This window comes from Rhodanobacter thiooxydans, assembly GCF_030291135.1.
Taxonomy (GTDB): domain Bacteria; phylum Pseudomonadota; class Gammaproteobacteria; order Xanthomonadales; family Rhodanobacteraceae; genus Rhodanobacter; species Rhodanobacter thiooxydans_A.
Map to the genome: position 1 here is coordinate 513,246 of NZ_CP127409.1, position 226,574 is coordinate 739,819.

The window sequence follows — 226,574 nt, forward strand, 5'->3', positions numbered from 1 at the left end:
CCGGCGGCACGAAGATCAGCTGCGGACATAGCCGCTCGGCACGGATCGCCGGCATCGCCGAGCGCACGCCGAACACGCGCGCCTCGTAGCTGGCCGCGCACACCACCGAACGTGCGCCGCGCCAGGCCACCGCCACCGGCTTGCCGCGCAGCGACGGGTCGTCGCGTTGCTCCACCGACGCGTAGAACGCGTCCATGTCGACGTGGAGAATCTTGCGTGGGGCGGAGGACAAGCGCGTGGCCGGACCAGTGGGGACCGGGCCATTCTAGCGAGCGGCACGCGTCGCGCCGAACCAAGGTTCAGCGACGTCGACGCCCGCGCCACTCGAACACCGCCAGCGCGGCGCTGGCCAGCACGAACGGCAGTGCGGTGTAAGTCAGCCGGTAGCACAGGATCGCGGCGAGCAGGTCGGCGCGCGCCTCGGGCGGAAACGACGCCAGCATGATCGTCTCGAACACGCCCAGCCCGCCCGGCGCATGGCTGACGATGCCGGCCAGCACGGCGGCCACGTAGATCGGCAGGAAATCCACGAACGGCGGCGCGCTCGCCGCCGGCAGCAGCACATACAGCGCGCCGAGCGCGGCCAGCATCTCCACGCCGCCGACCAGCATCTGCGCGGCGGCGATGCGTGCGCTGGGCAGCGCCAGCGTCAATCGCCCCAGCGCGAGCACGCGCGGGCGTGCCAGCCAGGCGAGCAGCGCGGCCAGCAACAGCAGTAGCGCCACGCCCGGCCAGCGGCCCCAGCCCTGCGTGATCGCGGGTTGCCAGCACAGCGCGCCGGTGATCACCACCGCGAAACCCAGCCCCACACCGAACCCGGCCAGCGCCACGATGCGCGCGATGTCGCCGGCACCCAGCCCGGCGGTGGCGTAGATGCGGTAGCGCAGCGCGGTGCCGGTGATCGCGTGGAAACCCAGCGTGTTCGAGATGCCCTGGGTGACCGCGCCGGCGAACGCGGCCAGCTTCGCCGGGATGCGGTCGCCCACCACGGTGCGCGCGGCCAGCACGTCGAACATCGCCAGCATCGTCAGGCTGAGCAGCGCCGCCCCGGCCGAACACGCGATGCGCCAACCCGGCAACTGCGACCAGGCCGCTGCCACGTCGTGCCAGCTGAGGTGGGTGACGTAGCGATGCAGCAGCCACAGCGCCAGGGCAAACGCCGCCAGCGAACTCGACCACGACAGCAGGCGCAGCCAGCGTACGGGCGAACCGGCGGGAGCGTGCGGGTCCGCCATGCTCAGCGCGCTTCCGCCAGCGCGGCCGACGACAGCCGGGCGGCCACGTCCCGTGCCAGTCGCTCGGCGGCGGCCGGGTGTGCGGCCAGGTGCAGGAACGGTTCGATCAGCTCCAGCTCCATCACCAGGAAACGCCCGCCGCTGACCACGCCGTCGACGCGCACGTAGGCGTGGTCGCCATGGCCGATCGCGGCCACCGCCGCCAGTGCGCGGTTGGCCGCGGCCAGGATCGCGGCATCGGGTTGCGCCGGCTCGGCGCTGCCGCCGTACTCGCCCTGCACGCGGTAGTCGCCGGCGGCCGGGCGCTTGATCACCGCATGGCTGAACGTACCGGCGAAATACAGCAGCGACCATTCGCCGTCGCTGACGATCTCCGGCACGAACGGCTGTACCAGGTAGTCGTGGCCGCGCGGCAGTTGCGCCACGGCATCGGCGAACGCCGCGTCGCCGGCCGTGCCGCGCAGCGTGTGCCACGCGCTGCCGCTGACGCTGGGCTTGATCACCACCGGCTGCCCCGCCATCGCCGCCAGCACGCCGGGCAGCGCGGCGGCACTGGCCAGCCGGGTGGGGATGATCGCCACGCCATGCTGCGCGAGTTCGAGCAGGTAGCGCTTGTCGCTGTTCCAGCGCAACAGCGCGCTGTCGTTGATGGTGGGGACGCCCAGCGCATCGAGCCGGTCCAGCCAATGCAGGAACGCCGCGTGGTGCTTGAAGTAGTCCCAGATGGTGCGGATCAGCACCGCGTCGAATGCCGACCAGTCCACCGCCGGGTCGTTCCACACGCAGACCACCGGCTGGATATCCAGCCGCTGCAGCGTAGCGGCCAGGTGTGCGTCGTCAGGCTGGATCGAGGGATGGTCGGCGGAGGTGGCGACGGCGAGCCGGCGAGGAACAGCGTGCGTGGACATGGCGACACCTCCAGGAGTGGAAAGGGCGCCCTTGCACTGGAGTCGCCAGCCGAGCGTGGCGGGCATGGCCCGCTGCAGCACCCCTCGGCGGCGATGGCGCAGCGCGCGTCGCTGCGTCACCAACCGGCACAGTCTTCCGGCGCGGCCGGCGCTTGTCAATTTGCCGGCCGGCACGGCCGCATGTCGTACGGGACTGGTCGAACCGGCGTCGACAATGGCAAGGTAGCCGGATGCTGACCGAACCCGCCAATGCCTATGCCCGCCGCCTGAACACCTGGGACGCCGCGATGATCGTCATCGGTGGCGTGATCGGGGCAGGCATCTTCCTCACCCCGGCCACGGTGGCGCGCAACACGTCGTCGGGCACGGAGGTGCTGGTGCTGTGGGCGATCGGCGGCCTGCTGACCCTGGCCGGCGTGCTGTGCTACGCCGAGCTGGGCGCGCGGCGGCCGCAGGCGGGCGGCATCTACGTCTACCTGCGCGAGGCGTTCGGGCTGCTGCCGGCATTCCTGTTCGGCTGGACCATGGCGCTGATCAACTACCCGGGCAGCGTCGCCGCGGTGGCCACCATGTTCGCCGAATATTTCTGCACGGCGGTCGGCCTGCCGCAGCTGTACGTGAAGCCGGCGGCGGTGGGCGCGATCGTGTTCATCGTCGGCGTGAACCTGTTCGGCATCCGTGCCGGCGCGTGGATGCAGAACGTGTTCACGGTGCTGAAGCTGGCGGCGATCGCGCTGCTGGTGGTCGCCGGGCTGGTGCTGGCGCACGGCCACCTCGGTCTGGCGCCGGTGGCGGAGGCCAGCCACCCGGCGTCGCCATGGTCGTTCGTCGGCGCCTTGCTGCCTGTGCTGTTCACCTACGGCGGCTTCCACTACCTCAATGACCTCGCCGGCGAAGTGCGCGACCCGCAGCGCACGTTGCCGCGCGCGCTGGGCCTGGGCATGGCCGGCGTGGTGCTCTGCTACCTGCTGGCCAACTTCGCCTACCTGGCGGGCTTGGGTCACGCCGGCCTCGCCGCCAGCCAGGCACCGGCGGCGGACCTGATGCGCCGGCTGTTCGGTGCACACGGCGCCACCGTGATCGCGGTGGGCATCGCCTGTTCCACCTTCGGCTACTGCAGCATCGCGATCGCCGGCGGCGCGCGCGTGCTGCAGACGATGGGCGCAGACGGCGTGTTCTTCCGCGCCGCGGGCCGCGTCGATGCGCGCACGCGCGCGCCGCAGATCGCGCTGGCCCTGCTCGGCGCCTGGGCGGTGGTGCTGACCCTGTCGGGCAGCTTCAACCAGCTGCTCAACTACACCACGGTCGGCGAGTGGCTGGGCCACGTGTTCGGCATCGGCACGCTGTTCTGGTACCGCAAGCACTTCATCGACGATCCGGCGCCGTACCGGGTGCCGTTCTACCCGCTGCTGCCGCTGGTCTTCGTGATCACCGTGTTCGGCGTGATCGTGGCCAGCGCGATCCACGCGCCGAGCGACGCCGGCATGAGTCTGGCGATCATCGCGCTGGGCGTGCCGGTGTACTACGGCTGGCAGCGCTGGGCGCGCCGTCAGCCGGGTTGAGGCATTACGCTCCATAGGGCGGGCACTGCCCGCCGGCTTCCGGCTTCGTGATGCAAGAGCGGCGGGCGGTGCCCGCCCTACAAAGTGCGAGGGCCGATGATGAAACGTCTTGCATGGATCTGGCTTGGCCTGTGCGGTCTCGGTACCTGCCACGCTGCGGGCGTGGTTGACCTGGCGGCCAGCGATGCCAGGGTTCGCATCAGCCTCGACCACGTGCAGCGCATCGGCGGTACCGAACGCGCCGGCGACGGCGTGGCGCAGCAGCGCTATGCGTTCCAGCCGGCGGCGCAGCCGCAGCTCGTGATCGCGCCGGCGAGCGGCGCATGGGACTGGTCGGGCCAGGGCGAACTTCGCCTGCGCGTGCAGAACGCGATGCCGTGGGCGGTGACGCTGATGGTGGAGATCGACGGCGCGGCGGACCAGCGCCTGCAGGCGACGGTCGGTGTGCCGGCCGGGCCGGCGCAGACGCTGGTGGTTCCGCTGCAGGCGACCTCGCCGCGCGGCGAAGGCATGCAGGTGGGGCCACCGATGCCGTTCGACGACCGCGGCCAGCCGACTCTGCTGGCAACCACCGTGCAGGGCACGCTGGACCTGCGCAAGGTCGGTGCGATCCGGCTCGGCATGCCCGCGCCGCAAGCGGCGCAGACCTTGCTGCTCGGCCGCGTCGACGTGATGCCGGGCGTGGCTACCCTGCGTGACGCGTACGCCGGCATCGTCGACTGCTACGGGCAATACACCCGCGGCCGCTGGCCGGAGAAGATCGGTTCCGATGCCGCGCTGCGTGCGGCAGTGCAGGCGAAGCCGGCCGCGCTGCAGCGCGCCGGGCTGGATGCGTACGGCGGACGTCTGGACGTCCAGGGTCTGCACAAGACCGGCTGGTTCCACACGCAGAAGCGGGATGGCCGCTGGCACCTGGTGACGCCCGACGGCCATGCGTTCTTCTCGCTCGGCGTCAACGCGGTGGTCACCGACGGCGGGCGCAGCTATGTCGAGGGCCGCGAGTCCATGTTCCGCGACCTGCCGCCGGACCGCGGCGAATGGGCGGCGTTCTACGGCCATGACGACAACCGCAACCCGGAGCAGGGCGCCAGCCGCGGCATCGGCTACCACCACGGCCGCTGGTTCGATTTCTACGCGGCCAACCTGTATCGCGTCGACGGCAAGGACTGGCTGGCGGCCTGGCGCACGCGCGCGCTGCAACGGCTGCCAGCGTGGGGCTTCAACACTCTCGGCAACTGGAGCGACGACGCGCTGGGGCAGGCGCACCGCTTGCCGTACACCCGCTCGATCGACATCGGTGGCGACTATGCCAGCGTTTCGAGTGGCTACGACTACTGGGGTCGCATGCCCGACCCGTTCGACCCGCGCTTCGTGCAGGCCGCCGAGCGGGCGGTGATCAAGGCCAGCGCCGGCGTGCGCGACGATCCGTGGCTGCTCGGCTACTTCGCCGACAACGAGCTGGCCTGGGCCGGCAGCGGCCCGCAAGGCCGTTGGGGCCTGGCGCTGGGCACGTTGGCCGGCGAGGCGAACAGCCCGGCCAAGCGAGCCTTCATCGCGATGCTGCGCAAGCAGTACGTCACGCCGGAAACGCTGGCCGCGGCGTGGGGCATCGCGCTCGCCTCATGGGATGCGCTCGACGCCACCGGCTTCGCCGCGCCCGCGCCGAACGAGGCACATCCGGCGATCGCGCGCGACTACAGCACGTGGCTGCGCCGCTACGCCGACACCTACTTCCGCACCGTGGCCGAAGCGATCCGCCGCCACGACCCGCACCACCTGTTCCTCGGCGGCCGCTTCGCGGTGCGCACGCCCGAGGCTGTCGCTGCCTGCGCCGTGTACTGCGACGTGCTCAGCTTCAACGTCTACGCCGACCTGCCGCAGCACGGCCTTGACCTCGCCGCGCTGCATGCGCTCAACAAGCCCGTGCTGATCGGCGAATTTTCGTTCGGCTCCACCGATCGCGGCCCGTTCGGTGCGGGACCGGAGGCCGTCTGGAACGAGCAACAGCGCGGCGAGGCCTACGCGAAGTTCGTTGCCGCGGCAGCGAGCGATCCGAACATCGTCGGCGCGCACTGGTTCGACTACGCCGACCAGCCCGTCACTGGCCGCGTGCTCGACGGCGAGAACAGCCATTTCGGACTGGTGGGGATCACCGATATTCCGTTTGGTGGGTTTGTGGAGGCGGTGCGCGCAGCGAACCGGCGCCTAGATAGCGGAAGACCTCATTGAGTGCGTCCCATGACGTGCGTGCGAGGTAAGTGCATATGATTTATCTGCGTTACCCTTCGCCCCAACTCCGATAGTCAGGCGATGCAATACGGTTTACATGCGTAGCCAGACGCCCAAATCTCTACCTTTACCACCGCCTACGATCACGGCATCGCATGCTTGATTGCCGGAGTTGTGCGCGCGCCATTTTCTGGCTCTTGCGCGAGACAGGTAGCCAACTTTCATATTACCGATCGACACACTCACTGCCTTCGGATCGTATTCGTTGTCATCTTCGGGCGCGACTACAGCACGGCACCCATGCCGGACCTCACCAGGGCCGACGATGGATCGAAGTGCTGTCTGATAGTTCGACTCGCCCACGATCTGCTGGTTGTAGCCGTCAGCGTATGAACGCAACCCCGTCGTCTTTTTGTTATGGCGATTTGCTCCGAGCATGGCATCCGGAAATTTCACGCAAAGAAACACAAGTGCGACGGCGGCTACGGCAATCCAGATCCACATTGCAGACTTCTCCGAGCACTGATCTGAAGCGATTTTGTCACGGGACGAGCGATGGGGTGAGGTGATGAAATCAAAGCGGACGGAGGTAATTAAACCTGTACCGGTTCTGGTTACCTGAGAAAACCGCGCGGCGATTCACACCACGCTGGGTAACGCGCCATGGAATTCCCAAGTCTGGGGGGATGTGAATCAGGCATTCCTCTCGTCGCGCTCGCGCCGCCGATGCTCCCCCTCGGCCATCGCCTTGAACCGGTTCAGTGACTGCAGCCACAGCGCGTTGTGTTCGGCTTCGTGTTCGCTGCCGGCATCGGGTACGCGGTTGAAGGGGATGCGCATCGGCGCGGCGTCGTGCGCCAGTGCGTCCTGCATGCCGCCGAAGTAGACCTTGTTGAGGCCGAACTTCGTGTTGATGCGGTCGATCACCGCATCGACATCGCGTTGTGGCGTGGTCGGCGCGAACAGCGAGCCGCTGCTTTGCGTGCGCGGCACCAGGCGCATCAGGGTCACGCTGACCGACAGCGGGGTGGCATTGGCGGGGCCGGGTAGCGGGCGGCGGCGGTCGCCGCTGTCGAGCATGCCGCTGAGCAGGCGCAGCAACTCGCGGCTGTCGTCGGTGGGGTCGAACGCGAGGTCGCGTTCCCAGCGCTGGTCGTGGCCGATGAAGCGGATGCGCACGGCCAGAGCGCCGCCGAGCATCTCCTCGCGGCGCAGGCGCATGGCCGCCTTCACCAGCAGTTTCTTCAGCACCGCGCGGGTGCCGGCGGCGTGGCGCAGTTCCGGGCCGAGCACGTGCGAGTGGCCGATCGAGCCGCGTGCGGTGGGTGCGACGGGCAGCCATGCGCCGCGCAGCAGGCCCCACATGCGTTCGCCTTCGATGCCACCCCAGGCGCGGCGCAGCACCAGCTTCGAGGCGGCGGTGAGCTGGGCCACGCTGGTGATGCCGGCTTCGAGCAGGCGCATTTCCATCGACGGGCCGATGCCGCACAGGTCGCGCAGCTTCAACTCGTGCAGCGCGTGTGGCAGGTCGGCCAATTCGATCACGGTGAGGCCGTCGGGTTTCCGCATGTCCGAGGCGGTCTTGGCCAGGAAGTCGTTCGGCGCGATGCCGATCGAGCAGCGGATCGCGCCGCCGGGCGCGGCCAACGCGATCTCGTCCTTCACCTGCTGCGCGATCGCCTCGGCGACCTCGCGCCGGCGCTGGCGGCCGACCAGTTCGCAGGCGACCTCGTCGATCGAGCCGACGTGGCCGATCGGTATCGCGTGGTCGATCGCCTGCATCAGCTGGTGGTGCCAGTGCACATAGCGCTCCGGCCGTGCCACGCGGATGGCGATGCCGGGGCACAGCCGCCGTGCGTCGCGCACCAGCGTGCCGGTGCCGACGCCACATGCCTTCGCTTCATAGCTGGCGGCGATCAGGCTGGTGGTTTCGGCGGCCACTGGCGCCACGCCGACCGGGCGCCCGCGCAGGCTCGGTTCCTCGTGCTGCTCGACCGAGGCGAAGTAGCTGTTGAAGTCGACGAACAGGCTGCGCAGGTTCATGGCACATCTCTCAAGCGGCCCGATGGTATAGCGCAGGCGGATCTCGCTGCGGGAGACGCCGGCACGGCCATCGGTTAGGCTGGCGCAACCGCCGGGGAGAGCGGATGGCGCGGGGTGCCGTCCGGGCGGTTTCCTTCCATTGACCAGGGGGTTGTATGGGTACTTCGATGTTGGCCGCGCTGGCTGGCATGGGCCTGTTCGCGATGCTGGTGATGATCGTGGTGGGCATCCTGCTGGCGGCGCTGATGCTGAGCGTGGCGTTCCGGCTGGTGGTCGGCTACATGCCGTCCTACCTGCGCGCAATCGGCGCGCTGGTGCTGACCTGGATTGCGGTGGCCATTGCGATGGTGGTGGTGGGCATGGTCTCGCACGGCAGCACGGGCGGGTTGCTGTCGCTGGTGGTGCAGTTCCTGGTCGGCGCCGCCGTGGTGAACTACCTGCTGCTGGCGCAGAACGGCAGCCAGATCGGCTATGGCAAGGCGTGCATGGTGCAGCTGGTCTACAGCGTGATCGGCATCGTGCTGGGGGTGATCATCTTCGGCATCATGCTGGTGTTCTTCGGCAGCATGCTGGCGCACGCGTGAGTTGTGCGCGGGGCGGGCAAACCGCCCCGCGCGTCTTCGTGGATCTCAGGCCAGGCTGGTGGCGACGCCGAAGCTGATCGCCATGATCACCGCCACCGCCATGCAGGCGCTGCCGGGGCGGATGCGGCGGGCGTCGATGCGCGGCACCAGCCGCCACAGCAGCACGCTGCCGATCAGCATGTCCAGCACCAGCATCCAGCGCAGCAGGCCGGAGCTCAGCAGCGCGCCATAGGGCGGATGCAGGTGGCCTTCGTACGCGGCCACGCCGACCACCAGCAGCAGGCCGATCAGGGTCCACAGCAGGCAGGCGAGGTAGATGCGGTTGAACACCACCGCGCAACGCTCGGCCCAGCGCAATACGGACCAGCCGAGCAGGGCGAACACCAGCGCAGCCATGCTGCTGTACAGCACCCACCAGAGCAGGCTGCTGATCACGGTAAGCAGGGTGGTCATGTGACTTGCTTGAATCCCAGTTTGCGCAGCAGCTTGGCCATCAGCCAGGCCGGGCCGATCAGCAGGTAGGAAAGATCGGTGAGGAAACTCGGCTTGCGCCCCTCGAACTTGTGCCCGATGAACTGGCCGATCCAGGCGACCACGAACACGCCGACCGCGAGCCAGCACAGCTGCGCGGCGCCGAGCTGCCCATACAGGAAGTTGGTGAGCAGGCCGAGCAGCGCAAACACGATCAGCAGTCCGACCGCCAGCCGGTGCGAGCGCTTCCAGTACCAGTAGAACGCCAGCACCATCACCAGCACCGCCCAGGAACCCGGGCGCAGCTGGCTTACCGGCACCGGGATCGCCCACAGCAGCGCGATCACCGACCACACGATCGGCGGCACGCAGAACCAGTGGAACATCTGGTTGGTCGGGTTTTGATGGTCGCCGCTGTAACTGTCGAGCCAGTCCTGCATGGTGCGCATGAGCGTTCCCCCCGATGGAACCTTCAGTCGAGCCGGATACCGGCCAGCCGCTGCAGCGCCTCGGCGTACTTGGCGGCGGTGCGTGCGATCACCTCGTCCGGGATCACCGGACCGGGCGCGGTCTTGTTCCAGTGCTGCGTCTCCAGCCAGTCGCGCACGAACTGCTTGTCGTAGCTGGGCGGGCTGATGCCCACGCGGTATTCGTCAGCCGGCCAGAAGCGCGAGGAGTCCGGGGTCAGCATCTCGTCCATCACGTACAGCTTGCCGTCCGCATCGGTGCCGAACTCGAATTTTGTGTCGGCGATGATGATGCCGCGCTCGGCCGCATAGGCGGCGGCCCAGCGGTAGATCGCCAGGGTGGCGTCGCGCACTTGGTTGGCCAGGTCGGCGCCGACCGCGTCCACCACCGCATCGAAGTTGACGTTCTGGTCGTGGTCGCCCACCGCGGCCTTGGTCGACGGCGTGAAGATCGGCGCGGGCAACTGCTGCGCCTGCTTGAGGCCGGCGGGCAGCGCGATGCCGCACAGCGAGCCGGTGGCTTGGTAATCCTTCCAGCCGGAACCGATCAGGTAGCCGCGGGCGATCGCTTCCACCGGCACCGGCTTCAGCCGCCGCGTCACCACGGCGCGCTTCTCGTACAGCTTGAGGTCGGTGCCGGGCGGCAGCACCTCGGCCAGCGGCACGTCGAGCAGGTGGTTCGGTACCAGGTGCGCGGTCTTGCCGAACCAGAAGTTGGAGATCTGGGTGAGCATCTCGCCCTTGCCGGGGATCGGGTTCGGCATCACCACATCGAACGCCGACAGCCGGTCGGTGGCGACCATCAGCAGCCGATCGTCGGACAACGCGTAGACATCGCGCACCTTGCCGCGGTGGATCAGCTCAAGGCCGGGCAGGTTCGATTGCGGCAGGGTGGTGGGCACGGCGGCGGGTTCCACGTGGCGGGGAAGCGCCCATTCTAGCCGCTGCGGCCGCGGCGCCGGGAACGCCACCCTGGGGAATCCGGGGGCGCTGCTAGAATTGGCGGCCTGTGGCCCCCATTGGTTGCCGATGCGAACCTTATTGACCGCGGCGCTGTGCCTGCTCGCCGCCCTCCCGCTCCGTGCACAGACTCCGACGCCGCCGACCCGGCTGGGCCTGTGTGCGGCCTGCCACGGCGCCAGCGGCCACGCCGGCATGCCTGGCGTGCCGCACCTGGCCGGCCAGCGGCTGGACTACCTGCGCGACGCGCTGAAGCAATACCGCGACGGCCGCCGCAACATCCCGGTGATGCGCGCCGCGATCGGCCCGGTCAGCGACGCCGAACTCGACGCGCTGGCGCGCTGGTACAGCGCGCAGCCGCCCCAGGGGAATCCATGAGCTACACCTACACGCTGTGGTTCGCCTTCTTCGGCCTGCTCATCGGCCACCTGCCCGGCGCCATCACCGGCGCGGTGCTGGGCTTCGTCTTCGACAACATGCGCTACAGCCAGCGCAAGCACGCCACGCCGGAAGCCGGCGGCTTCGTCGGCCCGCTGTTCACCCTGCTCGGTGCGGTGGCGAAGTCCGATGGCCGCGTGTCGGAGCAGGAGATCGCGGTCGCCGAGCGCCTGATGACGCGGATGAACCTGGGTGCCGAGCAGCGCAAGCAGGCGGTGGTCAGCTTCAACGTCGGCAAGCAGCCGGAGTTCGACGTCACCCAGACCATCACCGCGTTGCGCAACTGGGTCGGCCTGCGTCGCGACCACGCGTTCCCGGTGCTCGACGTGGTGATCGAGACCGTGCTGGCCGAGGGCAACCCGCCGCCGGAGAAGATGTCGATCCTGCGCCAGCTGGCGTTCGCGCTGCGCATCAGCGACATGGAACTGATGGCGCTGATGGCGATGAAGGGCTACGCGTGGAACGCCGGCCCCGGCGGTTCGCGCGGTCACGCTTACGGCACCGGCGGTGGCTACGTGCCGCCGCAGCGCGCGCCGCAGGGGCCGGACCCGTACGCAGTACTCGGCATCGACCGCAACGCCGACGACCGCGCGGTGAAGCGCGCCTATCGCAAGCTGATCTCCGAACACCACCCCGACCGCCTCGGCGACCTGCCCGACGACATGCGCAAGCGTGCCGAAGCGCGCGCCAGCGAGATCAATGCGGCGTACGACCGGATCAAGGAACAACGCGGCTTCAAATAGGCGGAATATTCTCCCTCCCCTGCAAGGCAGGGGAGGGCCGAGGAGGGGTTGCTCTTGATCTTCGAGTCAAGAGCGCACCCCCTCCTCCCAGCCTCCCCCTGCTGCGCAGGGGGAGGAGCCCGGCGGCAACGTCGTGGCAGACTTGCAAACGTCCTCATCCTGGTCATCGCCATGTCCAAGCAATCTCCGATCATCGCCCCGTCCATCCTCGCCGCTGATTTCGCCCGACTCGGCGAGGACACCGCCGCTGCGCTCGCCGCCGGCGCCGACTGGGTGCATTTCGACGTGATGGACAACCATTACGTGCCGAACCTCACGATCGGCCCGATGGTGCTGCAGTCGCTGCGCAAGTACGGCATCACCGCGCCGATCGACGTGCACCTGATGGTCAAGCCGGTCGACCGCATCGTGCCGGACTTCGCCAAGGCCGGCGCCAGCCTGATCAGCTTCCATCCGGAGGCCAGCGAACACATCGATCGCACGCTGGGCCTGATCAGGGAATCCGGTTGCCAGGCCGGGCTGGTGTTCAACCCGGCCACGCCGCTGGATTACCTCGACTACGTGATGGACAAGCTCGACCTGATCTTGATCATGTCGGTGAACCCGGGTTTCGGCGGGCAGAAGTTCATTCCCGGCGCGCTGGAGAAACTGCGCCAGGCGCGGGCGCGCATCGACGCCAGTGGCCGTGCGATCCGGCTGGAGATCGACGGCGGCGTCACCGCGCAGAACATCGGCGCGATCGCCGCGGCCGGCGCCGACACCTTCGTGGCCGGCTCGGCGATCTTCCACGCGCCGGATTACCGCGCCGAGATCGCCGCCATGCGTCAGGCGATCGCTTGAGCATTCCCGCCGCCTTGCAGCGTGCGGTTGTCGAATCGCGCGCATAAAAATCCCGACGCAGTGAGCGACTGCGTCGGGATAAACGTCGTCGGAGACGTGAGAGGAAACACCATTGATTGGTGTGCCGGCACGACTGCTTCACAGGGAGGGGGAACCGTCGTGCCGGCACGTTCCACGGCAAGAGGAACGGTACCAATCAGTAATACTGACCGGGGTGATCGGGTTTGGTTCCCGGGAGATTTCTGAACGGCTGAGGCCGCAGTCCTGTCCCGTGCGGGGTCAAAAAAATCCCCTCGCGGGGAGGGGACAAGGAACCACCATGGGGGACGGAATGCGGGTCGTGGAACGGCTACAGGGGTTGCCAGTCGGGATCGACCTGCTCTTGCCCCGCATCCGGCACGATTCCCTTCGCGCCGGATGCACCGCCATCTTCCACGGAGAAGGGATCGAACAAGGACGGGTCGAAACAGGACTTGAACATGGCGTTCACCTCACAGGCTGAGTAGTACGCCGAGCAGCAGGGCGCCCCATGCCAGCATCACGCGCAGCGGCTCGAAACCGTGCAGTTCGGCGTTGGGATCGCGTTCGGGGGATTCGATCTGCGGCATGGGTGGACTTCCTGCAGGTGGCTTGATGCACATCAAACCGCCGGCGTGGGCGTTGGCGCCGGCACAATCGGGCCGCGCGGCTGCCGGCATGTGGCGAAACGCGGGCAAGTGCAGCACATGGCTTGCGTACGCGCGGCCCGCATAGCACGCTGCGCGCACCACCACAGGGAGCGCGCCATGGGCCGCAGCATTGCCATCGTCGAGGACGAACCGCTGATCCGCGCCAACTACGTCGAGGCGCTGAACCGCTTCGGCTACGACGCGCGCGGCTACGGCTCGCGCCAGGAAGCGTCCAGCGCGTTCGCGATGCGCCTGCCTGAACTGGTGATCATCGACATCGGCCTGGGCGACGAGCCGGAGGGCGGCTTCGACCTGTGCCGCGAACTGCGCGCGAAGTCGGCCACGCTGCCGCTGATCTTCCTCACCGCGCGCGACTCGGATTTCGACGTGATCTCCGGCCTGCGCCTGGGCGCCGACGACTACCTCAGCAAGGACACCAGCCTGCACCAGCTGGCCGCGCGCATCGCGGCGCTGTTCCGCCGGATCGAGTCGCTGAAGGTACCGGCGTCCAGCGAGACGGTGATCGAGCACGGGCCGCTGAAGCTGGAATCCGAGCGCATGCGCATCAGCTGGAACGGCGAGGAGATCCCGCTCACCGTCACCGAGTTCTGGATGGTGCACACGCTGATCCGCTTCCCCGGCCACGTGAAGAACCGCGACCAGCTGATGCGCGAGGCCGAGCTGGTGGTGGACGATGCCACCATCACCTCGCACATCAAGCGCATCCGCAAGAAGTTCATCGCGGTGGCGCCGGAGTTCGACGCGATCGAGACCGTGCACGGCGTCGGCTACCGGTGGAAGCCGTGAGGCGGCGCTTGCTGCCGGCGCTGGCGTGCCTGCTGTTCGCCGTCGTGGCGCAGGCCGCCGGCAAGGATGACGACGTGCTGGCGCGCGGCGCCCGCGATGGCGACGCGCCGGCCTGGGCGATCAGTGCGGCCACGCCGACCGGCTGGACCCGCGACTGTTGCACCTACGCGCGCGCGATCGGCGTCAATGCGGTGGTGTACCAGGGTGAATGGAGCGGCAAGCCGCAGCGGGTGATGGTGCTCAACGTGTGGCCGCGCCAGCTGGCCACGCTGGCCGACGAGGTGCAGGCCGACCGCAAGCGCTACCTGCAGCACGACCCCGCCGGCAAGGTGTCCGGCTTCGCCGTGCGGCATCCGGCGATGCCATGCGAGGCTTCGGTCTACCAGGGTAGCGACCACATCGACGACGTGCTGGTGTTCTGCGATCCGGGCGCGGCCAGCGGCGTGCGGCTGAGCTGGTCGATGGCGTTCGACGACGCCGATCCGTCGCGCCGTGCGCTGCTCGACGACTTCATGCGCGTGGTGGTGACCACGCGCTGGGCCAAGGATGCCGTGACGCCGTCCGCGCATGGCCGCTGATCGCCGGCCCCGATGACCCTGCGCCGCAAGCTGCTGCTGGTCGCGTTGTGCACGCTGGCGCTGCCGGTGGCCGGCTGGTTGTACGTGCGTCAGATGGAAACGCTGTTGCGCGAGGGGCAGTCGCAGGCGCTGCTGGCCTCGGCCGGCGTGGTGGCACGCAGCCTGGTGGTGACCGGCGCGGTGGCGCCGGGATCCGCCGGCCCGGGCTGGTACGTGCAGCAGACACCGAATCCGATCACCGTGGACGGCTACGGCGACGACTGGGCGCCGCTGACGCCGTGGAGCCAGCCGCTGGGTGCTCGCGGCAAGCTGCTGCTGGCTGCGGACGACGACTGGCTGTACCTGTACGCCGACGTGCGCGCCACCCGGCGCAGCCGTGCCGATGCGGATGACGCGGGTGCGCTGGCGGCCGATCACCTGATCCTCGCGCTGGGCAACGCGAACGGCCAGCGCCGCTACCTGCTGGCCAGCGCGGCGCCGGGGCCGCTCACCGCGCGGCCGCTGGACCCGCCGGTCGACGGCTTGCCGGAGACGATCGCCGCGCAATGGCAAGAAGATGGCAGCGGCTACCGGGTCGAACTGCGCCTGCCGCGCGATCTTCACCTGCGCGCGCTTGGCGTCGGCGTGTACGACGCGGCGAGTGGCGGCGAGCGGGTGGCTGCCGACACGCGGCCCCTGCTCGGCTATTCGGACAAGCTCGCCGGCGAACTGGCGCAACTGGTGCCCGATCGCGTGCAGGCGCGCGTGCTGGCGCCGCGGGGCTGGCTGCTGGCACGCAGCGGCCGCCTGAACACGGCGCCGGGCAGCGACGGCCAGCCGGGCTGGTTCGCCGCGCTGGTCTACCGCTCGCTGCTGGCGACCCGGTTGGAGGATGCGAGCCTGTGGTCGCAGGACGTGCCGCGGGTGGACACCCGCGAAGTGGCCGAGGCGGCTGTCGGCCGGCCGGTGGCGGTATGGCGCAGCGGCGAGGAGCGCGGCAGCGTGGTGCTGGCCGCCGCGGTGCCGATCGAGCACGCCGGCCATGTCGATGGCGTGCTGCTGCTGGAGCAGGCCAGCCGCACGGTGCCGCTGCTGGCCAACCGCGCGTTGTTCGGCCTGTTGCTGACCAGCTTCGGCGTGCTGCTGGTGGCCGGCGGCATCCTGCTGCTGTTCGCCGCCCGGCTGAGCCTGCGGCTGGGCCGCCTGCGCAACGCGGCCGAGCGCGCCCAGCTCAACGATGGGCGTCTGGACGGCCTGTTCGAGCGCGGCAAGTTTCCGATGACCGACGCGCCCGACGAGATCGGCGATCTTGCGCGCAGCTTCGAGCGGCTGTTCGAGGTGGTCGGCAGCTACACCGACTACCTGCGCACTCTGGCCTCGAAGCTGTCGCACGAGCTCAACACGCCGCTGGCGATCGTGAAATCGTCGCTGGACAACCTCGAGCATGCCGCGTTGCCGGCCGAGGCGCAGCCGTACCTGGCGCGCGCCCGCGACGGCGTGGCGCGGCTCGGCGCACTGGTGCGCGCGATGAGCGAGTCGAGCCGGATGGAGCGCTCGATCCTGGCCGCCGAACCCGAGGACGTGGATCTGCGCGAGGTGGTGCGCGGCTGTGCCGATGCCTACCGCCCGCTGGTCGGCGCGCGCCGACTCGACTGCACCCTGCCGGAGGCACCGCTGCAGCTGCACTGCGCGCCCGAGCTGATCGCGCAGGCGCTGGACAAGCTGCTCGACAACGCGTTGTCGTTCACCCCGCCCGACGGCTGGCTGCGGCTTACCTTACGCAGCACGCCGGACGGCGCCGAGATCGAGCTGGCCAACCAGGGCCCGCCACTGCCTGCGGCGATGCATGGCCGCCTGTTCGACTCGCTGGTCAGCCTGCGCGACAAGGCCACCCCCGGCGACGCGCCGCACCTGGGCCTGGGCTTGTACGTGGTGCGGCTGGTCGCCGAACGCCACGGCGGCGTGACCAGCGCGCGCAACCTCGACGACGGCAGTGGCGTGGCGTTCTCGCTGCGCCTGCGCGGCATGCCGCGGCAGCGGTTGTAGTTCCGGTTCTCCGGCGGCGCTGGCGAAGAGGATGAGGGGGTGCCCCTGCGTTGGACGTCCATACCCGTACTGCTCTAGCCTGCTATCTTCAGCAGCCCGCTTCCGTACAAGATGGCTTATCCGTGATCCCCCGAGACGAATTCGACGCGCTGGCTGCCCAGGGGCATACGCGCATCCCGCTGGTGCGCGAGGTGTTCTCCGACCTCGATACCCCGCTGTCGGTGTACCTGAAGCTGGCTGACGGGCCGTACACCTTCCTGTTCGAATCGGTCGAGGGCGGCGCCACCTGGGGGCGCTATTCGATCATCGGCCTGCCGGCGAAGCGGGTGTACCGCCTGCGCGGGCACGAGCTGGAAGTGGAGGACTCCGGCGAGGTCACCGAGCGTCGTCAACTGGACGACCCTCTGGCGGAAATCGAGAAACTGCGCGCGCAATACGACGTGCCGCGGCTGCCGCAGCTGCCCGCGTTCTCGGGCGGCCTGGTCGGCTACTTCGGTTTCGAGACGATCGGCTACATCGAGCCGCGCCTGGCGCAGTGGGATCGCTTTGATGAGCTGGGCACGCCCGACGTGCTGCTGATGCTGGCCGAGGAAGTGGCGGTATTCGACAACCTCAAGGGCCGCCTCTATCTGATCGTGCATGCCGATCCTTCGCAGCCACAGGCGTATGCCGAAGCACAACGCCGGCTCGACGCGCTGGTCTACCGGCTGCGCCAGGGCGGTGCGTCGTATCCGCAGCTCACCCAGTCGATCGCGCTGGACGAGAGTGATTTCAAATCCTCGTTCACCAAAGACGAGTTCGAGGCGATGGTCGAGCGCGCGAAGGAATACATCCGCGCCGGCGACATCTTCCAGGTCGTGCCGTCGCAGCGGCTAAGCGTGGGCTTCAACGCGCGGCCGGTGGACGTGTACCGCGCGTTGCGCGCGCTGAACCCGTCGCCGTACATGTACTTCGTCGATCTCGGCGAGACCCAGATCGTCGGTTCCTCACCGGAGATCCTGGCGCGCCTCAAGGACGGCAAGGTGGTGGTGCGCCCGCTGGCCGGCACGCGCAAGCGCGGCGCCACCGAGGAAGAGGACCAGGCGCTGGAAGCCGAGCTGCTGGCCGACCCGAAGGAGCGCGCCGAGCACGTGATGCTGATCGACCTCGGCCGCAACGACCTGGGCCGGATCAGCGAGACCGGCAGCGTGGAAGTGAGCGACTCGTTCGCGATCGAACGCTACTCGCACGTGATGCACATCGTTTCGCAGGTGCAGGGCACGGTGCGCGCCGGCCTGTCCTACATGGACGTGCTCAAGGCCACGTTCCCCGCCGGCACCCTGAGCGGCGCGCCCAAGGTTCGTGCGCTGGAGATCATCCAGGAACTGGAACCGGCCAAGCGCAACATCTACGGCGGCGCGATCGGCTGGATCGGCTGGTGGGGCGACGCCGACACCGCCATCGCGATCCGCACCGCGGTGATCCACGGTGGCCGCCTGCACGTGCAGGCCGGTGCCGGCATTGTCTACGACTCCGATCCCGCCGCCGAGTGGGAGGAGACGATGAACAAGGGCCGCGCGCTGTTCCGCGCGGTGGCGCAGGCGGCGAAGGGCTTGTAGGCACGCGGCCATCGCCGGCGGGTTCGCCCAGCCTGCAATTCATTTCGAACGGCGCTCCATGCACGGCTGTTCCGATGCTCGCGGTGCGACTCGACGGGCGGGACTGAGCGTGGGGCTCCGTGATTGCCTGCGCATCGCCTTGGCGCAATTTCTTGCAGGGTTTCGCGGCGATCTTGGTACGTTATATCGTTGCGGCTCCGATCTTCTCGCCAAGACGCGTCCGAATGAACAACCTCTGGTTCGAGTGCTTGCCGGCATCGTCGACATGAGGGCAGCGATGCTCGGGCGGATGCGCTCGTTGCCATCCGCGACGCGGTTGCCGCTGCGGCGCCTCCTTGCGACGGTCGCCGTGCTGGGCATGGCCGGGTGCGCGGTGGGACCGGATTTTCAGCGGCCCGCGGCGCCCACGGTCGGCAGCCTGACCGCCGCCCCGCTGCCGGCCACCACCGCCAGCGCGGATGTCGCGGGCGGGCAGCCCCAGCACTTCGTTCCCGCCGCCGACATTCCCGCGCAGTGGTGGACACTGTTCCATTCCACCGAGCTCAATGCGCTGATCGAACAATCGCTGGCGCACAACTCCGATCTGAAGGCCGCGCAGGCGGCGTTGGCGGTGGCGCACGAGAATGCCCGGGCGCAGCGCGGTGCCTACTACCCCGCTGTCAACGCCGGCTTCTCGGCCACCCGCCAGATGCAATCACAGCAGGTTGCGCCCGGGCCGAACTATCCGGTGGTGCCCCAGGAGTATCTGTACAGCTTCTTCACTCCGCAGCTCAGCATTTCGTATGCGCCGGACCTGTTCGGCCTGAACCGGCGCACGGTGGAGTCGCTGGAGGCGCAGGAGCAGTCCGTGCGTTTCCAGATGATCGCCGCCCGCATCACGCTGAGTACCAACGTGGTGGCCGCGGCCGTGCAGCAGGCTTCGTTGCGCGCGCAGATCGCCGCGACCCGCGACTTGATCGCGATCAACACGAAGATGGTCGGCATCCTGCGCTACCAGCTGAGCAAGGGTTATGCCGGCCGGCTCGATCTTGCCGCGCAGGAATCACAGCTGGCCCAGCTGCAGGCCACGCTGCCGCCGTTGCTGACCCAGCTGGATCAGCAGAACAACCTGCTGGCGGTTCTGGCAGGGCGGTTGCCCAGCGAGGCGCCGACGCAGGCATTCGACCTGGCCAGCCTGCACCTGCCGCAGCAACTGCCGTTGAGCCTGCCATCAAGCCTGGTGGCACAGCGTCCGGACGTGCGCCAGGCCGAGGCGAACATGCACGCGGCCAGCGCCAATATCGGCGTGGCCATCGCGAATCGGTTGCCGAATATTTCGTTGACCGCGAACGCGGGCAGCACCGCGGTGGCGATGGACCAGGTATTCAAGGCCGGCACGGGCTTCTGGGGCATCGGTGCCGATATCGCCGCGCCGATTTTTCACGGCGGCAGCCTGCTGCACCAGGAGCGCGCCGCCAAGGCGGCCTATGTGGAATCGGCCGAGCAATACCGCGGCACGGTGCTGACCGCGTTCCAGAACGTGGCCGATACGCTGGCCGCGCTGCAGCACGACGCCGAGGGCCTGCAGGCCGCGGCCACGGCCGCGGATGCCGCCAGACTCACGCTCGATCTGTCGCAGCGTCAGTACCGGGATGGCTACGCCAGCTACCTGACCTTGCTCAGTGCGGAGCAGGGCTACCAGCAATCGCGCATTGCGCTGGTGCAGGCGCAGGCGAGCCGCTACGCCGACACGGCGGCGTTGTTCCAGGCGCTGGGCGGCGGCTGGTGGCACGACACCAGGGCCGAAGGCGGGACTGCCGCTGCCGCTTCGCCCACCTCAACCCATGCCGCTGCATTCCGGGATAGCGATGAAAAATGAATTGCCTTCGGTGGCGCCGTCGACGCCGCGAACGACGGCCATACTGTTGTCGGTCTTCGCGCTGGCGGCGGGGATAGCCCTCGCCGGATGCTCGTCGAAGGCCGATCCGCAGGCCGCGGCCGCCACCGACAAGCCACAGAACGTGACGCTGACGCCGGCGCAGCGCCAGCACATCCAGCTGCTCACCCTTGCGCGCAGCAGCTTCCACCGCGGCATCGAAACCAGCGGCGTGGTGGATTTCGACCACGACCGCGCGACCCAGGTGCTGGCGCCGTTCTCCGGCCCGGTGACCGAGGTGCTGGTGAACCAGGGCGAAAAGGTCAAACAGGGCCAGCCGCTGGCGCGGGTGGATTCCCCCGACTTCGCGGCGGCGGCCAGCGCCTATCGCAAGGCGCTCGCTGCGGCGCAGGCTGCCGATCAGGTGGCTGCCAGGGATCGCGACCTGTTCGCGCACCAGGCGGTCTCGCAGCGCGAACATGCGCAGGCGCAATCCGATGCCATCGGTGCGGACGCCGATCGCGATGCCGCGCTGCAGGCGCTGCTGGCCCTGCATGTCGATCAGCCGACCATCGCGGCGATCCGCGAGGGCAGGCCGGTGGCGCGCGGCCAGGGCGTGATTCGCGCGCCGATCGCCGGCACCGTGGTCGAGAAGTCGATCGCGCCCGGGCAGTTGCTGGCGGCGGGTTCGACCCCCTGTTTCACCCTCGCCGACACCTCGACGATGTGGGTGATGGCGCAGCTGTTCGGTGACGAGCCGGCGGTGGTGCGGAATGGTGACGTGGCCACGGTCGATACCGCTGCGGGTGGCGCGAAGATCCACGGCAAGGTCACCAATGTCGGTGCGGTGGTCGACCCGGATACGCGCTCGGTCGGCGCGCGCGTGCTGGTCGACAACCCGGACGGCACGCTGCGGCGGCAGATGTACGTACGCGTGCAGATCCAGTCGAGCGAGGCGCAGCAGGGGTTGCTGGTGCCGGTGTCGGCGGTGCTGCGCGACGACGAGAACCTGCCGTTCGTGTATGTGGTCGCGGCCGACGGTAGCTACGCGCAGCACGCGGTGACGCTGGGCGCGCGCGTCGATGATCGCTTCGTGATTCCCGAGGGCCTCCACGCCGGCGACAAGGTGGTGGTGGACGGCGCGATCTTCCTGCGCTTCATCCAGACCCAATGAGCGAGCAAACGCCACCCGAGGGAACGTCGCCGCGCCCGACGTCGCTGATCAACCGGATCGTCGCGTTCGCGCTGCAGCAACGCATGCTGATGGTGCTGCTGGCGCTGGGCCTGGCGGCGGCCGGCGTGTGGGCCTACCACACGCTGCCGATGGACGCGTACCCGAACCTGTCGCCGCCGATGGTGGACATCGTCACGCAGTGGCCGGGTCATTCCGCCGAGGAAGTGGAGCGGTTGATCACGGTGCCGGTGGAGCTGGGACTGAACGCCATTCCCGGGCTGGTCACCAAGCGCTCCATTTCGCTGTATGGCCTGTCCGACGTCACCCTGACCTTCGCCGACGGCACCGATCCCTACTTCGCGCGCCAGCGCGTCTACAACCGCCTGCCCGGCATCACGCTGCCCGATGGCGTGGCGCCGTCGATGTCGCCGATGTCGCCGCCGTCCGGACTGGTCTATCGCTACGTGCTGCAGAGCACCGATCGCTCGCCGATGGAGCTGAAGACGCTCAACGACTGGGTGGTCGCGCCGCAGTACCGCTCGGTGCCCGGGGTGGCCGATGATTCCGGGTTCGGTGGCGGCACCATGCAATACCAGGTGCTGCTCGATCCGATGAAGATCGCCGCGCTCGGCATGACGGTGGCGCAGGTCGAGGCGGCGCTGGCCGCCAACAACAGCAATGCCGGTGGCGGCTTCTATTCGCAGGGCGGGCAGTTCTTCTACGTGCGCGGGCTGGGCCGGCTCGAGACGGTGCAGGACATCGGCAACGTGGTGCTGGCGGTGCACGACGGCACGCCGATCCTGGTCAGGAACGTCGGCACGGTGGAGATCGGCATCGCGCCGAGGCTGGGCGAGTTCGGCTACATGAACCAGGACGACGCGGTGGAAGGCGTGATCCTGGCGCTGACCGGATCGAAGACCGAGAACGTGCTGCAGCGGGTCGAGGCGAAGACGAAGGAGCTCAACAGCGAGATCCTGCCCAGGGACGTGAAGGTCCACCCGTTCTACGACCTCACCAACCTGATCCAGCAGACCAAGGGCGTGGTGATGCACAACCTGCTGCTGGGCATGCTGCTGGTGATCGCGGTGCTGATCTTCTTCCTGTACGACGTGCGCGCCGGGCTGATCGTGGCCGTGACGATCCCGCTGGCGTTGTTGTTTGCCTTCGTCTGCCTGGACTTGAAGAACGCGTCGGCCAACCTGCTGTCGATCGGCGCGGTGGATTTCGGCATCCTGGTCGATGGCGCGATCTTCATGGTCGAGAACATCTACCGCGAACTGGCCGCGCGGCAGGGCACCGAGTTCAACATCCGCGAAGTCATCCAGAGCGCCGCCTCGGAAGTCGACCGCCCGCTGGTCTACGCGGTGGCGGTGATCGTGGCCAGCTTCCTGCCGATCTACGTGCTCAGCGGGCCGTCCGGCACGCTGTTCAAGCCGATGGCCGACACCATGATCTTCGCCCTGGTCGGCTCGCTGCTGGTCACGCTGACCCTGCTGCCGGTGCTGTGCGCGCTGCTCATGCGCCGCGGCGTGCGCGAACGGCGCAACGCGATCTACGAGAAGTTCAAGGCGTGGTACGTGCGCGCGCTCGGGCGCTTCGAGCGCCATGCGTGGCGGGTGACCGCGGCGTCGGCGCTGTTGCTGGTGCTGGCGCTGGTGATGATGCGCGGCATCGGCGCCGAGTTCATGCCGCACCTGGACGAAGGCTCGCTGTGGGTGCGTGCCACCATGCCGTACACCATTTCCTTCAAGGAAGCGTCGAAGATCTCGCCGCAGATACGCGAGATCCTGCGCTCGTTCCCCGTGGTCACCACGGTCACTTCGGAATTGGGCAGGCCCGACGACGGCACCGATTCCACCGGTTTCTTCAACGATGAGTTCTTCGTCGGTCTGAAGCCGTACTCGCAGTGGGGCGGCAAGTACCGCAACAAGCAGGACCTGATCGACGCGATCAACAGGAAGCTCGAGGTATTTCCCGGCATCCAGTTCAACTACTCGCAGCCCGCCGAGGACGCCGTGGACGAGGCCGAGACCGGCCTGAAGAGCGCGCTGGCGGTGAAGATCTACGGACCTGACCTGCACGTGCTGCAGGCCAAGGGCAAGGCGATCAAGCAGGTGATGGGGAAGGTGCGCGGCATCACCGACCTGACCCTGGTGCACGAACTCGGCCAGCCAAACCTGGCGATCAGGATCGACCGCGCCAAGATCGCCCGCTACGGGATCAATGTCGACGACATCAACAAGCTGATCGAGGCGGCGATCGGCGGCGACGTCGCCACCGAAGTGGCGCAGGGCGAAAAGCAGTTCGACTTGCTGGTGCGCCTCGAACCGCAGTATCGCGACAACCCGCAGCAGATCGGCGAGATCCCGGTCGCCACGCCGGGCGGCCAGCAGATTCCGCTGAAGGAGCTGGCCGACATCAGCGTCGCCAACGGCGCCTCCTTCATCTACCGCGAGAACGGTTCGCGCTACATCGGTGTGCAGTTCTCGGTGAGCGGGCGCGACCTGGCCGGTGCGGTCAACGACGCGATCACGCAAGTCGCCCGCGACGTGAAACTGCCGCACGGCTATCGGCTGGAGTGGGGTGGCGAGTACCAGGAGTACACCGCCTCGCGGGCGCAGATGAACGTGATCCTGCCGCTCACGCTGCTGCTGATCTTCGGCCTGTTGTTCGTGCTTTACGGCAACTTCAAGTTCCCGTTCATCACCGTGGTCGGCGTGCTGCTGTCCGCGCCGTTCGGCGCGATCCTGGCGATGTGGCTCACCGGCACGCCGTTCTCGGTGTCATCGGGCATCGGCTTCATCGTGCTGTTCGGTGTCTCGGTGCTGACCGGCGTGGTCTACATTTCCTGCGTCAACGAACTGCGCCTGGGCGGCATGCAGATCGGCAAGGCGGTGCACGAGGCGGCGGTGCTTCGCCTGCGTCCGATCACGATGACCGCCCTGGTGGCGGCGTTGGGCCTGTTGCCGGCGGCGATCGCCAGCGGCGTGGGCACCGACTCGCAGCGCCCGTTCGCGCTGGTGATCGTGGCCGGCATGCTGTCGCGACTGCTGATCGGCATGTTCCTGATGCCGGCGCTGTATGCGCTGGTGGCGCGACCGGCGGATCGGTTGCAGGTGTAGTAGATGGCGCCGGGTGGCCCGGCGCCGCTTGCTCAGCCGCCGCCTTCGGATTCGATCTGCTGCACGAGGTTGCCGAGGATGCGCAGGTCCTGCGCGTCGAGCTGGTCGCCGTCCATGCCGCGGAAGTGGTGGTGGAAGGCACGCACCGCCGCGGCGCGATCATCCAGTGGATAGCCGATGACGGCCAGCGCCATCCACGGGTCGAAGCCGGCGGGCGGGTCGACCAGCACGCCCTGTGGCCAACGCCCGAAACCTGCGGCAGCCAGTTGCGGCCAGGGGAACAGCGGACCGGGATCGTCCTTGCGCGCGGGCGCGAAATCCTCGTGGCCGACGATCTGCGTGCGCGGGATATGCAGGCGTTCGGTGAGGTCGGCGAGCAGGCGCAGCAGGCTGTCGATCTGTGCTTGCGCGAACGGCGTCGCGCCGTCGTTGTCCAGCTCGATGCCGATCGAGGCGGAATTGATGTCGGTGATCGTGCCCCAGTGCCCCGGGCCGCCATGCCAGGCGCGCAACTGGTCGGACACCAGCTGGTAGATGTGGCCGTCGGCGCCGATCAGGTAATGCGAGCTCACCGGGCCGCCGCTGTTCTTCGTGCGCAGGGTATCCAGGCTTTCCTGCACCGAATGCTGGTTGGTGTAGTGCAGCACGATCAGCACCGGCCGGCGGATGTCGTGGTTCGGCGACGGCACCCAGGTCGCCAGCGGATTGCGCGGCGGCAGTGGGGCGCAGGCGGCGAGCAGCGCGACCAGCGCCAGCACGGTCGCGCGGCGCAGCAGGCGGTTCGACATAAGCGGACGTCTCATCGGGCTCGCTGCAGGTAGGGTTGGGCGATCGCCAGCGCGGTGCGGTACGGTTCCGGCTCGTTGCGGTTGCTGAGCAGGATCACGGTGAGGTGCTGCTGCGGCCAGCGCACGATCGCGTTGCGGAAGCCGATGCTCTCGCCCGAATGCCACACGGTGTCGCCGGTGATGCGCCAGCCGTAGCCGTAGCTGGCCTCGTACGGCTCGCCGGTGACCTTCACGCGCGGGCTGAAGGCGAGCTTGCGCGAAGCGTCGCTGAGCAGCCGGTTGTCGTACAGCGCGGCGTCCCACTTCGCCAGGTCGTCGATCGAGGAATAGATGCCGCCGTCGCCGCGGGTCGCGCTGGTGACGCTCTGGTCGGTGCGCGTCCAGCGGCCGTTCTCCTCGCTGTAGCCGTAGGCGCGATCAGCCACGTCGGGGCCGCCGCGCTCATACAGCAGCGTGTGGTCCATGTGCAGCGGCCGGAAGATGCGCTGCTGCAGGTACAGCGGCAGGCTGATGCCGGAAGCGCGCTCCACCACCAGGCCGAGCAGCACGTAGCCCGAGTTGCTGTAGCGGTACGTGGTGCCCGGCGCGAAGTAGGTTTTCGAGGTGGCGGACAGCAGGCGCAGCACGTCGTTGTCGCTGACCTGCGCGGTGGTGCCGGGCGGGATCAGGTCTTCGTAGTCGACCAGGCCGCCGGTGTGCGTGAGCAGCTGGCGCAGGGTGACCGTGGCCGTCGTTTCCGGCAGCGAAGGCAGCCAGCGGCGCACCGGATCGTCGAGGTTGAGCCGGCCGTTCTCGGCCAGCAGCAGGATCGCCGCAGCGGTGAACTGCTTGCTCACCGAGGCGAGCCGATAGTTGCTGGCCGGCGTGGCCTTGTCTTCTTTTTCGAGATTGGCCAGGCCGTAGCTGCGGCGGATGATCGGCTTGCCGTCCTTGAGCACCAGCAGCGAGGCCCCGGGGACGTCGCCGGCGTAGCGCTGCATCAGCGCGTCGATCGGGTCGACCGGCCGGGTGTCGCTGGCACAGCCGCCGAGCAGCAAGGTCAGCGCAAGACCGGCGAGCAGTTTTCGCATGGCAGATTCCCCCTGGATTTTCCGCGGTGCCGTCATTGCACCGGCACGTCGTAGAGCGTGTGCGGCGTCGGCTCCGGCACCAGCGTGTAATGCCACCATTCCATCGGATAGTTGCGGAAGCCCTCGCGCTGCATCGCATCGCGCAACAGCAGGCGGTTCGCGTGTTGCTGCGCGGTGACGTCGGGGGCGTCGGTGTGCGCGCGCACGTCGAAGAAGTCGAAGTCGGTGCCCATGTCCAGCGGCTCGCAGCGCGTGCCGTCGGCGGCGCAGCGTTCCAGCGTGAGGTCGATGGTGGCGCCGCGGCTGTGGCCGGAGACGGGTGCGATGTAATCGCCGAGCAATTTCGACTTGTCCAGCGTGGGGTAGTGCTGCGGCTTGGTGCGCTGGTCGGCCAGGTCGTGCGCCCAGCGCACGAAGTGCGCCACCGCGCGGGCGGGGCGATAGCAGTCCCAGATCTTCAGGCGCAGCTGCCGCGCGCGCAGTTCGCGCTCGACCCGCGCCAGCGCTTCGGCGACCGGACGCAGCAGCAGGCACTTCGGCGCCAGGTAGCCGTCCACCGGCGTACCCACGAAGTTGTCGCTGCCGGCGTACCTGATGTCCTCGGCGATGTCCGGCACCAGCGTGCGGATATCGACCAGGTTCGCCGCGGCGGCGGTCTTCGCCGGCGACAGCGTCGGCGGCTGGTCCGCCAGGCTGGCGGCGGACCAGCCGATGGCCCCGAGCAGTGCGATGGCGGCGAGCGGGCGGCGCATCAGCGGCAACCTCCGACGCGCTGGAAATCGAGATCCTCGTAATCGGAGCTGAAGTCGCCCAGCGGATCGAGCTTGGCCATGCGCAGGCCGATCGGCCGGCCGCCGGAGGCCGCCTGGAAATCCAGCCACGCGTCGAGGTCGGCCGAATCGTCCCAGTGCACCAGGTAGCGATCGCCCAAGCGCATCACGGTGCCGGCCAGCGTCGGCGACTTAGCGGCGGCGAAATGCATCGTTCCATCGCGCGGGCACAGCATGACGTCGCCGAACCACGGGTCGCGATACTGCCCGCTCCAGCGTGCCAGTTCGGCGGCGCTGGCCGGCTGCTGGCGCGAAGTGTCAATGGCGGACGCTGCCGCGGGCTTCTGTTTCGCCCGCTGCTCCAGCGCGTCGGCATACCAGTCCACGCCGCGATGGTCGCCCGGGGCGGTGAAGTGTTTCATCAGAACCTCGCCGAGCACGGTGCGCGCGTCGCCGGCGTCGCCGTTGATCATGAACACGAAGCCGCTGCGGCGATCCGGCAGCAGGGCCAGCATCGAGTACATGCCGTTCAACGTGCCGGTGTGCCACACGCTCCACTGGCCGTCGACGTCGGCCATGCGCCAGCCGTAGCCGTAGGCCATCACGTGGGTGTGGTCCCAAGCGCGGCGTTGCGCGGAGACAGGGATCAGCATGTGCGGCGCCTGCAGCACGTCGCGCTGCACCGGCGACAGCCACTGCAGCTGCGCGTGCGTGGGCACCAGCCAGTTGCGCGCCCAGCTCAGCATGTCGGTGAGATCGCAGCGGATGCCACCGGCGGCTGCGGAGGTGATCGCGGGGATCGCCGCGTCCTCTGGTATCGCCACGTTGCGACCGGCGTCGCGGCGATGCGGCGTGGCGACGTCGCCGACCGTGTCGCGGTTCCACGCACCGACCTGGCAGCGGTCCAGCCCCAGCGGAGCGAACACCTCGCGCCGCATCAGCGTTTCGTAGGACGCGCCGCCCGCAGCGGCGGCCACTTCGCCGGCGACCACGTAGAGCAGGTTGTCGTACTGGTACTGCGAGCGGAAGCTGTAGCCGGGCTTGATGAAGGCCAGGCCGTGGATGATGTCGGCGCGGGTGAACGTGTTCGGCTCCGGCCACAACATCAGGTCGCCGCCGCCCTCGGGCAGGCCGCTGGAGTGAGTGAGCAGGTCGGCCACGCGCATGTTCGCGGTGACCCACGGGTCGTTCATGCGGAACTGCGGCAGGTACTCCGTCACCGGGTCATCCCAGCGCAGCTTGCCCTGGTCGACGAGGCGGCCGAGCAGGGCGGTGGTCATCGCCTTGCTGTTGGAGGCGATCTTGAACAGGGTGCGCGGAGTGATCTTCTGACCTGAGCCGGCGACGGTTTCGCCGACGGTGCGGGTGTAGACGACCTGACCGTTTTCGATCACGCCGACAGCGATGCCGGGAAGGTGGTAGCGGGCAACGACGGCGTCGACGATTTTGTCGTAAGCGCGGCTGGCGGATTGGGCGGCGGCGACCGGTGGTGCGAGCAGGAGCAGAAAAGCAAGAGCACCCCACCCCAATCCTCCCCTGCGTTGCAGGGGAGGGAGCAGGGCGTCGGTGCCTCGCTCCTGACTCCTCCTCCTGCTTGCAGGGGGAGGTTGGGAGGGGGTGGCTCGAGCGTGCGGAGAAGCACCGTTCTCGGACTCTCCCCTGCGTTGCAGGGGAGAGGGAGCGTCGACCCCTTGTTGCTCAATGCTGCGCATGGCGCTCGACCTCGCCCCATACGCGCAGCAGATTGCCGCCCCACAGCTTGGCGATATCGGTGTCGCTGAAGCCAGCCTTGCGCAGCGCGGCGGTGACGTTGCGGGTTTCGCTGGCGTCCTTCCAGCCGGTGATGCCGCCGCCGCCGTCGAAGTCGGAGGCGATGCCGACGTGGTCGATGCCGGCGACTTTCACCATGTGCCGGATCTGCTTCACGTAGTCGTCCAGGGTGGCCAGCGGATACTTTTTCTGGATCTCGGCCATGCCCGCTTCCATCTCGGGCCGGTAGTCGTCATTGTCGCTGTCGTATGCCTTCTCGCCGGCCTGTTTCGCCACGGCCTCCTGCAATTTTTTCTCGGCGGCCTCGCGGCCGGGGTCGTGCTTCAGGAATTCCTTGTACGCCACCGCCTGGATCACGCCGCCCTTGGCGGCGATCGCGCGCAGCAGGTCGTCGGGCACGTTGCGCGGGTGGTCGAGTACGGCGCGCGCGCCGGAGTGCGAGGCGATGAGCGGCGTGGCGGACACCTTGAGTGCGTCGCGCACGCAGCGATCCGAGGCGTGCGAGATGTCGACCAGCATGCCGAGCTGGTTGGCGCGCTTGACCGCGGCGCGGCCGAAGTCGCTCATGCCGGTGTCGCCGGCGCTGTTCATCGCCGGCTCGCCGTGTTCGGTATCCGGCAGCGAGCTGGTGCACAGGTCGTTGTTGCCGACGTGGACCAGGCCGACCGAACGCGCGCCGCGGTCGAACGCGGCGTCGAGGCGGTGCAGGTCGTGGCCGAGCGAGTAGGCGTTCTCGATCTCGATGGTGGCCGAGAGCAGGCCCGCCTTGCGGTTGGCCATCAGTTGTTCGGGTGTGGTGGCCAGGCGGATGCGGTCGGGATACATCATCAGCATGCGGCCGATGCCGTCGTATTTCTGGCTGGCCTGTTGCACCGCCTTGGCATAACCGGCGGCGTCGAGCTGGTGCTGCGGCACCCAGACCACGAAGAACGCCGCGTTCAGGCCGCCGCGCTCCATCTTGCCCAGGTCGACCAGCAGGCGGGTGTCATGCCCCACGTCGAAGCGTGGCTCGCCCATGTAGTTGAACGGGATGTCGATGTGGGTGTCGATGGTGACCGGCGGATCCTGCTGCGCCTGCGCGGGCAACACAGCGGCGAAGCCCAGGGCGGCGAGGATGGCGAGGCGGGCAGTCGTGTTCATGGCGTTTCCCAGTTCCGGGCCGGCTGTTCGCCGGCGATCATTTCCTCGAAGTGCTGGCGGCGGCGCACCACGGCATAACGGCCCCGCTGCAACAGTACCTCGGCGGCCAGCGGTCGCGAGTTGTAGGTGGAGGCCATCGACGTACCGTACGCGCCGGTGGCCTTGATCAGCAACAGGTCGCCGGCCGCGCACTCGGGCAGTTTGCGGGCGCGGGCGAAGGTGTCGCCGGTCTCGCAGACCGGGCCGACGATGTCGTAGGTGGTCGTCGGGCGCGGCTCGTCCGCTACCGGCACGATGTCGTGCCAGGCGTCGTACAGGCTGGGCCGCTGCAGGTCGTTCATCGCCGCGTCCAGCACCAGGAAGCTGCGCTCGATGCCGGGCTTGACGCGGATCACCCGGGTCAGCAGCACGCCCGCCTCGGCGACCAGGTAGCGGCCCGGTTCCAGCAGCAGCTTGCCGCGGTAGTCGGCCAACGCTTCGCGGATCACGCCCACGTAATCGGCCGCGGCCACCGGCTGGTCCACGCCGGCGCGATAGCAGACGCCCAGTCCGCCGCCGACGTCGATGCTGTTGACCGGATGGCCGGCCTGTTCGAGTTCGCGCCAGAACGCGGCGACCCGCTGCAGCGCGAGCCGAAACGGTTCGACGCTGAGGATCTGCGAACCGATGTGCACGTGCAGGCCGTCGAGTTGCACGTGGCTAAGCTGCTTGCGATCGGCGAACCAGCGGCGTGCCTCGTCGATGCTGACGCCGAACTTGTTCTCCGACCTGCCGGTGGAAATCTTCGCGTGGGTCTGCGCGTCCACGTCGGGGTTGATGCGTACCGCGGCGCGTGCCGTCACATCCTGCGCCTTGGCGACGCGCTGCAGGGTATGCAGCTCGTCCAGCGATTCGACGTTGAAGCGCAGGATGCCGACGTTGAGCGCGCCGGCGATCTCGTCGGCGCTCTTGCCGACGCCGGAGAACACGATGCGTTCGGCCGGGATGCCGGCGTTGAGTGCGCGGCGCAGCTCGCCCACCGAGACGATGTCGGCGCCGACGCCGGCGTTTGCCATCAACTGCAGGATGGCGAGGTTGGGATTGGCCTTCGCCGCGAAGCAGATGGTGGCGTCGAGGCCAGCCAGCGCGGCCTGGAGTTCGCCGATGCGCCGATGGATCGCGCTGGCGGAGTAGGCATGAAAGGGGGTGGCGATGCGTTCGGCCAGTTGCCGCAGGTCGACGCCGTCGAACATGCCAGGGGCACCGTCCGCTTCCCGGGCGGTTTCCTGCACGGTCGGGCGGTTCGTCGTCTGCGTGGACATGGGTTCGCTATCAGTGGTTGGTGTGATGATGCCGGAAAAAAGAGCGGCCCGGCAGTTGCGCGGGCCGCGATCGGGGGAGGGCGATCAGAAGTTGACGGACATGGTCAGCTGGGTGAACCGCGGCGACTGGAAGCCCAGTGGCTGGCGGAACGTGTCGCTGGTGGAGTTGGAGATGGACGTCTGCAGGTCCTGGTCCACCGCCGTGGTGTGCTTCTGGTTGAGCAGGTTGTAGACGGCCAGCTTGATCCGGAACTCGCCGCCGTTGAACGGCTGGATGTAGCTGATGCCGGTGTTGAGCGTGAAAGTCCACGGCAGGCGACCGTACTTGCCGCGCGGCGAGCGTTCGTAGACGCGGTTCTCGGATACCGGCGAGTCGCAGTTCTGCACGCAGATGAAGTAGCTGTGGTAGTTGGTGGCGTCGTAGGGGTTGCCCACGCCGAAGCCGGTGATCGGGCCGCCGGAGACGGCGTTCACGTCGGCGCCGAGCTGCCAGTGCGGGGTGAGCGCATAGGTGCCGCGCAGCTTGAACTGGTGGCGACGGTCGTTCGGCAGGTAGCCGTCGCCGCCCAGGTTTACCCACGGATCGTCGAAGTTCTCGGTGCGGCCGGTGTCGTCGAAGTCGGTGTCCGAATTGACCGGGCCTTCCGCGTTGCCGCGGTTCCACGACATCGTGTACGAGGCGTTCATCGCCCACTTCTCGTCCCACGCGCGGTTCAGCTGCAGCTCGACGGCGGCATAGGTGCGCTTGGGCTTCACCCAGCCGCGCTGGCCTAGGTAGTTGCCGCTGGCGTCGTACATCGCCCAGCCTTCCTTGGAGGTGTCCACGGTGAGGTAGCCGTCAGGGGTGCCATCGCAGTTGGTGTCTCCCCACACGGTGACCTTCTTGCCCGGGTTGGCCATCACCCAGCCGATGTAGCCGTTCTCGCCGCACTGCGCGGTGGCGCTGATCTCCATGTCGTCGATCGCGTTGTGCAGGCGCCGGTAGGTGGCGCTGACGCCCCACGACCACTGCGAGGTGATCAGCTGCTGGAAGCCCAGGATTGCCTCGTCCTGGTAGACCGGGTCCATGTTCTTGTCGACCTCGGAGCGCAGGTCGCCCACGGTGCCGTCACCCTGGGAATTGTCGACCGCGCCGATCTGCGGGCCAAGCTTCGGGATCGCGTACTGCACGCCGTTGAGGGTCTGGTAATTCCAGCCGTCGAACGCGTAGTAGGTGCGCTCGTCGAGCAGGCCGCCGGCCTGCTTGATGTTGATCACGTTGGCCACCGGCAGGAAATAGCGGCCGAGGTTGCCAAACAGCTTGGTGCTGCCGTCGCCCTTCATGTCCCAGGAGAAGCCCAGCCGTGGCGCGATCTGCCGGCTCATCTTGATGTAGCTGCGGCCGGCGGCGTCCTGGTTGTCGAAGCTGTCGTTGCGCACGCCGGCGTTGAGCACCAGGTTCGGCGCCACCTGCCAGCTGTCCTCGATGTAGTACGCGGCATTCTTGGTGGTGAAGGTGCCGGCGATCTCGTAACGCCGCGCGCGCACGTAGGCGTCGTAGCCGGCCGGCACCACGCCGCCGTTGGAAATGGTGGAGCCGGCGCTGGCGGCGTACAGGTTGTAGTAGTACGCGCCCGGCCCGGCGTAGTGGCGGCTGTAGTCGGAGGTGTCGTTCTCGTGGTCGTAGCCGAAGCGCAGCAGGTGGTCGCCCAGCGTCCACTCGAAGTCGGCACGCGCCTGCTTGCGGGTGTCGTTGCGCTTGTACACGGTGGAGCTGCTGGTGCAGCCCAGCTGCACGCCCGGGTCGTGGATCGCCCTGAACGCGTTGTTCGCCGAGATGTAGTTGCAGTCGATGTCCAGCTGCGAGCGAGTGAATGCCTCGCGCTCGTTGCGGCCGTACATCAGCTTCATCGACAGGTCGTTGGTGAGGTAGCTGGTCCAGGTCAGCGCCCAGTTCTTGCCGCCGGTGTCGCTGAAGACCTTGTTGGTGCGCGTGCCGAGGGTGCTGCTGTTGTAGTCGTAGCTGTAGACGTCGCCGGTGTTCTTGTTCTTGTCGGAGAAGGCCATCAGCTGCAGCACGTTGCTGTCGGTGACGTTCCAGTCGATGGTGGTGCCCCAGAAGCCGGTGTCCGAGTTGTTGGAGGTCAGCGTGGTGCCGGCGTTGTTGGTGTTGCGCGGGCTGCTGCCACGGGCCTCGTACATGGCGAAGATGAACAGCTTGTCCTTGACGATCGGGCCGGAGGCCCAGACGTTCGTCTTCACCAGCGAGTCCTGGTCGCGACTGGCGGTGAGGTAGCGATGGCCGCTGGCGTCGTAGTGGTCGTCAGCCCGCGAATGCCAGTTGCCGGGCTCCAGGGTGACCTCCATGCCGCCCTTGAATTCGTTGGAGCCCGAACGCGCCACGGCGTTGACCACGCCGCCGGTGGTGCGGCCGAATTCGACCGAGTAGCCACCGGTCTTGACCTGGAACTGGTCGTAGAACGCGAACGGCGCCTCGGAGAAGCCGTTGCGGTTGTAGAAGTCGGTGACGTTGAGGCCGTTGACGTAGAACGCGTTCTCGGCGATCGAGGAGCCGCCGAAGGAGATGCCGCCGAAGCCGGCGTTGCCCTTGACCACGCCCGGCGCCAGCAGCGCCACCGAGGTGACGTTCTGGTCCACCGGCAGGCGCACCAGGTCGGCGCGCGAGACGATGGTGGCCGACTCGGTGGAACTCACGTCGATCACCGGCAGCACTGAGCCGGTGACGTTGATCGCGCCCAGGCTGGTTGCGTTCGTCGCGCCCAGGTCCACCGTGGTGGTGGTGCCCAGCGCCACGGTGACGTTGCGCGTCGAACCCACCGGCTGGCCGCTGCTGCTGGCGTTGATGGTGTACTGGCCCACCGGCAGGAACGGGAAGCGGTAGTTGCCGTCGCTGTCGGCGGTGATCGTGCGGGTCAGGCCGGTGGCCGGATTGGTCACCACCACGGTGGCGCCGGCCTGGGTGCGGCCGGCCACCGAGCCGTCGTTGTTGGCCGCGTACGCCTGCGGGCCGCCGAAGGCGGCGAGCGCCAGTCCGAGCGCCGTGCCGAGCACGGTCCTGCGCAATGTCCGGGTGTTGCTCATGTTCCCCATCTCCCCATCGACGCCGTCGATGCCATGTTCATGAAAAGCTGCTGGTTGGTTAGTTGCTGCCGCGTCCCTGCGCCGCTGGCAGGACCTGCCAGTCGAAGTCGTAATCCAGTTGATCGAAATAGAGGTTGCCGCCGCGCCATTCGGCTTCGCCGCGTTGCGAGTCCACGTCGTCGGAGCGGAACTGCCGTTTGGACGGCTGGAAGCGGCGGCCGTAGTCGTCGTTGAAGGCGATGCGCCAGTTGTCGAGGCCGCCGAGGTAGAACCATTCCAGCGCCTTGTCGTCGGAAGGCGCCGGATGCAGGCGGCCGGTGGTGACGTCCATCGGCACCCAGCCGTACGGCGGCAGGTACAGGTAGCCCCAGTCGTGGATGTTGCTGTAGCGGCTGCCGTCGTCCGAATAGACCATGCCGGACTGCCAGCGTGCGGGGATGCCGTTCAGGCGCAGCAGGGTCATCAGCAGCAGGGTCTGCTGGCCGCAGTCGGCGTGGCCGGCGTGCAGCGCGTAGTCGCTGATGTTGCTGATGGTGGAGTATTCGCGCGCGCCGGCCCAGGGGATCTGGTCGACCGCGGTGAACAGCTTCTGCGCGATGCGGTACGGGTTCTTCTCCTCGCCCACGACCTTGCGCGAGAACGCGCGCATCGCGTCGGTGAACACGATGTGCGGCGCGCGCTCGGCCACGAACGGAGCCAGTGCCGGCGTGATCTTCTCCACCGTGACCCTGGCCGGGTCGATCGCGTGGTACTGCGCCAGCAGGGTCAGCTCGTAGGTGACCGAGAACACCGTCTTCTGCCCGGCTACTGCCGGCTTCTCCAGGTACACCGTGCGCTGCGGCGCCGACGCGGGCGCGATCTGGTGTGTCGATGGCACGCTGGCCACGTAGCGGATGTCTTCCTGCTGGCCCGGCACCGCCTGCGGGTACGGAATCCACGCGCGCACGGTTTCGCCGGCGGGCACCGCGTCGGCATTGACGGTGAGCGTCTGCGTCATGCGCAGGCGCTGCGGCAGCACGCTGCTCTTGTGTTCGGCCAGTGCGGCCCGGTAGATCGCGCGCTGGTGGTCGTTCAGCGCTTCCATCGGGCCGTCGGTGATCGGTGTCTGCACCGCGCGCCGCGCCACCGCTTCGGGGCTGAGCCGGAACAGGTTGCCGGGCGAGCGCTTGAAGTACAGCGTCCTGCCGTCGATGAGCTGGTGCTCGAACAGGCCGGCCGCGTTCCACTTCGCGAACTCGGCGTCGGTGAGGTCGGGGATCTGCTTGCGCACGCGCGCCTTGACGTCGTCGGCGCTCAAGGTGAAGTCGAGCAGGATGCGGCGCATCCGTTCGCGCTGGAACGTGAGCGCACTGCGCGTGTCGGCGGACAGGCCGGGCTGCGCCAGGGCGCCGCTGATCGCCGCGTCGGCCGCCTTGAAGTGGCCGGCATCGATCTGGGCGATGATGGGGGTGACGGCCTTGCCGCCGGTGCCGGCGAAGGCAAACGGGGCGACCAGCAACAGGGTGAGCAGGGACGCGGCGACGCGCGCGCCACGTGCATGGCGGCGTACTTTGGGTGCGACAGGTAGCAACGTATCCATCGACAAACGTCCCCGCAACGAATCCCCTGAAACCGCTGTGTAACACGCTTGCAAATGCCGGTCAATAATTTATGCTTCTATCTAAGTCGACAAGAATCAGCTATTCCTTGATGGTGGAAACCAGCCAGCCTGCGAATACCCGCGAACGATCCACGAGGGGATGCATGTGATCCACACGGTCTGGCCCTACCTGGCGCTGATGTTGCTGGTCGCTGGTTTGTTTCCGGCGATGGAACGCCGCTTCGGCTGGAAGCTGTTTTCGGTGCTGCCGCCGATCGTGCTGACCTATCTGTTCGTCACCGCGCTGGCGGTGTCCGGGCTGTGGCAGGTCAACGCCGAGATCAAGGCGGCGCAGTCGATGCTGGTCTCGCGCATGGTGCCGGCGCTGCTGTTCCTGCTGATGATCAACTGCGACCTGCGCGCGATCTGGCGGCTCGGTCCGCGGGTGCTCGGCGTATTCGCCTGTACCTCGGTCAGCCTGTTCGTGGCCTTCATCGGCACCTATCTGCTTTACCGCCACTGGCTGCCCGGCAACGACTGGCAGCCGCTGGCCGCACTCTCCGGCAGCTGGGTGGGCGGCAGCGCGAACATGATCGCGGTGAAGCAGGCGATCGGCATGTCCGACACCTATCTGGCGATGTCGCTGCTGACCGATGCGCTGGGTTATTCGATGTGGGTGGTGGTGCTGTTCTCGGTGGCGCGACTGGCGCCGGCGTTCAACCGCTGGACACGGGCGGCGTCCAGCGGCGACATCCCGCTGGCGCCGGTGAAGACCAGGGCGCCGACCACCTACGACAGCGTGCTGCTGTGGCTGGGCATGGCGTTGGCGGTGGCGGCGCTGTCGGGCTGGCTGGCCGGCTGGCTGCCGGTATCCGGCATGGTCAGCGCCACCACCTGGACCATCCTGCTGGCCACCGGCTTCGGCCTGCTGGTGGCGCACACGCCGCTGGCGGAGTTTCCCGGCGCCAGCACGATTTCCAGCGCGATGCTGATCAGCGTGGTGGCGGTGCTGGCCTCGCAGAGCAACTTCCAGGGCATCGCCGCGGCGCCGCTGTACCTCTTGTGCGGCGTCACCGTCATCGCGATCCACGCGGTGCTGCTAGTCGGCTTCGCCAAGCTGTTCCGCTTCGACCTGTACCTGTGCGGGATCTCCTCGCTGGCGCATATTGGCGGCGTGGCGGCCACGCCGATCCTGGCCGCCAGCTATTCGGCCGCACTGGTGCCGGTCGGTATCCTGCTGGCCCTGCTCGGTTACATCCTGGGCACCGGCTTCGGCCTGCTGGTGGCGACGATCCTGTCCACGCTGGCGGGCGCGTGATGCGCTTTCAACATAGGACCAAGACGATGCGAATCCCCCTGCTTGCCGTCACCGCGCTCGCGCTCGCCTTCGCCGGCGCACCGCTGCAGGCGCGCGAGGCGAACGATGCGTTGACCGTGCCGCCGTCCGGCGTGCTCGGCGTCGGCGAGGCGCAGCTCACCCCCGCGTTCTGGATCGGCCTGCAGGCCCAGCCCGACCGAGTGATCCTCGACCGCGCGGCGATCGAGGCGCAGAACGCGAAGCTGCTGCAGGTCGACCCGTCAGTGCACGACCTGCGCGCGTTGCCAAAGACCTTGAGCCGCGAGCAGGTCACTGGCTGGATCACGGCGTTGTCCGGGCGGCCGGAGCGCCCGCTGTTCGACGTCGACGGCCAGCCGGTGCCGGCCGCCACGCTGGATGCCGTGGTCGCCAACCGTGCGCTCGACGCGATCCCCGCGCAGCAGCCCGCGCGTTACGGCCTGGTGGTGCGTCGCGCCGCGTTGCGCACGTTCCCTACCGCGCTGCGCGTGTTCAGCGAGAAGGGCGACACCGACATCGACCGTTTCCAGGAAACGGCCGAGTTCCCCGGCACGCCGGTGGCGATCGTGCACGCCAGCGCCGACGGCAAGTGGCTGTTCGTGGTCAGTCCGCGCTACGCCGCCTGGACTGAGAGAGAGAACGTGGCTGAAGGCAGCGACGCGCAAGTGTTCGGCTACGCCGGCAAGGCGCCGTACCGGGTGATCACTGGCGCCACCGAGCACACCGTGTTCACCCGCGAACAGCCCGCGGTATCGCAGCTGCAGCTGGACATGGGCACGCGCGTGCCGCTGGTGACGGACTTGCCGCCGGACCAACCGGTCAACGGGCAGACGCCATACACCTCGCACGTACTCGAGCTGCCGCTGCGCAAGGCCGACGGCACGCTCGGGTTCAGTCCGGCGCTGCTGCAGAAGAACACTGATACCGCCGCCGACTACCTGCCGTTGACCCGCGCCAACATCATCCGCCAGGCCTTCAAGTTCCTCGGCGAGCGCTACGGCTGGGGCCACGCCTACGATGGCCGCGACTGCTCGGGCTTTGTCTCCGACGTGTACCGCAGCATGGGCGTCGAGATGCCGCGCAACACCAGCAAACAGGCGATCAGCCCGGCACTGGAGCATCGCGCGTTCACCGCGAAGGACAGCCGCGAGGAACGCATCAAGGCCGCGCAGGCGCTGGAGGTCGGCGACCTGGTCTACATCCCCGGCCACGTGATGATGGTGATCGGCCGCCTGCACGGCCAGCCTTACGTGATCCACGACACCACCGGCATGAGCTACCGCAAGGCCGACGGCAGCAAGGCACGGATCAAGCTCAACGCGGTGTCGGTGACGCCGCTGCTGCCGCTGCTGTTCAACGACAAGCAAAGCTATGTCGATCGCATGACCAGCATCGTGCACATCCGCCCCTGAGCGCGCCTGCATCAAGAAGAAACAGGACACAGATTCCATGAAGGTTTGCCCATGAAAATCACCGACATCCAGTTCGGCATGCTGCGGGTGCCGCTGAAAACCCCGTTCAAGACGGCGCTGCGCACGGTCAACACGGTGGAGGACATCGTGGTGATGGTGCACACCGACTCGGGCCAGGTCGGCTACGGCGAGGCGCCCGCCACCGCGGTGATCACCGGCGACACCCACGGCTCGATCATCGACGCGATCCGCCACTACATCTCGCCCCGGCTGATCGGCCAGGACATCGCCGACCTCAACCACCTTACCCAGCTGATCCAGTCCTCGATGGAGAAGAACACCAGCGCCAAGGCGGCGGTGGAGATCGCGGTGTACGACCTGTGGGGTCAGCTCTACGGCGCGCCGCTGTACAAGCTCCTGGGCGGCGGCGACCCGGTGATCACCACCGACATCACCATCAGCGTCGACTACATCGACAAGATGGTGGCCGACTCGGTCAGCGCGGTGGAACGCGGCTTCGAGTCGCTGAAGATCAAGGTGGGCAAGGACATCGGCGTCGACATCGAGCGGGTCAAGGCGATCTACGCCGCGGTGGAAGGCCGTGCGCTGCTGCGGCTGGACGCGAACCAGGGCTGGACCGCGAAGCAGGCGGTGTACGCGCTGCAGACGCTGGAGGACGCCGGCATCAAGCTGGAGCTGATCGAGCAGCCGGTGAAGGCGCGCGACCTGGCCGGCATGCGCTACGTCACCGAACGCGTGCACACGCCGGTGATGGCCGACGAGAGCGTGTTCGGCCCGATGGAGGTGATCGAGCTGATCCGCCTGCGCGCGGCCGACATCATCAACATCAAGCTGATGAAGACCGGCGGCATCTCCAACGCGATCCGCATCGCCGACATCGCCGGCATGCACGGCATCGAGTGCATGATCGGCTGCATGCTGGAAACCTCGATCAGCGTGGCCGCGGCGGTGCACGTGGCGGTGGCCAAATCCAACGTGATCACCAAGGTCGACCTGGACGGCCCGTCGCTGTGCCAGTTCAATCCGGTCGACGGTGGGGTAATCTTCAACGAGTCGGAAATCTCGGTGACGGACGCCCCCGGACTGGGCATCCGCGAGATCCGCGGATTGGAGAGGATCGAAGCCTGATGTCGCCGCTGGTCAAAATCCGTTCGGAACGCGACCAGATGTCGGCAGTGGAGCGGCGCATCGCCGACTTCATCCTGGAGAACGCGCAACTGCTGCGCGACTACTCCTCGCAGCAGCTGGCCAATGCGCTGGGGATCAGCCAGTCCAGCGTGGTCAAGTTCACCCAGAAGCTGGGCTTCAAGGGTTATCCGGACCTGAAGTATTCGGTCGGCGAGGCGATCGCCCGCGCCGACAACGGCGACACGCCGCAAGTCGCGACGGCGAGCGGCGGCGAGGGCGGCGGCGCGTCCGCCGGCAACCTGTGGCGGCGCAAGTCCGAAGCCGAGGAGGCGACCCGGCTGATCAACCCGCCGGAAACCCTCCACGCCGTGGCGGGTGCGATCGAGCAGGCCGGCCGCGCCGGCAAGGTGTTCATCATCGGACTCGGTGAGGACGACATCCACGCGCGCGGCTTCGCGCTGAAGCTGTCGCTGCTGGGCATCCTCACCGTGCACAACTTCGACACCGCGCGGATGACCGCGAACGTTTCCGCGGCCAGCGCCGGCGACGTGCTGCTGGTGTTTTCCGAACACGGCAACCATCCGGCGCTGTGCAAGATCGCCCGCTACTTCCGCGAGCGCCGCGGCCAGGTGATCACGGTGACGCGGCACACCGCGAACCCGCTGCGCGCGCTAGCCGACCTCTGCCTGGTGGTGTCGGCGCACGACGAGCTGCCGTACATCCAGCCGCTGCTGTACCAGTCGGCGCTGCAGCACCTGCTCGACAGCGTGTTCGTGCAACTGTGCGAGGACCACGACGATCGCCACGCGCAGCTGCTGGCCAACCTCGACCGCATCCAGCTGATGCTGGAGCCGTAGGGGCCGGGAATCGGGAATAGATATTTGGGAATCGCAGTAGCCCGCTTGCGGGCGATGCTTTTGAGCCGGGATTCGGGACTCGGGATTCGCAGAAGCACCACCCGCAAGCGGGCTCATGTTGCGTGATGAAGAATTGCCGGATGAAAAGCTGATGACTGTTCACCGCCGCACCCTTGCCTTGCTGGCGTTTGCCGCCACGCTCACCGGCGCCGCGCATGCCGCCGCCGCGGAGGCACCCTGGCAGGACGCCCGCCAGATGATCGTGGTCACCACCGCCGGCTGGAACACCGACCACGGCGAGCTGCGCGGCTTCGAGCGCCACGGCGATGCCTGGCGGGAAGTCATCGCGCCGGCACCGGTGACCATCGGCAAGAACGGCGCCGGCTGGGGCCTGGGCCTGAACGCGCCGCAGCATGACGGGCCGCTCAAGCGCGAGGGCGACAACCGCAGCCCGGCCGGCGTGTTCCGCATCGGCGAGGCGTTCGGCTACGCCGCGCACGCGGCCACCGCGCTGCCGTACCGTGCGCTCACCGCCACCGACTGGTGCATGGATGTCAGCGGCACGGCGCAATACAACCGCATCGTCGATGCGAACGTGGTCGGCGCCGACGCCGTAAAGGGTTCCAGCGAACCGATGCGACGCGACCTACACGCGAACGGCGACCAGCGCTACCGGCTCGGCTTCGTGATCGAGCACAACGCGCAGGCGGCGCCGCAGGGCGGCAGCTGCATCTTCGCGCATCTGTGGAAATCGCCCGCCGACGCCACCGCCGGTTGCACCGCGATGACGCCGGCGCTGATGCAGCGGCTGCTGGCCTGGCTGAAGCCGCAGGATCATCCGGTGTTCGTGCTGCTGCCGCAGGGCGAGTACGAGCGCTTGCGTGCCGACTGGCAACTCCCGGCGCTGGCCGCCGCGGATGCTGCGCAATGAGTGCGACCACCCGGGTCCTGGTGGGACTGGCCACCGGCGCGCTGATCGGCCTGGTGCTGGCCGGCTGGAACGAGACCGTGGCGCTGCAGGTGGCGAACGTGGCGCAGCCGATCGGCAAGCTGTGGCTGAACGCGCTGCAGATGACCGTGGTACCGCTGGTGCTGGCGCTGGTCGTGGTGGGCGTCAATACCGCCACCGATGCGGCCGCCTCGGGCCGCATCGCGCGCCGCGCGATCGTGGTGTTCATCGTGGTGCTGACCGGCGGCGCGGTGTTCGCGGCGCTGGCCGCACCGCTGGTGTTCTCGCTGTTCCCGCACAATCCGGCACTTATCGCCGCGCTCGATCACGCCAGCGTGCCCGCGGCGGCGCAGGCGGCGCCGAACTGGATCGACACACTGGTGGCGATCGTGCCGAACAACGCGATCATGGCCGCGGCCCAGAGCGCGATGCTGCCGCTGGTGGTGTTCGCGCTGTTCCTCGGCTTCGCGCTGACCCGGCTCGCGCCGACGCGACGCGCGCTGCTGATGGAATTCTTCCAGGCGGTCGCGGATGCGATGATCGTGATCGTGCGCTGGGTGCTGTGGATCGCGCCGCTGGGCGTGTTCGCGCTGATCTTTTCCGTCTGCGCCCGCTCGGGCCTGGGCATGCTCAGTGCGCTGGGCGTGTACGTGCTGGTCGAATGCCTGCTGTACCTGTCGGTCACCGTGATGATGCTGCCGCTGGCGGTGGTGTTCGGCGGCGAGAAGCTGCGCCGTTTCGCGCTGGCGCTGGTGCCGGCGCAGGTGGTGGCGATCAGCACGCAGTCCTCGCTGGCCTCACTGCCGGCGATGCTGGAAAGCGCTGATCGCCGGCTCGGCTACCCGAAGCAGGTGGCCGCGCTGGTGCTGCCGATGGCGGTGAGCCTGTTCCGCCTGACCAGCCCGGTGCAGTACGTCACCTCGGCGGTGTTCATCGCCTGGGCCTACGGCATCGACCTCAGTACCGCGCAGCTGCTGGCTGGCGCACTGCTGGCGGTGGTGATCAGCCTGGGTTCGGTTGGCCTGCCGGGCCAGGTCACCTTCATCGCCACCAACCTGCCGGTGGCGCAGGCGATGGGTTTGCCGCTTTCCCCGCTGGGCCTGATGCTGGCGGTCGACACCATCCCCGACGCACTGGCCACGCTGGGCAACGTCACCGCGGACCTCACCGCCACCAGCGTGGTGACGCGGCAGTCGCGGCGCGATACCGCCTGAGCGAAGGCCTGGCGGCTGCGCCTGGTGCCGCTGGCGGAACCGGGGCGGACGGCACGGCTATAATGTCGTGCCCGGCGCGTTGCGCCGCCAAGTCCCGCAAGGCGCGCCATGCTGCTGATGATCGACAACTACGACAGCTTCACCTACAACCTCGTGCAGTACCTGGGCGAGTTGGGGCAGGCGGTCAAGGTGGTGCGCAACGATGCGCTGGACGTGGCTGGCATCCGCGCGCTGAAGCCCTCGCACATCATGATCTCGCCGGGGCCGGGTACGCCGGACGATGCAGGCGTGTCGCTGGACGTGCTGCGCGAGCTGGCCGGCGAGATCCCGGTGTTCGGCGTGTGCCTGGGCCACCAGGCGATCGGCCAGGTATTCGGCGGCAAGGTGATCCGCGCCAAGCGGATCATGCATGGCAAGACCTCGCCGGTGATCCATCGCGGGCAGGGCGTGTTCGCCGGCCTGCCGAATCCGTTCGAGGCCACGCGCTACCACTCGCTGGTGGTGGAGCAGTCGTCGCTGCCGGATTGCCTGGAAGTCACCGCGTGGACGGAGAACCCGGACGGCTCGATCGACGAGATCATGGGCCTGCGCCACAAGACGCTGGCGGTCGAGGGCGTGCAGTTCCATCCCGAATCGATCCTGACCCAGCACGGCCACGACCTGCTGCGCAATTTCCTGGGCCAGCCGCTGAGGGCGGCGGCATGAACGGCCACGCCCGTGAGATCACCATCACGCCGCAAGAGGCGCTGCAGCGCACGATCGAGCACCGCGAGATCTTCCACGACGAGATGATCGCGCTGATGCGGCAGATCATGGCGGGCGAGGTGAGCCCGCTGATGACCGCGGCGATCATCACCGGCCTGCGGGTGAAGAAGGAAACGGTGGGCGAGATCACCGGCGCGGCGCGGGTGATGCGCGAGCTGTCGGCGAAAGTGGACGCGCCGCCGCACGAGCACTTCGTCGACATCGTCGGCACCGGCGGCGACGGCGCCTCCAGCTTCAACATCTCCACCACGTCGATGTTCGTGGCGGCGGCGGCCGGCGCGCACATCGCCAAGCACGGTGGCCGCAGCGTGTCGTCGAAGTCCGGCAGCGCCGACGTGCTGGAGGCGCTGGGCGCGGCGATCGAGCTGGCACCAAAGCAGGTGGCCGCGTGCATGGCCGAGACCGGCATCGGCTTCATGTTCGCGCCGAACCACCACCCGGCGATGAAGGTGGTGGCGCCGGTGCGCAGGGAAATGGGCGTGCGCACGCTGTTCAACATCCTGGGGCCGCTGACCAACCCGGCCGGCGCGCCGAACATCCTGATGGGCGTGTTCCATCCCGACCTGGTCGGCATCCAGGTGCGCGTGCTGCAGCAGCTCGGCGCGCGTCACGCGCTGGTGGTGTGGGGCCGCGACGGGCTGGACGAGATCTCGCTGGGCGCGGCGACCCTGGTCGGCGAATTGCGCGACGGCGTGGTGCACGAGTACGAGGTGGAGCCGGAGGATTTCGGCCTGGCCATGGCGTCCAGCCGCAACCTGCGCGTGGAAAATGCGGACGAGTCGAAGGTGATGCTGCTGGACGTGTTGCAGGGCCGCCACGGCGTGGCGCACGACATCGTCTGCCTGAACGCCGGCGCGGCGTTGTATACGGCCGACGTGGCCGCCTCGATCGGCGAAGGCATCGAGCTCGCCCGTGCCACGATTGCCAGCGGCGCCGCGCATGCGAAAATGCAGGCCTTCGTGGCGGCCACCCGCCGCCTTGCCGGTTCACGCTAGAACGCACGCGGTGTGCGAAGCTGCTGCCGCCCCCGATGTGCCGGGGTTCTTGTCGCGCATGGGATGCGCTCCTACACCATCAGTGAGATGCCATGACTGACATCCTCAATCGCATTCTTGCCCGCAAGGCGGAAGAGGTTGCCGAACGCCGGGCACGGCTGCCGGAGGCCGAACTGATCGCGCGCATCGCGGACCTGCCCGGCACCCGCGGTTTCGCCGCGGCGATCGAGGCAAAGATCGACGCCGGCCTGCCGGCGGTGATCGCCGAGGTGAAGAAGGCCAGCCCCAGCAAGGGGCTGATCCGCAAGGATTTCGACCCGGCAGGGATCGCGAAGAGCTACGCGGCCGCCGGCGCGGCCTGCCTGTCGGTGCTGACCGACAGCGACTTCTTCCAGGGTAGCGAGGCGTTCCTGCAGCAGGCGCGCGAGGCGTGCTCGCTGCCGGTACTGCGCAAGGACTTCATCATCGACGCCTACCAGGTGTACGAGGCGCGCGCGATCGGCGCCGACTGCATCCTGCTGATCGTCTCGGCACTGGACGACGACGTGCTGCTGCAGCTGTCGCTGCTGGCGGCGGAGCTCGACCTGGACGTGCTGTGCGAGGTGCATGACGAAGATGAGCTGGAACGCGCGCTGGCGTTGCCGGTGCCGCTGATCGGCGTGAACAACCGCAACCTGCGCAGCTTCGAGACCTCGCTGGAGACCTCGCTGGCCCTGCAGGAACTGGTCGAGTACGACCGCGTGCTGGTGGCCGAATCGGGCATCCATACGCCGGAAGACGTCGCGCGCCTGCGCGAGGGCGGCATCCAGGCGTTCCTGGTCGGCGAGGCGTTCATGCGCGCCGAAGACCCGGGTGCCGAATTGCGGCGGTTGTTCTCGATCCCGTGACCGTGATGCCGGAGCAGGGGGCGCTGGCGCCAGCAAGCACGGATGCGGCATTGCCGCGCGTGGTGCTGTTCGATTTCGATGGCGTGCTGATCCGCGGCGATTCGTTTTATCTGTTCATGCGCGAGCGCTACCGGCGTTCACCGTGGCGTTGCGCGCTGGCCCTGCTGTGTTCGCCGCTGCTGCTGTTGCTGCGTCCGTTCTCGCGGCGCGGGCCGATGCACACGCTGGTGCGTATCGCCCTGTTGGGTCTGGATGAACGGCGTTACCAGACCGCTGCGGGCGCGTTTGCCGCGACCCTGGCGCGGCGGCCGAAGCAGTTCTGTCGTGATGGCCTGCAGGCACTGCGCCGACACCAGTTGCAGGGCGACCGGGTGATCGTGGTGACCGGCTGCGAGCACACCCTGGCCAGCGGTATCCTGCAGCAACTGGGATTGACCGATCTGGAAGTCCTCGCTTCGCAACTGCGTCCCGGCTGGCTCGGCATGCGCCTGCTGCGGCACAACGTGGGGCGGCGCAAGGTGCAGTCGCTGGCCGAGCGCGGCGTCGAGGCATGGCAGCTGGCCTATGGCGATTCGATGTACGACGCGCCGATGCTGAAACTGGCCGCCGAGGCAGTACTGGTCAATGGCACGCCCACGCTGTGCAAGAAGATGGAGAGGGCGCTGGGCCGCGCGGTCACCCGCGTCGAGTGGTTCTGATTACGGTTTCGTGGTTTCGCAGCACGGGCACTGCCGCCGGTTCTGCCCGGCGCGAGCGGTGGGTAGTGCCGCCCTGCGCAGCAACCTCCGGCACGGGAATCACTTCCCTCGCGCCTACAGCAGTGCCTGCGCCAGTTGGCCCAGGCTGATCAGCACGATCAGGCTGCCCACGGCGGCCATCACGGCCTGCTCGGGCAGGTGGCGCACCAGCCAAGCGGCGAACGGCGCGGCGATCACGCCGCCGGTGAGCAGGCCGAGCACGATCGGCCAGTGGCCGACGCCGACGTGCCAGACCAGGGTGGCGGAGACGCAGACCGTCACCACGAACTCGGCGGCGTTGACCGAGCCGATCGTGCTGCGCACGCCGCCACCGCGCGCGATCAGGGTGCTGGTGGCCAGCGGCCCCCAGCCGCCGCCGCCGATCGCGTCGAGCAGCCCGGCGAAGAAGCCCAGCACGCCGCTGTGCTGCACCTGGTGGCGGGTCAGCCGCTTGCCGAAGGCGCGCAGCAGCACCATCGTGCCGAGGATCAGCAGGTAGGCGTTGACCCAGGGCCGGATCGCCTCGCCCGGCACGCTGGCCAGGAAGGTCGCGCCAAGGATGCCGCCGATCGCGCCGGGAATGGCCAGTTGCCAGAACAGGCTCCAGCGCACGTTGCCGAACCAGGCGTGCGACGCACCGGAGACGCCGGTGGTGAACACCTCGGCGGTGTGCACGGTGGCGCTGGCCACCGCCGGCGGCAGGCCCAGCGCCAGCAGGATCGAGTTCGAGACCAGGCCGTAGGCCATGCCCAGCGCGCCATCGACCAGTTGGGCGAGCAGGCCGACACCTGCAAAGATGAAGAACTGTCCGTAATCCAAGCGTCATCTCGCAGCCGATGGCGAGGCACCATCCTCGACCAGTCTTCGTAAAAAACCGGTTCAGACGGTGCGCGGGGTGCCTCGCGAGGGCTCAGCGCGTGCCACGCACCACGATGGTCTTGCCGGAGACGTCGATCATCCGTTGCTCTTCCAGCTGCTTGAGCACGCGGCCGACCATTTCGCGCGAACAGCCCACGATGCGGCTCACTTCCTGGCGCGAGATGCGGATCTGGGTGCCGTCCGGGTGGGTCATCGAATCCGGCTCCTGGCACAGGTCGAGCAGGGTGCGCGAGATGCGGTTGGTGACGTCCATGAACGCCATCCGGCTGACCTGGCGCGAGGTGCGCAGCAGGCGGTTGGTCAGCTGCGAGCCGATGGCGAACAGGATCTTCGGGCACTCCTCGCGCAGCGGACCCTCCATCAGCTGGAACAGGCGCTCGTAGCTGACCTCGGCCATCTCGCACGGGGTGCGCGTGCGCACCATCGACTCGCGCTGGGCCTGCTCCACGAACAGGCCCATTTCGCCGATGAACTGGCCGCGGCTGATGTAGGCAAGGATCAGTTCGCGACCCTGCTCGTCCTCGGTGCATACCGCCAGCGAGCCCTCGACCACGTAATACAAGGTGTTGGCCGGGTCGCCGGGGCGGATGATCGCGGTCTTGCCCGGGTAGCGCCGGCGGTGGCACAGGGCCAGGAATCGCTCCATGGAGGCGGGGTCCGGGGCGAAGCCAAGCGGTGCCTGCGAACGTTCGAAAGCCTGTTGGAGCTGGTACTTGAGTTGCGCCACGTTTATCCCCCACAGATGGTTGAAGTCACAGCGGCGGCCATTGCCACACGGCACTGCTTGTCCGCGGACCATCCCTGCAAGCTTGGCATTATGGCAAACCTGACGATTTGCGACAGGTTCAATTTCTCGTTCTTTTGCCCCATAATTCGCGGTCTTCCGTATGCGGCAGGATTGTCGCATGCGATACGCAAGGGTCGTGCAGGCTGCGCGCCTGTACTTCACACCATATCGCGGGGACCCTTGTCGCTAACCCGCCTCTGCTGATGGCCGAAGTCCGGTCATGGAGAGCTGCCCGTGGTCAAGCCACTTCCCCGTCTGCGCCTGCAGGGTTTCAACAACCTGACCAAGGCGTTGAGCTTCAACATCTACGACATCTGCTATGCGGTGTCGGAAGACCAGCGCCGCAACTACATCGAGTACATCGATGACCAGTACGACGCCGACCGGCTGACCCAGATTCTCACCGACGTGGCCGAGATCATCGGCGCGAACATCCTCAACATCGCACGCCAGGACTACGACCCGCAGGGCGCCTCGGTGACCATGCTGATCTCCGAGGAGCCGGTGGTCGAGAAACTCGGCCGCGACACCATTTCCGGTGCCGTGGTCGCGCACATGGACAAGAGCCACATCACCGTCCATACCTATCCGGAAACGCATCCGCACAACGGCATCGCCACGTTCCGCGCGGACATCGACGTGGCCACCTGCGGCGTGATCTCGCCGCTGAAGGCGCTGAACTACCTGATCGACAGCTTCGAGTCGGACATCGTGGTGTGCGACTACCGCGTGCGCGGCTTCACCCGCGACATCAAGGGCAAGAAGCACTTCATCGACCACAAGATCAATTCGGTGCAGGACTACCTGGCCAAGCACATCCGCCAGAAGTACGAGATGTTCGACGTCAACGTGTACCAGGAGAACATGTTCCACACGAAGATGCACATCAAGGACTTCGACCTGGAGACGTACCTGTTCGACTCGCACGCCGACGACCTCTCGTTCAAGGAGCGCCAGCGCATCGAGTCGCTGCTGCGCCGCGAGATCGAGGAACTGTTCCACGGCCGCAACCTGATGTGACGAAAAACCCGCCGAGAGGCGGGTTTTTTTGGACTTCCTTTGCGGGAACGGTTCTGGCCACGCGCATGGTCCAGCGGTCGCGAGCATTCGTTCGCCGGTGCGCGTCGAGACTTCGGTGCCGTCGGGCGGGTGTTCGCCGAAGGCCTGCCCGGGCGCTGACTACCCTCATGCCGGTGCTGGGGGTGCGTGCAGTTACCCGGCGAGCTTTTCCCTGAAGCCGAGACCGGGTTTCCACGGGGCATGACAGTCATGGCCGCACACGGTTTTCGTTGCCCGGTTGCTCGGCGGCCGCGAGCCGCCGCCATCGCCGTCCTGCGCGGTAGCGGTATTCAGGCACCGCCGAACAGCTGCTCGGCGCGCTGGAACAGCACCCAGCTCGTCGCAATGACCTTGTCGCCGCCCTGTGGGCGGTTGCCGCGGTGTGTATGCGTGAACGAAGCCGGCGCCAGCAGCAGCGTACCCGTGCGCGGTACGATCTTGCGCTGCTGGTACAGAAACTCGGTCTCGCCCTCGGCAAAGCCGTCATTGAGATAGATCGTCCACAGCAGGTGGCGGTGCAGTGTGTCGGCGCGCGGGTCGCGTGGGTACAGCTCGCAATGCCAATAAGGGTAGCCACCGCGTCCCGCGCTGTAGCGTTGCAGGTTGATTGCCCCTGGCCGGAATACCGTTTCAACCAGGGACGACAATGCGCCGTCGTCCATGGTCTGCAGGCGTTCGGACGTCAGTCGGTGGCGGGTGCCGCCCGGGCCCGGAACCTCGAGCATCAGCGGCGCGATCAGCGCATGCGGATATCGCCTCAGGTAGGCAAGCACCCCGCGGAACACCGCCTGATTGAGCGCCGTTTCCGCCTCGTGCCAGTCGGCCTGGTCGCTGAGGGCAAGATCCTGGCTGTCCTTCAGTTCGGGGAGCACGCCGCCGCCAACCCGCCCCGGGCGCGTCCGGGCACTCGCGGCGAAACGCTCGACCAGCGCAGCACACTGTACCGCCGGCAACGCATCGGGATACACCTCGATAAAGTCATCCGGGGCATTCGTGGTAGTGGACATGGGCATGCGGTGGCACCGTTGGCGCGCCGCGCGGTGCGCGGGAAAGCACGAAGGCGGTCATCATGGCACGGCGCGGGTGGCCCTTGAACCGGTGTCGCGTCGCGCGCGCAGCTGCCGCCGCGCAATGGATCCCTAATCGAGCAATCCCCGGCGCAATGCGTAGCGCACCAGCTCGGCGGTGTTGCGCACGGCAATCTTGGTCAGCACGCGGGCACGGTGGTTTTCCGCGGTCTTGGTGCTGATCGCCAGCTGGCGCGCGATTTCCTTGGTGGTCAGTCCCTCGGCGATCAGGCGGAACACCTCCCGTTCGCGTGCGGTCAGGAGCTCATAGCGATCATCCAGCACGCGCTCGGGGTGCTGCAGCTGTTCGGCCAGCGCGCGCGCCGCTTGTGGGCTGAAATGCCCCCGTCCGGCATGCAGGTTGCGTACCGCGGCGAGCAGTTCCGCGGCGGCGCTGTCCTTGACCAGATAACCGCTGGCACCAACGCGTACGGCCTGCAGCACGTACTGATCCTCCTGGTGCATGGTCAGCACCAGCACGCGCGTATCCGGCAGCGCCTGACGCAGCTGGCGCACCACCTCGACACCGTTCAGGCGCGGCATCGACAGGTCGGTGATGACGATGTCCGGGCGCGTGGCCAGCGCCTTGTCGACGGCTTCGACGCCGTCGGCGGCCTGCGCGATAACCTCTATGTCGCCGTCGCTTTGCAGGATGCCCACGAGGCTCTCACGAACCAGGGTGTGGTCATCGACGAGCAGGACGCGGATCGGGATGGGCGGCATGCGACATACCCTGCATGCCATCTCCAACCGCGTCAAGCGCAGGGCCGGTGTGCGCCACTCAGCGACTGTCGAGCGGCACCAGTGCGCGCAGGCGGGTGCCGTGGCCGGCGGCGGAGCGCAATTCGAGCTGGCCGTCGAACAGTTGCAGGCGTTCGCGGATGCCGCCCAGGCCAATGCCGCCGACGGCCTGCGCGCGCTCCGGGTCGAAACCGCAGCCGTCATCGACGATCTGCAACTGCAGGCGGCCGCCGCGTTCGACCAGGTGCACCAGTACGCTGTGCGCGCCGGCATGCTTGACCACGTTGTTGAGCGCTTCCTGGGTGATGCGGAACAGCAGCGTTTGCAGTTCGCCATCGAGGTTGGGCATTGGCTCGATCTCCACTGCGATCGCGATGCCGGCAGCCTCGCCCAGGCTGCGCGCCAGCCAGCGCAGCGCCGGTTCGAGACCGAGGTCGTCGAGGATCGGCGGGCGCAGCAGGCGCGAGAGCTGACGGGTATCGTCGAGGGTGTCGGAACACAGCGTGACCGCGTCGTCGAGGCTGGCGCGCAGCGCTTTGAGTTCCGCCGGCAAGGCATCGCCGATCTGCGCGAGGCGGTGTTTGAGGGCAGTCAGGTTCTGGCCGATGCCATCGTGCAGATCGCGCGCGAGCCGGCGCCGCTCATCCTCCTGTACACGCAACACCGAGCGACCCAGGCGGTGGAACTCACGCTCGTTCGCTTCGAGCCGTTGCAGCAGTTGCTGATACCGCAGCTGGGCTTCGGCGGGCGGGGGGGGGGCATCGCGGGTCATGGCGTAGTTTCGTCCGTTCCGATGCGCCGGACGGATGTACCGGTCGCGTTGCGCAGATCGGCAGGCAGTTTGCCGCGGAAGCTGGCCAGCGCTGCAGTCGCAGCGTGCTCGGCGTCTGTCGCAGCGGGGGTATCGCCGGCCAGGCGCTGGGCGCGTGCGCCAAGGGTGTGGATTTGCGCCGCATCGAGCACCTCGCTGCCGCGCATCAGGCTGGTCGCCTCGCGGTAGGCGCGCAGCGCGGCGGCCGCATCGTGCGCGGCAAGCGCACGCTGCATCGCCAGGGTCAGCCAGTCCAGCCGCAATTCGGCGTTGCCGAGCGCTGCAGTCGCCGCATCCAGCCCGGTGTCGGCATGCGGGTCGATGCGCGCACGCAGCAGCGCCACCCGCAATTGCAGTTCGCGCACGCCCGAGGCGTCGGCCAAGGGCTGCGCACGATCCAGTGCCGCGCTCGCCTCGCGCGTCTGGCCGGCATGCAGCGCCAGCTCCGCGCGCACGATTTCGACGCGCGCGCGCTGTTCGCGGGAAGCGCCGGCATCGCCCGCTTCGAGTGGCTTGAGTTCGCGCTGCGCATCGGCGCCGGCGCCCGCGGCGAGCAGGGCCTGCACGCGCAGCAGGCGCGTGTCGGCTTCGCCACGCTGGTCCTCGCGCTGGCGAAACAGGGCGATCGCCTTGTCGGCCTGGGCGAGCGAGCCGGCCACGTCACCCTGCATCAGCGCGAGTTCGGCCAGGTTGCGCCGGCTCACGGCGGTCTCCTCGGGCATCTGCAGTTTCTCGGCCTCGGCCAGCGCGCGTTGCTGCAGTTCGCCGGCCTCCTGCCAGCGGCCGCGCGCCGCAGCCAGCAGGCCCAGGTTCTGCCCGGTGCGGATGCGGCCGGTGTCGCCGAGCCCGGCGCCGCTTTCTGCGGCACGCTGCCAGTAGCTCTGCGCATCGTCGTAATGGCCGAGCTGATAGTTGGCGAAGCCGATATCGTTGAGTGCCTGCGACAGCCCGTGCGCGTCGCCGGCCTGCTGCCAGCCCTGCAGGGCGCGACGGTAGGCTTCGAGCGCGCCGCGATAGTCGCCGCGTTCCTCGGCGAGCACGCCGAGTTCGTTGTCGACCGCGGCGAGGCCCTTGCGGTCGTCAAGTTCGGCATTCAGCGCGCGGGCCTGCGCAAGCTCGTTGCCCGCTTCGTCGAAAGCACCGCGCAGGCTCAGCACGTTGGCAAGATTGCGCAGGCTGGTGGCCACGCCGCGACGATTGCCGACCTCGCGTTGCAGCGCCACGGCCTTGCGGTATTGCTCCTCGGCGTTGACGGTCTGACCGAGGCGGCCGTAGCCGATGCCGAGCGCGTTGACCGTCTCGGCCACGCCGTAGAGGTTGCGGCTGCGCTTGTACAGCACCAGCGCACGCACCAGATAGTCGTCGACCGCGCGTCTCGCTTCGCCCTGCAGGATCGAGAACTTCCCCAGCTCGAACCAGGCGCGTGGATCGCCGCTGTCGCGTGCGGTGAGCAGCGACAGCCTGGCGATCGCCGCGCTGAAATCACCGCCGCTGCCCTGGGCGCGCGCGAGCTGCAGATCGGCCAGGGTATCGTCGGGAGTCTGCGCGAGTTGCACACGCCATTGCGCGATCGCGCCGGGCACATCGCCATCGTGCAGCGCATGCTCCGCGGTAAACACGCGCTGCAACCGTGCGGGTGCCGTATGGGCGGCGCGTTGCCCCTGTTCGATCGCATCGCGCGCGATGTCGCGCTCGCCGATCGCCTGCGCCAGCCGGAGCTGGACCAGCCACAGCACGGGATCGTTGCGTTCGCTCTTGGTGATGGCGCGCAAACCGTCCAGTGCCGCGGCGAACTTGTCGCCCTCACGCGCCTGCAAGGCGGTACCGAACGCGTCGAGCGTGGCAGTCGCGGCGGGCAGGCGCAGCTCCGGCATGGCCGTATCCGTGCCCAGTGCGTGCCCCAGGGCCGGTTGCGCCAGCCACACGCGGAACGCGGCGACGGCATCGGCCGCGGGCGGGCCGTCGAGAGCCTGCGGCGGAGCGCGGTCTTCACGCAGCTCGGCGTGCACATACCAATGGCCTTCGCGTCGGCGCAGTTCGGAGGACAACGTGCGATCGGCGACGACGAGACGGCGCAGCGTGGCCGGATCGGGATCGCTGCCGGCCGCATCGAGCTGGCGCAGCGCCTGTTGCGTTCGTTCGGTATCGACGCTGGCGACGCCGGGCAGGGCGAAGATGGTTGCGCGCAGATAGGCATCCAGCGCGACCAGACGTGGCACCGGTACCGCCGCACCGCGCAGCGGCAACACCAGCACACGATGCAGCGGCGGCGCGGCGCTGGCGGCACCCTTGTCGCGGGCCGTCCACCACAGCGTGCCGCCGACGCCGGCCAGGGCCAGCAAGGTCGCCATCGCGAACCATGCGCGCCGGTGCGGGCGGAAATCGCGCGGCATCGCGCGGCGATCGATCGCCTCGATCACCGCGGCTGCATCCTGCAGCCGATGCGCGGGCTGCGGTCGCAGCAGCCGTTCGGCAAGCCGCACAACCCAGCCTGGCAGGTCGGGGCGTTCGCGCGTGACCGGTGGCGGCGAGCGCACCAGTCGCTGCGCGATCGCCTCCGTGGCAGTGGCGCTCTGGAACGCGGGCATGCCGGTCAACATCTCGTGCAGGATCAGGCCCAGCGCGTAGAGATCGCTGCGCGTGTCGACCGGGTCACCGCGCGCCTGCTCCGGCGAGAGATAATCGGGGGTGCCGACCACGCCACCCATGCCGGCGTGGGTGAGGCCATTGCTGGCGAGCGAGCGGGCGACGCCAAAATCGCTGATGTAGGCATTGCCCTCGCGGTCGATCAGCACATTGGCCGGCTTGAGGTCGCGATGCACCACCTCACGCGCATGGGCCGCCTGCAGGCCGAGCGCAATCTGCCGCGCGATCCGCAACGCATCCTCGAGCGGTAGCGGGCCGCGGTCGATGCGGTGGTCCAGTCCTTCCCCATCGACGTAGTCCATGCTGATCAGCCAATGGCCGTCGTGCTGGGCGAGGTCGTGGATGCGCACCACATGCGGGCTCGACACCTGACGCGCGAGCAGCAGCTCCTGGCGAAAGCGCTCGAACGAATCCGGTCGCGTCGCCAGCTCCGGCCGCAACAGCTTGATCGCCACCGGTACGTCGAGCGCGATGTCATGGGCACGGTAGACCACGCCCATGCCGCCCACGCCGAGCAGCGCCTCGATACGAAAGCGCCCGGCAAGCAGCGTGCCGGGCGCGAGATCCATTTGCGCGTAGATGCCGGTGGCGGTGGGCTGGCTCATCCGGTCTGCACCACCGGTCCGGCGAGGATGCGGTCCCAGTCGACCGGTGCCGGCGAACGCGCGGCCAGAGCGTCGCTCGCACGGTGTGCGCTGAGCCACAGCGCGGTGCGGTCGGCGAACGCCTCCAGCAGCTCCAGGTCGAGTGTGGTCAGTGGCGGCCCCGCTTCGCGGCGGTCGGCGTAGATCGCGCCGAGTACGCGATCGCCGTCGAGCAGCGGCAGGCACACCAGCGTGCGCAGCCCGCCCTCGACTACCGAGGCGCGCGCGCCGGGCCATGCGTCGCCGCCGATGTCGTTGAACACGATCGCGCGACGCTGTTCGATGGCGCGGGTGACCGCACCAAGGCTGCCGGCGAATTCGCGTCCGACCATCTGCGCCGGGTCGAGCGCGAGCGCCGCCCGGACGCGGTAGCGGCCGTGCTCGTCGATCAGCAGGAAGCCGCGGCTGCAGCCGGCGAGCTCCGCCACCGCGCGCAGGCTGGCCTCGAGCAGTGCCTGGCCGGGGGCGGCCTCGGGGTCGCCGCCATGGGCGATCGTGTCGAGTCGGACGGTATGCGCGGTAGCGGCGCCGTGGCGCTCATGCCAGCGCCGGGCTTCGGCCTCCACCGCGGCAGCGTCGAGCGCCGCGAATTCGCAGTGCACGTCGCCGAAGCGCAGCCAGCAGGAGGATTCAAGCAGCGTGGAGGCGACCTGGGCACCTTCGACGAAGCTACCGTTCTTGCTGCGCAGGTCGGTCAGGCGCCAGCGGTCGCCGCTCACGACGAGCTCGGCGTGCAGGCGCGATACCGAGGGGTGTGCCAGCAATAATTCGCAGTCATCGCCACGGCCGATCCGTAGCCGTTCACCTGGGCTCAGGGAGCGGGTGATGGCGGCGCTGTCGGGGACAAATGCGGTCAGCCGTGCCTGCATGCAGGCATCTTAGCGTGCAGCATCTGTGCGTGCAGGCGTTCGTGCGCACCATCGTGGCGAAGCGCCGCGGTCGCCATGGAGTGCATGGAACCCAGGTTCACGCCAGCGCGTGTCTCAGCGACCGAAATCGCGCTGATAGGCGATGCTGAACGAGAGCGTGGCGGTGGCGGCCAGCAGTTCGCCGGCCTGGTTATCGGTGTCGCGGGTGGCCCGCCATTGCGACGGGATGGCCGTGCCGGCCCGAGCCGCCACGCGCGCGCGAAGCTGGTCGAGCGCGGCCAACGCATCACCGTACTGGCCCTGGTCCATTGCACTCTGCGCCGTGTCTGCGCTCATCTGCAACGGCCCGCGTTCGGACAACGGCAGCAGCGCGATCAGCGACTGCAGCCGGGCGAACTTGTCGGCCACCACATGGCTGGTAGGGCGCAGATCGGTCAGCACCAGGAACTGCGAGAAGCCTCCGGTGGTGCCACGCGCACGCACACTGCCTGGCGCGATCTCGTCGGTGATGTCGCGGAAACTGCCGTTCAGCGGCGCCTTGAACAGACGCAGCTGGCTGCCGGCCGCATAGGCCAGCGCATGCGTATGCACCTCGACCCGCACCGTGCGCTGAAAGCTGAGCCCGCCGAGTGTCGGCGGTTCGATCGTGACCATCAGCGGAAACGACGGATCCGGCCGGTTCAAGCTGCCGTCGGGCAGTCGCGACAGCAGTGCCGGGTCCGACACGTCCACCAGCTGTGCGCTCACGCCGAGGCTGCCTGCATTCAGGCCGAGGCTGTCGTCGAAGGTCAGGATCACTTCGGCCAGCGTCTGCTGCGTGGGCAGGTCGACCCGCACCGTTGCCACGTTGCCGGCAACCGCCACCGTGACCGGCAGGTTCTGCGCCGACACCAGCGAGGCGCACAGACCGAGAACAGAACCGAGCAACAACTTGGCAGCGAGGGTGGATTTCGGCATGGCGGACTCCTGGATGCGGCGCCGGCGGCCGGCCGGCGCTCGGAAAATTTTGCGATTCAACCGAAGCTAGTGGATATGGTCCGACCGTGCCAGTAGGGGGTTTCACCCAGTACGGATGCGTGTGGTGTGGCGGGTGGGCGCGGTAGCTTGGCTCCGGGGCCGGACGGAATGCGCGCGGCCCGCTCATGGGCGCACATTCGGCAACTGCAGATTCTGTTCCTGGATCGCCGCACGTGGGCCCGGCGTGGATTCGGCCCGGCATGAGTCGTTATGCCGGAAGGCGGGGCGTAGGTGATTTCCCCTGCCGCGGATGGATGCAACTCCGGATGGGAGAACCGCAGCATCGGTGTGAATACTCCGCTGGCGCCCCATTCCGGCGGGCGAATCTCCGGAGCCATCATCATGTCGTCCATGTCTGTTTCAACCGTCAAGCGCAGGACCTTTCGCCTCTGCGCAGTGGCAGCTGGCCTGCTCGCCAGCGGCGTTGCGTTGGCCGATGCCCAGCTCGATCCGCAACTGTTGTCGAAGATGGGCGTTGCCGCACCGACGGACCAGTTGCAGGTCGTCATCAGCTATCAGCAATCCGGCCCGGTCACCGCCGACCAGGTCGCCGCGCTCAGGACGCTCGGCATCAGCAAGGGCGTTACCATGCGCACGCTGCCGATCGCCGGCGCGCTGGCGACCCCGGCCGAGATCCGCGCGCTGGCGCAGCGCAACGATGTGGTCTCGATCTATTTCAATGCGCCACTGCAATACCTGGACCAGGAGGCGAATGGTCTCTCCGGTGCCGCGCGCACGGTCGGGAACCCGGCCGACTACCACCGCGCGATCCCATACAGCGGCAAGGGCGTGAGCGTGGTGGTGAACGATTCCGGCGTCGACGGCAGCCACATGGACCTGCAGTACGGCCCGCACGTGGTGCAGAACACGCAGGGCGCGACGAATCTGGCAGCGTACGACTCGATGCTGCCGATCACCTACACCGAGGGTGTGATCAATACCGACTGGGGTTCGGGCCATGGCACCCACTGCGCCGGCATCATCGGCGGCACCGGCGCGCGTTCGAATGGCCTGTACCGCGGCGTGGCGCCCGGTGCCGACCTGGTCGGCTATGGTTCCGGCGCGGTGTTGTTCATCCTCGATGCGGTCGGTGGGCTCGATTATGCCGCCACCAACCAGTTCAGCTTCGCCAACCCGATCCGCGTGACCAGCAACTCCTGGGGCAGCTCGGGCAAGTTCGATCCGCTGAACCCGGTCAATATCGCCAGTTACGAGCTGTACAAACGCGGCATTGTCAGCGTGTTCGCCGCGGGCAACGACGGCCCGGGCGAGGACACCCACAATCCCTATGCGCAGGCACCGTGGGTGATCTCGGTCGGCGCCAGCGAAAAGAACGGCGTGCTGACCGATTTTTCCTCGCGTGGCAAGCGCGGCGAAACGGGCACGTTCAAGATGCCCGATGGCGTGCAGTGGACCTACGTCAACCAGCCGACCATCGTCGCACCCGGTGTGGACATCATCTCCACTCGCGACAGCACGGGCACGCTTCCGGCGCTGGCCGCGGAACAGGATGCCGAGACCATCGATCCGGCTTACCTGCCGTTCTATACCGTGATGAGCGGTACCTCGATGGCCACCCCGCATGTGGCTGGCATTGTCGCGCTGATGCTCGAGGCAAATCCGAAGCTGACCCCGGCAAATGTCAGCGACATCATCAGGCGCACCGCGACCAACATGACCGGCCGGTTGCCGTGGGAAGCTGGTGCCGGCCACATCAATGCCTATACCGCGGTGGCCGAGGCCGCTGGCGTGCGCACCGGCTTTGGTGCGACCGTCAATGCATTGAACGTGTTCAACAGCAGTGAGCTGCTCGTCGCAGGTGCCCCGCCGGTACCGTTCTCGGTGGACTTTGCCCCGATCGGGCCGGTGGGCGAACAGTCCTTCGTCGTCGGGCCGGAAGCCGCCTGGGTCAGCGCGCGCGCCACCATCGACGCCAACACGCTGGCGCTCGTCCTGATCGATCCGGACGGCGTGCGTTACGGTTCGTCGATCGCGCTGCCGGTAATCGGCGATACGGTGACTACCGGCGCGCCGGCCAAGCCGGGCGTATGGCGGGTCACCGTACGCGGCATCGGCTCGATCTCCGGTACCAACGTGGATCCAGCCCATGTCACCAACGGCTACGCAGCACCAGGCACCGTGACCGGCGAGGTCAGTTTCCTCAATAGTGGCGGTTACACCGGCCTCAACGACATCGCCGACCATCCAGCCAGGCAGGCGATCCAGTTTGCCGTCGCCAACCGTCTCGTCGATGGCTATGCGAATGGGCAGTTCCGCCCCGACCAGGTGCTCAAGCGCAGCGAGCTGGCGCAGTATCTGCTGATGGGCACCAGCGTGCGCCAGTATCTGCCGTTCTCCGGCACCCCGAGCTTCACTGATCTTGGTATCAGCAACAGCGCGTATGCCTTTGCCGAGTCGGCCATCGCCCGCGGCGGCGCCCTGCGCAATCTCGGTCAGGATCAGGATGGCGTGATGACCCTGCAGTCGACCGGCGCGTTTCGGCCGAACGACGGTGTCACTCGGGTCAGCCTCGCCTACTCTCTGGTGCAGAGCCTGGCGCTACAGGATGAAGCGCGTTCGTTCACTGGCACCCTCACAGCGTTTTACGATGGCCGGCGCATCCCGCTCGACGATGCCGCCGCGATTCCGGCGAACCTGCGTGGTTATGTGCAACTGGCGCTGGACCGCGGTGTAATCAATGCGCGCTTCGCGGTGACCCAGGGTCCGTACGATCTGCAGCCAACCCTGCACGCCTACTTCGATCCGAGCCTCATGGTCACTCGTGCCGCCTATGCCGTTGCAGCCGGCCGCTACCTCTCGCTTTATCAGAGCGGTCAATAGTCGAAAAGAGCGGGCAAGTGCTTCATCCCGCGTGCGGCCCGGTCACCGGGCCGCAATTTTTTGTCAAATCTCGGCCCTGCTCCTGTCAGGGAAGCCACGGACTCTCGCAGGAGCGCAAAAGCCTTCACTCAAGACGGTAGTTAAAGAGCCACCGGGGCCGAAATCGCTCCCGCAGGCGGTCGAACCTACACGCGATAAGCCACCGTCTTCATTACCATCGAGCTGGCGTGCATCAGCTGCGGCAGCGGGAACGGCAGCTGGATGCCGCCTCGTTGCCTTGCGGCCTGCGCGTGGCGGATCTCGTCCGACTGCATCTGTGTCAGCACGGCGCGCGAACGCTGGTCCTGCACGGGCAGCTTTTCCAGGTGTTCGGCCAGGTGCGCTTCCACCTGGCGCTCGGTTTCCACCACGAAGCCGAGGCTGACCGGGTCGCCGGCCAGCGCGGCGGCGGCGCCGATCGCGTAGCTGCCGGCGTACCACAGCGGGTTGAGCAGGCTGGGGCGGCTGCCCAGCTGGCTCAGGCGCTCGGCGCACCAGGCCAGGTGATCGGTTTCCTCGACCGCGGCATGCAGCAGGTGCTGGCGGTTGTCGGCGTTGCGCGCCAGTGCGGCCTGGCCGAAGTACAGCGCCTGCGCGCAGACCTCGCCGGTATGGTTGATGCGCATCAAGCCGGCGGCATGGCGGCGCTCGGCCTCGTCGAACTCCGCCTCGGCGAGGCCGGCAGCGGGCGAGGGACGATGGGCGCGGGGCGTGCCGGCGATCGCTTCCAGCGCGCGTTCGCAGCCGGCGAGCAGGCGGTCGAAGGGGCTCAATGTGCGCACGTTCATGGGGTTTCCCGTTGCGATTGTTCGGCCAGCAAGGTCAGGGAGGAACCGGCCGGCAGGCAAAGTCCGCGCTGCACGCACTGGTCGGCCAGTTCGGCGATACGGCCAGCCCACAGGGGGACTTTTCAAGCAGCCTGGTGATCATGCTATCATTGCCAGCTCACAGCTCGCCGACCGGTGGGCTTGCGCCATGGATGACGGCTCCGCTATCATCTCGCGCCTTTGTTCCACCGAAGCATGCTTTCCCGGATCATGCGTACCGCCTCACGGCGGCAGACAGGTATTCTGAAATGAAAACGTTTAGCGCCAATGCCGACAACGTCAAGCGCGACTGGTTCGTGGTCGATGCCACGAACAAGACGCTCGGTCGCCTGTCGACCGAAATCGCCCGTCGTCTGCGCGGCAAGCACAAGCCGGAATACACCCCGCACTGCGATACCGGCGATTATATCGTGGTGATCAACGCGCAGAAGGTGGCCGTCACCGGTGCCAAGCTGGACGACAAGAAGTACCACCGGTTCACCGGCTACGTCGGCAACCTGAAGACCACCAGTCTGAAGGACCTGCTGGCGACCTACCCGGAGCGCGTGATCGAGATCGCCGTCAAGGGCATGCTGCCGAAGAACCCGCTGGGCCGCGAGATGTATCGCAAGCTCAAGGTCTACGGCGGTGCCGAGCATCCGCATACCGCACAGCAGCCGCAGGCGCTGGAGATCTAAGGAAATGAGCATGGCAATCCAGCAGAATTACGGCACCGGCCGCCGCAAGACCTCCGCCGCCCGCGTGTTCCTGCGCAAGGGCAGCGGCGCCATTGAAGTCAACGGCAAGTCGCTCGAGCAGTTCTTCGGTCGCGAGACCTCGTGCATGATCGTGCGCCAGCCGCTCGAACTGACCGAGAGCACCGGCAAGTTCGACATCAAGGTGACGGTCGCCGGCGGTGGCATCACCGGCCAGGCCGGCGCGATCCGCCTGGGCATCGCCCGCGCGCTGATCGAGTACGATGAAAGCCTGAAGTCGCCACTGCGCAAGGCCGGCTTCGTGACCCGCGACGCCCGCGAGGTCGAGCGGAAGAAGGTCGGTCTGCACAAGGCACGTCGCGCCACGCAGTTCTCCAAGCGCTAAACCAAGCTTCATAGCCCCGTCGCCAAGCGGTAAGGCACCTGACTCTGACTCAGGCATTCGGTGGTTCGAATCCATCCGGGGCTGCCAAATCCAGATGCCGATACCCGCAGTGATGCGTGGTGATCCGGTCGAGAAGCCCGCCTTACGGCGGGCTTTTTCGTTCTACCAAGGGTGCGGTCGGGGACAGGGCGTCACCGCTTTCGAGCCGAAGTGCTGCCGCAGAACAGCAAGATATTGCGTGCAAATTCATGGACTTCGCCCCTTCGGTTTTGCGGTGCACCAGAGTAAAATTTCCGGTTTCACCTCTGCGATGATTTCATGACGCCAGCCACTGACACCCCCGTGGAGCATACCGATGTGCGTACGGTAGGCAGTACGGATGCACTGCCGATTGCGCCCGCACTGGGCCTTTCACTGGATGCCGCGCGGATGCCGCGCAAATCCACCCTGGTCACGCGCCGCATCCTGCTGATCAGCGTACTGGCGGTGATTCTGGGTGTCGTGGCGGCTTATGTCGCGCAACTGTTGATGCTGACGATCAACCTGATCACCGATCTGTGCTTCTACGGTCGGGTGTCGGACGTGATCGGCCCGCATGCGCATACGGGCTCGTTCGTGCTGTCGCCGGCCGATAACCAGCTGGGTGCATGGGTCATCCTGATTCCGGTCATTGGCGGCCTGCTTGCGGGCGTCATGGCACGCTGGGGCTCGCGGGCGATCCAGGGGCACGGCATTCCCGAGGCGATGGAGCAGATCCTCACCAATGAATCCAACATCCCGGCGCGGATCACCTGGTTGAAGCCGCTGTCGTCGGCGTTTGCCATTGGTACCGGCGGCCCGTTCGGTGCCGAGGGGCCGATCATCTCCACCGGCGGCGCCATGGGTTCGCTGATCGGCCAGCTGCTGCGGGTCACCGCGAACGAGCGCAAGGTGTTGCTGGCGGCGGGTGCGGCTGCCGGCATGGCCGCGGTATTCGGGGCGCCGGTGGCGTCGCTGGTGCTGGCGGTGGAATTGCTGTTGTTCGAACTGCGCCCGCGCTCGCTGATTCCGGTGGCTCTGGCTGCGGTGACGGCCGTTGGCGTCCGCTACGCCACCTACGGTTCGGCGCCGGTATTTCCGATGCCTGAAGTGCTGCAGCCGGGTGGCTGGGCCTTGATCAGCTTCGTGCTGATCGGTGGCCTGGTCGGCTTTGCCTCGGTGTGGGTGACCAAGGCCGTGTACGGGGTCGAGGATATGTTCGAGAAGCTGCCGATCCACTGGATGTGGTGGCCGGCGCTCGGCGCACTCGTTGCAGGTGTGGTGGGCTGGATCGAGCCGCGGACCCTGGGCGTGGGCTACGACAACATCGATGCGCTGGTACAGGGTCACTTCGGCCTCACCGTGCTGCTCAGCTTTGGCGCGTTGAAGTTTGTTTCCTGGGTCATCGCGCTGGGCAGTGGTACCTCCGGCGGTACGCTGGCTCCGTTGTTCATGATCGGTGGATCGCTGGGCGCGGTGATCGGTATCGGCATCAATCATCTGGTCCCGGGCCTCAACGTCGATCCGCGTATCGCGGCGCTGGTGGGCATGGCGGCCATTTTTGCCGGCTCCTCGCGTGCCCTGCTGACCGCGGTGGTGTTTGCCTTTGAAACCACGCGTCAGCCCGCGTGCCTGTTGCCCTTGCTGGGAGGCTGCACCGCGGCCTACCTGATCTCGGCCCTGCTCATGCACAACACGATCATGACCGAGAAGATCGCCCGCCGTGGCGTGAAAGTGCCGTCCGAATATGCGGCCGATTACCTGGAGCAGGTGAGCGTGGGCACAGTGTGTTCGCGCAATGTGGTGACCTTGCAGACCACCCAGACGCTGGCGGAGGTACGGCGCTGGCTGGCCGAGGACTCCGCCGACACCCAGCACCGGAGCTATCCGGTCATCGACGAGAAGGGTCACGTGAAAGGCATGCTGCCCCGACGTACCCTGCTCGACCCGCAATGGCATTACACGCTGGCGTTGAGTGAACTGATCACGCAGGCACCGATTGCGGTCGATGAAACCCACTCGCTGCGCGAGGCCGCCGACCACATGGTTGCCGAAAACGTCGGGCGGCTGGCCGTGGTGAGCAAGAGCGATCCGCGCAAGCTGGTGGGCATCGTCACCCGTGGGGATATCCTGGCGTCCCACGCCCAGCGCCTGCGCGAGGCGCGTTTCAAGGGCCGGCACATCAAGCTGGGCAAGTCGAACAAGGCAGCGCCAGCGGCGTAAACACCCGCGGGCGCATTACGCCCGCAGATTCAGGCGTTCTCGCATCAGCAGGATGCGACGGTGGAGATCAATGGCCAGCCCAGGCTGGCACGTTGCATGGCCGGCGCGGCACTCATGCCGCGCGGTACCGGCACTTCACATCTCGCGATCGCCAACCAGCACCACGTCGGCCGGTCGGCGCGCGAACAGGCCGACGGTGACGATGCCGGGCAACTGGTTGAGTTCGCTCTCCAGCGCGGCCGGGTCGACGATCTGCCAGCCGTGCACGTCGATGATCCAGTTGCCGTTGTCGGTAACCACGCCGTCGCGCCATACCGGCTGGCCGCCGCGCTTGATGATTTCGCGGCCGACCAGGCTACGCGCCATCGGGATCACTTCGATCGGCACCGGGAACTTGCCGAGCAGCTTGACCTGTTTGCTGGAGTCGATGATGCAGACGAACTTCTCGCTGGCTGCCGCCACGATCTTCTCGCGCGTCAGCGCCGCACCGCCGCCCTTGATCAGCCGCTTGTGCGGATCGCACTCGTCGGCACCGTCGATGTAGATCGTTAGCGGACCGGCGGCGTTGAGGTCGAGCACCGGGATGCCCAGCTTCTTCAGCTGCGCGGTGGACTGCTCCGAGCTGGACACCGCGCCCTGGATGCGGTGCTTCAGGTCGGCCAGCGCGTCGATGAAGAACGCCACGGTGGAGCCGGTGCCGACGCCGACGATGGCGCCGTCCTCGACGTAGCGGATCGCGGCTTCGCCGGCCTGGCGTTTTTCGTTGGCGTTGCTCATCGGTGGATTCCGGTGGAGGGTGGTCGGTTCGCGCTCATTCCAGCGCGAGGATGTGTTTCCAGTATGTCGCGTCGACCGGCATCACCGACAGCCGGTTGCCCTTGCGCAACAGCGGCATGTCGGCGAGGGCAGCGTCGTTTTTCAGTTCGTCCAGGCTGATCGTGCGCTTGAGCTTCTTCACGAACTTCACGTCCACCAGCATCCAGCGCGGGTTGTCGCGCGAACTGCTGGGGTCGAAGTACTTGCTCTTGGGATCGAACTGGCTGGGATCGGGGTACGCATCTGTGGCCACCTCGGCGATGCCGACAATGCCGGGCACGGCGCAGTTGGAGTGGTAGAAGAACACCGGGTCGCCCACGCGCATGCCGTCGCGCATGTAGTTGCGTGCCTGGTAGTTGCGCACGCCGTCCCAGGCTTCACGCTTCTTGCGCTTGAGGTCGTCGATCGAGAACGTGTCCGGCTCGGACTTCATCAGCCAGTGGTTCATGCGTTTGCTTCCGGGTGACAGTCGATCAGCTCGCGCTCGGTGGCGATGAAGTCGAGCGGCACGTCCCACGTTTCCTCTTCGACCTGCGGCAATTCCTGGAACGCGTAACCGATGCCGACCAGCAGCGGCTCGGTCGGGCGCACCTGTTCGTTGAGGAAGGCGAAGCTGCGGTCGTAGTAGCCGCCGCCATGGCCGAGCCGGTTGCCGCGACGGTCGAAACCGAGCAGCGGCACGAATACCAGGTCGAGCTGGAACGGTTCCAGCAGTTCGCTCGGCGCGACCGGTTCGGGGATGCCGTAGCGGTTCGGCTGCACGTCGTCGCCGGATTGCCAGGGGGCGAAGCGCAGGAGTTTGTCGCGGCCGATCACCGGCAGCAGGAACTGCTGGCCGCGGCCGGCCAGCGGCGCGATCGCCAGGTTCAGCGGCAGCTCGCCATGGCTGGCCCAGTAGCCGGCCACGCGTGCGTCGGTGAGGTATTCGGGGAGTTGTTCGAGGTTGCGGCGCAGGCCCTGCGCGGCGGCGATGCGCTCGGCGGGCGGCAATGCGCGGCGCTGGTCGGCCAGGCGCTGGCGAAGCTCGCGTCGTCGGGCGGGGGCGTCCACGTTTCGCGCAGCTCCGTCGTAGTTCGCCCCGTTCGTCGCGGGACGAACGGGGCGGGGGAATGAGTGGCGTCAACCGCGATGCCGCTGCCCACCGAACGACCTTGATCCACGATGGATCAGGTGGGAGAGCTACATGGCCTCAAGGCTTTCCGCACGTGGCGGACATGCACAACAGCCGATGTGAAGCCGACCCGGGGCCGTATTTAGGAACAAGGCAAATGTAAGAGTGTGCTGGCGCACATCGCAGAAAACGCCGAGAGCGATTTTAGGCGCTTGATCCCGAATGCGCCACTGTCCGCGGCCAGCCCGGGTTCATGCAGGCAAGCTTTTTCAGCGCTTGACTGGCTCGCTGTCGAGAACGGCATCAAGCTTGCTTCGCAGCGCGGCGAGGCCGTCGCTGAGACGCTGTTCCTGGTTGTCGTGCTGCTTGCGCAGGCTGAGGAATTCGTGCGCCACGCTGATCGCGGCGAGTACCGCCAGCCGCTCGAAGCTGGGCGCCTTCGCGTTCGCGCGCAGCTCGCGCATCTTGCGGTCGAGAAAGCCGGCAGCCTCGAGCAGGCCGTCGCGCTCTTCCGGCGCGCAGGCGATCAGGAATTCTCGGTCGATCAGTCGCAGCGCGACCGGTTCACTGCTGGACATGGTTTCTATCAGCCGTTGCTTTCAAGCGATTTGAGCCGCTGGATCATCGCCTCGACGCGGCTGCGGGCCTGCTCGTTGCGGGCCAGCAGGCCGGCGCGTTCGCCGGACAGTTGCTCCTGGCTCTGGCGCAGGCTGCGGTTTTCCTCGGTGAGGCGGCGCACCGTATCGAGCAGCCGGTCAAGCTGCCGGGCCAGGGAGGCCAACTCCTGATGGACCGGATCGGGCTGGAGGGGATCGGGCGTACTCATGCCCGAAACTATAACAGGACGCCGGCGGAAATCAGCCGGCGCGGAGGTGGGGCCGGGCTGCATTAAACTGGCGGCCATTCCCAGCAGGAGCAACGCCATGACGGCACCCGGACTTGTGGGTCACGACGACATCGACGCGCTGGTCAGGCGCCTGCGCCTGGGCACCGAGGCCAGCGAACTGCATGGCTCGCTGTGCGGCTACCTGGCCGGCGGCGGCTCGCTGCGCGGCAGCTCGGTGCTGGCCGCGCTGCAGCTCGATGGCGAGGCGACCGACGCCAATGCGGACGACCTGGCCTTGCTGGCCCGGTTGGCCCGGCAGAGCGAAACCGAGCTGGCCGACCCCGAGCTAGGCTTCGAGCCGCTGCTGCCGGAGGACGACCGTCCACTGGAGCAGCGCGCCGAGGCGATGGTTGACTGGTGCCGCGGCTTCCTCGGCGGCTTCGGCCTAGCCGGCACCGCGGCGCATGCGCAGTTGTCGGACGAGGCGCAGGAGGTGCTGCGCGATCTCGGTACGATCGCCGCCTCGTCGTTCGATTTCGGCAGCGAGGACGAAGACGAGGATGCGCTGATCGAGGTGCAGGAGTTCGTGCGCGTCGCCGCGATGCTGCTGTACACCGAGTGCGCCGCGCCCGACCCGTCTGCCAGCGGCACCGTGCATTGATCCCGAGCGCGCCGAAACTGGCCGCGCTGGCGATCGGTCCGGACGAATTCGCGCGGCGCCGGCGCCAGTTGATGCAGATGGCTGGCGAGGATGCGGTGCTGCTGGTCGCCGCCGCGCCCGAGCGCATGCGCAATGCCGACGCGGCGTGGCCGTACCGGCAGGATTCGGACTTCCATTACCTGGCCGGCTTCCCCGAATCCGACGCGGTGCTGGCGCTGTTGCCGGGGCGCCGGCACGGCGAGGTGGTGCTGTTCTGCCGCGAACACGATCCCGAGCGTGAACGCTGGCACGGCCAGTCGATCGGCACCGAGCAGGCGGTGGCCGCCTACGGCATGGACGACGCGTTTCCGATCGAGGACATCGATGACATCCTGCCCGGCATGATCGAGGGTCGCGGCCGGGTGTACTGCCATTTTGGCCGTGAGCCGGAGTTCGACGCGCAACTGCTCGGCTGGATGCGCCGCCTGCGCCAGTTGCGCGGCGGCGGTGTGGTGCCGAAGGAATTCGTGGCGCTCGGCCACCTGCTGCACGATCTGCGCCTGTACAAGTCGCGTGCCGAGCTGAAGCTGATGCGCGCGTCCGCGTCGATCGCGGTGGACGCGCACCTGGCCGCCATGCGGATCGCCGCGCCCGGTCGCCACGAATATGAGGTGGAAGCCGAGCTGTTGCGCGTGGTGCGCAGCCGCGGCGCGGTGCCGGCATTTTCGCCGACCGTCGCCGGCGGCGCGAATGCCTGCGTGATGCACTACCAGAGCAACCGCGCGGCGTTGCGCGACGGCGAGCTGCTGCTGATCGACGCCGGCGCCGAACTGGACTGCTATGCGTCCGACATCAGCCGCACGTTCCCGGTCAACGGCCGTTACAGCCGCGAGCAGCGCGCGCTGTACGAAGTGGTGCTGGCCGCGCAGCTGGCGGCGATCGACGAGGTGCGTCCGGGGCGGCCGTTCGGCGCCGCGCACACGGCGGCGGTGCGCGTGCTGGCCGAAGGCCTGTGCGAACTGGGCCTGCTCAAGGGCGATGCCGACACGGCGATCGCCGACGGCAGCTACCGGCGCTATTTTCCGGCCAAGACCGGCCACTGGCTGGGGCTGGACGTGCACGACGTGGGCGATTACCGGGTCGACGGCGAATCGCGCCTGCTCGAACCGGACATGGTGCTGACGGTGGAGCCGGGTTTGTACGTGCCGCCGGACGACCGCTCGGTGGCCGAGCGCTGGCGCGGCATCGGCATCCGCATCGAGGACGACGTGGCGGTGACCCGCGACGGCAACGAGGTGCTGACCGCCGCCGTGCCGAAAGAGGCCGAGGCGATCGAGGCGTTGCTGGCCGGACGCTAGGAGCCCGACAGGCTCCTAGGTCAGTTCGTCCGGCAATGCCGAGTCGTCACGCAGCCGGTTCGCCTCGTCGGTGGCGTGTACTTCGTACCACATCGCGTTGAGGATCGCGAAGGTGCAGGCCAAGCCCAGCCCGAGGATCCATGAGAAATACCACATCGGTCCGCACTCCCTTCAATAACCGCCGTGCGCCTTGCGCACCTGCTCCAGCGTGACTCGTCCGCGCATCACCCGGTATACCCAACTGGTGTAGAGGATGACGATCGGCAGCAGCATGAGGGTGGCCAGCAGCATCAGCTGCAGCGTGCCGCGACTCGACGAGGCGTCCCACACGGTAAGGCTGGAACGCGGGTCGAGGCTGGACGGCAGCAGGAACGGGAACAGCGCGAAGCCGGCCGAGGCGATCGTGCTGCCGACCATCAGGCTGCTGGCGATGAAGCCGGCCACGCTGCGCCGGCCGACCAGCGCCTGCACGCCGACCGCCGAGGCCAGCGCCAGCAGCGGTGCGGCCCAGAACCACGGATATTGCATGTAGCCGGCAAACCAGCTGCTGCCATGGGCGACCTGCTTGTACAACGGATTGGAAACGCCATCAGCGAGCACCGGGCCGACGATCGCGTAGCCGGGGATGCCCCAGGCCAGCCACACGCCGGCCAGCACGTACAGCACGGCAAACACCAGGGTCGCCCAACGCGCGATTGCCACCGCGCGCACGGCGATGGCGTGGTCGGCCTTCAGCGCGGCGAAGCAGGCGCCGTGCGCCAGCAGCATGCCCAGCGAGACCAGGCCGCACAGCAACGCGAACGGATGCAGCAGGTCGAGGAAGCCGCCGTGCCAGCTCATGCGCAGGTCGTCGTCGAAGCGGAACGGCAGGCCGAGGAACAGGTTGCCGAACGCGACGCCGGCCAGCAGCATCACCGCCAGCCCGGAGCCGGCCAGCACCCAGTCCCACAACGAGGCCCAGCGCGGGTCGTGGATCTTGCCGCGGAAGTTGAAGCCGACCGGACGCAGGATCAGCGCCAGCAACACCAGCGCAATCGCCATGTACATGCCGGAAAACGACACCGCGTAGAGCATCGGCCACGCCGCGAAGGTGGCGCCGCCGGCCAGGATGAACCACACCTGGTTGCCCTCCCAGGTGGGCTCGATGCCTTCCAGCAGCACCTTGCGTTCGTCGTTGTCGCGTCCCAGCACCTTGAGCAGGCCGGCGACGCCGAAGTCGAAGCCATCCATGATCGCGAAGCCGATCAGCAGCGTGCCGAGCAAGGCCCACCAGATCATCCGCAGCGTGGCGTAGTCGAGCATGGCGATGTCCTCAGTGCTGGCCGGATGGGATGGCGGCAAGCGCCGGCGGCCAGATGCCCAGCCCGTCCGGCCCCTTGCGCACAAACTTCAGCATCAGGAACACGTCGACGATCGCCAACGCGGTGTAGAAAAACACGAAACCGCCGAGCGAAGTCAGCACCTGGCCGGCGCTCACCGACGATACGCCCAGCGCCGTCGGCAGCACGCCGTCGATCGCCCACGGCTGGCGGCCGTACTCGGCCACGATCCAGCCCAGTTCAATCGCGACCCACGGCAGCGGCAGGCTCCACAGCGCCAGGCGCAGGTACCAGCGACGGCTGTCCAGCGTGCGCGTGCTGGCCTTCCAGAACGAGAACGCAAACAGTGCGATGAAATAGAAGCCGCAGCCGACCATGATGCGGAATGCCCAGAACAGCACCGGCACGTTCGGAATGGTGCTGTCGGCAGCCTTCTGGATGTCCGCCGGCGTTGCCTGGCGCGGATCGTCCACGTACTTCTTCAGCAGCAGCGCATAACCCAGGTCCTTGTCGTGCGCGGCCAGCGTGGCCCTGGCCTGCACGTTGTCCTTGTCCTGGCGCAGCATCAGCATCGCGTCGTAGGCCTGGATGCCGTTGCCGATGCGACCCTTGGCGGCATCCACCAGTTCGGCGATACCGGGCATCGTTTCGTCGAGCGAACGGGTGCCGATCAGACCCATCACCCAGGGAATCTTCACCGCGAAGTGGGTGGTGCGCTGCTGTACGTCCGGGATGCCGAGCAGGGTGAACGAGGCCGGTGCCGGCTCGGTGTGCCACATCGCCTCGATCGCCGCCATCTTCATCTTCTGGTTCAGCGACACGGTGTAGCCGGAGGCGTCGCCCAGCACCACCACCGACAACGCCGCCGCCAGCCCGAAGCTCGCCGCCACCGTCATCGAGCGCCTGGCGAAATCCACGTTGCGTCCGCGCAGCAGGTACCAGGCGCTGATCGACAGCACGAACATCGCCCCCAGCACGTAGCCGGCGCTCACCGTGTGCACGAACTTCTCCTGCGCCACCGGATTGAAGAACACCTCGGAGAACGAGGTCACTTCCATGCGCATCGTGTCCGGGTTGAACGCGGAACCGACCGGATGCTGCATCCACGCGTTCGCCACCAGGATCCACAGCGCCGACAGGCTGGTGCCCAGCGCGAGGAACCACGTCACCAGCAGGTGCTTGATCCGCGAGATGCGATCCCAGCCCATGAAGAACACGCCGACCAGGGTGGCTTCGAGGAAGAACGCCATCAGTCCCTCGATTGCCAGCGGCGCGCCGAAGATGTCGCCGACGTAATGCGAGTAGTACGCCCAGTTCATGCCGAACTGGAATTCCATGGTCACCCCGGTGGCCACGCCCATCGCGAAATTGATGCCGAACAGCACGCCCCAGAACTGCACCATGCGCTTCCACACCTCGCGCCCGGTCATCACATAGACGCTCTCCATGATCGCCAGCATCCACACCAGCCCCAGCGTCAGTGGCACGAACAGGAAGTGATACAGCGCAGTCAGCGCAAACTGCAGGCGCGACAGCGTGACGACGTCGGCGTCGATCAGCATCATGGCTGGATTTCCGATGGCGCGTGGGCGGTGGGGGCCAGCCGCTGTGCGATCGCAGCCGGGCTGACGTCGGGTTTCGGCTGCGGCGCGAACACCACCCACCAGATCAGCGTGAGCGCCGCGATCTTCAGCGCGACGATACCGAACAGCTCAAGCGTCAGCCGCCGCAGTGGCCGCGGCGGCTTATCGAAGGTCCCGGCGGAAGTGCTGGAAACCGGAGAACTGGACATGCGCCGAATCCGTGCATTATCTGCCCGTCAGCATACGCCGCAGGGATGTTTCGGCCATGTGGACGAATGTCGCAGCAGTGAGTTACAGCATGCCGAACGCGTCCCGCGTGAGGTTTTCCGGCGCGCCGTCGGTGCACACCACGTCGTCCTCGATGCGGATGCCGCCGTATTGGCGGAAGTGGTCGACCCTGGCCCAGTCGATGTCGGCGGCGACCGGTTTGTCGCGCAGTTCGGCCAGCAGCATGTCGATGAAATACAGGCCGGGTTCGATCGTCACCACCATGTCTGCTTCCAGCACGCGGGTCATGCGCAGGTACGGATGGCCGTCTGGACGCGCAATGCTGCCGCCGCGTTCGCTCTGCTGGAAGCCGGCGACGTCGTGCACCTGCAGGCCGATCGGATGGCCCAGGCCGTGCGGGAAGAACGCGCTGCTGACGCCGGACTCGACCGCGCTTTCCGCGCTCATGCGGATGAAGCCGTGCTCGCGCAGCACGCCGGCCAGCACGTGGTGGGCGTGGATGTGCAGCTCGGGGTAGCTCTGCCCGGCGCGCACTTTCGCCACGAAACCCTGCTGGGCGGCGTCTACGCTGTCGATCAGTGCCTGGAACTCGGCGGCCTGCGGCGTGGCGTAGGTGCGCGTGATGTCGCTGGCGTAGCCGGCGGCGCTGGCGCCGGCGTCGATCAGGAACGAGCGGTGGTGCGCCGGCGGCGCGCGGTCGAAGTGCGTGTAGTGCAGCACCGCGCCGTGTTCGTTCAGCGCCACGATGCTGGCGTAGGGCAGTTCGGCGTCGATCTGTTTCGCGGCGGCCAGGTAGGCCAGGTGGATGCCGAACTCGCTCTCGCCGGCGCGGAACGCGGCCGCGGCGGCGCGGTGGGCGCGCGTGCCGATGCGGCTGGCTTCACGCATCAGTGCCAGTTCGTAGGGCGTCTTGTACGAACGATGCCAGTGCAGGTAATCGAGCACGGTCGGCGGATTGTTTGCCTCGACGCCATCGACGGCGGGGCAGGCAGCAGCGATCACCGCACGCTTGCCGGCGGGCAGCTGCGCGACGGCTTCCGCCGCGCTGCGCACGATCACGATGTCGAAATGTTCGACCCAGTAGCCGTGCGGCGCCTCGGGCACCACATGCCAGTAATCGCGCGGCTGCACGAAGATCAGCTTCGGCTTGGTTCCCGGGGTGTACGCGATCCAGCTGCCCGGCGCATCGGTCAGCGGCAGCCAGTGCCTGAAATGCGGATGGGCGATGAACGGGTAGTCCTGGTCGTCGAGGAACTTGCGCGGCGGCGTGCCGGCGGCGACCAGCAGGTGGTCGAAGCCGCCCAGCGCGAGCGCCTTGTCGGCGCGTTCGCGCACGCTGGCCAGGTGGTGTGGATACAGCCGGGCGAGTTGGTCGTGCATGGGGACTCCTGCGGTGCCGGTCGGCCGAATCACTGCGTGCGCGGCGGCATGCAGGGCGGGGACCGCCGGTGATGAACTGGGGAGGGAAGGACGCCGCCCATGATGACGCGCGGGCGCGGTGGCTGCCAGTGGAGTGCCGGAGCCATGACACTTGCCTAGAGGTTCGATCCCCGGGTTTCGTCAACCCTGCCTGACCAGCCGTGCGGCTGTTGAAAACCGCGGGAATGATGGCGCCCGGGCAAGCGCCCTTCGTGAACTGGCTGGCTCAGGCTTGCGCCAGCCAGCTCTCGATCCGGGCGGCGTCGGCGTCGGTGATCGCCACGATGCGGTAGCCGGCCCAGATCTGCCCCGAACTGGCAGCGGATTCGTGCCACTGTTCCTGGATGCCGACTTCGATCGGCTGCGACTGGGCCAGCATCCGCTCCGAACCGGGCAGGGTCATGCTGACCTGGTACAGCGCCTCGCTGCGCGGTGCCTGCGCGCTGATCAGCAGCATGCCGGTGGTCGACAGGTTGCCCAGATGGCCGATCGGCAGGCCGCTGATCGCGTCGGTGACGACGGCGTTGATGGTGGCGCGCTTGCGTTCGGCACGGCGCTGGTCGCTGCTGCTCATCGGTGGGCGGCTCCCGGTGGGGTGGAGCGGCGCGGCTCGGCCGCCTGACGCAGGTTACCGGTGAGGCTGCGCCAGGCGCGGTCGAGCAGGCTCTCCGGCTGCGCCGGCACCTCGCACACGCGGCCGCTGGCGATCTCGTGGGCCAGTTGCGCCAGGCTCATCTCCTCGCCGCGCTGGCCGCGCCGGCTGACCAGCAGGCAGCGCCCGGACATCGGCGAGTGCCAGGCCAGCTTGCGCCGGACGATTTGCCCGGTGTCCGGATCGACGAACTCGAACCAGCTGCCGAACGGCAGCTCGCGCAGGTGCTGCTCAATGCGCTGCTCGCGCGGGTCGGGCGCCGCGACCGCCGGTGCGGCAGCTGGTGCGGGGCCGGCGCCTGCTTCATGGCTGGCCTGCTGTTCGCCCAGCCGCTGGTGCTGCTTCAGGCGCAGCGCAAGGTCGGTAGCGCTGGGCAGTTCCACGGCCGGGCCGGGCCGGCCCGCGCCGAGCAGCCGCTGCGCCACCTGCACCGCCTCCTCGACGTGCATGCCGATCTGCTGCAGGCCGGCTTCCACCTCCGCCTGCAGTTGCAGACGGTCGTCCACCGGCAGGCGGCCGAGCAGCTGGTCGGTGATCGCCAGTTGCGCGCGGAACGCTTCGCTGTCCTCGCCGTGCCGCAACAAGGTCAGCGCCAGCACGTCGGACCAGGCACGGTCGAGCAGGGCGCGCAGCAGGCCGCGCGGTGGCGATTGCGTGAAGCGTTCGGTCATCAGCTCGCCGGCGCGATGGCGCGCCTGATCCAGCCGCTCGCGTCCCTGCGCCGCTTCCACATGGCGCCGTTCGGCCGCCTGTGCCTTGCGCGTGAGCAGGGCCAGGTGGTGCTCGATGTCGGCCAGCAGCGTGGTGTACAGGCCGGCGCTGGGCGGCTCCTGGCTGGCGCGGCTGACCAGTTGCTCGAGCTTGGTTGCCAGCGGGCGGTTGCTTTCGTCGTCGCTGCCGTCGAGCCAGTCGTTCGCCGCCGCGGTCACCGTGTCGAGCAGCCGGCGTGCTGGATGTTCGCGCTTCTCGAAGAAGCCGCGGTCGGCCACCGCCATGCGCAGCACCGGCAGTTGCAGGTCGCTGAGCAGGTGGTGGGCGCTGCCGCCTTGTTGCATCTGTTGGCCAAGCTGCTCGAACAGCCGTGCGACCAGTTCCACCTTGTCGCCCTGCTCGTCGCTGAGCTGGGTGCGCGGCGCGTCGCCGGGTTTGCCGGCGTTGAGCTGGGCCAGCAGTTCCTCACGCAGCCGTGCCGCGCTGCGCAGCTCGCGGCCGGCCTGGTCGGTGACCTGGGCCAGGTGCAGCTGTAGCGCGCCCAGTGCGGAGGCCAGTTCCTGCTCGCTGGCGGCACGGCCGACCGCCTGGCCGCTGACGCCGCTCTGGCTGGCACGTTGCCGCGCCAGCAGGTCGCGCAGGGATTCCAGCACCTCGATCGGCGCGCCGGAGCCGGTGCCTTGCGCCGTGCCATGGCCTTGCGTCGTGCCGGCTGCCGGTGCCGGCTCGCCAGCCGTGGCAGAACCGCTGCCGGCGAGGGGGCGTGCCCGTTTGCCAATGTGCCGCGGGACCGGGATGCTGCGCAACTGCGGCAGGATGCCGTCGCCCTGCAGGTGGGCGTTGATGATGTCGTACAACGGCGCCAGCGCCTGGATCACCCACTGGTCGAAATGCTGCAGCAGCAGCAGCTGATGTTTCAGCGGTAGTTCCAGCTCGGCGCCGGCCGCATGGCATGCCTGTGCTATCGCATAAGGCCCCAGCGGCAGCGCCTGGCCTTCCAGTGGCGGTGCGCCGATCAGCACCGCCAGCCGGTGGCCCAGTTCGTACAGCACGCTGCCGTGGCGCACCTCGCCGCGGGCGCCCAGCTGTTCCAGGGCCATCGACACTTCCTGCTCGCCGGGGTCGACCAATGCCAGTGTTTGCCAAGGCTTGACGCCGGTGGCGGCCGTGGTCGGCCTGGTGCTGGCGCTGGTGCTGTCGACCTCGTTGAGCGTGCTGCCGAGATGTTCCATGAAACGCTGCGCGAAGGTGGTGCGACCCTGCAGCACACGTTGCCGGCTGGCGAAGCAGTCCTGCTGCTCGGCGGCCTGGTGCGCGCGCTCGGCCAGCGCAAAAAGCTGCTTCTCGAATTCGCTCAGGCAGCGGCGCAGGGGTTCTTGCAGGCCTTCCACGCACAGGCCGTAGCTGGCCTCCAGCAGGCGTTGCGCACGCGCCGGCCAGCGCGCGCTGCCGATGCGGCCGCCGTGGTGCGACGCGGATGAGTGACGTCGATCGTGCCCGACATCCATGCATGAACCTTGGTAATTCCCCCGGAGTGGCAAGTCTATGCCGGTTGCGGCGGCTATGCCATCCGGGTGCCGGGTGCCTTTCAGTCGAGAAAAGCAGCGATCACGTCGTTGAGGAATCGCTGGCCCAGCGCGGTGGTGTGCAGCCGTTGCGGATCGTCGTGCAGCCAGCCGCGGCCGCGCGCCACCGCCAGCGCGGCGGCGATGCATTCCGGCGGCAGGCCGGTGCGTGCGGCGAATGCGGCCATCGGCACGCCGTCGACCAGGCGCAGCGTGTTGAGCATGTACTCGAACGGCAGTTCGCTGGCGCCGACCACGCTGTCGCCGCCGATCCGGGCGGGGCCGCCGGTGGCGTCCATGTAGGCGCGGGGCCCGCGGGTCTTCCAGCGCCGATGGATTTCGCCGCTGGCCGCGTCGCTGAGCTTGCCGTGCGCGCCGGCGCCGATGCCGAGGTAATCGCCGAACTGCCAGTAGTTGAGGTTATGCACGCAGCGCCGACCGGGCCGGGCGTAGGCGGAGATTTCGTACTGGCCGTAGCCGGCTTCGGCCAGGCGCGCCTCGCAGGCTTCCTGCATCGCCCAGGCGTGGTCGTCGTCCGGCAGCGGCGGCGGGTTGGCGGCGAACGCGGTGTTCGGCTCCAGCGTCAGCTGGTAGTGCGAGATGTGGGTCGGCGCCAGCGCCACTGCGCGTTCGACATCGGCCAGCGCGCCGTCCAGCTCCTGCTTCGGCAGCGCGTACATCAGGTCGAGGTTGATGTTTTCGTAGCCGGCGTCCTGCGCCGACTTCACCGCGGCCTCGGCCTCGCCGGCGGAATGGATGCGGCCGAGCCGGCGCAGCTTGTCGTCGTCGAAACTCTGCACGCCGAACGAGATGCGGTTGACGCCGGCGGCCAGGTAACCGTCGAAACGGCCATGCTCGACCGTGCCGGGATTTGTCTCCAGGGTGATCTCGGCGTCATCGGCCAGCGGCAGCCGCCCACGCACGCCGTCGAGCAGGCGCGCGATCAGTTCCGGCGCGAACAGGCTGGGCGTACCGCCGCCGAAGAACACACTGATGATGGGGCGGCCTTCGAGGGCCGGCGCGAAGTCGGCGCGATCGGCGTCGAGGTCGACCAGCAGGTGGTCGATATAGTCGGCGTAGGGTGGCGGCTCGCTGCGCAGGCCGTGGGAGTTGAAATCGCAGTACGGGCACTTCTTCACGCACCACGGCATGTGAATGTACAGCGACAGCGGCGGCGCGATCAGGCTCATGCGTGGCGCAGTTCGCGCAGCCGGTCGTGCAGTTTCACCAGCGCCTGGCCACGGTGGCTGAGCCGATTCTTCAGCGTCGGCTCCAGCTCGGCGGCGCCGAGGGTCTGGCCGTGCGGCAGGAACAGCGGGTCATAGCCGAAACCCTGCGCGCCGCGCGGCGCGTCGAGCACGCGGCCGTGCCAGCGGCCTTCGGCGATCAGCGGTGCGGGGTCGTCGGCGTGTTGCAGCAGCGCCAGCACGCAGATGAAGAACGCGCCGCGCTGTTCCGTCGGCAGGCCGTCCAGCTCGCGCAACAGCTTCGTGTTGTTGGCGGCGTTGTCGCCGTGGCGGCCGGCGTAGCGCGCCGAGTACAGGCCAGGCGCGCCGTGCAGGTGATCCACGCACAGGCCGGAATCGTCGGCCAGCGCGGGCAGGCCGCTGGCGCGGGCGGCGTGGCGCGCCTTGAGCAGCGCGTTCTCGACGAAGCTGAGGCCGGTTTCCTCGGCGTCGGCGATGCCCAGACTCGCTTGCGTGACCACCTCGAAACCGCTGTCGGCGAGCAGCGCGTTGAACTCTTTCAGCTTGCCGGGGTTGCTGCTGGCCAGCACAAGGCGTTGCGTCATGGATTCATTCCAGATCTTTGGCAAATGCGGCGCAGGGGGCACTGCCCGTCCTGCGTTATCGGGCCAGCGCTGCGCGCTGCGCCGCGACCAGGTCGCCGATGCCTTTTTCGGCCAGCGCCAGCATCGTGTCCATCTCGCCACGGCGGAACGCGTGGCCTTCGGCGGTGCCCTGCACCTCGATGAAGCCGCCGCCGTCGTTCATCACCACGTTCATGTCGGTGTCGCAATCCGAATCCTCGGCATAGTCGAGGTCGAGCACCGGTACGCCCTTGTAGATGCCCACCGAGACCGCGGCGACCGCGCCGACGATCGGGTTGCGCTTGAGGTTCTCGCGCTTCATCAGCAGGTTCACCGCGTCGACCAGGGCCACGTAGGCGCCGGTGATCGCCGCGGTGCGGGTGCCGCCGTCGGCCTGCAGCACGTCGCAGTCCAGCGTGATCACGCGCTCGCCCAGCGCCTGGCGGTTGACGCAGGCGCGCAGGCTGCGGCCGATCAGCCGCTGGATCTCCATGGTGCGGCCGCCCTGACCGCCGCGTGCGGCTTCGCGCTGGGTGCGGGTGTTGGTGGCGCGCGGCAGCATGCCGTATTCGGCGGTGATCCAGCCCTCGCCCTTGCCGCGCAGCCAGGCCGGCGCGCGATCCTCGATGCTGGCGGTGCACAGCACGCGGGTGTCGCCGAAGCTCACCAGCACCGAGCCTTCGGCGTGGCGGGTGTAGTGGCGTTCGATGCTGACCGGACGCAGCTGGTCGCTGGTGCGGCCACTGGGGCGGCGGATGTCATTCATGTGGGGAATTCATGGGGCAGGTCCTGGGGTCGCCTGGCCGGATTGGGCAAGGCGGGACGGGAGAGTTTACCATTGCGTCCTTTCTCCACGTCCGGACGGCATCCGATGATCCGCAGCATGACGGCTTACGCCAGTGCCGAAACCACCGGCCCCGCCGGCACCCTCGGCTGCGAGCTGCGCACGGTCAACCATCGTTACCTTGAGCTGAGCCCGCGCCTGCCGGACGACCTGCGGGTGTTCGAATCGCAGCTGCGCGAGCGGGTGGCGGCGAAGCTGTCGCGCGGCAAGCTGGACCTCACCGTGCGCCGCACCGGCGATGCGCGCGGCGAATTGCTGCAGATCAACAACGCGCTGCTGACGCGTCTGTCCGAGTTGAATCTGGACATGATCGCGCGGTTTCCGGGAATGCAGGTGCAGTTCACCGAGCTGTTGCGCTTTCCCGGCGTGATGCAGCAGGCCGAGGTCGATCCGGAGGCGCAGCAGGCCGCGCTGTTCGACGTGCTCGACCGCGCGCTGGACGCGCTCACCGCCACCCGCGAGCGCGAGGGCGCGAAGCTGGGCGAAATCCTGCGCGACAAGCTGGACGCGATCGAACGCGTGGTGGCCGACGTGCGCGGCTGGATGCCGGAGATCCGCAGCGCGCTGCGCACCCGGCTGGAAACGCGGCTGGCCGACCTGAAGCAGCCGGTCGAGCCAGGCCGGCTGGAGCAGGAACTGGTGCTGCAGATCACCCGCACCGACGTGGACGAGGAACTGGACCGGCTCAGCACGCACATCGGCGAGACGCGCCGCGTGCTGGGCCTGAAGGAACCGGTCGGCCGGCGCCTGGATTTCCTGATGCAGGAGTTCAACCGCGAGGCGAACACGCTGGGCTCCAAGTCGGTCGACGCGCGCAGCACCAACGCGGCAGTGGAGCTGAAGGTGTTGATCGAGCAGATGCGCGAACAGGTGCAGAACATCGAATGAGCATGCTCGATGCCAGCGGCAGGCCGATCGAGGGCACCCTGTTCGTGGTCGCCGCGCCCTCCGGCGCCGGCAAGTCCACCCTGGTCAACGCGCTGCTCGAGCGCGAGAGCGCGATCTCGCTGTCGGTGTCGCACACCACGCGGCCGCCGCGGGTCGGCGAGACGTACGGGCGGCACTACTACTTCGTCGAGCGCGCCGAGTTCGAGCGCGAGATCGCCGAGGGCATCTTCCTGGAACACGCCGAGGTGCACGGCAACCTCTACGGCACCTCGCGCACCACCGTGCAGGAGCTGCTGGGGCAGGGGCGCGACGTGCTGCTGGAGATCGACTGGCAGGGCGCCCAGCAGATCCGCCGCAGCAAACCCGACTGCGTCAGCGTGTTCATCCTGCCGCCATCGCGGGCGGAACTCGAACGGCGCCTGCGCGGTCGAGGTTCGGACAGCGCCGAGGTGATCGAGCGCCGGCTGCGCAATTCGCGCGGCGAGATCGCCCATGCGCACGAGTTCGACTACATCCTGGTCAACGACGTATTCGACGAGGCGCTGGCCGGGCTGCAGGCGATCGTGCGGGCGGTGCGCCTGCGCAGCGCACTGCAGTGGCGGCGGCACGAGGCGCTGATCGCCGAACTACTGGCCGACGAGGCCGGTTGAGCCGGGGCGCCTGCACATGGTCTTGGCACGACGCTTCGGCTACCTTGTCCGCTTACCTCCCCGCATGTGCCGCCCATGAACGAAACCGCTCACGCCACGCCTGACGACACCACCCTGGTGCGCATCCGCGGCCTGACCACGGTGCTCAGCGGCAAGACCATCTTCGACGCGCTGGACCTGGACATCCCGCGCGGCAGGATCACCTCGATCATGGGCCCCAGCGGCACCGGCAAGACCACCCTGCTCAAACACATCACCGGGCAGATGTACGCCGACGCCGGCAGCATCCACGTCGACGGCCGCAACGTGGCCAGGCTGTCGCGCGAGGAGCTGTACAAGCTGCGCGAAGGCGTGGGTTACCTGTTCCAGAATTCCGCGCTGCTGACCGATTTCGACGTGTTCGAGAACGTGGCGTTCCCGCTGCGCCAGCACACGAAACTGCCGGAGGTGCTGATCCGCGACCTGGTGCTGATGAAGCTGCAGGCGGTCGGCCTGCGCGGTGCCGCGCGGCTGATGCCGAACGAGCTGTCCGGTGGCATGGCGCGGCGGGTGGCACTGGCGCGGGCGATCGTGTTCGACCCGCAGCTGATCCTCTACGACGAGCCGTTCGTGGGGCTCGATCCGGTAGCGCTGAACCAGGTGCTGAAATTGATCCGTACCTTGAACCAGACCCTTGGCATCACCAGCGTGCTGGTCTCGCACGAGCTGGCCGCGGTGCAACAGATCGCCGACCACGTGATGTTGCTGTCCAACGGCAAGGTGGTGGCGCAGGGCGACCCGAAAACGATCGCCGACGACGGCTCGCCGTGGACGCGACAGTTCTTCGGCGGCGAGGCGGACGGGCCGATCCCGTTCCGCTACCCGGCTGGCGACTACGCGACCGAGCTGGGCTTTGCCGGAGCGGCGAAATGAACGCACGCGCGCCGCAGCACAACAACGTGGTGAGCCAGTCGCTGGCCCAGATCGGTGCCTGCGGGCTGTTCCTGCTGACCCTGCTGGCGGCGATCCCGCGCAGCTTCCGCCATGCGCGCGAGACGGTCCGCCAGCTGTGGTTCGTCGGCGCGATGAGCCTGACCATCATCATGGTCTGCGGCCTGTTCGTCGGCATGGTGCTGATGCTGCAGCTGTACCATGTGCTGTCGATCTTCGGCGGCACCTCGGCCAGCGGCATGGTGGTGGCGCTGTCGGTGTACCGCGAGCTGGGGCCGGTGGTCACTGCGCTGCTGTTCGCCGGCCGTGCCGGCACCGCGATCACCGCCGAGATCGGCCTGATGCGCGCCACCGACCAGATTTCCGCGATGGAGATGATGGCGGTCGACCCGATCGCCTACGTCGCCACGCCGCGTTTCCTGGCCGGGCTGATCGCCATGCCGCTGCTGTGCTGCGTGTTCTGCGCGATGGCGATCTTCGGCGGCCACCTGGTCGGCGTGACCTGGCTGGGCATCGACAACGGCACGTTCTGGTCGAACATGACCGCCCAGGTCGACATCCACACCGACATCGTCAACGGCGTGCTGTTGAAGAGCCTGGCGTTCGGCGCGGTGGTATCGCTGATCGCGGTGTTCCAGGGCTTCACCACGCCGCCCACCAGCGAGGGCGTGGCCTACGCCACCACGCGCACCGTGGTCGCCTCGTCGATCGCCATCCTGGCGCTGGACTTCGTCCTCACTGCTTTCTTGATGTGACTGCCATGACCCACCGTTCTCCGAGGATTCTGCCGTGAGCCAACCGAGAAGTTCCTATGCCGTCGGCACCGGCCTGTTCATCGTGCTCGGCTTCGCTGCGCTGGCCTATCTGGCGACGCAGACCAGTTCGGTGGCCAACGTGCGCCAGGGCGACAGCTACGCCGTCGAGGCGCAGTTCACCAACATCGGCCAGCTGAAGGAGCGCGCACCGGTGAAGATCGCCGGCGTGCGGGTCGGCCAGGTGCAGGCGATCACGCTGCAGCCGGGCCACGACGTAGCGGACGTGAAGCTGTCGATCGACAAGAACTACGACCACATCCCGCAGGATTCGGTGGCGACGATCTTCACCAGTGGCCTGCTCGGCGACCAGTACGTGGGCATTGAGTACGGCAGCGCGAAGCAGTTCGTGGCCGCCGGCGGCACGCTGGCACGGACCAAGTCCACCCAGCCGCTGGAGGAGATGCTGGGCAAGTTCTTCGGTGCCGGCGGCGTGGTCGACAATGTCGGCGGCAGCTACACGGTGAAGGCGAGCTTCACCAATGTCGGCACGCTCTCGGCCGGTGCGCCGGTGAAGATGGCCGGCGTGGTCATCGGCAGCGTGCAGTCGGTGCACGCCGATCCGGTCAAGTTGAACGCCCAGGTGGTGCTGTCGATCGACAAGCGCTACGACGCGATTCCCGACGATTCGGCCGCGGCGGTGTTCACCAGCGGTTTGATCGGCAGCCAGTATGTTGCGATCCAGCCGGGTGGTTCGCCCGAAGTGCTCAAGAACGGCGACGAGATGATCCTGACCCAGTCCGCGATGCAGCTGGAGGATCTGATCGGCAAGTTCCTGGTCAACGGTTCGCCCAGTGACAAGAAAGATGCCGGCAACGGCAGCAAATAGCCCGCCATCCCCACCGGTTCGCCGAGCCGGTTTTGCTGAAGGAGTTTCCCATGTTGCGCAGACTGGCTCTTGCCACCGCCATCGCATTCGGCACCATCGCCGCCGCTCCGGCGTTCGCCCAGGCGACCGCCCCGGCCGCTGCCCCGGCGGCGGCACAGCAGGCCCCGGTCGAGATCGTGCAGGCCATCGCCGACCAGCTGGCCACGGCGATCGAGGGGCATCGCGACGAGCTGAAGAAGAACCAGGAAAAGCTGATCAGCGTCATCGACGAGGTGTTCCTGCCGCACTTCGACATCGACTACGCCTCGATCCTGGTGCTCGGCCAGCATGCCCGCGAGACTTCGCCGGCGCAGCGCGAGCGCTTCGCCCGGGCGTTCTACAACTCGATCACGCATCGTTACGCCGAGGGCCTGCTCAACTACACCCGCGGCCGCGTGAAGGTGTTGCCGTTCAAGGGCGACCTCAACGACAAACGCACCGTGGTGCGCACCCAGGTGGTGCTGGACGACGGCAAGCTGGTGTCGATCGACTATGCGTTCCGCAAGGGCCGCGGCGGCGACTGGAAGGCTTACGACGTGATCATCGAGGGCATTTCCTACGTCACCAATTACCGCAACCAGGTGGACGCGGAGATTCGCAAGGTCGGCATCGACCAGTTGATCACCAACCTCGAGACCCAGGGCTCCAAGGCGCTGGACACGATGGCCAAGGACAACAAGGACAAGTCGTGACGGATGCGACCGCACACGGGTTCCAGCTGGACACCGGCACGCCCGGCACCCTGGGCGTGCGCGGCGAGCTGAGCTTCGACACCGCGGCAGCGGCGTTGCAGGCGATCCAGTCCGCGCTGACTGGCGGCTCCGTGTCGCATCTTGACCTGGCCGGCGTGCGCCACAGTGACAGCGCCGGGCTCGCCTGCGTGCTGGCGGTTGCGGCGGAGGCTGCCCGACGTGGACAGGCGTTGCAGGTCGTGCATATGCCGGCCGGCATGCAGGCGCTGGCGCAGGTATGCGAGGTCGATCGCCTGATCGCCTGATCGCTTGCGGAAGGCGGCAACGAAGAAGGGGCCTTGCGGCCCCTTCTTCGTATCGGTGTCCGGTACCGCCTATGGCTGCTTGGTGGCTTGGTCCGGATGCTTGTTTTCCCACTGGTGCTGCTGGTCCAGCAGCTCTTCGGGGTCGAAGTTCTTCTCGTCCAGGCCCTGCATCTGCTGGATGATCTCGACCGGCGGGTTGCCGTCGTAGATCTTGTACAGGCGCTGCTGGCGGTAGGCATCGCGGATGAACACGTAGGGATCGTAGGCGGATTGCAGGAAGCCCTCCGCGTCGATCGCGCGCGAACGCAAGGTCACCAGATAGATCGCCTGCGGCAGGTATTGCAGGCCGTTGTAGTGGTGGTTGTTCGCGTACAGGGTCAACGGATCGAAGAAGTAGCTGTCGACCGGCAGGCGCCAGATGTCGCGCGCCGTGCTGGGTCCGAAGAACGGCAGCATCAGGAAGTCGCCTTCCGGGGCGCCCCAGCGCGCCAGGGTGATGCCGAAGTCGTTGTCTTCGATCGGCAGGCCGAGCTGGCTGGCCGGGTCGAAGAAGCCGCCGATGCCCAGGGTCAGGTTCACCAGGAAGCGGCCGGTACTCTGCAGTGCCTGCTTCGGGCGCGCCTGCAGCAGGTCGTTGGCGACCGTGACCGGCATGCGGATATTGGTGAAGAAGTCGCTGAACGAGCGGCGTACCGGCGGGTTGGTCACCTTGCGGTAGCCCAGCGCGACCGGGCGGATCACCGCCTGGTCCACCGCGTCGTTGAATTTGTAGGCGCCGCGGTTGTATTTCTCCAGCGGGTCGTCGGTGCGCGGCTTGGCAATGGTGCAGCCGGCCAGCAACGTGATCGCGAGCACGGGCAACCAGCGGCTCAACTTGGAAAATCGAAGCGGGGAGGGCATCGGTGCGGGGGTTCGCGTCAGGGGTGCAGTAAGTGTACTGTCTGGTTTTATATCGTGCACGGCTTTCGGCTTGCTTCCATCGAGCGCATGCCGGTCCGAGGCCAGCCCGCCATGATACGCGTCGCGTGCATTGCCAGCAAAGCACCCGCTCCTCTACACTGTCAGGCCATATAAGTCACTATTCCCTAAGGAATTCGCATGGCACGTATTACCGTGGAGGACTGCCTCGAGGTGGTCGACAACCGTTTCGAGCTGGTATTGATGGCGACCAAGCGCGCGCGCCAGCTGGAAAAGGGCGCCGAGCCGGCCGTCAACCCCGATCATGACAAGCCGACCGTGCTGGCCCTGCGCGAGATCGCCGCCCGCCGCATCGACCAGGCCACGATCGACCAGATCGACAAGGCCGAGCGCGAGCGCGCCGAGCGCGAGGCGCTGGAGTGGGCCGCGGCCGAGGTCGACGACGACCTGTCCAAGGGCGGCGACGACTGATGGACGGCGGCTGCTGTAGCACGCGTCTCCGTCGCACCGGTGCAGCCGGTGTGACGGCGTGCGTGCACATGGCAGCCGCTGGCCGTGGCTGGCGCGAGGTAGGCGCCTGAGCAGGCGCCGGCAGCGAATGACTGCGGCCACTCACCCCGCCACGGTCGACCTGTCCGCGCTGCCGCCGTACGCGTTGGCCCTGAAAGAACGTATTGCCTACCTGCCCGACGTGCAGGTTGATCGCGTGCTGCGCGCGTTCCAGATCGGCGCGCAGGCGCACGCCGGCCAGGAGCGCAAGAGTGGCGAGCCGTACATCACCCACCCGGTGGCGGTGGCCGGCATCCTGGCCGAACTCGGGCTGGATGCCGAGACGATCATCGCGGCGATCCTGCACGACACCCTGGAAGACACCGAACTCAGCCGCGAGACGCTGGCCGTCGAGTTCGGCGAGGTGGTGGCTGAACTGGTCGACGGCGTCACCAAGCTGGACAAGATGCGTTTCGGCACGCGCCAGGAAGCCGACGCGGAAAGCTTCCGCAAGATGCTGCTGGCGATGGCGCGCGACATCCGCGTGATCCTGATCAAGCTGGCCGACCGCCTGCACAACATGCGCACGCTGGGCGCCAAGGACGCGCCGTCGCGCCGCCGCATCGCGCGCGAGACGCTGGAGATCTACGCGCCGATCGCGCAGCGCCTGGGCATGAACAAGTTCAAGGCGGAGCTGCAGGACCTGGGCTTCCGCGCGCTGTATCCGGACCGCTACCGGGTGATCAGCGAGCGCATCCGCGCCGCGCTGGGCAACCGGCGCGAGGCGATGGGCAAGATCGAGGCGGCGCTGTCTACGCGGCTGGCCGCCGACCACCTGCCGGCCCGCGTGGTCGGCCGGATCAAGTCGCCGTGGAGCATCTATTCGAAGATGCACGGCGACCACAAGAGCTTCGCGCAATTGATGGACGTCTACGGCTTCCGCGTGGTCGTCGACAGCGCGATGAGCTGCTACATGGCGCTGGGCGTGGTGCACGCGCTGTACAAGCCGGTCGATCGCCGCTTCAAGGATTTCATCGCGATCCCCAAGGCGAACGGCTACCAGTCGCTGCACACCGTGCTGCTGGGGCCGTTCGGCGCGCCGATCGAGGTGCAGATCCGCACCGCCGAGATGGATTCGGTGGCTGAGCGCGGTGTGGCCGCGCACTGGGCCTACAAGACCGACTCGGGCCCGGCCAACAGCGCACAGGCGCGGGCGCGCGAGTGGCTGTCGTCGCTGGTCGACAGCTCGGCAAACACCGTGTCGTCGTCGGAGTTCATCGAGAACGTCAAGATCGACCTGTTCCCTGACGAGGTCTATCTGTTCACCCCGCGCGGCGACATCCTGTCGCTACCGCGCAACGCCACTGCGCTAGATTTCGCCTACGCGGTGCACACCGACGTAGGTGACCACGCGGTGGCCGCGCGCGTCGACAAGAAACTGCTGCCGCTGCGCGCAAAACTTGAGTCGGGCCAGCTGGTGGAGATCATCACCGCGCCGTCGGCGGTGCCGAACCCGGCCTGGCTGGAAGTGGTGGTCACCGGCAAGGCGCGCACCGCGATCCGCCAGTACCTGAAACACCTGCAGCACGAGGATGCGGTGGACTTCGGCCACCGCATGCTCGACCGCGCGCTGGACGCGCAGGGCAGCAGCCTGGACGGCATCCCGCCGGCGGTGCTGGACCGCTTCCTGGAAACCTCCAAGCTGAAGCGGCTGGAGGAACTGCTGTCCGATATCGCGCTGGGCAACCGCATGCCCGACGTGGTCGCCAGCCAGCTGCTGGCGTCGCGCGGGCGGAAAGCCGGCAAGCCGCAGGCGTCGGCGCACGCGCACGAGAAGATCCGCATCACCGGCGCCGAGCGCGGCGTGCTCAGCTTCGCCAACTGCTGCCATCCGCTGCCGGGCGATGACATCATCGGCTACCTGTCCTCGGGCAAGGGCATCGTGGTGCATCGCGAGGAATGCCCGAACGTGGTCGAGCTGCGCAAGTCGCCCGAGCGCTGCGTGGCGATCGAGTGGGACCGCGACGTGCAGGGCGACTACCGCGCCGAGCTGCGCATCGAGGTGATCAACCGCCCCGGCGTGCTGGCCACCGTGGCTGCCGCGATCGCCGCCGCCGACTCGAACATCGAGAACGTGGAATACGTCGAGCGCGATTCCGCCGCCGCGACCTTGCTGTTCGCGATGGAAGTGAAGAGCCGCAAGCACCTGGCCGACGTGATCCGCCGCGTGCGCCGCACCGGCGTGGTCAGCGGCGCGTATCGCTATCCGCTGTAGGAGCGCGCCCCGCGCGTGAAAAGTGCCAGCCAGGTTGCGTGCCGGTTTTCGCGCACGCGGTGCGCTCCTACAATCAACACCTTTCCCACCCGAGGCAAGCCCATGTCCAGCAGCATCATCTCCACCGAGAAAGCCCCCGCCGCGATCGGCCCGTATTCGCAGGCCGTGCGCGCCGGCCATACCGTGTACTTCTCCGGCCAGATTCCGCTGGATCCGGCCACCGGCGCGCTGGTCGAGGGCGACATCACGGCGCAGACGCGGCGCGTGTTCGACAACCTCACCGCCGTGGCGGCGGCTGCCGGCGGTTCGCTGGCACAGATCGTGCGCGTGGGCATCTATGTCACCGACCTGGCGAACTTCGCCGCGGTCAATGCGGTGATGGCCGAGTACTTCCAGCAGCCGTATCCGGCACGCTCCACCATCGAGGTGTCCGGTCTGCCGAAGGCGGCGCAGGTCGAGGTCGACGCGGTGATGGTCCTGGACTGAGTCCGGTCGGCGCCCCGCGCCGACAGCCAGTGTCGGCGTCCGGCTTACGACAAGAGACGGTGCTCGGTTAGGCTTGCAGGTCATGGCCACCCGCACCGCCCGTCCTGCTTCCGTTGTCGGCGCCGATCCGGGCATCACGCCGGTGGGCGCGCTGCCGGGTGTCGGCCCGGCGCTGGCCGCATCGCTGGCCCGGCTCGGGCTGGAGCGGGTGCAGGGCCTGTGGTTCCACCTGCCGCTGCGCTACGAGGACAGGACCCGGATCACCGCGATCGCCGACCTGCGGGTGGGGGAGCGGGCGCAGGTCGACGGCGTGGTCGAGGCGGTCGAGCGCGGCTTCCGCTATCGCCCGCAGCTGAAGGTGGCGATCGGCGACACCAGCCGGCAGACCTTGCTGCTGCGCTTCTTCCACTTCAACCGGGCGCAGGCAGAACAATTGCTGCCGGGCACGCGGCTGCTCTGCTACGGCGAAGTACGCCATGGCGCGCAGGGCCTGGAGATGGTGCACCCGAACTACCAGCGACTGAGCGGGGATGCGGAGGCTGCGGTCGACGAGTTGCTCAGCCCGGTCTATCCGACCACCGAAGGGTTGGGTCCGAAACGGCTGGCCGGGGTGATCGACAAGGCGCTGGCGCTGCTGCCGCCGGCTGCACAACTGGAACTGATCCCGCCCGCGCTGTGCGCGAAGCACGGACTCACCTCGCTGCGTGACGCGCTGCTGTACGTGCACCGGCCGCCGCCGGACGCGCACCTGGGCCAGCTCATGCTGGGCCGGCACCCGGCGCAGCAGCGGCTGGCGTTCGAGGAACTGCTGACCCAGCACCTCAGCCTGAGGCGCATGCGCGCGGCGGTGCGGCAGCGGCGTGCACCAAAGCTGGGTGACACCGGCGAGCTGCGCAGGCGGCTGCTGGCCGGGCTGCCGTTCCGGTTGACCGCCGCGCAGCAACGCGTCGGCGAGGAAGTCGCGCGCGACCTGGCACAGCCACGGCCAATGCTGCGGCTGGTGCAGGGCGACGTCGGCAGCGGCAAGACCGTGGTCGCCGCGCTGGCGGCACTGGCGGCGGTGGAATCGGGACATCAGGTTGCGCTGATGGCGCCGACCGAGCTGCTGGCCGAGCAGCACCTGCACAATTTCCGGCATTGGCTGCAGCCGCTCGGCATCGAGGTGGAATGGCTGGCCGGCAAGGTCACCGGCAAGGCACGCCAGCAGGCGCTGGCGCGGGTCGCCGAGGGTGCGCCGGTGGTGGTGGGCACGCATGCGCTGATGCAGGAGGGCGTGGCATTCGCGCGGCTCGGCCTGGTGATCGTCGACGAGCAGCACCGCTTCGGCGTGCAGCAACGGCTGGCCCTGCGCGACAAGGGCAGGGATGGCGAGCTGGTGCCGCACCAACTGGTGCTGACCGCCACGCCGATCCCGCGCACGCTGGCGATGAGTGCGTACGCCGACCTCGACGTCTCCTCGATCGACGAACTGCCGCCCGGGCGCACGCCGGTGCAGACCATCGCGATCTCGAATGCGCGGCGGATCGAGGTGATCGAGCGCATCCACGCCGCCTGCGGCGAAGGGCGGCAGGTGTACTGGGTATGCACCCTGATCGAGGAATCCGAGCAGCTGCGCGCGCAGGCGGCCGAAGTGGCGCACGCGGAACTCTCCGCGGCGCTAGCCGGCTTCAGGGTCGGCCTGATCCACGGCCGCATGAAGCCGAAGGAAAAGCAGGCGGTGATGGACGCATTCAAGGCCGGCGAACTGGCCGTGCTGGTGGCGACCACGGTGATCGAGGTCGGCGTGGACGTGCCCAACGCCAGCCTGATGGTGATCGAGAACAGCGAGCGGCTGGGGCTGGCCCAGCTGCACCAGCTGCGCGGGCGGGTCGGCCGCGGCGCGGTCGCCTCCAACTGTGTGCTGCTGTACCAGCCGCCGCTGGGCCAGCTGGCGCGCGAGCGGCTGCAGGTGATGCGCGACACCAGCGACGGTTTCCGCATCGCCGAGAAGGATCTGGAACTGCGCGGTCCGGGCGAGGTGCTGGGTACCCGCCAGACCGGCCAGCTCAGCTTCCGCATCGCCGACCTCACCCGCGACGCGCACCTGCTGCCGGCGGTGCAGCAGGTCGGCGAACACATGCTGGCCGAACACCCGCGGCAGACCACGCAGCTGATCGAGCGCTGGATCGGCGCCGCGGCGCGCTACGCGCATGCGTAATTTTTGCGATCATCCCTGATCGCAAAGATCAAACGGGCGGCCATCCCTGGCCGCACTTTTCAATTCTTGAAATCATTCATCCATGAGCAAGCCGCAACTCCTGATCGATACCGACCCCGGCGTCGATGACGCCCTGGCCATCCTGATGGCCTACGCCCACGCCGACATCGCCGGCCTCAGCATCGCCGCCGGCAACGTGGGCCTGGGCCATACCGTGCGCAACGCGCGCACCCTGGTCGACCTGGCCGGTGCGGTGACGCCGGTGTTCGCCGGCTGCGCCGTGCCGCTGGTGCGTGCGGCGGACGAGGACGCCGCGTTCGTGCACGGCCAGGACGGTTTCGGCGACGTCGGCTTTGCCGAGCCGGCTGCGCCGTTGGCCGACGAACCGGCCGCGCTGGCCCTGCTCAGGCTGACCCGCGAGCGGCCGGGCGAGCTGACCCTGGTGGCGCTGGGGCCGCTGACCAACCTGGCGCTGGCGCTGCGGCTCGATCCCCGCTTGCCCGAGCGGGTGGCGCGACTCGTGGTGATGGGCGGCGCGGTCACCGGCCACGGCAATACCGGCAAGGTGCCGGCCGAATTCAACATCGGTTTCGATCCGGAGGCGGCGCACGTGGTGTTCGAGGCGTTCCCAGCATTCGACCTGGTCGACTGGGAAGCCACCCTGCGGCACGCATTCGATGATGCCGAATTCGATCGCTGGCTGGCAGCCGGCGACCGGCGCGCGGATTTCTTCGGCAGGATCGTGGCCACCGCGCGCCGCTACAATGCGAAGCATGATCGCCACGGGCTGGTCGCCGCCGACGCGTTGGCGATGGCAGTAGCGCTGGATCCGTCCATCGTGACCCGACGCGAGACCCTGGCGGTGGCGGTGGAACTGGACGGTCGCCTGACCCGCGGCGCCACCGTGGTCGACTGGAAGGGCCGTCTGGGCCGGCCGGCCCAGGCGAACATCGTGCTGGAAGTGGACCAGTCCCGCTTCGCCGCGATGGTGCGGCGTGCGCTGGGTGTACCGGATTGAGCGCGGACTTGCAGGGGCCGCCGGTTCCTCGTTACAATGCCGCTCTTTTCACCACCGCTTTAGAGCCAGTCATGAAGCCTGATATCCATCCGAACTACATCCCGGTGGTGTTCCAGGACCTGTCGTCCGACTTCGCGTTCCTGACCAAGTCGACCATGTCCAGCAAGGAAACCATCAAGTGGGAAGACGGCAATGAGTACCCGCTGATCAAGGTGGATATCTCCAGCCATTCGCACCCGTTCTACACCGGCAAGCAGAAGACGCTGGACGTCGGCGGTCGCGTCGACAAGTTCCGTCGCCGCTATGCGGGTTCCGTCAAGGAATAATCGACGGCAACGGTCGGCGCCTGGCGCCGGACGCGCAGAACCAATCCAGGACACGGGGCAGGCACAGGCCTGCCCCGTGTCTTTTTGCGTCTGCCATTCGACCATTCGCCATCGAATGCAAACGGGACCTTGTGCGATAATGGTCAGTGAACTGACGCCACCGCGTCCGTCGCACCGCGTGCTTTCCCCGGCGTGCAGTGCCGACATTCCCTCGCCGGACGGCGCCGCCATGGCGGTTGCCGGCGGCGACGACCCACATGTAAGGAGGTTTCCGTGTCCGATCCCAAGACCGTCAAGCTGGTGGATGAGTCGAGCAACCGCAGCAGCGAACTGCCGCTGGTCAGCGGCACGCTCGGCCCGGCGTGCATCGACATCGCCACGCTGTACAAGGACACCGGCCACTACACTTTCGACCCCGGCTACGGCTCGACCGCCAGCACCAGGAGCGCGATCACCTATATCGACGGCGACCAGGGCGTGCTGCTGTACCGCGGCTATCCGATCGAGCAGCTGGCGGAACACTCCAGTTTCCTCGAAGTGGCCTACCTGCTGCTCAACGGCGAGCTGCCGAAGCCGGCCGAGTTCGCCACCTTCGAGCACGACGTCGCGCATCACACGATGCTGCATGAGTCGCTGAAGAACTTCTTCCAGGGCTTCCACCACGACGCGCATCCGATGGCGATGCTGGCCGCCGCGGTGGCCTCGCTGTCGGCGTTCTACCACGATGACCTCAACGTCGATGATCCGGCCGACCGCAAGCTCGCCGCGATCCGCCTGATCGCCAAGATGCCGACCATCGCCGCCGCCTGCTACCGCTATTCGATCGGCTGGCCGATGCGCTATCCGCGCAACAACCTGGAATACGTCGACCGCTTCCTGCACATGATGTTCGAGGTGCCGAGCGAGCCGCTGCAGATGAACCCGGTCGCGGCCAAGGCGCTGGACCTGCTGTTCATCCTGCACGCCGACCACGAGCAGAACGCCTCCACCTCGACCGTGCGCCTGGTCGGCTCCACCGGCGCGAACCCGTATGCGTCGATCGCCGCCGGCATCACCGCGCTGTGGGGTCCTGCGCATGGCGGCGCCAACGAGGCGGTGCTCAAGCAGCTGCAGGAGATCGGCACGCCGGACAACGTCGAGTCGGCGATCCTGCGCGCGAAGGACAAGAACGACAGCTTCCGCCTGATGGGCTTCGGCCACCGCGTGTACAAGAACTTCGACCCGCGCGCGAAGATCATCCGCGAGATGTGCCACAAGGTGTTGGCCGAGCTGGGCGTCAACGACCCGCTGCTGGACGTGGCGATGAAGCTGGAAGAGGCGGCGCTGAAGGACGAGTATTTCGTCGAGCGCAAGCTGTACCCGAACGTCGACTTCTACTCCGGCATCATCTACAAGGCGCTGGGCATCCCGACCGAGATGTTCACCGTGATGTTCGCCATCGCGCGCACCGCCGGCTGGATCGCGCACTGGATCGAGCAGCACGAAACACCCGGATCGCGCATCGGCCGCCCGCGCCAGGTCTATACCGGCGCCGGCGTGCGCGACTACGTGGCGACCGCGAAGCGCTGACCGCCGCACGCTGATGAAAAAGCCCCGGCCTTGGCCGGGGCTTTTTTTGTGTGGGAAGATATATCCCGGGCTCAGCGCAACGCCGCGCCCAGCCGTTGCTCGAACGTCTCCCCAGCGTCCTCGTCGAGCAGCATTTCCACCTGGGCCAGCGAGGCGCGCCGCATCGGCCGGTCGTCGGCGCGGTCCAGCGGGGCCTGGCGCAGCGCGTCGTGGGGCAGCACGGTGAGGTCGAACGGCAGTTCGTCGGCGGCGAACAGCAGCACCGGGTACTCGGGCTGGTCGTCGCGGCCGTAGCGCAGCCGGCGCACCTGGGCCTCGATCGGCACGCCGTGCTCGCGCAGGTACAGCGCGACTGCTTCCGGATCGTCGCTGAACACGTGCAGGCAGACCGCCGAGTGCGCGTCGGCCGTGCCTTCGAGCACGCTGCCGACCAGGCGCGGCTCGAACGCGGCGAGGAAACGCATCGCCTCGACCGCCGCCTCGCGGCGCTGGCGCAGCAGCTGCGGCTGGCTGTCGGCGAGGAACAGGCGCTGGTGCTCGCGCAGCGCCTGCTCGATCTCCAGGTTGCGCGGCAGCGCCTGCGTGTCGAGGATGCCGAGCCGCTCGGCGGCCTTCAGCTTGGCATGGTGGAAGTCGCGGATGCCGTGTTCGCTCATCAGCCGCGCGGCTTCCTGGGCGACGCGCAGGCGATTGCGCTGCAGGCGGTCGTGCGCATGGATGCGGTGGTGTTCGCCTCGGGACATGGCGCGCTCCTCATCGATCGGTAACCGGCAGCTTCCTTGTGCCGGAAGCTGCGTCGAAGGCTCAAAAGATGTCGTAGGCGTGCTGCTGGTCCTGCTCCTTCTGCTGGGCGGCCTGGCTGCGCAACCGGTCGATGTCTTCCACCTTGAACATCTCGTTGATGCCGTCCGGATCGCCCGATGCCGCAGGCAGGCCGCTGTAGCGATTGATCAGTACCGTACTGATTCCCGGCGGCATCGGCAACGTGCTCGACGGCTGGCCCTTGAGCACGCTGCCCATGTAGGACATCCAGATCGGCAGCGCGGCCTTGGCGCCAAACTCGCCGCGGCCGAGCGAGCTGTAGTCGTCGAAGCCCACCCACACGGCGGTCGACAGTTCGCCATCGAAGCCGACGAACCAGGCGTCGCGGTGATCGTTGGTGGAGCCGGTCTTGCCGGCCAGGTCGTCGCGCCCCAGTGCGCGTGCGGCCGAGCCGGTGCCGCGCAGGATCACGTCCTTCATCAGCGAGGTCACCAGGTAGTCGTTGCGCGCCTCGATCACGTGCGGTGCAAGTACCGGCGGGTGCGCGCCATCGCCGTGCGCGTCGGCCGGCAGCACCGCGTCGCCGACGCCGTCGACGCTGCTGGACTCCGCTGGCGCCGCGGACGAGGCGCTGGCCAGGCTGTTGGCTGGCGCGGGGTTCATCCCGGCCGGCGGCGGGCCGGGCGGCTGCGTGTCGAGCAGGCGCTCCTGGCAGTTGCGGCAGGCGCGCGCGGGGTTGGCCACATAGACCGGCTGGCCGTTGCGGTCGTCGATCTCGTGGATGAAGTACGGGGTGACCAGGTAGCCGCCGTTGGCGAACACCGCGTAGCCGCGGGCCATGCCCATCGGCGACACCGAGGCGGTGCCCAGCGCCATCGACAGGTTGGCCGGGATCGCATCCTGCGAGAAACCGAAGCGGGTGGCGTATTCGCGCACGTAGCGCACGCCGATGGCGTCGAGCAGGCGTACCGAGACCAGGTTCTTGGACTGCACCAGCGCCTCGCGCAGGCGCATCGGTCCGGCGAACTTGTCGTCGTCGTTGGACGGTGTCCAGATCCCGTTCGGGCGCGACGGGTCGGGCAGGGCGAGCGGCGCGTCGTTGATGATCGAAGCCGGGGTGAAGCCGCGGTCGAACGCGGCGGAGTACAGATAGGGCTTGAAGCTGGAGCCGGGCTGGCGCGCTGCCATCACGGCCCGGTTGAACTTGCTGCGCACGAAGTTGAAGCCGCCCACCAGCGCCTGGATCGAGCCGTCCTCTGGCGCGATCGAGGCCAGTGCCGCCTGCGCGGCGGGGATCTGCGCCAGCTGCCACTCGCCCTTGTCGTCGCGTGCCAGCCGGATGATGTCGCCGCGCTTGAGCACACCGTCGACCCGGCTCGGTGCGGCGCCGACGCGGTCGTCATTGATGTGCGGACGTGCCCAGCTGACGGCGGCCAGGTCGAGGATCACGCTCTCGCGACTGGACAGGTAAACCGTGGCCTGCTTCGCGTCGCTGGCCGTGACGATGCCCGGCTGCATGCCGGAGACGCTGACGTAACCGGACAGCAGGCCGTCGAGATCCGCTTCGCCGGCGCCGGCCGGCAGGTCCTGATGGGCTTCCGGTCCGCGCCAGCCATGCCGGCGGTCATAGGCGACCAGCCCGTCGCGCAGCGCTTCCACGGCGGCCTGCTGGCGGCCGCTCTGCAGCGTGGTCCGGACCACGTAACCTTCGGTCAGCGCGTCGTTGCCGAAGCGGTCGAGCACCTGCCGGCGCACCATCTCGGCCAGGTAGGGGGCGTCCACCTCGATCGGCTGTTCGTGCGGGTAGGCGTGGTTCGGTTCGGCAATCGCCTGCTCGTACACGGCTTTGGTGATGTAGTCGTGGCGCAGCATTTCGCCCAGCACCCAGTTGCGTCGGGCGATGGCGCGCTTCGGGCTGTTGATCGGGTTGACCACCGACGGCAGCTGGAAGGTCGAGGCGATCAGTGCACATTCGGCCACGGTCAGCTGGTCCAGCGTCTTGCCGTAGTAGTACTCGGCGGCCGCGGCCACGCCGTACGAGCGATGGCCGAGGAACATCTTGTTGAGGTACAACTCGAGGATCTGGTCCTTGCTGAGTTCGTGCTCGATGCGCAGCGCGATGAAGATCTCGGTGAGCTTGCGCGAATAGAGCTTCTCGGGGCTCAGGAAGAAGTTGCGGGCGACCTGCTGGGTAATGGTGGAGCCGCCGGGGCCCTTGTCGCCGCCGGTCACCAGCACATGCCAGCCGGCGCGCGCGATGCCGTGCCAGTCCACTCCGGGGTGGTGGTAGAAGTCCGCATCCTCGGCCGACAGCACGGCGTGCTTGAGGCGGTCCGGCACTTTTTCGATGTCCACCGGGATGCGCCGGGTCTCGCCGAAACTGGCGATCAGCTTGCCGTCGGCGCTCAGCACGCGCAGCGGCACCTGCATCGGATAGTTCTTCAGCTCGGCCACCGAGGGCAGCCTCGGCGCCAGCAGCCAATACGCCACACCCACCGCGACAACTGCCAGGAACAACCCGGAAAAGGCCAGGATCAGAGCCCAGCGCAACAAGCGTTTGAAAATTTGCATGGTGTGGGGATAGCGAGACCTGAGTCAAAACATGACAGAGTATAGATGTAGGAGTATTCCGGGCATGAGCAGCGGTCGACCAAATGCGGAAGCCGTCCGCAAAGCAAGGGTCGGGCCAATAGGGGGTTTGCCTTAAATGTGGCGGGCATCACGCCAATTACTTGAGAAAGTTGCCGTAGACCGTTGCCAATACGTTATTTTTTCGATTTAATGCCACTGCGTACTCCGCCAGGACTCTGGCTACGGGCGTCAGCGGCAAGGGGGAAACACCGTGGGGCTCTTTACACCGAAGAAGCCGGCGCTGATTGGTGTCGACATCAGTTCGACTGCCGTCAAGCTGCTGCAGCTAAGTCAGGCCGGCGGCCGTTACCGCGTTGAGCATTACGCGGTCGAGCCGTTGCCGCCGAATGCCGTGGTCGAGAAGAACATCGTCGAGGTCGAGGCGGTGGGTGATGCGATCCGTCGCGCGCTGGCCCGCTCGGGCTCCAAGCTCAAGCACGCCGCCGCCGCGGTGGCCGGGTCGGCCGTGATCACGCGCATCATCCCGATGACCGGGGATCTTTCCGACGACGACCTGGAAGGCCAGATCCAGGTCGAGGCGAACCAGTACATCCCGTACCCGATCGACGAAGTCAGCCTCGACTACGAGGTGCTCGGTCCGGTCCGCGACAACCCCGACATGAACAGCGTGTTGCTGGCAGCCTCGCGCACCGAGAACGTCGACATGCGCGTGGCCGCGCTGGACCTGGGCGGGCTTACCGCCGCGGTGATCGACGTCGAGGCGTTCGCGATGGAGAACGCCTTCGCGATGATCGCCGACCAGCTCAACGTGGGACGCGACGCGCTGGTGGCGGTGGTCGACATCGGCGCCACCATGACCACCCTGTCGGTGCTGCGCAACCAGCGCACGATCTACTCGCGCGAGCAGGTGTTCGGCGGCAAGCAGCTGACCGACGAGATCATGCGCCGCTTCGGGCTCTCCTACGAGGAAGCCGGCCGCGCCAAGCGCAAGGGCGGCCTGCCCGAGTCCTACGAGACCGAGGCACTGGAACCGTTCAAGGAATCGCTGATCCAGCAGATCAGCCGCCTGCTGCAGTTCTTCTTTGCCGGCAGCGAATACAGCAAGGTCGACCAGGTGGTGCTGGCCGGTGGCTGCGCCTCGATCGAGGGGTTGGGTCCGATGCTGGAAGAGCAGCTCGGCGTGCCCTGCGTCGTCGCCAATCCGCTGGCCCGCATGTCGCTGTCGCCACGGGTACAGGCACAGTCGCTGGCGCAGGACGCCCCCGCATTGATGATTGCGGTCGGCCTCGCCTTGAGGAGCTTCGACTGATGGCACACGTCAACCTACTTCCATGGCGCGCCGCACGGCGCAAGCAACGCGAACGCGAGTTCTACATGCAGCTCGTCACCGCCTTCGTGGCGGGGCTGGGTGTGCTGCTGCTGTGGGTGTTCTGGATGGATCAGCGCATCGACAACCAGAACGATCGCAACGCCTACCTGCAGACCGAGATCAAGCAGCTCGACGTGCGCATTGCCAAGATCAAGGATCTGGAAAAAGTGCGCGAGCACCTGCTCGCGCGCAAGCAGATCATCGAGCAACTGCAGGCGGATCGCTCGCAGATGGTGCACCTGTTCGACGAACTGGTGAAGACGATTCCCACCAGCGCGCGGCTGACCGGGCTGAAACAGGGTGGCCAGTCGATGTCGCTCGACGGTGTGGCGCAATCCAACGCCAGTGTCGCCGAGTACATGCGCAACATCGAGGGTTCGCCGTGGATGGGCCACGCCGATCTGCGCAAGACCGAAAACACGCATAACGGCACCCGCATGCCGTACGAGTTCGGCCTGAACGTGCTGCTGAGCAAGCCGAAGACGGACGAAACCGACGGCAAGATGCCGGTGCTGCCAGCCGGTACCAGTTCCAGCGCGGCCCCGGCGGCCTCGGCGGCGCCCGCGGTTCCGGCGAAGCCGGCGACGGCGGCCACCCCGGGAACCAGGCCGGTGAGTGCGCCAGCTGCCACGGGAGGTGCCGGCTCATGAGTTTCCTGAACGATATCCAGAACCTGGACCGCAACAACGTCGGCGGCTGGCCGCAATCGGTCAAGATTTTCTTCACCGCCTTGCTGCTGGGCCTTGTATTGCTGGTCGGCTGGTACTTTTTCGTCAGTGACCAGCAGGACAGCCTGAATACGCTGGTCGGCAAGGAGAACCAGCTCAAGCAGGAGTTCTCCACCAAGCAAGCCAAGTCGGTCAACCTGGAGGCGCTGCAGCAGCAGCTCGACGAGATGCAGGACATGCTGCGCCAGCTGCTGCGCCAGCTGCCCAGCAAGACCGAGATGCCCGAACTGCTGATCGACATCTCGCAGACCGCGCAGTCCGCGGGTCTGGAGACCGAGCTGTTCCAGCCGGGTCCGGAGACACCGAAGGACTTCTATGCGGAGAAGCCGATCACGCTGCGCATGAGCGGTACCTATCATCAGTTCGGCGCCTTCATCAGCGGCGTGGCCTCGTTGCCGCGGGTGGTGATCCTGACCTTGCACGATGTCTCGCTGACCCCCAAGACGCCCAGCAAGAGCGGCGGTAGCTCGGACGGCCAACTCGTGCTGCAGGGTACCGTGAAGACCTACCGTTACCTGGACGATGAAGAGAGCTCCACCGCGGGCGCCGGCAAGAAGAAGGCGGGGGGGGCGAAATGATGAACATGCTGACTGCCATCAAACCGGCCCGCATGGTGCGCCTCCTGCTGATGCTGGGCATCGCGCTGGTGCTGGCGGGCTGCACCCGCGGCATGTCCGACCTGCGCACCTGGGTCGCCCAGGAAAAGGCCAAGAAGGGCGCGCCGATCCAGCCGCTGCCGGTGATCAAGACCTTCGAGACATTCAAGTACGACGACCAGGACCGGCGTGACCCGTTCAGCCCGAGCACGGCCGAGCTGGACAACAGCGCCGCCGCCAGTGGTCCGCGGCCGGACGCCAATCGCGCCAAGCAGCCGCTGGAGCTGTTTGCTCTGGACAGCCTGAAGATGGTCGGCACGATCGGTACCGGTGCGGCTATGGAAGTGCTGGTCAAGGACCCGGGTGGTGTGATCCATCGTGTCCATGTCGACGAGTACATGGGTCAGAACTACGGGCACATCACTGCGATCAGCGAAGACCATATCGACCTGGTCGAGCTGGTATCCAACGGTAATGGTGGCTGGATGGAACGTCCGGCCAGCATCGCGCTTGACGCGAAATAGGTAGACAGGGGCTGATGCAATGACCAACCAAATCCAATCCGTGCGGGGCCGTGTCATGCGCCATGCGAGCCGTTACTTGTTGATGGGCCTGCTGATCGCCGGCGCCACCTGGGCCAGTGCTGCGATGGCAGCCACCACCACGCTGAAGAACATCAGCTACGACGCACTGCCCGGCGGCAGCGTCGAGCTGCACATGGACTTTGGCAATGGCCCGGTGCCGCAGCCGAAGATCTTCACCACCGGCAACCCGCCACGCATTGCAGTCGACTTCGCCGACACCGACAACGCGGCCCCGCGTCATCTGGACATCGGCAAGGGCTCGACTTCCGGCGTATCCGCCGTGGCGGCCGGTGGTCGCACCCGCGTGGTGGTCGAGCTGATGCGCGAGTCGAGCTACCGCTCGCGGGTCGAAGGCAACAGCCTGGTGCTGACCATCAACAACGGCAGCACGGATCAGTCGGTGACCACCGCGTCCACGATCGACCCGACCAAGGCATTGCCGTCGTCGTCGGCCGGTCCGGCCATCTCCAACATCGACTTCCGTCGCGGCCCGAACGGCGAAGGTCGCGTGCTGATCAGCTTCAGCGGCAGCGGCGCGAATGCCGACATGACCCGCAAGGGCGACAAGGTGCTGGTCAGCATCGACCACGCGAACCTGCCGGCCAACCTCGCCCAGCGCCTGGATACGCTGGACTTCGCCACCCCGGTGCAGTCCATCGTCACCCGAGCCGGCATGGGCGGTGGCGCGCGGATGGAAATCGCGGTCAAGGGTGATGTCGAGACCTCGGCCTACCAGACCGCCGACCAGTACGTGGTCGAGGTGGCGCCGAAGAAGGTCGATACCGCCAGCAAGGATGCCAAGCTGGCCAGGCTGGGCCAGGAGCCGAGCTACAACGGCAAGCGCGTCACCTTCAACTTCCAGGACATCCCGGTGCGCTCGGCACTGCAGCTGATCGCCGACATCTCCGGCCTCAACCTGGTCGCCTCCGACAGCGTCGGTGGCAGCGTCACTCTGCGCCTGGTCAACGTGCCATGGGATCAGGCGCTGGACGTGATCCTGCGTGCCAAGAGTCTGGACAAGCGCCGCAATGGCAACGTGGTGTGGGTCGCGCCGCAGGCCGAACTGGCCAAGTACGAGCAGGACCTCGCCGACGCCAAGCTGAAGGCGCAGGACACCGCCGAACTGGTCACCGACTATGTGCCGATCAGCTACGGCAAGGCGTCCGATATCGCCAAGCTGCTGACCAGCGGCAGCATGCAGGGTGGCGGCGGCAGCAGTGGCGGTGCCAATACCCAGCGCGGTTTCCTGTCGCCGCGTGGCAGCGTGTCGTTCGATACGCGCACCAATACGCTGCTGCTCAACGACACGCCGGAGAAGATCAAGCAGTTGCGTGAGCTGATCGCCGTGCTGGACAAGCCGGTGCAGCAGGTGCTGATCGAGTCGCGCATCGTGGTTGCCAGCGACGATTTCACCCGCGAGCTGGGCGCCAAGTTCGGTGTCAACGGCCGGGTCAACAACACCGAGTTCCAGAACGCCGCGGCAGCCACGCCGGCCCTGACCGCGGGCCTCGGTGGTGGCAACGTGACCTCGGGCGGCCTCAACGTGAACCTGCCGGTCACCCCGGCGGCCGGCACCTTCGGCCTGGCCATCCTCGGCGCCAATTACGCGATCGACCTGGAACTCTCCGCCGCGCAGACCGAGGGTCGTGGCGAGGTGATCTCCAGCCCGCGCGTGATCACCGCCAACCAGCAGGAAGCGGTGATCCGCCAGGGCCAGGAAATCGGCTACGTCACGTTCCAGAACAGCGCCGGCAGCGGCGCCGGCAGCGGTACCGCCACGGTGCAGTTCAAGGACGCCGTGCTGGAGCTGAAGGTGACCCCGACGATCACCGCCGACAATCGCGTCTACCTGACGATCAACGTCAAGAAGGATGCGCTGGCCGGTTACGTGGACGCCCCGGGAAGCGGCAAGATCCCGACCATCGACACCCGCGAGATCAACACCTCGGTGCTGGTCGACAACGGGCAGACCGTGGTGCTGGGTGGCATCTACGAGATCAACAAGGCCAACACCATGACCAAGGTGCCCGGCCTGGGAGACATCCCCGGCGTCGGCGTGCTGTTCCGCAAGACCTCGCGGACCAACACCAAGGCCGAGCTGCTGATCTTCGTGACGCCACGCATCCTCAGCGATACCTTGCAGTAATCGCGCAAGCTTGCAGTGAAAAGAGGCGGCTTCGGCCGCCTCTTTTTTTATGCGTGCCGGGAAATCACCGATGGCCGGTTAAACTTCCTGGCTAGCCGATGGTCTGTAGCACGCCATCCGGTGCCGCAGCGCCCGGGTCGCGCTGCTGTCACGTCAAGAACGGAACCCGCCCATGGACATGCCTGAAACCACGCCGCCAAACCGCCTGCAGCAGTCATTCACGCGACTGCGCGACGACCTGCAGCAATGCATCATCGGCCAGCCGCACCTGATCGACTGCCTGCTGGTGGCCTTGCTGGCGGATGGCCACCTGCTGGTCGAGGGCGCACCGGGCCTGGCCAAGACCACGGCGGTGAAAGCGCTGGCGGCGCGCATCGAGGCGGACTTCCACCGCGTGCAGTTCACCCCCGACCTGCTGCCGGCGGATCTCACCGGTACCGACGTGTTCCGCCCGCAGTCCGGCAGCTTCGAGTTCGAACGCGGCCCGCTGTTCCACAACATCGTCCTGGCCGACGAGATCAACCGCGCGCCGGCCAAGGTGCAGTCCGCACTGCTGGAGGCGATGGCCGAGCAGCAGATCACTGTCGGCCGCCGCACCTGGCAGCTGCCCGAGCTGTTCATGGTGATGGCGACGCAGAACCCGATCGAGCAGGAAGGCACGTTCACCCTGCCGGAAGCCCAGCTCGACCGTTTCCTGATGCACGTGACGATCGGCTATCCCGATGCAGTCGCCGAACTGGCCATCCTCAAGCTGGCGCGCGAGCAGGCCAGTCGTCGTGCCCACCCGGTTGCCGCGCCGCCGGCGTTGCTCAGCCAGGCCGACGTATTCGCCGCGCGCGATGCGGCGATGGCGGTGCACATGGCGCCGGCGCTGGAGGCATACCTGACCCAGCTGGTGCTGGCCACCCGCGATGCCGGCCGCTACGGGCCGGAGCTGAAGCGCTGGATCGCCTGGGGTGGCAGCCCGCGCGCCACCATCGCGCTGGACCGCTGCGCGCGCGCGCAGGCGTGGCTGGCCGGCCGCGATTACGTATTGCCGGAAGACGTGCACGCGATCGCCCACGAAGTGCTGCGCCATCGCGTGCTGCTCAGCTACGAGGCGGAGGCCGAGGGCGTGCGGCCGGACCAGGTGATCGACCGCTTGCTGGATCTCGTGCCGCTGCCGTGAACGCCGTCGCGCCACATCGTACGGACGGCGATGGCCGAAGTCAGGTCGCGCTGGCCGAACTGATCGCGCTGCGCGCACGGGTCGGCCGCGTGCGCCTGGCGCCGCTGCTCAGCCGTGCCGCACGCAGCGGCCAGCAGTCCAGCCGTCTATACGGCCGTGGCATGGACTACGCCGAGTCGCGCGTCTACCAGGCGGGCGACGACGTGCGCCGGCTCGACTGGCGGCTCACCGCGCGCAGCGGCAAGCTGCACACCAAGCTGTTCCAGGAAGACCGCGAAGGCTGCCTGCTGATCTTGCTCGACACCCATGCCAGCATGCGTTTCGGCACGCGGGTGCGCTTCAAGTCGGTGCAGGCGGCGCGTGCCGCCGCCGCCGCTGCATGGTACGCGGTGCGTGCCGGCGAGCGGGTCGGCATGATGGCGTTCGGTCACGCCGAACAACTGCTGCGTCCGCAGGCCGGGCCGCGCGGTGCGCTGGCGGTGTGCGGCGCGCTGGCCGAGTGGGACGCGCAGCCGGTATCCGAACGGGTCGAGCCGTTGTCCGAGGCGCTGGCCCGCGCCAGTCGCGTGCTGCACGGCGCCAGTCGCGTGCTGCTGGTCAGTGACGGCTTCAGCTGCGACGCATCGGCGCGGCAGCGCCTGCTCGACCTGGGCCGCCATGCCGGGGTCAGCGTGCTGGTGGTGGCAGATGCGCTGGAACGGGCGCCGGCCCCGCCGGGACGCTATCCGCTGGAGCATGCCGGCGAACGCTGCGAAGTGCTGTTGCAGTCCGAACGTCAGCGCAACGATTTCCAGCGCGCGCTGGGTGCCGGTCCGGCTCGACTGGGCGAGCTGGCGCAGGCGCTGGGCCTGCGCTGGAACAGCATCGACACCGCCGCCGATGCCTTCGATGCGGCCAGCGGTCTGCTCGGTGGACGGAGGTCGGCACGATGACGCTGCCGCCCGCACCGTCGCCCGGTCCGCAGCTGCGCGACATCCACCTGCCGCCCGAGCCGTCGTGGTGGCCGCCGGCACCGGGCTGGTGGCTGCTCGCCGTACTGGCGCTGGCATTGCTGCTGGCTGGCATCGGGTGGTGGCGTCGTTACCGCCGCGCGCTGCATCAGCGCCGGCAGGTGCTGCGGGAACTCGATCGGCTGGCGCAGCAGCACCAGCGCGACGGCGATGCAGCAGTGCTGGCGGGTGAGTTGCACCAGCTGCTGCGCCGGGTGGCGCGCCGGCACGATGCGCTGGCGGTGCAGCAACGCGGCGACGCCTGGCGGCGAACGCTGGCGCGGGTGCCGGTCGACGCCGCTACGCTGGAACGATTGCTGGCGCTGGACCAACAGATCTATCGGCCGCCGACCGCGTTCGATCACGCGGCCGCGATCGCCGCCGTGCGCCGCTGGCTGCAGCTGGCGCTGAAGCCCGCGGCGTGGAAGCCGGCCGCGACGGAGCGCGTCGATGCCTGAGTTCGCCTGGCCCTGGGTGATCGTGCTGCTGCCGCTGCCGTGGCTGCTGCGGCGCTGGCTGCGCCCGGCCGCGCCGGGACAGGCGCTGCATCTGCCGCAGCCGGGCGTGCGACTGGCGACGGTCGCCGGCAGCCGCGCGTACGGCGCCACGCCGTGGCTGCTGGCGCTGGCCTGGCTGTGCCTGCTGACTGCGGCGGCGCGGCCGCAATGGGTGGGGCCGGCGCAGGCGCAGCAGCGCAGCGGCCGTGCATTGATGCTGGCGGTGGACCTGTCCGGCAGCATGCGTACCGGCGACATGCAGCTGGCTGGCCAGGACGTCAGCCGCTTCGGCGCGGTCGAGGCAATCGCTGGCGATTTCATCAGCCGCCGCAGCGGCGACGAGATGGGGCTGATCCTGTTCGGCAGCCAGGCCTTCCTGGTGACACCGCTGACCTACGACCTCAGCGCGGTGCGCGCGCAACTGCAGGGCGCGGCGGTGGGGCTGGCCGGCACCGAGACGGCGATCGGCGACGCCATCGCGGTGGCGGTGAAGCGGCTGGCCGCGCTGCCCGAGCAGGCGCGCGTGCTGGTGCTGCTCACCGACGGCGTCAACAACGCCGGCAGCATCGCGCCGCGCGACGCGGCACGCGCGGCGAAAGCCGCCGGCGTGCGCATCTACACCATCGGCATCGGCGCCACGCGCATGCGCATCCCCGGTTTCTTTGGCAGCCAGCTGGTCAATCCCTCGGCCGACCTGGATGCGGACATGCTCACCGACATCGCCAACGAGACCGGTGGGCGCTTCTTCCGCGCCACCGACAGCGGCGAGCTGGCCGAGGCCTACCGCGCGATCGACGCACTGGAACCGATGCCGCAGCACGGCCCCAGCCTGCGGCCGCGGCGTGAACTGTTCCGCTGGCCGTTGCTGGCCGCGATGGCGCTGCTGTTGCTGGTGATCGTGCCGCGCCGCTTCGCCCGTGCACGGGAGTTGCCGGCATGAGCGAACTGCTGCAGCAATTCCATTTCCTGCGGCCGTGGTGGCTGGCCGCGCTGCTGCTGTTGCCGCTGCTGGGCTGGTTCGGCGTGCGCCGCAACGTGGCGCAGGTGGAACTGTCGCGGCTGGTCGATGCCGAATTGCTGCCGCATCTGCTGCGTGGGCGCGCCGGCAATCGCAGCCTGCCGCTGTGGCTGTTCGCGCTGGGCTGGACACTCTGCGCGCTGGCCCTGGCCGGGCCGACCTGGAGCCGTGTCGAGCAGCCGCTGTATGCGAGCCGCGCGGCGCAGGTGGTGGCGATCTCGCTGTCGCAGCGCATGCTGGCGCGCGACGTGACGCCGAGCCGGCTCGATCGCGCGCGCTACAAGGCGCGCGATCTGCTGCACGCCAACCAGGACGGCCTGAACGCGCTGATCGGCTACGCCGGCGAGGCCTTCGTGGTGGCGCCGCTAACCGCCGATGCGCACAGCCTCGACGACCTGCTTGCGGCGATGGCGCCGGACACCATGCCGGTGGATGGCGACAACGCGGCGGCGGCGATCGAGCGCGGCGTGGCCCTGATCCAGGGCGGCAAGGCCGGCGGCGGTTCGCTGGTGCTGATCACCGACCAGGCTGATGCCGCGGCCGAGGCCGCCGCGCGCAAGGCGCAGGCAGCCGGGGTACGGGTGTCGGTGCTGGGCGTGGGCACGCCGCAGGGTGGGCCGGTGCCGCTGCCCGACGGCGGCTTCCTGCGCGACGCGCAGGGCGGCATGCTGCTGGCCCGCCGCGATGATGCGGCACTTGCCGCGCTGGCCGCGGCCGGCGGCGGTCGCTACGTGGCGATGAGTGCGGACCAGCGCGACGTCGACGCGCTGCATGCGCAACTGCGCAGCGCGAAAACAACCTTGGCGGAAGGGCAGGTCGGCGATCAGTGGCAGGATCGCGGCGCCTGGCTGCTGTTACCCTTGCTGCCGCTGGTGGCGCTGGCGTTCCGCCGCGGCTGGCTGCTGTTGCTGCCGCTGGTCGTGTTGCCGCTGTGGCCGGGCACGGCCGCGGCGACGAGCTGGCGCGACCTGTGGCAGCGCCCCGACCAGCAGGCCGCGCAAGCCTTGCACGCGGGCGACGCGAAGCGGGCGCAACAGCTCGCGCGCGATCCGGCCTGGCGTGGTGTGGCGGCGTACCGCGCCGGCGACTACGCCGCCGCGGCGCAGGCGCTGCCGCAGGCGCCCGGCAGCGACGCGGCGTACAACCTGGGCAACACGCTGGCGAAGCAGGGCGAGTACCAGCAGGCGCTCGCAGCCTACGACCATGCGCTGAAGCTCGACCCGGCCAACGCCGACGCGAAGGCGAACCGCCAGGCGGTCGAGGACTGGCTGCGCCGGCAGCAACAACAGCCGTCGGACCAGAAGGAGCATGAGGGCCACGGCGGCAAGCAGAATCAGTCGTCGCAAGGCGAGCAGGGCAGGAGCGGCAAGCAGGATGCGAAGGATCAGTCATCCACATCGAAGAACGCCGAGCCGTCCGGCCAGCCGGGCCAGGACGGCAAGTCGCAGCAGGATCCGTCCGGCAACAACGCATCGCAGCAGGGCAAGTCCGAGCAGGGCGTCGCCGGTCAACCCAAACCGCAGACCGCGCAGCAGCAGGCCGAGCAGAAGGCGCAAGCGGAACAGGCGCGACAGGCGTTGAAGCAGCAGATGGACGCCGCGTTGGCGAAACCGGGCGACAGCAAGGCCGGGCACCAGCTCGGCGCGCTGGCCAAGGACGACCCGCAGGCGAAGTTGCCGGCCGACCTGCGCCACGCCCTGCAGCGCGTGCCGGATGATCCCGGCGCGCTGCTGCGGCGCAAGTTCGAACTGGAATACCAGCAGCGCCACGGCGGCGCGCCGAGCGAGGATCAACAGCCGTGAAGTTCCGACATGTCGTGTGCAGCTGCCTGTTGATGCTGGCGTCGATTCCGGCGCTGGCCAGTGCGGCCGCGGTGACCGCCACGCTGGACCGCGACCACGTGCAACTGGGCGAGACGGTGACGCTCAACGTGCGCGTGCAGGGCGACACCGGCGGCGTCGTCGCACCCGATCTGCGCGCGCTGAACCAGGATTTCCAGCTGCTCGGCACCTCGCAGAACAACAGCCTCAGCATCATCAACGGCAAGGCCAGCTCGGAACTGACCTTCGGCGTGGCGCTGCGGCCGCGCCACGTCGGCGTGCTGCAGATCCCCGCGCTGAGCGTGGCCGGCGGCCGCACCGCGCCGCTGCAGCTCACCGTGACCGCGCCGGACCCGGCCGCCGCCGCTGCCACCCAGCGCGACGTCTTCATGGAATCGCAGGTCGAGCCGGCGCACGGCTACGTCGGCCAGCAACTGACCTACGTGGTGCGCCTGTACTACGCCAACCGCATCGGCGGCGACGCGCCGTCACCGCCGCAGGCCGACGGCGTGGAAGTCAGCGCGCTCGGCAAGGGCCTGAACTACGACGCGGAGCGTGGTGGTCGTACCTATCACGTGCTGGAACAACGCTACGCGCTGATCCCGCAGCACGCCGGGCAGATCGAGATCCCTCCGGTGGATTTCCAGGGCGAGGCCGCCGATCCGCGCGACCCCAACAGCTTTTTTGGCGCCACCGTGCCGGTCAGCGCCAGCGCGCCCGCGCAGACCATCGAGGTGAAACCGGCGCCGGCCGACTGGGGCGGCAGCGCGTGGTTGCCGGCACGCCAGCTGAGCCTGAGTCTGGACGGCTGGCCCACCGCGCGGGATGCGTCGCCGCGGGTCGGCCAGCCACTGAACCTGACCATGACCCTTGAAGCCACCGGCCTGTCGTACGAGGCGCTGCCGGCGCTGAGCCTGCCGCCGCTGGACGGCGCCACGGTGTACCCGGACAAGCCGGTCACCGGCAACCGCCAGGACGGCCAGTGGATCATCGGTCGGCGCCAGCAGTCGTTCGCGATCGTGCCCGAACGCGCCGGCACGCTGACCATTCCCGCCACCACGCTGAAGTGGTGGAACGTGCTGACCGACAAGATGGAAGTGGCGCAGATCCCCGCGCACAGCGTCAGCGTGCTGCCGGCGATCGGTGCGGCGGCCACGCCGGCACCCGCCGCAACGGCGCAGGTGCATGACGAGGTGGCTGCATCACCTGGCCTTGCCGCCGCGCCGGCATCCACGCCCTGGCGCTGGATTGCGCTGGCCAGCCTCGGCCTGTGGCTGCTCAGCGCGCTGACCTGGTGGTTGTGGCGGCGCCGTCGCCGCGTTCCGTCGGCGACACCGCCGGCCGCAGCGCGCACCTCGGCGCGCAACAGCCAGCTGGCCTTCCTCGCCGCGGCACGCGGTGGCGACCCGGCCGCGCAGGTACACAGCCTGCTGGCCTGGGCGCGGGCGGAGCGGCCGGCGATCCAGCATCTGGGCGAGCTGGCCGCAGCGCTCGACGATGCCGCGCAACGCGCCGCCATCGACGCGCTGCAGCAGCGTCGTTACGCCGGCGCGCCGGCGCCGGATGCCGGCACGAACCTGGCCGAGGCGTTCAAGCGCGGCTTTGCCTGGCGTGCCGCGGCAGCCAGCGAGGACTCCGGGTTGCCGCCGCTGTATCCGTTCAAGCTGCATTGAGCGGCTTGCGCTGCGGGGCACTGCCGCGCCTGGTCGGGGCCGTGTCCGCCTATGGCGCCAGCGCCTGCTGAAACACCGCGCGCATGGCGTCGCTGAAGCAGCACAGCGTCACCTCGATGTCGTCGTCCGCAGCAGCCAGCGCGTCGCGCAATGTGGCCACCGCCACCGCGGCGGCCTGCGCGGCGGGGTAGCCGTAGATGCCGCAGCTGATCGCCGGAAACGCGATCGTGCGCAGCGCCCGTTCGCGCAGCAGGCGCAGCGCGTTGCGGTGGCAACGCGCCAGCAATTCGGCTTCGCCCTCGTCGCCGCCGTGCCAGACCGGACCGACCGTGTGGATCACCCAGCGCGCGGGCAGCGCGAAGCCGGGCGTGATGCGCGCCTCGCCGGTGGGGCAGCGTACGCCGGGGACGGTTTCGGGCAGCGCGCGGCAGGCCTTGAGCAGCGCCGGCCCGGCGGCGCGGTGGATCGCGCCGTCCACGCCACCGCCGCCGAGCAGGCCGGGGCTGGCCGCGTTGACGATGGCGTCCGGCGCCAGGCGGGTGATGTCGGCATGAATGACTTCGATGGGCATGGATCGGCGGCTTACCTTATGCTTCGGGCAGGCATTGGCGCGGCGGAGCGGCAACGGATCATGGCGAAAACGGAAGACCTTTCCTTCGGCTACCTGCTCAGCGACGTGACCTTGCTGTTCCGCAAGCACTTCGACCGGCGCGCGGTGAAATTCGGGCTGACCCGCGCGCAATGGCGTGCGACCAAGGTGTTGTACCACCGCGAAGGCCTGCGGCAAACCGAGCTGGCCGAGTTCCTGGAAATGGAGCCGATCGCGGTGGGCCGGGTGATCGACCGGCTGCAGGCGGCCGGCTTCGTCGAGCGCCGGCCGGACCCGAAGGACCGGCGCGCCTGGCGGCTGTACGTCACCGAGCAGGCGCGGGTGATCGTCGGTGACATGGAGATCATCGCGCGCGAACTGCGCAAGGATGCCACCCGTGGCATCGACCACGACGAGCTACAGCAGGCACTGGCGGTGATCGGCCGGATCAAGGACAACCTGCTGGCGCTGGAGCAGGGTGACGGCACGCCGTGATGCGCACCTGCGGCGGCACTGGCCAGTGCCATAGGTTGGGGTCGTGCACCGCGGAATCCGCGGCATAGTGGATGCCTGGCGTGTCTTGCGGGGGTCAACCTGACGCCGTCACACACGTTGTAACGAGCTTGGTGCATGGTCACCGGCCCTGCGGTTCCCCGACCGCGCAAGAACCCCGCCATCGCCACCGCGCGTGGCGCGAAGATCGAGAAGTCCCCGCGCATGTCCTGGAAAAAAATCGTCCTTGTGGTGGCCGTCCTGCTGGCGATCGCGCTTGCCATGCACTTTCGGCGCGGCTCCGGCGACAGCAGCAAGGCCGTCAGGACGCCGGCAGCGGTGCCGGTGGAGGTGGCCAGCGCCATCCGGGGCGACGTCGAACTGTCGTTGAAGCTGGTCGGCCGGGTCGAGGCGTGGTCGACGGTGAGCCTGCGCGCGCGGGTCTCCGGCCAGCTGCAGTCGCTGTCGTTCACGCCCGGTGCGCTGGTGCGCAAGGGCAGCGTGCTGGCGCAGATCGACCCGCGCCTGCTGCAGGCGCAGCTGGACCAGGCGCGCGGCAGCGTGGCGCGCGACCAGGCGCTGTTGCAGAAGGCGCAGGCCGACCAGCGGCGCTATGCCGACATGCTGGCCAGGGGTTTCGTCTCGAAGGCGGACTACGACCTGTACCAGGCCAACCTGGCGGTGGCCCGCGCCACCTTGCAGAGCGACCGCGCCGCGCAGGAACTGGCGCAGACCCAGCTCGACTACGCGCGCATCGTCGCCCCGTTCGACGGCATCGCCGGCGCGCCGCTGGTGTGGCCCGGCGCGCAGATCAGCGCCGACAGCACCGACATCGTGGTGCTCAACCAGGTCGAGCCGGTGCGCGTGGCGTTCAACATCCCCGAGGACAGCCTGCCCGCCGTGCGCGTCGCGCAGGCCAGCGGTGCGATCGTCGTGCAGGTGACCGTCTCCGGCGACCACGGCACGCCGCTGGCCGGCACGCTGGAATTCATCGACAACGCGGTCGACGCCACGACTGGCACCATCGTGCTGAAGGCACGCTTCGACAACGCCGAACACCGGCTCACGCCCGGCCAGTTCGTGCAGGTAAGCCTGCCCACCACGCGCCTGGCCGGCGTGGTCAGCGTGCCGGTGCATGCGCTGCAGAGTTCCAGCAGCGGCAGCTTCGTGTTCGTGCTCGGTGCCGACGGCAAGGTGCAGCAGCGCTACGTCACCCCCGGCCCGACCAGCGCCGGGCGCACCGTCATCGACAAGGGCCTGAAAGCCGGCGAACAGGTGGTGACCGAAGGCCAGATGCTGCTGGTCGACGGCAGCGCCGCCACCGTCAAGCGGGGCTGAGCCGATGAACATTCCCGAGCTCTGCATCCGCCGCCCGGTGATGACCACGCTGTTGATGACGGCGCTGCTGGTGTTCGGCATCGTCGCCTATCCGCAGCTGCCGGTGAACGAGCTGCCGAACGTCGACTTCCCCACCATCAGCATCAGCGCGAATCTCCCGGGCGCCTCGCCGGAAACGATGGCGTCGGCGGTGGCCACGCCGCTGGAAGGGCGGCTGTCGACCATCGCCGGGATCAGCTCGATGAGCTCGACCAGCGCGCTGGGCTCCACCTCGATCACGCTGAGCTTCGAGCTGGACCGCAACATCGACGCGGCAGCGCAGGACGTGCAGGCGGCGATCTCCTCGGCGCTACGCCAGCTGCCGAAGGAAATGACCACGCCGCCCACCTTCCGCAAGGTCAACCCGGCCGACGCGGCGATCCTGTACCTGGCGATGAGTTCGTCGACGATGCCGCTGACCCAGGTCGACGAGTACGCCGAGACCGAGCTGGCGCAGCAGTTGTCGATGATCGACGGCGTGGCGCAGGTGAACGTGTACGGCTCGCAGAAATACGCGGTGCGGATCAGCGTGGACCCGGACCGGCTGGCAGCCAGCGGCATCGGCATCGACCAGGTGCAGAACGCGATCGCCGACGCCAACGTCAACCAGTCCACCGGCTCGCTGTACGGCAAGCGCCAGCAGCTGCCGATCCGCAGCGACGGCCAGCTGCTGCGCGCGGCCGCCTACAACGACGTAGTGGTGGCGTACCGCAACGGCGCGCCGGTGCACGTGGGCGACATCGGCACGGCGCGCGACAGCGTGCAGGACGACCAGCGCGTCAGCTCGTACAACGGCAAGCAGGCGATCGTGCTGGCGATCCAGCGCCAGCCCGGCGCGAACACGGTGGCCACGGTGGACCGGATCAAGGCGGTGCTGCCCAGCTTCCGCGCCGGGCTGCCGCCGTCGATCACGCTGGACACGCTGTACGACCGCTCGCAGTCGATCCGCGACTCGGTCGACGACGTGCAGTTCACCCTGCTGCTGGCCGGTGCGCTGGTGGTGTTCGTGATCTACCTGTTCCTCGGCAACCTGTCGGCCACGCTGATTCCGGCGGTGGCGCTGCCGATCTCGGTGCTGGGCACGTTCGGCGTGATGTACGCGCTGGGTTACAGCCTGGACAATCTCTCGCTGCTGGCACTGACCCTGGCGGTCGGCTTCGTGGTGGACGACGCGATCGTGATGCTGGAGAACATCGTGCGCCACATGGAGGCGGGCGTGCCGCCGTACGAGGCGGCACTACAGGGCGCCGGCGAGGTCGGCTTCACCATCTTCTCGATGACGCTGTCGCTGATCGCGGTGTTCATCCCGGTGATGTTCATGGGCGGCATCGTGGGCCGGCTGTTCCACGAGTTCGCAGTGGTGATCAGCGTAGCGATCCTGATTTCCGGCATCGTCGCGATCACGCTGACGCCGATGCTGTGCAGCCGCTTCGTCAAGGCGCACGACCATGACAGGAAAAACTGGCTGATCGCCGGCTTCGACCGCGGCTTCAGCGCCGTGCAGCGTGGTTACGCGGACAGCCTGCGCTGGTGCATGGAGCGCCCGCGGCTGGTGCTGGCCGCTTTCGGCGTGAGCCTGCTGGCCACCGCGCTGCTGTTCTATGTCGCGCCGAAGGATTTCATCCCGGCTGGCGACAGCGGCCAGTTGCGCATCAACACGGAAGGACCGGAGGACGTGTCGTTCGAGGGCATGCTGGCGCGCCAGCAGCAACTGGTCGACATCGTGGCGAAGGATCCGAACATCGCCGGCTACATGTCCACCGTGGGCGCGGGCGGCGCGCGCAGCACGATCAACAACGGTTCGATCCTGCTGCTGCTGAAGCCGGCGCACCAGCGCAAGCTCGGTCCGGACGGCATCATCCAGGAATTGCGGCCGAAGCTGGCGACGGTGGCGGGCATCCGCAGCTACATCCAGAACGCGCCGGCGATCCAGATCGGCGGGCGGCAATCCAAGGCGCAATACCAGTACACGCTGCAGTCGGTGAACCTCGACCAGTTGTACGAGTGGAGCGGCAAGGTGACCCGCGCGTTTGCCGCGCTGCCGGGTTTCGAGGACGTCACCAACGACCTGGATCTCAATAGCCCGTCGATCGTGGTCAAGGTCGACCGCGCCAAGCTGGCGCCGCTGGGGTTGACCATGGCGCAGGTGCAGACCGCGCTGGGCATCGGCTTCGGCGAGAACCAGGTTTCCACCATCTACGGTTCGTCCACCCAGTACTGGGTGATCCTGCAGGTCGAACGCAGGCTGCAGAACGACCCGGCGGTGCTGTCGCAGCTGTACGTCACCTCGAACCGCGGCAGCCTGGTCCCGCTGAGCGCGGTGGCGAGTTTCGCCCGCGAGCCGCAGGCGCTGACGGTGAACCACCAGGGCCAGCTGCCGGCGGTGACGGTGTCGTTCAACCTGGCGCCTGGCGTGTCCCTCAGCGACGCGGTGGCCAGCATCGACGGCGCGCTGGGCAAGCTGGGCCTGCCGGCCACCATCAGCGGCAGCGTGCAGGGCACCGCGCAGGCGTTCCAGCAATCCCTGCAGGGCATGGGCATGCTGTTGCTGCTGGCAGTGTTCGTGATCTACCTGGTGCTGGGCATCCTGTACGAGAGCTTCATCCATCCACTGACCATCCTGTCCGGCCTGCCGGCGGCCGCGGTCGGCGCGCTGCTGACCCTGGTGATCTTCCACGCCTCGCTGGACCTGTTCGCCTTCGTCGGCATCGTGATGCTGATCGGCATCGTCAAGAAGAACGCGATCATGCTGATCGACTTCGCGCTGGAGCGGCAGCGCGAGGAAGGCATGGCGCCGGCGCAGGCGATCGCCGATGCCTGCCGCGTGCGCTTCCGCCCGATCATGATGACCACCATGGCGGCGATGGCCGGCACCCTGCCGATTGCGCTGGGCATCGGCGCGGGCGCCGAAGTGCGTCGCTCGCTGGGCCTGGCGGTGGTCGGCGGCCTGCTGTTCTCGCAGGTGCTCACGTTGTACCTGACGCCGGTGATCTACCTGTGGATGGACCAGCTGCAGCAGCGTTTCCGGCGCACGGGCCGGACGTCGCCGGCGCGCTAGCTTGCGGCGTCCGGCCGCCCGCGACTAGGCTGGCCGCTCCGTCATCGAGGGAGCGGACATGCGCAGCCTGGGCACGATCGCCACCGTATTCGCCGCCGCCAGCGTGGCCGCCTGTGTCCATGCCGGCACCCCCGTGTCGATGGACGCCGCCGCGCTGCAGGCCTGGGCCGGCAAGCCGTGGGACAAGGCCGCGCTGATGCACACCACGGTCGAGGTGGGCCGCTACCGCGGCGTGCCGGTGATGGCCGAGCACCCCTGTTCGGACGTCTGCCCGCAATACACCGTGCGCATCATCCACTACTAGCTGCCGCCGGGCACCTCGTGCGCCGAGGCGGGTGGCGTGGAGAAGGAAGTGCTGGTGCCGATCGCGATCACGGTGATGTCGAAGACGTTCTGCGTGCCCGAGCCGCTGGTGGCCTCGGGGGCGTACTACGCGAAGTAACCTGGCCATGCTCCCTCCCCTGCGGGCAGGGGAGGGAGCCCAGCTTTTACTCGCCGGCGCCGTCCTTCGCGAACGCACCAGGTGCGGAGCCGAAGTCGCCGCTGGCCTGGGCGGCCATGTAGGAGAACGCTGCGTACACCGCCACGTTCTGCGCCAGTTCCTTCGGGTCGATCTTGTCCAGCGTGTCGTTCGGGGTGTGGTGCCAGTCGAAGTACTTCGTGCCGTCCTGGGTCAGCGACAGCGCGGCCATGCCCTTGGCGTGCATCTGCGACAGGTCCGAACCGCCGCCGCCGGGGCGCGTGGCGTCGTAGGCCACGCCGACCGGCTCCAGCACCTTGGCGATCTGGCCGATCGCGTCGCGCGCCGCGGGCTTCACGCTGGCGCTCATGCGCCAGATCGGGCCGGCGCCGAAGTCGGACTCGGTGCCGAGCTGGAACTTCGCCACCTCGGCGCCGTGCTTGTCGGCGTAGGCGCGGCCGCCCCACAGGCCCATCTCCTCGTTGGCGAAGGCGATCACCCGGATCGTGCGGTCCGGCCGCTGCGGCAGGTCGCGGATCAGCTTGCCGGCGGCCATCGCGATGGCCACGCCGGCGCCGTCGTCGATCGCGCCGGTGCCCAGGTCCCACGAGTCGAGGTGGCCGCCGATGGCGACCACTTGCTTCGGATACTTGCGGCCGGTGATCTCGCCGATCACGTTGGCACCGGTGTACTCGCCGGTGATGCCGCAGTCGAGGTCGAGCTTCAGCGTGACCGGCTTGCCGTAGGCGAGCACGCGGGTGAGCTGGTCGGCGTCGGGGTTGGCCAACGCGGCGGCGGGGATCGCCTTGGCCGGGTCGCGGAAGCCGGTGACGCCGGTGTGCGGCGCGCGCTCGTGCGCGTCAGTGCCGGCCGAGCGCAGCAGGTAGGCGGCGGCGCCCTTTTCCGCGGCGATCACCGCGCCCATCGTGCGCACGGCCGAACCCATGCCGTAGCCGTGGCCGTCCTTCGCGCGCTCCATGCGGTAGTCGACGTAGACGATCCGCCCCTTGATGCTGGCGGGGTCGGCTGCCTTCAGCGCATCCAGCGTGTCGAACTTCACCACCTCAGCGCTCAGCCCGCCCTTCGGCGTGCCGGCCGAATAACCCAGCGCGGTCAGCGTCAGCGGCTGCGGGAACGGCGCCACGATCGCGGCGTGCTCGCTGCGGCGCACCCACAGCGGATAGGTCACCGGCTCGGTGTAGACCTTGTCGTAGCCGAGCTCCTTGAACTTGGCCACGGCCCAGTCGACCGCGCGCCGATCGGCCTCGCTGCCGGCCAGGCGCGCGCCGACCTCGGTGGTCAGCGAGGCGGTGACCTTGTACGCGGTGTCGTCGTGCAGCGCCTGGTCGCGCAGCTGTTCGGCCGTCTTTACGGCCGCGGCGGGAATCGTGGTGGTGGCGGCGCTGGCGATGCCGCTGGCCAGCAGGCCGGCGGCGAGCAGGGTGAGGGGAAGACGGCGCATCGGGGGACTCCGCGTGGGAAACCCCGATTATGGCGTGGCTGCCGGTTGCCGCTTAGGCCAGAAGTCATGGGTGGCGGAGTGCGGCTTCGCAGGGCGGGCATTGCATGCCCTGCGAAGCCGGTAATCGCCGTTCGGTTACGGCTTGTTCTTCAGCAGGTCGCGGATTTCGGTGAGCAACGCCACGTCGGCCGGCGGCGCGGCGGGTGCCGCTTCCTGCTTGCGGCTGAGCTGGTTGATCGCCTTGACCACCATGAAGATCGCGAAGGCGATGATCAGGAACTGGATCAGCGTGTTGATGAAGGCGCCGTACTGGATCGCCACTTCGGCGATCTTGTGCTTCGGGTCGCTGTCGTCGCCGGGTTTGAGCACCCACTTCATGGTGGAGAAGTCGATGCCGCCGGTGAGCCAGCCGATCGGCGGCATGATGATCTGGTCGACCAAGGAAGTGACGATCTTGCCGAACGCGCCACCGATGACCACGCCGACGGCCAGGTCGATGACGTTGCCACGCATGGCAAAGGCCTTGAACTCGCTGATCATGCTCATGCTGCGTCTACTCCCCTCGGGTTGGGCCGGATGGCTATGCAACTCTAACGCGACAACGTAGGCGCGCACAGATGAAGGTCGCGTGGAAGTCCCGGATCATGAACGGGCTCTCAGATGATGTGTCCGTCCAGCTCCGCCACGCCCACCAGCTCGGCGTGGAAACGGTCGCCACGCTGCAGCGCGGCCACGCCGGCCGGGGTGCCGGTGAAGACCAGGTCGCCGGCTTTCAGCTCGAACAGCGTGGACAGCGCGGCCAGGATGTGCGGCACATCGTGCACCATCTCGCCCAGCGTGCTCTGCTGGCGCAGTTCGCCGTTCACGCTGAGCCGCAGCGCGGTTTGTCCGTCCACTGCCACCTCACCCGCCCGGCGCAGCGCGGAAACCGGGGCGGAGTGGTCGAAGCCCTTGGCCACATCCCATGGGTGGCCCTTCGCCTTGGCCTGCGCCTGCAGGTCGCGACGGGTCAGGTCCAGCCCCACGGCATAACCCCAGACCAGGGCGGCGGCTGCATCCGGGGTGAGGTCGCGGCCGCCGGCGCCCAGCGCCACCACCATCTCCACCTCGTGGTGCAGGTCGGCGGTGGCCTGCGGATAGGGCACGTCGGCGCCATCGGCGACCACCGCGTCGGCCGGCTTGCAGAAGAACATCGGCGCGGCCCGGTCCACTGTGGCGCCCATCTCGCGCGCGTGCTCGGCGTAGTTGCGGCCGATGCAGAACACCCGGCGGATCGGGAAGCGCTGGTCGGAACCGATGATCGGCAGACTGGGGATGGCTGGCGTGGCGATGGCGTAGTTCATGGCCGCAAGCGTAACAAAGCCTGACCGGGTGCGGTCGGAGCAGAGTGACAGACGAGGGACGCCGATGCGTGGTCGCGGTGATGCATGGAGACCATGCTGCCGGCGCTCCCCGGTGCCGTCGTGGCGGGGTACTAAGGCGTTCCCGTACTGCGCTCGGATGGGTGTTTCACGGCATCACCGGCGGCACGTAAGTCAGCGTCATGCCCAACAGCCACAACATGCCCAGCACCAGCGGCACGTGCACCACCAGCTGCATGAAGGTGTAACCCACCACGTCGCGCGCCTTCAGCCCGAGCACGCCGAGCAGCGGCAGCATCCAGAACGGGTTGATCAGGTTCGGCAGCGCCTCGGCCGCGTTGTACACCTGCACCGCCCAGCCCAGGTGCACGTGCAGGTCGTTCGCCGCCTGCATCACGTACGGCGCCTCGACCAGCCACTTGCCGCCGCCGGAGGGCACGAAGAAGCCGAGGATCGCCGAGTACGCGCCCATCACCGCGGGGAAGCTCTCGGTGCCGGCGACGTGCACGAACAGGTTCGACAAACGGTGGGCCAGCGTGGCGCCGTCAGCGCCGGGCACGTGGGTGAGCAGCGCGGCGATGCCGCCGTACAGCGGAAACTGGATCAGCACGCCGGACGTGCTCGGCACCGCGCGGCCCACTGCGTCGAGGAAGCTGCGCGGGCGCCAGTGCAGCAGGATGCCCAGGGTGAGGAACAGGAAGTTGTAGGTGTTGAGGTTGGCGATCGCGGTGACCGCCGGTTTGCTGGCGAACTCGTGACCGAGCCAGCCCAGACCCAGCAGGCCGATCGCCATCGACAGCAGCGGGCTGTATTCCAGCCATTCGCCCGGGCGCGTGCGCGGCGGCAGCGCCGGGGTCGAGGTTTCGCCCACGTCGAAATCCTTTGAAGTACGCGCGTTCGCGTCCGACGGCGCGGTGTACCAGCAGATCAGCAGCGACACCACAATCAGCACGCCGGTCAGCATGATCGACTGCCACAGGAAGATGGTCTGGCTGAAAGGCAGCACGCCGGTGATCGCCAGCAGCCCCGGCGGCATGCTGGCCGGGTTTGCCTGCAACTGCGCCGCCGACGAGGACAGGCCCATCGCCCAGATCGCGCCCAGGCCGAGATACGCCGCCGCGCCGGCCGCGCGGTAATCCATGCGCAGGTCCCCGCGCCGCGCCAGCGCACGCACCAGCAGCCCGCCAAACACCAGCGAGAAGCCCCAGCTGAGCAGCGAGGCCAGCATGCTGACCAGCGCGATGTAGACGATCGCGCCGCGGCCGGTGCGCGGCGCGCGCGCCAGCACGTCGATGAAGCGCGCCACCACCGGTGCGGTGGCCAGCACGTAGCCGCCGATCACCACGAAGGCCATCTGCATGGTGAACGGGATCAGGCTCCAGAAGCCGTCGCCGAACGCGGCGACCGTCGCCGTCGGCGTGGCGCCGAAACTGAAAGCGGCCAAAGCGACCACCACCACGCCCAGCGCAGCAAACACCCACGCATCCGGAAACCAGCGCTCCGCCCACGCCGCGCTGCGCAACGCCGCACGCGCCATCCATCCGTCCTGCCTCGCGTTCATGCTGCTCTCCGCCGGTGAGTTGCAACATCGTCGCGCCGCGGTGGCCGCGCAGGCAAGGCGACGATGGTCGATCTCCTTGCTTCAATGAAACGAAGTCGCGTCGCCGCAGGCGACGCCTCGTTCGCCCTTCCCCCTGCAAGGCAGGGGGAAGTTGGAAGGGGGTAACGCTTTTAATCCTGGTTTCGGCTGAAGAGCAACCCCACCCCAACCCTCCCCTGCAAGCAGGGGAGGGAGCAAGGCTGTGCGCCCCTCCGTTACCGTGGAGGGACTGAGACCGCACGGTCGATCCCTCCCCCTGCCAGGCAGGGGGAGGTCAGGTGGGGGTAACGCTCTTGATCTACCGCCTCTGCTTCGCCAGCGTGATCACCGCCACGCCGGCCAGGATGATCGCCATGCCGGCGAGGTCGAACGGCCCGACATGCTCGCCGGCCAGCAGCACGCCGAACAGCACTGCCACCGGCGGGTTCACATAGGCGTAGCTGGTGGCCAGCGCCGGGCGCGCGTGCTTGAGCACGTACAGGTACGCGCTGAACGCGATGATCGAGCCGAACACCGCCAGGTAGACGATCGCCAGGCTGGAACGCAGGCTGGGGTGCATCGGCAGCCGTTCGCCGCTGAGCAGGGCGAAGCCGAGCAGGGCGATGCTGCCGCAGATCATCTGCGCGGCGGTGTTCATGGGGCCGGGCGGCATCGCCTGGCGCCGGCTCCACACCGAGCCGAACGCCCAGGCGGCCGCGGCCACCAGCAGGGCAGCCGCGCCGATCGACGAGCCGGCCAGGCTGCTGCCCAGGTTCAGCACGATCACGCCGGCGAAGCCGATGGCCAGGCCGATCGACTCGCGCCGGTGTGGCCACTCGCCATACATGCCGGAAAACAGCGCCGCGAACAGCGGCATGCTGGCCACCGCCACCGCGGCGATGCCCGAATTCACCCGTTCTTCCGCAAAGCACACCAGGCCGTTGCCCATGCCGAGCAGCAGCAGGCCGGTGATCGCCGCGTTGCGCCATTGCAGCGGTGTCGGCGGCGCCATCCCGCGCCAGCGCAGGAAGCCGTACAGCGCCATGCCGGCGCCGAGGAAACGCACGCCGGCAAGCAGGAACGGTGGCCAGCTTTCCAGCGCGAAACGAATGCCCAGGTAGGTCGAACCCCAGATCACGTACAGCGCGAGCAGCGCCAGCGGTATCAGGAAGCGGGGATCAGTCAGGCTGCGCGGCGCTTCGGCCGCGAGGGTGGCAGGGGTGTCGGACATGGGGGCGGATCGTGGGGGGACGGCGCATTATCCGTCGGTTCCCCTGTGCCTTGCTCAATGCGCGACGGGCCGCCCCTGGCGGATCACCACGAACTCGCCTTCCAGCACGGCCGGCTGCGCGCCGGACGCCCTCGGCTTCACCGGTACGCGCCCCTGCTTCCACTGGCGCACCACCAGCAGCACGACGCCACCGACCAGCAGCACGCCGGCCACCACCAGCCCGAACACCAGCAACACGCCCAGCACCGCTACGCCCAGCAGCAGCGACAGGGCACGGGCCAACGGGTGGCGGGGGCGACGCAGGGAAGGCAGGGTGAAGTACATGTGTTAAAAATCCGTGTGGTAAAATCAACGACTTACGCCACAACCATGGGGCCATCCGCCCCGCGAGACAAGTGCCGATGGATACATTTACCCCTGTCGAATCGCTGGACCGGCAGACGCTGTGCCGGCTGGACGACATCCCCGATGGCGGAGCCACCGCGGTCGATGCTCGCCTGCCCGAGGGTGAGGAAAGCCTGATCCTGCTGCGCCAGGGCATGCAGGTGCGTGGCTACCTCAACGTCTGCCCGCATGCCGGCCGCCGCCTCGACTACGCCCCCGGCAAGTTCCTGCTGAAGAATGACACCCTGACCTGCTGCGTGCATGGCGCCGCCTTCAACCGGGCCGACGGCCTGTGCATCGGCGGCCCTTGCCGCGGCGAACACCTGCGCGCGGTGGCGGTACAGGTCGAAGCGGGCGAGGTGAGGCTGGCGCAGGACGGCACCTGATCGGGCGCCATATCCGACTGGTGGCCGGAACCCGGGCTACAGCCGGCCGTCGACCATGGCGACCGGAAGCAGGCTCTTGATGTCGAACACCGCGCAGTGCTCGCGACCGAAGCGGCGGATGCCCTCGCTACCCAGGTCGAGAAAGGCCTGGTGCGCCACGGCCAGCACGATGGCGTCGTAACTGCCGGCAGCCGGGGCATCGATCGGGCGGATGCCGAGTTTTTCCTCGGCCTCGTCGGGGGCGGCCCAAGGGTCGTACACGTCCACCCGGGCATGTGCGGTTTCGAGTTCACGCACGATTTCCACCACGCGCGTGTTGCGCAGGTCAGGGCAGTTCTCCTTGAAGGTCAACCCCAGGACCAGGATGCGCGAATCGACCACGTGGATGCGCTTGTTCGCCATCAGGCGCATCACCCGATGTGCCACGTGCAGGCCCATGCGGCTGTTGATGCGGCGCGCGGTGAGGATCAGCTCGGCGTTGTAGCCGAGGATGGTGGCCTTGTGCGTGAGGTAGTACGGGTCCACCCCGATGCAGTGGCCGCCGACCAGGCCGGGCCTGAACGGCAGGAAATTCCACTTGGTGCCGGCGGCGTCCAGTACGTCCTGGGTGTCGACGCCCATGGTGTTGAAGATCATCGCCAGTTCGTTGACCAGCGCGATGTTGACGTCGCGCTGGGTGTTCTCGATCACCTTGGCCGCTTCGGCCACCTTGATGCTGGACGCCTTGTGCGTGCCGGCGGTGATGATGCGACGGTACAGCGCATCGACGAAATCAGCCGTCTCCGGGGTGGAGCCGGAAGTGATCTTGGTGATCGTGGGCAGCCGGTGCAGTTTGTCGCCGGGGTTGATCCGCTCCGGGCTGTAGCCGCAGGTGAAGTCGTGGTTGAAGCGCAACCCGGAAACCCGCTCCAGCACCGGCACGCAGATTTCCTCGGTGGTGCCGGGGTAGACGGTGGATTCGTAGATCACCACGTCGCCGCGCTTGAGCACGCTGCCAATGCTGGCGCTGGCGCTTTCCAGCGGCCGCATGTCCGGCCGGTTCGCCTCGTCCACCGGAGTGGGCACGGTGACGATGAACACGTTGCAGCCGGCGAGGTCGGCAGCGTCGGTGGTGAAGCGCAGCCGGCTTGCGGCGGCGAGTTCTTCGGCGGAAGTCTCCAGCGTGTGGTCGCGGCCCTGGCGAAGTTCGTCGACGCGGCTGGCGCTGGTGTCGAAGCCGATGGTGTCCAGCTGCCGGCCGAACTCCACCGCAAGCGGCAGCCCGACGTAGCCAAGTCCGACGATGGCAATCCTGGGTTCGTTCAAGTGCGTATCCCCTGTTGCTGTTGGCGGTGCGTCATGCGGCGCGAGGTCCGGCGGCGAAAATACCAGCGATGCGTGCCGCTGTCGCTTGCCCGGGGTACATTCAGCGGAACAGCAGGTTGATCGCGATCAAGGTGGCGACGAGCACCAGCAGGGTCAGCGGCGCGCCCACACGCAGGAAATCCTTGCCCTTGTAGCCGCCGGGGCCGGTGACCATCATCAGCGCGGGGTGGCCGGAGCTGAGCAGGAAGGTGTTGGAGGAGGACACCGCCACGATCAGCGCGTACGCCGACGGGTTGCCGCCGGTGGCCACCGCCACGCTGATTGCGATCGGCACCATCATCACGGTGGCGCCGACGTTGGACATCACCTGCGAGAACAGCAACGTGAGCACGGCCAGGCACAGCTGCAGCAGCCACGGCGACGCGCTCCCCAGGTGATCCAGCACCACCTGGGCGATCCACGCGGCGGTGCCGGTGGCGTCCATCGACCAGCCCAGCGGGATCAGGCACGCCGTCACGAAGATCGTTTTCCAGTTGATCGCCTTGTACGCCTCGTCCATGTTCAGCACGCCGGACAGCAGCATGCCGATTGCGCCGGTCATCATCGCCACCGACAGGTCGAGGTTGGTGAACAGCGCCAGGCACTTCGCCAGCACGAAGAAGCCCACCGCCTGCCAGATCTTGCCCGGCCGCTGCTGCTCCTTCGGAATGTCGGTGACGACGACCAGGTCGCGGTCTTCCGCGGCCAGCGACAGGTCGCGCCAGTTGCTGTGCAACACCACGGTGTCACCGGCGCGCAGGCTGACCGAGCGCACGTCGTCGCGGAACACCTGGTCACCACGGTTCACCGCCAGCACCGAGATGCCGAAGCGCTTGCGCAGGCGCAGCTCGCCCACGGTGTGCCGGATGAAGCGCGACACCGGTGGAATTACCACCTCGGAGATGCCGGCGCGGGTAGGGTTGAACAGCTCGCCGAGCTGGCGCATGCGGGTGGACAGCCGGCACAGCTGGTTGTTGGCGAACTGGTTCAGCTGCTCGCGCGGGCCGAGCACGCCGAGCACCGAGCCGACCCAGATCACATGGTCGGCCGGCGGCGCCATGCGCGCGTCGTTGCCGCTCTTGATCGCCAGGATCAGCGGCGCCTCGTGCAACTGTTCGACCTCGCCGATGCTCATGCCGACCAGCGGGCTTTCCGCGGTGACGGTGAGCTCGGCGGTCTCGCCGACGATGCCGTAGGTCTCGGCGAAGTAGCTCTCGGTGCGCCCGGGCGTCACCTTCAGCCGCTCGTCCTCGTGCCCGGGCAGCAGCTTGCGGCCGAAGAAGTAGAAATAGCCCACGCCCAGCAGCGCCAGGGTCAGGCCGACCGGGGTGACGCTGAACAGGCCGAACTTCGGGATGGTGTGCGCGCCCGGCGGCAGGTTCACGTTGGCGCTGGCGATCAGGTCGTTCAGCACGATCAGCGGCGAGTTCGCGATCAGCGTGGTGTTGGTGGCGGTGAGGATGCAGAACGCCATCGGCAGCAGCAGCCGCGACAGCGGCACGCCGGTGCGTGCCGCCAGCCGGCTCGACACCGGGATCATCAGCGCGGCCAGCGCCTGGCTGGGGATCACCGCGCTGAACAGGCTGGCGACCAGGTTGATCACCACGCCCAGGCGCGATTCCACGCCGCGCGCCATGCGCATCACGAAGTTCGCGGTGAGGTTGAGCACGCCGGCGCGGTCCAGCCCCTCGCCCATGATCATGATCGCGATGATCGCGATCACCGCGTTGCCGGCGAAACCGTTGAACACGCGATCGGACGGAATCAGCCCGGTCAACCCGATCACCACCACTACCAGCAACGCCACCATGTCGGCGCGGATCCACTCCAGCACCAGCATCAGCATGGTGAAGCCCACCAGCCCGAGCACCAGGATCATTTCGGGGGTGAGCGAGAGTGCCACTAGCTGACGTCCCGGCGGGGCAGCGGATTACGGTGGATGTGGCGGGGCAGTGGAAGCTTCACGCTGCTGTCGATTCGTCCCTGGGCGGATGAGCGTGAGTATAAGCGGGGCGATGCGGCTGCTGGTGAACCGTGAGCGAAGAGCGACCCCACCCCAGCCCTCCCCTGCGACCGAAGGAAGTCCCCTTGCGGGGCGAGCAGGGGAGGGAGTACAGCGCTTTGCTCCTCCCCCTGCTTGCAGGGGGAGGTCGGGAGGGGGTTACGCTTTTCGCCCCAGCTCAGCGAAGGACTCGCCGTGCAGCTCAAATGGATCCGCGCCCGCCAACTCCGCAACAAAAGCACCGATGCCAAGCGCCGCCTGTGGTACTTCCTGTGCCGTGAGCAACTGGCCGGCCACAAATTCCGCCGGCAGTATCCGCTGGCTGGCTACATCGTGGATTTCGTCTGCATGCCGGCGCGCCTGGTGATCGAACTGGATGGCGGGCAGCATCTTGATGCGTTGGCGTACGACGGGCGGCGCACTGCGATGCTCGAACGCGAAGGCTACCGCGTGCTGCGCTTCTGGAACGACGATGTGCTGCTGCGCACCCAGGATGTACTGGCGGAGGTTTTTCGGGTGCTGGAGGAAAGGTCAAAAGCCTGACCCCTCCACGACCCTCCCCTACTTCGCAGGGGAGGGAGCACAGCGGTCGGGCCGGGCAGCTTTTCTCAGGGAGGGGCACCGCTCTACTTCTCCCCTGCGGAGCAGGGAGAGGAGTGCAGCAGGCGAGCTGGGTAGCTTTTCTCCCTCCCCTGCGAAGTAGGGGAGGGTTGGGGTGGGGTCAAGCTTTTCGGTAAAGCAGATCCCAAACCCCATGCCCCAGCTTCAACCCGCGCCTTTCGAAGTGCGTCTCAATGCGCCATGCGGGCTTCTCGGCGTATTCGCCAGGGCCGGTGGCGTTGCGCCATGCAGGTGCCGCTTCCATCACCTCCAGCATGTGCTCGGCATAGGCCTGCCAGTCGGTGGCCAGGTGCAGCAGGCCGTTTGGAGCCATGCGCGAGGCGAGCAGGGCGACGAACTCGGGCTGGATCAGGCGGCGCTTGTTGTGGCGCTTCTTGTGCCACGGGTCGGGGAACCAGATGCGCGCTTCGGTCAGCGTGCCCGGGGCGATCTCGTGTTGCAGCACTTCCACCGCATCGTGCTTGTACAGCCGCACGTTGCGTGCATCGCGCGCGGCCAGCGCGTTCATCAGCCGGCCCACGCCGGGGCCGTGCACTTCGACGCCGAGGAAGTCGCGCGCCAGGTCGTGCTCGCTGGCCCAGGCCAGTGCCTCGCCGTTGCCGAAGCCGATCTCCAGCACCAGCGGCGCCGCGCGACCGAAGTTCGCAGCGAAGTCGTGCGGGGCTCCCTGGTAGTCGATGCCGTAGCGCGACCACAGCGTGTCGAAGGCACGCTGCTGCGCCGGTGTCATGCGCCCTTCGCGCAGCACGAAGCTGCGGATGCGGCGCAGGTGTTCGGGGATGGTGGGGTCGGTCGTGGGCATCCGCGCATTGTACGGCCTGACTCCAGCCTTCCCTTCACGCCGGGGAGGGGGAAACTAGCCGCTCTGCTCCCTCCCCTGCTTGTAGGGGAGGGCTGGGGAGGGTCAGGCTCCTGGCCTCAGCGCTGCCCCTGATCCTCCCGCGCCTGCTGCTTGCGGTTGGACGGTTGCGGCTCACCGCGTTGCGGGCGCGGTGATTCGGCGCGCGGCTGCGGCATTGCGCGTTGCTCCGGCATGGCGCGGGGTTCCGACATCGCGCGTTGCTCTGGCATGGCGCGGGGTTCCGACATGCCGCGCGGCTCCGGCATTGCGCGGGGTTCCGGCATTGCGCGAGGTTCCGGCATGCCGCGCGGTTCCGGCATCGCGCGTTGCTGCGGCTCGTAGCGCGGCATCGGTTCGCTGCGGTCCGGCGCGGGCAGCGGGCGTGGTGCTTCGCGCACGTACTCGCGCGAAGCGGGCTCGGGCCGCTGGAAGCGCGGCGCGGCCGGTTCGCGTGATGTCGGTTCCATCGGCTGCGGTCGCTGCTGTTGCATGGCGCGTTCGGACGGGTAGCGCTGGAAGCGACCATCGTCCGCTGGCGTTGGCAGGCGGCGGGATTCGGCGCGACGGATCGGCGCCGGCTCCGACGGCAGCGGGCGGTTGTCGGGGTTCGCGCGCGACCGATCTTCGGCGGCGGGCGCAATGTAGCTGACGGCCGGGCGCGGCACCGCCTCGGGGCGGTTTGCGTCGTCGCGGCCACGCGGATGGGCGAAGCGGGCCGAGCGCAGCTCGGCAGCGTCACGCGGCGTCTGCGGCTGGTTCCCGGGGCTGGCCGCGGTGATGCGCGGCACGACCGGAGGCTGCCCGGGCAGGGTCGCCGGCCGGCGCGGGCCGGCGTCGTTGCGGTCGGTCAGGTCCGGGCGCTGGCTGCGCCCGGACCGCCCTGTGTCGTCGAGCACGCGCACGTTGCTGCGCGGCGTGGCGAAGCGGTTGTCGCTGGGGCGGAAGGCAGCCTCGCGAACCGCTGGCGGTGCGCGACGCGCTACCACCTCACGGTCGAAGCCGCCGGCGGGCAGGTCGCGCACGTGCGCGCTGCGCGGCGGCCGGTTGGCGTTGTCCTGCGGGCGCAAGCGATCGATGCCGCGCACCGGCACCGGTGCGCTGGCGAGCTTGCGCGGATCGACATTGAGCAGGTCGCGTTGCACCCGGCGCCCCTCGGCGAAACTGCGGCCGGGCACGGCGGTGAAGCCGCGCGGTGCCATGCGGTTGGCGTAGCGGGCCTCACGGAACGGACGGCCCGTGCGGTAGTAGTTGTACTGGTTGTTGATGTTGTTGATGACGGTGGTGCGGTTGACGGTGTTGTGCACGTAGATGTTGGTGACGTTGACGCGCGTGTAGTAGTCGCGGTCGCAGCGGTACCACGGGTTGTAGACCTCGCCCGGACCGAGCGGGAACCAGCCCACCGGCGCAGTGCCGATGCCGACCGACCAGCCACCGCCGCCGACGAAGGCAACCAGCGCTGGCGCGTAGATCGGGCGCACGCTGCGCGGCCCCGGGATCCAGCCCCAGCCGCCGCCCACGTAGGCCCAGCGGCCATAGTGATACGGCGCGAAGCCCCACGGCGCATCGTCCACCCAGGTCCAGCCCCACGGCGCGATGTAGGCCCAGTGGCCGTTGCGGTACGGCGCCCAGCCGGGGCCGACGTCGCGCGGGAACCACACCGCGCCGTACTCGCCGGTGTCCCGCCATGCGCCGTACTGGTCGAGGTCCTGGTAGCCGACCACCTCGTCGGAGACGTAGCGGACGCTGCCGGACTGCGCGTAGCGGTGGTCGCGCCGACTGGCCCAGTCGTCGAATGCGTCGCCGCCGTCGATGTCGGTGATCGTCACCATGGACAGGCTGGCGTCGTTGAAGCGGTAGCTGCGCCCGGGGTTGATCGGGCGCTGCGCATTGTTCTCGCCGAACACGGTGGCGCCGCCGTCGAACGCGGTGACCCGGGTGCTGCCGTCGCGGTCGTCGACGTCGACGCGGAACGTGCCGGGCTGGTCGACCACCAGCGCCACCGTGGGAGTGTCTATTTCGTAGCTCTGGCCGTCGTCGAGGTGGCGCACGGTGAGACTGAGCGTGCCCTGGGTCAGCTCGACCTGGGCCAGGTTGTCGTTGAGGTCGAGCAGGCCGAAGTCGGTCCGCCCGTCGATGCGCAGCGTGCCGCCGCCGAACTCCAGCTCGGCGCGCGCACCCTGGGCGGTGGACAACTTGTCGCCGGTGGTCAGCGGGCGGTTGATGTTGGCGTCGCTCCAGTCCCTAGCGCCGGCAGGCAGAAAGCCGAGGTCGCCGGCGATGTACGACAGCCGTGCCACCCGGCTCGGCGGGTCGGCGCTGTCGTCGGCACCGGATTGCGCGTGGGTCAGGCCGGCAGCCACGCACAGCAGCATGAACGCCAGTGCCCGCCAGCGACGGCGCCACGAAACAGGGGACTCGGCAAACCTGGGCATGCGGCTCTCCTTCGGACGGGCGTATGAGACTGGAGCGGGGCGGGTGTTCGTCATGGTGCGGTCAACGTGCATTGTCGGGCCGGCGATGACCCTCGCCAGAGTATGCGCAGAGGGTCGTTCAGCACGCGTTGGGCGCCGCGCCGCCGTCTGTGCATGCGGGGCACCTTTCGTCCAGCCAGGCATCAAGAGCCTCACCCCCTCCTGACCTTCCCTACGGTGCAGGGGGACCGGTCGTGGAGCTGCGCGCTCTGCTCCCTCCCCTGCATGGCAGGGGAGGGCAGGGGTGGGGTGCTCTTCGCTCCCGCGAGCTTTTCAACCACGCGAATCCCGGGTTACCATCCGCCGGCCAAGGCGGGTGTAGCTCAATGGTAGAGCTGTAGCTTCCCAAGCGTGCGACACGAGCCGTGTACACGCGTAAAGGCAACCAGGGCCTCATAGCCTGGTAAACCGAAGCCCCAAGCACTCCATTGTGCGCAAGGCGGGACACGGCCCGAATCCGTGACACGATGCGCCGGTAACCGGGCAATTGGTGGGCAATCTGCTCGCCAACCTCGGTATCGACGCGGTACACGGCGAACGCCGTGCGAGTAATTGTCAGTCGGCCTCGTGCCGAACTGACCCGGTGTTCAGCCACCGGTAGCTTAGGAGCAGTGCGGAACTGGAAACGGTTCTGTGCCAAGCGCTCTGACAATGTAGCCACCCTCACGGGTACGCTGGTCCCGCGAGGGGCCGGCGTGACCTCGGAAGATGCATCCGAGTAGGCGCTAGGCTGTGCAGCAAGGGTTAGCGCAAGCGAACCATCGTCTTAAACGTCGTCAAGCTAACTGGGCCAAAGGCATTTGATAGGCCCTGCCCAAAATGGGACGAGGTCGGACATTCCCCTGCTTGGTGGGAATGCGCTGATGGAGTACCTCCGGCGAAAAGATGGAACCCTAGCTACACTGTTACTTGTACGGAACGTGGAAACCCCGATAGGCTGTCGTCACTCCGGTGCCGACTAGACATCCCGCAAGGAATGTTGAAGGCTTAGCGGGCACAGGATCGCGGAGAAAGCGAAGGCCCGACTGTAATGGTCGGGATAGGGGATGAAACGATCGCCCCGACCCGAAAGGGTGCAGACTTCCGCGTGGTGGCCTGTCGCTAGACAGGCCTGACAACCAACTCCCGATGGGGCGACGCCCCCATCAGGGGGGCGTCCATCCCCAAAGGGTCATGGGCGGGTGTAGCTCAATGGTAGAGCTGTTGCTTCCCAAGCAACTGACGAGGGTTCGATTCCCTTCACCCGCTCCAACTTTGGAGGACTGATATGGACGCCAATACCCTTGGCGATGTCGCCTCCGCGCGCTGGAACCAGTGGCACACGATCCCGTGGGCCGAAGCGTTCCAACACGTCAGGAGGTTGCAGGCACGCATAGCGAAGGCAGCAAAGGACGAAAACTGGCGCGCCGTGAAACGGTTGCAAAAGTTGCTAGTCCGCTCGACTACCGCACGAGCAGTCGCGGTGCGTCGAGTTACGGAGAACCAAGGCCGGAAGACCCCCGGTGTGGATGGCCTCACTTGGTCCACACCCAAGGAGAAGTGGAAGGCGATATCAGCGCTGGATTCGCGCGGGTACCGTCCCAAGCCACTTCGCAGGATCCACATCCCGAAAGCCAACGGCGGGAAGAGGCCCTTGGGCATACCGACGATGAAGGACCGAACCATGCAGGCGCTGCACTGGCTTGCACTCGATCCTGTCGCGGAAACCCGAGGTGACCTCAACTCGTACGGCTTTCGCTCCGGACGCTCAACGGCAGATGCCATCGCCCAGTGCCACAACGCACTGAGCCGAGAACATTCGCCGCAATGGGTACTGGAGGGCGATATCAAAGCGTGCTTCGACAACATCAGCCATGACTGGCTGGTGCGCAACGTGCCGATGGATCGGCGCTTGCTGGAGAAGTGGCTCAAAGCCGGGTTTGTGGAGGGTCGGAAACTGTTCCCGACGGATGCAGGTACGCCACAGGGCGGGATCATTTCCCCGTGCTTGGCAAACCTGGCGTTGGACGGCATGGAGCGGATGTTGAAAGACAGCCTCCCACGCCGGGACAAGGTGAATTTCATCCGGTATGCGGACGACTTTGTGGTGACTGCGATCTCGAAGGAGGTCTTGGAAGCCAAGGTCAAGCCGCTGATCGTGGGTTTCCTATCCGAGCGCGGATTAGTGCTCTCGGAAAAGAAGACAAAAATCACTCACGTGACGGAGGGGTTCGATTTCCTTGGCTGGCATGTTCAGAGGCACAAGAAATTTCTGAACATTGTCCCGTCGAAACGAAACGCCAAGGCGTTCTACGCAAAGGTCAGCGATCGGCTACGCGAGTTACGAGGTGCAAGGCAGGACGACGTGGTGTTCGCCCTCAACCCGATTCTCCGGGGATGGGCCAACTACCACAAAATCGTGCATGCATCACGGACGTTTGCGAAGCTCGATTACCAGATCACGCGCGCGCTATGGCGATGGGCAACGCGTCGGCATCCCATGAAGGGCAAGCGTTGGATCAAACGGCGGTACTTCCGTCGAGATGATTCCCGCGACTGGCTCTTTCGGACGGATATGTCCAACCTGATGCATTTGGCCAAGATTCCTATGGTCAAACACGTAAAGGTTAGGTCCGACACCAACCCATACGACCCAAAGGACGAGGCCTACTTCGACGAGCGACTGACTCGGCGGATGCGGTCCACTCTGCAAGGACGCAGGAGGTTGCACTGGCTGTGGAACAGACAGGAGGGCATCTGCCCAATCTGCTCCGCCAAGATCACCAAGACCACAGGATGGAATGTTCATCATGTGGTGTGGAGGGTCTATGGTGGGTCCGACAAACTGTCCAACCTGCAGTTGCTCCACCCGACGTGTCATACGCAGTTGCACGCGCGTGGTGCGAAGGGATAGGCTGCCGCTCTGTCAGCGGGTGCTGATCGAGTTCTTGGCTGCTTGAGCCGTATGAGGCGAAAGTCTCACGTACGGTTCTTAGGGGAGGGGGTGGCCGCGAGGCCACCTCCTCACCCGACTACTGACGAGGGTTCGATTCCCTTCACCCGCTCCAATCCCCGGTCCCCCGAGCGACTCCCCGAACCCATATGGCGGATCTGATCACCCTCGGCTGGCGGGAGCGGCTGGCGTTGCCGCAGCTGGGTATCGGCGTGCTCAAGGCCAAGCTCGATACCGGCGCGCGCAGCAGTTCGCTGCATGTGGACACCCTCGAAGAGTTCCAGCGCGACGGCGCGACCTGGCTGCGTTTCACCCTGCATGTCGGGCGGCGCCAGCTGGTCGACATCCGTTGCGAGGCGCCGGCGCTGGACCGCCGCACGGTCACCGACACCGGCGGCCGGCGTACCGAGCGCTGGTTCATCCGCAGTGAGCTGCAACTGGCCGGGCAGCGCTTCAGCGTCGACATCAACCTGACCGATCGCCGGCATATGCTGTTTCCGATGCTGCTGGGCCGCAGTGCGCTGGATGGGCGCTTTGCGGTGGACCCGGCGCGCTCCTATACCCAGCCGCGGCCACTGGCGGTGGCCATGGGCCTTCAATGACGGCCAGCCCATGAAGATCGCGATCCTGTCGCGCAACACCCGACTCTATTCGACCAAGCGCCTGGTCGAGGCCGCGCGCGTGCGCGGGCACGTGGTGCGCGTGTTCGATCCGTTGCGCTGCTACGTGCGCGTCGCGCCAGGTGCGTCGTCGATCCGCTACAAGGGCAAGGAAGTGCGCGACATCGACGCGGTGATCCCGCGCATCGGCACCACCAGCACGTTCTACGGCACCGCGGTGCTGCGCCAGCTGGAGATGATGGGCGTGTACACGCCGAACCCGTCCGACGCGGTGCTGCGCGCGCGCGACAAGCTGCGCTGCCTGCAGATCCTTGCCGCGCAGGGCATCGACATGCCGGTAACGGTGTTCGGCGACAACCCGGACGACACCGACGACGTGCTGGCCCTGCTCGGCGATCCGCCGCACGTGATCAAGCTCAACGAGGGCAGCCAGGGCACCGGCGTGGTGCTGGCCGAGAAGCGCGCCGCGTCGCAGAGCGTGATCGAGGCGTTCCGCGGGCTGTACGCGAACTTCCTGGTGCAGGAGTTCGTGGCCGAGGCGAAGGGCAGCGACCTGCGCTGTTTCGTGGTCGGCAAGAAGGTGGTGGCGGCGATGCAGCGCGACGCCACCCCCGGCGATTTCCGCGCGAACCTGCATCGCGGCGGTACCGCAATGGCGGCCACGCTGAGCGTCGAGGAGAAACGCATCGCCGTGCGTGCTGCTGCTGCGCTGGGGCTGGGCATTGCCGGAGTGGACCTGCTGCGCTCGAACCGCGGCCCGCTGCTGCTGGAAGTGAACGCCTCGCCGGGGCTGGAAGGCATCGAGGCAGCCACCGGCGTCGACGTGGCTGGCGCGATCATGGACCTGCTGGAAGCGCAGGCCCGCGAGGTGTGCGCCGAGTCCCGCCCGCGCCGCAAGCCTGTCAAGGCCTGAGCGCTGCTGCTTGCAAGGGTGGCACCATCCCGTTGGACATCGCGAAGAGAGCAGTGTGGCCAGACGAGAACGGGTTAACCGCACCGTAACCACGGACCCCCTATAAAGCACTCACTGTTTTTTGCGGCACGATGGCCTGAATGGCCCGGTGACGGCAGACAATGGTATCGGGGCAGTAGCTTGGGCCCAGGTGGCGACGGCGAGTCGCGCATCTGGGCCTTTTTATTGCCTGCGCGACCCCCCATTCAGTTTGACGGCGTGGCCGGTGCGCCGGCTTCACCCAAGATTGTTAAGCTTGCAGCCACAGCCGGCCCGTGCGCCGGCTGCGCAGGAGTGACACATGCGCGTACTGGTGATCGAAGACAACAGCGATATCGCGACCAACATCGGCGATTATCTGGAAGACCGGGGCAACGTGGTCGATTTCGCGGGTGACGGCGTGACCGGCCTGCATCTGGCGGTGGTGCATGATTTCGACGTGATCGTGCTCGATCTCACCCTGCCCGGCATGGACGGCCTGGAAGTCGCGCGCAAGCTGCGCCACGAGGCGCACAAACAGACGCCGATCCTGATGCTGACCGCGCGCGACGCGCTGGAGCAGAAGCTGACCGGCTTCGAGTCCGGCGCCGACGACTACATGACCAAGCCGTTCGCGCTGCAGGAGCTGGCCGCGCGGCTGGAAGTGCTGGCGCGCCGCGGCAAGGGCCCGCAGAGCCGCGTGCTGAAGGTGGCTGACCTCACCTTCAACTTGGACACGCTCACGGTGAACCGCGAGGGCAAGTCGATCCAGCTGAACCCGATCGGCCTGAAGCTGCTGCAGGCGCTGATGGAAGCGAGCCCGTCGGTAGTCACCCGGCAGGACCTGGAACAGCGCGTGTGGGGCGAAGAACTACCGGACAGCGACTCGCTGCGCGTGCACATCCACGGCCTGCGTGCGGCGATCGACAAACCGTTCGACAAGCCGTTGATCCACACGCGGCACGGCATTGGCTATCGGATGGTCGAGCCGGATGCAGTCCAGGCGTAAGCTTCGCTTTCGATTGATCGTCTCCTTCGCGCTGTTCGGCTTCGGCCTCAGCGCGCTGTTTGCCGTGGCCGCGCTGTACGTGCGCGCGAAGGTGGAAGACCAGCTGGTGGTGTCGGCGTTGCAGCACGACGTCGACCAGGCGGTCGAGAACAAGCACCTGCACCCCGACCTGCCGCTGAAATCCGACCTGATCGACGCCTGGCTGTGGAGCGACCGCACGATCTACAAGGCGCCGCTGGCCTGGCAGAACCTGACGAACGGCGTCTACGACATGAAGGACGTGGACGAGTCGGGTCGTCCACGCCATTACAAGCTGGCGGTCAGCCGCAAATACGGCCTGATCGCGTTCGTCATCTACGACATCAGCCGCGAGGACCTGGGCAAGCAGCAGCTGATCCTGTCGCTGGTCGGCGCCGTGTTGCTGTTCAGCCTGTTGTCGCTGGCGATCGGCTTGTGGCTGTCGCGCAAGGTCCTGAAGCCGGTCAGCGAGCTGGCCAACCGCTTGCGCGACTTCCGCAAGGCCGGCAAGGCCGAACCGCTGGCACCGCATTTCGCCGATGACGAGGTGGGCGAGCTGGCGCACGCGCTGGACGAATATTCAGCGCGGCTCACCGCGATGGTCGAGCGCGACCGCGAGTTCAACTCCGACGTCAGCCATGAGCTGCGCACGCCACTGGCGGTGATCGCCAGCACCACCGAATTGCTGCAGGGCTCGCCTGACCTCACGCCCAAACTCGCCGAACGCCTCAAGCGCATCGAGCGTGCCTCGCGCCAGGCCACCGAGCTGATCGAGGCCTTGCTGCTGCTGTCACGCGCCGAACGGCGTGGCCCGACCCGCGGCGAAACCACCGAGGTGGGCAAGGTCGCCGCCGACGTGATCGAGAGCCAGCGCCCGCAGATGCGTGGCAAGCCGCTGACCATCGACCTTGCCGTCAACGCGCCAGTCAACGTCAACGCGCCGGCCTCGGTGCTGTCGGTGGCGCTGACCAACCTGGTCGGCAACGCGATCAAGTACACGCTCGAAGGCAGCGTGCGCGTCGAAGTGGGCGACGGCCGCATCGAGGTGATCGACACCGGCCCCGGGATCAAGCCGGAAGACGCCGAGCGCCTGTTCCAGCGCGGCGTGCGCGGCGAAGGCGCTGGCGGCAGCGGCGCCGGCCTCGGCCTGGCGATCGTGCGCCGGCTGTGCGAACTCTACGGCTGGGACGTCTCGATGCGCCCGCGCGCCGATGCCAACGGTGCGATCGCCAGCATCAGGTTCAGCTGACGCCGTGAGCTCCTTCCCCTTGCCATGGGGGAGGTTGGTGACCGCAGGGAGTCCTTCAGGTGAGGGGTTGTCCGGGCTTGCCGGGAGCGAAGATCAAGAGCGACCCCACCCCGACCCTCCCCTGCGATGCAGGGGAGGGAGTACAGCGGCTTCGCTCCTCCCCCTGCTAGCAGGGGGATGCCGGGAGGGGGTCGCTTTTGACGTTGGCTTGGCGAAGAGCGACCCCACCCCAGCCCTCCCCTGCGGTGCAGGGGAGGGAGCACATCACACCTGCTCCAGCCAGCCCCACTTGTCGTGGGTGCGGCCGTCGAACAGGCCGAAGAACAGTTCCTGCAGGCGCAGGGTCACGCGGCCGGCCTTGCCGGTGCCGACCTGCTTGCCGTCGACCGAGCGGATCGGGGTGATCTCGGCGGCGGTGCCGCACATCAGCACTTCCTCGGCGAGGTACAGGTATTCGCGCGGGATGTCGCGTTCGACCACGTCGATGCCGTCCTCGCGGGCCAGCGTCATCAGCGTGTTGCGGGTGATGCCGGTGAGCAGCGAGGCGCTGGCCGGCGGGGTGTGCAGCACGCCGTCGAAGACCAGGAACAGGTTCTCGCCGGCACCTTCGCTGAGCAGGCCGGTGGAGGCCAGCGCGATGCCCTCGCCGAAGCCCAGGCGGCGCGCTTCACGCGCGATCAGCTGGCCGGACAGGTAGTTGCCACCGGCCTTGGCACCGGCCGGGATGGTGTTCGGCGCGAAACGCTGCCAGCTCGACACGCAGGCGTCGATGCCGTTCTGCAGCGCCTCGGCGCCGAGGTACGGGCCCATCGGCCAGGCGGCCACGGCCATGTCGATCGGGGTCTCGGCGGAGAGACCGAAGCCGCCCAGTCCGCGATACGCCACCGGGCGCAGGTAGGAAGCACCCAGGCCGTTCTTCTTGATCACTTCGCGGCAGGCTGCGGCCAGTTCGTCGGCCGTGTACGGCAGCGCCATGTCGTAGATCTTGGCCGACTGGTACAGCCGGTTCAGGTGGTCGGTGAGGCGGAAGATCGCCGCGCCGTCGGGCGTGGCGTAGCTGCGGATGCCCTCGAACACCGACGAACCGTAGTGCAGCGCGTGCGACATCACGTGGGTGGTCGCCTCGGCCCAGGGCTTGATGCTGCCGTTCTGCCAGATCCACTCGGGGTATTGCTGGGCCATGTCGATTCTCCATTGGGGACCGCCCATGATAACTGCTGGGCGCCGGGTCGGCGTCAACGGCTGCGTCAATCCGCGCTGCGCAGCCACAGGCAGCCGGCCTGGTGCACGAGGTCGAAGCGCAGTTCGCGCGGGCTGCCGCTGCCGTCGTTGCCGGCGGTATGCAGCACCAGCTGGTTGCCGTCCGACGGCGGCGCGGGCGGGGTGTCCGTGATCGGCGGGATGCCGGTGCTGGCGGTGGCCGGCGCGGCGCCGTCCGGGAGGTCCACGTCGAGCAGCGGCTGTTTCATCAGTTCGGCCAGCGAGCGGATGTCCGCGGTCACCACGCCGCGACCATAGCCGTCCCACAGCATCAGGCCGGCCATGCGGTTGGCATCGCGACTGGCGAAGGCGGCGATCACGCTGCGGCGCAGTTCGTCGGGACTGGCGGCGCACAGGACGGGCGACGGCGCTGCCGGTGACGTGGCCTGCGCGGACGGAGCGTTCGGGTTGACCGGAGTGGCTTGCAGCGCCGCGCAGGGCTGGTCGGTGAACACGGCGCCGCCGCTCGCGCCAATGCAGCGATGGATCGGCGTCTGCGCCGCGGCGGGCGCGGTACAGGCAAGCAGAATCAGGCAGGGCAGGATGGCCGACCGGTGCATCGCGCCAGCATACCCGCCGAGTGAATCAGGAAAGTTGCTGCAGTACCGCCTGCGTGGCACGGGCCCGGTTCAGCGTATAGAAGTGCAGCCCGGGTGCGCCGCCGTCGAGCAGGCGCCGACACAGTTGCGCCACCACTTCGGCGCCAAGCGCGCGCACCGCGTCGGCGTCGTCGCCGTGGGCCTGCATGCGCTTGGCGATCCAGCGCGGGATCTCCGCGCCGCACATCTCGGAGAAGCGCCGCAGCTGGCTGTAGTTCGTGATCGGCATGATCCCCGGCACGATCGGCACCTCGACGCCCAGCCGGCGCACGTCGTCGACGAAGCGGAAATACGCATCGGGGTTGAAGAAGTACTGGGTGATCGCGCCGTTCGCGCCGGCGTCGATCTTCGCCTTGAAATGCTGCAGGTCGCGCAGCGCGTCGTCGGCCTGCGGATGGGTTTCCGGGTACGCCGCCACCTCGATGTGGAAGTGGTCGCCGCAGTGCTCGCGGATGAATGCCACCAACTCGGCGGCGTAGCGGAAGTCGCCCGCGGTGGCCATGCCCGAAGGCATGTCGCCACGCAGTGCCACGATGCGCCGGTAGCCTGCCGCGCGATAGCCGTCCAGCAGCGCGGCGATCTCGGCCCGGGTGCCGCCCATGCACGACAGGTGCGGCGCCACGTTGAGCCCATGCTGCGCATGCAGTCGCGCCACGGTATCGCCGGTATAGCTGAGCGTGGAGCCGCCGGCGCCGAACGTGACCGAGGCGTAGTCCGGCCGGTGCGCCTTCAGCACCTGCGCCGCCCGGTCCAGCTGCGCACGCTGCTCGTCGGTCTTGGGCGGGAAGAATTCGAAGCTGATCGACGGCATCGCACGGGTTCCTGGTGGCGGTGCCGGCGAGTATATATCTTTGTGTCGCGATGAAGCGATAGATTGTAGGTCGGGACGGGATGCTGCCGCGTCGGCCGCAGGATGGGCGAGGAGTTCCGGGCCCACGCATAAAAAACGGGGCGCATCGCTGCGCCCCGTCATGTGGGAGAACCGGGCTCTCATTCCCGATTCTCCATTCCCGGCAAATCAGTAGCGGTAATGATCCGGCTTGTACGGGCCTTCCACCGGCACGCCGAGGTAGCCAGCCTGTTCCCTGGTCAGCGTGGTCAGCTTCACGCCGATCTTCTCCAGGTGCAGGCGGGCGACTTCCTCGTCGAGCTTCTTCGGCAGGATGTAGACCTTGGCCTCGTACTTGTCCTTGTTCGCCCACAGGTCGATCTGCGCCAGCGTCTGGTTGGAGAACGAGTTGGACATCACGAAGCTCGGGTGGCCGGTGGCGCAGCCCAGGTTGACCAGGCGGCCTTCGGCCAGCAGGAAGATCGCGCGGCCGTCCTTGAACACGTACTTGTCCACCTGCGGCTTGATGTTGATCTTCTCGACGCCGGCCATCGCGTTCAGCGCGTCGACCTGGATCTCGTTGTCGAAGTGGCCGATGTTGCAGACGATGGCCTGGTCCTTCATCGCCTTCAGGTGATCCAGCGTCAGCACGTCCTTGTTGCCGGTGGTGGTGACATAGATGTCGCCGCGACCCAGCGTGCTCTCGACCGTGTTGACCTCGAAGCCTTCCATCGCCGCCTGCAGCGCGTTGATCGGGTCGATCTCGGTGACCACCACGCGCGAACCGTAGGCACGCAGCGAATGCGCGCAGCCCTTGCCGACGTCGCCATAGCCGCAGACCACGGCGACCTTGCCGGCCAGCATCACGTCCATCGCGCGCTTCAGGCCGTCGGCCAGCGACTCGCGGCAGCCGTACAGGTTGTCGAACTTGCTCTTGGTGACCGAGTCGTTGACGTTGATCGCCGGGATCAGCAGCGACTTCGCCTCGGCCAGCTGGTACAGGCGATGCACGCCGGTGGTGGTCTCCTCGGAGACGCCCTTCCAGTCCTTCACCACGGTGTGCCAGTAGCCCGGGCGCTCGGTGTGCACGCGCTTGAGCAGGTTCTTGATGACCTGCTCCTCGTGCGAGGACGCCTTCTCGTCGACCCACTTCGAACCGTTCTCCAGCTCGTAGCCCTTGTGGATCAAGAGCGTCACGTCGCCGCCGTCGTCGACCACCAGCTGCGGGCCGAGGAAGCCGCCCTTGCCGTCGGGGAAGGACAGCGCGTCCAGCGTGCAGTCCCAGTACTCTTCCAGCGTCTCGCCCTTCCAGGCGAACACCGGTGTGCCGGTGGCGGCGATCGCGGCGGCGGCATGGTCCTGGGTCGAGAAGATGTTGCACGAGGCCCAGCGCACGTCGGCGCCGATGTCCTTCAGCGTCTCGATCAGCACCGCGGTCTGGATCGTCATGTGCAGCGAGCCGGTCACGCGCACGCCCTTCAGCGGCAAGGTGGCGGCGTGCTTCTTGCGGATCGACATCAGGCCCGGCATCTCGTGCTCGGCGATGTCCAGTTCCTTGCGGCCCCAGTCGGCCAGCGACAGGTCGCGAATCTTGTAGTCGTGGTGGTTTTCTTTGAGTGCGGCGTTCATGCGTATCTCCGGTTAGTGCGAGGCTCTTGCGAAGAATCCGGCCATGGATGGCCGGCCTGCTGCGAAGGGACTCGCGTAAAACAACCGGGCGCCGTTGTGGAACGTGCCGCGCCGAGCCTGGCCGTTTTTGTGAAGGGCCCGCACCGGGAGGTGGGGATTTTGCGGATGGGATCCGCCTTCACGGCAACGGTCGCAGCGCCCCTCGGCGGGCAGTACAGAGGGGGCATTGTAACGGCAGACATGAGCTTATGCCGCATGGTTGGGTGTCCCCCGCGCCCGGATTGGTTACGCTGGGGCTTGGCCCGCCCTGGAGCAGCTGCGTGGAACAAAGTCGCGAACCCGAATTCCTGCCGCCCGACGGCCCGCTGCGCGAGGACGTCAGCCGGCTCGGCGCGATGGTCGGGCGGATGCTGGCCGAGCAGGGTGGCGACGCGTTTTTCAACCGGGTCGAGCAGGTACGTACCGCCGCGATCCGCCGTCGCCGCGAAGGCGCCTCGGTCGACGACCTGGCTACCTCGCTGGCTGGCCTCGACGCCCACGACGCCGAGGCGCTGGCGCGCGCGTTTGCCACCTATTTCCAGGCGGTGAACACGGCCGAGCGGGTGCACCGCATCCGCCGCCGCCGCGACTATCAGCGCGAGGGCAGCGCGCCGCAGCCGGAATCGCTGCTCGACGTGCTGGGCCGGCTGAAGGCCGAGGGCGTGGGCGTCGACGAACTGGTCGGCTGGCTCGACCGGCTGTGGATCGAGCCGGTGTTCACCGCGCACCCGACCGAGGCGGTGCGCCGCTCGCTGCTGGAGAAGGAACAGGCGATCGTCGCTTCGCTGATCGACGGCTTCGACCCGCAGCGCACGCCGCAGGAGCGGCAGGAGGACGACGACCGCATCTACATGGCGCTGTCCGCCGGCTGGCAGACCGCCGAGGCCTCGCCGGTGCGGCCCAGCGTGCAGGACGAACGCGAGCACGTGGATTTCTACCTGGCCAACCCGCTGTACCGGATCGTGCCGGCGCTGTACGAATCGCTGGCGCAGGCGCTGCAACAGACCTACGGCGTGGCAATCAGGTTGCCGCGGCTGCTGCGCTTCGCCAGCTGGGTCGGCGGCGACATGGACGGCAACCCGAACGTGGGCGCCGACACCATCGCCGACTGCCTCGACTCGCAGCGCGCGCTGGTGCTGGAGCGCTACCGCGAGGACGTGGCCACGCTGGCGCGATCGCTCAGCCAGACCGAGGGGAGGGTTGCCGCCTCGGTGGCGCTGCGCGTGCGGCTGGCAGACTACCGCACACGCTTTCCCGCCGCCGCGGCGCAGATCCGTCCGCGCCATGCCGACATGCCGTACCGCTGCCTGCTGCAGCTGGTCGGCGCGCGGCTGGCGCTGACCGGTGACGAATCTGCGGACGGCTATCCGTCCAGTGACGAATTGCTGGACGACCTGCAGCTGATCGCCGACAGCCTGTTGCAGCATCGCGGCGTGCACGCCGGCGCCTATGCGGTGGAGCGCCTGCTGTGCCGCGTGCGCAGTTTCGGCTTCCACCTGGCGCGGCTCGACGTGCGGCAGGATTCGCGCGTGCACGATGACGCGCTGGCGGCCCTGCTGGCCGATCCGGACTGGTCCACCCGCGACAGCAGTGCACGCGCCGACCGGCTGCGCCCCTACGCCAGCGGCCAAGCCGCGTTTGCGCACAGCAGCGACGCGAATGCCGAGTCGCTGCAGGCCGTGTTCGCCACCTTGCGCGACAGCCGTCGCAGCCATGGTCGCGACGCCACCGGCCTGTACATCATCAGCATGGCGCGTTCGGCCGCCGACGTGCTGGCGGTCTTGGCGCTGGCGCGGCGTGGCGGCCTGGTCGATGCGGCCGGCGACGTGCCGCTCAACATCGCGCCGCTGTTCGAGACCGTCGACGACCTGAAGAACGCGCCGGCCACGTTGCGCGCGCTGCTCGACGATCCGGTCTACCGCCGCCACCTCGCCGCGCGCGGCGACCAGCAGTGGGTGATGCTGGGCTACTCCGACAGCGGCAAGGACGGTGGCACGCTGGCCTCGCGCTGGGGCCTGCAGCGCGCCCAGGTGGAACTGCTGGAGGTGGCGAACGCGGCCGGCATCCACCTGGCCTTCTTCCACGGCCGCGGCGGCTCGGCCAGCCGCGGCGGCGCGCGCATCACGCCGGCGCTGATGTCCTCGCCGCGCGGCGCGGTGGCCGGCGTGCTGCGGGTGACCGAACAGGGCGAGGTGATCCATCGCAAGTACGGCATCCGTGCGCTGGCACTGCGCAACCTGGAGCAGACCGTGGGTGCGGTGCTGCGCGCCAGCTTGCGTCCACGTGAAGACGAACCGCGCGAAGAGCGCTGGCGCGAAGTGATGAACACGCTGTCGGCGACCAGCCGGCAGAGCTATCGCGCCTTCGTCGAGCGCGACGGATTCGTCGACTATTTCCGCAGCGCCACGCCAGTCGACGTGATCGAGCGGATGACCCTGGGCTCGCGCCCGGCCAGCCGCCGCAGCATGCGCGGCGTGCAGGACCTGCGCGCGATCCCGTGGGTATTCGCCTGGACCCAGTGCCGCTCGATCCTGCCCGGCTGGTACGGCCTGGGCAGCGCGCTGGAGCAGGGCGCGCAGCAGTTCGGCGAAGAAACGCTGGCCGAGATGGCGCGCGACTGGCCGTTCTTCACCAACCTGCTGGATGACGTGGAGATGGTGCTGGCCAAGTGCGACCTGGACATCGCCGAAGCGTTCTCGAAATTGTCCGGCCCGCTGCACGCGGAGTTCTTCGGCCTGATCCGCGCCGAGTTCGCGCGCACCCGCCACTGGCTGCTGCAACTCAAGCGCAGCGATGCGCTGCTGCAGGGCGAGCCGCGCCTGGCCGCCTCGATCCGCCTGCGCAATCCCTATGTCGATCCGATGAGCCTGCTGCAGGTCGACCTGCTGCAGCGCTGGCGCGCAGGCGGCGGCGAAGACGATGCCGTGCTGCAGGCCCTGGTCGCCTGCGTCAATGGTGTATCGCAAGGTTTGCAGAACACCGGCTGATTCATTCGATTGGGGGCATCATGCAGGGATGGCTTTTGTGGCTGGGACTTCTGCAGGCGACGCCGGTGGCAGCAGCGCCATGCGCCAGCCTGGATCGCTGCATGCAAGTGGTTCATGCCGCCGCGTCAACGCTGACGCCTGGTGCGTGGTATCCGTCCTGCGACGCCTTGCGCGAACAGTTCGAAGTCTACGGTGAGGAAGCCAGGCATCGCCTGCTGGCCGTGGCCAATGCCTCGAACCCGGCCGAACACGACATCGCCGGTTGCCTGCTGGCGGGTTGGCCGGCGTGGTCGCCGTCCGACATGCCCGCGCTGAAGCGGGCGATTGCGCTGGAAAACGGTGGCGGCTGGATCGTGCGTGCCATGGCGAAGTTCCCGCAAGAACAGGCGGCGGAAGTGGTCATTCCGATTGTCGAGCGTGATGGGGCCATGAACCAGGCAGGTTTCGTGCTCGCCGAAGCGATGCCTGCGGCATTGCCGCAGGTGCTGCGCAGAATGGTCCACGCAACCAGAGAGGCGCGCGACAATCTTGCTGCTGCGCTGTCGTTTGAGTCCTCGTTCCCCGCCGATACTGCTTCCCTGGACCGGATGCTGCACGCCCTGGTCGACGCATCGACGAATCATTCGCTTCCCGCAGACGAGCGGGAGCAGGCGCTGCTGCTCGTTGCCAGCTTCGGTATGCGGGCACGCCAGCATGGCGCCGCGATCCGGGCCCTGGCCAATGACGATGATCCGCGATTGCGCAAGGCGGCGCATTCCGCCTTGCGCTCAATGCTGGATCCTTCGGTGCTGGAGGAGATTGTGGCCAGTTGTCCGCTACCCGGAACCGAGGCCACGTTCAAGCCGGATTCCGGCGTGCCACCACCGTCCGCGGATGCACCGGGCGAAAGCGGTGCAGCGGGTTGTTTCGATGCGCTGGCTGGCATGGGACGGGATGCCAGGCAGGTGGCGCCACGGCTGCTGCCCTATCTGAAGTCCACCTCTTGGCAATGGCGGGTGCAGACGGCAGAGGCGCTTGGCCTGCTCGGCAACCGTTCGGTGAGTTCGGCCTTGCTTCCGTTGCTCGAGGACCGCGACTGGCAAGTCGTGGCTGCGGCGATTCTTGCCGAGGTCCGGCTGGGCGACGAGACGGCCATTCCGTCGCTGCAGCAGGTCGCGCAGACACACTGGTTTGCCGACGTTCGGCGTGCCGCCAATGAGGCCGTCGCGGCCATGCAGGCGGGCAACCCCAAGGTGCTGGAGTCGCTGTACAGGACGGATAACCGGTTCGCCAACCTGCTCTTGAACAATCCGCTCGCCAGACAGGTGGCCAGTTGTCCGCTGCTGTCGGCAACGAGAGCTCCGATGAGGGTGCATCTTCATGCCGGCACGCTCAGTGGAAGCGATCGCGGGGAGTTTGGCGGCAACCTGGTATGGATGCGCGCCGGCGATCCGTCGAAGGTGCTGCTCGAAAGAAACGTCAGCGGCATGCTGAAGCTGTCCGATCGCACGGCCTGGGTGATCACCGGCCTGTCACACATGGGCATGGAATACGCGGCGGTCTACCGGGTCCAGACAACGGACGAAGGCAAGGAGGTCACGATCTCCCGTCTGCTGAACCTGCCTGCGGCCAGTCGTGATCTTTCGGTCGACGGAGACGGACTGCGCAGCAGCAGTCGGGTCGGCTCGTACCTGCTGGTTCCTGCGGATGCCGAAGGTCGGTCGGTGCGGATCAGTCAGGTCGATTGTGCGCACTGATCTTTCCGTGAACGGCCGCATCCGCATCGCCGAACTCAGGCAGGTGCTGTCGCTGGGTCGCCCGGCCCAGATCGAGCCGGGCAGCGAAGCAAACCTGTTTCGCCTTGATGCCTCCGGCGATACCGCCAGCCGGGTGCAGGGTGCGCTCCTACAATTTGAGGCTTGCTTGCAGGGCCGCGATGCGTGCCTCGCGTGGCAGCCGCTTCCACGCGATCTCCAGCTTGAGCGCCTCGCCGCGGCTGGCGACCCATATCCAGCCCAGCAATTGCTTCGGCGGGTTGGAGCGGGTGAAGCGGGCGCCCTTGCCGCTGAGGTGTTTCGCGTAGCGCTGCTCGGGGTCGCGGGCGATGCCGGTGTAGACGCGGCCGTCGGCACATTCGAGCAGGTAGACGGCCCAGGCGTCCGTGCCGGGGGCATCGCTCATGGGCTCAGGCCCACTCGACCAAGCCTTCGGCCGCGCAGACCTGCTTCCACGACGGCCGTGCCTTCAGCCGCGTAGCCAGTGCCGCCAGCTGCGGCCATGCCGTCGCCGGCTTCGGCATGTTGCGCGACCAGCGCATCAGCATCAGCGCGTACAGGTCGACCACGCTGAAGTGGTCGCCCAGCAGATACGGGCCATGCGCGGCAAGGTGGGCGTCGAGCTTCGTCCAGCACTTCTCGATGCCGGCGCGGGCCGCCTGCTTGACCGTGTCGGCGCCTTCGGGCAGGTGGTCGCCGGGGTAGAACCACTGGCGGAACAGCGGCTGCAGGTTGTTGGCCAGGTACAGCATCCACTGCAGGTAGTCGGCGCGTTTGGCACTCCCTGCGGCTGGCGTCAGCGCCGCCTCGGGATGGCGTTCGGCCAGCAGCATCGCCAGCGCCGCGGCTTCACCGTGCGGAACGCCGTCGACCATCAGGGTCGGCACCACGCCGTTCGGGTTGACCGCCAGGTACGCCGCGCTGCGCTGCTCGCCCTTGTCGATGTCGATGCGCTTGAGCTCGTGCGGCGCGCCGATTTCCAGCAGCGCCAGGTGCACCAGCAGGTTGGCCGAGCCGGGGGCGTAGTAGAGCGTGTACATGGCGATCATCCGCAAGAGTAATCCAGCGATGATACGCCGACGACCTGCCTGACGATGGCGTATCGGAACAGTATCAGCCGTCCAGTTCGGACCAGCGCGCGTAAGCCGTGTCGAGTTCGGCCTGCAACGCCACCAGTGCCTCGTTCGCCTTGACGATCGTGGCGCTGTCCTGCTGAAAAAACGCCGGTGCGTTCATCGCGGCGGTGCGGCCGGCGATATCGGTTTCGAGTTGCTCGATGCGTTTCGGCAGCTGTTCCAGTTCGTGCTGTTCCTTGAAGCTGCGCTTGCGCTTCGGTGCAGCCGGCGCAACGGGGGCCGGTGCGGGAGATTTGCCCGCAGTGGCGGCACTGCGCGGTGCCGGCCGCTGGCGCAGCCAGTCGCTGTAGCCGCCCACGTATTCGCCGATGCGGCCTTCGCCTTCCAGCACCAGCGTGCTGGAAACCACGTTGTCGAGGAAGGCGCGGTCATGCGAGACCAGCAGCAGGGTGCCCTGGTAGTCGGTCAGCAGTTCTTCCAGCAGTTCGAGTGTTTCCACGTCGAGGTCGTTGGTGGGTTCGTCCATCACCAGCAGGTTGGACGGCTGGGCGAACAGCTTGGCCAGCAGCAGGCGGTTGCGCTCGCCGCCGGACAGGCGGGTGATCGGCGCGCGCGCACGCTCGGGCGAGAACAGGAAATCCTGCAGGTAGCCGATGATGTGTTTGCGTTGGCCGTTGAGCTCGATGTACTCGCGGCCTTCGGCCACATTGTCCAGCGCATTGAGCTGATCGTTGAGCTGCAGCCGGTGCTGGTCGAAGTAGGCGACCTGGATGCCGGTGCCCAGTTCCGCGCTGCCGCGCTGTGGCTTGAGCTCGCCCAGCATGATCTTCAGCAGCGTGCTCTTGCCGGCACCGTTCGGGCCGATGATGCCGATGCGGTCGCCGCGCATGATGGTGGTGGAAAGGTCGTCGATCAGCACGCGGCCGCCGTAGGCCTGATGTACGTGTTGCAGGTCGATCACCTTCTTGCCCGAGGCCTGCGCGTTGGCCGCGGTCATCTTCACGTTGCCGCCGAGGTTGCGCCGCTCGGCGCGCTCGTTGCGCAGCGCCTTCAGCGCGCGCACGCGGCCTTCGTTGCGCGTGCGCCGGGCCTTGACGCCCTGGCGGATCCACACTTCTTCCTGCGCCAGCTTCTTGTCGAACAGCGCGTTCGCCTGCGCTTCGGCGTGCAGGCGTTCCTCGCGCCGGCGCAGGTAGTTGTCGTAGTCGCCGGGCCAGTCGGTCAGCGCACCGCGGTCGATCTCGACGATGCGGGTGGCCAGCGCGCGCAGGAAGCTGCGGTCGTGGGTGACGAAGATGATGCTGCCGGCGAACTGCTTGAGGAAGCTTTCCAGCCAGCCGATCGCCTCGATGTCGAGGTGGTTGGTCGGCTCATCCAGCAGCAGCACGTCGGGCTTGCGCACCAGCGCCTGGGCCAGCAGCACGCGGCGCTTCATGCCGCCGGACAACGCGGCGAAGTCGGCCTCGCCAGGCAGCTCCAGCTGGGTGATCACGTCGCTGACGCGGCGATCCAGGTCCCAGCCGTGCTGCGCCTCGATCTGGTGCTGCACGTCGCCGAGCGCATCGAAATCGCCCGCATCGAGCAGGTGGTGATAACGCGCCAGCAGCCGGCCCAGGTCGCCCAGCCCCTCGGCGACCACATCGAACACGCTGCCTTCGGTGCCGTGCGGCACTTCCTGCGCCATCCGCGCGACCACGATGCCGTTCTGCACGCGCACCTCGCCGTCGTCGGCATGCAGCTCGCCGGCGATCAGCTTCATCAGGGTGGATTTGCCTTCGCCGTTGCGGCCGACGATACAGACCCGCTCGTTCGCCTCGATCGACAGATCGACATGTTCGAGCAGGAGCGGGCCGCCGATACTGAAGTCGACGCGTTGCAGTTGGATAAGGGACATCCGCCTATTGTAGCGGCAGCCGCGGCCCGGCTCGCGTCATCATGGTCGCAAAAGAAACGGGCCGCGCAAGGCGGCCCGTTCGTCTGCAGCATGCGGAACGACTTACTTCAGCTTCGCATCCTTGCGCAGCGCCTCGGCGCGGTCGGTCTTTTCCCACGAGAACGTGGTGTAGGACTTGCCGTTGGCGTCCTTGACCAGCTGCGGGGTGCGGCCGAAGTGGCCGTAGCTGGCGGTCTGCTGGTACATCGGGTGGATCAGGTCGAGCATCTGCAGGATGCCGTACGGGCGCAGGTCGAAGTGCTTGCGGATCAGCTTCTCGATCTTCTCGTCGCTGATCTTGCCGGTGCCGAAGGTGGTGACCGAGATCGAGGTGGGATGCGCCACGCCGATCGCGTAGCTGACCTGCACCTCGCAGCGGTCGGCGATGCCGGCGGCGACGATGTTCTTCGCCACGTAACGCGCGGCATAGGCGGCCGAACGGTCGACCTTGGACGGGTCCTTGCCGGAGAACGCGCCGCCGCCATGACGGGCCCAGCCGCCGTAGGTGTCGACGATGATCTTGCGGCCGGTCAGGCCACAGTCGCCCACCGGGCCGCCGATGACGAACTTGCCGGTCGGGTTGATGTGGATCTTGGTGGCCTTGTGCAGCAGCTTGGCCGGCAGCACGGGCTTGAGGATGTGCTCGCGCACCGCCTCGATCAGGTCCTTCTGCTTGACCGACGGGTCATGCTGGGTCGACAGCACCACGGCGTCGATCGCAGTGGCCACGCCGTTCTCGTAGCGCAGGGTGACCTGGCTCTTGGCGTCCGGGCGCAGCCACGGCAGCGGCGAGTTCTTCCGCTTGCGCACTTTCGCCTGCTGCTCGACCAGGCGGTGCGAGTAGTAGATCGCCGCCGGCATGAAGTCCTTCGTCTCGTTGGTGGCGTAGCCGAACATCAGGCCCTGGTCGCCGGCACCCTGGTCTTCCGGGTTCTTGCGGTCCACGCCCTGGTTGATGTCCGGCGACTGCTTGCCGATCAGGTTGATCACGCCGCAGGTGGCGCCGTCGAAGCCGACGTCGCTGGAGTCGTAGCCGATGTCGAGGATCACCTTGCGGGTGATCGCCTCCAGATCGATCCACGCGCCGGTGGTGATTTCGCCGGCGACGATCGCCACGCCGGTCTTGACCATGGTTTCGCAGGCCACGCGGGCGCGCGGGTCCTGCGCGATGATCGCGTCGAGCACGGCGTCGGAGATCTGGTCGGCGACTTTGTCCGGATGGCCTTCGGAGACCGATTCGGAGGTGAACAGGTAGTTGGACATCGCGGTTTATATCCCTTTGTACGGATAGAAAGATAAATGAAGTCGGGCATGATACATCGCCGCCTGCGGTTTTGCAGCCCGCGACGATTCTGGGTCCTGCGGGGTTAGGTCCGTGTTCAGCCGTTTGGACGGCCGCAGGATCGCCCGCTCCCGCGAGAGCGGACGATCGCCGGCGACGCGCTATCCGGGAATGGCCGCCAGCTCGGCGCGCAGCTGCAGCGCGCCGTCGACCATGTGGCGCAGGGCCTGTTCCACCTCCGGCCAGCCGCGGGTCTTCAGGCCACAGTCGGGGTTGATCCACAGCTGCCCGGGCTGCAGCACGTCGAGCGCCTTGTGCAGCAGGTCGAGGATTTCCTCCTGCCCGGGCACGCGCGGGGAGTGGATGTCGTAGACGCCGGGACCGATGCCGTTCGGGTAGCGGAAGCGGGCGAAGGCATCGAGCAGTTCCATCCGCGAACGGCTGGTCTCGATCGAGATCACGTCGGCGTCCATCGCCGCCACCGCCTCGATGATGTCGTTGAACTCCGAGTAGCACATGTGGGTGTGGATCTGGGTTGCATCGCGCACCCCGCCGGCGGCGATGCGGAAGCATTCCACCGCCCACGCCAGGTAGCCGGGCCAGTCGGCGCGACGCAGCGGCAGGCCTTCGCGCAGGGCTGGCTCGTCGATCTGGATCAGCCCGATGCCGGCCGCTTCCAGGTCGTGCACCTCATCGCGCAAGGCCAGTGCGATCTGCCGGCAGACGGTTTCGCGCGGCAGGTCGTCGCGCACGAACGACCACTGCAGCATCGTCACCGGGCCGGTCAGCATACCCTTCATCGGCTTGTCGGTGAGCGACTGCGCATAGCGCGACCAGCGCACCGTCATCGGCGCGGGCCGGGCCACGTCGCCCCAGATCACCGGCGGCTTCACGCAGCGCGAACCGTAGCTCTGCACCCAGCCGAGCCGGGTGAACAGGTAGCCGTCCAGCTGCTCGCCGAAGTACTCGACCATGTCGTTGCGCTCGGGCTCGCCATGCACCAGCACATCCAGGCCGAGGCGCTCCTGGAAGCGCACCACGCGGTTGATTTCCGCCTGAAGCACCTGCTCGTAGGCCGCGTCGTCGAGCCTGCCGGCGCGATGCGCGGCGCGTGCCTTGCGCAGGTCGTCGGTCTGCGGAAACGAGCCGATCGTGGTGGTGGGCAGCGGCGGCAGGTCGAGGACTTCGGCTTGGGTCACCCGGCGCTTCGCATGGGCGGATCGGCGCAGCGAGGCCTGCGGGCCGAGCGCGTGCAGGCGACCACGCACGCCGGCAACGACCACGCCGGGCGCATTCGCCTGCGCGTCCAGCAGCCCCTGTTGCGCGACCAGTGCGGCATCGGCTTCGGGTTGGCCGGCGAGGGCATCGGCGTACACGCGGAGCTCCTCGATCTTCTGCCGCGCGAACGCCATCGATGCGCGACGCTGCGGGTCGAGCCCGGTTTCCGCTTCAAGGTCGATCGGCACATGCAGCAGCGAACACGATGGCGCCAGCCACAGGCGTTCGCTGCCGATCCGCGCCTGCGCCCTGCGCAGCAACGGCAGCACGCGCGCGGGATGGCTGCGCCAGATGTTGCGGCCGTCGACCACCCCGGCGCTGAGGATGCGGTCGGCGGGCAGCGCATCCAGCACGACATCGAGCTGCTCCGGTGCACGCGCCAGATCGATGTGCAGGCCGTCGGCCGGCAACGTGGCGGCCATGGCCAGGTTGTCGCCCAGCGCACCGAAATAGCTGGCCAGCAGCAGCCGCGGCGTGCGCGCCGCGGCGAGTGTCGCGTACGCGTGGCGGTACGCCGCGCGGTCGTCGTCGTCCAGGTCGAGTACCAGGCAGGGCTCGTCCAGCTGCACCCAGTCGGCGCCGGCGTCGGCCAGTTGCCCGAGCAGGTCGGCATAGGGCGGCAGCAGGGCATCGAGCAGGGTGAGCCGGTCGCTGCCGTCCACCGTCTTGGACAGCAGCAGGAACGACACGGGACCAAGCAGCACCGGCCGCGCATGCAGGCCGAGCGACCTCGCCTCGCGGAATTCCGCCAGCGGCTTGTCGCCGTTGAGCGCAAAGCGCTGGCCGGCCTGCAGCTCCGGCACCAGGTAGTGGTAGTTGGTGTCGAACCACTTGGTCATCTCCAGCGCGTGCAGGTCGTGGCCGCCACGCTTGTGGCCGCGGGCCATCGCGAAGTAGCCGTCCAGCGCGTTTTCCGCAAACACCGGCCGGTAGCGCTCGGGGATGGCGTCGAACAACACGGCGGTATCGAGCACGTGGTCGTACAGGCTGAAGTCGTTGCACGGCACGACATCGGCGCCGGCAGCGCGCGCCAGTTGCCAGTGGCGAAGGCGCAGGATGCGGGCGGTGTCCTGCAGCGCCTGCGCGTCGGTGTCGCCGCGCCAGTGCGATTCGAGTGCGCGCTTGAGTTCGCGTTTCAGGCCGATGCGCGGAAAGCCGGCATGGGTAACGAGTGACATGGATATTCCTCCTGCAGGATAGGCAAAGAGGAACGAAGGAGATGGCCGACGGGATTGCCGGACCGTTGACCTTCGCCCCCGCGGGCGAACCGGTGTTGCCGCGGGCAGGCGAAGCCGGCGCGAGGCCCTGGGGCAGCGACGCGCAGGCATCGGTGTTCCCCCGCGGAAACGCCAGGCCGGGCGGAAACGCAAGTGGGCGCTTCCGGCTGAGGCAGGTATTCGGGCTCGTGGACGTGTTGCGCGGCCTACTGTCCGTCGCTTCCCGGATGCATCGCATCCAGTGCCTGTGACGGAGGTCGTTTCCACATACCGCTGCGGGGCAGCGCCGGATTCGCACCGGCTTCCCTTGAGGCCGTCGCTTCACTCACATGAGGCGACGGCTACCATCAACGTTTCGCAAATTAGACGTATGGACGTCCAAAGTCAAACGGACATGCCGTCACGCCAACGGAATGGATCAGGCGGCCAGCCGTTCGCCGCTGGCCAGCGCGGCGAAGTAGTCGCGGGTCAGGCGTAACTGCTCGCTGGCGGTTTCGGCGCGGTTGACCACCTGCCGGAACGCGGCGTTCTCGGGACGGTCCTTCGCGTACCAGCCCAGGTGCTTGCGTGCGATGCGCACGCCGGCCTGCTCGCCGTAGAACGCGTGCAGGTGCTCGAGATGGCCGAGCAGGATCGCCGCCACTTCGGCCGGTTCGGGTTCGGGCAGCAGTTCGCCGGTGGCGAGGTAGTGGGCGATCTCGCGGAAGATCCATGGCCGACCCTGGGCGCCGCGGCCGATCATCACGGCGTCGGCGCCGGTGACGGCGAGCACGTGCCTGGCCTGCTGCGGCGTGCAGACGTCGCCGTTGGCCAGCACCGGGATGCGCACCGCGGCCTTCACCGCGGCGATGGTGGCGTACTCGGCCTCGCCTTCGTACTTGTCGGCGCGGGTACGGCCGTGCACGGCCACCGCGGCGATGCCGGCGTCCTCGGCGATGCGCGCGATGTTCAGCGCATTCCTGTTGTCGCGGTTCCAGCCGGTGCGGATCTTCAGTGTCACCGGCACGTCCACCGCATCCACCACCGCCTTCACGATGCGCGCCACCAGCGGCTCGTCCTGCAGCAGTGCGGAGCCGGACCACACGTTGCATACCTTCTTGGCCGGGCAACCCATGTTGATGTCGATCAGCTGCGCACCGTTGGCGACGTTGAAGCGCGCCGCCTCGGCCAGCATCGTCGGGTCATAGCCGGCGATCTGCACGCTGACCGGTTCGGGTTCGCCGGCGTGGTCCATCCGGCGCAGCGACTTGCGCGTCTGCCACAGGCTCGGGTCGGCAGTGGTCATCTCCGACACGGCCAAGCCCGCGCCGAGCCGCTTGCACAGCAGGCGGAACGGCTTGTCGGTGACGCCCGCCATTGGGGCGAGCACCACTGGCGGGTCGATGTGGTAAGGGCCGATTTGCATCCGGCTATTGTAGTGAATCCCGGAAACCGCCGTTCTGGTGTTTTCCGGGATCGTTTACTGGCGGTGGCGCCGTTGGCGCGCACGCCAGAACAGGAACCCGGTCACCAGGAAGAATGGCGGCAGCACGCCGGCCACGGTTACCGCGAGCTGCCACGTCCGGCCGCCGACGCCGCCCGAGTGCAGCGGGTAGACCGCGTTGTTGATGCGCGTACCGATGCCATCCGCGGTGGCGTCATGGCTGCCCAGCACGGTGGCGTCATAGGGGTCGAGCCAGATCGTGCTGCGCCCGACCTGATGCCATTCGCCGGGCGCCTGCGCGCGGATCGCCAGCTGGCCGTTGCGCGCTCCCGGCAGCGTCATGCGATGCAGGGCGGCGCCGGGCAGCGCACGTTGCGCGGCGGCCAGCACGGAGGCCCAGTCGATCGGTGCATCACGCAGCGCGATCGCCGCCGGCGGTTTCGGCGGTGGCGGTTCTGCGAACACCGCACGCAGCAGCCGGCCGGTGCCGGCGCCATAGACCATCAGCGTGCCGGTGAGGCTGACCAGCAGGATCAACGGCAGGGTGAGCACGCCGGTACTGCGGTGCCAGCTCAGCCAGCGCCGCGTGGGCGGCTGCGCATGCGGGCGCAGGCTGGCGGCGAGGTTGCGCCGGCCCGGCCACCACAGCAGCGACCCGGACAGCAGCAGGAGCAGCACCAGCCAGCCGAGCACGCCCAGCACTTCCTCGCCGGTTTTGCCGGCCAGCAGATGGGTGTGCCACTCGCGCACGACTTGCAGCACGTCGCCGCGCGGCGCGCGCGTCAACAGCAGCTCGCCGCTGGCCGGGTCGAGGTAGCGGCGCGTGCCATCGCCGAAATACAGCTGCCACACCGGCAGGCCGGGTAGCGGCAGGTCGGCGGCGCGCAGGTCCTGCGGCTGCCATTCCGCGGCGATGCGCGAGAGCACGGCCGCGCGCTGGGCCGCGTCGGGCAACACGTGCCCGGCGAGCTGCGGGTAGGCCGCGCGCAGCCACGGCTGCTGCCAGGCGAGCAGGCTGCCGCTGAGCGCGATCAGTGCATACGCCACGCCGACGCTGAGGCCGAGCCACAGGTGCAGCCGCTGCAGCCATTGGCGCGTGCGTCCGCGCAGTCGCCACGGCGTTGGTTCGGCGGTGGCGGCAGGTCCGCTCAAAACACCTGCTGCCAGGTCAGCGAGACCACGCGGCCGCGGCCGGCGAAGTACGAGTCGTCGTCGCCGACGGTCTGCGCGACGTAGTTGATGTACTGCTCGTTGGCGAGGTTCTGCACGCCCAGCGTCCAGTCGCCGGCGCGGCCGCTGTGCCACTTCAGGTAGGCGTCAGCGGTGCTGTAGCCGTCGAAGTGCGCGCTGCGCCGGCCCAGCGTGGCAAAGTCGCGGCTGTAGGCGTGGCTGACTTGCAGGTAGCTCGACCAGGCGTCGTTCCAGTGCTGCGTCCACGACAGGTTGAGCCGGTTCGGCGCGATGTTGGCGCCGTCGAGGTCGGAGTCGACTTCGCCGTCGCCGTTGCGGTCCGAGCGGCCGCGGTTGATCGCGAAGGAGGCGTCGAGGCGGGTGCCATCGAGTGGCTGCCAGTTCGCGCGCGCCTCCCAGCCACTGATCGCGGTGCGCTGGCGCATCACGTTGTAGACCTGGTTGGGCGCGTCGAACACCAGCACCGAGCCCAGCCGCGAGCGCGAGACGTAGTAGCTCACCCGTGCGCCCACTCGGTCGCCGGCGTACTCGGCGCCCACCTCGCGGTTGTCCGAGACCACCGGCTTGAGGTCGAGGAAGCTGGCCACGCTCTGGCCGGGTTTGTTGATCGCGCGCAGCACGCGGCCCACGTCGGGCAGGGTGTAGCCCTCGGCGTAGCTGGCGAACAGGTTGAGCCGGCCGGTGAGGTACCAGACCGCACCGAGGTTCGGCAGCGTCTTGCTGAAGCGGGTGGAGCCCCCCTGCACGGTGACGCCCTTATAAGCCGCCAGTGTCTGGAAGGTCGGCACCTCCAGCGTGCCGTGCTCGTGGCGCAGGCCGCCGGACAGCGACAGCGACTCGAGCGGCCAGTATTCGGCCTGCAGGAACGGCGCCCAGCCGGTGTAGGTGCTGTCCGGCACCCAGTGGCGACCGGTGTGAGTCAGTTCCTGGAAGGTGGTGTCGCGATAGCCGTCGGCGCCGGCCAGCACGGTGAGCTTGTCGTCGAGCAGGCCGCGCTTCGCCCATGACAGCCGGGCGCCGTCCTTGGTCGACACGTTCTGCGACTGGTCGAACAGCAGGCCCGGGCCGTAGGCCGGGTCCTGGAAGGTGCCGAACGTGCCGCCACCGAACAGCTCGCGGTTCTTCTGGTGATAGAGCTGCGCACGCAGTTCGCCGCCGGCCAGTTGCGGGTCGCGGTAGTCGAGGCTGCTGGTCAGCACGCGGTTGCGCGGCGCATCGCCGGGCTGCTTGCCGCGGACCGAAGTGGTCGGCAGGTCGGCGGCCATGTCGCCCGGTACGGCGGTGTAGTCGCCGTTGCCCTGCAGGTCGAAACGGTTGACCGTCAGCTGCAGCCGGCGTGCGCCCGCGAAGTCGTAGCCGAGCTTGGCAAAGCCGTCGGTGCTGCGCGAATCCATCAGGTCGCCCTGGGTACCGTCGACGCCGATCAGCCGTCCCTTCGCGTCGGAGTACATGCCGCGCTTGCGCCATGCCGCGCCGGCGACCAGGTCGAACGCGCCGCTGCGCATGCCCAGCAGGTACGCCGCGCCGTAGCCCAGGCCGTTCGCACCGCGGGTCGGCGCGCTGGTGTTGACGGTGACTTCCTGGCGCACGCCGTCCTGCTTCGGCGCCTGCTTGGTGATGATGTTGATGATGCCGCCGGCGGCGCCCAGGCCCTGCATCGAATTGGAGCCCTCGACGATCTCGATGCGCTCTATCATCGCCGGGTCGATCGTGTAGGCATCGCGCGAACCGTTGCGCAGCGGGCTGGACTGCGGCACGCCGTCGATCATGTACAGCGGGTTGCGCCCGCGCAGGGTCTGCCCGCGCGAGCTGAGTTTCTGCGTCGAGGGGGCGAACGAGGGCAGCAGGTTGCCTATGGCGTCGGAAAGGTCCGGGTTGATCGCCAGCTGCTGGCGCAGGTCCTCGGCGGTGATCACCGTGATCGTGGTCGGCAGCGCACCCTGGCTCTGCGGCATGCGCAGCGTGCTCTCGGAAACCTCGATGCGCCGGAGTTCGACGGCATCCTTCTGGTCGGCGGCATGGGCGACGCCGGCGAAGGCGAGCACGAGGGCAAGGGCGAGCGGACGAACGGTGGATGACATGGGGGCCTCCGGTTGGGGAGGCGCATATTAAATGAAAATGATTCGCAATAACAATTGCTGCGGCGCCGGCTTTGCCTGGTTCAGTGCGTGGGTACGGCCCGTTGTGCCGCCAGCGGATCGTGCCGGTGCTTGAACAGCGGTACGAACAGCAACGCCATCACCAGCGAGTAGCCGGCGAAGGCCAGCCAGATGCCGGGCCAGTCCTTGCAGATCGCCACGGTGTCGTCGCACTGGTGGTTGGTGAAGAAGTGGTCGATCACGAAGCCGGCGATCAGGCTGCCGAGCACCGCGCCGACGCCGTTGGTCATCAGCATGAACAGGCCTTGCGCGCTCGCGCGGATCTTCGGGTCGGCCTGGCTCTCCACGAACAGCGAGCCGGAGATGTTGAAGAAGTCGAACGCCATGCCGTAGACGATGCACGAGAGCACGATCATCCACAGCCCGCCGGCTGGGTCGCCGAATGCGAACAGGCCGAAGCGCAGCACCCAGGCCAGCATGCTCATCGTCATCACCGCCTTGATGCCGAAGCGCTTCAGGAAGAACGGGATGGTCAGGATGAAGGCGGTTTCGGAGAACTGCGAGATGGAGATGATGATGGTCGAGTACTTCACCGCCAGCAGGTTGGCGTATGCGGGCACCTTGACGAAGTCGCTGAGGAAGGCGTCGCCGTAGGCGTTGGTCAGCTGCAGCGCCGCGCCCAGCAGCATGGCGAAGATGAAGAACACCGCCATGTTGCGGTTCTTGAACAGGGTGAACGAGGTCAGCCCCAGCCGGTCGGCGAGGCCGCGGCCTTCCTCGGCGCGCAGCCGCGGCGGGCACTTCGGCAGGGTGAAGGCATACAGGCCCAGCAGCAGCGAGGCGGCCGCGGCCACGTGGAACTGCGCGGGCGAGGCCTTGAAGCCGAGCAGGCTGGTGGTCCAGGTCGCGGCGATGAAGCCGATCGTGCCCCACACGCGGATCGGCGGGTACGTGTTCACCACGTCCAGGCCGTCCTGCTTCAGCGCGTTGTAGGCCACCGTGATCGCCAGCGAGATGGTGGGCATGTAGAAGCACATGTTCAGCAGCATCACCCAGAACATCTGCTCCGGGCCGCGCACGTGCGGGATCGCGAACAGCACCACGGCGCCGCAGATCTGCAGCATGCCGTACAGGCGTTCGGCGTTGATCCACTTGTCCGCCACGATGCCGACCAGCGAGGGCATGAACAGCGAGGCGATGCCCATGGTCGAGAAGATCGCGCCGAAGCTGGTGCCCGACCAGTGCTGGGTCTGGAACCACCAGGTGCCGATGGTCAGCAGCCACGCGCCCCAGATGTAGTACTGGAAGAAATTGAGTACGGTGAGGCGGAGCTTGAGGCTCATGAACGAGGGTTCCCCTGCAAGGCCGGGGTCGGCCCCGTGGCCACGATGTTGTAGCGGGGCAGGTTAGACGACGCCAGCGCCAGGCGGCAAGGTGCGATGCGGCAGCTCAATCAGTGTCGGCCAGCGCCGTGCCCACGCGCGCGCGCAGCACCGGCAGCAGCTCGGCCTCGAACCACGGGTTGTGCAGCACCCAGGGTCGGTTGCGCGGGCTGGGGTGCGGCAGCGGCAGCACGCCGCGGGCCAGGTGCGTGCGCCAGTCGCGCACCGTCTCGGTGAGCGTGGCCGCGCGTGCACTGCCCAACAGCCCCGCCTGCGCATACTGGCCGATGGCCAGGGTCAGGCGCACGCGGGGCATCAGCGGAAACAGCCGCGGGTGCCAGATCGCCGCGCATGCGGGGCGTGGCGGCAGGTCGCCGCTGCGACCCTTGCCGGGGTAGCAAAAATCCATCGGCACGATCGCCACGCGCGCGGCGTCGTAGAACGTGTCGCGATCGATCTGCAGCCAGTCCCGCAGCCGCTCGCCGCTGACATCGTTGAACGGGATGCCGGTCTGCTCGACCTTGCGCCCCGGCGCCTGGCTGACGATCAGCAGTCGCGCCGTCGACGACGCCTGCAACACCGGGCGCAGTCCCGGCGGGTTCTGCTGCGAGCAGGTGCGACAGCTGCGGATGTCTGCCAGCAGCTCGTCCATCCGGCGCGACAGCTGCAGCAGCTCCGCCGTCGATGGCTCGCCAGGAGTGCGATGCGTGTCGTTCAAGGCAGCAACTTCCCCGGGTTCAGGATGCCGTCCGGATCGAACGCGGCCTTGACGCCGCGCATCAGGCCCAGCGTCGCGCCCGACAGCGCCAGCGGCATGAACTCGCGTTTCACCGCGCCGATGCCATGCTCGCCGGAAATCGTGCCGCCCAGCGCGAGCACCCGTTCTAACAGCTCGGGCAGGGCGGCGTACGCGCGCTCGATCTCGTCCACGTCGCGCGGCAGGAAGTTCACGTGCAGGTTGCCGTTGCCGGCGTGGCCGAAGCTCACGATCGGCACGGCGTGCTTTTCCGACAGCGCGCGCACGCTGTCCACCAGCGCGGGCAGGCGCGAGACCGGCACCACCACGTCCTCGTTGATCTTGTGCTGGGTGACCGCGCGCTGGGCGAACGACAGCGCCTTGCGCGCGGCCCACAGCGCGCGCGTCTGCGTTTCGTCGCGCGCCACCTCCAGCTGCACCAGGCCGTCCACGCGGGCGGCCGCCTCGACCGCGGCGCAGGCCGCCTCCAGCGCATCGGGTGCGCCGTCCAGTTCGATCAGCAGCAGCGCCGCGGCCTCGGGTACGCCGGCCTCGGGCTGGTGTTCGCGCGCGAGCTTCAGCGCCAGCGCGTCCATGAACTCCAGTGCGCAGGGCGTGGCCGGCTGCGCCATGATGCGCGCCACCGCCTGCGCGGCGCTGGCGGCGTCGCGGTAGCTGGCGCGCAGGCTGCGCAGCGCCGCGGGTTTCGGGGTGAGTTTCAAGGTGGCCTCGGTGATTACCGCCAGCGTGCCTTCCGAGCCAACCAGCAGGCGGGTGAGGTCGTAGCCGATCGCGCTCTTGCTGGTCTGCGTGCCGCAGCGAAAGCTTTCGCCGGTGCCGGCCACGCCGGCCAGGCCCAGCACGTTGTCGCGGGTGGCGCCGTATTTCACCGCGTGCGGCCCGGCGGCATTGCAGGCGAGGTTGCCGCCCACCGTGCACCACGGTGCCGAGCCCGGGTCGGGCGCCCAGAAGAAGCCGTGCGGTGCCAGCGCCTGTTGCAGCGCCTCGTTGGTGACGCCGGGTTCCACCAGCGCGAGGCGGTCGTCCGGAGCGATGCGCAGGATACGGTTCATGCGCATGAAGTTCGCCACCACGCCGCCGGCCAGCGGCACCGAGGCGCCGGTGGAGCTGGTGCCGCCACCGCGCGCGGTGAGCGGCACCTTGTGTTCGCGGCAGGCACGCATCAGCGCCTCGACCTGCGCGTGGGTGGTGGGGAACACCACCGCGTCGGGCAGGTGTTCATGGCGGGAATGGTCGCGGGCGGCGGCACGCCGTTCGTCGGCGGTGGTGGCGAGTGCGTCACCGGGGAAGATCTCGCGCAGGCGGGCGAGCAGTGCGTCGGGCAGGGGCATCGGCAAAGCGTAATCCACTCGCGGGAAGAAGTTGCTGCGCCAGATCAGCCGGGCCTGAATCGGTCGGGCCGGATCAGCCGGCCTCGAACGCGCCGCGCAGCCAGTCGCGCCGAATGGCGTCAGACGGACCGTCGTAGCTGACCACGTCGAAGCGGCAGCTGCGCCGCGCGTGTTGCGGGTGCGCGGCGAGCCAGTGTTGCGCGGCCAGGATCAGTTTCGCCTGCTTGGCCGCGGTGACCGAGGCGGCGGCGTCGCCGTGGCTGGCGCTCTTGCGGTAGCGCACCTCGACGAAGACCACGGCGTCGCCATCGCGCATCACCAGGTCCAGCTCGCCGTGGCGGGTAGTGTAGTTGCGCGCCAGCAGCTTCAGGCCGGCGCGTTCGAGTTCATCGCAGGCGCACTGCTCGAAGCCATCGCCGGCAGCGCGCATCAGTTTGTCGCGGGCTGGAAGGTTCCGCTCGACGGGGAACCCGCTGGCGATGACCCGGACGTGGCAGGCGGCGCATTCGACGGTACATCGTCCATCTGCAGGCTGCCGCCCAGCGGGCGCGCCAGGCCGTTCTGGAACTGCGCCCAGATCAGCACGCGGCGCACGCGGCCGAACTGGTCGGCGGCGAGCTGGCCGCTGGCGCCGGGCACGTAGCTGCCGGGGTGGGCGCGCAGCCAGTCGAGATAGGGCACCAGGTTCCACGCGTCCATGCCGAACGCGAACAGCCGCGCCGCGCCGCCGCGAGCGGCCGGCAGGCGTGCGGCGATCCCGTCGTGGTTCGGCAGGCCCGGCTGGGCGTCGAACAGCCACGGCGCATCGCAGAACTCCACGCCATCCAGGTCGCGGTTCGCGGCGACGTCGTCGCTGCCGGCGTAGACGTGCGAGGTGGCAATTACCGGCAGGTTCGCCTGCGCGATGCGCAACTGCGGCAGCAGCAGGCGCGCCTGTTCCGGGCGCATGCTGATGAAGATGCCGGTGTCGTTCACCACGCCACTGGGGGCGGGCGCAGCCGTGGTGCCGGCGGCCACGGGTTCGGCCGGTGTCGCCGTCGGGTTCGCGCTGACGCTGGTGCTGGCGGGGAGGTGCAGGTCGGCGATGAGGCTGGTGTAGGTGGTCGCGCCCGGCGGCAGGGTGACCGTGCCGGCCAGTTCGCCGCCGCGCGCGGCCAGCTCGGCCTTGAACGCACCCGCCGCGCGCTGCGCGAAATCGTCGGTGGAGATCAGCACGTAGACCCGGCGCAGGCCGCGTTCGACCATGTGGTCGGCGGCCTGGGCGCCTTCGGTTTCCGGCAGCAGGCCGAATTCGCTGGTGTCGCCGGCGGGCAGTTGCTTGTCGTCGGGATGGTTCAAGGCCAGCAAGGGCACCGGCAATTGCGCCTGGCTGAACACCGCGGCGACTTCACCGCGGGTCAGCGGGCCGACCACCAGCCGCGCGCCGTCGCTGACCGCCTGCTGGTAGGCCTTGACTGCGCCCTCGGCGGTGCCCTGGCTGTCGTAGACGCGCACCGAGGGGCGCGGCGCGTGGTTGCGTCCGGCGTCGAGGTAGGCGGCGAAGAAGCCCTCGCGGATCGCCGTGCTCGCCGCCGCGTAATTGCCGTCGCCGGGCAGCAGCAGGGCGACCTGGCTGGGCACCTTGTAGCCTTCGCGTACGTTCGCGTCGGCGCCGGGCAACAGGGTGCCGACCGGCTGCTGCAGGTCCGGCGGCGGCTGCGCCACGGCGACACCGAGCTGGTTCAGCGCCTCGTTCACCCATGGCAGCATGCGGTCGCCGCGCTGCATCGCGGCGGCGCGCTGCTTGAGCGACTCGACGCCGACCTGGTTGAGCAGCGCGAGAACCTGCTTGCGGTTCTGGGCGTGGTCGTAGCCGCTCAATTGGCCGTCCATCTGCACGCGGGTGCGCGCGGCGCCCCAGCGGTCGCCGCTGGCGGCCATCGCGCGGGCGCGCCACTCCAGCAGGCGCAATTGCAAAGCGGGCGGCACCGCGACGTTCGGCTGCGTGGTGAGCCGCAGCGCGGTGGCGGCGTCGTGCCTGTCGAGTGCCAGTTCGGCGCGCAGCAGGTCGAAGCGCAGCGGCTCGTCTCCGCTCAGGCGCTGGCGCTTGATGCTGTCCAGCACCGGGGCGGCGCGATCGAGCTGGCCTTCCTCGCGCCAGGCCTCAGCGGCCAGCAGGCGATAGCTGTCGGCGTGGCCGCTCGATTGCGCGGCGAGTGCCAGCCAGGCCTGGGCGGCCTGGTCGAACTGGCCTTGCCGGGACAGCGCTTCGGCACTTTGCGCGGCGGCGAGTTCGGCCGGCGAGCGCGGTGCGTTCGCCGGCACGCAGGCGGCCAGCGCCAGCGAAAACAGCAGTGCGATCGCGGCGACGCGCGAGAGGCGCATGAAGCGCATGGGAAATCCCTTGTTCGTCATGGTCGTCAATGCGCGATCATAGCGGATCGAGTTGCCGGCTTACGGCGCAGGAGTTCGCAGATGTCATCTGTTCAGTCAGGCTGCCTGTGGGTGGTCGCAACGCCCATCGGCCATCGCGATGATTTGTCCGCCCGCGCGATCGAAACCTTGCGCGCGGTGGCGGTGATTGCGGCGGAAGACACCCGCCACAGCCGGCCGCTGCTGGTGCATCACAACATCGACACGCCGCTGATCGCGCTGCACGAGCACAACGAGCGCGATGCGGTGGACGCCATCGTGCGCCGGATGCAGGGCGGCGCTGCGGTGGCGCTGATCTCCGACGCGGGCACGCCGCTGATCAGCGATCCGGGTTTCCGGCTGGTGCGCGCTGCGCGCGCGGCCGGCATCCGCTGCATCCCGGTGCCGGGCGCGTGCGCGGCGATTGCGGCGCTGTCGGTGGCTGGCCTGCCCAGCGACCGTTTCGTGTTCGAAGGCTTCCTGCCGCCGAAGGCGGCGGCGCGGCGCAGCCGGCTGCAGGAACTGGCCGGCGATGCGCGCACGCTCATCTTCTATGAGTCGTCGCACCGCGTCGCCGAGAGCCTGGCCGACATGCGCGACGTGTTCGGCGCCGGGCGCGAGGCGGTGCTGGCGCGCGAACTGACCAAGCTGTTCGAGACCGTGCTGGGCGAACCGCTGGCGGCATTGGCCGAACGCGTAGCGAACGATCCCGACCAGCAGCGCGGCGAATGCGTGATCCTGGTCGCCGGCCGCGGCGAGGAAGCCGACGCGAAGCTGGCCGAAGGCCGGCGCGTGTTCGCCATCCTGCGCGAGGAGCTGCCGCCGGCCAAGGCGGCGAAGCTGGCGGCGGCAATCAGCGGGGCGCCGCGCAAGTTGCTTTATGGGAGTCAGTGAGCGGAAGTAATTAAGAAGTGAGAGAGCTGGGTCCAGGCCAAGTGACCCGTTCTCGTTTCTCATTCCTTCCTTGTTGTTTTTCAAGGGCGCGGTAACTGTTCGAGCACCCGTTGGCTCCAGACAGCAAGTCGCGCTGCGGTTCTGTCCTCCGGCTTGGGTAACGTACGTATCGCCACATCTTTGATCGTGTTTAATCCCCGAAACCCGATGTGAGGTGCAGTCACCGGATGCCATACTGGGAAACGGTCGAGAAGGTGTTTGCCTATCGACTGTGCCTTGGCACCACAGAGTACCACCAGCGTACAGTCTTCGAGTTCTTGCCAAAGCCGCTCGAGATTAGCCGGCGTGTTGATTTCGCTCCACTTGGCCTCGGAACGGCCATGGTCCTTCATGTGGCGTGGCTCAGAAAAGGCGTTCGTGATGCGGTATGCATGGGGGTCCATGGAGCTGAAGAGATCCGGTCGCGCTTTTTGAAGATACCCCAGGGCCTGCTTCAAGTTGTCTCCCGTTTTTCCGGCCACAGGCATTTTTTCTTTCTCCTCCTCGGCACCGGGGACGCTGAACACAAATGCTGTCCGATTGAAGGGTGCATGGCCTTCGCAATAATGAGGCCCGGGGATTCGTGGGCGAGGCAGTTGCTTGTCATGTAGGGATTTCATTGATTTCATCCGGTATGAGCATAAGGGCGTGCATGGAGATGGTAGAACAGACAGATACTGTTAGAGCCACAATGACATTCCCTTCAGACGTAAGTCGATGAAGTCGCCTGAGCAATCCATCCATCATCGGTGGGAAGCGAACCGAGCCGACAGGGGCTGCGATGTGTAATACGAGACCTGCGAATGCGCGATGCTTAAGGCGGCGGCGCACTTGCCTCAGCAACGATTGGGCCACTTGCGTAAAAGTATGCCCGCGCACTTCCAGCAGATGGCCTGTGCCACCCTGTTCCAAGGCATAAAGAAGGTCGGCCACATCCATGCCTATTGCTCCTTCATGGAGCCCCGGTACAAGCAGTGCTGCAAACAACCGTTGGAGCAGCACGCGTACATCAGCGTTCCAGGTCAGCACGGTGACAGGGAGATTCGTGCTTCTTAGCAGGGCCGCCTGTCCATGGGGTGCCACGACAATGATGAGTGTCTTTACAGGTACCCGGTTACAGACGTGATTCACATCCTCGGCATGTGCGGGATCCCAGAACACCACAGCCAGCGGGGTGTCGGTCGGTAAAGGTGTGTCGTAAGGAACGGGTGACCAAAAGACCTGTGGTCCGCCATCCTGTTTCCCGGAATAGTTCCTAGCTTGTGTTGCGGGCATGAATGCCGGCACGGTTAATGTGGTGCCGTAAGGATGGCTCAACATCAAGGCTTGCATGAGTTCGTGCCTAGAGTTTGCTGCGTGGGCGGCATGCTATTGGTCACCCGTCTCGCTGATCGAGACGGGGCGCAGGAGTTCCCCGGTGGCTAAGGCTTGGCAGGTTTGTTTCTTAAGAGCAACAAGTCTGCCGGATCGACTGCGAGTCTCTCCCTCAGATGGGAGAAGAAGCTTTAGACTAGACCCCGGAGTCGGCCGGACAGTCGCGTCGCACGCAAGTGCATCGAGGAAAGTCCGGGCTCCGCAGGGCAGAGTGCCAGGTAACTCCTGGGCAGCGTGAGCTGACGGCCAGTGCAACAGAGAGCAGACCGCCGATGGCCCGCAAGGGCACAGGTAAGGGTGAAAGGGTGCGGTAAGAGCGCACCGCGTACGGGGCCAACGCCGTACGGCACGGTAAACCCCACTCGGAGCAAGACCAAATAGGGGAACGATAACGCGGCCCGCGTTGTTCCCGGGTAGGTTGCTGGAGCCAGGCGGCGACGCCTGGCCGAGAGGAATGACTGTCGCGTCGCAAGACGTACAGAACCCGGCTTACAGGCCGACTCCACCTCGTTCCCGCCTTCATCACCACCGCGATCCTCGCGTCGCGGTGGTGATGAAGGCGCTTGTGTGAACGGCGATTCATCCCGGAGTGTCGGCACCGCCCGATCCGGCCGGATTTTGCCCGGTCCGGACTTGAATCGGCGCAGTGGGATTTATAAAAAATTCCCTGCTTTCAAACACCTTGCCGGTGTTCCTGAGAATATGCTGCACATATGGTCAGCATTCTGCCTTTACTCCTTGATTCACAAGCGAAATTCCCTTGACAGTCTCATGGGGCGAGATTATCGTGGGCTCCAGTGTGAAATCGTGGGTTTTAGTGGAGTCCAGCAATCGTGTTCCAGGGCGAAACCGCCATCACCATCGACGACAAGGGTCGCCTGACCATCCCGACAGCGTATCGGGAGCAGGTGGCGGGCGAGTGCGCCAATCGTCTGGTGATCACTTACAACCCGTTCGAGGCGGGCTGCCTGTGGCTGTTTCCGCACGCAGAGTGGGAAAAGGTGCGCGACCAGGTGAACGCGCTGCCCAAGGTCAAGGCGGCCCATCGCGACATGCAGATGAAGCTGGTCGGTGCCGCGGCCGTGGTCGAGCCCGATGGCGCGGCCCGCGTACTGCTGCCGACCAGCCAGCGCGCCACCACCGGCATCGAGAAAAAGGCGGTGCTGCTGGGCATGGGCAACAAGTTCGAGCTGTGGAGCGAACAGGCCCACCTGGCCAAGATCCGCCAGAGCATCGGCGAAGACGACATCACAAGCGACATGGCCGAACTGCGCCTGTAAGCGGGCGCGGCGACACACGTGGGACGGGAGCGGGAGTGCGGCATGGCCGAGCAAGTTTTGCGGCACATCCCGGTGATGCTGGGTGAAGCAGTGGAGGGACTCGCCGTGCAGGCTGGCGGGCGCTATCTCGATGGAACCTTCGGTCGCGGCGGTCACGCCCGCGCGGTGCTGTCGCGCCTGGGTTCCGACGGCCGCCTGCTGCTGATGGATCGCGACCCCACCGCGATCGCCGCGGCCCGGACCGAATTCGCCGGTGACCCGCGCGTGGCGATCCGCCATGCAAATTTCTCCAGCCTGGCCGAGTGGGCCGAAACCGCCGCCGGCCTCGATGGCGTGCTGCTCGACCTGGGCGTGTCCTCGCCGCAGCTGGACGAGGCGGCGCGTGGCTTCAGCTTCATGGCCGACGCGCCGCTGGACATGCGCATGGACACCAGCCAGGGCGAGAGCGCGGCGGATTTCCTGGCCCAGGCCAGCGAGCGCGAGATTGCCGACGTGCTGTGGCACTACGGCGAGGAGCGCCACAGCCGGCGCATCGCCCGCGCCATCGTGGCCGACCGCGACGCCACCCCGTTCACCCGTACCGGCCAGCTCGCCGCGCTGATCGAGCGCGTGGTCGGTCGGCGCGAGCCGGGCAAGCATCCGGCCACGCGCAGCTTCCAGGCGCTGCGCATCCGCGTGAACGGCGAGCTGGATGCGTTGCAGCAAGGCCTGGACGCGGCGCTGGAGCGGCTCAAGCCCGGCGGGAGGCTGGCGGTGATCAGCTTCCACTCGCTGGAGGACCGCGCGGTGAAGCTGTTCATCCGCGACCACTCCGGCCGCGTGCAGAACAGCCGCCGCGGACCGCCGGTGCAGGCCGCCCCGGCGCGGCTGGCGGCGGTCGGCAAGGCGCAATTCCCGTCCGACGCCGAGCTGGCGGTGAACCCGCGCGCGCGCTCGGCCGTGCTGCGCGTGGCGGAGAAGTTGTCGTGAGGGCGATCGGCGCCCTGTGCCTGTTGGCCCTGCTGGTCGCGGTGCTGGCCAGCGCGCTCGGTGTGGTGTGGACGCGCCACGAGAGCCGCGTGCTGTTCGTCAGCCTGACCGCGCTGCAGAACCAGCGCGACGAGCTGAACATCGAATACGGCAAGCTCGAACTGGAGCAGGCCACCTACGCCGAACCGCGGCGTATCGACGACGAGGCCCGGCAGAAGCTGGGCATGGTCGATCCGCGCCCGCAAGACATCCGGTTGCTGCGATGAGCTGGCGCAACCACGGCACTGCCCCTCCCCAGTCCGGCCGGCGCCGCAGCGCCGGCCCCAGTGCGCGTCGGCGCATGGTGGTGGTGGTCGGTCTGCTGAGCCTGGTCTCGATCGGGCTGGTGGCGCGCGCGTTCGACCTGCAGGTGGTGCGCAAGCAGTTCTACCAGCGCCAGGGCGATGCGCGCTTCCTGCGCGAGATGCCGATCCCGGTGTCGCGCGGCACCATCTTCGACCGCAACGGCGAGCCGCTGGCGGTGTCGACCCCGATGATGTCGATCTGGGCGAACCCGTCCGAAGTGCTCGACAGCGACGAGCGCATCCCCGCGCTGGCGCAGGCGCTGGGCGTGGATGCGGACGGGCTGAAGGCGCAGCTGGCGCAGCGTTCCGACCGCGAGTTCGTCTACCTGCGCCGGCAGATGGCGCCGGCCGCGGCGCAGGCCGTGCTGGATCTGGGCATTCCCGGCATCAACGGCCAGCGCGAGTTCAAGCGCTACTACCCGTCCGGCGAAGTGACCGCGCACGTGCTCGGCTTCACCAATATCGACGACCGCGGCCAGGAAGGCCTGGAACTGGCCTACGACGACTGGTTGGCCGGCAAGCCGGGCGCCAAGCGCGTGATCCGCGACCGCATGGGCCACGTGGTCGAGGACCTTGAGCAGGTGCGCGCGCCGAAGCCGGGGCAGAACCTCACGCTCAGCATCGACCGGCGCATCCAGTTCCTCGCCTACAGCGAGCTTAAGAACGCGCTGGAGAAATTCCAGGCCGACTCCGGCTCGATGGTGGTGCTCGACGTCAAGACCGGCGAAGTGCTGGCGATGGTCAACCTGCCGACCTACAACCCGAATGCGCTCAGCGGCAGCAAGCCGGGCCAGCGTCGCAACCGGGCGATGACTGACGTGCTCGAGCCGGGTTCCACGATCAAGCCGATCCTGATGGCAGCGGCGCTGTCCAGCGGCAAGTACACGCCGACCAGTCCGCTCATCGACACCACCGGCGGGCACTGGTATTTCCAGGGTCATGACATCCACGACACGCACAATTACGGGGTGCTGACGCCGACCGGCGTGATCACCAAGTCGAGCAACGTCGGCGCGGCGCGCATCGCCATGCAGCTCGACACCTCGCTGATGTACGACACCTACCGCGCGTTCGGTTTCGGCAATAGCACCGAGAGTGGCTTTCCCGGCGAGGCCTCCGGCTACCTGCGCATCGGGCGCGACTGGCGGCCGCTGGAAAAGGCCATTCTCGGCTACGGCTACGGCCTCAACGTCACCGTGCTGCAGCTGGCCAACGCCTACGCCACCATTGCCGACGGCGGCGTGATGCACAGTCCCAGTTTCATCAAGGGTGGCGACGTTGCCGCCAAGCAGATCATCTCGCCGGAAGTGGCGACCCAGCTGGTCCGCATGATGGAGACGGTGACCGGGCCGGGCAGCACCGCGCCGCAAGCACGCATCGCCAACTACAGCGTGGCCGGCAAGACCGGCACCGCGCACAAGGCCAGCGCCGGCAGCTACGCCAAGAACAACTACACCGCGGCGTTCGCCGGCATCGTGCCGGCGTCGAACCCGCGCCTGGCCGCCGTGGTGGTGATCGACGACCCGCAGAAGGGCAGCTACTACGGCGGCATGGTCTCCGCGCCGGTGTTCGCCAAGGTGATGGAGGGCGCGCTGCGCCTGCTCGACGTGCCGCCGGACAACATCGGCCGCTGGTATGTGGGCGGGCCGCTGCAGAATGTCGACGGGCTGGTCGGCAGCAAGCCGCCGGTCGAGGCGCCGATCGACGATGCCCCGATCGACGAGGGCACGCCATGAGCACCGGCCACCTCGACCAGTTGCTGCTGGGTATCGCCGATGCGCCGATCGCCGCCGCGCCGGAGACGGGTCGCATCGTGGTGACCGGCCTGACCCTCGATTCGCGCCGGGTGCAGCGCGGCGACGCGTTCTTCGCTTTGCGCGGCAGCCAGGCCCACGGCATCACCTTCGCCGTCGGTGCCGTGCAGCGCGGTGCGCGGGTGGTGCTGGCCGAGGCGCCGGCGACAGGTGAATCCCTTCCCCAGCTTGCAGGGGAAGGTGCCGAAGGCGGAAGGGGTCGACTGCCGCAGGCAGTGGGTGAGGTTCCCGTGCTGTGGATCGACGGCCTGCATGACCAGGTCAGCGAAATCGCCGCGCGCTTTTACAACCGCCCCAGCGAGTCGATGCGGATGGTCGGCGTCACCGGCACCAACGGCAAGACCTCGTGCGTGCAGCTGTTGGCGCAGGCATTGACCCTGCTCGGCCATCGCGCGGCCTCGATCGGCACGCTCGGCGCCGGCGTGCATGGTGATCTGCACGAAGGCGAGCGCACCACCCCCGACGCGGTGACGGTGCAGGAGTTGCTGGCGGAGTTTCGTGACGCGCAGGTCAGCCATGTGGCGATGGAAGTCTCCTCGCATGCGCTGGAACAGGGCCGCGTGGCCGCGGTGGATTATGAGGTGGCCGCGTTCACCAACCTCACCCGCGATCACCTGGACTACCACGGCAGCATGGAAGCCTACGGTGCGGCGAAAGCGAAACTGTTCGCCTGGCCGGGCCTGCGCGGCGCGGCGATCAACATCGACGACGCGTTCGGCCGCGAGCTGGCGACGCAGCTGCCTGCCGGCGTGCAGCGACTGCGCTTCAGCATGGCCGGCGACGGCGAGGCGGAAATCGTCGCCAGCGCGATCGTCAGCTCGGCCGAAGGGCTGGCGTTCCTGCTGCGCACGCCGTGGGGCACGCGGGCGGTCCGCAGCCATCTGATCGGCCGCTTCAACGTGGCCAACCTGCTGGCCGTGGTGGCCTGCCTCGGTGCGCTGGGCGAACCGTTCGCGCGCATCGTTGAGGTGGTCGCGCAGCTGCAACCGGTGAACGGGCGCATGAGTCGGCTCGGCGGCCTGCACGGCCAGCCGCTGGTGGTGGTCGACTACGCACACACGCCGGATGCGCTGGAGCAGGCGCTGACCGCGGTGCGCGCACATTGCGCCGGCAAGCTGATCTGCGTGTTCGGCTGCGGTGGCGAGCGCGACGCCGGCAAGCGCCCGCTGATGGGCGCGATTGCAGCGCGGCTGGCCGACGTGGCGATCGTCACCGACGACAACCCGCGCGGCGAAGACGGCGATGCGATCGTGGCGCAGATCGTCGCCGGCATGGCCGCGGCGCGCGCGATGACGGTGGAGCGCGACCGCGCGCTGGCGATCGCCGACGCGCTGCAGCTGGCGCACGCCGGCGACGCCGTACTGATCGCCGGCAAGGGCCACGAAACCTATCAGGACGGCGCCGCCGGCAAGCGCCCGTTCGACGATCTGGCGGTGGCGCATGCCGTGCTGGAACGGATCAGCCAGGAGCCGCGCCCATGATGTCGCTGAGCGCCATCGCGGTGTGGACCCATGGCCGCCTGCTCGGTGACGACGTCGAGATCACCGGCGTCGCCATCGACACGCGCAAGCTGCAGCCCGGTGACCTGTTCGTGGCGATCCGGGGCGAGCGGGTGGACGGCCACGACTACCTGGCCGAGGCTGCCGCGCGCGGCGCGGTCGCCGCGCTGGTCACGCGCAAGGTCGACAGCGCGCTGCCGCAGGTGCTGGTGAACAACGCGGAACTGGCCCTCGGCGACCTGGCCAGCGCGGTGCGCGCCCAGCGCAACGTGCGGGTAGTCGGCATCACCGGCTCCAACGGCAAGACCACGGTGAAGACGCTGGTCGCCTCGATCCTGTCGCGGCACGGCCGCACCCACGTCAGCGCGGGCAACTTCAACAATGAACTGGGCCTGCCACTGAGCCTGCTGGCGATGCCGCCGGACACCGAATACGCGGTGTTCGAGATGGGTGCCGGCAAGCTGGGTGACATCGCCTATCTGGCTGCCATCGCACGGCCCGATATCGGCCTCATCACGCTCATCGCGCCGGCGCATCTTGCGCGCATGGGCAGCATCGAAGGCGTGGCCGAAACCAAGGGCGCGCTGTACCAGGCCTTGCCGGCCGACGGCATCGCCATCATCAATGCCGACGACGCGTTTGCCAGCTTCTTCACCGGCCTGGCTGGCGCGCGCAAGGTGCTGCGCTTCGGCCTTGACCAGCCGGCCGACGTCGGCGCCGACATCATCGAGCAGCGCGTGGACGGCTCGCGCTTCGTGCTGAGCACGCCGCAGGGCGATGCCGAGGTGGCACTGCCGCTGCCCGGTCGCCACAACATCGCCAACGCGCTGGCGGCGACCGCGGTGGCGCTGGCGCTGGAGGTCCCGCTGGACACCATCGTGGCCGGGCTGGAGCAGGTACCCGGCGTGGCCGGCCGGCTGCGCCGCGAAGTGGTGGCCGGCGGCTGGACCGTGATCGACGACAGCTACAACGCGAACCCCAGCTCGATGGCGGCGGCGATCGACACCTTGTTGCTGGCCGGCGGCGAACGCTGGCTGGTGCTGGGCGACATGGCCGAGCTGGGTGCGGAGGCGCGCGCGCTGCATGCCGGCATCGGCGAGCGCGCGCGAGCGCGTGGCATCGAGCGGCTGTTCGCCGTCGGCCCGCTCGGCGCGGCCACGGTCGAGGCGTTCGGCGCGGGTGGCGAGCATTTCGAGGACAAGGCGGCGCTGGTCGTCGTGCTGCAGGCGCAATTGCACGCGGGCGTCACCTGCCTGGTGAAGGGCTCGCGCTCGGCCGGCATGGAGCAGGTGGTGGTGGCGCTCGGCGGTCATGCCGGCAAGAACAAGGGGGACGCATCCGATGCTGCTTGAACTGGCCGACTGGATGGCACGGCATTTCACCGCCCTGCACCTGTTCCAGTACATCACCTTCCGCACGATCATGGCCGCGCTCACCGCGCTGTCGCTGTCGCTGTTGTGCGGTCCATGGCTGATCAACCGGCTGGCGGCGCTGAAGGCGGGTCAGGTGGTGCGCAGTGACGGTCCGCAGACGCACCTGGTCAAGGCCGGCACGCCGACCATGGGCGGCGTGATGATCCTGCTCTCGGTCACCGTCGCCACCCTGCTGTGGGCCGACCTGCACAACCGCTACGTGTGGGTGGTGCTGGCGGTGCTGCTGAGCTTCGGCGCGATCGGCTTCTACGACGACTACCGCAAGCTGGTGCTGAAGGACAGTCGCGGGTTGGCCAGCCGCTGGAAGTATTTCTGGCAGTCGGTGTTCGGCCTCGGCGCGGCGCTGTTCCTGTACTACAGCGCGCCGCATGCGGCAGCCACCGGCCTGCCGGTGGCGGAGACCGCGCTGTACGTGCCGCTGTTCAAGCACGTGGTGCTGCCGCTGGGGCTGTTCTTCGTGGTGATCACTTACTTCATGATCGTGGGCTTCTCCAACGCGGTGAACCTCACTGACGGCCTGGATGGCCTCGCGATCATGCCGACCGTGCTGGTCTCCGGTGCGCTCGGCGTGTTCGCCTATCTGGCTGGCAACAAGCTGTTCTCCGAGTACCTCGGCATTCCATCCATCCCGGGCGCGGGCGAGCTGGCGATCTTCACCGGCGCGCTGTCCGGTGCGGGGCTGGGCTTCCTGTGGTTCAACACCTATCCGGCGCAGGTGTTCATGGGTGACGTCGGCGCGTTGGCGATGGGTGCAGCGCTCGGCTGCGTGGCGGTGATCGTGCGCCAGGAGATCGTGCTGCTGGTGATGGGCGGCGTGTTCGTGATGGAAACCGCGTCGGTGATGATCCAGGTGGCGAGCTTCAAGCTCACCGGCAAGCGCGTGTTCCGCATGGCGCCGATCCACCACCACTTCGAATTGAAGGGCTGGCCGGAGCCCCGCGTGATCGTGCGTTTCTGGATCATCAGCGTGGTGCTGGTGCTGATCGGTCTTGCCACGCTGAAGGTGCGCTGATGCCGATCTTCGACGCCACTACCCAGGCCAAACGCCGCAGCGGACCGCGCGGCAGCTTCGACACGTGGCTGCTGGTCGCGCTGATCGGGCTGGCCAGCGTGGGCGTGGTGATGGTGACGTCGAGCTCGATCGCGGTGGCGGACAGCCAGCACATCGGCGCGTTCTATTTCCTGAAGAAGCACCTGCTGTTCCTCGGCCTGGGCATGGTCGCCGCCGGCCTGGCGATGCGCACCGAGCTGAAGCTGCTGGAGAAGTTCGCGTTCCCGCTGCTGGCGCTGGCGTTCCTGATGCTGCTGGCGGTGTTCGTGCCGCATTTCGGCATGCGCATCAACGGCGCGCGACGCTGGCTGAACCTGCTGGTCACCACCTTCCAGCCGGTCGAGGCGGTAAAACTCATTCTGGTGGTCTACGTCGCCAGCTACCTGGTGCGCCACCGCGAAAATGTGGAGACGAAATTCCTGGGCCTGTTCAAGCCGGTGCTGGTCGCCGGCATGATCGTGCTGCTGCTGCTGGCGCAGCCGGACTTCGGCTCGGCCACGCTGGTGATCGCGGTGACCATCGCCATGGTCTGGCTGGGCGGCGCGCGGCCGATCTTCCTGTTCCTGATGGGCCTGCCGCTGATGCCGCTGCTGTACGTGGCGGCGACCGGCGAGAGCTACCGCATGAAGCGGCTGACCTCGTTCATGGACCCGTGGAAGGATCCGTTCAACGACGGCTTCCAGCTGACCCAGTCGCTGATGGCGATCGGCCGCGGCGAATGGACCGGGGTGGGGCTGGGCTCCAGCGTGCTGAAGCTGTCCTACCTGCCGGAGGCGCATACCGACTTCATCTTTGCGGTGATCGGCGAGGAGCTGGGCCTGGCCGGTGTGCTGCTGGTGATCGGCCTGTTCGGCCTGGCGGTGGGGCGCGGCCTTTACCTGGGCCTGAAGGGTGTCGAGGTGGGCCAGCGCTTTGCCGGCTACGTCGCGTTCGGCGTCTCGCTGATGCTGGCGATGCAGGCGTTCGTGTCGGTTGGCGTGAACCTGGGCGCGCTGCCGACCAAGGGCTTGACCCTGCCGCTGATCAGCTACGGCGGCTCGTCGATGGTGCTGACCTGCGCCATGGCCGGCGTGCTGCTGCGTGCCACCTGGGAGATCAACCGCGCGCTGGACGCACGGCAGATGACCACGCGGATGCCGGCGGCGGTGGCTGCGGCTGACGCGAACGTCGCGGCGAAGCCGCGAGAGGCGGTGGCGGCATGACCGCGCAGGCACCCGTGCTGATCATGGCCGGCGGCACCGGCGGCCACATCTTCCCTGGCCTCGCGGTGGCCGAGTGCCTGCGCGCGCAGGGCGTGCCGGTGGTGTGGCTGGGCGCGGTCGGCGGGATGGAGACGAAGGTGGTGCCGGCGCAGCGGATCGAGCTGCATACGGTGGCCGTGGCCGGACTGCGCGGCAAGGGCATCCGGACCCGGCTGCTGGCGCCGCTGATGCTGTTGCGCGCGCTGTTGGCCTCGCTGGCGGTGCTGCGCCAGGTGCAGCCGCGCAGCGTGTTGTCGATGGGCGGCTACGTGGCCGGTCCCGGTGGCCTTGCCGCGTGGCTGCTGCGCCGGCCGCTGCTGGTGCACGAGCAGAACCGCGTGGCCGGCTTCACCAACCGCAAGCTGGCCGGGCTGGCGAAGCGCGTGCTGGCCGGCTTCGCCGATGCCTTGCCGCGGGCCGAGTGGGTCGGCAACCCGGTGCGCGAGGCGATCGCCGCGCTGCCGCCGCCGGCCGAGCGCATGGCCGGGCGCGACGGCAAGCCGCGCCTGCTGGTGCTGGGCGGCAGCCTCGGCGCCCGCGCGCTGAACCTGGCGCTGCCGCAGGCGCTGGCGCAGCTGACTCCGGCGCAGCGCCCCGAAGTGCTGCACCAGTGTGGCAGTCGCGGTTTCGACGAGGCGCGTGCGGCGTATGCGAAGGCTGGCGTCGAAGCGCAGGTGGTCGCGTTCATCGACGACATGGCCGGCACCTATGGCTGGGCCGACCTGGCCGTGTGCCGCGCCGGCGCGCTGACCCTGGCCGAGCTGGCTGCGGCCGGGTTGGGCGCCGTGCTGGTGCCGTTCCCGCACGCGGTGGACGACCACCAGACACGCAATGCCGAAGTACTGATGGCGGCCGGTGCCGCCGAACTGATGCAGGAGAACGAGCTGGACGTACAGACTCTGGCGCAGCGGCTGGAATCGCTGCTGGGCGATCGCCACCGCCTGCTGGCGATGGCCGAAGCCGCGCGCACGCTGGCCAAACCCGACGCGGCGCAGGTCATCGCGCGCGCTTGCCTGGAGGTCGCCGCATGACGCCGCGCCGATTGCATGCGCACGAAGACCCGATGAGCACGTTCCGTCGGGTGCACTTCATCGGCATCGGCGGCGTCGGCATGAGCGGCATCGCCGAGGTGCTGCACAACCTTGGCTACGCGGTGTCCGGTTCCGACCGCGCCAACTCGCCGACCGCGCAGCGGTTGCGCCAGCTGGGCATCGACGTGCACGTGGGCCACGCGGTGGAAAACATCGGCACCGCCGACGTGGTGGTGACCTCCAGCGCGATCAAGCAGGACAACCCGGAGCTCGTCGCCGCCCGCGAAGCGCGCATCCCGGTGATCCCGCGCGCGGAGATGCTGGGCGAGCTGATGCGTTTCCGCCGCGGCGTGGCGATCGCCGGTACGCATGGCAAGACCACCACCACCAGCCTCACCGCCAGCGTGCTGGCCGAGGCCGGCTACGACCCGACCTTCGTGATCGGCGGCCAGCTCAACGCGGCCGGCGCCAACGCGCGGCTCGGCACCGGGCAGTACCTGGTGGCCGAGGCTGACGAATCCGACGGCTCGTTCCTGCTGTTGTCGCCGGTGATCGCGGCGGTTACCAACATCGACGCCGACCACTTGGAGAACTACCACGGCGATTTCGCCGAAGTGAAGAAGGCGTTCGCCGATTTCCTGCACCGGCTGCCGTTCTACGGCCTGGCCGTGCTGTGCGTGGACGACCCCGAAGTGGCCGTGCTGGCGAAGTCCACCACGCGCCGCGTGATGACCTACGGCATCGACGCCGCCGACGCCGACGTGCGCGCGCAGAACGTGAGCCAGCACGGCTTCGAAATGCATTTCGAGCTGCTGCTGCCGGGTCGCGACGAAGCGCTGCCGGTGAAGCTCAACCTGCCGGGCCGGCACAACGTGCTGAACGCGCTGGCTGCCGCCGCGATCGGCTGGCAGCTGGGCGTCGAGGCCGATGCGCTGGCGCGTGCGCTGGAGAACTTCCAGGGCGTTGGCCGGCGCTTCCACCGGCGCGGCGAGATCGCGCTGGACCAGGGCAGCGTGCTGCTGGTCGATGACTACGGTCATCACCCGCGCGAGCTGGCCGCAGTGTTCGCCGCCGCGCGCGGCGGCTGGCCGGAACGCCGTCTGGTGGTCGGTTTCCAGCCGCACCGCTACAGCCGCACGCGCGACCTGCTGGACGACTTCGCCAATGTGCTGGCCGAGGTCGACGTGCTGGTGCTGACCGACGTCTACCCGGCCGGCGAGGCGCCGATCGCCGGCGCCGACGGCCGCGCGCTGGCGCGGGCGGTGCGCGCCCGCGGCAAGGTCGACCCGGTGCTGGTCGAGCATCCGCGCGAGCTGAAGGACACCCTGCCGGCGCTGTTGCGCGACGGCGATCTGCTGCTGCTGCTCGGTGCCGGCGACATCGGCGCGGCGGCGGTCGAGCTGGCCCAGCTCGGCAACCTGAGGACGAACAAGTGAGCATGAAGGTGGCCGTGAACAAGATCAGCGACCCCGCCCGCTTCGGCCGCGTCGCCGTGGCGATGGGCGGCAGTTCGGCCGAGCGCGAGGTCTCGCTGGACTCCGGCCGCAACGTGCTGGAGGCGCTCAAGGCGCGCGGCGTGGACGCGCATGCGGTCGACGGCATCCCGGCCCTGCTCGACGCGCTGCGCACCGGTGGCTTCGCGCGCGTGTTCAACATCCTGCACGGCCAGCACGGCGGTGGCGAGGACGGCGTGCTGCAAGGCGCGCTGGAGGCGCTGAAGGTGCCGTACACCGGTTCGGGCGTGCTGGGCTCGGCGCTGTCGATGGACAAGACGCGTTCGAAGCGCGTGTGGCAGTCGCTGGGCCTGCCGACGCCGAAGTTCGTGGCGCTGCCGCGTGGCGCGGATGTGCACGCGGCGGCGAAACAGATCGGCTTCCCGCTGATCGTGAAGCCGGCCTGCGAGGGTTCCAGCGTGGGCGTCACCCGCGTGTTCGAGGAGTCGCAGCTGGACCAGGCGGTCGAGCTGGCGGCGAAGTATCCGGGCGACCTGCTGATGGAAACCCTGATCGAGGGCGACGAACTGACCGTCGCCATCCTTGGTCGCCAGGTGCTGCCCAGCATCCACATCGTGCCGAAGGGCGCGTTCTACGACTACAACGCGAAGTACATCGCCGAAGACACGCTGTACCTGTGCCCCGGCCTGGAAGGCGATGCCGAGACGGAGCTGCGCGCGCTGGCGCTGGCCGCGTTCGATGCGCTGGGTTGCCAGGGTTGGGGCCGCGTCGACGTGATGCGCGACCGGCAGGGGCGCAACTGGCTGCTGGAGGTGAACACCGCGCCGGGCATGACCTCGCACTCGCTGGTGCCGAAGGCGGCCAAGGCGGCCGGCATCGACTATCAGGAACTGTGCTGGCGCGTGCTGGAAACCAGTTTCCGGGAGGGCCTGTGAAGGGAGCCATCCGCCTCGTCGCCTGGTGCCTCGCCATCGCACTGGTCGTGCTGCCGATCGTCGGCGTGCTGCGCGGCTGGTTCGCGGCCGGGCGCTGGCCGGTGACCCAGCTCACGGTGCAGGCCGAGTTCAAGCACGTCAGCGCGGACGACATCCGCGCCGCGGTGCGGCCGCGGCTGGGCAAGGGCTTCTTTGCGCTGGATCTGGACGCGGTGCAGAAAGCGGTGGCTGCGCTGCCGTGGGTGGAATCGGTGGAGGCGCGCAAGCGCTGGCCGGACACCTTGCAGTTGCGCATCTACGAGCGCCAGCCGTTTGCCCGCTGGAACGACAAGCAGCTGATCAGCCGGCAGGGGCTGGTGTTCGAGGCGCCCGGCATGGCTGGCATCGGTGCGCTGCCGGATCTGCGCGGGCCGGACGCGCGGCTGGCCGAGGTGGTCAGCTTCTACGCGGAAACCAGCAAGGCGTTCGCCGGCACCCACCTGCAGGTCACCGGTGTGGCGCTGACCGAGCGCGGCAGCTGGAGCGTCAATACCGCGAATGGCGCGCAAATCGTCATCGGCGATCGCGAGCAGGCCGGGCGCCGGCTGCGCCGCTTCCTTGACGTCTATCCGCAGCTGATCGCCGGCCATGCCGACGGTTTCGCCTACGCCGACCTTCGTTACACCAATGGATTCGCCGTGCGCTGGCCGCAGACGGCCGCCGCCAACGCTGGAGGTTCGCCCCGCTCATGAAGCCGCGCAATGACAAGCAATTAGTAGTGGGGCTCGACATCGGCACCTCGAAAGTGGTGGCGATCGTCGGCGAGTACGAGCCGGGCGAACCGATCACCGTGATCGGCATCGGCACCCACGTCTCGCGCGGCATGAAGCGCGGTTCGGTGGTGGATATCGAGTCGACCGTGCATTCGATCCAGCGCGCGGTGGAGGAAGCCGAACTGATGGCCGGCTGCGACATCCGCTCGGTCTACGCCTCGATTTCCGGCAGCCACCTGGAAACCCGCAACTCGCACGGCAACGCGGCGATCCGCGACCGTGAGGTGACCGCCGGCGACCTGGAACAGGTGCTGGAAGCGGCCAGCGCGGTGGCGATCCCGGCCGACCGCAAGGTGCTCTACAAGGAATCGCAGGAATACCGCATCGACGGCCAGGACGGCATCCGCGCGCCGATCGGCATGAGCGGCGTGCGGCTGGAGGCGAACGTGCACCTGGTCACCGGCGCGGCGGCGGCGGTGCAGAACGTCACCAAGTGCATCCAGCGCTGCGGCCTCACCGTGGACGAACTGGTGCCGTCGGCGGTGGCCAGCGCGAAGGCGGTGCTGACCGATGACGAGCGAGAGCTGGGCGTGTGCCTGGTCGACATCGGTGCCGGCACCACCGACATCGCGATCTACACCCAGGGCTCGATCCGCTACACCGCCTCGCTGCCGGTCGGCGGCGACCAGGTCACCAGCGATATTGCGTACGGCGTCCACACGCCGACCGCGCACGCGGAGGAAATCAAGATCAAGTACGCCTGCGCGCAGACCGGACTGGCGCACGCCGAGGAAACCATCCAGGTGCCCAGCGTGGGCGATCGCCCGCCGCGCCGGCTGGCGCGGCAGTCGCTGGCGCAGAGTGTGCAGGCGCGCTACGAGGAAATCTTCGAGATGGTGCAGGACCAGCTGCGCCGCTCCGGTTACGAGAGCCTGGTCGCCGCCGGCGTGGTGCTCACCGGCGGCGCCTCGAAGATGGAAGGCGCGCTGGAGCTGGCCGAGGAAATCTTCCACAAGATGGTGCGCATCGGCGTGCCACAGCAGATCGACGGCCTCGGCGAAGTCGTTTCCAGTCCGCTGCACGCCACCGGCGTGGGCCTGCTGCTACATGGATCGCGCGCGGGCGGCACGCGCATGGGCGGCTCGGCCGGCGGCAGCGTCGGCGGCCTGGTCGGCAAGTTGCGCGGCTGGCTTACCCGGAATTTCTGATGACGGTTTTTCAGGCGGCGCAGGAGGCGCAGCCGCGGGCAGAAGGACGTTCGCCCACCACCATGGACCGACAGGAGTCGCGCTGCATGGTTACAACGACAACAACTCTACGGAGGACGGGAAATGTTTGAACTGATTGATAAACTCGCACCCAATGCAGTCATCAAGGTGATCGGCGTGGGCGGCGGCGGCGGCAATGCCGTGGCGCACATGCTGAATGCCAACATCGAAGGCGTGGAATTCGTCGTCGCCAACACCGACGCGCAGGCGATGAACAGCTGCGGCTCGCGCACCCACCTGCAACTCGGTGGCAACGTGACCAAAGGCCTCGGCGCCGGCGCCAATCCCGAGGTCGGCCGGCAGGCCGCGCTGGAGGATCGCGAGCGGATCGAGGCGATGCTGGAAGGCGCCGACATGGTGTTCATCACCGCCGGCATGGGCGGCGGCACCGGTACTGGCGCGGCGCCGGTGGTGGCGCAGCTGGCCAAGGAAAAGGGCATCCTCACCGTGGCGGTGGTCACCAAGCCGTTCCCGTTCGAGGGCCGCCGGCGCATGCAGGTCGCCCTGAAGGGCATCGAGGACCTGTCGCAGCACGTCGACTCGCTGATCACCGTGCCGAACGAGAAGCTGCTCAGCGTACTCGGTCGCGAGGTCACCCTGCTCAATGCGTTCAAGGCCGCCAATGACGTGCTGCAGGGCGCCGTGCAGGGCATCGCCGACCTGATTACGGCCCCCGGCCTGATCAACGTCGACTTCGCCGACGTGCGCACCGTGATGTCGGAGATGGGCCTGGCCATGATGGGCTCGGGTACCGCCCGCGGTGACGACCGCGCCCAGGCGGCGGCCGAGGCGGCGATCAAGAACCCGCTGCTGGAAGACGTCAACCTCAACGGCGCCTGCGGCATCCTGGTCAACGTCACCGCCGGTCCGAACCTGACCATGCGCGAGTTCGACGAGATCGGCCGGATCATCCACGACTTCGCCAGCGAAGACGCCACCGTGGTGATGGGCACCTCGCTCGACCCGGAAATGAAGGACGACGTGCGGGTCACCGTGGTCGCCACCGGCCTCAACCGTGCCGTCGCTTCCCGCCAGCAGCCGCCGATTCGCATGGTGGAAACCACCCAGCAGGTGCAGATGCGGCCGCGTCCGGTGGTGCTGCGGACCGGTACCGGCAACGAAGTGGTCGACTACGCGCAGCCGGACATGGTGGTCAGCCACAGCCGTGCGGAGTCCGCGGCGCCGGCGAAGAACGCCGAGCCGGGCTTCGATTACCTGGATATCCCGGCGTTCCTGCGCCGCCAGGCCGACTGATGGAAGATTGACTTCTGGCAGCTTGCACAAGTTAAGGAGATGCGAAAGTATTGAACGAATGCCCGCTGGGTCGGTCACTATTCCCATCGTGTCGGCGGCCTTGGCCGATCGTGCCGAGGTGCGAGGTGGGTCGAGGATTGGCCTGGGGAGGCCGTTTGCAGGTGTAAGCAGCAAGGCTGTGCGTCGGGATGACGCACGACCAGCGGCCATGGGCTTCCCGTGGCGGCCGGTCCGATGCCCCGTGCCGGATTCCCGTCCAGGCACGGGGCGTCGTGTCGAACCATCGCTTGGTCGGGAAAACCGCAGCGGACGCTCCCTCAGCTTTCAAGGATGAAAGAAACATGAAGGCTTAATCAGACTGTACGGTACGGTTTGCTTTTATCGCAGGTTAAAACTGTGTTAGCATCCGCTCCTGATTGGCTGCTGCCTACACGGGTACCAACTACAATGATCAAGCAGCGTACGCTTAAGAACATCATCCGGGCGACCGGCGTCGGCCTGCACACGGGTGACAAGGTGTACATGACCTTGCGTCCTGCCGCGCCGAACACCGGCATCGTGTTCCGCCGCACGGATCTCGATCCACCGGTGGATATTCGCGCCCGCCAGGACAATGTCGGCGACACCCGACTGTCGACCACGCTGGTCAACGGCGATGTGCGCGTTTCCACGGTCGAGCATCTGCTCTCGGCGATGGCGGGCCTGGGCATCGACAATGCCTACGTCGACCTGTCCGCGCCGGAAGTGCCGATCATGGATGGCAGCGCCGGCCCGTTCGTCTTCCTGCTGCAGTCTGCCGGCATCGAAGAGCAGAACGTGGCCAAGCGCTTCATCCGCATCAAGAAGCCGGTGAAGGTGCAGGAAGGCGACAAGTGGGCCAGCTTCGAGCCGTTCGAAGGCTTCAAGGTCGGCTTCTCGATCGACTTCAACCACCCGATCATCAGCCAGCGCACCTCGCGCGCCGAGATCGACTTCTCCACCACCTCCTTCGTCAAGGAAGTGAGCCGTGCGCGCACTTTCGGCTTCATGCGCGACATCGAGATGCTGCGCGAACACAACCTGGCGCTGGGCGGCTCGATGGACAACGCTGTGGTGCTGGACGACTACCGCGTGCTGAACGAGGACGGCCTGCGTTACGAGGACGAGTTCGTCAAGCACAAGATCCTCGACGCGATCGGTGACCTGTACCTGCTCGGCCACAGCCTGATCGGCGCGTATCACGCGCACAAATCCGGTCATGAGCTGAACAACAAGCTGCTGCGCACGCTGATGGCCGATGCCTCGGCGTGGGAAGAGGTCAGCTACCAGGACGACCCGGCCACCTCGCCGATCTCCTACGCCCACCCGGCACAGGCGATCTGAGCCGACGCTCGCTTCTCCTCCACAAAGTCCTTACAAGAAACGGCCCTGTCGCGAGACAGGGCCGTTTTTCGTGATGCGTATCACATTTTTACCGCGTTACGCTTCACGCCTCCATGACATGGCGGATTACTCCTTAACAAACGGCGTGTTATAAAACCGCCTCCGGTACGCGGGTCGGTGCAGATCAGTCCGTGCCGGGCAAGGGGGAATCAGCGGTTTCGGCGAAGGACGCCAGCTCAAGGAACAGTACCCGCCATTCGGGGTCTGTGAATGACGCGGCGGCAGCCCTGAGGTGGGCGGCGGCGGCGGGCGAAAGCGGTTTCGACCGGTCCGGCGCTGTGGCGACCGGTGGTGGGGGAACTACTTTCACGGTGACTGAACTGGCGCAGGTGCCGATGGCATGTGCGGCGGCAAGGATTTGCGTCTGCATCAGTCGCAGGCGTGAGGCCCAGCCCGGTGAAGACGCCAGGAAGACGAGGCGGTCGTTGCGCAGGTTGGCGAATCTCACCTGCTCGCGCAATGGCGATGGCAACGTCTGGCGCAGTGCGCGGTCCAGCGCTTCCAGCGCACCGGCCTTTCGGGCCAGTGTCGCGAAGGAGCCGCAGTCGGCGAGGGACTTCGGTCTGTTGCCGGTGCGACGGGAAGTGGCCGGAGTGGCGCGCTGCATGGTGCCGGAATTCGACCCTGGAAAGACATGCAGATCATACTCGTATCACGCGCCAGGAAATTGCCGAAGACCCTCGACCTGGCGGATCACCGCCTGCGCTGGAAGCTGTTTTCGGCGGCCGCGCTGGCGGTGCTTGGTTGCATGGGGGCCGGCGTGGCGCTGGCCATGCTGGTGGCCAGCCCGCGTGATCGGGCACTGGTCGAGATCCACGACCTGCAGCAGCAGATCCAGCAGCAGAATGCCCAGCTGGGCGGCGTGCGCCAGGATGCCCAGCGTGGCCTCGATGCGCTGGCCGTGAAACTGGGCCAGCTGCAGGCCCAGTCGACCCGTCTGAATGCGCTGGGCGAGCGGCTGGCCGAGGTTGGCAAGCTCGACGATGGCGAGTTCGACTTCGACCAGCAGCCGGCGGTGGGTGGCGTCGAGGATGCCGGCAGCAGCGCCTACGCCCTGCCGCCCGCGCTGGACGACAGCATCAATCAGCTGGCCAGCCAGTTCGACCGGCAGCAGGCGCAGCTGTCGGCGTTGCAGAGCTTGCTGCTGGATGCCCGGATCGAGTCCAACCTGAAGCCGACCGGGATGCCGGTGCCGGGATACATCTCCTCCTATTTTGGCGTGCGCGCGGACCCGTTCGACGGCCGCTCGGCGCGGCACACCGGCATCGATATCTCGACCCCGCTCGGTACGCCGGTGCACACCGTGGCCGAAGGCATGGTGACCTTTGCCGGTGTTCGCAGCGGCTACGGCAACGTGATCGAGATCGACCACGGCAATGGCTACATGACCCGCTACGCGCATAACAGTGCGCTGGTGGCGCGTCCGGGCCAGCATGTGCAGGTAGGTGACGTGATCGCCCGCGCGGGTTCCACCGGCCGCTCCACCGGGTCGCATGTGCATTTCGAGGTCTGGTACGACGGCCGCGTGGTCAATCCGCTGGCGTTCGTGCGCAACCACCGCTGACGCCGGGTCTTCGCCCCGGCCATCCCTTGAATCCCGCTCCGGCTGGCGCCATTCAGGACGGCGTGGCGGCATGGCCTGGCCGGCCGTATCCCGGTGGGGCCGGCCTCATGGGCGGCGCCCGGCGGGCATGTAGTAACATGCCTGATTGGCCCGCGCCTGCCGCAGGCATTTCACTCCCAACCCGGAAGATCGATGTTCAATCGTGCCCTGACGAGCCTGTTTGGTAGCCGCAACGAACGCGTATTGCGCCAGCTTTCCAAGAGTGTCAACCGCATCAATGCGCTGGAGCCCGAATTCGAAAAGTTGAGCGACGACGCGCTGCGCGGCAAGACCGACGAGTTCAAGCAGCGCGTCGCCGCGGGCGAATCGCTGGACAAGCTGCTGCCGGAAGCTTTCGCGGTGGTGCGCGAGGCGGCCAAGCGTACCCTGGGCATGCGTCACTACGACGTGCAGATGATCGGCGGCATGGTGCTGCACCAGGGCAAGATCGCCGAGATGCGCACCGGCGAGGGCAAGACCCTGGTCGGCACGCTACCGGTCTACCTGAATGCGCTGGCGGGCAAGGGCGTGCACGTGGTCACCGTGAACGACTACCTGGCCCGGCGCGACTCGGCCCAGATGGGCAAGCTGTACAACTTCCTCGGCCTGGCCGTGGGGGTGGTGTACCCGGGCATGGACCACGCCGACAAGCACGCGGCCTACGCTGCCGACATCACCTACGGCACCAACAACGAGTTCGGCTTCGACTACCTGCGCGACAACATGGCGCTGAGCAAGGAACAGCGCTACCAGCGCGGCCTGCACTATGCGATCGTCGACGAGGTCGACTCGATCCTTATCGACGAGGCGCGCACGCCGCTGATCATCTCCGGCCCGGCCGAGGATTCCCCGCAGCTGTACCTCGCGGTGAACAAGATCGTGCCGCAGATGGTCCGCCAGGCCGAGGAGGACGGCGAGGGCGACTACTGGGTCGACGAGAAGCAGAAGCAGGTGCACCTGTCCGAGGCGGGCATGCAGCATGCTGACGAACTGCTGCGCGCGGGCGGCGTGATCGAACAGGACAGCGGCCTGTACGACTCCAAGAACCTGGCAGTGGTGCACCACCTCAACGCCGCGCTGCGCGCCAACGGCATCTACCAGCGCGACGTGGACTACATCGTGCGCGACGGCGAGGTGATCATCGTCGACGAGTTCACCGGCCGCACCCTGCCGGGCCGGCGCTGGTCGGACGGCCTGCACCAGGCGGTCGAGGCGAAGGAGGGCGTGCCGATCCAGCGCGAGAACCAGACGCTGGCCACGGTGACGTTCCAGAACCTGTTCCGCATGTACAAGAAGCTGGCCGGCATGACTGGCACGGCCGACACCGAGGCGTTCGAGTTCCAGAGCATCTACGGCCTGGAGGTGGTGGTGATCCCCACCCACAAGCCGATGATCCGCAAGGACAACCCGGACATGATCTTCCTGTCGCAGACGCCGAAGTACAACTCGGTGATCGAAGACATCAAGGATTGCCACAAACGCGGGCAGCCGGTGCTGGTCGGTACCACCTCGATCGAGGTATCCGAGCTGCTGTCCGAACTGCTGAAGAAGGCCGGCGTGCCGCACGAAGTGCTCAATGCGAAGCAGCACGAGCGCGAGGCGCACATCGTCGCCCAGGCCGGCGCGCCTAGTCAGGTCACCATTGCCACCAACATGGCCGGCCGTGGTACCGACATCGTGCTCGGCGGCAGCATGGACGCCGCGTTGGCGATGCTGCCGGAAGGCGCCAGCGAGCTCGATCGCCAGCGCGTCAAGACCGATTGGAAAAAACTGCACGAGCAGGTGCTTGCTGCCGGCGGCCTGCACATCATCGGTACCGAGCGGCACGAGTCGCGGCGCATCGACAACCAGCTGCGTGGCCGTTCCGGCCGCCAGGGCGATCCGGGCTCCTCGCGCTTCTACCTGTCGCTGGAAGACAACCTGCTGCGCATCTTCGGCGGCGAAGGCCTGGTGCGCTGGATGAAGCGCTTTGGCATGAAGGACGACGACGCGCTGGAAGATCGCATGATCAGCCGGCAGATCGAGAAGGCGCAGCGCAAGGTCGAACAGCACAACTTCGACATCCGCAAGCACCTGCTGGAATTCGATGACGTCGCCAACGACCAGCGCAAGGTGATCTACCGCCAGCGCGACGAACTGCTCGACGGCGAAGAGGTGCAGGCCACCGTCGCCGACATCCGCGACGACGTGGTGCAGAGCATGGTGCGCGGATTCGTGCCGGATGACAGCATCGACGAGCAGTGGGACTTGGCCGGTCTCGACCGCGAGCTGGAAAGCGAGCTTGGCCTGTCGCTCGACCTCAAGCGCTGGGTCGAGCAGCAGCACGAGATCGACGCGAAGATGATCCTCGAGCACGTGCGCGGCGCGGTGAACGAACTGTTCCAGGCCAAGGAAGCGCAGATCGGCGCCGAGACCATGCGCCAGCTTGAAAAACACATCATGCTGACCGTGGTCGACAACGCCTGGAAGGATCACCTGGCAAGCATGGATTACCTGCGCCAGGGCATCTACCTGGTCGGCTACGCGCAGCAGGACCCGAAGCAGGCGTTCAAGCGCGAGTCGTTCAAGCTGTTCTCCGACATGCTCGAGCGGATCAAGGCCGAAGTGGTGCAGATGCTGGCGCGGATCCGTATCCGCAGCGAGGAGGAAGTCGCCGCGATGGAGGCCGAGCAGCGGCGCCTGGCTGATCGCCTGCAGAAACAGATGCTGGCCAGCGGCGGCGGTGCGCCGGCGGAAGGCGCGTTCGGTGGCGCCGCGGAACCGGCGGTGGGTGCCGGCATGCGCCTGGCCCAGCCGGCCCAGCACGACGGCCCCAAGGTCGGTCGCAACGACCCGTGCCCGTGCGGCTCGGGCAAGAAGTACAAGCACTGCCACGGCCAGCTGGCCTGAGCCGGTTCGACAGGCATGAAAAACCCCGCCGCGGCGGGGTTTTTCATGCCTGTCGGTTCGATCCGTAGCGAATCAATCCTCGCCGCCCGGCGGCCGCTTGCGATGCGGCTCGGCGTTGACCGTGACGTATTGCGGCTCCTCGCTGTCCAGTCGCAGGGCGGTGAGCTGTCCGCCCCAGACGCAGCCGGTGTCGATCGCGTGCACGCCGAGGCCGGCGAATCGGCCCAGCGTCGACCAGTGGCCACAGACGATGCGGGTGTCGCGCCGGCGCATGCCGGGCACCTCGAACCACGGGTACAGTCCGGCCTTCTGCGTGCCGGGGATGCCCTTCGCCTCGAAGTCGATGCGGCCGTTGACGTCGCAGTAGCGCATGCGGGTCATCGTGTTGATGGTGGCGCGCTGGCGATCCAGGCCTTGCAGCCGGCTCGTCCACTGCGCCGGCCGGTTGCCGAACAGGTTGCGCAGCAGCCGCGGGTGGCGCGGGCTGGACAGCTCGCGCTCGACATCCTGGGCGGAACGCATGGCCTGGCGCAGCGTCCACATCGGTGCCAGGCCCGCGTGCACCATGGTCCAGTTCAGCTGCTCGTCGTGGTGCAGCAGCTTTTGCGAGCGCAGCCACTCGAACAGCACCGGCGCGTCGTCGGCGAACAGTACCTCGCGCAGCTCCGGGTTCACCCGGGCCTGCGCGTCGGGCCGGCGCTGGGCGATGGCCAGCAGGCTCAGGTCGTGATTGCCCAGGGTGACCACGCTGTGCTCGCGCAGGCCGTGGATCAGCCGCAGCGTGTCCAGCGATTGCCCGCCGCGGTTGACCAGGTCACCGCAGAACCACAGCTGGTCCTGCGCCGGGTCGAAGCGCACTTTCTCCAGCAGGCGTTGCAGTTCGGGATAGCAACCCTGCACGTCGCCGATCGCGTACGTAGCCATGTCAGCGCAGGGCCATCAGTGCAGCGTACGCGGAATGGACAAGGTGAAGGTCGGGATGGGCGCCTCGAATTCCGTACCGTCGTCGGCCAGCATCTGGTAGCTGCCGCCCATGGTGCCGACCGGGGTTTCCAGCACGGCGCCGGAGGTGTATTCGAAATCGTCGCCGGGCCGCATCCACGGCTGTTCGCCGACCACGCCTTCGCCGGTCACTTCCTCCACCTTGCCGTTGGCGTCGGTAATCATCCAGCGGCGGGTGAGCAGGCGCGCGGGCATCTCGCCGGCATTGCGCAGGGTAACGGTGTAGGCGAAAACGTAGCGATTGTCACCGGGCTTCGATTGATCGGGGACGAAGCGGGTTTCGACCTGCACGTCGATCGTGTAGGAAGATTTTTCAGTCATGTCCGGATTGTAAGGCCTGTCGCCGCGAATGGGGCGCCGCCGCCCGTCAGAGACTGCCGTAGACCTTGGCCAGGCGCACGAAGTCGGCCGGGGCGAGGGTTTCGGCGCGCGCTTTCGGGTCGACGTCGGCGCGACGGATCGCCTCGGCATTGAGCAATTGCTTCAGCGCATTGGCCAGTGTCTTGCGCCGCTGCCCGAACGCGGCCTTGACCACGGCGTAGACATGCCCGGGCTGTGCGTCATGCAGCTCGTGCGGTTCCAGCGGCAGCAGCCGCACCACGGCGGACTCCACCTTCGGCGGCGGGCGGAAGGCTTCCGGCGGCACGTCGAACAGCGGCTCGACCCGGCACGCCAGCTGCAGCATCACCGACAGCCGGCCGTACACCTTGCTGCCCGGTTCGGCGGCCATGCGCTCGACCACTTCCTTCTGCAGCATGAAGTGCATGTCGGCGATCGCCGCGGCGTGCTCGATGCAATGGAACAGGATCGGGCTGGAGATGTAGTACGGCAGGTTGCCGGCGATGCGCAGCCGCGGCACGCCATGACTGTGTGCGAGCGCGCTGAAGTCTACCTTCAACACGTCGGCGTGGATGATGTGCAGTTCTCCCGCGGCGGCGGCACGCGCCTGCAGGGCGGGGATCAGGTCGGTGTCCAGCTCGATCGCAGTGAGCTTGCCGGCCGCGGCCAGCAGCGGCAGGGTCAGTGCGCCCTCGCCGGGGCCGATCTCGACCACGAAGTCCTCCGGCCGCGGCGCGATCGCGCTGACGATGCGGTCGATGTAGCGCCGGTCGTGCAGGAAATGCTGGCCGAAACTTTTCTTGGGGCGTGCGGGGGCGTGGTTCATGGGGTCTTTCGCAAGGTTGGGCCCTCACCGCGCTCCTCTCCCCGCAGGGGCGAGGACGGATGAGCGCCACGGTGCGCCACGAGTTCCAAGGCCATGTTCGCCGCGGCGATCAGGCTGGCCGGGTCGGCGGTGCCGGTGCCGGCCAGGTCCAGCGCGGTGCCGTGGTCGACCGAAGTGCGGATGAACGGCAGGCCGAGGGTGAGGTTCACGGTGCGGTCGAATGCCTCGCTTTTCAGCACCGGCAGCGCCTGGTCGTGGTACATCGCCAGCACCGCGTCGTAGCGTGCACGCTGCGCCGGCACGAAGGCGGTGTCGGCCGGCAGCGGGCCGAGAAGTTGCAGGCCTTCGGCGCGCAGCTCGTCCAGCAGCGGGATGATGGTGTCCAGTTCCTCGCGGCCGAGGTGGCCGCCCTCGCCGGCGTGCGGGTTGAGGCCGAGCACCGCGATGCGCGGCTCGGTCAGGCCGAACTTCGCGCGCAGTTCGGCGTGCACGATGCGCAGCGTGCGCGCCAGCGACTCGCGGGTGATCTCCGTCGACACCGCCGCCAGCGGCAGGTGGGTGGTTGCCAGCGCCACCCGCAATTCCGGGCTGGCCAGCATCATCACCACGTCGGCGTGCGCGCGTCCGGCGAAGAATTCGGTATGCCCGCTGAAGCGGATGCCAGCGTCGTTGATCGAGGATTTCTGCAGCGGCGCGGTGACCACGGCGTCGTAGCGTCCGGCCATGCAGCCGTCGGCGGCCTCGGCCAGGGTGTCCAGCACGTGCCGGGCGTTGCGCGGATCGGGCCGGCCGGGGACTTCGTCGATCGTCAGCGGGGTGTGGTGCACACGCAGCGTGCCGGGGCGACGCGCCGTCTGCGTGCTGCCGTCGTCATCGGCCAGTTCGACGGCCAGGCCGCAACGCGACGCGGCGCGTTGCAGCAGGTTGCGGTCGGTGATCGCCACCAGGCTGGCCGCCAGCGGCGTGGCCGCCAGGCGCACCAGCAGCTCGGGGCCGACGCCCGCCGGCTCACCCGCGGTAAGCGCGAGCCGGGGCAATGGCATGACGTTCAGCCGCCTTTACGGCGAGCTGGCGGCAGCCCGGTCGTCCGCGACGCGCAGCTCGGGCACCAGGATGTCGACATAGGCATTGGAACGCAGGTCACGCAGGTAGTCGTCGTAGGCCTGCTCGGACTTGCGCGTGCCGATGGCCTGACGTGCCTGGTCGCGTTCGATCTGCACGGTCTGGTCGCTCTGGCGTTCGCCGAGCCGCTGCACGATGTGCCAGCCGGCGGAACTCTGGAACGGCTTCGACACCTGGTTGTCCTTCAGCTGGGCCAGCTGGGCGGCGATCGCCTCGCCCCACGCCTGCGGCGGGAACCAGCCCATGTCGCCACCGAGGTTGGCGGTGGTGTCGTCCTTGGAGTTTTCCTTCGCCAGGGTGGCGAAGTCCTCGTGCTTGTCGACGATGCGGTGGTACAGGTCCTGCGCCTTCTGCTCGGCCTGGGCCGGGGTCAGCAGTTCGCTCGGCTTGATCAGGATTTGCCGGGCGTGCAGCTCGGCGACCACCTTGCGGCTGCTCTGGCGCTGGTCAACCAGCTTGAGGATGTGGAAGCCGGTCGGGCCGCGCAGTGCCGGGCTGACGTCGCCGGGCTTCATCGAGGCGATGGTGTCGGCGAAGGCGGGCGGAATCTCGTCCAGTCGGCGCCAGCCGAGGTCGCCGCCGTCCAGTGCATCGGACGCATCGGAGTAGCGGATCGCGGCGGCGTTGAAATCCATGCCACCCTTGATCGCGGCCAGCGCCTGCTCGGCCTTGGCCTGGCTGGCCTGGATCGCGGCGGCGTCGGCGCCGCCGGGAATGCTGATCTGGATGTGCGCCAGATGCACTTCGCCGGCCTTGTAGGTCGGGCTGCTGAGCAGGTTGTCGATCTCGCTGTCGGTGACCGATACCGAATCCTGCACCACGCTCTGGTGCAGCCGCTGCACGGTGATCTGGTCGGCCAGTTGCTGGCGGAACGAGGCAAAGCTGGCACCGCTGCGTTCCACCTCGGTACGCAACTGCTCGGGACTGAGCTTGTTCTGCTGGGCCACGCCCTGGATCGCCTGGTCGACATCGGCGTCGGAGACGTGGATGCCCTGGTCCTGCGCCTTCTGGATCTGCAGGCGCATCAGTACCAGCCGATTGAGTACCTGCTGCTGCAGCACGTTCATCGGCGGCAACTGCTCGGTGTGGCCGGCGTACTGCTGCTGCACCGAGGCCACCGCGTCGTTCAGCTCGCTCTGCAGGATCACGTCGTCGTTGACCACGGCCACGATGCGGTCCAGCGACTGGCCGGCCGGCGCGGCCGGGGCCAGCAGCTGGGCGTGGGCGGGGAGCATGATCGCGAGCGCGAGCAGGAGAGATGCGAGGGATTGCTTCATCTGTGGAAAGCCTGGGTCGCCGGGGCGAATGCGTTTATTGATAGCCGAGAATATCACGGCGCAGCAGTGGATCGATTTGGCCGCCGGTGGAGCCCAACCCCTTGAAAACCACTTCGAACATGACGGCGTTGTCGCGATGGTTGGTGTTGCCGCCGGTCGGAACCGGGCCGAAGCCGTAGTAGCTCTGGTTCACGTAGCTGCGCCCCACCAGCCGTAGCGACACGCAGCAGCTGTCGTATTCCACGCCCGCCAGTGCATCGACGCTCTCGCGGTCCTTGACCGAATAGGTCCATGCACCCACCAGTCGCCAGCGTTCGGACACCGGGTAGACCACGGACGCGCTGTATTGTTCCAGCAGCCCGCGACGGTAGCGGTAGGAGAAGTTGAGGATGCCGTCGGTGCGGATGCGCCGCTGCAGTTGCACCGCGGCCAGGTCGGTGAGGCGGGTGTTCGGGCTCCACTGGTAGGCGCTGTTCAGGCGCCAGCGGTCGCTGAGCTGCATGTCTAGCTGGGCCACGTAGGCCGAGCGCACCCAATCCGTGCCCAGCACTTTCTGCGGGCTGAAATAGTGGATCTGGCCGATGCTGGCCGACACCCGCTCGACGCCGCCGTCGTCCAGCAGACGGGTGGTGAGCGCGGCGGTGAGGTTGTTCGCATCCATCTGGCGGTCGGCGCCGGAGAACTGGTTGGTCGAAAACAGCTGCCAGTAGTCGAACGACATCGTCCGGGTGTCGAACAGTGGCAGGTTGTTCTGGTTGCGGTACGGCACGTACAGGTAGTAGAGCCGCGGCTCCAGGGTCTGCGTGTAGCTGTCGCCGAACAGCGTGGTGCTGCGGTCGAACACCAGTCCGCTGTCGAGGCTGACGATCGGCAGCGATCGGCTCGGCGACTGCTGATCGAACGGTGTTTTCCTGCCGCTGCCGAGTCGCCCGCTGTAACCGTAATTCTGGTAACCGTTGTCCAGCTGGTAGGCGGTGTAGCGATAGCCGAGCCTTGGCCGCACGAACCACGCCGAGCTACCGAAGTCCGCCTCCAAGTAGGGATACAGGTCTTCGCGCTGGCCTTCGACGGAGCCGGTCCTGCGGAATGCCACCGCCGAGCTGTCCATGCCGAATTCCAGCCAGCGTGACAGCGGCACGTCGAGGCTGAACTTCGCGTAGGGCAGCTGCTTGTACGGCAGGCCGCTGTCGGTCACGAACGGGTTCATGTTCTGGTAGATGGTGCCGCCGAAGGAGGCGTTCCACCACTTGCCGCCGCCCACGATCGCGGCGTTGGAGGCCAGCGTATAGACCGCGGCGTGGGACAGGGCGTCGCCGTAGTCGTACAGGTAGCTGCTGTCCGAGGCGTGGTTGTACGAACCGACGAATTGCCAGCCTTTCCACAATTGCGTGTTGTCGGCGAATTTCACCAGGTAGCGCGAGTCGCCCTTGGTGTCGGCCAGGCCGTCGCTTTCGCCGTGGTCGTTCGGCACGTATTCCACGTTGAGCTGGCCGCGGCTGCCCGGCGTCAGGTAACGGAATTCGCCGGCCAGCATCGCGCCGCGCGCGCTGTAGATGCGCGGGTCCAGCGTGGCATCGTAGTTCGGTGCCAGGTTCAGGTAGTACGGCGTGCTGATCTCGTAGCCCGCGCGGCTGGTATGGCCGATGGTTGGGTAGAGGAAGCCGGTCTTGCGGCGGTCGTCGACCGGGAAGCTGAAATACGGCAGGTACAGGAACGGCACGTTGCCCAGGCGCATGGTGGCGTTGCGCGCCACGCCGACGCCGGTCTCCTTGTTGATGGTGATCGACTTGGCGCGGAACTCCCACAGGTGGTGGCCGACGTCGCAGGTGGAGTAGGTGGCCTGCGAGTAGCGCGTGTGCTGCGCATCCAGCATCTGGCCCTGGCCGGCGGTGCCGTTGCCGCGCGCGTCGAGCATCTGGTAACGCACGTCGTTGGCGACGCCGCGGCTGGCTTCGGTATTGCCGCGCATGCTCGAGGCGGCCAGCAACTGGCCGGCTTCCTGGTAGCGCACGTTGCCGCGGGCGTCGTAGTCGGTGTTCTGGTCGTTGTAGTCGATGCGCTCGGCCTGCAGCTGCTGGTCGGCACGCTGCAGTTTCACTTCGCCGGACAGGTGGTAGACCGACTGGTTGGAGCTGTCCACGTGCTGCGCCTGCACCAGGGTGGGGCTGGTTTCGCGCAGGCGGGTGTCCGTGCCCAGGCTGGGGTCGTAGAACTCCAGCAAGGCGTTGGGCCGGCACATCGCGTAGTTGAGCGGGCGCGGCGCACAGTGGAACGAGCCCAGCGGGCAGGCCTGGTCGATCGGGGCGGCGGGACTCGCGGGCCGGGCCTGGGTGCTGCTGGCGTCGGCCTGGCCGCCGAACAGGGCAAGGGCGGCAGCGACTGCCAGCAGGCGGCGTGGAGGTAGCTTGGGCGTCACGGGGAATCTGCCGGCTTCGAAGGCTCGTTAAGCTAGCAGAAAGACCCCCCGGACGGCAGCTGAACGTTTCCCGCCACACGCCGGGATTCAGCATGGGCGGGCATCAAACGGGGAAATTCGATGCGGGGCAGCGGTGTGCTGCGCAGGTTTTTACTCGATGAGGGCGCCGACGTGCGCGCTCACGCTGGCAGCCAGCGCGGCCAGGTCATAGCCGCCCTCCAGGGTGGAGACCAGCCGCCCGCCGGCATGCGCGTCGGCCAGCGCCGCCAGCCGTCCGGTGATCCACGCGTAGTCTTCCTGACCCAGTCGGAGGTCGGCCAGCGGGTCGTCGCGGTGGCCGTCGAAGCCGGCCGAGACCAGTACCAGCTGCGGCTTGAAGGCATGCAACCGAGGCAGCAGCACGCCGTCCCACAGCTCGCGGAATTCGTACGAGCCGGCGCCGGGCGACAGCGTGCCATTGGCGATGTTGCCCACGCCGCGTTCGTCCTCACCGCCGCTGTCAGGGTAGAGCGGCGACTGGTGGCTGGAGACGAACAGCACGCGCGGCTCGCGCTCGAATATGTCCTGGGTGCCGTTGCCGTGGTGCACGTCAAAATCGGCGATGGCGACCCGCTTCAGGCCATGTGCGGCCAGCGCATGGGCGGCGCCCACCGCGATGTTGTTGAACAGGCAGAAGCCCATCGCCCGCTCGCGCGTGGCGTGGTGGCCGGGCGGGCGCACCGCGCAGAACGCACGCCGCACTTCGCCGCCGAGCACCGCGTCGACCGCGGCCACCACGGCGCCGGCCGCATGCAGCGCCGCCTCGGTCGAGCCGGGGCCCATCACGGTGTCCTGGTCCAGCGCGAGCAGGTCGCCTGGCGGTGCACCGAGCAGGATTTCCCCGACGTGGGCCGCGTCGTGCACGCGCCAAAGCTGTTCGCGGGTCGCCTGCGGCGCCTCGATGCGGTCGAGCGCGGCGAAACGGTCGTGGTCCAGCGCCTGCAACACCGCGTACAGCCGTGACGGCCGTTCGACGTGTCCCGGGCCCGGGTCGTGCTGCAGGCAGGCAGGGTGGGTGTACAGCCGCAGCATGCCGCGGCTTACCCGACAGGTTTGGGCTTGCGGCGGCGTTCGTGCTGCCACAGCACTTCGCCGTGGCCGCTGGCGCGGGCCAGCACGCGCGCGATCACGAACAGCAGGTCGGACAGCCGGTTCAGGTAGCGCTGCGGCTGGTTGCGGATATCTTCCACCCGCGACAGCGCGATCACTTCGCGCTCGGCGCGGCGGCACACGGTGCGCGCCAGGTGGCCACAGGCGGCGGCCATGCCACCGCCGGGCAGGATGAACTCCTTCAGCGGCGGCAGCGGTTCGTTGAGTTCGTCGAGGATGCGCTCCAGCCGCTCGATGTCGCTGTCCTCGACCATCGCCATGCCGGGAATGCACAGCTCGCCGCCGAGGTCGAACAGGTCGTGCTGCACCTGGGTCAGTGCCTCGCGCACTTCGTCATCGACGCCGTCGGCGGCCAGCAGCATGCCGATCGTGCTGTTGAGCTCGTCCACCGTGCCATAGGCGTTGACCCGCAGCGAATCCTTGCCCACCCGCGAACCGTCGCCGAGGCCGGTGCTGCCGTCATCGCCGGTGCGCGTGTAGATCTTCGAGAGCCGGTTGCCCACGTCAGTGCCGGATGTGGCCGCTGCGCTGCGATGCGTGCGCCAGCTGGGTCGCCAGCACGTGCAGCACGGCGCCCAGCGCCACGTAGACCGAGGTGCCGGCGAGGAACGGCAGGTACCAGTCGCCAAGGTTGCCGAACCACGCGCCGAGGCTGCGCGGTGCCGGCACGCTGGCGCTGATCCAGTAGAAGCTGCCGTTGGAGACCAGATAGCAGACGCCCTCGGCGACCAGCAGTGTGGCCACCGCGAGGCCCAGCGTACGCAGGTTCAGGCCCTGCTGGCGCTTCGCCAGCCAGCTGCCGCCCAGCCACAGCGCCGCGTAGGACGGCAGCAGGAACCAGTAGGCCGGCGACACGCAGTAATGGCTCCAGAAGTCGATGCCTTGGCCGCTGATTACCAGGTAGTCCACCAGCACCGCCTCGGCCATCAGCAGCGCAAATGTCATCCAACCGGCCCAGCGGCCCTGGCCGCGCAGCCAGAAGCCGGCGAGGAAGAACACGCCCCACGAGGCATCCCACAGCGCGTGGTGCAGCAGCGAGGGGTGGAAGCGGGTGACGCCCATCACCAGGGCCAGGCCCAGGAAGATGGCCAGGCGTCGGGTCGTTGCGATTGCCATGTGGACTCCGTGCTGCTCGGCTGAATACAGATGTCGAAGTTTAGCCCAATGCGGCCGGGCCGATGCGCCGGTGTCACGCCGCCCGGTGCGGAGACGTCGTGCCCGCGCGTATCATCCGGGCATGAATCCCTCCGCAACCCCTGTCGAGGGCGGCGTGCTGATCGTTGGTGGCGGCCTGGTCGGCGCCAGCCTGGCGATCGCGCTGGATGCCGCCGGCATCGCCGCCACCCTGGTCGAGGCCGCCGCGCCGCGCGCCGATGCCCAGCCCAGCTACGACGAGCGCAACCTGGCGCTGGCCCGGGCCACCGTCAACGGGCTGGCGGCGATCGGCGTGTGGCGGCATGCCGCCGCCCGCGCCACGCCGATCCGGCACATCCATGTCAGCCGTGCCGGCGAGTTCGGCAGCGCGCGCATCGATGCCGACAAACAGGGCGTCGATGCACTGGGCTGGACCCTGCCGGCGCGCGAGCTCGGCGCCGCGCTGCTGCGCCGGCTGGACGAATGCACCCGGCTGACCCGGCTGGCGCCGGCCACCCTGTCCGCGCTGCAGCCGCTGGCCGGCGGCTGGCGCGCGCAGATCGAAACCGGCGACGGGACGCGCAGCCTCGATACGCCGCTGCTGGTCGGCGCCGACGGCACGCATTCGTTCGTACGTGCGCAGCTCGGCATCGACGCCGAACGGCACGACTATCGGCAGACCTTGTTCGTGTGCACGGTCACCCCGGAACGCGACCACGCAAACCGCGCGTACGAACGTTTTGCCGACGACGGGCCGGTCGCGTTGCTGCCGCTGGCTGAGCGCCGCTGCGGCCTGGTGCTCACGGTGTCCGCCGACGAGGCCGAGGCGGTAGTCGCGCTGGACGATGCGGGTTTTATCGACCTGGCACAGCGTCGCTTCGGCTGGCGGCTGGGTCGCCTGAGTCGACCCGGCAGGCGCCATCCGTATGCGATCCACCGGGTGGCGGCGACGCAGCTCGTCGCACCACGCGCGGTGCTGGTCGGCAACGCGGCACAGACCGTGCATCCGATCGGCGCGCAGGGTTTCAACCTGGGCCTGCGCGATGCGCTGACCCTGGCCGAGCTGGTGGCGGGCGCACCCGATCCGGGCGCTGCCGATCTGCTGGCGCGCTACGCTGCGCGGCGCGCGCCAGACCGCACTGGCACCATGGCGATGAGCCACGGCCTGGTGCGGCTGGCCTGCCTGCCGCAACCGCTGCTGGCGCCGCTGCGCTCGCTGGCCTTGCTGGCCTGCGACCGGCTGCCGCCGCTGCAGCGCGCACTGGCGCGACGCGGCATGGGTTTTCGCGGCGAGCCGCCTTTGGCGGTGCTGGAGCGCCTGCCATGAACGCTCCGCTGCAGGACATGCCTTCCCGCCGCCGCGCCCCCGCGCTGGACGTGGCCGTGGTCGGCGGCGGCATGGTCGGCGCCGCCGCTGCGCTGGCGCTGGCACGGGCCGGCTTCAGCACCGCTTTGCTGGAGGCGCGCGCGCCGGTGGCATGGGACGCGAGCGCCGAGGTGGACCTGCGCGTGGTCGGGCTGGCGCCGTCGTCGCTGACATTGCTTGACGAACTGGACGTCTGGACGTCCATCCGCCACGCTCGCGCCGGCCCTTACACGCGCATGCACGTGTGGGATGCCGAAAGCGGCGCGGCGATCGATTTCGACGCGGTCAGCGAGGGCCGCGACCGGCTCGGCTATATCGTCGAGAACAACCTGGTGCAATGGACGCTGTGGCAGGCGCTGGGAGCTGCCGGCGTGCGCCGGCTGTGCCCGGCCGAAGTGAAAGGTTTCGAGGCGCGCGAGGATCGCATCCAGCTGGAGTTGACCACCGGCGAGACATTGGCAGCGGGCCTGCTGGTGGCGGCCGACGGCGCTGCCTCGCCACTGCGCCGGCTGGCCGGCATTGGCACGCGTGGCCGCGACTACGCGCAGCGCGCGGTAGTGGCGCACGTCGCCACCGAGCGCCCGCACCAGGACACCGCCTGGCAGCGTTTCCTGCCGGGCGGCCCGCTGGCGCTGCTGCCGCTGGCGGACGGGCGCAGCTCGATCGTGTGGTCGCTGCCCGAGACCGAGGCGCAGCGGGTGCTGGCGCTGGACGACAAGACTTTCCTCGACGAACTCGGCGTGGCCAGCGACTTCCGGCTGGGCCGGATCGTCGCCAGCACGCCGCGTGCGGCGTTCCCGTTGAAGCTGCAACTGGCCGAGCGCTACCAGGCCGACCGTGTCGTGTTGCTGGGGGATGCCGCGCACGCGGTGCATCCGCTGGCCGGGCAGGGCGTCAACCTGGGCCTGCGCGACGTGGCCGAATTGCGCGACACGCTGGTCGACGCCCGCGCGGCCGGCCGCGACATCGGCGCCGCCCACGTGCTGCGCCGCTACGCGCGCCGCCGGCGCAGCGCCGACACGCTGGACGCGCTGGGCTTCGACGCGCTGGCGCGCATCTACGCATGGCAGTCGCCGGCGCTGGTTGCCGCGCGCAGCGTCGGCGTGCGCCTGCTGGATCGATTCGCGCCACTGAAGCGGCGGTTCTCGGAACACGCCGCCGGACTTTGATCTTTGCCCCTCCCCCCGTTCGCAGGGGGAGGCCGGGAGGGGGTGAAGCTCTTGGCTTGAAGATCAAGAGCGACCCCACCCCAACACTCCCCTGCGTGCAGGGGAGGGCGCTGCCAACCCACCGGAGGATCAACCATGCGTATCGCCCGACTTTGCTGTCTGCTGTTGCTGGCCGGTTCGAGTTTTTCGATACAGGCGAAGATGGTGCGCCGCCCGGTCGAGTGGACGCAGGACGGCACCCGTTTCCACAGCGTACTGGTCTACGACGACGCGTCGAGCGCGAAGCGGCCCGGGCTGGTGATGGTGCCGAACTGGTACGGCATCAACGACGTGGCGGTAAAGAAGGCCGAGATGATCGCCGGCAAGGAATACGTGATCCTGCTCACCGACATGTACGGCGCCGGCGTGCGTCCGCAGCCGGGTAATGCCGATCAGGCGCAGGCGGCGGTGAAGCCGCTGTACGCCGATCGCGCGCTGATGCGCAAGCGGATCAACCTGGCGCTGGGCCAGCTGAAGGCGCAGGCAGCCAGTGCGCCGCTCGACGCATCGAAGCTCGCCGCCATCGGTTTCTGTTTCGGCGGCTCGGCGGTACTCGACCTTGCGCGCAGCGGTGCCGATGTGGCCGCGGTGGTGTCGTTCCACGGTGGCCTGGATACCGACAACCCGGCGTTGGCTAAGAACATCAAGGCACGCGTGCTGGTGATGAACGGCGCCGACGACAAGGGCACCATGCCCGACGCGGACAAGTTCATGGACGAGATGCGCATGAGCCCTGCCGACTGGCAGTTCGTGGTGCTCGGCCACGCCGTGCACTGCTTCACCGAAATCGGCGAGAACTCGCCGGGCTGCCGCTACGACGAGCGTGCCGCCACCCGCAGCTACCGGCTGATGCATGACTGGCTGCGCGCGGCGTTCGCCGGCACGCCATAGCGATTCGCGGGGCGACAGCCCCGTTCTCAAAATCAGCTCGTGGATCAGTTCGCGCGTTCGCGCTCGCGCACCGCTTCCATGGTCAGCGTGGCCAGCTGGCGCAGGCGTGTGCCGCCGGCGTCGGCGAGTAGTTCCTTGAGACGGGCGCCGGCGTCGTCCTGGTCGAGGCTGTGGCGTTCGGCCAACGAGGCGGCAAGAGCACGGCCCATCGAGTCGAAGATCAGCGCGTAGGCGAAGGCGTGCAGCACGCCGCCACCCAACGTGCCGAGGCCGGGGAACGCCTTCAGCGCGTTGCCGGCGACGGCCAGCACGATCGAGCTGCCGGTGCGCAGGGTGAGTTTGGCCTGCTGCACGAAATCCTCGATCTGCACCTCGCTGACCTTGACACCGTACAGCTCGGCCAGCGCGCGGGTGAGGCCGGTGGCAAGCACGCCCTGGATCACCAGGTCGCTGCCCGGCGCCACCGCGGCCAGAGCGCCGACGATGGCGCGGCGGGCGTACTTGCGCACGATGCGCTCGGCTTCCTCGGCGCGGGTTTGCGCTTCCAGCGTGCCGGTGCGCTGGTGCAGGCCGGCCAGCACGGCGTTCTCGCGCAGATCCTCCAGGCCTTCGGCGCCGGGTGCGGTGAGCCGTTCGAGGGCCTGCAGCAGCGGTTCGATCGCGGGCTTGCGTTGGCGTTCGACCGACTCGGTACTGCCGTCGGCAAGCTGGCGTTGGTAGCGCTCGCTGCCGCCGGCACTGACCGCCAGCACGGCGCTGGCGACGCCGTGGGCGTGTCGGCGCAGGCGCGCCAGCAATTGATCGAGTTCGGCATCGTTCCACTGGTCGGCCTTGTTCAGTACCAGCAGCAGCGGCTTGCCGAAGTCGGCCAGCCAGCGCAGTTCGTCGGCCTGGCTACGGTTGAGGTCGCCGGCACAAAGATAGATCACGGCGTGCGCGCGCAGTGCTTCCTCGCGCGCCAGCGTTTCGTGCGCCTCGCCGCCGGCCTCGCGGCTGCCGGGCACGTCAGCCAGTACCAGCGTGCGGCCGTCCGGCAGGCTGCCGTCGTAGTGGTCGATGGCGCGGGTGGTGCCGCCGCGGGCGTCGCTGGCGACCTGTGCGTGCGGTGCCAGTGCGCGGATCAGGCTGGACTTGCCGGTGGATATTTCGCCGAACAGCGCCACGTAGACGCGCGCGCTGGCGCGGCGGCGATCGAGCTCGCCCAGTTCGGCGGCGAGCGCGCCGGTGTCGGCGCCGCGTTCGCGCAGCTGGCCGATGCGCTGCTCCAGGCTGCCGCGATTGGGTGCCGGCGGCGGCCGGCGCTTGCGGCGCGGACGCAGCAGCCACCACAGCACGGCGAGGCCGGCCGCGGCGAAGATCAGCAGCACGCCGCCCAGCGTCCATTGCAGCCAGGTCGGCAACGCGAGGAAGCGTTGCGCCAGGGCGAGCGCACGTTCGGCGGCCGCGAACAGCAGCCATAGCAAGGCGGCCATGGCTAGCGCGGAGAACAGCAATCGCAGGCGTCGGGACATCCGCGCATTCTAGCCAGCTTCCTGGCGTCGACCTTGCGCACGCCTGTTCGCGCCCGCGACGTGGTTTTGGCACTATCGTGTGTCGGGACGCGGCTTCGGCCGAGGCCGGTGCGGATTCGCAGCGCCGGATCAGGGGGACTGATGGGGAACGGATCAAGGTTGTCCGCTTGGCTGCTGGGCGTGGTCCTGGGCGCGTTGTTTGTGTCCATGCCCGCTGTCCTGGCGGAACCCGTGGCGCCGGACACACAGGCGGCCGGTCCGTTGCCGACGCCGCAGTTCCGCCGCTACGGGACGATGGACGGCTTGCCCAGCGGCGCGATCTACGCCGTGGCACAGGATCACAACGGCCTGATGTGGTTTGGCTCGGCCGGCGGCCTGGTGCGCTTCGACGGGGTCGGCTTCAAGGTGTTCCGGCATGCGACGGATGACCCGAACTCCTTGCCCGCCAACCCCACGTATTCCCTGCTGATCGATCGCGACAACCGGGTCTGGACCGGTGGCATTTCGACCGGGCTGATTGCCTATGACCAGAAGAGCGAGCGCTTCCGGTGGTGGACCCACGATGACAAGCAGGCGGCCAGCCTGGCCAGCGATGAAGTCTGGGACATGGCACAGACGGCCGACGGCACGTTGTGGGTGGCCACGGAGGGCGGCCTCGATCGTATGCGACCGGATGGAAGCGGGTTCGACCACATGCCGCTGGACGTTGGCGGTGGGAAACGCTCCGCCTCGTTCGGCCAGACGCGGGCGCTGTTTGCCGGGGCCGACGGTCGCCTGTGGATCGGCGCGGAAAGTGGCCTGTACCTGCGCGAGCCCGACGGCACGGTGCGCAAGGTGCCGGTGGATCCCTCGTTTCGCGGCGACCTGAGCAAGACCTGGCGCATCGACGGCGGGCACGGCGAGATCCGGGTGTCGCTGACCGGCGGTCTGCTGATCATCGGTGCCGATGGCGTGGCGCGGCCGCTGGCGAGCCGGCAGCTGTCATCGCAACGGATCATGAGCAGCACTCGTGACGCTTCGGGGCGGCTGTGGATAGCCACGGCCGATGGTGTCTTTCTGGACCGCGTCGACGCGAATCCTGTCGACGGAGACCATCTCGATGGGCAGCTGCAGCGGATCGCCGCTCAACCGTTGTTGCAGGGTGGGCTGCCCGGCAACAAGACGTGGCAGACGACTCTCGATGGCGAAGGTGGACTGTGGATCACCTTCGATCAATCCAGCATCGCCTACCTGCCGCCGGGATGGAGCGGGTTCTCCCGCTTTACCCACATTCCGGATGATGCCGACAGTCTGACCGGCATTGCGGCGTCGACGATTCTGATGAGTCGTGATGGCAGGTTGTGGCTGGGTGGCAACGATGGCTGGATCGACAAGCTGGATGCGGTCACCGGCCGGATACAGCATGTCGTGCGGGGCATCCAGGGGCAGATCGTGTCGCTGGCGGAGGACACGCGTGGCCGCCTGTGGATCGACAGCCCGCCCCAGCTCCATCTGCTCGACCGGGGCAAGCTCGCTTCGATCGATCTCGGCCATGCGCGGGTGACACGGCCCGTGCTGCTCTGTGCTGGCGACGCTGGACGGATGTACGTCGCCTCATGGAATGAAGGCGTGTTCGTCGTCGACCCCGACAGCCTGGTCATCACACCGGTGCCGATGGAGCAGGGCAGCGACGGCATCCTGCGTCCCGATCAGATCACTTTCCATGCGGGCAGCCTCTGGTATGCGAGCGAGGGCGGCTTGCTGCGGCAGGATGACAAGGACGGGAAACTGCATTTCGTGCCGGGCATACCGCGTCAGGAGATCGTTGCTTTCGCCTTCGATGCGACGGGCTTCTGGCTGGCCACCAGTGACTCGGCGATCGAACACTACCGGTATGCCGACGGACGTGCAGTGCAAGATGACAGCATCGATTTCGGCCACGAGGAGCCCAAGTCCGATCTGCGCGACTTGCGGGTGGATCGACAGGGCCGGTTATGGGTGTTTGCCAATCCGGGCCTGTGGCTGTTCGATCAGCACACGCGCCGCTTCAAGTCGTTTGGTCCGGCGCATGGCCTGTCGAATGCAAATTTCGACGGTACCGCGACCGCCATGGCGCCCGACGGAATGATATTTGTCGCCAGCAGCGGCGGCGTCGTGGCATTCCAGCCCGAACGGCTGTTGCAGACGGAGAAGACCGGCTCGTTGCCGGCGTTGTCGCTGGCGTATCTCAACGTGCAACGCGCCGGCGAAGTACGCGCCATCGCCCTCGACAGCAAGGTGGTGCAACTGGGCTGGCGCGATCGTGACCTGCGCGTCGGTGTACGGCTCGCTTCGTACGTCAACCCCGCGGTCAACCGCTACCGCTTCCGGTTGCACGGGTTCGACAGCGGCTGGGTCGATGCGGGCAATCGTGCCGAGCGGGATTTTGCGGGGCTTGCCGCGGGCGATTACACGCTGGAAGTGCAGGCTGCCGGTGCCGGTGATCGCTGGGTCGGGCTGGCCACGCCGATCAGCATCCATGTGCAGGCCCCGCCGTGGCTGCGCTGGTGGGCATGGGTCATCTATGTGTTGCTGCTGGCGGCGCTGGTCGGCCTGGTGCTGCGCAGCTGGCGGCGGCGCATGGCGCAGCGCCACCACGTGCAGCTGGTCGAGCAGCAGCGGCAGCTGGCGGAGGCGGCGAGCGCGGCGAAGACGCAGTTCCTGGCCACGCTGAGCCACGAGATCCGCACCCCGATGACCGGCGTGATGGGCATGGCCGAGCTGCTCCTGAGCACGCCGCTGGACCGGCAGCAGCAGGGCTACACGCAGGCGATGCAGCGTTCCGGCGGGATGCTGCTGAAGCTGCTCAACGATGCGCTGGACCTGGCCCGGATCGAGGCGGGCAAGCTGGAACTGGAGCCGGTGCCGTTCGAGCCGCGGCAACTGCTGGAGGACGTGGCGCAGCTGGAACAGGGCCTGGCGCACGCCAAGGGCATCCGCTTCGTGCTCGACGTGGCCGGGGACCTGCCAGCGCAACTGCTCGGCGACGCGGTGCGGATCAAGCAGATCCTGCTGAACCTGGCCAACAACGCGTTGAAGTTCACCGAGCACGGCAGTGTCACGCTGAGTGCGCAGCGCCAGCCCGACGGTCTGCAGTTCAGCATCAGCGACACCGGCCCGGGCATTCCCGAGGCGAGCCAGGCGCGGCTGTTCCAGCGCTTCGAGCAGGCCGACAGCCCGCAGCGGCGCGCCGGCAGCGGCTTGGGCCTGGCGATCTGCCGCGAGCTGGTGGACATGATGGGCGGCAGCATCGAGCTGGAGTCGCGGCTGGGGTACGGCAGCACGTTCCGGGTACGGCTGCCGCTGGCCGAGCCGGCGGTGGTGCCGCCGCCGGTGGAGCGGCCAAGTGGGCGCAGCTACCGGCTGCTGCTGGTGGAGGACGACACCATCGTGGCGGCAGTGATCCGCGGTCTGCTGGAGCGCGAGGGCCACGCGGTGGTGCACGTGGTCAACGGGCTGGCCGCGCTGGCCGAGCTGGCGCACACGCAGTTCGATGCGGTGCTGCTGGACCTGGACCTGCCGGGCGTCGACGGTTTCCAGGTGGCGCGGCTGATCCGCCAGCGCGAGCACGCGGGGCAGCACCTGCCGATCGTGGCGGTGACCGCCCGCCAGGGCAGCGAGGACGAGGCGAAGGCGCGTGCGGTGGGCATGGACGGCTTCCTGCACAAGCCGCTCAGCGGCGAGCAACTGGTCGGCGCGCTGGCGCGGGTGGTGGACGGTGCCACCGCGCCGGCATGAGCGTCACATGTCGTATTTGTGCAGCTCGAAACCCAGTCGCTGGTATTCGCGCCAGCGCGTGCGCGAGCCGTCGCGTTCGGCGGGATCGGCGGCCACCACCTCCAGCACGCGCTGGTAGCGGCCGGCGGGGCAGGTCTCGCGCAGGTTGATCAGCAGCGGGCGGTCGGCGCTGTCGACGCCGGGCGGCACGATCAGCACCGCGACCTCGTCGTCGTCATCGTCGCCGGCCAGCTGGTGCGGGATCATCGCGTCGTCGTCGAATGCCCACAGCAGTTCGTCCAGCGCCTGCGCTTGGTCGTGGTCGCGGGTCAGGATCAGCGTCGGCTGCTGCCCCGCGAACGCCTTTTTCGCCAGCTCGCAGACGAGCAGCAGTGGCTGTTCGCGGAAGCGCGGCTTGTCGATCAGGTAGAAGTCGGCTCGGGGCATGGCGGTCGGCTCCGGGATGCGCTCAGCCAGCGCGATCCAGCAGCCACTGCGCCAGCAGTGCCACCGGACGGCCGGTGGCGAGGCCCTTGCGGCCTTCCTCCCAGGCAGTGCCGGCGATGTCCAGATGGGCCCAGCGCTGGCCGTCGGTGAAGCGCGACAGGAAGCAGCCGGCAGTGATCGCGCCGGCGCTCTTGCCGCCGATGTTGGCGACGTCGGCGAAGCCGGAGTCGAGCTGCGCCTGGTAGTCATCCCACAGCGGCAGGCGCCAGGCACGGTCGAGGGTTTCCTCGCCGGCGGCGAGCAGTTCGGCGGCGAGGTCGTCGTGCTTGCTCATCAGGCCGCTGGCGTGCTTGCCCAGCGCGATCACGCAGGCGCCGGTGAGCGTGGCGGCGTCGATCAGTGCCTGCGGCTGCCAGGTCTGCGCGGTGTAGGTCAGCGCATCGCACAGGATCAGCCGGCCTTCGGCGTCGGTGTTGAGCACTTCGATGGTGAGGCCGGACAGGCTGGTCAGCACGTCGCTGGGGCGATAGCTGTCGCCGTCGGGCATGTTCTCCACGGCCGGCACCACGCAGACCAGGTTGAGCTTCAGGCCCATCTTCACCGCGGCCACGAACGCGCCGAGCACGCCGGCGGCGCCGCCCATGTCGAACTTCATTTCCTCCATGCCGGCGCCGGGCTTCAGGCTGATGCCGCCGGAGTCGAAGGTGACGCCCTTGCCTACCAGCGCGTACGGCTTGTCGCCGTCGTTGCCGCCCTTGTATTCAAGCGCGATCAGGCGCGGCTTGTTGACCGAGCCGCGCGCCACCGCGAGCAGCGAGCCGAAGCCGAGCTTCGCCATCGCGGCCTCGTCGAGCACGTTGCAACTGACCTTGTCCTGCGCGTCGGCGAAGGCCTGCGCCTGCGCGGCGATGTACGCCGGGTTGCAGATGTTCGGCGGCAGGTTGGCCAGCTCGCGGGCGAAGTGCACGCCCTCGGCGATCGCCACCGCGTGGTCCAGCCCGCGCTGCGCGTCGGCTCCGGCGGCGAACGTCAGCGCGGCCAGCTCCGTCTGCTTGCTCTTGTCGCGCGGCTTGAACGTGGCGGTGTAACGGTACGCGGCGTGGTCGCAGGCCAGCGCGGCGATGCGTACGCGCCAGGCGCCGTCGCGGCCGGGCACGTCCACCTCGCTGAGGTAGGACACCGCGTTCGCCACCGGCAGGCGGCCGAGCGCGCGCGCGGCCTCGATGTTCACCTTCTGGTAGCGCGCCGCATCGAACGATTTCTGCGCGCCCAGGCCGACCACCAGTACGCGTTGTGCGGCGACGCCGGTCGGCGCGAACAGCAGCGTGGTGCTGCCGGCCTTGCCGCTGATGTCGCCGCTCTCCACCTGGCGCTTGATCATTCCACCGGCGGCACTGTCCAGCTGGGCAGCCGCACTGGTCAGCACGCCCTGTTCGTAAACGCCGACCAGCACGCAGGCGCTGTCGACGGTGGCGGGGGCGGTGGTGCCGAGGCTGAACTGGAGTGTCATCGGGGGTTCCTGCATGGGCCCGGCTTGCGGCCGGACAGGCTAGACTTGCGGTTTGCCGGCCGATCGGGCCGGGCCGTTCAAGCGGACAAGTTTATTGCATGCTGAGCATCCTCGACCGCTATTTCCTGCGCGAGCTGGCGCAGACCGTGGCTGCCACCGTGGTGGTGCTGCTGGTGGTCGTGGCCGGCAGCGCGTTCGCCAAGGTGCTGCAGCAGGTCGCCAACGGCAGCTTCCCGCCCAGCGTGATGTTCCAGGTGCTCGGCCTGCGCACGCTCGACGGACTCACCAACATGATGCCGCTGGCCAGTTTCGTCGGCGTGCTGCTGGGGCTGGGGCGGATGTACCGCGAGAGCGAGATGCACGTGCTGTCGTCCTCCGGCATGGGGCCGCGCGGGTTGCTGCGGCCGGTGCTGATGCTCGGCGCGGTGCTGGTGGCGATCACCACGCTGGTCTCGCTGTGGCTGGGGCCGTGGGCGGTGCGCACCAGCGACGCGCTGGTGGCGGAGGCGAACCGTTCGGTGATCGCGGCGGGCCTGGACGCAGGGCGTTTCACCGAGCTGCCCGGCAAGGGCGGCATCATCTTCGTCGACAGCCTCAGCCGCGACGGCAGCAAGCTGGGGCGCACGTTCGTGGCGACCCAGAGCGACAGCAAGGACGGCCCGCCGCACCTGAAAGTGGTCAGCGCAGCCAGCGGCGAGCTGTACCAGGAGAGCAACGGCGACGGCCGCTTCATCGCGTTCAAGGACGGCTGGCAGTACGACATTCCGCTGGGCCTGAACAACTGGCGGCAGATGCAGTACCAGCGCAACGACACCTCGCTGTCCAGCGTGCAGGCCAACGAAGACGACGATCCGGCACATTCGAAGAGCAGCTGGGCGCTGGCCCGGTCGGACGACCCGGACGACCGCGCCGAGTTGGCCTGGCGCGCCAACGCGCCGCCGCTGACCTTCGTGCTGCTGCTGCTGGCGCTGCCGCTGTCGCGGCAGAGTCCGCGCGAGCCGAAGTACGGTCGCCTGCTGCTGGCGGTGCTCACGTTCTATCTCTACTACACCCTGCTGGCGCTGGGCCGCGCGCAGATCGGCAAGGGCCACTGGCATAGCGAGGCGCCGCTGTGGGCGCTGCATGCGCTGGTGCTGGTGCTGGCCTTGTGGATGCTGTGGAAGCAGTATTCCCCGCGCAAGCTGCGGGTGCCGTCGCCGGGTGTGCCGGCATGACGGTGTTCAACATCAAGCGCGTCGACCGGCTGGTGGCGATGAGCGTGCTCGGCTCGCTGCTGATGGTGTGGCTGGTGCTGACCGGCTTCGATGCGGTGACCCAGCTGTTGCGCCAGCTCGGCAACGTCGGCAAGCACGGTTACACGCTGAGCAATGCGGTGGCCTACGTGCTGGTGACGTTTCCGCGCCGCGCCTACGAGATGTTCGGCAACGCCGCGCTGATCGGCGGCCTGCTCGGCCTGGGCGGGCTGGCCGGCACCGGCGAGCTCACCGCGCTGCGCGCGGCCGGCATGTCGCGGCTGCGCATCGCCGGCTCCGCGGTGGGCGTGGTCGCGGTGCTGATCGTCGGTGTGGTGATCATGGGCGAGACGCTGGCACCGTGGGGCGACCAGCAGGCGCAGACGATGCAGACGCGGGCGAAGCCCGGCAACCTCGGCATGAGCACCAGCAGCGGTCTGTGGGCGCGCGACGGCAATGACGTGATCAACGCCCGCGGCACCTCGCTGAAACTGCGCGATGGCGTCGGCACGGTGCAGCTCAGCGACGTGCGCGTGTTCACCTTCACCACTGACGGCAGGCTCGAGCGCTTCGTGTGGGCCAGGACTGCCGAGCACAACGGCCGGCAATGGGTGCTGCATGATGTCCGCGTCACCACGCTGGATGCGCAAGGCACCCATGCCAGCACCGCGGCCGCGCTGCCGTGGCCGTCCAGCCTCGATCCGCAGGTGCTGGCGCAATCGGTGATCCAGCCGCAATACCTTTCCATGCGCGACCTGCGCCGCAACATGGACTATCTGCAAGGCAACGGCCAGAGTCCGGGCACGTACGCGGTGGCATTCTGGGGGCGTGCGCTGTATCCGCTCAACGTGCTGGTGCTGGTGCTGTGCGCAATGCCGTTCGCGTTCGGCTCGCTGCGCTCCGGCGGCCTGGGCAAGCGCATGTTCATCGGCATCCTGCTCGCGCTGGGCTGGTACTTCCTGCAGCAGGCGATGGTGAATTTCGGCACCGTGTACGGCATGCCGCCGCTGCTGGCGAACCTGCTGCCGGCGCTGATCCTGGTGACGGCGGCCTGGCTGTATTTCCGTCGGCGCGTCTGAGCGCTTCGCGCCGGCACACATGCTTGCCCGGAACGCCCGATGCGGCCAAGCTGGCCTTCTTTGTCGACAGCAGGGGGTGAATCGTGGAATGGGTTGATCTGCGCAGCGACACAGTGACGCGTCCGACCGCGGCGATGCGCGCGGCGATGCTGGCGGCCGAGGTCGGCGACGACGTCTACGGCGAGGACCCCACGGTCAACGCATTGCAGCAGCGCCTCGCCGACGAGCTCGGTTTCGACGCCGGCCTGTTCGTGCCCAGCGGCACCCAGTCCAACCTGCTGGCGCTGATGAGCCACTGCGAACGCGGCGACGAATACCTGGTCGGCATGGACGCGCACACCTACAAGTTCGAGGGCGGCGGCGCGGCGGTGCTCGGCTCGATCCAGCCGCAGCCGATCGTGCAGGCGGCCGATGGCAGCCTGCCGCTGGAGCGCATCGAGGCGGCGATCAAGCCGGTCGACCCGCACTTCGCGCGCACCCGCGTGCTGGCGCTGGAGAACACCTGGCACGGCCGCACCCTGCCGCTGGACTATCTGCAGGCGGCCCATGACACGGCACGCGCGCACGGACTCGGCCTGCACCTGGATGGCGCGCGCCTGTTCAATGCCGCCGTTGCCTGCAACGTGCCGGCGCGCGAGATCGCGCGGCATTTCGACACGGTGTCGGTGTGCCTGTCCAAGGGCCTCGGCGCGCCGGTCGGTTCGGTGCTGCTCGGTTCGCACGCGCTGGTCGACAAGGCGCGCCGCTGGCGCAAGGTCACCGGTGGCGGCTGGCGCCAGGCCGGCATGCTCGCCGCGGCGGCCCAATACGCGCTGGATCACCACGTGGCGCGGCTGGCCGACGACCATCGCCGTGCGGCCTACCTGGCCGGCCGCCTGCGCGAGATCGTCGGTATCGACCTGCTCGGCCAGTACACCAACATGGTGTTCATCGACGTGCCCGCCGAGCGACTGCGCGAACTGGACGTCCATCTGCGCGAGGCCGGCATCCGCATCAGCATCGGCTACCTGCCCACGCTGCGCCTGGTGACCCATCTGGACATCGACGACGATGGCATCGAGCGCGTCGTCGCGGCGTTCAGCGCGTTTTTCGCGCGCGGCTGACCTTCGCCACGCTGCGCAAGTCTGCGGGGGCGGCGTCGAACTGGCGGATGAAGTCGCGCACCTGCGGGTAGACCGTCTCGCGCCAGCGGCGGCCGCTGAAGATGCCGTAATGGCCGGCGCCTTCGATCACCTTGTGTGCGCGGCGCTTGGCCGGGATGCTGCTGCACAGGTCGTGCGCGGCTTCGGTCTGGCCGAGGCCGGAGATGTCGTCCAGCTCACCCTCGATGGTGAGCAGGGCAGTGCGTTCAATCGCGGCGGGGTTCACCCGTTCGCCGGCCACGTCCCACAGGTCGCGTGGCAGCAGGAACTGCTGGAACACCTTGTCGATCGTGTCGAGGTAGAACCTGGCCGGCATGTCCAGCACGGCGTTGTATTCGTCGTAGAACTTGCGGTGCGATTCGGCGTCGTCGAGGTCGCCGCGCAGCAGGTCCTGGTAGAAATCCCAGTGCGAATTGAGGTGGCGGCCGGGGTTCATCGCGATGAACCCCGCGTGCTGCAGAAAGCCCGGATAGACCTCGCGGCCGTGGCCGGGGTAGTTCGGCGGCACGGTGTGGATCACGTTGCCCTTGAACCAGGACAGCGGCTGGGTAGTGGCCAGGTTGTTGACGCTGGTGGGACTGCAGCGCGGGTCGATCGGGCCGCCCATCATGGTCATGCTGCGCGGGGTGGCTTCGCCGCGTGCGGCCATCAGCGACACTGCCGCCAGCACCGGCACGGTCGGCTGGCAGACCGAGATCACGTGCAGCGTGGATGCGCCGATGTGGCGGATGAACGCCTCGACGTAGGCAATGTAGTCGTCAAGTCCGAACGTGCCGGCCGCGGCTGGCACCATGCGTGCATCGACCCAGTCGGTGATGTAGACCTTGTGGTCGCGCAGCAGCGTGCGCACGGTGTCGCGCAGCAGCGTGGCGTGGTGGCCGGACAGCGGCGCCACCACCAGCACCACCGGATCGTTCTTCATCTTCTCGATGGTGGACGGATCGTCGCTGAAGCGCTTGAAGCGCTTCAGCTGGCAGAACGGCTTGTCCAGCGCGACCCGTTCGATCACCGCGATCTCGTGCTCGTGCGCAGTGGCGGTGTGGATGCCGAACTCGGGCTTCTCGTAATCCTTGCCGAGGCGATGCATCAGCTCGTAGCCGGCGGCCATCCGCTGCACGCCGGGCATCTGCGCGAACGGACTGCTGGTGCCGTTGAGCATGCGCGCGCTGGCCTGCGCGAAGTGGCTCAACGGGCCGAGGAACGAGCGTTGCCATTCGTGGATCTGATAGAGCATCGGAAGTGGGCGAGCCGGAGACGAAGGCGCCATCTTAGCGCTGTTTGATCGCTGCGTGTTGCGACGCCGCAATCGCGGTGCCCTGTCCAATCAGTGACTTGGCGTTGCCACCGGACGGTAACGGCAGCGCAGCAACAGTTCGTCGACTCCGTCCGTATCGCCCAGACCCTCGCGCCATCGCAGCGGTTTCTGGAAGCGCAGGCCGAGCGGCATGAACACCCGGTTGTACCACCACATCGCGCGCTCGCGCCGGTGGGTGAGGTACCACTGGCCGAGTCCGAGCAGGCGCGAGGACTTCGGCTGCATGCCGTACACCGCGCTGCGTTCGATGGTGAAACCGTGCCGCGCGAGCAGCGCCACGATCCGCTCCGGTTCGTAGCGGCGGCAGTGGCCGACGAAGTCGTCGAACGCGGTCCATGCCGTTGGATGCAGCGGCACCGACAGCAGCACGCTGGCGCCGGGTGCGGCCACGCGCGCCAGTTCGGCCAGCGCGCCATCGTCGTCGGCGACGTGTTCGAGGATGTCGAGCGCGCAAACCAGGTCGAAGCTGTCGTCGCCGCATGGCAGGGCGCCGATCATGCCGTGTACCGCGTTGGCGCCGCTTGCCTGCAGGCGACGCAGCGCGGCATGGCTCAGATCGACGAAGCAGGTGCCGTGCAACGGCAGCCGTGGGCGCAGGCCGGGTGCCACCTCCAGCCGGCGCGGTGCGGCGTCGGCCAGTTCGCGCAGCAGCGGCCACGTGTTGAAACGTTCCGGCCCGATCAGTTTCGACTCTGACCACAGCGATTCGTAGAAGCCGCGGTTGGCGCGGATCAGTTCGGCGTTGCTGCGGCTTTCGGCAGGGTGCGATGCGGGCATCGGCGGATTGAAGCGTGGATGCGCTGAGCGAAGTGTGAAGCTCAGCGCTTGTGAAGAAAACCACTTCCTGTGGTTTTCTTCCGTCGCGAGTCCGGCACATGTCCGGACTCGCTCACGCGAATCAGGCACTTGCGTGCCCGATCCGCGCCCGGCCATCCATGGCCGGGCTTCGAGGTTGAAAAATCACAACCTCTCAGCCCAGCACGCGGATCTCGGTGCCGGCCGCGATGTCGTGCAGCGCGCGGCGGTGCGGGTCGAACAAAGCCACGGCGAACCAGCCGGCCCACACCGCCAGCAGCGTCCACAACGTCGCGCGCAATCCGGCCGCCGGCGCCAGCAGCAACAGCACCAGCGGCGCGGCGACCACCAGCACGCGGATCAGTGCCTGCTGCAGCGTAAGCGTGCCGCCGTCGTCGCGGGTGACCCGGATGCGCCACGGCCGCATGCCCAGCGTCTGCCCGCCGCGCCGCCACGAGCCGATGAAATACGCCGCCACCACCGCGCCCTGCAGCGCCTGGTACCACACCGGCACCACCGTCGTCGCGCCGGTGCGGATCAGGTTGCCGCCGGTGGCCAGCTGGCACAGCAGCCCCACCACCATCACGATCGCCACCACGATCAGCAGGTCGTAGACCAGCGCCAGCAGGCGGCGCCACAGCGGGCAGGGCGTGTCGGTGGTGGCAGGGTTCACGGGCATCGTGGCTCGGTCGCTTGCGTAGTGCGCGTGCAATGGCCAGCATCGTGCGCATGAGGAAGGAAGAAAACCGCGCCAGTATCGCCGAAGCCGACCGGCTGGGCATCAACGCGTTTGTGGAACGGGTCTGGTCGGAGGACGGCCTGGCCGACCGCACGCTGGAGGCCTACCGCCGCGACCTGGAGGCGCTGGCGCGCTGGCTCGCGGCGCGTGGACGCACCCTGCACACGGCACGGCGCGAGGACATCTCCGCCTACCACGGCGCGCAGCCGGCGGCGGTGCGCTCGATCGCGCGGCGGCAGTCGGCGTTCCGCCGCTACTACGCGTTACTCGCCCGCAGCGAGCCGGGTTTCGCCGATCCGACCCTGCTGATCGAACGCCCGAAGCTGCCGCGCAGTCTGCCCAAGGCGCTGGCCGAACGCGAGATCGAAGGCCTGCTCGACGCGCCCGACACCAGCACCACGCTGGGCCTGCGCGACCGCGCGATGCTGGAGCTGATGTACGCCTCCGGCCTGCGCGTGTCCGAACTGGTGGAGTTGCCGCTGGCCGCGCTGAATCCGCGCCAGGGCGTGCTGCGGGTCACCGGCAAGGGCGGCAAGGACCGGCTGGTGCCGGTCGGCGAGGAAGCACTGGCGCGCATCGGCGCCTACCTGGCCGAGGCGCGGCCGGCGCTGGCGAAAGGCCGCCAGCCGGCGGCGCTGTTCCTCAGCCAGCGCGGCGAAGGCATGACCCGGCAGATGTTCTGGACCCTGGTCAAGCGCTACGCGCTGAAAGTCGGCATCAACCCGAAACGCATCTCGCCGCACGTGCTGCGCCACTCCTTCGCCACCCACCTTCTCAACCACGGCGCCGACCTGCGCGCGCTGCAGATGCTGCTCGGCCACAGCTCGCTCAGCACTACACAGATCTACACGCTGGTGGCGAAAGAAGGCCTGAGGCGGCTGCATGCGCAGCATCATCCGCGGGGGTGAGTATGAGGATTAATCGAGTGAAAAAAATAGGTTACATTTTATTAGTCACGCTTTTACTCTTGACGGGAGTGTGCTCGGGGCAAGGAGTTGGTTCTCCGGTCGTTCGATTGACCTTGGTGCGATCTGGAAGTGATCTCGCTATCAAAATTGAAAACACCTCTGACGATTACGTGAGAATTAATAAAACACTTTCCATGGATCCGTTAGTTGGTGTTATTCATTTTGTGATCAGGGAAAGAGGTATCGAGAGAGAGCTCCAGAGCACAATTAATGCTGAGCCGCTAAGCGCAAATTCGTATCTTGATCTTCACCCAAGATGGTTTTACGGAGGGTCCTTCGACTTGAAGCTTATCCAGCATATGTATGGTGTGGTTGGTCCTTGCTACACTTTACAAGTTTACTACTTGGATCAGAATGCAAAAGAATTCATGGCATTTGATCAGAAGATCTCTTCGCTTCCAATAAAGATTTGCATTGGGCAGAATTCGAATTCAAAAGGATAAAATAGCTTGGTTCTCTAATGTCACGACCCGTGAATTACACCTCCGCCCACATGCGCAGCAGGTTCGCATGCGACTTGCTGATGGTGTCGAAGGTGGCGCTCTTGCCCTCGCGGCCGAAGATCTGCCGCTTGGCGTTGTCCAGGTCCCACAACAGCTCGCGCTTGCCAGCGTCGCGCACCTGGCTCTGCACCCAGATGATGGCGGCGTAACGTGCGCCCTGGGTGACCGGGGTGACGTGGTGCAGGGAGTTGGCCGGGTAGGCGATGGCGGAGCCGGCATCCAGCTTGAAGCCGTATTCCACGCCGTTGGTATCCACCACCAGGTCGCCGCCGGTGTAGCTGGTGGGGTCGGACAGGAACACCGTGATCGCCACGTCGGTGCGCACCGTGCTGCCCAGGCCGCCCATCACCGGGGCATCGACGTGCCGGCCGTATTGCATGCCGACGTCGTAACGGTTGAACAGGACCTGCGTCATCGCGGACGGCAGGATCGCCGCCTGCAGCATGGTGTTGCGCAGGAAGGCGCTGCGCACGATCTCCCGCAGCCGGGCCTGGCTTTCGGTGTTGATGTCGATCTGCAGGTTTTTCTTCACCTCGCGTGCCGACCAGCCGGCCGTGCTGGCGCCGTCGACGAACGGGGCGCCCTGGAGTTCGCTGCGTATCGTGCCGAGTTCCTCGGCGGTCAGTACGTTGGGGGCGCAAATGATCACGGGGATTCCGCCGGGCGATTCAGGTTGTCGGGAAAGGCCGCGTGCGGCCGGGCTGTACTGCCGGTCCGTTTCGGGCGGCGGTGTCGCGAAAATCTACCATCGAACCGGGGCGCCGATCATCGCTTTCTGCGGCATCGTGCACCCAATGGCGTTCAGCTGCCTGTGCGAGAATGCGTGTCTGCCACCGGCGAACGCGCCGGCCACGGATCGAACGAGGTTGGTGATGTTGAAGAAATTGTTGCTGGCGCTGTGCATCGGCGGACTTTCCCTGGCTGCCTGTGCTGCCGAAAACGATGCGACGCCGGCCGCCAGCGCGGCGGTAACGCCGGCGGCTCAGCAGATGGTGCGGCAGGCGATCCACAGCCTGGCGGCGAACGTGCAGGTCGATTCGATCGAGCCGGCGCCGATGCCGGGCTTCTATCAGGTGATCGCCGCCGGCCAGTTGCTCTACGTCAGCACCGATGGCAAGTACGCGATGCATGGCGACGTGATCGACCTGAGCCGCAAGCAGAACATCAGCGACGCCGCCTGGGCGCGTTTCCGCAAGGCCGAGCTGGCCAAGGTGCCGGCGTCCGATCGCATCGTGTTCGCGCCGGCGAACCCGAAGTACACGGTGACCGTGTTCACCGACGTGAACTGCGGCTTCTGCCGCGCACTGCACGAGCACGTGGCCGCGTTCAACAAGGAAGGCATCGCGGTGGAGTACCTGGCGTGGCCGCGCGAAGGCCTGGTGACCACCGCCGGCCGGCCCACGCCGACCTACGCCGAGATGGCCTCGGTGTGGTGCGCCAAGGACCGCAAGGCCGCGTTCACCGCCGCGAAGGATGGCCGTGCGCCGGCGCCGGCGACCTGCACCAACCCGGTCAAGGACCAGTTCAACCTGGGCGTGAAGCTGGGCGTCAGCGGCACCCCGACGATCTATGGGCCGGATGGGCGCGTGCTGGGTGGTTATGTGACCCCCGAGCAGCTGCTGCAGGCGCTGCAGCAGGGCGGCTGAGCTTCGCCTCCCGCTCCTGCGACCGAAGAAAGCCCCTTGAGCGGCAAGGCTGGGAACGGAACGTAAGGGCGGGGCTCCGGCCTTGGCTTATGCCGTATTGCAGCATGGGTTAGAATAGGCGTTTTCCTCGCATAGCGCCGTTCCCCGCATGATCGCACTCGACGGGCAGAACGCCCTCTCGCCGTTCCGCCTCGAACGCCTCAATGCCCGCCTGGATGCCCTGCATCGCGGCGTGCGCGTGCAGGCGTCGTGGTTCGTCTATTTCGTCGACGCCGGCACGGTGCCGGAAGGCGAGCTGCGCGAGCGCCTGCTGGCCGTGCTGGAAGCGAAGGATGCGCTGCCCGAGTCGGCCACGCTGTGGGTGGTGCCGCGGCTGGGCACGATCTCGCCGTGGTCGAGCAAGGCCACCGACATCCTGCATGGCGCCGGTTTCGACGTGCGCCGGGTGGAGCGCGGCCTGGCCTGGCAGGTCGCCGGCCTGCCGCCGGCCGAGGCGCCGGACCATGCCGCGATCATGGCAGTGCTGCACGACGCGATGACGCAATCGGTGCTGACCCGCATCGACGACGCGCAAGGCCTGTTCCTGGCTGGCTCGCCCGGCGACCTGGTGCACGTGGCGCTGGGCGCCGAGCCGCAGGCCGCACTGGCTGCGGCGAACCTGCGGCTGGGCCTGGCGCTGGCTGACGACGAGATCGACTACCTGGTCGACCGCTACGCCGAGCTTGGCCGCGATCCCACCGACGCCGAGCTGTTCATGTTCGCCCAGGCGAACTCCGAGCACTGCCGTCACAAGGTGTTCAACGCCAGCTGGGCGGTCGACGGCGCGGAACAGGACAAGACCCTGTTCGGCATGATCAAGCACACCCACCAGCGCTCACCCGCACATACGCTGTCCGCCTATTCGGACAACGCGGCAGTGATCGAGGGCAGCACCGGCCGGCGCTTCTTCGCCGATCCAGCCGATGGCGTGTGGCGCGCTCACGAGGAACGCATCGACTACGCGATCAAGGTGGAAACGCACAACCACCCCACCGCGATCGCGCCCTGGCCCGGCGCGGCCACCGGCGCCGGCGGCGAGATCCGCGACGAGGGCGCCACCGGCCGTGGCGGCAAGCCGAAGGCCGGGCTCACCGGCTTCTCGGTGTCCGACCTGCGCATTCCCGGCCTGCCACGGCCGTGGGAAGTGGAGCGCCCGCTGCCGCCGCGCATGGCCAGCGCGTTCGAGATCATGCGCGACGGCCCGCTCGGCGCCGCCGCGTTCAACAACGAATTCGGCCGTGCCTGTCTGGGCGGCTATTTCCGCAGCTACGAGCACGAGAGCGCCGAACCCGGCCTGCGCCGCGGCTACGACAAGCCGATCATGCTGGCCGGCGGGCTGGCCAATCTGCGCCCCGGCCACGTGCTGAAACGCGCGGTGCAGCCGGGCAACAAGGTGATCGTGCTGGGCGGCCCGGCCATGCTGATCGGCCTGGGCGGCGGTGCGGCCTCGTCGGTCGCCGGCGGCGCGTCAAGCGCGGAGCTGGACTTCGCCTCGGTGCAGCGCGACAACGCCGAGATGGAGCGGCGCTGCCAGGAAGTGATCGACGCCTGCTGGGCGCGCGGTGAAAACAACCCGATCGTCAGCGTGCACGACGTCGGCGCCGGCGGCCTGTCCAACGCGATTCCCGAGCTGCTCAACGACGCCGGCGTCGGCGGCGTGATCGACCTGTCGAAGATTCCCTGCGACGACCCCTCGCTGTCGCCGATGCAGGTGTGGAGCAACGAATCGCAGGAACGCTACGTGCTGGCGATCGGTCCGGAGAATCTGGCTGAGTTCGAGGCGATGTGCATGCGCGAGCGCTGCCCGTATGCCGTCGTCGGCGACGCCACGGTCGAGCGCCAGCTGGTGCTGACCGACCCGCGCCGCGGGCTGACCGTGATCGACCTGCCGATGGACGTACTGTTCGGCAAGCCGCCGCGGATGCATCGCGACGCCACGCGGCACAAGGCGCGCGTCGACCTGGTGCCGGACCTCACCGGCATCGGCATGGACGAAGCGCTGCTGCGCGTGCTGCGCCTGCCCGGCGTGGGCAGCAAGAGTTTCCTGATCACCATCGGCGACCGCACCGTCGGCGGCCTGAATGCGCGCGACCCGATGGTCGGCCCGTGGCAGGTGCCGGTGGCCGACTGCGCGGTGACCATCGCCGACTTCGACGGCTATGCCGGCGAGGCAATGGCGATGGCCGAGCGTGCGCCGGTGGCCCTGCTCTCCAGCGCCGACGCGGCGCGGCTGACGGTCGGCGAGGCGATCACCAACCTGGCTGCGGCGTCGATCGCCAGCCTCGGCGAAGTGCGCCTGTCGGCGAACTGGATGGCTGCGGTCAACCATCCGGGTGAGGACGCCGCGCTGTTCGATGCGGTCAAGGCGATCGGCATGGAATTGTGCCCCGAGCTGGAGATCTCCATCCCGGTCGGCAAGGACTCGCTGTCGATGCAGACCGTGTGGCAGGACGGCGGCACCGCGCAACGGACGGTGTCGCCGGTGTCGCTGGTGATCACCGGTTTTGCCCGCGTCGGCGACGTGCGTCGCACGCTCACCCCGCAGTTGCGGCTGGATCGCGGCGCCACCGAGTTGTGGCTGCTCGACCTGGGCGCGGGGCGCGACCGTCTCGGCGGCTCGGCGCTGACCCAGGTGTTCAACCGCGGCGGCGGCGTGCCGCCGAACCTGGACGACGCGAAGCGATTGCGCGCGCTGTTCGAGCTGATCCAGGAAGCGAACGCGAGCGGCCTGCTGCTGGCCTACCACGACCGCTCCGACGGCGGCGTCATCACCACCTTGCTGGAGATGGCGTTTGCCGGCCACTGCGGCCTGGAAATCCATCTGGACGGCTGGGCTGAGGCGACCCTGCGTGCGCTGTTCAACGAGGAACTCGGCGCGGTGGTGCAGGTGGCCGAGGCGAACCGCGAGGCGTTCGAGGCGCTGTTGATCAGGCACGGGTTGGCTGGCATCAGTCATCGCATCGGCCGGCCGAAGGAGAAGCTGGGGATCAAGCTGTTCCTCGGCGGCGAGACCTTGTTCAAGTGGCACTGGAGCACGCTGTTCAAGGCATGGAACGAGACCAGCCACGCGATGCAGCGCCTGCGCGACAACCCGCTCAGCGCCGATGCCGAATCCGAATGGCGACTCGACGATGCCGATCCGGGCATCACCCCGAAGCTCACCTTCGATCCGGCGCAGGACATCGCCGCGCCGTTCATCGGCAAGGGCGAACGCCCGCGCATCGCGGTCCTGCGCGAGCAGGGCGTCAACGGCCAAGTCGAGATGTCGGCCGCGTTCACCCGCGCCGGCTTCGACGCGGTGGACGTGCACATGTCCGATCTGGCCAGCGGGCGGATCAAGCTGGCGGACTTCCGCGGCTTCGCCGCCTGCGGTGGTTTTTCCTACGGCGACGTGCTCGGCGCCGGCCGCGGCTGGGCCACCTCGATCCTGTACAACGACAGGCTGCGCGCCGAGTTCACCGCGTTCTTCGCCGACCCGACGAAGTTCGCGCTGGGCGTATGCAACGGTTGCCAGATGCTGTCGCAGCTGAAGGAGATCATTCCCGGCGCGCAGCACTGGCCGAAGTTCCTGCGCAACGCGTCCGAACAGTACGAGGCGCGCCTGGCCACGCTGGAGATCCTCGACACGCCAAGCCTCTTCTTCAAGGGCATGGCCGGTTCGCGGATTCCGGTGGCGGTGGCGCACGGCGAGGGCCGGGTCAGTTTCCCGCACGCCTGCAGCCCGTCGAAGTCGAACGGCGCGGTGCGCTTCGTCGACAACCGCGGCAAGCCGACCGAGAATTTCCCGCTCAACACCAACGGCTCGCCGGGCGGCCTGGCCGGCTTCACCGCCGCCGATGGCCGCGTGACGATCATGATGCCGCACCCCGAGCGCGTCTTCCGCAGCGTGCAGCTGAGCTGGCATCCGGAGCAGTGGGGCGAGGATTCACCGTGGATGCGCATGTTCCGCAACGCCCGCGCGTGGTGCGGCTGAGCGCCCGCCAGGCAACGAGGCGCTGAGCGGTGGCCCGGCGCCGCAGGCCGGCGTGGCGTGGCGTGCTGGCGCGCGTGGCCTGGCTGGTCCTGCTGGCCTTGCTGCCGTGGTGGCTGGGTCTGCCGCTGCTGCTGGCGCTGGCGGCGGTGGTGACCTTGCTGCAGCACCGGCTGGCCGTCGAACATGTCGCGTTGATCCGGCGCGCCTTGCGCTGGGGTCTGCCGGGCGTGCTGTTCGCGCTGCAGCGGGCACTGGGTGGCGACGCGTTTGCCTGGGGCGCGGCCTTGCTGGGCGCGCTGGCCGGCTACACGCTGCTGGCTGGCCTGGAGGCCTGGCTCGATCGCGCGCTGCGCCGCGCGCCGGCGGCGGCGCCATTCGCCGAGTGGCCGGAACTGGCGATGGCGCCGATCGGTCCGCCCGCGGAGATCATCGAGCTGCAGCCGCCGACATGGCAGGTCGCCGCGGACGGTCTGGTCGATCCACTGGGCGGCCGCGTGGCCTACCGTGATGGCGCGTACCTTTTTGAAATCGGCGAACGCATCGACGGCGTCGGCGCGCAGGCCGCCTTCAGCCCGGGTGGGCGCTGGTTCGCCGCGCGCATGCACCATGACCGCGGCGTGCTGCTGTGGGATCGCCAGCACGAGCGGCAGCATCGCCTGCGCGGCTGGCAGCTGGGCGGCTGGTATCGCGAGCAGCCGTGGCTGCTTCGCCGCGACGATGACATGCCGCTGGCGTTGTCGGCCGTGCTTGGCGAAGACGATGTGGAAGAAACGTGAAGTCGCGGACGGTTCTCCCTGCGCGCGTCTCCGCGCATACTTGCCCCGTGACTATCCCCGCTTCCCATCGCTCGCCGTTCGCGCTGGCGCTCAGCGTGATCGTGGTGTCCGCCGACAGCGGCCCGACGTTGCGTGAATGCGTGCGCAGCGTGCTGGCCAGCACGCTGCCGCTGGAGTTGATCCTGGTCGACAACGATTCGCACGACGGCGTGCCCGAGGCGATCGAGCGCGCGCATGTGCACGACACGCGGCTGCAGGTGATCTACAACCACCGCAACCTCGGCTTCGGCCCGGCGGCGAACCTCGCCGCGAAGCAGGCACATGGCCAGGCGCTGCTGATCCTCAACCCCGATTGCCTGTTGCTGCAGGACGACCTGCAGCGCTTGCTGGACCTGCTGTCCGGCCGGCCCCGGGCCGGCCTGATCGGTGCGGTGGTGTGCGATGCCGACGGTCGCCCCGATCCGGCCTCGTGGCGGCGCGATCCACTGCTGCAGCGGGCGCTCAACAGCCTGTTCGGCCGCGCCGGCGAGAAGGTCAACATCGAGCGGGAGATTCCGGCCGAGACGATCGAGGCCGAGGCCGTCTCGGGTGCGTTGATGCTGATGCCGCGCGCGATGTTCCAGCGTCTGGGCGGTTTCGACGAGGACTACTTCCTGCATTGCGAGGACCTGGACCTGTGCCGCCGCGTGCGCGACCTTGGCTACCAGGTGCTGCTGGCCGGCGATGTGCGCGTGCTGCACGGCAAGGGCAGCTCCAGCCGGCACCGCCCGGTGTTCGTCAGCCGGCACAAGCACCGCGGCATGTGGCGCTGGTTCCGCAAGCACGACCCGGCCGCGCGCAACCCGCTGACCGCCGGCGTGGTGTGGCTGGGCATCTGGGGGCATTTCGTGCTGCAGATCCCGCGGCAGTTGCTGCGGCGGAAGGCGAGGAGCGAGTGAGGAGAAACGGGAAAATAGCGAAGGAAAAACCGCTACGTGGCGCCGCTGCCTTTCTCTCGCTCCTCACTCCTCTCCATTCACTTCCCGCCCCATGAACGCACGCACCACCTCCCTCCTCGCCACCCTTGGCCTGCTGGCGATGACCGCCGTGTGGGGCTCCACCTTCGTGCTGATCAAGGATGTGATCGGGCGCATGCCGGTGGCGGATTTCCTGGCCGTGCGCTTCGTGATCGCCGCGATGGCCATGCTGGTGCTGTTCGCCCGGCCGGTATGGCGGCTCGGCCGCGGACAGGTTGCGCGCGGCCTGCTGCTGGGCACGATCTACGGCATCGGCCAGTTGCTGCAGACCTGGGGGCTGTCGCTGATCGCGCCCAGCGTCAGCGGTTTCGCCACCGGCATGTACGTGGTGTTCACGCCGATCCTGGCGTTGCTGCTGCTCGGCCAGCGCATGGCTGGCGTGGTGTGGCTGGCGGTGGCGCTATCCACCGCGGGGCTGGCGCTGTTGTCGCTCAACGGCGTCTCGGTGGATCTCGGCGTGTGGCTGACACTGGCCTCGGCGGCGCTGTACGCGCTGCACATCGTGCTGCTCGGCCAGTGGTCGCGGCAGGGCGAGGCGTTCGGCCTGTCGGCGGTGCAGATGGTGGCGATCGCCGCGGTCTGCCTGCTCGCCACCGCACCGCACGGGCCGATGCTGCCGCCCGATCGCGGCGCCTGGTTCGCCGTGCTGTACATGGCGCTGGTCGCCGGCGCCGGCGCGATGCTGATGCAGACTTGGGCGCAATCGCACCTGCCTGCCGCGCGTGCCGCCATCGTGATGACCACTGAACCGGTGTTCGCCGCCGCGTTCGCGGTGCTGCTGGGCAGCGACGTGATCAGCTGGCGCATGCTCGCCGGCGGCGGGCTGATCCTGGCGGCGATGTACCTGGTCGAGCTGATGCCGCGACGTGCGGCGCTATCCGCCGAGGCGGCGCATCACGAGGTGTGAGGCTTCGATGCATGTCGTGCCGCTCGCGTCTGCAGCGCCACGCGCACCAGGTACACCACGATTGCCACATTGCCGACCAGGGTGGCCAGCTTGAGCCAGCCGAAGCGGTGCAGGGTCTCGTACAGTTCCAGCGGGATCAGCGAGCCGGTGGCGATCACGGTGAACCACTCGGCCCAGTACTTGCCCCGCCACAGGCCGACGCCCTCGATACCGAACAGCACGGCGTAGCCCAGCGCGACCACACCGACCGCCACGAACCGGCTGGGCCCGAAATCCTGCAGCAGACCGACCAGCTTCCAGCGCAGGCTGTTGCTGTCGGCCAGCGAGAGATGTTCCAGCCAGTGCACCAGTTGTTCGAAGTTCTGCTGGCGGTCGAGGTGAAAGGCCGCCATCGCCACCAGGACCAGGCAGACGGTCTTGACGATTTCGTAGATGGCGATGACCCGCAGGCCAGCATGGTGCTGGCCGGACGCGACTGCCGCGGGGGCGCCGGTGGATTCGGGAATGGACATCGGGTGGTGATTGGCTGAGCAGTCCGTATTGTCGCCGATCCGGGGCGGAACGGCCTGTGGGAGATGTCATGGCCGTACGGGGCAGCGGACGCCTGGCCCGCACTCGATGCGTTGCCGCCGTGCGGCAGTGAAAGCGGGAAGCCAGGGACGGCTGGCGTGAATTCACTATCCTCCATGCCGCTATCTCGCATCAAGCTGCCAGACTACGTGCATCGGGTGGGCGAGCCGGAGTCGCTCACGGGAGACCAGGAAGCGAGCCTGCGCCCGATGTGACCGTTTTCCCGTTCCGGAGGCCAGCCATGTCGCATCCCGTCGAGCATTCCCCTGCCGTCGCCACGGCCGCGGACGAAGCCATGCCGCACGGCCCGTCGGCCGTCGGCCTGCGTGACGCGAAACTCGGCGGCTGGTATCGCGAGGACAGCGGCGAGTTGTTCCGCGGCATGCCGATCGGTGCCGGTGACGTGGTGGTGGACGTCGGCTGCGGTGCCGGCGTCAACAGCGTGTTCTGCGCGCGCCACGGCGCCCACGTCTACGCCATCGACCGCGAGCCGCAGGTGATCCGCGAGGTGCGCGCCCGGCTCAGCGTCGAAGGCCGCGGCACGCACGCCGCGCTGGTCAGTGACGCGAACCCGCTGCCGCTGGACGATGGCATGGCCACGCGGGTGATCTGCACCGAGGTGTTGCAGCACGTGGATGATCCGCAACAAGTGCTGGCCGAGCTGGTGCGGATCGGTGCTTCCGGCGCCATCTACCTGCTCAGCGTACCCGGCGCGCTGCAGGAGGGGTTGCAGGAAAAGGTGTTGCCGCCGGAATACCGTGGGCAACCCGGTGGCGCGCTGCGGGTGATCGATCGCGATGAGCTGGCTCGGTGGGTCAGCGACGCCGGCCTGGTGGTGATGGAGCACACCCAGCACGGCTTCTTCTGGTCGATCTGGTGGGCGCTGTTCTGGGGTTGCCAGGTGGAGCTGTATGACCCCGCCCATCCGGTGCTCGATCACTGGACCGCCGCCTGGCAGACACTGCTGGACATGCCGCAGGGACAGCAGCTCAAGCGGCAGCTGGACGAGTTCATGCCGATCAGCCAGATCGTCGTGGCGCGCAAACCCTGAGCGCGGCGCGGCGGCGAACCGTGGCCGCACTGGCAGATATTCCGGTGCGCTCACCCCTCCCGTGACAGCAGAGGGGCTTGCGAATGCTCAGCAGCAGCGTCCGCCGCCGCCCTTGTAACGCGCTTCCTGCCGCTCGCGGAAGAACTCCTTGTAGCTGGGCACCTCGCGTTCGGGATGGTGCTCGCGCAGGTGCTTCACGTAGACGTCGTAGTCGGGCACGCCGCAGCACAGGCGGGCGGTTTGCACCGCCCACTTGCGCACGGACTGGAAGTTCGCGTTCATCGCCTCGTCCTCAGCCAGCCACGCTACCCAGCGCCACGTACGGTTCCTCGTGCGCGGTCGGGTGGTTGGTCTGCCAGCCCCTGATCGCGGCGCGCAGGCAGAAGATCACCATCGCCACGACCAGCACCATGAACAGGCCGGTCATCACCATGTCGACGTAGTTGTTGGTGACGATCTGCTGCATCGCGGCCTGGGTCTTGGCCGGCGCCAGCAGCTTGCCCTGCTGCATCGCGGCCGCGTACTTGTTGGCGGCGGCGGTGAAGCTGATCGGGCCGACCAGCTTTTCGTAGCCGGCGGTGAGCGTGCAGATGATCAGCCACAGCGCCGGGATGCCCGGCACCCACACGTAGCGCTCGCGCTTGAGTTTCACCACCACCACGGTAGCCAGCATCAGCGCGATCGCGGCCAGCATCTGGTTGGCGATACCGAACAGCGGCCACAGCGTGTTGATGCCGCCGAGCGGATCGACCGCGCCCTGGTACAGGAAGTAGCCCCACAGCGCCACGCAGATCGCGGTGGCCAGCAGGTTGCCGGTCCACGATTCGGTTTCCTGCAGCGGCTTGTGGATCAGGCCGGCGATCTCCTGGATCATGAAGCGACCCACGCGGGTGCCGGCATCGACCGTGGTCAGGATGAAAAGCGCTTCGAACAGGATCGCGTAGTGGTACCAGAACGCCATCATGCCGCCGCCGGGCAGGATGTTGTGCAGCAGCTGGGCCATGCCCACGGCCAGCGTCGGCGCACCGCCGGCGCGGCTGAGGATGCTGCCCTCACCGATGTTTTTGGCGGTCTGGATCAATTCATCCGGGGTCACCACGAAGCCCCACTGGCTGATCGTGGTGGCCGCGTCCTGCACGGTGGTGCCGATGATCGCGCCGGGCGCATTCATCGCGAAGTACACGCCCGGGTGCAGCGAGGCGGCGGCGACCAGCGCCATGATCGCCACGAACGCCTCCATCAGCATGCCGCCGTAGCCGACCAGGCGGGCCTGGCCTTCGTTGGCCAGCAGCTTCGGCGTGGTGCCCGAGGCGATGATCGAGTGCCAGCCGGAGACCGCGCCGCAGGCGATGGTGATGAACAGGAACGGGAACAGGTTGCCGGCGAACACCGGGCCGGTGCCGTCGATGAATTTCGTCACCGCCGGCATCTGCAGCATCGGCGCGGACAGGAAGATCGCCAGCGCCAGCAGCGCGATGGTGCCGATCTTGAGGAAGGTGGACAGATAATCGCGCGGCGCCAGCAGCAGCCACACCGGCAGCACCGAGGCGCAGAAGCCGTAGCCGATCAGCCACCAGGCCAGCGCCTTGGCGTCGAAGTCGAACAGCGGCGCCAGCGTGGCCGATTCGGCCACGTAACGGCCGACCCAGATCGAGGCCAGCAGCAGCACCAGGCCGATGATCGACACTTCCAGGATCCGGCCCGGGCGGAACCAGCGCATGTAACCGCCCATCAGGAACGCAATCGGGATCGTGGCGGCCACGGTGAAGGTGCCCCACGGACTGTGCGTGAGCGCCTTGACCACCACCAGTGCCAGCACCGCCAGCACGATCATCATCAGTACCAGCACGCCGATCATCGCCACGATGCCGGGCATCGGGCCCAGCTCCTCGCGCAGCATGTGGCCGAGCGAGCGCGCGTCGCGGCGCAATGACAGACCCAGGATCATGAAATCCTGCACCGCGCCGGCGAACACCACGCCGAACAGGATCCAGATCGTGCCGGGCAGGTAGCCCATCTGCGCGGCCAGCACCGGGCCGACCAGCGGGCCGGCACCGGCGATCGCGGCGAAGTGGTGGCCGAACACCACCCACTTGTCGGTGGGCACGTAGTCCAGGCCATCATTGCGCAGCACCGAGGGCGGCGCGCGGGTGGGATCGAGCCGCAGCACCGAGTGCTCGATGAACTTGCCGTAGAAGCGGTAGCCGATCACGAAGATGGCGATCGACGCGGCGACCAGCCAGATCGCGTTGATCGGCTCGCCCCGGCGCAGCGCCACCACGCCCAGGCAGAACGCGCCGACGATGGCGATGGCGACCCACAATATCTTGCTGGCCGGGCTGGGTTTGGGCATGACGGCGGCTTGCATGGGCGGGTTCTCCTGGACAGTGCTGCAAGATTCATCCCGCCGGCCGCGATGGTCAATCCCGAAACCGGCCAATCGGCATTAGCCTTTGGTCGAATAGCGAGGTCCGCCTCGTCACGCCGTGACGAGGCGGCGGCGCTACACTGGCCGCCCCGCCGGCCACAAGGAATTCGTCATGCGCATCGCGGTTCGCTACGGTTTGC

At 68.0% G+C, this 226,574-nt stretch carries 195 protein-coding genes, 2 tRNA genes, 2 other RNA genes and 3 riboswitches (2 of these 202 cut by a window edge); of the genes, 104 read left to right on the forward strand and 95 right to left on the reverse strand.

The features are described 5' to 3' along the window. The 3 genes from dinB to QQA13_RS02200 form a co-directional block, all read right to left on the reverse strand. Positions 1-196, reverse strand: partial view of a DNA polymerase IV gene (dinB, locus tag QQA13_RS02190; RefSeq protein ID WP_234411259.1) — the start only. Its footprint begins 851 nt before the window's first position; only the first 196 of its 1,047 coding nucleotides appear in the window; its start codon is at positions 194-196; its stop codon lies beyond the left edge, outside the window. A gap of 103 nt (positions 197-299) precedes the next feature. Further along, entirely contained in the window at positions 300-1,235 is a 936-nt protein-coding gene (locus QQA13_RS02195) for a UPF0104 family protein (protein WP_108470624.1), read from the reverse strand. Between the two features lie 2 nt (positions 1,236-1,237). Beyond that, positions 1,238-2,143, reverse strand: a complete 906-nt coding sequence (locus QQA13_RS02200) for an ATP-grasp domain-containing protein (protein ID WP_108470625.1) — start codon at positions 2,141-2,143, stop codon at positions 1,238-1,240. Between the two features lie 16 nt (positions 2,144-2,159). Continuing rightward, positions 2,160-2,235: riboswitch (S-adenosyl-L-homocysteine riboswitch) on the reverse strand. A gap of 138 nt (positions 2,236-2,373) precedes the next feature. Between QQA13_RS02200 and QQA13_RS02205 the strand changes: the two genes are divergently transcribed. Then, the gene (locus tag QQA13_RS02205; protein ID WP_108470626.1) at positions 2,374-3,705 is read left to right on the forward strand and encodes an APC family permease; all 1,332 of its coding nucleotides are present in this window, start codon (positions 2,374-2,376) and stop codon (positions 3,703-3,705) included. Between the two features lie 99 nt (positions 3,706-3,804). Continuing rightward, positions 3,805-5,934 (forward strand): beta-agarase, encoded by a 2,130-nt coding sequence (locus QQA13_RS02210; protein WP_108470671.1) that lies wholly within the window; start codon positions 3,805-3,807, stop codon positions 5,932-5,934. 93 nt (positions 5,935-6,027) lie between these two features. On the opposite strand, the gene QQA13_RS02215 is transcribed toward QQA13_RS02210, so the two are convergent. Together QQA13_RS02215 and QQA13_RS02220 are read right to left on the reverse strand one after the other, a co-directional pair. Further along, positions 6,028-6,438, reverse strand: a complete 411-nt coding sequence (locus QQA13_RS02215; protein ID WP_159082156.1) for a hypothetical protein — start codon at positions 6,436-6,438, stop codon at positions 6,028-6,030. Positions 6,439-6,627: 189 nt separating this feature from the next. Next, positions 6,628-7,977, reverse strand: coding sequence for a DNA polymerase Y family protein (locus QQA13_RS02220; RefSeq protein WP_108470627.1), 1,350 nt, complete (start codon positions 7,975-7,977; stop codon positions 6,628-6,630). A gap of 155 nt (positions 7,978-8,132) precedes the next feature. Between QQA13_RS02220 and QQA13_RS02225 the strand changes: the two genes are divergently transcribed. Continuing rightward, the gene (locus tag QQA13_RS02225; RefSeq protein WP_108470628.1) at positions 8,133-8,561 is read left to right on the forward strand and encodes a hypothetical protein; all 429 of its coding nucleotides are present in this window, start codon (positions 8,133-8,135) and stop codon (positions 8,559-8,561) included. Between the two features lie 45 nt (positions 8,562-8,606). On the opposite strand, the gene QQA13_RS02230 is transcribed toward QQA13_RS02225, so the two are convergent. Genes QQA13_RS02230 through QQA13_RS02240 form a run of 3 tightly spaced genes read right to left on the reverse strand, consistent with a single transcriptional unit; the run spans position 8,607 to position 10,401 of the window. Next, the gene (locus QQA13_RS02230) at positions 8,607-9,014 is read right to left on the reverse strand and encodes a hypothetical protein (protein ID WP_108470629.1); all 408 of its coding nucleotides are present in this window, start codon (positions 9,012-9,014) and stop codon (positions 8,607-8,609) included. Continuing rightward, complete coding sequence (locus QQA13_RS02235) at positions 9,011-9,481, reverse strand: DUF962 domain-containing protein (protein ID WP_108470630.1); 471 nt, start codon at positions 9,479-9,481, stop codon at positions 9,011-9,013. The genes QQA13_RS02230 and QQA13_RS02235 overlap by 4 nt, the downstream gene beginning before the upstream one ends. Before the next feature lie 23 nt (positions 9,482-9,504). Further along, positions 9,505-10,401 (reverse strand): phosphoribosylaminoimidazolesuccinocarboxamide synthase, encoded by an 897-nt coding sequence (locus tag QQA13_RS02240; protein WP_108470672.1) that lies wholly within the window; start codon positions 10,399-10,401, stop codon positions 9,505-9,507. Positions 10,402-10,528: 127 nt separating this feature from the next. Between QQA13_RS02240 and QQA13_RS02245 the strand changes: the two genes are divergently transcribed. The 3 genes from QQA13_RS02245 (at position 10,529) to rpe (ending at position 12,480) form a co-directional block, all read left to right on the forward strand. Next, positions 10,529-10,837 (forward strand): c-type cytochrome, encoded by a 309-nt coding sequence (locus QQA13_RS02245; protein ID WP_108470631.1) that lies wholly within the window; start codon positions 10,529-10,531, stop codon positions 10,835-10,837. Next, a complete protein-coding gene (gene djlA / locus QQA13_RS02250; RefSeq protein ID WP_108470632.1) occupies positions 10,834-11,640 on the forward strand; it encodes a co-chaperone DjlA in 807 nt (268 codons plus the stop codon). The genes QQA13_RS02245 and djlA overlap by 4 nt, the downstream gene beginning before the upstream one ends. 171 nt (positions 11,641-11,811) lie before the next feature. Next, positions 11,812-12,480, forward strand: a complete 669-nt coding sequence (gene rpe / locus QQA13_RS02255; RefSeq protein ID WP_108470633.1) for a ribulose-phosphate 3-epimerase — start codon at positions 11,812-11,814, stop codon at positions 12,478-12,480. Positions 12,481-12,829: 349 nt separating this feature from the next. Here the strand turns inward: rpe and QQA13_RS02260 are convergent, their stop codons facing one another. Beyond that, entirely contained in the window at positions 12,830-12,961 is a 132-nt protein-coding gene (locus QQA13_RS02260; RefSeq protein WP_267895674.1) for a hypothetical protein, read from the reverse strand. A 304-nt stretch (positions 12,962-13,265) separates the two neighbouring features. Between QQA13_RS02260 and pdsR the strand changes: the two genes are divergently transcribed. From pdsR to QQA13_RS02295, 7 genes are all read left to right on the forward strand, one after another. After that, positions 13,266-13,955, forward strand: coding sequence for a proteobacterial dedicated sortase system response regulator (pdsR, locus tag QQA13_RS02265; protein ID WP_108470634.1), 690 nt, complete (start codon positions 13,266-13,268; stop codon positions 13,953-13,955). Beyond that, a complete protein-coding gene (locus QQA13_RS02270) occupies positions 13,943-14,533 on the forward strand; it encodes a hypothetical protein (protein ID WP_199909800.1) in 591 nt (196 codons plus the stop codon). Before pdsR ends, QQA13_RS02270 begins: the two co-directional genes overlap by 13 nt. Positions 14,534-14,545: 12 nt before the next feature. Continuing rightward, the gene (locus QQA13_RS02275; RefSeq protein ID WP_108470635.1) at positions 14,546-16,558 is read left to right on the forward strand and encodes an ATP-binding protein; all 2,013 of its coding nucleotides are present in this window, start codon (positions 14,546-14,548) and stop codon (positions 16,556-16,558) included. 122 nt (positions 16,559-16,680) lie between these two features. Then, positions 16,681-18,156, forward strand: coding sequence for an anthranilate synthase component I (gene trpE / locus QQA13_RS02280; protein ID WP_108470636.1), 1,476 nt, complete (start codon positions 16,681-16,683; stop codon positions 18,154-18,156). A gap of 289 nt (positions 18,157-18,445) precedes the next feature. Beyond that, the gene (locus QQA13_RS02285; protein WP_234411260.1) at positions 18,446-20,014 is read left to right on the forward strand and encodes an efflux transporter outer membrane subunit; all 1,569 of its coding nucleotides are present in this window, start codon (positions 18,446-18,448) and stop codon (positions 20,012-20,014) included. Continuing rightward, positions 20,004-21,185 carry an efflux RND transporter periplasmic adaptor subunit gene (locus QQA13_RS02290; RefSeq protein ID WP_108470638.1) on the forward strand — a complete coding sequence of 394 codons (1,182 nt, stop codon included), beginning with the start codon at positions 20,004-20,006 and terminating at the stop codon, positions 21,183-21,185. Before QQA13_RS02285 ends, QQA13_RS02290 begins: the two co-directional genes overlap by 11 nt. After that, on the forward strand, positions 21,182-24,307 hold the full coding sequence (locus tag QQA13_RS02295) for an efflux RND transporter permease subunit (RefSeq protein WP_108470639.1): 3,126 nt from the start codon (positions 21,182-21,184) through the stop codon (positions 24,305-24,307). Before QQA13_RS02290 ends, QQA13_RS02295 begins: the two co-directional genes overlap by 4 nt. A 32-nt stretch (positions 24,308-24,339) precedes the next feature. On the opposite strand, the gene QQA13_RS02300 is transcribed toward QQA13_RS02295, so the two are convergent. The 8 genes from QQA13_RS02300 to QQA13_RS02335 form a co-directional block, all read right to left on the reverse strand. Then, positions 24,340-25,110 carry an N-acetylmuramoyl-L-alanine amidase gene (locus tag QQA13_RS02300; RefSeq protein WP_108470640.1) on the reverse strand — a complete coding sequence of 257 codons (771 nt, stop codon included), beginning with the start codon at positions 25,108-25,110 and terminating at the stop codon, positions 24,340-24,342. Further along, positions 25,107-26,165 (reverse strand): serine hydrolase domain-containing protein, encoded by a 1,059-nt coding sequence (locus QQA13_RS02305; RefSeq protein ID WP_108470641.1) that lies wholly within the window; start codon positions 26,163-26,165, stop codon positions 25,107-25,109. Before QQA13_RS02305 ends, QQA13_RS02300 begins: the two co-directional genes overlap by 4 nt. 32 nt (positions 26,166-26,197) lie before the next feature. Continuing rightward, entirely contained in the window at positions 26,198-26,917 is a 720-nt protein-coding gene (locus QQA13_RS02310; protein ID WP_108470674.1) for a M15 family metallopeptidase, read from the reverse strand. Beyond that, a complete protein-coding gene (locus tag QQA13_RS02315; RefSeq protein ID WP_428998025.1) occupies positions 26,917-28,329 on the reverse strand; it encodes a serine hydrolase in 1,413 nt (470 codons plus the stop codon). Before QQA13_RS02315 ends, QQA13_RS02310 begins: the two co-directional genes overlap by 1 nt. A gap of 304 nt (positions 28,330-28,633) precedes the next feature. Continuing rightward, positions 28,634-29,845 carry a dipeptidase gene (locus QQA13_RS02320; protein ID WP_108470643.1) on the reverse strand — a complete coding sequence of 404 codons (1,212 nt, stop codon included), beginning with the start codon at positions 29,843-29,845 and terminating at the stop codon, positions 28,634-28,636. Then, positions 29,842-31,146 (reverse strand): diaminopimelate decarboxylase, encoded by a 1,305-nt coding sequence (gene lysA, locus QQA13_RS02325; protein WP_108470644.1) that lies wholly within the window; start codon positions 31,144-31,146, stop codon positions 29,842-29,844. The genes QQA13_RS02320 and lysA overlap by 4 nt, the downstream gene beginning before the upstream one ends. A gap of 84 nt (positions 31,147-31,230) precedes the next feature. Then, positions 31,231-34,227, reverse strand: coding sequence for a TonB-dependent receptor (locus QQA13_RS02330; protein ID WP_108470645.1), 2,997 nt, complete (start codon positions 34,225-34,227; stop codon positions 31,231-31,233). A gap of 58 nt (positions 34,228-34,285) precedes the next feature. After that, positions 34,286-35,806: a transglutaminase-like domain-containing protein gene (locus QQA13_RS02335; protein ID WP_108470646.1), complete on the reverse strand. Its 1,521-nt coding sequence runs from the start codon at positions 35,804-35,806 to the stop codon at positions 34,286-34,288. Positions 35,807-35,966: 160 nt separating this feature from the next. Here QQA13_RS02335 and QQA13_RS02340 point away from each other — a divergent pair, with 160 nt between their 5' ends. The 10 genes from QQA13_RS02340 to QQA13_RS02385 all read left to right on the forward strand — a co-directional run bounded on the left by QQA13_RS02340 (position 35,967) and on the right by QQA13_RS02385 (position 46,068). Beyond that, positions 35,967-37,124 carry a DUF819 domain-containing protein gene (locus tag QQA13_RS02340; protein WP_108470647.1) on the forward strand — a complete coding sequence of 386 codons (1,158 nt, stop codon included), beginning with the start codon at positions 35,967-35,969 and terminating at the stop codon, positions 37,122-37,124. A 26-nt stretch (positions 37,125-37,150) separates the two neighbouring features. Beyond that, the gene (locus tag QQA13_RS02345; protein ID WP_108470648.1) at positions 37,151-38,554 is read left to right on the forward strand and encodes an SH3 domain-containing protein; all 1,404 of its coding nucleotides are present in this window, start codon (positions 37,151-37,153) and stop codon (positions 38,552-38,554) included. Between the two features lie 51 nt (positions 38,555-38,605). Continuing rightward, complete coding sequence (locus QQA13_RS02350; RefSeq protein ID WP_108470649.1) at positions 38,606-39,703, forward strand: dipeptide epimerase; 1,098 nt, start codon at positions 38,606-38,608, stop codon at positions 39,701-39,703. Beyond that, positions 39,703-40,560 carry a MurR/RpiR family transcriptional regulator gene (locus QQA13_RS02355; protein WP_108470650.1) on the forward strand — a complete coding sequence of 286 codons (858 nt, stop codon included), beginning with the start codon at positions 39,703-39,705 and terminating at the stop codon, positions 40,558-40,560. The genes QQA13_RS02350 and QQA13_RS02355 overlap by 1 nt, the downstream gene beginning before the upstream one ends. Positions 40,561-40,711: 151 nt before the next feature. Continuing rightward, positions 40,712-41,491: a L,D-transpeptidase family protein gene (locus QQA13_RS02360; protein ID WP_234411255.1), complete on the forward strand. Its 780-nt coding sequence runs from the start codon at positions 40,712-40,714 to the stop codon at positions 41,489-41,491. Continuing rightward, entirely contained in the window at positions 41,488-42,723 is a 1,236-nt protein-coding gene (locus QQA13_RS02365; protein ID WP_108470652.1) for a dicarboxylate/amino acid:cation symporter, read from the forward strand. The genes QQA13_RS02360 and QQA13_RS02365 overlap by 4 nt, the downstream gene beginning before the upstream one ends. A 108-nt stretch (positions 42,724-42,831) precedes the next feature. After that, complete coding sequence (locus QQA13_RS02370) at positions 42,832-43,428, forward strand: anthranilate synthase component II (protein ID WP_108470653.1); 597 nt, start codon at positions 42,832-42,834, stop codon at positions 43,426-43,428. Continuing rightward, positions 43,425-44,483 carry an anthranilate phosphoribosyltransferase gene (gene trpD, locus QQA13_RS02375; RefSeq protein WP_108470654.1) on the forward strand — a complete coding sequence of 353 codons (1,059 nt, stop codon included), beginning with the start codon at positions 43,425-43,427 and terminating at the stop codon, positions 44,481-44,483. Before QQA13_RS02370 ends, trpD begins: the two co-directional genes overlap by 4 nt. A 92-nt stretch (positions 44,484-44,575) precedes the next feature. Beyond that, positions 44,576-45,370 (forward strand): indole-3-glycerol phosphate synthase TrpC, encoded by a 795-nt coding sequence (gene trpC / locus QQA13_RS02380; RefSeq protein ID WP_108470655.1) that lies wholly within the window; start codon positions 44,576-44,578, stop codon positions 45,368-45,370. Positions 45,371-45,375: 5 nt separating this feature from the next. After that, a complete protein-coding gene (locus QQA13_RS02385; protein ID WP_108470675.1) occupies positions 45,376-46,068 on the forward strand; it encodes a haloacid dehalogenase-like hydrolase in 693 nt (230 codons plus the stop codon). A gap of 114 nt (positions 46,069-46,182) precedes the next feature. On the opposite strand, the gene QQA13_RS02390 is transcribed toward QQA13_RS02385, so the two are convergent. Continuing rightward, positions 46,183-46,926 (reverse strand): sulfite exporter TauE/SafE family protein, encoded by a 744-nt coding sequence (locus QQA13_RS02390; RefSeq protein WP_108470656.1) that lies wholly within the window; start codon positions 46,924-46,926, stop codon positions 46,183-46,185. A 91-nt stretch (positions 46,927-47,017) separates the two neighbouring features. Further along, on the reverse strand, positions 47,018-47,719 hold the full coding sequence (gene crp, locus QQA13_RS02395; RefSeq protein ID WP_199909801.1) for a cAMP-activated global transcriptional regulator CRP: 702 nt from the start codon (positions 47,717-47,719) through the stop codon (positions 47,018-47,020). A 288-nt stretch (positions 47,720-48,007) separates the two neighbouring features. Here crp and speD point away from each other — a divergent pair, with 288 nt between their 5' ends. Beyond that, positions 48,008-48,793, forward strand: coding sequence for an adenosylmethionine decarboxylase (speD, locus tag QQA13_RS02400; protein WP_108470658.1), 786 nt, complete (start codon positions 48,008-48,010; stop codon positions 48,791-48,793). Between the two features lie 329 nt (positions 48,794-49,122). On the opposite strand, the gene QQA13_RS02405 is transcribed toward speD, so the two are convergent. From QQA13_RS02405 to QQA13_RS02430, 6 genes are all read right to left on the reverse strand, one after another. After that, positions 49,123-49,839 carry a 2OG-Fe(II) oxygenase gene (locus QQA13_RS02405; protein WP_108470659.1) on the reverse strand — a complete coding sequence of 239 codons (717 nt, stop codon included), beginning with the start codon at positions 49,837-49,839 and terminating at the stop codon, positions 49,123-49,125. 132 nt (positions 49,840-49,971) lie between these two features. Next, complete coding sequence (locus QQA13_RS02410; RefSeq protein WP_108470660.1) at positions 49,972-50,622, reverse strand: response regulator; 651 nt, start codon at positions 50,620-50,622, stop codon at positions 49,972-49,974. 58 nt (positions 50,623-50,680) lie between these two features. Beyond that, on the reverse strand, positions 50,681-51,412 hold the full coding sequence (locus QQA13_RS02415; protein ID WP_286042429.1) for a sensor histidine kinase: 732 nt from the start codon (positions 51,410-51,412) through the stop codon (positions 50,681-50,683). Further along, complete coding sequence (locus tag QQA13_RS02420; protein ID WP_108472006.1) at positions 51,409-54,702, reverse strand: serine/threonine-protein kinase; 3,294 nt, start codon at positions 54,700-54,702, stop codon at positions 51,409-51,411. The genes QQA13_RS02415 and QQA13_RS02420 overlap by 4 nt, the downstream gene beginning before the upstream one ends. After that, on the reverse strand, positions 54,699-55,610 hold the full coding sequence (locus QQA13_RS02425; RefSeq protein ID WP_108472005.1) for an FHA domain-containing protein: 912 nt from the start codon (positions 55,608-55,610) through the stop codon (positions 54,699-54,701). Before QQA13_RS02425 ends, QQA13_RS02420 begins: the two co-directional genes overlap by 4 nt. A gap of 114 nt (positions 55,611-55,724) precedes the next feature. After that, complete coding sequence (locus QQA13_RS02430) at positions 55,725-56,567, reverse strand: DUF6689 family protein (RefSeq protein ID WP_108472004.1); 843 nt, start codon at positions 56,565-56,567, stop codon at positions 55,725-55,727. Positions 56,568-56,978: 411 nt separating this feature from the next. On the opposite strand from QQA13_RS02430, the gene QQA13_RS02435 reads away from it, so the two are divergent. Then, complete coding sequence (locus QQA13_RS02435) at positions 56,979-59,468, forward strand: S8 family serine peptidase (protein WP_199909841.1); 2,490 nt, start codon at positions 56,979-56,981, stop codon at positions 59,466-59,468. A gap of 185 nt (positions 59,469-59,653) precedes the next feature. Here QQA13_RS02435 and coq7 read toward each other — a convergent pair whose 3' ends face one another. Beyond that, complete coding sequence (gene coq7, locus QQA13_RS02440; RefSeq protein WP_108472002.1) at positions 59,654-60,295, reverse strand: 2-polyprenyl-3-methyl-6-methoxy-1,4-benzoquinone monooxygenase; 642 nt, start codon at positions 60,293-60,295, stop codon at positions 59,654-59,656. Positions 60,296-60,582: 287 nt separating this feature from the next. On the opposite strand from coq7, the gene rplM reads away from it, so the two are divergent. From rplM to QQA13_RS02460, 4 genes are all read left to right on the forward strand, one after another. Beyond that, the gene (gene rplM / locus QQA13_RS02445; RefSeq protein ID WP_108472001.1) at positions 60,583-61,011 is read left to right on the forward strand and encodes a 50S ribosomal protein L13; all 429 of its coding nucleotides are present in this window, start codon (positions 60,583-60,585) and stop codon (positions 61,009-61,011) included. A gap of 10 nt (positions 61,012-61,021) precedes the next feature. After that, positions 61,022-61,414 (forward strand): 30S ribosomal protein S9, encoded by a 393-nt coding sequence (rpsI, locus tag QQA13_RS02450; protein ID WP_108472017.1) that lies wholly within the window; start codon positions 61,022-61,024, stop codon positions 61,412-61,414. Between the two features lie 12 nt (positions 61,415-61,426). Then, positions 61,427-61,501: transfer RNA gene (locus tag QQA13_RS02455), tRNA-Gln, on the forward strand. Positions 61,502-61,732: 231 nt separating this feature from the next. Beyond that, positions 61,733-63,655, forward strand: coding sequence for a chloride channel protein (locus QQA13_RS02460; protein ID WP_108472000.1), 1,923 nt, complete (start codon positions 61,733-61,735; stop codon positions 63,653-63,655). 135 nt (positions 63,656-63,790) lie between these two features. Here QQA13_RS02460 and rpiA read toward each other — a convergent pair whose 3' ends face one another. The 6 genes from rpiA to QQA13_RS02490 form a co-directional block, all read right to left on the reverse strand. After that, on the reverse strand, positions 63,791-64,432 hold the full coding sequence (rpiA, locus tag QQA13_RS02465) for a ribose-5-phosphate isomerase RpiA (RefSeq protein WP_108471999.1): 642 nt from the start codon (positions 64,430-64,432) through the stop codon (positions 63,791-63,793). Positions 64,433-64,466: 34 nt separating this feature from the next. Further along, entirely contained in the window at positions 64,467-64,919 is a 453-nt protein-coding gene (locus tag QQA13_RS02470) for an EVE domain-containing protein (protein WP_108471998.1), read from the reverse strand. After that, positions 64,916-65,521 (reverse strand): 5-formyltetrahydrofolate cyclo-ligase, encoded by a 606-nt coding sequence (locus QQA13_RS02475; RefSeq protein ID WP_108471997.1) that lies wholly within the window; start codon positions 65,519-65,521, stop codon positions 64,916-64,918. Before QQA13_RS02475 ends, QQA13_RS02470 begins: the two co-directional genes overlap by 4 nt. 66 nt (positions 65,522-65,587) lie before the next feature. After that, positions 65,588-65,774: non-coding RNA, 6S RNA (gene ssrS, locus QQA13_RS02480), on the reverse strand. A gap of 77 nt (positions 65,775-65,851) precedes the next feature. Further along, positions 65,852-66,160: a cell division protein ZapA gene (locus tag QQA13_RS02485; protein ID WP_108471996.1), complete on the reverse strand. Its 309-nt coding sequence runs from the start codon at positions 66,158-66,160 to the stop codon at positions 65,852-65,854. An 8-nt stretch (positions 66,161-66,168) separates the two neighbouring features. Beyond that, positions 66,169-66,408: a TIGR02449 family protein gene (locus tag QQA13_RS02490; protein WP_108471995.1), complete on the reverse strand. Its 240-nt coding sequence runs from the start codon at positions 66,406-66,408 to the stop codon at positions 66,169-66,171. 97 nt (positions 66,409-66,505) lie between these two features. Between QQA13_RS02490 and QQA13_RS02495 the strand changes: the two genes are divergently transcribed. Continuing rightward, on the forward strand, positions 66,506-67,069 hold the full coding sequence (locus QQA13_RS02495; RefSeq protein WP_108471994.1) for a UPF0149 family protein: 564 nt from the start codon (positions 66,506-66,508) through the stop codon (positions 67,067-67,069). Continuing rightward, a complete protein-coding gene (locus tag QQA13_RS02500; RefSeq protein ID WP_108472016.1) occupies positions 67,066-68,406 on the forward strand; it encodes an aminopeptidase P N-terminal domain-containing protein in 1,341 nt (446 codons plus the stop codon). The genes QQA13_RS02495 and QQA13_RS02500 overlap by 4 nt, the downstream gene beginning before the upstream one ends. Positions 68,407-68,421: 15 nt before the next feature. Here the strand turns inward: QQA13_RS02500 and cydX are convergent, their stop codons facing one another. From cydX to rph, 10 genes are all read right to left on the reverse strand, one after another. After that, positions 68,422-68,562, reverse strand: a complete 141-nt coding sequence (gene cydX, locus QQA13_RS02505) for a cytochrome bd-I oxidase subunit CydX (protein WP_108471993.1) — start codon at positions 68,560-68,562, stop codon at positions 68,422-68,424. Between the two features lie 15 nt (positions 68,563-68,577). Next, entirely contained in the window at positions 68,578-69,708 is a 1,131-nt protein-coding gene (gene cydB, locus QQA13_RS02510) for a cytochrome d ubiquinol oxidase subunit II (protein WP_108471992.1), read from the reverse strand. Positions 69,709-69,718: 10 nt separating this feature from the next. Continuing rightward, entirely contained in the window at positions 69,719-71,290 is a 1,572-nt protein-coding gene (locus QQA13_RS02515; RefSeq protein ID WP_108471991.1) for a cytochrome ubiquinol oxidase subunit I, read from the reverse strand. Continuing rightward, complete coding sequence (gene cydP, locus QQA13_RS02520) at positions 71,287-71,517, reverse strand: cytochrome oxidase putative small subunit CydP (RefSeq protein ID WP_108471990.1); 231 nt, start codon at positions 71,515-71,517, stop codon at positions 71,287-71,289. Before cydP ends, QQA13_RS02515 begins: the two co-directional genes overlap by 4 nt. Before the next feature lie 82 nt (positions 71,518-71,599). Beyond that, complete coding sequence (pepQ, locus tag QQA13_RS02525; RefSeq protein ID WP_108471989.1) at positions 71,600-72,916, reverse strand: Xaa-Pro dipeptidase; 1,317 nt, start codon at positions 72,914-72,916, stop codon at positions 71,600-71,602. Positions 72,917-73,181: 265 nt separating this feature from the next. Beyond that, positions 73,182-73,529 (reverse strand): PilZ domain-containing protein, encoded by a 348-nt coding sequence (locus tag QQA13_RS02530; RefSeq protein ID WP_108471988.1) that lies wholly within the window; start codon positions 73,527-73,529, stop codon positions 73,182-73,184. Further along, positions 73,526-75,826, reverse strand: a complete 2,301-nt coding sequence (locus QQA13_RS02535; RefSeq protein WP_108471987.1) for a DUF1631 family protein — start codon at positions 75,824-75,826, stop codon at positions 73,526-73,528. The genes QQA13_RS02530 and QQA13_RS02535 overlap by 4 nt, the downstream gene beginning before the upstream one ends. Positions 75,827-75,906: 80 nt before the next feature. After that, positions 75,907-77,073, reverse strand: a complete 1,167-nt coding sequence (gene hemW, locus QQA13_RS02540) for a radical SAM family heme chaperone HemW (protein WP_108471986.1) — start codon at positions 77,071-77,073, stop codon at positions 75,907-75,909. Continuing rightward, the gene (gene rdgB / locus QQA13_RS02545; RefSeq protein WP_108471985.1) at positions 77,070-77,675 is read right to left on the reverse strand and encodes an RdgB/HAM1 family non-canonical purine NTP pyrophosphatase; all 606 of its coding nucleotides are present in this window, start codon (positions 77,673-77,675) and stop codon (positions 77,070-77,072) included. The genes hemW and rdgB overlap by 4 nt, the downstream gene beginning before the upstream one ends. Positions 77,676-77,730: 55 nt before the next feature. Then, the gene (rph, locus tag QQA13_RS02550; protein WP_108471984.1) at positions 77,731-78,459 is read right to left on the reverse strand and encodes a ribonuclease PH; all 729 of its coding nucleotides are present in this window, start codon (positions 78,457-78,459) and stop codon (positions 77,731-77,733) included. Between the two features lie 105 nt (positions 78,460-78,564). Between rph and QQA13_RS02555 the strand changes: the two genes are divergently transcribed. The 7 genes from QQA13_RS02555 to QQA13_RS02585 all read left to right on the forward strand — a co-directional run bounded on the left by QQA13_RS02555 (position 78,565) and on the right by QQA13_RS02585 (position 83,682). Beyond that, the gene (locus QQA13_RS02555; protein ID WP_108471983.1) at positions 78,565-79,425 is read left to right on the forward strand and encodes a YicC/YloC family endoribonuclease; all 861 of its coding nucleotides are present in this window, start codon (positions 78,565-78,567) and stop codon (positions 79,423-79,425) included. Next, positions 79,422-80,075 (forward strand): guanylate kinase, encoded by a 654-nt coding sequence (gene gmk, locus QQA13_RS02560; protein ID WP_234411339.1) that lies wholly within the window; start codon positions 79,422-79,424, stop codon positions 80,073-80,075. Before QQA13_RS02555 ends, gmk begins: the two co-directional genes overlap by 4 nt. 75 nt (positions 80,076-80,150) lie before the next feature. Beyond that, on the forward strand, positions 80,151-80,987 hold the full coding sequence (locus QQA13_RS02565; protein ID WP_108471982.1) for an ABC transporter ATP-binding protein: 837 nt from the start codon (positions 80,151-80,153) through the stop codon (positions 80,985-80,987). Then, a complete protein-coding gene (gene mlaE / locus QQA13_RS02570; RefSeq protein ID WP_108471981.1) occupies positions 80,984-81,760 on the forward strand; it encodes a lipid asymmetry maintenance ABC transporter permease subunit MlaE in 777 nt (258 codons plus the stop codon). The genes QQA13_RS02565 and mlaE overlap by 4 nt, the downstream gene beginning before the upstream one ends. A 34-nt stretch (positions 81,761-81,794) precedes the next feature. Then, a complete protein-coding gene (gene mlaD, locus QQA13_RS02575) occupies positions 81,795-82,646 on the forward strand; it encodes an outer membrane lipid asymmetry maintenance protein MlaD (RefSeq protein WP_108471980.1) in 852 nt (283 codons plus the stop codon). Between the two features lie 50 nt (positions 82,647-82,696). Continuing rightward, positions 82,697-83,377 (forward strand): MlaC/ttg2D family ABC transporter substrate-binding protein, encoded by a 681-nt coding sequence (locus tag QQA13_RS02580; protein ID WP_108472014.1) that lies wholly within the window; start codon positions 82,697-82,699, stop codon positions 83,375-83,377. Further along, positions 83,374-83,682, forward strand: a complete 309-nt coding sequence (locus tag QQA13_RS02585; RefSeq protein ID WP_108471979.1) for an STAS domain-containing protein — start codon at positions 83,374-83,376, stop codon at positions 83,680-83,682. The genes QQA13_RS02580 and QQA13_RS02585 overlap by 4 nt, the downstream gene beginning before the upstream one ends. A gap of 69 nt (positions 83,683-83,751) precedes the next feature. Here QQA13_RS02585 and QQA13_RS02590 read toward each other — a convergent pair whose 3' ends face one another. Beyond that, positions 83,752-84,582, reverse strand: coding sequence for an MlaA family lipoprotein (locus QQA13_RS02590; protein ID WP_108471978.1), 831 nt, complete (start codon positions 84,580-84,582; stop codon positions 83,752-83,754). Positions 84,583-84,780: 198 nt separating this feature from the next. Between QQA13_RS02590 and rpoZ the strand changes: the two genes are divergently transcribed. The 7 genes from rpoZ to QQA13_RS02625 all read left to right on the forward strand — a co-directional run bounded on the left by rpoZ (position 84,781) and on the right by QQA13_RS02625 (position 92,960). Then, complete coding sequence (gene rpoZ / locus QQA13_RS02595; protein ID WP_007509529.1) at positions 84,781-85,071, forward strand: DNA-directed RNA polymerase subunit omega; 291 nt, start codon at positions 84,781-84,783, stop codon at positions 85,069-85,071. A gap of 127 nt (positions 85,072-85,198) precedes the next feature. Further along, positions 85,199-87,364, forward strand: coding sequence for a RelA/SpoT family protein (locus QQA13_RS02600; protein ID WP_108471977.1), 2,166 nt, complete (start codon positions 85,199-85,201; stop codon positions 87,362-87,364). Between the two features lie 102 nt (positions 87,365-87,466). Next, on the forward strand, positions 87,467-87,850 hold the full coding sequence (locus tag QQA13_RS02605; RefSeq protein ID WP_108471976.1) for a RidA family protein: 384 nt from the start codon (positions 87,467-87,469) through the stop codon (positions 87,848-87,850). An 82-nt stretch (positions 87,851-87,932) separates the two neighbouring features. Further along, a complete protein-coding gene (gene recG, locus QQA13_RS02610) occupies positions 87,933-90,047 on the forward strand; it encodes an ATP-dependent DNA helicase RecG (RefSeq protein ID WP_108471975.1) in 2,115 nt (704 codons plus the stop codon). 82 nt (positions 90,048-90,129) lie between these two features. Continuing rightward, positions 90,130-91,065 (forward strand): nucleoside hydrolase, encoded by a 936-nt coding sequence (locus QQA13_RS02615; protein ID WP_108471974.1) that lies wholly within the window; start codon positions 90,130-90,132, stop codon positions 91,063-91,065. Between the two features lie 71 nt (positions 91,066-91,136). Beyond that, a complete protein-coding gene (locus QQA13_RS02620; RefSeq protein ID WP_108471973.1) occupies positions 91,137-91,391 on the forward strand; it encodes a type B 50S ribosomal protein L31 in 255 nt (84 codons plus the stop codon). 273 nt (positions 91,392-91,664) lie between these two features. Further along, positions 91,665-92,960, forward strand: coding sequence for a citrate synthase (locus tag QQA13_RS02625; protein WP_108471972.1), 1,296 nt, complete (start codon positions 91,665-91,667; stop codon positions 92,958-92,960). A 71-nt stretch (positions 92,961-93,031) separates the two neighbouring features. Here the strand turns inward: QQA13_RS02625 and QQA13_RS02630 are convergent, their stop codons facing one another. Together QQA13_RS02630 and QQA13_RS02635 are read right to left on the reverse strand one after the other, a co-directional pair. Further along, positions 93,032-93,703: a hypothetical protein gene (locus QQA13_RS02630; RefSeq protein ID WP_108471971.1), complete on the reverse strand. Its 672-nt coding sequence runs from the start codon at positions 93,701-93,703 to the stop codon at positions 93,032-93,034. Between the two features lie 61 nt (positions 93,704-93,764). Next, positions 93,765-96,293 carry a penicillin-binding protein 1A gene (locus QQA13_RS02635; protein WP_108471970.1) on the reverse strand — a complete coding sequence of 843 codons (2,529 nt, stop codon included), beginning with the start codon at positions 96,291-96,293 and terminating at the stop codon, positions 93,765-93,767. Positions 96,294-96,564: 271 nt separating this feature from the next. On the opposite strand from QQA13_RS02635, the gene QQA13_RS02640 reads away from it, so the two are divergent. The 11 genes from QQA13_RS02640 to QQA13_RS02690 all read left to right on the forward strand — a co-directional run bounded on the left by QQA13_RS02640 (position 96,565) and on the right by QQA13_RS02690 (position 108,902). Continuing rightward, positions 96,565-97,623 (forward strand): pilus assembly protein PilM, encoded by a 1,059-nt coding sequence (locus QQA13_RS02640; protein WP_108471969.1) that lies wholly within the window; start codon positions 96,565-96,567, stop codon positions 97,621-97,623. Further along, a complete protein-coding gene (locus tag QQA13_RS02645; RefSeq protein ID WP_108471968.1) occupies positions 97,623-98,333 on the forward strand; it encodes a PilN domain-containing protein in 711 nt (236 codons plus the stop codon). Before QQA13_RS02640 ends, QQA13_RS02645 begins: the two co-directional genes overlap by 1 nt. Further along, a complete protein-coding gene (locus tag QQA13_RS02650; RefSeq protein ID WP_108471967.1) occupies positions 98,330-98,989 on the forward strand; it encodes a type 4a pilus biogenesis protein PilO in 660 nt (219 codons plus the stop codon). Before QQA13_RS02645 ends, QQA13_RS02650 begins: the two co-directional genes overlap by 4 nt. Beyond that, the gene (locus QQA13_RS02655; protein ID WP_108472013.1) at positions 98,989-99,531 is read left to right on the forward strand and encodes a pilus assembly protein PilP; all 543 of its coding nucleotides are present in this window, start codon (positions 98,989-98,991) and stop codon (positions 99,529-99,531) included. The genes QQA13_RS02650 and QQA13_RS02655 overlap by 1 nt, the downstream gene beginning before the upstream one ends. Positions 99,532-99,586: 55 nt before the next feature. After that, positions 99,587-101,737, forward strand: coding sequence for a type IV pilus secretin PilQ (gene pilQ / locus QQA13_RS02660; RefSeq protein WP_108471966.1), 2,151 nt, complete (start codon positions 99,587-99,589; stop codon positions 101,735-101,737). Positions 101,738-101,909: 172 nt separating this feature from the next. Further along, entirely contained in the window at positions 101,910-102,905 is a 996-nt protein-coding gene (locus tag QQA13_RS02665) for an AAA family ATPase (RefSeq protein ID WP_108471965.1), read from the forward strand. Then, complete coding sequence (locus QQA13_RS02670) at positions 102,902-103,837, forward strand: DUF58 domain-containing protein (RefSeq protein WP_108471964.1); 936 nt, start codon at positions 102,902-102,904, stop codon at positions 103,835-103,837. Before QQA13_RS02665 ends, QQA13_RS02670 begins: the two co-directional genes overlap by 4 nt. Further along, a complete protein-coding gene (locus QQA13_RS02675; RefSeq protein ID WP_108471963.1) occupies positions 103,834-104,352 on the forward strand; it encodes a DUF4381 domain-containing protein in 519 nt (172 codons plus the stop codon). The genes QQA13_RS02670 and QQA13_RS02675 overlap by 4 nt, the downstream gene beginning before the upstream one ends. Beyond that, positions 104,345-105,331, forward strand: coding sequence for a VWA domain-containing protein (locus QQA13_RS02680; RefSeq protein WP_108471962.1), 987 nt, complete (start codon positions 104,345-104,347; stop codon positions 105,329-105,331). The genes QQA13_RS02675 and QQA13_RS02680 overlap by 8 nt, the downstream gene beginning before the upstream one ends. Next, positions 105,328-107,211: a tetratricopeptide repeat protein gene (locus QQA13_RS02685; protein ID WP_108471961.1), complete on the forward strand. Its 1,884-nt coding sequence runs from the start codon at positions 105,328-105,330 to the stop codon at positions 107,209-107,211. Before QQA13_RS02680 ends, QQA13_RS02685 begins: the two co-directional genes overlap by 4 nt. Positions 107,212-107,243: 32 nt before the next feature. Then, positions 107,244-108,902 carry a BatD family protein gene (locus tag QQA13_RS02690; RefSeq protein WP_108472012.1) on the forward strand — a complete coding sequence of 553 codons (1,659 nt, stop codon included), beginning with the start codon at positions 107,244-107,246 and terminating at the stop codon, positions 108,900-108,902. A gap of 49 nt (positions 108,903-108,951) precedes the next feature. Here QQA13_RS02690 and QQA13_RS02695 read toward each other — a convergent pair whose 3' ends face one another. After that, complete coding sequence (locus tag QQA13_RS02695) at positions 108,952-109,473, reverse strand: O-acetyl-ADP-ribose deacetylase (RefSeq protein ID WP_108471960.1); 522 nt, start codon at positions 109,471-109,473, stop codon at positions 108,952-108,954. Between the two features lie 60 nt (positions 109,474-109,533). On the opposite strand from QQA13_RS02695, the gene QQA13_RS02700 reads away from it, so the two are divergent. The 4 genes from QQA13_RS02700 (at position 109,534) to QQA13_RS02715 (ending at position 114,722) form a co-directional block, all read left to right on the forward strand. Continuing rightward, a complete protein-coding gene (locus QQA13_RS02700; RefSeq protein WP_108471959.1) occupies positions 109,534-109,986 on the forward strand; it encodes a MarR family winged helix-turn-helix transcriptional regulator in 453 nt (150 codons plus the stop codon). Between the two features lie 222 nt (positions 109,987-110,208). After that, entirely contained in the window at positions 110,209-111,321 is a 1,113-nt protein-coding gene (locus QQA13_RS02705) for an efflux RND transporter periplasmic adaptor subunit (RefSeq protein WP_108472011.1), read from the forward strand. 4 nt (positions 111,322-111,325) lie between these two features. Further along, positions 111,326-114,418 carry an efflux RND transporter permease subunit gene (locus QQA13_RS02710; RefSeq protein ID WP_108471958.1) on the forward strand — a complete coding sequence of 1,031 codons (3,093 nt, stop codon included), beginning with the start codon at positions 111,326-111,328 and terminating at the stop codon, positions 114,416-114,418. A 58-nt stretch (positions 114,419-114,476) separates the two neighbouring features. After that, positions 114,477-114,722 carry a hypothetical protein gene (locus tag QQA13_RS02715; RefSeq protein WP_234411338.1) on the forward strand — a complete coding sequence of 82 codons (246 nt, stop codon included), beginning with the start codon at positions 114,477-114,479 and terminating at the stop codon, positions 114,720-114,722. 184 nt (positions 114,723-114,906) lie between these two features. On the opposite strand, the gene QQA13_RS02720 is transcribed toward QQA13_RS02715, so the two are convergent. The 6 genes from QQA13_RS02720 to QQA13_RS02745 all read right to left on the reverse strand — a co-directional run bounded on the left by QQA13_RS02720 (position 114,907) and on the right by QQA13_RS02745 (position 120,835). Then, positions 114,907-116,340 carry a M20/M25/M40 family metallo-hydrolase gene (locus QQA13_RS02720; protein WP_108471957.1) on the reverse strand — a complete coding sequence of 478 codons (1,434 nt, stop codon included), beginning with the start codon at positions 116,338-116,340 and terminating at the stop codon, positions 114,907-114,909. Between the two features lie 135 nt (positions 116,341-116,475). Beyond that, on the reverse strand, positions 116,476-116,886 hold the full coding sequence (mscL, locus tag QQA13_RS02725) for a large-conductance mechanosensitive channel protein MscL (RefSeq protein ID WP_108471956.1): 411 nt from the start codon (positions 116,884-116,886) through the stop codon (positions 116,476-116,478). A gap of 110 nt (positions 116,887-116,996) precedes the next feature. After that, positions 116,997-117,683 (reverse strand): fumarylacetoacetate hydrolase family protein, encoded by a 687-nt coding sequence (locus QQA13_RS02730; RefSeq protein ID WP_108471955.1) that lies wholly within the window; start codon positions 117,681-117,683, stop codon positions 116,997-116,999. A 166-nt stretch (positions 117,684-117,849) separates the two neighbouring features. Then, positions 117,850-119,238 carry a short-chain fatty acid transporter gene (locus QQA13_RS02735; RefSeq protein WP_108471954.1) on the reverse strand — a complete coding sequence of 463 codons (1,389 nt, stop codon included), beginning with the start codon at positions 119,236-119,238 and terminating at the stop codon, positions 117,850-117,852. Between the two features lie 361 nt (positions 119,239-119,599). Beyond that, positions 119,600-120,511, reverse strand: a complete 912-nt coding sequence (yedA, locus tag QQA13_RS02740; RefSeq protein WP_108471953.1) for a drug/metabolite exporter YedA — start codon at positions 120,509-120,511, stop codon at positions 119,600-119,602. A 54-nt stretch (positions 120,512-120,565) separates the two neighbouring features. Beyond that, on the reverse strand, positions 120,566-120,835 hold the full coding sequence (locus tag QQA13_RS02745) for a hypothetical protein (protein WP_108471952.1): 270 nt from the start codon (positions 120,833-120,835) through the stop codon (positions 120,566-120,568). A 77-nt stretch (positions 120,836-120,912) separates the two neighbouring features. On the opposite strand from QQA13_RS02745, the gene QQA13_RS02750 reads away from it, so the two are divergent. Continuing rightward, the gene (locus QQA13_RS02750) at positions 120,913-121,281 is read left to right on the forward strand and encodes a Rieske (2Fe-2S) protein (RefSeq protein WP_108471951.1); all 369 of its coding nucleotides are present in this window, start codon (positions 120,913-120,915) and stop codon (positions 121,279-121,281) included. A 36-nt stretch (positions 121,282-121,317) separates the two neighbouring features. Here the strand turns inward: QQA13_RS02750 and QQA13_RS02755 are convergent, their stop codons facing one another. Both QQA13_RS02755 and QQA13_RS02760 read right to left on the reverse strand, forming a co-directional pair. After that, positions 121,318-122,586: a nucleotide sugar dehydrogenase gene (locus QQA13_RS02755; RefSeq protein WP_108471950.1), complete on the reverse strand. Its 1,269-nt coding sequence runs from the start codon at positions 122,584-122,586 to the stop codon at positions 121,318-121,320. 100 nt (positions 122,587-122,686) lie between these two features. Continuing rightward, on the reverse strand, positions 122,687-124,504 hold the full coding sequence (locus QQA13_RS02760; RefSeq protein ID WP_108472010.1) for an SLC13 family permease: 1,818 nt from the start codon (positions 124,502-124,504) through the stop codon (positions 122,687-122,689). A gap of 318 nt (positions 124,505-124,822) precedes the next feature. Here QQA13_RS02760 and QQA13_RS02765 point away from each other — a divergent pair, with 318 nt between their 5' ends. Continuing rightward, on the forward strand, positions 124,823-125,170 hold the full coding sequence (locus tag QQA13_RS02765) for an endonuclease domain-containing protein (protein ID WP_108471949.1): 348 nt from the start codon (positions 124,823-124,825) through the stop codon (positions 125,168-125,170). 178 nt (positions 125,171-125,348) lie between these two features. Here the strand turns inward: QQA13_RS02765 and trmB are convergent, their stop codons facing one another. Both trmB and QQA13_RS02775 read right to left on the reverse strand, forming a co-directional pair. Beyond that, positions 125,349-126,050: a tRNA (guanosine(46)-N7)-methyltransferase TrmB gene (gene trmB, locus QQA13_RS02770; protein ID WP_108471948.1), complete on the reverse strand. Its 702-nt coding sequence runs from the start codon at positions 126,048-126,050 to the stop codon at positions 125,349-125,351. A 116-nt stretch (positions 126,051-126,166) separates the two neighbouring features. After that, positions 126,167-128,521: a FecR family protein gene (locus tag QQA13_RS02775; RefSeq protein WP_108471947.1), complete on the reverse strand. Its 2,355-nt coding sequence runs from the start codon at positions 128,519-128,521 to the stop codon at positions 126,167-126,169. Positions 128,522-129,737: 1,216 nt separating this feature from the next. On the opposite strand from QQA13_RS02775, the gene QQA13_RS02780 reads away from it, so the two are divergent. The 6 genes from QQA13_RS02780 to QQA13_RS02805 all read left to right on the forward strand — a co-directional run bounded on the left by QQA13_RS02780 (position 129,738) and on the right by QQA13_RS02805 (position 135,319). Further along, positions 129,738-129,811: transfer RNA gene (locus tag QQA13_RS02780), tRNA-Gly, on the forward strand. 16 nt (positions 129,812-129,827) lie between these two features. Then, complete coding sequence (ltrA, locus tag QQA13_RS02785) at positions 129,828-131,453, forward strand: group II intron reverse transcriptase/maturase (RefSeq protein ID WP_108471946.1); 1,626 nt, start codon at positions 129,828-129,830, stop codon at positions 131,451-131,453. Positions 131,454-131,641: 188 nt separating this feature from the next. Continuing rightward, a complete protein-coding gene (locus tag QQA13_RS02790) occupies positions 131,642-132,094 on the forward strand; it encodes an ATP-dependent zinc protease family protein (protein WP_108471945.1) in 453 nt (150 codons plus the stop codon). 10 nt (positions 132,095-132,104) lie between these two features. Then, entirely contained in the window at positions 132,105-133,025 is a 921-nt protein-coding gene (gene rimK / locus QQA13_RS02795) for a 30S ribosomal protein S6--L-glutamate ligase (protein ID WP_108471944.1), read from the forward strand. A gap of 340 nt (positions 133,026-133,365) precedes the next feature. Continuing rightward, positions 133,366-134,052, forward strand: a complete 687-nt coding sequence (locus QQA13_RS02800) for a response regulator transcription factor (RefSeq protein WP_007509416.1) — start codon at positions 133,366-133,368, stop codon at positions 134,050-134,052. Further along, the gene (locus tag QQA13_RS02805; RefSeq protein WP_108471943.1) at positions 134,036-135,319 is read left to right on the forward strand and encodes a sensor histidine kinase; all 1,284 of its coding nucleotides are present in this window, start codon (positions 134,036-134,038) and stop codon (positions 135,317-135,319) included. Before QQA13_RS02800 ends, QQA13_RS02805 begins: the two co-directional genes overlap by 17 nt. 264 nt (positions 135,320-135,583) lie before the next feature. Here the strand turns inward: QQA13_RS02805 and QQA13_RS02810 are convergent, their stop codons facing one another. The 4 genes from QQA13_RS02810 to ahcY form a co-directional block, all read right to left on the reverse strand. Then, positions 135,584-136,501 (reverse strand): branched-chain amino acid transaminase, encoded by a 918-nt coding sequence (locus QQA13_RS02810; RefSeq protein ID WP_108471942.1) that lies wholly within the window; start codon positions 136,499-136,501, stop codon positions 135,584-135,586. A gap of 65 nt (positions 136,502-136,566) precedes the next feature. Continuing rightward, positions 136,567-137,139 (reverse strand): DUF4124 domain-containing protein, encoded by a 573-nt coding sequence (locus tag QQA13_RS02815; protein WP_108471941.1) that lies wholly within the window; start codon positions 137,137-137,139, stop codon positions 136,567-136,569. Between the two features lie 25 nt (positions 137,140-137,164). Beyond that, positions 137,165-137,989 (reverse strand): methylenetetrahydrofolate reductase [NAD(P)H], encoded by an 825-nt coding sequence (metF, locus tag QQA13_RS02820; RefSeq protein ID WP_108471940.1) that lies wholly within the window; start codon positions 137,987-137,989, stop codon positions 137,165-137,167. A gap of 207 nt (positions 137,990-138,196) precedes the next feature. After that, positions 138,197-139,636 carry an adenosylhomocysteinase gene (ahcY, locus tag QQA13_RS02825; RefSeq protein ID WP_108471939.1) on the reverse strand — a complete coding sequence of 480 codons (1,440 nt, stop codon included), beginning with the start codon at positions 139,634-139,636 and terminating at the stop codon, positions 138,197-138,199. A 79-nt stretch (positions 139,637-139,715) separates the two neighbouring features. Further along, positions 139,716-139,846: riboswitch (S-adenosyl-L-homocysteine riboswitch) on the reverse strand. A 110-nt stretch (positions 139,847-139,956) separates the two neighbouring features. Between ahcY and ppc the strand changes: the two genes are divergently transcribed. Beyond that, the gene (gene ppc / locus QQA13_RS02830; RefSeq protein ID WP_108471938.1) at positions 139,957-142,662 is read left to right on the forward strand and encodes a phosphoenolpyruvate carboxylase; all 2,706 of its coding nucleotides are present in this window, start codon (positions 139,957-139,959) and stop codon (positions 142,660-142,662) included. Positions 142,663-142,763: 101 nt separating this feature from the next. Next, complete coding sequence (locus tag QQA13_RS02835; RefSeq protein ID WP_159082196.1) at positions 142,764-144,398, forward strand: HEAT repeat domain-containing protein; 1,635 nt, start codon at positions 142,764-142,766, stop codon at positions 144,396-144,398. A 148-nt stretch (positions 144,399-144,546) separates the two neighbouring features. Here QQA13_RS02835 and QQA13_RS02840 read toward each other — a convergent pair whose 3' ends face one another. From QQA13_RS02840 to QQA13_RS02900, 13 genes are all read right to left on the reverse strand, one after another. Beyond that, positions 144,547-144,822, reverse strand: coding sequence for a GIY-YIG nuclease family protein (locus QQA13_RS02840; RefSeq protein WP_108471936.1), 276 nt, complete (start codon positions 144,820-144,822; stop codon positions 144,547-144,549). A gap of 4 nt (positions 144,823-144,826) precedes the next feature. Further along, positions 144,827-145,456 carry a glutathione S-transferase family protein gene (locus tag QQA13_RS02845; RefSeq protein ID WP_108472009.1) on the reverse strand — a complete coding sequence of 210 codons (630 nt, stop codon included), beginning with the start codon at positions 145,454-145,456 and terminating at the stop codon, positions 144,827-144,829. Positions 145,457-145,529: 73 nt separating this feature from the next. Next, complete coding sequence (locus QQA13_RS02850) at positions 145,530-147,386, reverse strand: ATP-binding cassette domain-containing protein (protein ID WP_108471935.1); 1,857 nt, start codon at positions 147,384-147,386, stop codon at positions 145,530-145,532. Positions 147,387-147,488: 102 nt separating this feature from the next. Continuing rightward, entirely contained in the window at positions 147,489-148,688 is a 1,200-nt protein-coding gene (metK, locus tag QQA13_RS02855) for a methionine adenosyltransferase (protein WP_108471934.1), read from the reverse strand. Between the two features lie 180 nt (positions 148,689-148,868). Next, entirely contained in the window at positions 148,869-151,163 is a 2,295-nt protein-coding gene (gene metE / locus QQA13_RS02860; RefSeq protein ID WP_108471933.1) for a 5-methyltetrahydropteroyltriglutamate--homocysteine S-methyltransferase, read from the reverse strand. A gap of 193 nt (positions 151,164-151,356) precedes the next feature. Next, a riboswitch (cobalamin riboswitch) is annotated at positions 151,357-151,567 on the reverse strand. Positions 151,568-151,620: 53 nt separating this feature from the next. Further along, a complete protein-coding gene (gene dusB / locus QQA13_RS02865; RefSeq protein WP_108471932.1) occupies positions 151,621-152,607 on the reverse strand; it encodes a tRNA dihydrouridine synthase DusB in 987 nt (328 codons plus the stop codon). 54 nt (positions 152,608-152,661) lie between these two features. Continuing rightward, positions 152,662-153,777, reverse strand: a complete 1,116-nt coding sequence (locus QQA13_RS02870) for a PepSY-associated TM helix domain-containing protein (protein WP_108471931.1) — start codon at positions 153,775-153,777, stop codon at positions 152,662-152,664. After that, entirely contained in the window at positions 153,774-155,897 is a 2,124-nt protein-coding gene (locus QQA13_RS02875; protein WP_108471930.1) for a TonB-dependent receptor, read from the reverse strand. Before QQA13_RS02875 ends, QQA13_RS02870 begins: the two co-directional genes overlap by 4 nt. Positions 155,898-155,977: 80 nt before the next feature. Further along, entirely contained in the window at positions 155,978-157,258 is a 1,281-nt protein-coding gene (locus tag QQA13_RS02880; protein WP_108471929.1) for a nucleoside permease, read from the reverse strand. 106 nt (positions 157,259-157,364) lie between these two features. Continuing rightward, the gene (locus QQA13_RS02885; protein ID WP_108472008.1) at positions 157,365-157,949 is read right to left on the reverse strand and encodes a uracil-DNA glycosylase family protein; all 585 of its coding nucleotides are present in this window, start codon (positions 157,947-157,949) and stop codon (positions 157,365-157,367) included. Between the two features lie 62 nt (positions 157,950-158,011). Beyond that, positions 158,012-159,385 (reverse strand): FAD-binding oxidoreductase, encoded by a 1,374-nt coding sequence (locus QQA13_RS02890; RefSeq protein WP_108471928.1) that lies wholly within the window; start codon positions 159,383-159,385, stop codon positions 158,012-158,014. A gap of 73 nt (positions 159,386-159,458) precedes the next feature. Continuing rightward, positions 159,459-159,815, reverse strand: a complete 357-nt coding sequence (locus QQA13_RS02895) for a YraN family protein (RefSeq protein ID WP_108471927.1) — start codon at positions 159,813-159,815, stop codon at positions 159,459-159,461. Further along, positions 159,815-161,758: a penicillin-binding protein activator gene (locus tag QQA13_RS02900; RefSeq protein ID WP_108471926.1), complete on the reverse strand. Its 1,944-nt coding sequence runs from the start codon at positions 161,756-161,758 to the stop codon at positions 159,815-159,817. The genes QQA13_RS02895 and QQA13_RS02900 overlap by 1 nt, the downstream gene beginning before the upstream one ends. 81 nt (positions 161,759-161,839) lie before the next feature. Between QQA13_RS02900 and rsmI the strand changes: the two genes are divergently transcribed. Beyond that, positions 161,840-162,670: a 16S rRNA (cytidine(1402)-2'-O)-methyltransferase gene (gene rsmI, locus QQA13_RS02905; protein WP_108471925.1), complete on the forward strand. Its 831-nt coding sequence runs from the start codon at positions 161,840-161,842 to the stop codon at positions 162,668-162,670. 80 nt (positions 162,671-162,750) lie between these two features. Here rsmI and QQA13_RS02910 read toward each other — a convergent pair whose 3' ends face one another. Next, positions 162,751-163,329, reverse strand: coding sequence for a hypothetical protein (locus tag QQA13_RS02910; protein WP_159082195.1), 579 nt, complete (start codon positions 163,327-163,329; stop codon positions 162,751-162,753). Then, positions 163,313-164,041 carry a hypothetical protein gene (locus QQA13_RS02915; RefSeq protein ID WP_159082194.1) on the reverse strand — a complete coding sequence of 243 codons (729 nt, stop codon included), beginning with the start codon at positions 164,039-164,041 and terminating at the stop codon, positions 163,313-163,315. The genes QQA13_RS02910 and QQA13_RS02915 overlap by 17 nt, the downstream gene beginning before the upstream one ends. Positions 164,042-164,228: 187 nt before the next feature. Between QQA13_RS02915 and rnpB the strand changes: the two genes are divergently transcribed. The 16 genes from rnpB to lpxC all read left to right on the forward strand — a co-directional run bounded on the left by rnpB (position 164,229) and on the right by lpxC (position 181,770). Next, an RNA gene (gene rnpB, locus QQA13_RS02920) (RNase P RNA component class A) lies at positions 164,229-164,591 on the forward strand. Between the two features lie 325 nt (positions 164,592-164,916). Further along, a complete protein-coding gene (gene mraZ / locus QQA13_RS02925) occupies positions 164,917-165,363 on the forward strand; it encodes a division/cell wall cluster transcriptional repressor MraZ (protein ID WP_108471922.1) in 447 nt (148 codons plus the stop codon). 42 nt (positions 165,364-165,405) lie between these two features. Further along, positions 165,406-166,332, forward strand: coding sequence for a 16S rRNA (cytosine(1402)-N(4))-methyltransferase RsmH (rsmH, locus tag QQA13_RS02930; RefSeq protein WP_108472007.1), 927 nt, complete (start codon positions 165,406-165,408; stop codon positions 166,330-166,332). Between the two features lie 5 nt (positions 166,333-166,337). Next, complete coding sequence (ftsL, locus tag QQA13_RS02935; protein WP_199909842.1) at positions 166,338-166,598, forward strand: cell division protein FtsL; 261 nt, start codon at positions 166,338-166,340, stop codon at positions 166,596-166,598. Continuing rightward, complete coding sequence (locus QQA13_RS02940; protein ID WP_108471920.1) at positions 166,595-168,412, forward strand: peptidoglycan D,D-transpeptidase FtsI family protein; 1,818 nt, start codon at positions 166,595-166,597, stop codon at positions 168,410-168,412. The genes ftsL and QQA13_RS02940 overlap by 4 nt, the downstream gene beginning before the upstream one ends. After that, complete coding sequence (locus QQA13_RS02945) at positions 168,409-169,971, forward strand: UDP-N-acetylmuramoyl-L-alanyl-D-glutamate--2,6-diaminopimelate ligase (RefSeq protein ID WP_108471919.1); 1,563 nt, start codon at positions 168,409-168,411, stop codon at positions 169,969-169,971. Before QQA13_RS02940 ends, QQA13_RS02945 begins: the two co-directional genes overlap by 4 nt. Continuing rightward, positions 169,968-171,341 carry a UDP-N-acetylmuramoyl-tripeptide--D-alanyl-D-alanine ligase gene (locus tag QQA13_RS02950; RefSeq protein ID WP_108471918.1) on the forward strand — a complete coding sequence of 458 codons (1,374 nt, stop codon included), beginning with the start codon at positions 169,968-169,970 and terminating at the stop codon, positions 171,339-171,341. The genes QQA13_RS02945 and QQA13_RS02950 overlap by 4 nt, the downstream gene beginning before the upstream one ends. Next, positions 171,331-172,434 carry a phospho-N-acetylmuramoyl-pentapeptide-transferase gene (gene mraY / locus QQA13_RS02955; protein WP_108471917.1) on the forward strand — a complete coding sequence of 368 codons (1,104 nt, stop codon included), beginning with the start codon at positions 171,331-171,333 and terminating at the stop codon, positions 172,432-172,434. The genes QQA13_RS02950 and mraY overlap by 11 nt, the downstream gene beginning before the upstream one ends. Continuing rightward, positions 172,434-173,675, forward strand: a complete 1,242-nt coding sequence (gene ftsW / locus QQA13_RS02960; RefSeq protein WP_108471916.1) for a putative lipid II flippase FtsW — start codon at positions 172,434-172,436, stop codon at positions 173,673-173,675. Before mraY ends, ftsW begins: the two co-directional genes overlap by 1 nt. Beyond that, entirely contained in the window at positions 173,672-174,745 is a 1,074-nt protein-coding gene (murG, locus tag QQA13_RS02965; protein ID WP_108471915.1) for an undecaprenyldiphospho-muramoylpentapeptide beta-N-acetylglucosaminyltransferase, read from the forward strand. Before ftsW ends, murG begins: the two co-directional genes overlap by 4 nt. Beyond that, positions 174,742-176,181 (forward strand): UDP-N-acetylmuramate--L-alanine ligase, encoded by a 1,440-nt coding sequence (gene murC, locus QQA13_RS02970; RefSeq protein WP_108471914.1) that lies wholly within the window; start codon positions 174,742-174,744, stop codon positions 176,179-176,181. The genes murG and murC overlap by 4 nt, the downstream gene beginning before the upstream one ends. Before the next feature lie 62 nt (positions 176,182-176,243). Further along, the gene (locus QQA13_RS02975; RefSeq protein WP_428998026.1) at positions 176,244-177,134 is read left to right on the forward strand and encodes a D-alanine--D-alanine ligase; all 891 of its coding nucleotides are present in this window, start codon (positions 176,244-176,246) and stop codon (positions 177,132-177,134) included. After that, positions 177,131-177,865, forward strand: a complete 735-nt coding sequence (locus tag QQA13_RS02980; RefSeq protein ID WP_108471912.1) for a cell division protein FtsQ/DivIB — start codon at positions 177,131-177,133, stop codon at positions 177,863-177,865. The genes QQA13_RS02975 and QQA13_RS02980 overlap by 4 nt, the downstream gene beginning before the upstream one ends. Beyond that, the gene (ftsA, locus tag QQA13_RS02985; protein ID WP_108471911.1) at positions 177,862-179,094 is read left to right on the forward strand and encodes a cell division protein FtsA; all 1,233 of its coding nucleotides are present in this window, start codon (positions 177,862-177,864) and stop codon (positions 179,092-179,094) included. Before QQA13_RS02980 ends, ftsA begins: the two co-directional genes overlap by 4 nt. 123 nt (positions 179,095-179,217) lie before the next feature. Further along, a complete protein-coding gene (ftsZ, locus tag QQA13_RS02990) occupies positions 179,218-180,408 on the forward strand; it encodes a cell division protein FtsZ (protein WP_108471910.1) in 1,191 nt (396 codons plus the stop codon). A 447-nt stretch (positions 180,409-180,855) separates the two neighbouring features. Further along, complete coding sequence (gene lpxC, locus QQA13_RS02995) at positions 180,856-181,770, forward strand: UDP-3-O-acyl-N-acetylglucosamine deacetylase (RefSeq protein WP_108471909.1); 915 nt, start codon at positions 180,856-180,858, stop codon at positions 181,768-181,770. Positions 181,771-181,954: 184 nt separating this feature from the next. On the opposite strand, the gene QQA13_RS03000 is transcribed toward lpxC, so the two are convergent. Next, a complete protein-coding gene (locus QQA13_RS03000; RefSeq protein WP_108471908.1) occupies positions 181,955-182,437 on the reverse strand; it encodes a DUF721 domain-containing protein in 483 nt (160 codons plus the stop codon). A gap of 27 nt (positions 182,438-182,464) precedes the next feature. On the opposite strand from QQA13_RS03000, the gene QQA13_RS03005 reads away from it, so the two are divergent. After that, positions 182,465-183,394 carry a M23 family metallopeptidase gene (locus QQA13_RS03005; RefSeq protein WP_108471907.1) on the forward strand — a complete coding sequence of 310 codons (930 nt, stop codon included), beginning with the start codon at positions 182,465-182,467 and terminating at the stop codon, positions 183,392-183,394. Between the two features lie 192 nt (positions 183,395-183,586). Further along, a complete protein-coding gene (gene secA / locus QQA13_RS03010; RefSeq protein WP_108471906.1) occupies positions 183,587-186,322 on the forward strand; it encodes a preprotein translocase subunit SecA in 2,736 nt (911 codons plus the stop codon). A gap of 72 nt (positions 186,323-186,394) precedes the next feature. On the opposite strand, the gene QQA13_RS03015 is transcribed toward secA, so the two are convergent. From QQA13_RS03015 to QQA13_RS03055, 9 genes are all read right to left on the reverse strand, one after another. Continuing rightward, the gene (locus tag QQA13_RS03015; RefSeq protein WP_108472659.1) at positions 186,395-187,246 is read right to left on the reverse strand and encodes a symmetrical bis(5'-nucleosyl)-tetraphosphatase; all 852 of its coding nucleotides are present in this window, start codon (positions 187,244-187,246) and stop codon (positions 186,395-186,397) included. A gap of 15 nt (positions 187,247-187,261) precedes the next feature. Then, positions 187,262-187,645 carry a Co2+/Mg2+ efflux protein ApaG gene (gene apaG, locus QQA13_RS03020; protein ID WP_007509311.1) on the reverse strand — a complete coding sequence of 128 codons (384 nt, stop codon included), beginning with the start codon at positions 187,643-187,645 and terminating at the stop codon, positions 187,262-187,264. Positions 187,646-187,691: 46 nt separating this feature from the next. Continuing rightward, positions 187,692-188,489 carry a 16S rRNA (adenine(1518)-N(6)/adenine(1519)-N(6))-dimethyltransferase RsmA gene (gene rsmA / locus QQA13_RS03025; protein WP_108472660.1) on the reverse strand — a complete coding sequence of 266 codons (798 nt, stop codon included), beginning with the start codon at positions 188,487-188,489 and terminating at the stop codon, positions 187,692-187,694. After that, positions 188,486-189,532, reverse strand: coding sequence for a 4-hydroxythreonine-4-phosphate dehydrogenase PdxA (gene pdxA, locus QQA13_RS03030; RefSeq protein WP_108472661.1), 1,047 nt, complete (start codon positions 189,530-189,532; stop codon positions 188,486-188,488). Before pdxA ends, rsmA begins: the two co-directional genes overlap by 4 nt. A gap of 15 nt (positions 189,533-189,547) precedes the next feature. After that, positions 189,548-190,888: a peptidylprolyl isomerase gene (locus QQA13_RS03035; protein WP_108472662.1), complete on the reverse strand. Its 1,341-nt coding sequence runs from the start codon at positions 190,886-190,888 to the stop codon at positions 189,548-189,550. A 34-nt stretch (positions 190,889-190,922) separates the two neighbouring features. Then, positions 190,923-193,304 (reverse strand): LPS-assembly protein LptD, encoded by a 2,382-nt coding sequence (locus QQA13_RS03040; RefSeq protein WP_108472663.1) that lies wholly within the window; start codon positions 193,302-193,304, stop codon positions 190,923-190,925. 150 nt (positions 193,305-193,454) lie between these two features. Continuing rightward, positions 193,455-194,375, reverse strand: a complete 921-nt coding sequence (locus tag QQA13_RS03045) for a histone deacetylase family protein (protein WP_108472664.1) — start codon at positions 194,373-194,375, stop codon at positions 193,455-193,457. 8 nt (positions 194,376-194,383) lie between these two features. Then, the gene (locus QQA13_RS03050; protein WP_108472665.1) at positions 194,384-194,956 is read right to left on the reverse strand and encodes a cob(I)yrinic acid a,c-diamide adenosyltransferase; all 573 of its coding nucleotides are present in this window, start codon (positions 194,954-194,956) and stop codon (positions 194,384-194,386) included. Between the two features lies 1 nt (position 194,957). Then, positions 194,958-195,569: a hypothetical protein gene (locus tag QQA13_RS03055; RefSeq protein ID WP_108472666.1), complete on the reverse strand. Its 612-nt coding sequence runs from the start codon at positions 195,567-195,569 to the stop codon at positions 194,958-194,960. A gap of 121 nt (positions 195,570-195,690) precedes the next feature. On the opposite strand from QQA13_RS03055, the gene ubiH reads away from it, so the two are divergent. The 3 genes from ubiH (at position 195,691) to QQA13_RS03070 (ending at position 199,052) form a co-directional block, all read left to right on the forward strand. Continuing rightward, on the forward strand, positions 195,691-196,914 hold the full coding sequence (gene ubiH / locus QQA13_RS03060; protein ID WP_108472667.1) for a 2-octaprenyl-6-methoxyphenyl hydroxylase: 1,224 nt from the start codon (positions 195,691-195,693) through the stop codon (positions 196,912-196,914). Further along, positions 196,911-198,122 (forward strand): UbiH/UbiF/VisC/COQ6 family ubiquinone biosynthesis hydroxylase, encoded by a 1,212-nt coding sequence (locus QQA13_RS03065; RefSeq protein ID WP_108472668.1) that lies wholly within the window; start codon positions 196,911-196,913, stop codon positions 198,120-198,122. The genes ubiH and QQA13_RS03065 overlap by 4 nt, the downstream gene beginning before the upstream one ends. Before the next feature lie 135 nt (positions 198,123-198,257). Then, on the forward strand, positions 198,258-199,052 hold the full coding sequence (locus tag QQA13_RS03070) for a dienelactone hydrolase family protein (protein WP_108472669.1): 795 nt from the start codon (positions 198,258-198,260) through the stop codon (positions 199,050-199,052). Positions 199,053-199,096: 44 nt separating this feature from the next. Here the strand turns inward: QQA13_RS03070 and QQA13_RS03075 are convergent, their stop codons facing one another. Continuing rightward, positions 199,097-200,563, reverse strand: a complete 1,467-nt coding sequence (locus QQA13_RS03075; protein ID WP_108472670.1) for a GTPase domain-containing protein — start codon at positions 200,561-200,563, stop codon at positions 199,097-199,099. Positions 200,564-200,770: 207 nt separating this feature from the next. On the opposite strand from QQA13_RS03075, the gene QQA13_RS03080 reads away from it, so the two are divergent. Next, positions 200,771-204,319 carry a hybrid sensor histidine kinase/response regulator gene (locus QQA13_RS03080; protein WP_286042471.1) on the forward strand — a complete coding sequence of 1,183 codons (3,549 nt, stop codon included), beginning with the start codon at positions 200,771-200,773 and terminating at the stop codon, positions 204,317-204,319. A 3-nt stretch (positions 204,320-204,322) separates the two neighbouring features. On the opposite strand, the gene QQA13_RS03085 is transcribed toward QQA13_RS03080, so the two are convergent. Together QQA13_RS03085 and QQA13_RS03090 are read right to left on the reverse strand one after the other, a co-directional pair. After that, positions 204,323-204,745 carry a DNA polymerase III subunit chi gene (locus tag QQA13_RS03085; protein ID WP_108472672.1) on the reverse strand — a complete coding sequence of 141 codons (423 nt, stop codon included), beginning with the start codon at positions 204,743-204,745 and terminating at the stop codon, positions 204,323-204,325. Between the two features lie 22 nt (positions 204,746-204,767). Next, positions 204,768-206,255 carry a leucyl aminopeptidase gene (locus QQA13_RS03090; protein WP_108472673.1) on the reverse strand — a complete coding sequence of 496 codons (1,488 nt, stop codon included), beginning with the start codon at positions 206,253-206,255 and terminating at the stop codon, positions 204,768-204,770. 98 nt (positions 206,256-206,353) lie between these two features. Between QQA13_RS03090 and lptF the strand changes: the two genes are divergently transcribed. The 3 genes from lptF to ltaE all read left to right on the forward strand — a co-directional run bounded on the left by lptF (position 206,354) and on the right by ltaE (position 209,669). Continuing rightward, on the forward strand, positions 206,354-207,469 hold the full coding sequence (lptF, locus tag QQA13_RS03095; RefSeq protein WP_108472674.1) for an LPS export ABC transporter permease LptF: 1,116 nt from the start codon (positions 206,354-206,356) through the stop codon (positions 207,467-207,469). Beyond that, entirely contained in the window at positions 207,466-208,566 is a 1,101-nt protein-coding gene (lptG, locus tag QQA13_RS03100; protein ID WP_108472675.1) for an LPS export ABC transporter permease LptG, read from the forward strand. Before lptF ends, lptG begins: the two co-directional genes overlap by 4 nt. Before the next feature lie 83 nt (positions 208,567-208,649). After that, positions 208,650-209,669 carry a low-specificity L-threonine aldolase gene (gene ltaE, locus QQA13_RS03105; RefSeq protein ID WP_108472676.1) on the forward strand — a complete coding sequence of 340 codons (1,020 nt, stop codon included), beginning with the start codon at positions 208,650-208,652 and terminating at the stop codon, positions 209,667-209,669. On the opposite strand, the gene QQA13_RS03110 is transcribed toward ltaE, so the two are convergent. From QQA13_RS03110 to QQA13_RS03120, 3 genes are all read right to left on the reverse strand, one after another. After that, positions 209,644-210,942, reverse strand: a complete 1,299-nt coding sequence (locus QQA13_RS03110; RefSeq protein ID WP_108472677.1) for a polyhydroxyalkanoate depolymerase — start codon at positions 210,940-210,942, stop codon at positions 209,644-209,646. The two genes, ltaE and QQA13_RS03110, sit on opposite strands and share 26 nt — an antisense overlap. Positions 210,943-211,032: 90 nt before the next feature. Then, the gene (locus QQA13_RS03115) at positions 211,033-211,800 is read right to left on the reverse strand and encodes a class I SAM-dependent methyltransferase (RefSeq protein ID WP_108472678.1); all 768 of its coding nucleotides are present in this window, start codon (positions 211,798-211,800) and stop codon (positions 211,033-211,035) included. A 193-nt stretch (positions 211,801-211,993) separates the two neighbouring features. Next, positions 211,994-212,497, reverse strand: coding sequence for an RDD family protein (locus QQA13_RS03120; RefSeq protein WP_108472679.1), 504 nt, complete (start codon positions 212,495-212,497; stop codon positions 211,994-211,996). A gap of 50 nt (positions 212,498-212,547) precedes the next feature. Between QQA13_RS03120 and xerD the strand changes: the two genes are divergently transcribed. Beyond that, complete coding sequence (gene xerD, locus QQA13_RS03125) at positions 212,548-213,465, forward strand: site-specific tyrosine recombinase XerD (protein ID WP_108472805.1); 918 nt, start codon at positions 212,548-212,550, stop codon at positions 213,463-213,465. 537 nt (positions 213,466-214,002) lie between these two features. Here the strand turns inward: xerD and QQA13_RS03130 are convergent. Continuing rightward, positions 214,003-214,677: a Fe2+-dependent dioxygenase gene (locus QQA13_RS03130; protein WP_108472680.1), complete on the reverse strand. Its 675-nt coding sequence runs from the start codon at positions 214,675-214,677 to the stop codon at positions 214,003-214,005. Positions 214,678-214,903: 226 nt separating this feature from the next. On the opposite strand from QQA13_RS03130, the gene QQA13_RS03135 reads away from it, so the two are divergent. From QQA13_RS03135 to QQA13_RS03155, 5 genes are all read left to right on the forward strand, one after another. Further along, complete coding sequence (locus QQA13_RS03135) at positions 214,904-215,674, forward strand: DsbC family protein (protein WP_199909876.1); 771 nt, start codon at positions 214,904-214,906, stop codon at positions 215,672-215,674. 148 nt (positions 215,675-215,822) lie between these two features. Then, the gene (gene purL, locus QQA13_RS03140) at positions 215,823-219,686 is read left to right on the forward strand and encodes a phosphoribosylformylglycinamidine synthase (protein WP_108472682.1); all 3,864 of its coding nucleotides are present in this window, start codon (positions 215,823-215,825) and stop codon (positions 219,684-219,686) included. A gap of 29 nt (positions 219,687-219,715) precedes the next feature. Further along, positions 219,716-220,462 (forward strand): hypothetical protein, encoded by a 747-nt coding sequence (locus QQA13_RS03145; RefSeq protein WP_108472683.1) that lies wholly within the window; start codon positions 219,716-219,718, stop codon positions 220,460-220,462. A 53-nt stretch (positions 220,463-220,515) separates the two neighbouring features. After that, positions 220,516-221,400, forward strand: coding sequence for a glycosyltransferase family 2 protein (locus QQA13_RS03150; RefSeq protein ID WP_108472806.1), 885 nt, complete (start codon positions 220,516-220,518; stop codon positions 221,398-221,400). A 91-nt stretch (positions 221,401-221,491) separates the two neighbouring features. Next, positions 221,492-222,385 carry a DMT family transporter gene (locus QQA13_RS03155; protein ID WP_108472684.1) on the forward strand — a complete coding sequence of 298 codons (894 nt, stop codon included), beginning with the start codon at positions 221,492-221,494 and terminating at the stop codon, positions 222,383-222,385. Here QQA13_RS03155 and QQA13_RS03160 read toward each other — a convergent pair. Continuing rightward, positions 222,373-222,897, reverse strand: coding sequence for a DUF2127 domain-containing protein (locus tag QQA13_RS03160; protein WP_108472685.1), 525 nt, complete (start codon positions 222,895-222,897; stop codon positions 222,373-222,375). The two genes, QQA13_RS03155 and QQA13_RS03160, sit on opposite strands and share 13 nt — an antisense overlap. A gap of 299 nt (positions 222,898-223,196) precedes the next feature. Between QQA13_RS03160 and QQA13_RS03165 the strand changes: the two genes are divergently transcribed. Next, positions 223,197-224,006, forward strand: a complete 810-nt coding sequence (locus QQA13_RS03165) for a class I SAM-dependent methyltransferase (RefSeq protein ID WP_108472686.1) — start codon at positions 223,197-223,199, stop codon at positions 224,004-224,006. An 87-nt stretch (positions 224,007-224,093) separates the two neighbouring features. Here the strand turns inward: QQA13_RS03165 and QQA13_RS03170 are convergent, their stop codons facing one another. Beyond that, positions 224,094-224,288, reverse strand: coding sequence for a YbdD/YjiX family protein (locus tag QQA13_RS03170; RefSeq protein WP_108472687.1), 195 nt, complete (start codon positions 224,286-224,288; stop codon positions 224,094-224,096). Between the two features lie 10 nt (positions 224,289-224,298). Continuing rightward, the gene (locus tag QQA13_RS03175; protein WP_108472688.1) at positions 224,299-226,374 is read right to left on the reverse strand and encodes a carbon starvation CstA family protein; all 2,076 of its coding nucleotides are present in this window, start codon (positions 226,372-226,374) and stop codon (positions 224,299-224,301) included. A 172-nt stretch (positions 226,375-226,546) separates the two neighbouring features. Between QQA13_RS03175 and QQA13_RS03180 the strand changes: the two genes are divergently transcribed. Next, on the forward strand, positions 226,547-226,574 hold the start of the coding sequence (locus QQA13_RS03180) for a DUF4197 domain-containing protein (RefSeq protein ID WP_108472689.1). 782 nt of this gene lie beyond the right edge of the window; the window shows 28 of its 810 coding nt (coding positions 1-28); it begins with the start codon at positions 226,547-226,549; the stop codon falls past the right edge of the window.

What these genes read in the sequence shown, in the direction of transcription:
- QQA13_RS02535 (WP_108471987.1), bottom strand. Translation starts at nt 75,826, where the DNA reads ATGGATGTCGGGCACGATCGACGTCACTCATCCGCGTCGCACCACGGC.
- QQA13_RS02940 (WP_108471920.1), top strand. Translation starts at nt 166,595, where the DNA reads ATGAGCTGGCGCAACCACGGCACTGCCCCTCCCCAGTCCGGCCGGCGC.
- QQA13_RS02650 (WP_108471967.1), top strand. Translation starts at nt 98,330, where the DNA reads ATGAGTTTCCTGAACGATATCCAGAACCTGGACCGCAACAACGTCGGC.
- ftsA (WP_108471911.1), top strand. Translation starts at nt 177,862, where the DNA reads ATGAAGCCGCGCAATGACAAGCAATTAGTAGTGGGGCTCGACATCGGC.
- lpxC (WP_108471909.1), top strand. Translation starts at nt 180,856, where the DNA reads ATGATCAAGCAGCGTACGCTTAAGAACATCATCCGGGCGACCGGCGTC.
- QQA13_RS02690 (WP_108472012.1), top strand. Translation starts at nt 107,244, where the DNA reads ATGCTGGCGTCGATTCCGGCGCTGGCCAGTGCGGCCGCGGTGACCGCC.
- QQA13_RS02460 (WP_108472000.1), top strand. Translation starts at nt 61,733, where the DNA reads ATGACGCCAGCCACTGACACCCCCGTGGAGCATACCGATGTGCGTACG.
- pepQ (WP_108471989.1), bottom strand. Translation starts at nt 72,916, where the DNA reads ATGCACGACCAACTCGCCCGGCTGTATCCACACCACCTGGCCAGCGTG.
- QQA13_RS02205 (WP_108470626.1), top strand. Translation starts at nt 2,374, where the DNA reads ATGCTGACCGAACCCGCCAATGCCTATGCCCGCCGCCTGAACACCTGG.
- QQA13_RS02485 (WP_108471996.1), bottom strand. Translation starts at nt 66,160, where the DNA reads ATGTCCAGCAGTGAACCGGTCGCGCTGCGACTGATCGACCGAGAATTC.
- QQA13_RS02700 (WP_108471959.1), top strand. Translation starts at nt 109,534, where the DNA reads ATGGCGAAAACGGAAGACCTTTCCTTCGGCTACCTGCTCAGCGACGTG.
- cydB (WP_108471992.1), bottom strand. Translation starts at nt 69,708, where the DNA reads ATGCTCGACTACGCCACGCTGCGGATGATCTGGTGGGCCTTGCTCGGC.
- QQA13_RS03000 (WP_108471908.1), bottom strand. Translation starts at nt 182,437, where the DNA reads ATGCAGCGCGCCACTCCGGCCACTTCCCGTCGCACCGGCAACAGACCG.
- QQA13_RS02630 (WP_108471971.1), bottom strand. Translation starts at nt 93,703, where the DNA reads ATGTCCCGAGGCGAACACCACCGCATCCATGCGCACGACCGCCTGCAG.
- QQA13_RS02605 (WP_108471976.1), top strand. Translation starts at nt 87,467, where the DNA reads ATGTCCAGCAGCATCATCTCCACCGAGAAAGCCCCCGCCGCGATCGGC.
- cydP (WP_108471990.1), bottom strand. Translation starts at nt 71,517, where the DNA reads ATGTCCAGTTCTCCGGTTTCCAGCACTTCCGCCGGGACCTTCGATAAG.
- cydX (WP_108471993.1), bottom strand. Translation starts at nt 68,562, where the DNA reads ATGTGGTATTTCTCATGGATCCTCGGGCTGGGCTTGGCCTGCACCTTC.
- QQA13_RS02320 (WP_108470643.1), bottom strand. Translation starts at nt 29,845, where the DNA reads ATGAACACGACTGCCCGCCTCGCCATCCTCGCCGCCCTGGGCTTCGCC.
- QQA13_RS02720 (WP_108471957.1), bottom strand. Translation starts at nt 116,340, where the DNA reads ATGCGCCGTCTTCCCCTCACCCTGCTCGCCGCCGGCCTGCTGGCCAGC.
- rsmH (WP_108472007.1), top strand. Translation starts at nt 165,406, where the DNA reads ATGGCCGAGCAAGTTTTGCGGCACATCCCGGTGATGCTGGGTGAAGCA.
- QQA13_RS03065 (WP_108472668.1), top strand. Translation starts at nt 196,911, where the DNA reads ATGAACGCTCCGCTGCAGGACATGCCTTCCCGCCGCCGCGCCCCCGCG.
- QQA13_RS02900 (WP_108471926.1), bottom strand. Translation starts at nt 161,758, where the DNA reads ATGCGCTTCATGCGCCTCTCGCGCGTCGCCGCGATCGCACTGCTGTTT.
- metF (WP_108471940.1), bottom strand. Translation starts at nt 137,989, where the DNA reads ATGCCGTCGATCAGCTTCGAATTCTTCCCGCCCAAGACCGACGAGCAG.
- QQA13_RS02360 (WP_234411255.1), top strand. Translation starts at nt 40,712, where the DNA reads ATGACTGTTCACCGCCGCACCCTTGCCTTGCTGGCGTTTGCCGCCACG.
- rdgB (WP_108471985.1), bottom strand. Translation starts at nt 77,675, where the DNA reads ATGACGCAACGCCTTGTGCTGGCCAGCAGCAACCCCGGCAAGCTGAAA.
- rpiA (WP_108471999.1), bottom strand. Translation starts at nt 64,432, where the DNA reads ATGAGCAACGCCAACGAAAAACGCCAGGCCGGCGAAGCCGCGATCCGC.
- QQA13_RS02915 (WP_159082194.1), bottom strand. Translation starts at nt 164,041, where the DNA reads ATGCAAGCCTTGATGTTGAGCCATCCTTACGGCACCACATTAACCGTG.
- mlaE (WP_108471981.1), top strand. Translation starts at nt 80,984, where the DNA reads ATGAACGCACGCGCGCCGCAGCACAACAACGTGGTGAGCCAGTCGCTG.
- QQA13_RS02345 (WP_108470648.1), top strand. Translation starts at nt 37,151, where the DNA reads ATGCGAATCCCCCTGCTTGCCGTCACCGCGCTCGCGCTCGCCTTCGCC.
- ltrA (WP_108471946.1), top strand. Translation starts at nt 129,828, where the DNA reads ATGGACGCCAATACCCTTGGCGATGTCGCCTCCGCGCGCTGGAACCAG.
- QQA13_RS02910 (WP_159082195.1), bottom strand. Translation starts at nt 163,329, where the DNA reads ATGAAATCCCTACATGACAAGCAACTGCCTCGCCCACGAATCCCCGGG.
- QQA13_RS02760 (WP_108472010.1), bottom strand. Translation starts at nt 124,504, where the DNA reads ATGATCCTGGTGCTCGGGCTGGTGGGCTTCACCATGCTGATGCTGGTG.
- trpD (WP_108470654.1), top strand. Translation starts at nt 43,425, where the DNA reads ATGAACGGCCACGCCCGTGAGATCACCATCACGCCGCAAGAGGCGCTG.
- metK (WP_108471934.1), bottom strand. Translation starts at nt 148,688, where the DNA reads ATGTCCAACTACCTGTTCACCTCCGAATCGGTCTCCGAAGGCCATCCG.
- QQA13_RS02680 (WP_108471962.1), top strand. Translation starts at nt 104,345, where the DNA reads ATGCCTGAGTTCGCCTGGCCCTGGGTGATCGTGCTGCTGCCGCTGCCG.
- QQA13_RS02195 (WP_108470624.1), bottom strand. Translation starts at nt 1,235, where the DNA reads ATGGCGGACCCGCACGCTCCCGCCGGTTCGCCCGTACGCTGGCTGCGC.
- QQA13_RS02950 (WP_108471918.1), top strand. Translation starts at nt 169,968, where the DNA reads ATGATGTCGCTGAGCGCCATCGCGGTGTGGACCCATGGCCGCCTGCTC.
- QQA13_RS02495 (WP_108471994.1), top strand. Translation starts at nt 66,506, where the DNA reads ATGACGGCACCCGGACTTGTGGGTCACGACGACATCGACGCGCTGGTC.
- gmk (WP_234411339.1), top strand. Translation starts at nt 79,422, where the DNA reads ATGAGCATGCTCGATGCCAGCGGCAGGCCGATCGAGGGCACCCTGTTC.
- QQA13_RS02705 (WP_108472011.1), top strand. Translation starts at nt 110,209, where the DNA reads ATGTCCTGGAAAAAAATCGTCCTTGTGGTGGCCGTCCTGCTGGCGATC.
- QQA13_RS02685 (WP_108471961.1), top strand. Translation starts at nt 105,328, where the DNA reads ATGAGCGAACTGCTGCAGCAATTCCATTTCCTGCGGCCGTGGTGGCTG.
- QQA13_RS02295 (WP_108470639.1), top strand. Translation starts at nt 21,182, where the DNA reads ATGAGCGAGCAAACGCCACCCGAGGGAACGTCGCCGCGCCCGACGTCG.
- QQA13_RS02615 (WP_108471974.1), top strand. Translation starts at nt 90,130, where the DNA reads ATGAGCAAGCCGCAACTCCTGATCGATACCGACCCCGGCGTCGATGAC.
- QQA13_RS02635 (WP_108471970.1), bottom strand. Translation starts at nt 96,293, where the DNA reads ATGCAAATTTTCAAACGCTTGTTGCGCTGGGCTCTGATCCTGGCCTTT.
- QQA13_RS02350 (WP_108470649.1), top strand. Translation starts at nt 38,606, where the DNA reads ATGAAAATCACCGACATCCAGTTCGGCATGCTGCGGGTGCCGCTGAAA.
- QQA13_RS02620 (WP_108471973.1), top strand. Translation starts at nt 91,137, where the DNA reads ATGAAGCCTGATATCCATCCGAACTACATCCCGGTGGTGTTCCAGGAC.
- ahcY (WP_108471939.1), bottom strand. Translation starts at nt 139,636, where the DNA reads ATGAACGCCGCACTCAAAGAAAACCACCACGACTACAAGATTCGCGAC.
- QQA13_RS03085 (WP_108472672.1), bottom strand. Translation starts at nt 204,745, where the DNA reads ATGCCCCGAGCCGACTTCTACCTGATCGACAAGCCGCGCTTCCGCGAA.
- QQA13_RS03155 (WP_108472684.1), top strand. Translation starts at nt 221,492, where the DNA reads ATGAACGCACGCACCACCTCCCTCCTCGCCACCCTTGGCCTGCTGGCG.
- QQA13_RS02590 (WP_108471978.1), bottom strand. Translation starts at nt 84,582, where the DNA reads ATGCCCTCCCCGCTTCGATTTTCCAAGTTGAGCCGCTGGTTGCCCGTG.
- QQA13_RS02745 (WP_108471952.1), bottom strand. Translation starts at nt 120,835, where the DNA reads ATGTACTTCACCCTGCCTTCCCTGCGTCGCCCCCGCCACCCGTTGGCC.
- rpoZ (WP_007509529.1), top strand. Translation starts at nt 84,781, where the DNA reads ATGGCACGTATTACCGTGGAGGACTGCCTCGAGGTGGTCGACAACCGT.
- ftsZ (WP_108471910.1), top strand. Translation starts at nt 179,218, where the DNA reads ATGTTTGAACTGATTGATAAACTCGCACCCAATGCAGTCATCAAGGTG.
- QQA13_RS02975 (WP_428998026.1), top strand. Translation starts at nt 176,244, where the DNA reads ATGGGCGGCAGTTCGGCCGAGCGCGAGGTCTCGCTGGACTCCGGCCGC.
- QQA13_RS02225 (WP_108470628.1), top strand. Translation starts at nt 8,133, where the DNA reads ATGGGTACTTCGATGTTGGCCGCGCTGGCTGGCATGGGCCTGTTCGCG.
- rpe (WP_108470633.1), top strand. Translation starts at nt 11,812, where the DNA reads ATGTCCAAGCAATCTCCGATCATCGCCCCGTCCATCCTCGCCGCTGAT.
- lptF (WP_108472674.1), top strand. Translation starts at nt 206,354, where the DNA reads ATGCTGAGCATCCTCGACCGCTATTTCCTGCGCGAGCTGGCGCAGACC.
- QQA13_RS02665 (WP_108471965.1), top strand. Translation starts at nt 101,910, where the DNA reads ATGGACATGCCTGAAACCACGCCGCCAAACCGCCTGCAGCAGTCATTC.
- QQA13_RS02750 (WP_108471951.1), top strand. Translation starts at nt 120,913, where the DNA reads ATGGATACATTTACCCCTGTCGAATCGCTGGACCGGCAGACGCTGTGC.
- QQA13_RS02305 (WP_108470641.1), bottom strand. Translation starts at nt 26,165, where the DNA reads ATGCGAAAACTGCTCGCCGGTCTTGCGCTGACCTTGCTGCTCGGCGGC.
- pilQ (WP_108471966.1), top strand. Translation starts at nt 99,587, where the DNA reads ATGCGCCATGCGAGCCGTTACTTGTTGATGGGCCTGCTGATCGCCGGC.
- mscL (WP_108471956.1), bottom strand. Translation starts at nt 116,886, where the DNA reads ATGAGCATGATCAGCGAGTTCAAGGCCTTTGCCATGCGTGGCAACGTC.
- secA (WP_108471906.1), top strand. Translation starts at nt 183,587, where the DNA reads ATGTTCAATCGTGCCCTGACGAGCCTGTTTGGTAGCCGCAACGAACGC.
- trmB (WP_108471948.1), bottom strand. Translation starts at nt 126,050, where the DNA reads ATGCCCACGACCGACCCCACCATCCCCGAACACCTGCGCCGCATCCGC.
- QQA13_RS02555 (WP_108471983.1), top strand. Translation starts at nt 78,565, where the DNA reads ATGATCCGCAGCATGACGGCTTACGCCAGTGCCGAAACCACCGGCCCC.
- ftsW (WP_108471916.1), top strand. Translation starts at nt 172,434, where the DNA reads ATGCCGATCTTCGACGCCACTACCCAGGCCAAACGCCGCAGCGGACCG.
- QQA13_RS02735 (WP_108471954.1), bottom strand. Translation starts at nt 119,238, where the DNA reads ATGGCGCGTGCGGCGTTGCGCAGCGCGGCGTGGGCGGAGCGCTGGTTT.
- QQA13_RS02840 (WP_108471936.1), bottom strand. Translation starts at nt 144,822, where the DNA reads ATGAGCGATGCCCCCGGCACGGACGCCTGGGCCGTCTACCTGCTCGAA.
- QQA13_RS02775 (WP_108471947.1), bottom strand. Translation starts at nt 128,521, where the DNA reads ATGCCCAGGTTTGCCGAGTCCCCTGTTTCGTGGCGCCGTCGCTGGCGG.
- trpC (WP_108470655.1), top strand. Translation starts at nt 44,576, where the DNA reads ATGACTGACATCCTCAATCGCATTCTTGCCCGCAAGGCGGAAGAGGTT.
- purL (WP_108472682.1), top strand. Translation starts at nt 215,823, where the DNA reads ATGATCGCACTCGACGGGCAGAACGCCCTCTCGCCGTTCCGCCTCGAA.
- ubiH (WP_108472667.1), top strand. Translation starts at nt 195,691, where the DNA reads ATGAATCCCTCCGCAACCCCTGTCGAGGGCGGCGTGCTGATCGTTGGT.
- QQA13_RS02490 (WP_108471995.1), bottom strand. Translation starts at nt 66,408, where the DNA reads ATGAGTACGCCCGATCCCCTCCAGCCCGATCCGGTCCATCAGGAGTTG.
- QQA13_RS02235 (WP_108470630.1), bottom strand. Translation starts at nt 9,481, where the DNA reads ATGCGCACCATGCAGGACTGGCTCGACAGTTACAGCGGCGACCATCAA.
- QQA13_RS02695 (WP_108471960.1), bottom strand. Translation starts at nt 109,473, where the DNA reads ATGCCCATCGAAGTCATTCATGCCGACATCACCCGCCTGGCGCCGGAC.
- QQA13_RS02470 (WP_108471998.1), bottom strand. Translation starts at nt 64,919, where the DNA reads ATGAACCACTGGCTGATGAAGTCCGAGCCGGACACGTTCTCGATCGAC.
- QQA13_RS02340 (WP_108470647.1), top strand. Translation starts at nt 35,967, where the DNA reads ATGCATGTGATCCACACGGTCTGGCCCTACCTGGCGCTGATGTTGCTG.
- mraY (WP_108471917.1), top strand. Translation starts at nt 171,331, where the DNA reads ATGCTGCTTGAACTGGCCGACTGGATGGCACGGCATTTCACCGCCCTG.
- QQA13_RS03090 (WP_108472673.1), bottom strand. Translation starts at nt 206,255, where the DNA reads ATGACACTCCAGTTCAGCCTCGGCACCACCGCCCCCGCCACCGTCGAC.
- QQA13_RS03175 (WP_108472688.1), bottom strand. Translation starts at nt 226,374, where the DNA reads ATGCAAGCCGCCGTCATGCCCAAACCCAGCCCGGCCAGCAAGATATTG.
- QQA13_RS02200 (WP_108470625.1), bottom strand. Translation starts at nt 2,143, where the DNA reads ATGTCCACGCACGCTGTTCCTCGCCGGCTCGCCGTCGCCACCTCCGCC.
- rsmA (WP_108472660.1), bottom strand. Translation starts at nt 188,489, where the DNA reads ATGAACCACGCCCCCGCACGCCCCAAGAAAAGTTTCGGCCAGCATTTC.
- QQA13_RS02420 (WP_108472006.1), bottom strand. Translation starts at nt 54,702, where the DNA reads ATGAGCCAGCCCACCGCCACCGGCATCTACGCGCAAATGGATCTCGCG.
- QQA13_RS03045 (WP_108472664.1), bottom strand. Translation starts at nt 194,375, where the DNA reads ATGCTGCGGCTGTACACCCACCCTGCCTGCCTGCAGCACGACCCGGGC.
- QQA13_RS03035 (WP_108472662.1), bottom strand. Translation starts at nt 190,888, where the DNA reads ATGAAGCAATCCCTCGCATCTCTCCTGCTCGCGCTCGCGATCATGCTC.
- QQA13_RS03005 (WP_108471907.1), top strand. Translation starts at nt 182,465, where the DNA reads ATGCAGATCATACTCGTATCACGCGCCAGGAAATTGCCGAAGACCCTC.
- QQA13_RS02335 (WP_108470646.1), bottom strand. Translation starts at nt 35,806, where the DNA reads ATGGATACGTTGCTACCTGTCGCACCCAAAGTACGCCGCCATGCACGT.
- QQA13_RS02645 (WP_108471968.1), top strand. Translation starts at nt 97,623, where the DNA reads ATGGCACACGTCAACCTACTTCCATGGCGCGCCGCACGGCGCAAGCAA.
- QQA13_RS03120 (WP_108472679.1), bottom strand. Translation starts at nt 212,497, where the DNA reads ATGCCCGTGAACCCTGCCACCACCGACACGCCCTGCCCGCTGTGGCGC.
- QQA13_RS03110 (WP_108472677.1), bottom strand. Translation starts at nt 210,942, where the DNA reads ATGCTCTATCAGATCCACGAATGGCAACGCTCGTTCCTCGGCCCGTTG.
- QQA13_RS03055 (WP_108472666.1), bottom strand. Translation starts at nt 195,569, where the DNA reads ATGGCAATCGCAACGACCCGACGCCTGGCCATCTTCCTGGGCCTGGCC.
- QQA13_RS03170 (WP_108472687.1), bottom strand. Translation starts at nt 224,288, where the DNA reads ATGAACGCGAACTTCCAGTCCGTGCGCAAGTGGGCGGTGCAAACCGCC.
- yedA (WP_108471953.1), bottom strand. Translation starts at nt 120,511, where the DNA reads ATGTCCGACACCCCTGCCACCCTCGCGGCCGAAGCGCCGCGCAGCCTG.
- QQA13_RS02385 (WP_108470675.1), top strand. Translation starts at nt 45,376, where the DNA reads ATGCCGGAGCAGGGGGCGCTGGCGCCAGCAAGCACGGATGCGGCATTG.
- QQA13_RS02330 (WP_108470645.1), bottom strand. Translation starts at nt 34,227, where the DNA reads ATGAGCAACACCCGGACATTGCGCAGGACCGTGCTCGGCACGGCGCTC.
- QQA13_RS02425 (WP_108472005.1), bottom strand. Translation starts at nt 55,610, where the DNA reads ATGCAGGCACGGCTGACCGCATTTGTCCCCGACAGCGCCGCCATCACC.
- QQA13_RS02435 (WP_199909841.1), top strand. Translation starts at nt 56,979, where the DNA reads ATGTCTGTTTCAACCGTCAAGCGCAGGACCTTTCGCCTCTGCGCAGTG.
- lysA (WP_108470644.1), bottom strand. Translation starts at nt 31,146, where the DNA reads ATGTCCACGCAGACGACGAACCGCCCGACCGTGCAGGAAACCGCCCGG.
- QQA13_RS02890 (WP_108471928.1), bottom strand. Translation starts at nt 159,385, where the DNA reads ATGCCCCTGCCCGACGCACTGCTCGCCCGCCTGCGCGAGATCTTCCCC.
- QQA13_RS02880 (WP_108471929.1), bottom strand. Translation starts at nt 157,258, where the DNA reads ATGAGCCTCAAGCTCCGCCTCACCGTACTCAATTTCTTCCAGTACTAC.
- QQA13_RS02370 (WP_108470653.1), top strand. Translation starts at nt 42,832, where the DNA reads ATGCTGCTGATGATCGACAACTACGACAGCTTCACCTACAACCTCGTG.
- QQA13_RS02565 (WP_108471982.1), top strand. Translation starts at nt 80,151, where the DNA reads ATGAACGAAACCGCTCACGCCACGCCTGACGACACCACCCTGGTGCGC.
- QQA13_RS03070 (WP_108472669.1), top strand. Translation starts at nt 198,258, where the DNA reads ATGCGTATCGCCCGACTTTGCTGTCTGCTGTTGCTGGCCGGTTCGAGT.
- QQA13_RS02835 (WP_159082196.1), top strand. Translation starts at nt 142,764, where the DNA reads ATGCAAGTGGTTCATGCCGCCGCGTCAACGCTGACGCCTGGTGCGTGG.
- QQA13_RS02245 (WP_108470631.1), top strand. Translation starts at nt 10,529, where the DNA reads ATGCGAACCTTATTGACCGCGGCGCTGTGCCTGCTCGCCGCCCTCCCG.
- QQA13_RS02805 (WP_108471943.1), top strand. Translation starts at nt 134,036, where the DNA reads ATGCAGTCCAGGCGTAAGCTTCGCTTTCGATTGATCGTCTCCTTCGCG.
- djlA (WP_108470632.1), top strand. Translation starts at nt 10,834, where the DNA reads ATGAGCTACACCTACACGCTGTGGTTCGCCTTCTTCGGCCTGCTCATC.
- QQA13_RS02355 (WP_108470650.1), top strand. Translation starts at nt 39,703, where the DNA reads ATGTCGCCGCTGGTCAAAATCCGTTCGGAACGCGACCAGATGTCGGCA.
- QQA13_RS03015 (WP_108472659.1), bottom strand. Translation starts at nt 187,246, where the DNA reads ATGGCTACGTACGCGATCGGCGACGTGCAGGGTTGCTATCCCGAACTG.
- QQA13_RS02515 (WP_108471991.1), bottom strand. Translation starts at nt 71,290, where the DNA reads ATGATGCTGATCGACGCCGACGTCGTCACGCTGTCGCGCCTGCAGTTT.
- rpsI (WP_108472017.1), top strand. Translation starts at nt 61,022, where the DNA reads ATGGCAATCCAGCAGAATTACGGCACCGGCCGCCGCAAGACCTCCGCC.
- QQA13_RS02655 (WP_108472013.1), top strand. Translation starts at nt 98,989, where the DNA reads ATGAACATGCTGACTGCCATCAAACCGGCCCGCATGGTGCGCCTCCTG.
- QQA13_RS02885 (WP_108472008.1), bottom strand. Translation starts at nt 157,949, where the DNA reads ATGGACGAGCTGCTGGCAGACATCCGCAGCTGTCGCACCTGCTCGCAG.
- pdsR (WP_108470634.1), top strand. Translation starts at nt 13,266, where the DNA reads ATGGGCCGCAGCATTGCCATCGTCGAGGACGAACCGCTGATCCGCGCC.
- QQA13_RS02215 (WP_159082156.1), bottom strand. Translation starts at nt 6,438, where the DNA reads ATGTGGATCTGGATTGCCGTAGCCGCCGTCGCACTTGTGTTTCTTTGC.
- recG (WP_108471975.1), top strand. Translation starts at nt 87,933, where the DNA reads ATGGCCACCCGCACCGCCCGTCCTGCTTCCGTTGTCGGCGCCGATCCG.
- QQA13_RS02410 (WP_108470660.1), bottom strand. Translation starts at nt 50,622, where the DNA reads ATGCCGCCCATCCCGATCCGCGTCCTGCTCGTCGATGACCACACCCTG.
- QQA13_RS02850 (WP_108471935.1), bottom strand. Translation starts at nt 147,386, where the DNA reads ATGTCCCTTATCCAACTGCAACGCGTCGACTTCAGTATCGGCGGCCCG.
- murG (WP_108471915.1), top strand. Translation starts at nt 173,672, where the DNA reads ATGACCGCGCAGGCACCCGTGCTGATCATGGCCGGCGGCACCGGCGGC.
- QQA13_RS02790 (WP_108471945.1), top strand. Translation starts at nt 131,642, where the DNA reads ATGGCGGATCTGATCACCCTCGGCTGGCGGGAGCGGCTGGCGTTGCCG.
- QQA13_RS03080 (WP_286042471.1), top strand. Translation starts at nt 200,771, where the DNA reads ATGCCCGCTGTCCTGGCGGAACCCGTGGCGCCGGACACACAGGCGGCC.
- dusB (WP_108471932.1), bottom strand. Translation starts at nt 152,607, where the DNA reads ATGCAAATCGGCCCTTACCACATCGACCCGCCAGTGGTGCTCGCCCCA.
- QQA13_RS02800 (WP_007509416.1), top strand. Translation starts at nt 133,366, where the DNA reads ATGCGCGTACTGGTGATCGAAGACAACAGCGATATCGCGACCAACATC.
- QQA13_RS02815 (WP_108471941.1), bottom strand. Translation starts at nt 137,139, where the DNA reads ATGCACCGGTCGGCCATCCTGCCCTGCCTGATTCTGCTTGCCTGTACC.
- QQA13_RS02675 (WP_108471963.1), top strand. Translation starts at nt 103,834, where the DNA reads ATGACGCTGCCGCCCGCACCGTCGCCCGGTCCGCAGCTGCGCGACATC.
- QQA13_RS02715 (WP_234411338.1), top strand. Translation starts at nt 114,477, where the DNA reads ATGCGCAGCCTGGGCACGATCGCCACCGTATTCGCCGCCGCCAGCGTG.
- QQA13_RS02260 (WP_267895674.1), bottom strand. Translation starts at nt 12,961, where the DNA reads ATGTTCAAGTCCTGTTTCGACCCGTCCTTGTTCGATCCCTTCTCCGTG.
- coq7 (WP_108472002.1), bottom strand. Translation starts at nt 60,295, where the DNA reads ATGAACGTGCGCACATTGAGCCCCTTCGACCGCCTGCTCGCCGGCTGC.
- QQA13_RS02365 (WP_108470652.1), top strand. Translation starts at nt 41,488, where the DNA reads ATGAGTGCGACCACCCGGGTCCTGGTGGGACTGGCCACCGGCGCGCTG.
- QQA13_RS02600 (WP_108471977.1), top strand. Translation starts at nt 85,199, where the DNA reads ATGACTGCGGCCACTCACCCCGCCACGGTCGACCTGTCCGCGCTGCCG.
- lptG (WP_108472675.1), top strand. Translation starts at nt 207,466, where the DNA reads ATGACGGTGTTCAACATCAAGCGCGTCGACCGGCTGGTGGCGATGAGC.
- rsmI (WP_108471925.1), top strand. Translation starts at nt 161,840, where the DNA reads ATGTCATCTGTTCAGTCAGGCTGCCTGTGGGTGGTCGCAACGCCCATC.
- QQA13_RS02230 (WP_108470629.1), bottom strand. Translation starts at nt 9,014, where the DNA reads ATGACCACCCTGCTTACCGTGATCAGCAGCCTGCTCTGGTGGGTGCTG.
- QQA13_RS03115 (WP_108472678.1), bottom strand. Translation starts at nt 211,800, where the DNA reads ATGCCCGCATCGCACCCTGCCGAAAGCCGCAGCAACGCCGAACTGATC.
- QQA13_RS02810 (WP_108471942.1), bottom strand. Translation starts at nt 136,501, where the DNA reads ATGGCCCAGCAATACCCCGAGTGGATCTGGCAGAACGGCAGCATCAAG.
- QQA13_RS03160 (WP_108472685.1), bottom strand. Translation starts at nt 222,897, where the DNA reads ATGTCCATTCCCGAATCCACCGGCGCCCCCGCGGCAGTCGCGTCCGGC.
- QQA13_RS02210 (WP_108470671.1), top strand. Translation starts at nt 3,805, where the DNA reads ATGAAACGTCTTGCATGGATCTGGCTTGGCCTGTGCGGTCTCGGTACC.
- murC (WP_108471914.1), top strand. Translation starts at nt 174,742, where the DNA reads ATGACGCCGCGCCGATTGCATGCGCACGAAGACCCGATGAGCACGTTC.
- hemW (WP_108471986.1), bottom strand. Translation starts at nt 77,073, where the DNA reads ATGAGCCTGATCGCGCCGCCGCTGTCGCTGTACATTCACATGCCGTGG.
- QQA13_RS02580 (WP_108472014.1), top strand. Translation starts at nt 82,697, where the DNA reads ATGTTGCGCAGACTGGCTCTTGCCACCGCCATCGCATTCGGCACCATC.
- QQA13_RS02220 (WP_108470627.1), bottom strand. Translation starts at nt 7,977, where the DNA reads ATGAACCTGCGCAGCCTGTTCGTCGACTTCAACAGCTACTTCGCCTCG.
- xerD (WP_108472805.1), top strand. Translation starts at nt 212,548, where the DNA reads ATGAGGAAGGAAGAAAACCGCGCCAGTATCGCCGAAGCCGACCGGCTG.
- QQA13_RS02415 (WP_286042429.1), bottom strand. Translation starts at nt 51,412, where the DNA reads ATGACCCGCGATGCCCCCCCCCCGCCCGCCGAAGCCCAGCTGCGGTAT.
- rimK (WP_108471944.1), top strand. Translation starts at nt 132,105, where the DNA reads ATGAAGATCGCGATCCTGTCGCGCAACACCCGACTCTATTCGACCAAG.
- QQA13_RS02285 (WP_234411260.1), top strand. Translation starts at nt 18,446, where the DNA reads ATGCGCTCGTTGCCATCCGCGACGCGGTTGCCGCTGCGGCGCCTCCTT.
- QQA13_RS02310 (WP_108470674.1), bottom strand. Translation starts at nt 26,917, where the DNA reads ATGCGCCGCCCGCTCGCCGCCATCGCACTGCTCGGGGCCATCGGCTGG.
- metE (WP_108471933.1), bottom strand. Translation starts at nt 151,163, where the DNA reads ATGTCACTCGTTACCCATGCCGGCTTTCCGCGCATCGGCCTGAAACGC.
- QQA13_RS02895 (WP_108471927.1), bottom strand. Translation starts at nt 159,815, where the DNA reads ATGCGCGCTGCCGGCGATGGCTTCGAGCAGTGCGCCTGCGATGAACTC.
- QQA13_RS02845 (WP_108472009.1), bottom strand. Translation starts at nt 145,456, where the DNA reads ATGTACACGCTCTACTACGCCCCCGGCTCGGCCAACCTGCTGGTGCAC.
- QQA13_RS02275 (WP_108470635.1), top strand. Translation starts at nt 14,546, where the DNA reads ATGACCCTGCGCCGCAAGCTGCTGCTGGTCGCGTTGTGCACGCTGGCG.
- QQA13_RS02530 (WP_108471988.1), bottom strand. Translation starts at nt 73,529, where the DNA reads ATGAGCAGCAGCGACCAGCGCCGTGCCGAACGCAAGCGCGCCACCATC.
- QQA13_RS03075 (WP_108472670.1), bottom strand. Translation starts at nt 200,563, where the DNA reads ATGTCCCGACGCCTGCGATTGCTGTTCTCCGCGCTAGCCATGGCCGCC.
- QQA13_RS02290 (WP_108470638.1), top strand. Translation starts at nt 20,004, where the DNA reads ATGAAAAATGAATTGCCTTCGGTGGCGCCGTCGACGCCGCGAACGACG.
- pdxA (WP_108472661.1), bottom strand. Translation starts at nt 189,532, where the DNA reads ATGCCATTGCCCCGGCTCGCGCTTACCGCGGGTGAGCCGGCGGGCGTC.
- QQA13_RS02875 (WP_108471930.1), bottom strand. Translation starts at nt 155,897, where the DNA reads ATGTCATCCACCGTTCGTCCGCTCGCCCTTGCCCTCGTGCTCGCCTTC.
- QQA13_RS02300 (WP_108470640.1), bottom strand. Translation starts at nt 25,110, where the DNA reads ATGAGACGTCCGCTTATGTCGAACCGCCTGCTGCGCCGCGCGACCGTG.
- QQA13_RS02430 (WP_108472004.1), bottom strand. Translation starts at nt 56,567, where the DNA reads ATGCCGAAATCCACCCTCGCTGCCAAGTTGTTGCTCGGTTCTGTTCTC.
- QQA13_RS02730 (WP_108471955.1), bottom strand. Translation starts at nt 117,683, where the DNA reads ATGAACTACGCCATCGCCACGCCAGCCATCCCCAGTCTGCCGATCATC.
- rph (WP_108471984.1), bottom strand. Translation starts at nt 78,459, where the DNA reads ATGAATGACATCCGCCGCCCCAGTGGCCGCACCAGCGACCAGCTGCGT.
- apaG (WP_007509311.1), bottom strand. Translation starts at nt 187,645, where the DNA reads ATGACTGAAAAATCTTCCTACACGATCGACGTGCAGGTCGAAACCCGC.
- rplM (WP_108472001.1), top strand. Translation starts at nt 60,583, where the DNA reads ATGAAAACGTTTAGCGCCAATGCCGACAACGTCAAGCGCGACTGGTTC.
- QQA13_RS02710 (WP_108471958.1), top strand. Translation starts at nt 111,326, where the DNA reads ATGAACATTCCCGAGCTCTGCATCCGCCGCCCGGTGATGACCACGCTG.
- QQA13_RS02405 (WP_108470659.1), bottom strand. Translation starts at nt 49,839, where the DNA reads ATGTCCACTACCACGAATGCCCCGGATGACTTTATCGAGGTGTATCCC.
- QQA13_RS02945 (WP_108471919.1), top strand. Translation starts at nt 168,409, where the DNA reads ATGAGCACCGGCCACCTCGACCAGTTGCTGCTGGGTATCGCCGATGCG.
- QQA13_RS03165 (WP_108472686.1), top strand. Translation starts at nt 223,197, where the DNA reads ATGTCGCATCCCGTCGAGCATTCCCCTGCCGTCGCCACGGCCGCGGAC.